A 226167-nucleotide genomic window follows, 5' to 3' on the forward strand; every position below is an offset into this window, starting at 1 on the left:
AGGTCGTCGTCACCGACGAGGCCGACGACCGGATCGCGACGTTCCGCGGTCGCGTGTACGTTCTCGGGTAATCGATCGAGTCGATCTAAAACCGGGCCTCGTCGAAGCGTGACTCGAGGCGGGTCTCGAGGTGCCGAACACGACTCTGACGAGGAGCACGACTCTGACGACGACCTCAACACTGACGACGAGCACCACGAGCGACGAACCACCTCACGCGAAAATCTGACGAAACAGCGACTCTTCCGCCCGGCGCAGTCGCTCGAGGAACGCCGACTTGCTGATGCCCAGTTCCGCCGCCACCGCCTCCGAACTCGTCCCCCGTGGGATTTCGAAGTACCCCAGCTCCACGGCGACCCGGATACACTCCTCCTGTGCCGGCGTCAGGTCCCACTGCTGGCTCGGGGCTTCCTGGGCCTCCGATTCCATGGGGTAGACGCGCTCGAGGCGCACGCCGACGGTGTCGCCCGCGGTCTCCATCACGTTCTTGAGCACGTCCCGGCCGACGACGGCCCCGAAGACCGTGGCGGCACCATTGCGGTAGCGAAGCGTCTCGACGATCAGGCCGCCGTTGATCAGGTCGTGGACCACGCAGGGCTGCTTCGAGAGACACCGAAATCGATACCGGCCGTCGACCTCCGTGACGTGGAGGTAGCGGATGCGGTCGTCCGCGTCGAGCGTCTCGACGAAGTGGTCGTTTCGCGGCGAGCTAAACTGCAGCAGGTCGTAGCCGTCGGCCCGCAGCTGTGGTGCCTGGGCGTGGACCTCGATATCGACCGACGTCGTCGCCTCGGCGAGCGGGCAATCGTCGTGTTGTACCCGGAATTCGACGGCGAGACACTCCTCGATCATGAGAAAAAGTACGCGCGTGAGTATTTAAAACCCCGTCATGTGGCGGTCAACTGCTAAGGGTCGAAACGACGTGTAGTATAATGAACGATGGACATCGACACCGTCAAAGAACGGGCCGGGCCGCGGGAGTTCAGCCCCGCGGACGACATGCCCCTCGAGTACCGGGAGGCCGCCACCCGGATGATCGAGTTCCACGCCAACAGCGAGATCATGGGGGCGTACCTCGAGCGGCCGTTCATTCGACAGGCACCGAGTATCGACCGCAAACTGGCTTTCTCGGCGAAAGTGCAGGACGAGATCGGCCACGGGCAGTTGCTCTACCGCGCGGCGGAGTCGCTGGGCGTGAAAACCCGCGAGGAGATGCTCGACGACCTGGCCAACGGGAAGGGGAAGTTCCTCAACTGCTTCCACTACCCGATGGACAGCTGGGTCGAGACACCGATGATCGCCTTCTTCGTCGACGGCGCCGCGATGCGCCGCCAGGCGACGCTGCGACGAACCAGCTGGGAGCCCTACGCCCACGCCATGGACAAAGTGTGCTTCGAGGAGGGGTTCCACGTCAAACACGGCGAGAGCATCCTCGCGGAGCTGATGACCGGCTCGAAGAAAGAACAGGAGATGACCCAGGAGGCATTCGAGACCTGGTGGCCCCGGATCATCCAGTTCTTCGGGCCGACCAACGACAAGAGCACCCACCACGACTTCTCCGCCGCAGTGGGACTCAAAGCGCAGTCCAACGACGACCTGCGCTCGATGTTCCTCCGGGAGTACATCCCGAAGGCCGAGCGCTACGGCCTCGAGATTCCCGACGAGCCACGCATCCGCGAGACCGACAGCGGCTACGAGGTCGTCGAGGACGACCTGGACTGGGACGAGTTCTTCCAGATCGCGAAGAACGACTACGAGCCCGGCCTCGGCCAGATCGACGGCCGCAAGCAGGCCCAGGACGCCGTCCAGTGGGTCCGCGACAGTCTCGAGTGGGAGAATCGACCGGCCGGCAGCCCGAAACCACAGGCGGCTGACTGACCATGATCTGGGAAGTATTCCGACAGGAAGAGCAAGGTGGGTACCACACCCACTGCGGCAACGTCCACGCGCCCGACCGCGAGATGGCAAGGCAGTTCGCGGCCATCCAGCACGGCCGGCGCAAGGCGACCAACAGCCTCTGGGTCGTCCCGAAGGAAGAAGTCGCGGAGATCGACGCCGACGAGACCTCCTTCGGCGGCACGACCGACAAGAGCTATCGCTGGGGACCGACCTACAAGTCCGACGTCGACCACGCCGCCGAGGTCATCGAATCGGACAAGGAACAGGAGGCCGCCGAACGACAGCGCTCGAAAGCGCAGGGTGACGACTGATGGCGAGCGCCGAACCCGTCACGGCCGACGACCTCTCGGCCGACGAACGAGACGCGCTCGAGGCGCTGTTGCTCCGCCTGGCGGACGACGAGTTCGTCCTCGCCGAGCGTTACACCGAGTGGCAGGTCCGCTCGCCCACCCTCGAGTCCGACCTCGCGCTGTCGAACAACGCCCAGGACGAACTGGGCCACGCCCGCCTCTGGTACGACGTGCTCGAGGACCTGGGCTACGAGGAACACGAACTCATCTACGAGCGCGAGGCCGACGCCTGGCGCCACAGCACCCTCGTCGAGCGACCGTTCCCCGAGGGCGACTGGGCCGACGCCATCGTCCGCCACTACCTCTACGACGTGGCCGAGAAGCGCCGCCTCGAGGCGCTCGAGGACTCGGCGTACCCGAAGCTCGCCGACCGCGTCGGCAAGATCCAGGCCGAGGAGCGCTACCACCTGGAGCATGCCCAGAACTGGATGGAACGGCTGGCTGACGACGAGGAAGACGACGGCGGCCGAGAACGCCTCCAGCAGGCCGTCGACCGGCTGTTCCCGTACGCACTGACCCTGTTCGCCCCCGTGGACGACGAAACGGAAGCGGCGATCGAGGAAGCCGGCTTCCGCGACGCCACGCTCGAAGAGCTGGCCACCGACTGGGCAAGCGAGGTCGTGCCGTTCCTCGAGGGACTGGGACTCGATGTGCCGATCGGCGAGGACGACGTCCTCGACCTCGATCCGGACGTGCCGCGCGGGCGGGACGGCGACCACGCCGACGCCTGGGCGGACCTCCGCGAGGAGTTCACCAGCACCTACCGCGAACTGGGACGCTCCGGGGCGACCAAGATCATGGAGAAACCGGAGTAACGCCTCCAGGCACCCGTACTCCGTAACCCGCTGCTACCAACCACAATGAACCGTAACACACCATCCGACGCCGACGCCGATGCCGCGCTCGAGGCCAACCCACCGACCGAGAGCGTCGACGAAACGAACGACGACGACCTCGAGCCGGGAGCGCAGTTCGACCCGGACCCGGACGCCGAGAGCGAGGCGACCCCGTGTTCGTACACCGACTACCGATCCGGCGAAGCCGTCGAGGACCTCCCGGCGACCGGCGAGGGCGCGACGGGCGTCGAGGCCGCCGTCTGGGACGCCCTCTACGGGGTCGAGGATCCCGAGATGCCGGTCAGCATCGTCGACCTCGGCCTGATCTACGGACTCACGGTCGAGGACGGCCACGCGACCGTCGACATGACGCTGACGTACTCGGGCTGTCCCGCGCGGGACATGCTCCAGGACGAGATTCGAGAGACCGTCGCGGCCGTCGACGGCGTCGAGTCGGTCGACCTCCGCCTCGTCTGGAGTCCCGGCTGGACCATCGAGATGGTGACCAAACAGGGCCGATCCGACCTGCGGGAGTTCGGGTTGAGCGTCTAATATGCGTGGGACCGATCCATCCGTGATGACGAGCGGCGAGGCGTCGGGAGCGGAGTGTCCGTACTGTGAATCGACGGACACCGTTCGCGAGCATCCGAAGGGGCCGTCGCTGTGTCGCTCGATGCACTACTGCAACGAGTGCCAGCAGCCGTTCGAGAAGTTCGAGTGAGTCGAGGACTCGAGTGCCAGCATACTAACGTACCACCGGCCAGCCGGCCACGCGAAACCCGGAGCGTTCGCTGACGCGTAAACCCGCCACAGGCGACGAAACTGACGCCAAGAACTATAGGCTCGCCCTTCGTCCCCTCGAGACAGCATGGTCGCATCCGACGAACGGCTCCCGAGGGAGGAACGCCGGAATCTGCAGACGAAGCGGCTCCGCGAGACCGTCGAACGCGTTCGCGAGAACGTCCCATTTTACGACGAGCGGCTCACAGCGGCTGGCGTCACGGCCGACGACATCGAGACGCTCGAGGACGTCACTAAACTGCCGTTCACGACGAAAGCCGACTTTCGAGACACCTACCCCGACGGACTGTTCGCCGTCGACGACGAGGACGTCGTCCGCATCCACGCCTCCTCGGGAACCACCGGGAAGCCGAAGATCGTCGCTTACACCGCGGGAGACCTCGAGCTCTGGAACGAGGTGATGGAACGAGCGATGAAGGCCGCCGAACTCGGGCCGGACGACACGGTCCAGAACGCCTACGGCTACGGGCTCTTCACCGGCGGCCTCGGCTTTCACGCCGGAGCGGAGTCGCTCGGGGCGACGGTGATCCCGACGAGCAGCGGCAACACTCAGCGCCAGGTCGAACTCGCCGCGGACCTCGAGAGCGACGCGCTCTGTTGTACACCCTCCTATGCGCTGTACTTCGCCGAACGAGCCGAGGAGATGGGCATCGATCCGCGGGAACTCCCGCTGTCGGTCGTCCTCTACGGCGCCGAACCCTGCACCGAGCCGATGCGCGAGGCCATCGAGGACCGGCTCGGCGTCACGGGGATCGAGAACTACGGCCTCTCGGAGCTGATTGGGCCCGGCGTCGCCGTCGAGTGCGCTCACGCCCAGGACGGGCTGCACATCCAGACCGACCACTTCTACCCCGAGGTGGTCGATCCCGACTCCGGCGACCCGCTGCCGCCCGGCGAGGAGGGTGAACTCGTGCTCACCTCACTCACGAAGGAAGCTCTTCCCGTCCTCCGGTACCGGACCGGCGACATGACCACCCTAATCGAGGAGCCCTGTGAGTGCGGTCGAACCACGATCCGAATGGACGGCGTCACCGGCCGCGCCGACGATCTGCTGATCGTCCGTGGCGTCAACCTCTATCCCAGCCAACTCGAGGCCGTGATCCTCGAGTTCGACGCCGTCGCTCCCCAGTACCGGATCGACCTCTATCGCGAGGACGCGCTCGACCGACTCGAGGTGACGGTGGAACTCGAGCGCGGGTTCGACGGGGACGAAGAAGCGCTCCGAGACCGGTTGCTCGAGGCGATCTCGAGCACGCTCTCGTTGACGCCCGACACGCTCGCCCTCGTCGAGTACGGCTCGATCGAGCGGACCGAGGTCGGGAAGGTCAAGCGGGTGTACGATCACCGCTGATTCGAGTCGCACCGAACCGATTGAATCGGCGGCGGGCGACGACCGTGGCCGTTCGCCCTGCTACTCGAAGTTGATGTTCACGTTCTTCGCCTGCGTATACTCGCCGATGGCTTCGGCACCCTGCTCGCGGCCCTCGCCGCTCTCCTTGACGCCGCCGAATGGCGTCTGCGGGAAGGTGACTGGATACTCGTTGACGCTCACCATCCCGTACTCGAGGTCGCGGGCGAACCGGTGGGCCCGCGAGAGGTCGTTCGTCCAGACGCCGGCGAGCAGGCCGTAGGGCGAGTCGTTGGCGACCTCGAGGGCCTCCTCCTCGCTCTCGACTTCGATGACCGAGAGCACCGGTCCGAAGATCTCCTCGCGGGCGACGGTCATGTCGTTGGTCACGTCCGTGAGCACGGTCGGCTCGAGGAAGTACCCCTCCCGGTCGGGGACCTCGCCGCCGGTCGCGACGGTCGCCCCCTCCGCCAGGGCGGTGTCGACGTAGTCGGCGACCTCGTCTCGGTGGCTCTCGCTGACGAGCGGGCCCATCCGCGCGTCGTCGTCGATGCCGTTCCCGAGCGGCGTGTTCTCGGCGCCAGCGACGACGCTATCGACGACCTCGTCGTGGACGTCCTCGTGGACGACCAGCCGGGAGCCAGCCCAGCACATCTGCCCGGCGTTCATGAAGATGCCGTAGTGGACGCCCTTCGATGCGGCCTCGAGGTCCGCGTCGGGAAAGATGACGTTGGGCCCCTTTCCGCCCAACTCGAGGGTGACGCCGGTGACATTATCGGCGGCTTGGCCCATCACGCGCTTGCCGATTTCCGTACTGCCCGTGAAGGCCAGGTGGTCGACGCCCTCGTGTTCGGACAGCGCCGCCCCGGCGACACTCCCGCGGCCGGGGACAACGTTGAGCACGCCGTCGGGGAGCCCGACTTCCTCGGCGGCCTTCGCGTAGTACAACGCGGAGAGGGGTGTCTGGCTCGAGGGCTTGACCACGGCGGTGTTGCCACAGGCGAGCGCCGGGGCGAGACTGCGTCCCGCCAGCTGGAACGGGTAGTTCCACGGGACGATGTGGCCCGTCACGCCGACGGGTTCGCGGATGGTGTAATCGAGGCGGTCGCCGGGGACGGGGATCTGGTCGCCCGCGAGCTTGTCCGCCCAGCCGGCGTAGTACCGGAACGTGTCGATGACCATCCCGACTTCGAGGGTCGCCTCGAACTGCGTCTTGCCGTTGTCGTGGGATTCGACGAGCGCAATTTCGTCCTTCCAGTCCTCGAGCTGATCCGCAAACGCCTGCAGATACGCGGCGCGCTCGGCGGGGTCGAGGGAGGCCCACTCGCTGTCGCGCTCGAGCGCGGCGTCGGCCGCCGAGACGGCGGCGTCGACGTCTGCTTCGCTCGCCGCCGCGACCGTCGCGTAGGTCGTCTCGTTCGCCGGATCGATCGATTCGATCCGCCCGCCGTCTTCGCCGTCGGTCCATTCGCCGTCGATGTAGAGGTCCGTTGGACCCGTGTAGCTCATGCACGAAAACCGACGGACGGAAGCGTGTTATAGGTTGCTGTAGCGGCACGGCTCCGACCCCTCTCGGGCGTGGAAATCATCGCCGTCTATCGCCGTCCAGCGCCGTGCAGACGACTCGCGTGTGGCCCCTGCCCGGAAGACGATGGCCCGGCCTGGAATCCGGGCTCGAGGCCATACCGGGACACGTACCGGCTCCCAAACGACTATCGTCCTCGAGAGACGTTTCGACGTATGGACGGGGACGACCTGCCGCCGATGCGCGTCGATCACACCGGAATCGCCGTCGAATCCATTCCGGAGGCCGAACCGCTCCTGTTCGCCCTCGGCTGTGAGAAGATTCACGAGGAGCCGAGCAAGTACGGCTCGTTCACCTGGGCGACCTACGTCCTCGGCGGCGCCTCACGACTCGAACTCATCGCCCCGCAACCTGGGTCGAACTCGTTCCTGACTGACTACCTCGAGGAACACGGCCCCGGCCTCCACCACATCACTCTCGAGGTGGCCGACCTCGAGGCCGCAGTCGAGGCGCTCGAGGCCGCGGGCGTGTCGGTCATCGACCACAACGAGTTCGAAACGTGGGGCGAGGCGTTCGTCTCCCCCGCGAATCCCACGGGCGTCCTCTTTCAGCTGATGGAGTACTACGAGGGGTACGCCGCCGAGCGGGACGCAGGCTGTCGATTGTTCGTCGACGGAACACCTCTCGAGTGAGTCCGTTCTCGCTGGCCGGCGACCCGTCCGGCAGTTCGCGTCTAACCGGCCGGGCGTTCGCGCTGAAAGCGTGATGAATTAGTATAGATTACGAGCATAGCTATGTAATAGTGTGTCAGTTACTAACATAATACGGCGTGTTCGGCCCAGGTTAGATGATTGTCGGAATTAAATAATAGACTATTCTATGGTATTTCTGTATCGAGAACGAAAACTGGCGCCGTCGACGTCTATCGAGAGAAATCGGCTTTGACGACCCATACTACCAAAAAGTGCCAGTATCAGTCTCCGACGTCGGGAGTCCCGTACGTTGACGCACAAGGTCGATGGAGTTCGGATTCTGTCGTAATTAGCTCTGTAACGGCTATAGAGTCGACCCTTGTATCGTCGAAGCGTAGTGGCGATGAAATCGAGAGTGACAGTACATGATTTTCGACATATTGGTGAAATAGTACGGTACCTTACGATACGTCGTCGATTCCCTCGAGCAGGTATCGTGCGCTCGCGAGGTTCGTCGCAAGGGCGGTGTCGTGGACGTCGCAGATCCGCAAGAGTGCCGAGATGTCGGGCTCGTGGGGCTGGGCCGTGAGCGGATCGCGCAGGAAGACGATCCCGTCGAGACGATCCTGGGCGACCTCACTGCCGATCATCAGGTCGCCGCCGAGGGGCCCCGACTCCTTCCGTTCGATCTCGAGGTCGGTCGCCTCGAGCAACCGTTTGCCGGTCGTGCCCGTCGCGATGAGGTCGTAGTCGGCAAGTACGTCCTCGTACTCGCGAGCGAAGGCGATGAGGTCGTCTTTCTTCTCGTCGTGGGCGATGAGCGCGAGTCGAACCATAGGGCCGATTCGTCCTCGAGGGGCAAGATACCTCGGCCGCTCGGTTGCCGACGCCTACGAGCGCCAGTACGCCGGGAGCAAGAGGACGAGCACGGGGATAATCTCGATGCGACCGATCCACATCATGAAGATCATGACGAAGCGGGTGAACAGCGGAAATCCGGCGTAGTTGTCGAACGGGCCGGCCAGGCCGAACGCGGGACCGATGTTGAGGAAGATCGAGGCGGCCGCGCCGAGGGCCTCGAATTCCGAGATGGTGATCCCGTCGCGCGCCGCGTCGACGACGATGAAGATGGTCAACAGGAAGAAAATGATGATCGCGAGCATCACGTACGCGAAGATGTCGTTGATCGTGTCCTCGTCGACGACGGTGTCGCCGAGTCGGACGGGCCTGACCGCTCGCGGGTGGACGGAGAGAAAGAGGTTGCGACCCAATCCCTTCAGGATCACCAGCCAGCGCAGGGACTTGATCGAACAGGTCGTACTGCCGGCCATGCCGCCGACGAACATCCCCAAAAAGAGGATGTGCTTCGCGCCGGGATTCCAGAGGTCGAAGTTCGTCGAGGCGTATCCCGTCGTCGTCACCATCGAGACGACGTTGAACAGGCCGTGTCTGAGCGTCGCCTCGACGCCTACTGTGTCTCCGGCGAGGCCGACGAGTACCGAGACGATCGTTCCGAAGACGGCAATGACGCCGATGTAAAAGCGAAACTCCTCGGACTCGAGCGGCCGTGCGTACGACCCGCGAGCGACCGCGTAGAGCAACACGAAGTTCGTCGCGCCGACGATCATGATCGGGATCATCGTCCACTGGACGATCGGCGTGAACGCCCCGATGCTATCCGGCTCGGGCGAGAAGCCGGCCGTCGAGACGCTCGTCAGGGCGTGGGAAATCGCGTTGAAGAGATCCATCTCCGGCGCCAGACCGAGGAGGTGAAACGCGTAGAAGATCGTCGCCGCCGCAACCGTGAGCCCGACGTAGAGTCCCCAGATGAGCCGTGCCGTGCTCTCGATTTCCGGGGTAAGCTTGGTGACCGTCTGGGTCTGGGTCTCGGTCTCCATCAGCTGTGCACCCCCGACCATCAGGTTCGAGAGCAGGCCGATGGCGACGATCAGGATGCCCAGCCCGCCGAGCCACTGGAGGACCTGCCGCCAGAGCAGGATCGAGCGCGGCTGGTTCGTGAAGTCCCAGCCGCTCATCACCGTCGCGCCCGTCGTAGTCAGGCCGCTCATACTCTCGAACATCGCGTTGACCGGACCCTCGAGTCGGCCCGAAAAAGCCGAGGCGGGGTCGGTGCCCAGCCCCAGCAGGAAGAACGGAATCGCACCGATCAGCGCGACCCCGAACCACGTCAATGCCACCATCAGGAACGCCTCGCGCTGACCGAGGTCGCGCTCGTCGGTCAGGCGCTCGAGCAGCGTGCCGACGGCGACGGTGCAGGCGATGGCGACGACGAATGGAATCGTCTCGTCGCCGTCGAGGACTGCAAGCGCGAGCGGCGCGGCTAGCGGGACGGCGAGCCAGAAGAGAACGGTTCCCGTCACGCTACAACTCGAGCGCCAGTCGACTCGGATCCTCATCGAACGACTCGACCTGTGTCAGCGACGGTGATAACGATACTGGGTTTCGTCGTCCAGTTCGGGATGTGATTCAGGGACTCGAACACGGTGTCGAGGGTACGGCGTCGAAGGCAAAGCGTCGAGAGTATGACGTTGAGGACAGGGCGTCTAGGGAAAGTGTCGCGAAACGGCGTTCACTCGATCGCCACGAGAAAATCGTCCAGGAGCGCGGAGCGTTCGTCCCTCCAGGTCTCTCCATCGGGAGGTAAGTAGCGAACGACGACCGTCTCCGCCTCGTTCGGGTCGGACACCGCGTCGGCCCATCGGGTCCCCTGCCAGAGACCCGTGACCTCGACGCGCCCGTGTCGAGCGTGGGTGTACGTCCGGCCGCACTCGAGGCCGCTATCGGCGGGCAAGTGAGAGGTGTTCGTTCCGTGTCTCATACACCTCGTTCGACGTTCGAGGGCTTTTTCCTGACTGCTTGCGGTCGAAGGTTCCAGGTCGCCGGCAGAGAGCTTCCCACGCGCCGTCCGCACTGAGACGAGCAACCGTTTCACGCGGTCGAGAGAAGGCGCCGGCCGGAACAGGCGAGCCAGACTGCACACCCGTTCACCTGGTCAGCACGAACGCAGCCCCTGGTCCGCCGTTTCGTACCCGTTCCTGCGACCGCACCCCTGGTCGCCAAATCGGGAGACCGACCCGTTCGCCGAGCGATCCTCGAGCGCGTCACCGAGTAAACCTCGAGCGAGGCTCGAGAAGATCGTCGACCGCTGATCAGGAGCCGGATTTCGTTCTTGGCTCGGCTTCTTCTTCTGTTCCCGTCGACGCATCGACTCCTGAACGGCCGAAGAGCCGTTCGCGGAGCGACCGTTTGGCCGGACGCTCGGCGAGCAGGACCGAACAGTCGACTTCGTCGACGACGTCGAACACGAGCGAGCCGCCGACGAGCCGGGAGAGTAGCCCTTTCCTGGTCGCGCCGAGGACCACCATCGTGTGATCGTTCGCGGCGCGCTCGATGGCTCCCTCGACGTTGCCGTCTGTTTCTACGAGGAGGGTCGCGTTGCCGAGCCCGTGGTCGTCGGCCCAGGTGCCGAGGAACGCCGTTCCTTTCGCCCGGTCGGTGTCCTCGTCGACGACGTGCAAGATCGACACGTCGGCGCCGTGGACGTCTCGAAGCGCCTTGGCAGCCTCGGCGCTGAGATCCGAATCCGGCCCGCCAGCCGTCGGTACGAGCACGCGCGAGGGGTCGAACCCGCGGTCTTTGAACACCAGGAAGTCACAGGGGAGGTTCGTTGTGAGTTCATCGAGCGCGCCGCCCGTTCGCCCGCTGGTCCAGGGCCTGCTCGGGCTCCATCCCATCACGACGGTGTCGGCGTTCAGTCGTTCGGCGGAGTCGACGACCTCCTCGAGCGATCGGTGGGAGACGACGGTGTGCGTTTCGATGTCGACGTCGTACTCGGCGGCGACCGCACGGGCGTTCTCGAAGAGCTGATCCGATTCCTCGTCGATTCGTTCGATCTGATCGGCGACGTAATCGAGTGAGGTCTGGTCGGGAACCTGCACGACGTGGACGGCGTGAACGACGCCGCCCTTCTGGTTGGCCATCGTACAGCCGAGGGTGACCAGTTCGTCCTCGGTCCGGGGATTCGAGACAGGGACCATCACGTTGTAGGGAGCGGTCGCGTCGGGCGAGGCGGCTTCGGCAGCCGAAACCGCGATGTCGGGCATTTCTTCGGACCGGTCGCGGACGTACTCGCCGAGAACGCCCTGGATCGGCGTGCGGTAGCGTGCGTAGAGAACGTACCAGAGGACAGCCCCGACGATGAACACCACCGCCAGGATCTGGGAGGTGGTGTCCATGAAGTAGATGAGCCCCAGCGACAGGACGAACCCGAGAATCGGTACGATCGGGTACAGCGGAACCGTGAAGTCGGGATCGTAGTCGGGATGCTCGGTCTCGCGGAAGACGATCAGCGCGGCGTTCATCAGCGCGTAGACGATCAGGTGGAGGACGCTCGCGGCTTCCGCGAGCACCTTGACGTCACCGCCCATGAGGATGACGAAGACGAGGATCAGTCCGCCGGTAACGATAATTGATCGGTAGGGTGTCGCGAATCGCGGATGGATTTCGTTGAGCCAGTCGTTGACGATCTTGTCCCGGCCCATCGCGAAGTTGATCCTGGCCGACGCCAGGATCGAGGCGTTCGCCGAGGAGGCCGTCGCTAGCAGCGCACCGAGGGCCATGATCACCGCGGCCGCACCCGCGAAGGTGCCAGGAAACGCCACTTCGGTCGCCTGCGCGACCGGCGCCTCGAGGTCGAGATCCGGCCACGGGACGACGCCGAGCATGATCGTCACCAGGATGCCGTACAGTACGGTGACGATGGCGACGCTGCCGACGATGGCGATGGGGAGGTTCCGTCCCGGGTTCTTCATCTCCTCGCCGACGGTGGCGATCTTGGCATACCCCAGGAACGAGACGAAGACGAGGCCGGTCGCCGGCAGGAGTTCGGCGGTTCCGAACGGCGTGTAGCCGCCGCTTCCGGACACCGTCGCCCAGTCGAAGGCGAACCAGCCCGCGATTGCGAAGATCCCTAGGATCGCGAGCAAGATGGTGACGATGATCGTCTGCACGCCGCCGGTCTCCTTCGCGCCGATGTAGTTGACGCCGACGAAGACTGCGCCGGCGACGATCGCCCCGACCTGAACGTTACTGAGAAACAGGATCGAGGGTAACTCGAGGAGTTCGCCCAGGTAACGGCCGAACCCGATGGTGTAGAAGGCCGAGGCGAAGGCGAGGCCGAGCCAGTCGCCCAGTCCAGATATCGAGCCGAACAGGGGACCGAGCGCACGGTTGACGTAGTAGTAGGCACCACCGGCTTTCGGCATTGCCGTTCCGAGTTCGGAGACCGACAGGGCGTTGACCATGGCGATGAGCCCACCGACGAGGAACGAGATCACGACGATCGGGCCAGTTCCCTGGGCGGCCTCACCGGGGAGGACGAAGATGCCCGCCCCGATCATCGTCCCGATGCCGATGGTCATCGCGGGAATCAGGCCGAGGTCCTTGGCGAGTTCCTCGTCACTCATCTCGGTCACCCGGAAGGATCAGGACCGGTCGATCGGTCTGGTTGATCAATTTTCGCGCGACGTCCCCCGTTAGCAGCTGTCGCCACCGACTCTCGCTGCGCGGGACGAAGACGATTGTGTCGGCGCGTTCGTCGTCGGCAACCTCGAGGATCGTCGCTGCAACGTCGGTCCCGTATCCGACGGTGGGTTCGACGGAGAGCGTGGGATCGTCGATGACCGCCTCGAAGATCTTGAAGAGGGTTTCGGCGAACTCCTCTCGCTGTTCGACGCCTGCGGCGTCGGGAGCACCGCCAGCTTTTTCGACGACGTAGATCGGGATCAGGGTCCCGTCGTCGAACCGATCGGCGACGGCCTTGCCCGTTACTCGGGCGTCCTCTTCGTTCGCAATCGGCACTAGAACGCGCCGAAACGGCTCATCGCTCATCCAAATCCCCTCTCGACGGTTCGAGAGCGTTCTTCTCGAACAGAGTACAGCGACTATCCGATGGTATCATATTCGAGGGTATTTATCGATACATGATAAAACCCTCGCTTGTATTTTCGAATCCTGTATATTGGGTCGTCAGATTGGCGAATCAATAGTAGGCTCGTTCGCCGCCGCTTACTGGGTGGTGGTTTCGGAGTTGCTCTCGTCGACGTCGGGCGTCGTCGGCTCGGGTTCGACGCCCGTCGGCTCGTCATCAAGGTCGCTGTCGCCAGCTCCGCCGCCGAAGAGTCGATCCCAGAGGCTTCGCGTGTGCTTTTTCTCAGCCAGCAGGACCGAACACTCGACCTCATCCAGGACGTCGAGCACGAGCGACCCGCGAACGAGTCGCGAGAGGACGCCCTTCTCGGTCGCCCCGATCAGGAGCAGGGTCGCGTCCTCGGCCGCCTCCGCGATCCGCGACTGCACGTCGCCGGTCTCGACGCGGAGCCTCGCGTCCTCGAGGTCGTGGTCAGCCGCCCAAGATGCGAGGAACGCCTCTCCCTGCTCACGCTCGCCGTGGTCGGTCACGTGCAGGAGCGTCACGTCGGCGTCGTACTGCGACTGGAGGGTCGTCGCGACTGCAGCGGCGAGTTCGGAGTCGGGACCGCCGGCCGTCGGGAGCAAGATTCTCGAAGGATCGAACCCGCGGTTTCGGAAGACGAGGAAGTCACACGGCAGCGAGTGAGCGAGTTCGTCGATGGTCGGTTCGGCTCGTCCCGGCGCACCGTGCGATTCGGGACCCCAGCCCATCACCGTCACGTCGGCGCCGTACCGCTTCGCTGATCCGAAGATTTCCTCGAACGGGTCGTGCGAGAGGACGATGTGCGTCTCGACGTCGACGCCGTAGGTCTGGGCGTCCCGCTGGGCCTTCTCGAGCAGCTGGTGTGCGGTCTCGTGAGCTTTCTGTTCGCGAGCGGCCTCGAGGGGGGTCTGTCTTGGCACGTCGACGATGTTGACGGCGACGACGGTGCCGTCGTGCTGGTTGGCGACGGCCGAGCCGAGCGTGATGAGGTCCTTCTCGTGTTCGGGATTGGCCAGCGGCACCATGACCCGGTAGTCGCTCTGTTCGGGGGCAACGCTGGTCGCGGCGGAGACGGCTGCGTCGGGCAACTGCTCCGAGCGGTCGAGGATCCAGGCGTCGAGGACGCCAGCGGATTCGACGTGCCGTCGGGCGTAAAGCAGGTACCAAAGCACGGCGAAGACGACCAGCCCCAGCGAGAGGTAGATCACGCGGGGTTCGATGTAGACGATGAGCGCGAACGAGGAGATCGTGCCGATGATCGGGACGACGGGATACAACGGCACCTCGAAGTCCGGGTCGTAGCCGTCGGCGTCGGCCTCGCGCATGACGATCAACGCGAGGTTCAACAGCCCGTAGACGATTAAATGTAACACCGATCCGGCCGTCGAGAGCAACTCGAGGTCGCCCGCGACCAGGAAGAAGAGGATGAGCGCGCCCGTGATGGCGATGGATTTGGAGGGCGTCCCAAAACGCGGGTGAATCTCGTTGAGTTTGGGCGTGACGATCTTTTCACGTCCCATCGCGAAGTTGATACGCGACGAGGAGAGGATCGAGGCGTTTGCCGAGGAGGCCGTCGCGAGCAGGCCCCCAAACAGGAGGAGACCGGCACCGAACGCGCCGAGGCTGTAGCCCAGGAGGTCGTACTGTCCGAACAAGAGCCGAGCAGCGTCGACGACGGCCGTGTTGTTTTGAGCGACGAGTTCGTTCGGGACGGCCGCGAGCAGGACGACGAGGAAGAACGCGTAGATGGTCGTGACGATGACTACTGATCCGATCACCGCGCGCGGCAGGTTGCGGCCGGGGTCCTTGATCTCCTCGGCGACGGAGGTGATCTGAACGAATCCGAGGTAAGAGACGAAGATGATGCCGGTGACGGGAAGAATCTCACCGGCCATGCCCGGTTGCGCGGATCCGGCGAGCGAGTTCAGGTTGGCGTTGGCTAAACCGACGACCGAGAAGAGTGCGAGGATCCCGACGAGTAAGAGCACGATGACGATCTGGAGCGTTCCGGTCTCCTTCGCACCGATGTAGTTGACGCCGATGAAAAGGAGGGCGCCGACGAGTCCGATCATCTGTGCCGGGCCGAGCGTCACCGGTCCGAGCGCGAGGGCGCCGAGACCGACCAGGTCGTTGACGTACTCGCCGAGACCGTACATGTAGAAGGCGGAGGCAAACGCGAGGCCGATCCAGTTGGCCCACCCGGTGATCGAGCCGAACAGCGGTCCGAGTGCGCGATTGACGTAGAAGTACGCCCCGCCGGATTTCGGCATCGCTGTCCCCAGTTCCGAGGCGGAGAGCGCCGTAAACAGGGCGATCACCCCGCCGAGGACGAAGGTTGCTGCGGCGAACGGTCCCGCCCGAAAGACGGCGGTTCCCGGCAGGACGAAGATGCCCGCCCCGATCATCGTCCCGATACCGATCGTCAGCGCCGCGAGCGGCCCGAGGTCCTTGGCGAGTTCCTCGTCTCCGCTCACGTCGGGTCACCTCGAGGGACCTCGTCGCGGGCGAGAGTGCGACTCGAGTGCGGCGTTCCGTGGCAATTCCGGGGCGTTCGTCCGTCGTTGCGACCGGCAGATGGGTGAGCGAGTATGAACATTGGTGGGAAGAATACGGCTGCTACCACCACGTATTCACACGGGTGATATCAGGGCTTCGCTCTCTCGTCGTTGGAGACGCCAGAAGCACGGTTAGGAGCTCGATCATACTAACCAGTCAGTCAGCACGTCGTACCACGTCGTAACGTCTATTTCGGTACCAGCAAAACACCACGCCAATGCAACCGCTTCCACGGGGGATATCGTGCACGTAGTCATCGTCGGTGCCGGCGAAGTCGGCCAGGCGATCGCCACGAACCTCGAGGAGACCCACGACGTGGTCGTCGTCGATCGTGATCCGGATCTCGTCGAAGAACTCACCTACTCGCTCGACGTGCTCGCCATCGAGGGCGACGGGACCGAGATCACGACGCTTCACGAGGCGAACATCGAGGAGGCCGGCCTCGTCATCGCCTGTACGGACGACGACGAGGTGAACCTCGTCATCTGCGGTGCCGCAAAGACGATGACCGACGCGTTCACCATCGCCCGCGTGCGACGGCGGACGCTGCTCGAGACGTGGGAGGGATCGGAGGGTGCTTTCGGCGTCGACTTCATGGTCTGTACCGACCTGCTCACGGCCCAGGCGATCTTCCGCATCTCCGGCCTCCCCGGCGCCCAGGACGTCGACATGTTCGCCGGCGGTCTCGTGCGGATGGCCGAGTTCGAGATCAGCCCCGAGAGCCCGATCGCCAACCAGAGTGTCCAGGACGCCGATCGGTACGACTCGTTGACGTTCGCTGGAATCTTCAGAAACGGAGACATGATCGTCGCCCGCGGAGAGACGGTGATCGAACCGAACGACCGCGTCGTCGTCATCGGCAGCCCTGACTCCGTCTCGACGTTCGCCGACGACCTGGTCTGTCTCCCCAAAACCGAACACGAGGAGGTCGTCATCGTCGGCGCCAGCGAGATCGGCTATCAGGCTGCCCGCGAGTTCGAAGAACACGGCTACGAACCGCGCCTCATCGAGCGAGATCCCGATCGCGCCCGGCAAGTCGCCGAAGCCTTGCCGAACACGCTCGTTATGCAGAGCGACGCCACCGATACGGATTTCCTGGAGCGCGAGCACATAGACGAAGCAGACATCGTCGTTTCCGCCCTCGGAAGCGACGAGCGCAACCTGCTCGTCTCTCTGCTCGCTCGTCGAATGGGAGTCGACCGAACCGTCGCCGTCATCGAGAACCTCGAGTACGCCGAACTGTTCGAGACCGTCGGTGTCGACGTGGCGATCAACCCCCGCGAGGAGACCGCCGAGGAAATCGTCCGTTTCACGCGATCGAACCGCGCAGAGAAGGTGGCCATGCTCGAGCACGACCGCGCCGAGGTCATCGAGATCGAGGTCGGCGCCGACAGCGCCCTGGCCAGTCGAACGATCATGAACTCGGTCGCCGACCTCCCCGAGGGCGTCGTCATCGGCGCCATCTCCCGCGGCGGCAATCTCGTGACCCCACGTGGGGACACGACGCTCAGGCCCGGCGATCACATCGTGCTGTTCGTCGATGCGACGATTCTTGATCAGGTGCTCGAGGCGATCTGATGAACGCCCATCTCCGCGTCGACTGGCGGGCCGGGCTGAGCCTCGTCGGGACGATACTCGCGTTTCTTTCACTCGCTTTTATCCTACCGATCGTAACGGCGTTCGCATACGGCGGCGAGGATCTCTGGGTCTTCGTCGTCGCGATGAGCATCACCGTTGGGTTCGGGCTCGTGCTCCGACAACTCGACCCGGATCCCGATCCCGGCGCTCGAGAGGCGTTCATGGTCGTCGCGCTGACGTGGCTTCTCGCCGCAATCTTCGGTGCGCTTCCCTACTTCCTCGCCGGGAACGGAACGGTCGCCCACCCGACGAACGCCCTCTTCGAGAGCATGAGCGGCTTCACGACGACCGGCGCGACGGTGATGGGCGACATCTCCTTCGACACCCACTCGAGGGCGATGTTGCTGTGGCGACAGCTCACCCAGTGGGTCGGCGGGATGGGGATCATCGTCCTCGCGGTGGCGATCCTCTCTCAGATGTCCGTCGGTGGCGCGCAGTTGATGGAAGCCGAGAGTCCTGGCCCGGGCGTTTCGAAGCTGACGCCCCACATCGCGGAGACGGCGCGGGTGCTCTGGTTCGCCTACATCGGCTTCACCCTCCTCCTGATGGCGTTGCTGTACGGCCTTCACCTCGCTGGATTCGCGCCTGAGATGGACCTGTACAACTCGATCGCTCACGGCCTCTCGACGCTTCCCACCGGCGGGTTCTCTCCCGAAGCCAGGAGCATCGAGACGTTCTCGCCGGCCGTCCAGTGGCTCATCGTGCCGTTCATGTTCATCGCCGGAGTCAACTTCGTCCTCTGGTGGCACCTCGTCTCGGGGGACACGCGAGCCCTGTTTCGGGACAACGAGTTCCGTCTCTACCTCGGGGCCGTCACCACGCTCTCGGTCGTGCTCACGGCCGTTCTCTTCTTCGACGCCGCCGTGAGCACTGACGAGGTCGGCCAGATCGGCGGTCGCCTCGAGCCCTCACTGCGGTACGCGACCTTCCAGATCGCCTCGCTGACCAACTCGACCGGCTTTGCGAACGTCGACTTCGACCAGTGGGGCGGCACTGCGAAGGCCGTGATGCTCTTTGCAATGTTCATCGGGGGGAGCACCGGGTCGACCGGCGGGGGAATCAAAGTACTCCGGTGGCTCGTCATCCTCAAATCCCTCCGACGGGAACTGTTTACGACGGTCCACCCCGAGGCCGTTCGCCCGGTCCGCATGAATGGCGAACCCCTCGACGAGGAGGCAATCCGGGGCATCTACGCCTTCACGCTGCTGTACTTTTGCCTGTTCTTCCTCGGGGTTCTGCTGCTGGCTGCCGACGCCGCCCGCGTCGGCCTCGACCTCGAGGCGATCGAACTGGTCACGGCCTCCATCGCTACCCTGGGCAACATCGGCCCCGGGTTCGGCATCATCGGTCCGATGGGGGGCTACGGCGAGTTCCCGGTTACCTCGCGACTCCTGATGATCCTCTACATGTGGATCGGTCGTCTCGAAATCTTCCCGGTGCTGGTGTTGCTGACGGCAGCGTACTGGCGGTCCTAACCTGCGAACGGTCGGCGCACTTTTCGTGCCGCATCCGTGAAGTCGAACCAATGACGACGCCACGCACACACCACGTCGGAATAACCGTCTCCGACATCGAGTCCGTCTTGCCCTTCTACCGCGACGTGCTCGGGTTCGACGTGCTCGATCGCTTCTCCGTTTCGGGGCCCGCGTTCGCCGACGCCGTGGACGTCCCCGACGCCGCAGGCAGGTTCGTCCACCTCGAGGCCGGCGACGTCCGCCTCGAACTCGTCGAGTACGCACCAACCGGAGCGACCAGGTCGAACTCCGAACTGAATCGGCCGGGAGCGACTCACGTCGGCTTCTCGGTGACCGACCTCGAGGCGTTCTTCGAGTCCCTGCCCGCCGAGGTGGAGACGCTGAGCGAGCCCCGGACCACCGAGAGCGGCACATCGATACTGTTTCTGCGCGATCCGGAAGGGAACCTGGTGGAAGTACTCGAGCGGTAGGCGGCTCGCTCACGGTCCCACCGTATCTGCGACGCCGGTGAGCACTCGATGTATGGGTCCAATCGACGAAGCAACCTCCGAGGCATTCCCTCTCGAGTGCGAGGACTGATGGGCGCCGAACCAAGGAGGATTGAAGAGAGGTTCCGCGAACGGGCTCTCGCTCTTGCCAGCGACCGATTATGTCGACTGGCAGCCGACGACTGTCTTATGCTCACACGTGACATAGGTATCTGTGCTATGGAGCATCCGAATGCACAGCGCCGACCGACCGTCCCTGTCGGGGCGACGCCGGTCGCGAAGTACGTGTCCTGGAACGACCATCGTCGTACGATCCACGACGAGGCAGTAGCGGCTCGAGAGCGCCACGCGTTACGCGCGCGGTGACGATCTGTCCGCGCTCTCCGCAGCGTGCGCCGCTCGAGCGCTCATTTTTGGCGCACTCTAATGCGTCCGGGTTCACACTGGAGAATTCAGGTACTGAAGATAGCAACGTTTTCGTCCCTGCCTCGAGCACTCGAGGCCATGAACTTCTTCGATCGGTTGCACGACCGCATCGTGACGGTCGACAGCGTCGTGAGCGTCGGTCTCGACCCGGACCCGAAGCGCATTCCCGAGCACCTGCAAGAGCGCGACATCCCGCGGTGGGCGTTCAACCGCCGGATCATCGACGCCACGCACGAACACGCGGCCGTGTTCAAACCCAACGCCGCGTTCTACGAGGACCCCGACGGTTGGCGAGCCCTCGAGGAGACCATCGCCTACGCCCACGGGAAGGGCGTTCCCGTCCTGCTCGACGCCAAGCGGGCAGACATCGGGAACACGACCAGGCAGTACGCCCAGTTGCTGGAGAAAGTAGACGCCATCACCGTCAACCCCTACATGGGCCGGGACTCCCTCCAGCCGTTCCTGGCGAACGAGGAGGCCGGCGTCTTCGTCCTCTGTCGCACGTCGAACCCCGGCGGGGCCGACCTGCAGGACCTCGAACTCGAGACGGGTGAACCGCTGTACGAACGCGTCGCGGCCCTCGCGGACCTCTGGAACGAGAACGACAACGTGGGACTCGTCGTGGGCGCGACGAAGCCCGAGGAACTCGAAGACCTGCGCGAGCAGGTGCCCGACCTGCCGTTCCTGGTGCCCGGCGTGGGTGCTCAGGGCGGTGACGCCGAGGCGGCCGTCGAGTTCGGCCTGGCGAACGGGGTCGGCCTCGTGAACTCCTCGCGCGGGATCATCTTCGCGGGCGAGGAGGCAGGTGAGAAGTTCGCTGACGTCGCGGGCCAGGCGGCGAAGCGACTGAAAGCACGATTGAATCAGTACCGGTAGGCTCGATCCACGGCGGGATCGAATAGCACTCCCACCCAGCCACTCGAACGTGGGAAACGTTATCACGTTTACATCGAGAGATACCGCTAGTACAGATGACTCGCTGCCACGTGTGCCACGAACCGCTGAATCTTCCGAACGATTGCAACTACTGTAGCGAATATTACTGTAGCGAACACCGTCTTCCCGAGAACCACGACTGTCCGAACCTGGACAAGGTTCACACCCTCGGACCGGAGTTTCGTGAGACGACGGTTCAACCTGCGAACGGAGACGGCGTTCTCACGCCGCTACGGATCGGTGTTGGGATACTCGTTCTCGCGATACTCGTCGCAACGTTCGTGTTGTTCCTCTGAGTATCGTCCCGTTTCCCGTGCTATCCGGAGATGCGTCGAGCGTCGATTGGCGACGAGCATTGATCGACGTCGAGTCCGAACCGTCCGACTCAACACCCCTCCCGACGAACCTGCGAGCATGGACCTCACCACGCTCGTCGACCGCTTCGACGAGGAACTCAGAACCGCAGACTTCGCCGACCTCGACGCCAGCGCGAACGGCATGCAGGTCGGCCCCTACGAAAAGACCGTCGAGCACGTCGCCTTCGCCGTCGACGCCGCTCGAGAGACGATCGACGCTGCCGCAGACGCGGACGCGGACGTACTCGTCACTCACCACGGCCTCTCCTGGGGCGGGTTCGAGCGCGTCACCGGACGGACCTACGACCGCCTCGAGCCCCTGTTCGAGCACGAGCTGGCACTCTACGTCTCCCACCTGCCGCTGGACGGCCACCAGGAACTGGGCAACGCCGCTGGCGTGGCCGACGTGCTCGACCTCGAGGACCGCCGGCCGTTCGGCGCGTACGGACCCGAGTACATCGGCCAGCGAGGGCACGCGGCCCAGTCGTACGCGCCCGAGGAACTCCGGGAGACACTCGAGTCGACGCTCGACACCGGCGGCCAGTCGGTACAGCTCCTCGAATTCGGGCCCGAGAACATCGAGGACGTGGCCATTGTCACCGGTTCCGGAGTCGACTGGCTCGAGGAGGCCGTCGACGCTGGCGCCGACGCGCTCGTCACCGGAGAGGGGAAACAGCAGGTCTACCACGAGGCGAAGGAGGCGGGGGTTCACGTCGTCCTGGCGGGGCACTACGCCACCGAGACGTTCGGCGTCCAGTCGTTGCAAGGACTAGCCGAGGAGTGGGGCCTCGAGACGACGTTCCTCGAGGCGCCGACTGGGTTGTGAGCGGTCGGTTCGAACGTGAATCGCCGGACCCGCACCGTTCACCCCGCCAACCATTGCACCGAATTTCAGTTCGTTCCCGTCGTTTCGGGACCCGCGACGACCGGCGCTCGCGACGTACTCGAGCCGTGTTCACAGGACTACGCGAGGCGTTCTCGAGGGTTGTAGCCGGCCCCTACTCCCTCGTCAGACGTGACTGTCCGGTGAAAGGTCTCGCTACTCGAGCGTCTGGCGACGGGTCGAGGTGGCAAACACTGGCCCCGTCTTCCCCGATTGACCCGCTGTACAATCGAGTTTGGGATCCGTTACTCGAGCGATTCTCACGCCCTCGTTCGGTCAACGGCGGGGTTATTCTCGCGGGCGAGACGATTCGTTTCGAAGGAGCCTCGTGAAAACCGGTAGTTCATCGATTACAAACTGTCCATCTCGTGGAGGTGTACTCACTCTGGGGGCGATCCCCCGGGAGACTACGATGACAGACGAACGATCCATCACGAGACGGGACAGCCTCAAACGAATCGCCGCCTCCGGCGCGCTCCTCGGTGGCACCGGCTTTGCCACCGGAACTGTGAGCGCAGGCGAGGGGATGGCCGACAACATCAGGCTCGTGGCCAGTTGCTACGAGGAAGACCGATCGAAGTTCCGCGTCGACAACCACAACAAGAAGACGGTGAAAGTCACCTGGGACGTCTACGGAACCGACCAGTCCGGCTCGCTCAAAGTGTCCGGCAAGGACTCGGCGTACTTCTGGGTCGACGCCGACCACGGCGACGCGACGGTCAGGCTCTTCTACGACAGCGAGCAGATCGACGTCAAACACGCCAACGACCAGAAGGTGTGCGCGCCTGAAGACCCGAAGGAAGCGATCGACCTCGAGCCCGCGTGTTACATCGACGAGCGCGTCTACAACGGCGAGAACGACGTCTCGGTCGATCCCGACGGGACCTGCGACGAGGCGACGTACTGCTTCACGCTCACGGTCGGTGACGACGCCGATGGAAACTCGCTGAACGAGATCGAGGCCGACTTCTGTGGAAGCGGCGTCGACATATCGAACGTCGGCGACGAGGACGTGTCGGTCGAGCTCAATGGTGACGACGTGACCGACGACCTGGACGAGGTCGACGATGACGACGACGGTGAGACGCTCACCCTCGAGTTCGATGGCGATTGCGACCTCGAAGAGGGCGACGAAATTCGGGTCTGCCTCGACGACGTTAAGAACCCGGCCGAAGCGGGCGTATACACCGCGCGGTTCACGCTGAACGACGAGGAGTCGTCCGTCAGCGCGTTCACGATCGGCGACGTCGACGACGGCTCGAAAGGGAAGAAAAAGAAGAAGGGCGATCACTTCCCCGGAATGGCGAAGTTCTGCGTCCACAACCAATTCTACGAGGACGTCGAGGTCGTCTGGCGCAGCACCTACATGCACCAGGCGGGCCTCCTGACGATCCCCGCACGCGGCACGCGATGCTTCTGGGCCGACCTCGACAAGAAGGGGAAGGCACACGTCAAACTGCTCTACGACGACGAGCAGGTCGACGAAGCCGATGTCAACACGGACGAACGCTGCACGCCGAACCCGCACAAGATCCGGTTCCGGGCGGTCTGCCACGAGAACGGTCGCGCACGCTTCCGCGTGTTCAACTACAATCAGCAGACAGTGCCCGTGTCCTGGTCGGTCGACGACGATGACGATGACGACGACTGCGAGTACGACGGCTCCGGTTACGTCTCCGCGATGGACTCGCTGGATTTCTGGGTCGACGTCGACGACGATGACGACGACGTGACCCTCTCGTACCTCGGCGAGGAACTCGACACCGACGAGGTCGCCGAGAAGGTCTGTGGCCCCGAAAACCCCAAAGAGGCCATCGACCTCGACGGGCTCTGCTACCGGCCCGGGAAGGGCAAGAAGCCGGGGAAGGCCAGGTTCGCCATCCACAACTGCTACGACTACAAGGTCCGGGTGACCTGGAAGAGCGCCTACACCAAAGAGGCCGACACGATCAAACTCGACGTCGGCGAGACCCACTACTTCTGGGTCGACCTCGACAAGAAGGGGAAGGCGATGGTCAACCTCTACTTCAACAACAAGAAGATCGACGAGGCCGACGCCGACACCGACACGCTGTGTGAGGAGTACGACGACGACTGAGTCGACACGAACGCCGACCGTTCCACGCTCCTGTTATTTTTTCGTCGTCGATTCGACGCGTTAGTTGTGAGCCTCGAGCCACGAGTCGTACGACTCCTCGTTCGGACTGAACCGCTCGAGACTGACGAGGGGAATGTCGAGAACGCGGGTGCGGTTCGACGCGACCGTCGGCCAGAAAATCGCGGCGTTGAAACGACTGGCTCACCCAGGCTCGAGTATGACTGGCGACGAGGACCACGACCCCAACCATGACCACGACAACAACGGTCGCGATTCGGAACACGAGGCCGACCACTACGAGCCCGAACGAGAGACGTTCGCCCACGACCCCGTCGGCCACGCCGAGGTCCGTTCCGGGATGTCCGTCGACGACCTCGCGAGCCAGTACGGACGTGCGGGCGTCGGCGCCGCGAACCTCCACGAGGCAATTGACGTCACGAGTGCCATGTTCGACGACGACGTCACCGTCTTCTTCGGCCTCGCGGGCGCGATGGTGCCGACGGGGATGCGCAAAATCGTCTCCGACCTCGTTCGCGACGGGTACGTCGACGCCCTGGTGACGACCGGGGCGAACCTCACCCACGACTCGATCGAGGCCATCGGCGGCAAACACCACCACGGCGCCGTCCACACGGAGGGGAAAACCGAACGCGAGCACGACGAAAGCCTTCGCGAGGAGGGCGTCGACCGAATCTACAACGTCTACCTCCCCCAGGAACACTTCGCGGAGTTCGAGGGCCACCTCCGGGAGGAGGTGTTCCCCGTCCTCGAGTCCGAGTGCGAAGACGAGGGGTCGGTCTCGATCGAACGGCTGACCCGCGAGCTGGGGCGGGCGAACGCGGACGTGAACGAGCGAAACGGCATCGATGAGGATTCCGGTCTCGCGGCGGCGGCTTACGAGAACGACGTGCCGATCTACTGTCCCGCGGTCCAGGATTCGGTGCTGGGACTCCAGGCCTGGATGTACTCCCAGACGACTGCCTTTTCACTCGACGCGCTGGGGGACATGACCGGCCTGACCGACCTCGCGTTCGAGGCGGACGAGGCCGGCGCGTTCGTCGTCGGCGGCGGCGTGCCGAAGAACTTCACGCTTCAGACGATGCTAGTCACCCCGCGAGCCTACGACTATGCCGTCCAGTTGACGATGGACCCGCCCCAGACCGGCGGGCTCTCGGGGGCGACCCTCGACGAAGCTCGGTCGTGGGGGAAACTCGAGCCAGAGGCTCAAAATGTGTCGGTGTACGCTGACGCGACCATTACGCTGCCGCTGGTCGTGGCGGCGGCGCGCGATCGCGTCGAGTAACGCGCCTCGATACCGAGTGACAGGCAATTCCCGGACGAGGCAATATTGGTGTTCGAGCCGTGGAGCGTGGGGGCCGAGTGGTCAGGTAGGGATTTACGAACCACGAAGGCCGGTCAGCGTCGATCCTCGGGGATGAAATCGGCCGTCTTCATCTCCCGGTAGGTCGAGCAGTCCGGGCACGCGTGGACGTCGTCTCGGTTGTCGCCGAACACGCGGGCGAACTGCCTGGTCACCCGGTTGCCACAGTTCAGGCACTCGGGTGTAGTCGTGGTCGCCGCCTCTCGAGACGCCATCGGGGTCCACTGCGTTGGTTCAGTCGACATCAACAGCCTCTTTCGACGTTAGGGTATTTACTATAGGTCGCCTAACGAATGAAATCGGCTGCAAGGGTTTCAAAACGCCGTGCAAGTCTCGAATGGGACAGTGTCCCGAAATCCGGACAATCAGCCGACGATGGACGTGTAATGGATCGTTATTCATACGTAATACGAAATTAGTAGCGGGATAGACGGCCGCCAGTCGATCGAGTGGTGTCCGCCGTTTTCGGGGCGAACGGGCGCGAAGGAACCCGATACGGCCAGTTGCAACTCTCGGGAAAACGGATGCGAACCGTTCACCCAATCGTGCTCGCTCGGGCGGTGGTTCGATCTCGACGCCGAACCGAAGCGCTCGACGGAACGTCCTCGCACCTCCTTCGCTGGACGGCGGTCTCGACAGCCGGTCACGCTCCCGTCGGGTGATCGTATAACCCGTATAGTTATCCGTGAATTCGTATAACCCGTAGGTACTGATGAAAGCCGTGATTCTCGCTGCTGGAGAGGGGACCCGGATTCGTCCGCTCTCGGGCGAGTTGCCGAAACCGATGCTCCCCGTTGCCGATCGCCCGCTACTCGGCCACACCGTCGATACCGCCATCGACGCCGGAGCCGACGAAATCGTTCTGGTAATCGGGTACGAGGCCGATGCAGTTCGCTCGCACTTCGGCACGGAGTACCGTTCGACGCCCATCCGCTACGCCGTCCAGGAGTCCCAGGAGGGAACCGCCCACGCCGTCAACGCGGCGCGCGATCACCTCGAGGGTCCTTTCGCCGTCCTCAACGGGGACAACCTCTACGATCAGGCGGCCATCGACGAACTATTCACTCGCTGTCCTGCCGTGTGTGCGATCGAAGTCGAGGAACCCCAGCACTACGGCGTGCTCAGCACCGACGACGAGCGCGTCACGGACATCGTCGAAAAGCCGGAGAACCCGCCCACCAACCTCGCCAACGCCGGGGCTTACGCATTCCCCGCCGAGGCGAAAGCATGGCTCGAGGTCCCCGAGAGCGAGCGCGGCGAGTACGAGATCACGGACGTGCTTGCGACCGTAATCGACGAGTTCGACGTCACGCCCGTGGTCGTCGACCGCTGGCTCGACGTCGGCCGCCCGTGGGAACTGCTCGAAGCTAACGAGTGGAAACTCGGCGAACTCGAGCCCCGGATCGAGGGCGAGGTGAGCGAGGACGCCACACTCGAGGGACCGGTCGTGGTTGAGGAGGGCGCAGAGGTCCGCGCCGGCGTCGTGATCGAGGGGCCGGTACTGATCCGCGAGGGGGCAACTGTGGGTCCGAACGCCTACGTTCGTGGCTCGACGCTCGTCGGCGAGGGCGCGAAAATCGGCCACGCCGTCGAAGTGAAAAACAGCGTCCTCTCGGCGGGAGCGACCGTGGGTCACCTCTCGTACGTGGGCGACAGCGTTCTCGGGGAGAACGTGAACTTCGGTGCCGGAACGAACGTCGCGAACTTACGCCACGACGGCGAGGACGTCCGATTCACCGTGAAAGGCGAGCGCGTCTCGACCGGTCGCCGGAAGTTCGGCGTGGTCGCGGGCGACGAGGTCAAAACGGGCATCAACACCAGTCTGACGCCGGGGTTGAAGCTCTCTGCGGGGGCGACAAGCTATCCTGGAGAGACCGTCGACCGGGACCGATAGCTACCGGGGCGCTCAGATTCTGTATCCCGCCGTAGCGACCGAACCGACGCACCTCGAGTCCGACGCTAACCGACGGGTGCGTCTCTGTGTTTCTCTCTCGAGTGTCTCGTTATATGATACCACGAGCCACCGATACGTTATACCGCTGGAGTTCGTAGTGATGGTGTGAGCGAAGAACACCAACGACGCAATTTGCGGATGCCCAACGACGACGAAGTGTTCGCCGTGGTCACCGAACACCTCGGCGGCAACCACGTCCGACTCCAGTGTGAGGACGGCAAGAGCCGTCTCGGCCGTATTCCCGGCCGCATGAAGTACCGGACCTGGATCAACGAGGACGACATCGTCGTCGCCGAACCCTGGGACTGGCAGGACGAGAAGGCGACGATCGAGTGGCGCTACACCGGCCAGGACGCCGACCAGCTGCGCCGCGAAGGGCACATCGACTGAGTGTTTTCGCTGACGGTACTCGCTGGCTCACCTCGAGAGCGGTGTCTCTGTCGTCGATAGCTGCGCGGCGTTCGATGACTTGGAAATCAGCCGTCCATAACGGACAGAAGTGATTGCTATCGTTTTTATAGTATACCAGTGATTCGACGAGACTACCTCGTCGGTCGACGAACCTGAAAGCGCTCTTTGAGCTAGACGAAGACACTTGCCCCGCCACCGGATGGTTCCCAACATGACACGAGCGACGCGTCGGGCGGTTTTACTCGGGCTGGGGACGATTTCGCTGGCCGGCTGTCTGATCGATAGCGACGACAAACCCGGGGACGGAACCGGCGTATACGATCCAGGAACCGGTGGGAACGAGACGACGGATGGCCAGAACGGCAGTGAATCCGGCGGCGAAAATACCGACTCTCTCGAGGACCTGGCTCCGGTTTGGACGTACGAGGTAGGCACGTGGCTCGACACTGCGGTCGACGGCGTCGTTTACGGGCGAGAAGACTTTATGCACGGAAGCGGTGGCTTCGTCGCCCTCGAGGCCGAAACTGGAGACCGTCTATGGGCCTACGGTGAGGCGAACGGGTACTCTTCGTTCACTCGTCCGCTCGTCGACGACGGTCTCTACGCTGGCTACGGTGACGACGCGATCGGAAGCGGCAGTGGCCGACTCCACGCGCTCGATCTCGACGGCACTGAACGCTGGACGCTCGATACCGGAAGCGTCTATCACCAGCCCCGCCTGTGGAACGGGACGATCTACGTCGGGAGCGACGACGGAAACGTGTGGGCCGTCGACGCCGAGAGCGGAGACACCGTCTGGTCGAAATCCGTCGATGGGGAGGACGATCACCCGGTCGATCCTCGCGTCGAGGCCGTCGCGGATGGTGTCGTCTACGTCACGAAATACGGCGAGTTCCTGGCCTTCGAGGCCGACACTGGCGACAAACGGTGGCACCACGACCTCGGTGATGACCGAGTGCGGACGTTTCACCTCGCTGACGACGGTGACGGAACCACCGAGCCGGAATCGATCTACTACAGCACCTACGACGCCGCGGGACGACTCACGGACGGCGAATCCGACTGGACGACGGCACTCGAGAGTGCAGTCGCAGTCCACGCGCTCGAGGACGATTCCCTGATCGTGACGTTCGGCTACGCGATAGGCGTACTCGACCCCACGGATGGAAACCTCCGGTGGTCGATCGAACGAGAAGAGAAGGGTTCCCTCGCCCTGACCGCAGACGGCATACTCCTCGCCACGGACGAAAACGAGGTTTGTCTCCAAAGCCTCGACGGGAGCGAGCGATGGACGACGCCGATCGAGAACGAGATCGAGCGGCTGTACCCTGCCCAGGATGCGCTGTACGTCGTGACCGAAACTGGACTCGTTCGACTGACTCGAGCGGGCGAAATCGAGGCTACTGCGTCGATTCCCGACATCAGGAGCCTGGTCGTCGACGACCTCGTGATCGTCGGCGCGCGAGAGAAAACTTACGGACTCGAGCGGAGTCTCGAGTAATCGTGGCGTAATAGCAAACGCAAGGACGCGAGGAACGAACCGGCTACTCGACCGTGACGCTCTTCGCGAGGTTCCGGGGCTTGTCGATCGGTCGCCCCAACGCGTTCGCCGCGTGGTAGGACACCAGCTGGAGCTGGACGTTCGCGAGCAGGCCCGCCAGGTCCGGATCGACGTCCGGAATCTCGAGGTGGGCGTCCGCGACGTTCAATGCACGGTGGCCGTCGGGACACACCGCGATCACCGGCGCGCCCCGCGTCTGGGCCTCCTCGGCGTTGTTCAGTACTTTCTCGTCCTCCTCACCGGTGAAGATCGCGAACACCGGCGTCTCCTGGGTGACGAGCGCCAGCGGGCCGTGTTTGAGTTCGCCCGAGGCGAATCCCTCGGCGTGCTCGTAGGTGATCTCCTTGAACTTCAGCGCACCCTCGAGCGCGACCGGGAACCCGAGACCGCGACCGATGAAGAAGAACGACTGGCTGTCGAGGTACGTTTCGGCGAGCCCCCTCGAATCGTCGTCCTCGAGGACCGACTCGATCGTCTCCGGGAGCGCCGAGACGTCCTCGAGCAGCGCCTCCAGGTTCGCCCGCTGTTCGCCGACGACGTCGCCGGTCACCCGCTGGGCGAGCAACAGGAGCATGACGGCCTGCGAGGAGAACGTCTTCGTTGCGGCAACGCCGATTTCGGGGCCGGCGCGGATGAGGAGCGTGTCGTCGGCCAGTCGCGCGGCCGTCGAGCCGACCACGTTCGTCACGGTCAGCAGTCGGGCGCCGTCGGCCGCCGCCTGGCGCATCGCCGAGAGAGTGTCCGCGGTCTCGCCGCTCTGGGTGACGGCGATCACGAGCGTGTCCTCGTCTACGGGGGGAGCACTTACCCCGTACTCGTTGGCGAGGTGAGCGCTCGTCTGGACGCCGGCACAGTTCATCGCGATCGATCCGTAGAGGGCGGCGTGATAGGACGTGCCGCAGGCGACGAACTGCACGCGCTCGATTCCCTCGAACGTTCCCGGGGGGAACGACTCGAGGGCGACGTCGCCGGCCTCGTGGTCGATCCGGCCCTCGATGGCCTGGCTGAGCGAGGTGCCCTGCTCGTAAATCTCCTTGAGCATGAAGTGGTCGTACTCGCCCTTGCCGGCCTGTTCGGGGTCCCAGTTCACCGTCTCGGCCTCGCGTTCGATGTCGTTGCCCTCGAGGTCCGTGAACTCGATGCCGTCGGGGCGGACGACGACCACGTCGCCGTCTTCGAGGTAGACGACGCTGTCGGTGTACTCGAGGAACGCGGGGACGTCGCTGGCGAGGAAATAGCCCTCCTCGTCGAGGCCGACGACCAGCGGCGAGCCCTGCCGGGCGGCGTAGATGACGTGATCGTCGGCGACCATCGCGGCCACCGCGTAGCTGCCCTCGAGGTCCTCGATGGCCTGCCGGAACGCCGCCTCGGCAGAGGCGCCCTCGTCGAAGTACGACTGGATGAGGTGCGGGATGACCTCGGTGTCGGTGTCGCTGGTGAACTCGTGGCCCGCGGCTTCGAGGTCGGCTTTCAGTTCGGCGTAGTTCTCGATGATGCCGTTGTGGACGACGGCGACGTCCTGAGTCGAATCGGTGTGGGGATGGGCGTTCTCGTCGGTCGGCGGCCCGTGGGTGGACCAGCGGGTGTGGCCGATGCCGACCTCGCCGTGGAGGGCGTCGCTGTCGATCGTGCGCTTCAGGTCGTCGACTTTCCCGGAGCGCTTCTGGACCTTGATTCCGGAGCCGTTCTGGACGGCAACGCCCGCGGAGTCGTAGCCGCGATACTCGAGATTCTCGAGGCCGGTCAGCAGGGTATCGATCGCCTGGTCGGTTCCCACGCGTCCGATGATGCCACACATCAGTGGCTCACCTCGTCGACCGCAGGAGTCTGCCGGGTGCGAGGGAGAGATGCGGAGCGGTTTCGGGGGGAGCCGCCACGGGTCGCTCGGACCGTCAAACGATGCACTGTCATAGCACTACAGAGCGCCGCTCGACCCATTACTATAGATCCACTAACGCGGTCGATAGTCACCACGTACTCTCTCCACCGGCTGATACGTCGCGAACCGGCCTCGAGCCCCTCGAAATTGCCGTCTTTCGACGCAGATCGAATTATTTCACGAGATGGGAGAGAATTCCGCCCGCGCAGACGGTCCTTTCCATCGGTATGTTCACCCATCGCGTCTCCGGAAACAGTTTTGAACCGATTACACGATCGAAAACAGCGTCTATAACACAGTCTATAATCGCGACCCGACTAGTTCGGATCGAGCCCTAGAGCGACGACTCACACAGCTCGGTCACTGCCCGGCGGAGCCGCTGGGAGACGGCGGATTTCGAGATCCCTAGCGTCTCGGCGAGTTCGTCCTGTGAGATGCCGCGCGGAACGTCGAAGTACCCCTCCTCGTAGGCGACGCTCAGAAGTTCTTCCTGTTTCTCGGTCAGTCCAATCGCGGTCGTCTCGTTCGCTTCCGCCAGGCGCAAGTGGTTGACGTGAAACGAGATTCCTCGCCGGCGACACGACTGGTTGAACGCCAGTAAGCTATCGCGGTCAGGAAAGCGCGTTCGAAGCACCCAGCCCGTCTGTCCGCTCGAGAGGTCGAGGACGCGGCCGCCGGCTTCGACGACCTGGCTCGTGAATCGGACCGCTCGGTCGGTAACCGTGGCTCGATACACCCGTCTTCGCGGGTACCGTTCGACCAGCGTCGGATTCGAGACCGTAGTATCGCGCGCGAGCGCAGATTCGAGTTCGTCGAAAGGAGCGGCCTCGGCGACGAAGAAGATCACCGTGGTGCCGTCTTCGAGCTCGCTCGAGTACTCCAGCTCGACGCGACCGCTGGAGAGCCGGCGAAGCGTCGGTCGGAGAATCAGTTCGTCGTGATCGAGTTCGAGTTCGGCGACGATACCGCCGTCGGCCTGAGATCGAAGGGGAACCGAATCGGCGTCGAGTGGATTGGTGCTCATCGACGGACCACCCCGCGCGAAGCGTGAGTCGGGTAATCGCCGCTTATCGCAGACAGATACATCAAGCGTGCATTTCGCCCCGAGTCACTTGGTGGTAGACGCTAAATGGTGAAACGGGCGATTAACGAGGCGCTAAACTGATTCATCCATCGATTCGACGGACAGTCACGATGCGGTGAGTAATTCGGAATTTCCGGCCTCGATAGGCGTGCCAGCGACGAGATGACGGCCCGTAATGTCGGGTTAGTCCCGCGATCGCTCGAGCCACCCCGTCTCGAACAGGAGTTCGTACACCTTTCGCTCGGCGATACGCAAGTGTCGCGTGAACGTCGGCTGGGACACGTCGAGCAGGTCGGCGACCTCGCCGCCCGTGTGCTCGCGCGGGGACGCGAAGTAACCCGCGTAGTACGCGATCCTGAGCGTCTCGAGCTGGCGCTCGGTCAGCTGCTCTCTGATACGGTCCTCGAACGAGCCGGACGGACGGTCCCCGGACGAGACGACCCGTTTCGAGCGGAGTTCGACGCCAGGCTCCCAGCGTTCGAGTCGGTCGACGAACGACCGTATGCTGGTTCCGGGCGCGAGATCCACGACGAACGTCGGTTGCCGCTCGCGTCCGTCTATCGTGCGGAGATCTCCCCCATGTGCGCCTACCAGTCCAACGAGCGTCTCGCCGACGAGGCGCGCCTCGACGTGGAGACGGGCGCCTCGTTCGCTCGATACGTCGAGCGCCTCGAGCCCTTCGATTCCGTCGGCGGTCGAGCGAACGGTCGCCGCCTCGAGGTCGTCGTCTACAATCGAGCACACGACGGACGTCCCGCTCGGCCCCTCCGAGAGCGCCAGCAGGTCGATTCGGCACCGACAGTGTGTGGCGAGGGCGACGAGGGGATCACTCGAGGGGTGCCGTTCCGACGGGCCTTCCGGCGCAGTCCGAGGACGGTCCGCCCCGTCGTCGACCGACGGGAGCGTGAACGAGAGTTCGAGTCGGTCCTCGGCGGTCAGGAACCGCCGGTACTCGCCGACGGCGAAGGCGAGCGAGAGGTGCGTTCGGAGGGTCTCGAGTCGCTCGAGCAGGTCGGCGGTCGCGGCGGCTGCCGGGACAGAGAGCGCCAGCACGCCGTATCGCCGGTCGTCGAACGACAGCGGGAGATAGACGGAGTCGCCGGCCCAGTCGTCGGGGCGGCCTGATCGACCACGACGGTCGGTTCGTCCCACCGTCCCCGGCGTGTTCCGGTCGGCGGCGGGGACGTGGCTCACCGACCCCGATTCGATCGCCGCCGAGAGCGAGTCGACGTCTTCTACGAAGCCGTCGGTTCCGATCGGCGAACTCGCGGTCAACGACCCAGCGCTTGCTCGCTCGGTGAGGCTCTCGGCAGCCGGATCGACGTCACCGAACCAGGCGCCGTCGACCCACTCGAGCGCCGCTAGGTCGGCGCAGAGCACCGACTCGGTGGCCCGACGATCCGAGGCGTCGGCCAGTGTAGACTCGAGCCCCTGGACGACCGCCTCGAGCTCACCCAGTCGGTCGCGATCCGCTTCGAGGCGGTCGACCGTCTCCTCCAGCGCCTCGAGCGCGCGCCGGCGGTCCATCGCCTCGAGTTCGGTCGCGGCCAGTGCCGTCATCCAGTAGGTCGCCTCGACGTCCGTCGAATCGAGCGTCCGCAGGCCGAGTCCCGTGGCGACGACGACCCCGCGGTCACCGACCGGGGCGACGAACACCTGATCGGTCGCCACCACCCCCGTTGCGAGCAGCGGGTCGAACCCTCCCGACTCGAGATAGCCGAGCGACGGTCCCGACAGCCGCCGCGGGTCGAGCGCCGGGACGTCCGCACAGTCGAGGGTCGGAAAGTGTATCGTCGGATCCGCGTCGGTCGGCGCGACGGCCGCCGGATAGAGTCGCTCACCGTCGAGCAGGTAACAGCAGGCGGCCGACGACGGGGTGAGCCCGAGGACGCCGTCGGCGAGGTGCTGGCTCACTACCGACGGCGAACTCGCCGACCGGAGCGCGCGACTCGTCCGGGAGAGGACGGAGACGATGGCGTCGTCCGCCGACGGCGGACGGTCGCCGAGTACGCAGAACGCCGCTCGGTCCTCAGCCAGCGACACGACGGTCGCCGAGACGGTTCGGTCGCCGTCTCCCGTTCGGATGGTCGCCTCGAAAGTGTCCGCGCGCCGTACCGTCGAGTCGCCCGCTCGACGTCGGATTCTGTCCAGCGTCCGCTCGTCGACCAGTGAGTCGAGTGCCCCGGCGAGCACGTCCGTCGCACCCAGCAGCTCCCGTGCGACCGGGTTCGCCTCGAGCGTTCGCTCCGTCTCCCGGTCGAAGACGACGACGCCGATTCGGAGCGACGCCGTCACCGCCTCGAGTGCTCGAGTCGTCTCGACGGCCGGGCCCGAGTCGTCGTCCGGTGACGCCTCGTCGCGATCGGTCGACGCACCCACGGCGATGGCCAGCACGCCCGATTCCGTAGGTGCGGCGACCCACTCGAGCGTCGATCCTTCCTCGTCCGGTGGCCCCTCCCCGGCGAGGGAGAGCGACGTCCGAAACCGAACCGACGACCCGCTCTCTCGAGCCTCCCGAAGGCGGTCGAGAATCGCCTCGTGACGGTCCGTCGGCAGCACCTCCTGGATCGGGGTCCGGGCCGTGGGACCGTCGACGAAGAGGACGCTGGCTTCGTCGGACGCCGCGACGACCCGCCACCCCTCGTCGACGGCGAACGCCGGACGCTCGAGCGCGCCGACCCAGGCTTCGACGTCGGTCGAGTCGGGTTCCGGCGCGGGGCCGACGGTCAGAACGAGGCCGTCGTCGGGTACTGGGTCGCCGCCTCTCACCGTCGCGACGTGCGTTCGCCACGTGCCATCGGCGTGGCGCAGTTGAACGACTTGCGGCCCAGTCGGGGCGTCTCTCGCCTCGACTCCCCCCTCGTCCGCCATCTCGTCCCCCGCTTCGTCCGCCGATGATTTCCGTGCCACCTCGAGCGCGCGCCGGATCGACTGTCGATCGTCGTCGTGGACGACGTCCTCGACGGGTCGACCAACGAGTTCACCCGGCGTGTAGCCCAGCACGGCTTCGACGGAGGGCAGGGCGGACTCGACGGTGCCCGTCGAGTCGACGACGAGAGCCGCCCCGGGTCCGTTCTCGAGGGCGGCCCGTTCGAGCACCGTTCGGGTCTGGTCGGAGGCGGACGGTGACGCATTCAATAGTGTTTCCACGCGTGCGCGAGCCTCTGCTCGCGAGGCGTCCGGGTCGAGCACGTCCGTCGCCCCGGCCTCGAGCGCCGCCTCGGCGTCGATGCTGGCCGCGAGCGCCAGGAACGGGCAGTCGGCGCGCTCGCGAACGCGTTTCAAATCGGCCGGCGGGAGGTCGAACGGGTACACCAGACAGCCCGTCTGCGCCATCTCGAGGTACTCGAGGGCCGTCCCGAGGTCGGTCACCCGGTGAACGGCCCCCACGCCGAGGGCGTCCTCGAGCGTTCGCGCCGTCTCACCGACGCTATCGGCCGGGTCGATCACGAGGACTGGCGGCGTACCGCGAGACTCGAGGCCGGCGCGCTCGCTCACCGGAGTCACCTCCGACGCGGTGGCGTCTGCGAGTCGTCTGGCCGCCCGGTCTCGTCAGTCACTGTCGAACACGACCGGCCTGAGACGATTAAGTAGCCCCACCGTATCGACCGGTAGCGAGCGATTGCGTTTACGGCGTCGGTCTCGAAACCGCTCACAGCACCTCGAGAATCACGATCGCGAGGTAGAGCTGTCCGAGACCGGCGACGATCATGACTGCGCCGGCGAGGCGCTCGATCGTTCCCGTGTGCGCCGCGATCCACCCCGCCCCGGCGACGAGTCCCATCCCCGTCGCAACGGTGAGTGAGATCATGAGCCCGGTGACGCTCCCTACGTACGCGATGAGGACGAGCGCGCCAGCGCCCGCCGGTAACGAGAGCGCGCTGGTCAGGACGCCGACGAACAGCGGCGCGACGCAACCGGCCGCCGCGAGCGCGTACCCGGCGCCGAAGACGCCGAACCCGAGGACGCTCGAACGGCGTTTCGGAAGCGCGAAAGACATCGAGGGCGCCCGTCCGGCGACGACCAGAAGCCCGAACACGATCAGCAACGCGCCGACGATCGGTTCGAACAGGGTAATGTTCGAGAGCGTCTCGTGGCCGACCACGAACGTCGCCCCGAGGAGGACGAGAAACGTGGCGATGACGCCGGCACCGGCGACGACACCGCGAGCGAGCGAACCCCCGAGCGTTGGCTCTGCGTCCTCGGTTCGGCTCGCGTAGTACCCGACGTACCCCGGGAGCAACGGGTACGCACACGGGGAGAAGAAGGTCGCGATCCCGGCGCCGATGGCGAACGCGACCGTCGACACGAAGGCGAGATCGACCATCGATCAGATCGCGTGCTCGATACCGGCGACCAGTTCGTCAGCCGACTTGATGCCGCCCTCGGACCACTGCACGAAGCCGTATTCGTCGACGGCGACCGCGTACGGGTAGCCCTGGAGCCCGTAGCGTTCGGCGAGTTCGACGGTTCGGTCGACGCCGACCGTCCAGTTGCCGTCGTGTTCGGCCCACCAGTCGGCGAGTTCGGCCTCCGTGATCGAGGCGCCGGTCGACGACCCGACGTTCTCGTTGGTCACCGAGACGAACAGCACCTCGTCGCCCAGACGCTCGTGGGCCTCGACGAGTGCGGGCATCTGCTTGATACACGGGCCACACCACGTCCCGAAGAAGTCGATGAACGTCGGCTGCTCGAGCGAGGGGAGGGCGATGGTCCCGGCCTCGCTCCCCTGGGCGTCGACCGTCTCGACCTCGAGTTGGTCGGCCTCGTCACCGAAGCGACGCCGGAAGCGAGACTGCAGGCTCGAGACGTCGGTCGTGGCGACGACGCCGCCGGTGGCGAGGACGCCGAGACTGCCGAGTCCTGCGAGGAGGTCGCGCCGGCGCATGTTACTGTCCAACGACCGTGCGTACGTCCTCGAGGACCTTCGAGGTGTCGACCGTGGTCCCGCGCGGATAGGAGCGCTCGACGACGCCGTGTTCGTTGACGAGGAAGATCAGGGCGATATGGGTAAACGTGTATGCGCCGTGGTCGTGATCGTCGTGGCCGTTCCCCCCGCTCTGGTCGTCGCTGTCGTTTTCGTGATCTCCACGGTCGTTGCCGTCGGTTCCGTCTCCCTCCGTCCCGTCGTCGGTTCGCTCGATCTTCATTCCGAACTTCTCGTCGATCGTCGCCTGTGCCGTCTCGTTGTCTTCGGGGCGAAGAAAGTGCCAGTTGCCGACCTCGAGGTCGACGCCCTGCTGACCCGCGTACTCCTCGAGTACCTCCGGCGTGTCCCGTTCCGGATCGAACGTGAGCGCCAGCAGGTCCAGATCGTCGACGTAGCCGTTCTCGACCGCGTCGGCCTGTGCGCGCCGCAGCCGCAGTAGCAGGGTCGGGCAGACCCCGTCGGGACAGGACGTGAAGAAGAACGTCAGTAGATAGGATTTTTCGCCCTTGAGGTCGCTCGAGGAGACGGTTTCTCCAGTTAGGGGGTCCGGGAAGGAAAACGACGGCATCTCCTGGCCGTAGATCGGGTGGACTGGATCGCCCCTGTCCTCGGTCGGCGTCTCGAGGACGGTCTGGCCGTCGCCCCAGTTTCCGCGGCCGGGTTCGGGCTCGTCCTCGCCAAGCACGCTCTCGATCGAGCCGAGACACCCCGCAACCCCGGCGAGACCCGCCGTCGAGAGACCGCCGAGATACGTCCGTCTGTCCATACTCGAATCCTGGAACCGGTCGATCAAAGGCTCGTTGGTTCGGCAATCGGCGAACCGACAGCGGTTTTGGCGCCTCGATCCTCGATTCGAGTATGACCGCCTCTCGGCGAGACGCGCTCCGCTCCGCCGCCATCGCCGGTTCGCTCGGACTCGCCGGCTGCCTCGAGCGCCTCGGCTTCGAGGAGCAGTCGGCCTGGAACACCCCGCCGCTGCTCGAGGATCGCCCCGACGCCGTCTACGTGCCCCCTGCCGAGGAGGAGATGGCCACGTACGGCCAGGCGACGGCGGGCGACTACTCCGTCTCGCTCACCTACACGTTCCCCCACCGGTTCTGGCTCGTCTCCGGCGAGCGCCAGCGCGTCGACGTCCAGACTGAGGACACCCACCACCTGATGATGACCGTCTGGGACGACGCGACAGGCGTCGTTCTCCCCGCCGACCTGGGCCTCGAGATCGTCGACGCCGACGGCGACCTCGTCCACGGCGACGCCCCCTGGTCGATGCTCGCTCAGCGAATGGGATTTCACTACGGCGACAACGTCACGCTCCCCGAGGAGGGATCGTACACGGCCCGCATCCAGGTCGGGCCGGTCACGACCCGCCGAACCGGCGACCTCGAGGGGCGACTCGAGTCGGCCGAGACGGTCGAGATTCCGTTCGAGTACGCCCGCGCGGACGTACGCGAACTCGAACTGATCTCGGTTCCCGAGGACGAACAGGGGACGCGGGGGGCGCTCGAGGTGATGAGCCACGGGGGCGGGAACGGGCACGGGGGCGAGCACGACGAAACTGGGTCGGGCGACCACGGACACGGAAACGGCGCCGCACCCGCGTTCACCGGGCCCGCCGTCTCGGACCTCCCCGGAACCCGCCTCGGCACCGAACGGAGCGGTGACGCCGCCATCACCGCCATCGAGACCGACCTCGAGCGGCTGTCCGACGACGCGGACGCGGACGCAGACACGTACCTCGCCGTCTGTCCACGCACGCCGTACAACGACATCCCCCTTCCCTTCACGTCGCTGTCAGTCACCTTCGAGGCCGACGGGGAGACGCTGCTCGAGGAATCGTTGGTCGAAACGCTCGATCACGAGTTCGGTCACCATTACGGGCTGGCGACAGACGACCTGGACGCGGCCGAGCGCGTGACCGTCTCGGTCGACACCGCGCCACAGGTCGCTCGACACGACGGGTACGAGACCGCGTTCTTCGACTTCGAGCCGGTTTCGTTCGATCGGTAAGGCACGCTTCCGAACGGTTTCAGCGAGTTCGATCCCGGCTAGGCGGCCGCTGACCGGGCTTATGACTCGTATAACAAAAACGACCGATACGGTACGTGGCAGGTATGTCTCAATCTGAACGCCCACGAGTAACGGTCGGCTGTCCCGCCTGTAGCGAGTCCGTTCGCGCGGCCGTCCCCGGCGGACCGGGGATCAGGAAACCCGGGCACGACCTCGAGGCGAGCGACGAGGAACACCGTCTCAGCGGTACGGAGACGACGTGTCACAACTGCGGTCACACCGTCGAGTTGTACTATTACTAGGTTTCGGGGAGGGGGTTCGGATTCTCACGATCCGACCGCTAGCCAATCGAAATCGACCGCGGGGTACAACGGGGGGTTTCGATACTGTTCGAGCCAGGTAATGGCGAGTCGAACGCCGAGAGCGCCTCGAGCCGGCCTCGACAATGAGTATAGAATCTATAGCAAAGACGGCGGACCGTTCGTTTCGTGTCCGGTCGAACCCACACGTTTTTGCGACCTGAACGCCCCTCATCGGACGTGCAAATCGAGAACAGCTTTCTCCCCGTTCGCGGCGTGGGCGAGACCACCGAGCGTCGCCTCTGGGAGCACGGCATCACCCACTGGGACGAGTTCGACGGCAGCGTCGTCGGTTCGACCGTCGCCGACCGCATCGAGATCTTCATCGACGACGGTCGACGCCACCTCGAGGCCGGCGACGTCTCGCCGTTCGCCGAGGCGCTCCCGGCGGCGAGTCGCTGGCGGTTCTTCGAGAACGTTCGCGACGACGTCTGCTACCTCGACATCGAGACGACAGGCCTCGACGCCAGTCGTCACGACGTGACGACGGTGAGCGTCCACCGTCGTGGCGAAACCCGGACGTACGTCAACGGCCAGGACCTCACGCGGGACCGCCTCCAGAGCGAGTTCGACGACGCCGCGGCACTCGTCACGTTCAACGGGCAGCGCTTCGACGTCCCGTTCCTCGAGACGGCGTTCGACGTCGACGCCTCGGTGCCCCACATCGACCTCATGTACCCCTGTCGAAAACTCGACCTGACCGGCGGGCTCAAACGGATCGAACGGGATCTGGGCATCGACCGCGACCAACCCGACATCAGCGGTCGCGACGCGGTTCGCCTCTGGCACCAGTACGAACGTGGCGACGAGGACGCCCTCGAGACGCTCGTGCGGTACAACCGGGCCGACACCGCGAACCTCGAGCCGCTGATGGAGACGGTGGCCGAACGCCTCCACGAGTCGGTCTTCGAACCCGTCTGTGGACGCAGCCTCGAGTAGCCGTTTGCGGACGCGAGTTCGAATAACTGTTTCCGGATGCAAGCTCGAATAGCCGTCCATGGTCGATGCGGACAACACTACGTCGCTCTGGGCGCTGCTATGAGGTGTATGGGCAGAGACGACCGTAAACGCGAACGCGTCAATCGAGAATAGTGACTTCGCCGTCGCTCTCGACGACCATCTCGTACCCACAGAACGTGAACGTTACTTCGCCGGGGCTCCGCGGGGTGCCATCTTCGCGCGGTGCAAATAGGGAGTCGAGCGCTTCTGGATTCAGAACGTCGTAGAGAGCATCGTACTCGGGAGGTTCGATTTCGACAGGGTCGACACCCTCTTCTCTGGCAACGGCTTCGACGATGCGGAAACTAAGAGGAATTCCTTCGTTCATGCTCGATCGGTCGGCTGACAGTAGCATTGGCGGATGCTTTACACGGTTGGATATAAAACCTGTGGCCTCAAGCCCCTCTTGCTGCACATTTCTATACACCAATGATATATAATGGTCATTACTAATCAATTTGGGAATCTATTTTATTATAAAATTAGTACTGTCAGCGTAGTCTGAACGAGTTCAATGGGGAACTCGAGAGTGTAATCACGCATTGAACGTCTGGATTCTATGAAACAGTCGGTCAATTGGCCGAACGTCACAGGTGGTTACAATTTTTACCGGGTTTCTCGCTATCAACCACGTGATAGAGTGACACGCACAACGACTGTTCGACAGCAGGTAAACACGGGCTGTTCCTGCACTCGTACGAACCGCTCGAGGTGGGCGTGTACAGCTCCACGCCGAATCGGGCGACCGTCCGCGCCGCTCGACGTCAACAGTGACAATCGCGAGAAGGAGCCAGGGACGGGATTTGAACCCGTGAACTCTCGATTACAAGTCGAGTGCATGTACCACCCATGCTCCCCTGGCGCGGTCTGTGAGTTATCACTCGTCCTTTGAGTGTGTATCGTTTTCGGCCGGCCGGTCGAGTTTGCGCTCGAGACCGACCCTGAACGGGTCGTACCCGGCCTCGCGGTAGAAGCGCCTGGCCGCCTCGTTGTCGGCCATCGCCTCGAGAATCAGTCGGTCGACGCCGCGATCGGCGAAGCTGACCTCGACGCGGTCGAGTAACGCCGATCCGATTCCCTGGCCGCGGTAGTCGGGGTCGACGTAGAGGTTCGAGAGCAGGCCACGCGTACACGCCAGCTCGAGCGCGCCGTGTTCGACGGAGAAGGACGCGAATCCGACGACTCGGTCCCCGTCTCTGGCGACCAACAGTCCGTCGTCGACCTGGTGGGCGCCGAGGGTCGCCCGCATCGTCTCCCGGTTTTCCTCCGGGCGAACGACGGAGCCGTGTCGGCGCTGGTCGGTCGCGAGGCGGACCCAGCACTCGGTGACGGCCTCGAGGTCGTCACTCGTTGCCGGTTCGATCACGAGGTCGAGGTCGTCACCGGCCGTCATTCGTGGGTGGGCGGCACTCGAGGAGAGTTCACTAACACTGGCGGCTCGAGACACGGACGTCGCTGCTCGAACGATGTGTGCTGTCGCTCGAGGAACGAGCGCCATCGCGAGAGACACGGATATCGCCGCTCGAGGTACAGGCCTCGCCGCTCGAGATGCCCGGGCGAACGAGCCACGGTCCGCATCGACCGGCCACACAGCTCAGCGGGCACGTCACACCTGCCGACAGTCCACACAGACCAGCTGGCCGTTGGCCTCCTGGAGCGAGTCAGTGAGCGTCCCACACGCCTCACAAACGCCCTGCGTGCTGAACTCCTCACCGCCGTTGGTCGCGTACTCGTCCGAGAGAGACGCGTTGCCCTCGTTCGTGACGCCGACGCCCTCGGCGGCCGGTTGGCTCGTCGCGCCGTGGAACGACCCCGCGACGGCGATGACGTCGCGCTGGGTCAGAACGCCGACGAGTTCGCCGTTTTCCTCCACTGCGAGGTTGCGAATGTTCTGACTCGCCATCGTGTCGGCAGCATCGGTCAGTGAACGGTCGGTCTCGATCGTGAGTACCGGCGACGTCATGACGTCCCCAACCGTCGTTTCGGCGGGGTCGTCCTCGTCTTCGACGACGCCCAGGACGTCCCACTCGGTCATGATGCCGACGGCCTCGGATCCCCGGACGACGAGCACGCAGCCGGCGCGCTCCTCGCGCATCAACTGTACGGCACCGAGCACGGTGTCGGATTCGCTCACGCCGACGTATTCAGTTGTCAGGGTGTCCCTGACCGACAGATCCGATTCCATATCGAAATACACAGCCCAAACGACCTAAAAGGTACCTCCGACACGTATATACGGTCACACACTGAAGTTTCGCTTTCTGTCGTGCTCGAAATTCGGTGTTGGGTCAGAACTCGACGCGCGTCCCGTTCGCCCGACAGTGCTCGAGGGCGCGTTTCGCCGCGTACCCCGCCTCGTGCGCGCTCGCTCCTGTGCCGACGCCAACCTGCATGGTCACGTCGACCGCCGACTCGACGTGTTCGATGGCCTCGAGGTAGTCCGCTCGCTCGAGGTCGGGACAGACCACGATGACGTTGTCGCCCCCGACGAAAAACGAGAGGCTGCCGTGGGCGTGGCGCATGTGGCGCATGAGCGCAGCGTAGCCCTGTTCGATCTCGATGAAGCTATCGAAGGCGTTGAGTTCGTCGGTGTACTGGCCGGTCGCGTCGATCACGTCGAAGTGAGCGATCTGGACGTCCCCGTCTGTTCGGTGGGCGTCGTCGATGGTTCGGCCCTCGAGGATCTCGCGGCGATGCTCGTCCTGGGCGCTGCCGGCGTCCTGGATCAGGCTCGTCGCGTCCGAGAGCGCCTGAACCGGGGTCGTCCCCGTCGCGACGCCGAGGCTCAGGGTGACCGGGTAGCGGTTGCCGACGGACTCCTGGATCAGCGCGTGATCCTCGAAATCGAGGCCGTTCGTGACGGCGATCATGTTGTCGAATCGTGTGAAGAAGACGTAGCCGTCGCGGGCGCCGATGTACTGCGATAGGTCGGCGTACAGTCGCGACTGGAGCGTCTGGAGGTCGGCTTCCCGTCGCGGTTCCGGCGTCACGGTCCACGGTCCGTAGTTGTCGATCTGAAAGAGCGTCACCTGCGTGTTCGTCACGGTACTCGTCCGTTTCGAACGATATCGTATAAGCGATACGTAATCCAGATTCGTGATGGGGGTTCGAGGTGACTCGAGCGGAGGTCTACTCGACTACGCGGCCGCTCAAGGAACGGTCACTGGTCGGGCGACTCGAGTCGACGGATACTGAGAACGGAGACGAAAACGAGAACGGCGCACCGACGGCCGATCAAAAGGACGCGTCGATTAGGCCGACTTCGTCTCGGGGTTCGCGCCAACCGGGTGGTAGTCCCAGAAGTTCCCCTCCCGCATGGCCGCGCCGACCGCCTTGTGCATGTCCGTGATCGTCTCGAACTCCGGCTCGTCGACGTACTCGAAGATGTCCGCGAGTGCGACGACCGACTGGTGGTTGATCCGGATGGGTTCGTCGCCGTGGGCCTCGACGAACGCGTCGCGCTCGAGCGGGAAGTCCTCCTCCTCGTCGACTTTCTTGGCGATGATCGCCATGTCGAACTTGCGCATCCCTTCGCTACCCTCCTCCCCATCGGGGTCGTGTGGCCAGTCCATACCAGAGCGTGGGCCCGGGGGGCGCAAAAGGGTTACTCTCCGCGAGCGACGCACAGCGGATGCGACGGCCGCTGCTCAATCGGATTCCGCCGTTCGAACCGCATCCTCGAGCACCTCCTCGCGGTGTTCGTCGAGCAGCGGCGCGCGCCCGCGAGGCCGTGGCGGCGTCTCGCTCATCTTGATCGGACTGCCCGCGATTTCGATTTCGCGGTCGGCCCCGGGTTGAGCCACCGAAACGAGCATCTCGCGCGCGTGCACGTGCGAGTCGTCGAAGATGTCCGCCGTGTTCTGGACGGGCGCGACGGGTACTCGGCCCTCGAGCGCGTCGCAGATTTCGTCACACGTGCGCTCGCGCGTCCAGTCGAGGATGGCCGCCCGAAGCGTTTCTCGGTTACTGAGCCGGCTCGAGGCGTCCGGGTACTCGGCGGCGAGGTCCGGACTATCCATCGTCTCACAGAGGGCGTTCCAGTGGTTCGAACCGAACGCGGCGATCACGACGTGGCCGTCGGCAGCCTCGAAGGCGTCGTACGGAAAGAGGGTCGGATGGGAGTTCCCCTGACGCGTCGGCGCCTCGCCGGTGTAGGAGTGCTGGTATATCGCCCGTTCGGTCATGCTGATCATCGCGTCGTACATCGCGGTGTCGACGTACTGGCCCTCGCCGGTTCGCTCGCGGTGGTGCAACGCAGCGAGGATGCCGACGCAGTTCAGCGTCGCCGTGAACAGGTCGCCGATGCCGGGGCCGACTTTCGTCGGCGGGCCGTCCTCCTGGCCGGTGATCTCCATGACGCCGCCCAGCGCCTGCGCGACGAGGTCGAACGACGGCTGGCCCTGTCGGTGCGTCTCGCCCGTCCGTGGGTCCCCAAAGCCCCGAATCGAGGAGTAGATCAGTTCCGGGTTGTGCTCAGCGAGCGTCTCGTAACCCAGGTCGAACCGCTCCATCGTGCCCGCGCGGTAGTTCTCGACGACGACATCGGCTTCTTCGACGAGCGAGAGGAAGGCCTCGCGGTCACGCTCGGCCCCGAGGTCCAGCTCGAGGCTCCGCTTCCCGCGGTTGACGCTCTGGAAGTAGCCACCGTAGGCCTCCGCCTGGGCGCTTTCGACGAACGGCGGGTTCGGTCGAATGAGGTCCCCACCCGGCCGTTCGATTTTGACGACGTCTGCGCCCATGTCCGCGAGCAACATCGTACAGTACGGTCCGGCGAGCACCTGCGTTAGATCCAACACGCGAAGCGAGGAGAGCGCTCCCATGCCCTGACCTCACGTAATGGAGATAAAAACCTTTACTATAAATCATGATGGTGTCATAGAGTCCCACAGGAGGGCCGTTAAGGTGTATTAGGAGTATTATCATGATCGACCATTAACTTTAAACACAGGTCTATCATGGTTGTGCACACAATGTCCCGCACGGTCGTTCTCGGGGTCATCGGGTCCGACGCCCACGTCGTCGGCATCACGATCCTCGAGCAGGCGTTCGCTGCAGCAGGCTTCGAAGTCATCAACCTCGGCGTCCAGACCTCCCAGGAGGAGTTCGCCGACGCCGCCAGCGAGCACGACGCCGAGGCCGTACTGGTCTCCTCGCTGTACGGCCACGCCGAGCAGGACTGCCAGGGGTTCCAGGAGACGCTCGAGGCCCACGATGTCGACGCGGTGACTTACATCGGCGGCAACCTCGCCGTCGGCCAGGACGACTTCGAGCAGACTCGCGAGACCTTCCACGAACTGGGATTCGACCGCGTCTTCGACGCCGAGACCCAACCCGAGGAGGCGATCGCGGCCCTGAAGCGCGACCTCCAGCTCACGGCTACGGAGCAAGAACGAGACCGGGCCACCGTCACCTCGTAGATGATACGCGACGAGCGCATTCCGGCCGAGGAGTTGCAACGCATCGACGCGGCCCTCCGCGAGAACTGGCCCACCGGGGAGGCCGTCGACTTCGACGAAGCCGTCGAGTTCCACGAGTCGCTGCCGCCCGCGAAACGCTTCGCGGACGTACTCGAGTCGGCCAACCGCCCGCTCTTGCAACCGAGGGCGGGCGTTCCACGCCTCGAGGATCAGATCGGCCTGCTCGAGTACCTTCACTCGGAGGGCGAGGCAGACCTCCTGCCGACGACCATCGACTCCTACACGCGCGACAACGAGTACGGAAAGGCCGAGGAGGGACTCGAGGCCGCCCGCGAGTCGGGCGAAGACACCCTCAACGGCTTCCCGGCGGTCAACCACGGCATCGCCGGCTGTCGCGAGTTGATCGAGGCCGTCGACGCGCCGATCGAGGTCCGCCACGGGACCCCCGACGCTCGTCTGCTGGCCGCAGTCACCTTCGCTGGCGGCTTCCAGAGCTTCGAGGGTGGCCCGATTTCCTACAACATCCCCTACACCAAACGCCACGACCTGGCGACGACTATCGAACACTGGCAGTTCGTCGACCGGTTGGCCGGCGCGTACACCGAACGCGGCGTCCGTATCAACCGCGAGCCGTTCGGCCCGCTCACGGGGACACTCGTCCCCCCGAGCATCGCCATCACGGTGATGGTGCTCGAGGGGCTGCTCGCCGCCACGCAGGGCGTGCGTTCGCTTACGCTGGGCTACGGTCAGGTCGGGAACGTCGTCCAGGACGTGGCCGCACTCCGCGCACTCCGATCCCTCGGCGAGGAGTACCTCCCCAACGAGGTGTGCGTCACTACGGTCTTCCACGAGTGGATGGGCGGGTTCCCGCCCGACGAGGCGCGGGCGAACGGCGTCATCGGCCTCGGCGGCATAACCGCGGCCATCGCCCGCCCCGACAAGGTCATCACGAAATCGCCCCAGGAGTTCCAGGGTGTTCCGACGAAGGAGGCGAACGCAGCCGGCCTCCGAACTACGAGACAGATCATCGACATGGCACTCGAACAGGACATCGACATCGACGGCATCGACGAGGAACAGGATCTGATCGAACGCGAGACCCGCTGTCTCCTCGAGGCGGTCCTCGAGCACGGCGACGGTGACGTTGCCCGTGGCACCATCCGGGCGTTCGAGTCGGGCGCGCTCGACGTTCCCTTCGCGCCGAGCGATAGCGCTCGCGGGGCGGTCCTCCCAGCCCGCGACGACGACGGCCGCGTCCGCATCCTCGAGTTCGCCGACCTCGCGATGAGCGACGAGGTCAAGGAGATCCACGCCGCACGCCTCACCCAGCGGGCCGAAACCGAGGGGCGCGAGCAGTCGTTCCGCATGGTCGCCGACGACGTCGACGCGATCAGCGACGGCCGCCTCATTGGCCGGCCGAACGGGGGTGACACCCGTGCAGATTGAATCAGTCCGAGCAACTCCCGGGGTCTCCGGCTTCTACACCGACGACCAGCTGGCCATCAAGCGCGGCGCCCGCGAGGACGGCTTCGCCTACGCAGGTGAGCCGCTCACCGACGGCTTCGAGTCGGTCCGCCAGGCGGGCGAAGCCCTGCTCGTCGACCTCGAGTTGAGCGACGGGACGGTCGTTCGCGGCGACTGCGCGGCCGTCCAGTACTCCGGGGCGGGCGGGCGCGACCCGCTCTTTCGTGCCGCCGAGTACGCCCCACTGGTCGAGGGGGCGGTCGCCGACGCGCTCGTCGGCCGCGACCCGATCGACTTCGGCGAGAACGCGGCCGTGCTCGAGGGACTTCGCCAGGACGGCTCCCGACTGCACACCGCCGTCCGCTACGGCGTCTCCCAGGCCCTCCTCGCCGGGGCCGCGCGCACGCGCGTGACGACTATGACAGACGTGCTCGCAGACGTGCTCGGGACGGAACCGGCGACCGAGCCGGTCCCCGTCTTCGGCCAGTCCGGCGACGACCGTCGACGAAACGCCGAGAAGATGCTGCTCAAGGGCGTTCCCGTCCTCCCACACGGGCTGTTCAACAGCCCCTCGAAGCTCGGCCCCGAGGGCGAGAACCTGATCGCCTACCTCGAGTGGCTCCGCGAGCGAAGCAGCGAACTGGGTCCCGAGGGCTACGAACCACGCTTCCATATCGACGTTTACGGTACGATCGGGGAGCTATTCGGTGTTCCCTTCGACAGCGACGCGATTCTCGAGTACTTCGCCGACCTCGAGGCCGCCGCGGGGCCGATCCCCCTCCAGATCGAGGGACCGATGGACGTGGGAACACGCGAGGACCAGATTCGCGCGATGGCCGAACTGCGCGACGGGCTCTCGTCGGCAGGCGTGGAGGTCGACATCGTGGCCGACGAGTGGTGCAACACGCTCGCGGACGTCCAGGCGTTCGTCGACGCCGGGGCGGCCGACCTCGTCCAGGTGAAGACGCCGGACCTCGGAGGGATTCAGCGGAGCGGCGAGGCCGTCCGCTACTGCGAGGGAACCGACACGCGCGCGTACCTCGGGGGCACCTGCAACGAGACGGACGTCTCTGCTCGAGCCTGTGCACACGTCGCACTCGCGACGGACGCCGCCCAGGTGCTTGCCAAGCCCGGCATGGGGTTCGACGAGGGCTACATGATCGTCGAGAACGAGATGCGCCGGACGCTCGCCCGCCGCGGGCACGCGGCGACCGCCTCGAGCGAACCGGAGGAGGTGACTGCCGATGACTGATGCCGACGCGGACGGTTCGCGAGACGATAACGACTCGGGTGCCAGGAACGACCTCGAGTGGACCGACCCCGACACCTTCACCAGCGCGCTCGAGCGAGCGGGCATCCGCGAGAAAGGACACTACTTCGAGGACTTCGCGGAGGGAGATGTGATCCAGCACGAACCCGGACTCCGGCTGACTCGCTGGGGGAACGAACTGTGGACGAGCCAGACGCTGAACCACGACCCTGTGTACTGGCGCGCGGACGTCGCCAGCGACCGCGGGTATGACGAACCGCCGATCCACCCGGACTACCTGCTGGCGGCCACCCTCGGGTGTACCGTCGAGGACCTGAGCGAGAAAGGCGGCTACTTCCTTGGCCGGACGAACGTCCGCTTTCCGGCCGACGTCGTCGCTCCGGGGACCGACCTGCGCGTCGAGAGCGAAGTCCTGACTACGAAGGGGTCGAACTCGAGACCAGACTACGGCATCGTCACCTGGGCGACCCGCGGGTACGACGCCGGAACGGGGAAAACGCTCTGCACCTACGAGCGAACGAACATGATCCCGCGATGCGAGCGCCTCGAGACGGACGGGAGCGGCGTCGAGGCCGACGGCGGCGGCCGCCCGTCGGATACCGAACGTGCCGTGAGTGCACTCCCCGAGACGTTCGTCACCCCCGAGGGCGACGCGTTCGAGGACTTCGAGGCCGCCCTCGAGACGGCCGAGAACCGGGACGCCGTCGTCGCCTACCGCCACGAACGCGGGCGGACGATGGACGACGTGACCGTCGCGACCCTGCCGCTGGCGACGCTCAATACCGCAAAACAACACCACAACGCCGACGCGATGGCCGACGCGCCGTCGGGAGGGATCGTCGCCTACGGCGACGTGACGCGCTCGACGGCGCTGGGCCACGCTCGCTCGGACGAGCGAACCCACCGCGAAGTCGGCTTCGAGGACGAACGCTTCCACGCGTTCGTCACCCCCGGCGACACCGTCTACTGCTTCACGCGCGTCCTCGAGACGAGTCGCGAGACGACGACCGCGAACGAGCGGGCGGGGACCGTCCGCTTCCAGCACGTCGCATTCAACCAGCGCGACGAGCCGGTGTACTCCGGGATTCGAACCGCCGAGATACTGACTCGAGACGACTGAAGCGAGTCCAACGATACAACGGCCACACTCCCAATGACCAACCGAACCTGCCGCACCTTCCAGACCGCACCGGCCGCCGTCCCGAAAGACGACACGGCGAAGTACCTCAGATCCGGCCTCACCGCCGAGGGCTTCCAGGCTCCCGACTGGCTCGTCCCCGACCTCGAGGACGGCACCGCCCCGGACATGAAAGCCGAGGGCCTCGAGAACGTCTGTGAGTTGCTCCACGACTTCGAATTTCCCGGGGAGATCTGGCCGCGCGTTCAGTGGAGCTACGACGACGAGACTGTTCGTGCCCAGGGCCGCGAGGAAATAGACACGCTCGTCCGCAACGTGGGCGACGAGATCGACGGCATCGTGGTCCCCAAGGTCGGACGACAGGGAAACGTCGAGCGCGCCCTCGAGGCGGTGGCCAGAGCGGAAGCCGATCACGGCCACCCCGAGGGATCGATCGGGCTCTCGATCATCGTCGAGACGGCACGCGCCCGATCGGACCTGCGCGAGATCGCCCGACTACGGACCGGCCCCGGCGGCGAGCGCCTCACCGCCCTCGTCTTCGGCCCCGTCGACTACACCGCCGAACTCGGCGGACGCGACCTCGGCGACGGCCGCCCGCGCTGGGACGGCTTGCTCGAGGCGCTCTCGAACGAGGCGAGCGCGAACGACCTGCTGGCGATCGGCGGCCCGTTCGACGACCTCTTCGCCGAACGCGCGGGCGTGACCGTCTACAACGCCGACGGCTACGCCGACCAGGTCGAGCGCGAGGCGCGGATCGGCCTCGACGGCTCCTGGTCGCTGTACCCCAAACAGACGATCCAGGCCAACCGGATCCACACGCCCACGCCGGCAGAACTCGAGTGCGACGTGGACAAGATCGAACGGTTCAACGCCGCGAAAGTCGAGGGAACCGGCGCGGTGACGATCGACGGCCAGATGGTCGACGAGGCGACGTTCAAGAACTTCCGGAACACCGTCGAGACGGTTCGGGCGATCCACCGTACCCGTCCCGAACAGACGGACGATCTGTACGACGCGGGGGTGCTCGAGCGGGCGCTCGAACTCGAGTTATCGTACCGGTAGGCTCATCGGACGCGCCGAGCGGTCGGAGAGTGGCTCGAGTGGTCGAAGAGCGGCCTCGGGTGGTCGGAGAGCGGCCTCGAGCAGTTGGGAAGCGGTTTCGAGCGGTCGGGCAACGGGCCTCGAGCGATCGACTGCAAGTGCAAATCGAGGCGCCAATCACTCCGTCGCCGCGGTGTCTGTCTCTGTCCCTGCCTCCGAAAGCATCTCGACGCGGAACAGGTAGTCGTCGTAGGCGCCGTCGAGATTCGCGGGGCTCTCCTCGTCGGTATGTGCTCGACAGAGGAACGCCTTCGCCTCGACGGCACCGTGCCCGGTCTCTTCCTGGTAGCGTTCGACGACGACGAACGTCGCCGGTTCGGTACAGTCGCGACGGTGGCACTCTCGAGGCGAGTCGTGATCGTCGCCCGCCGGGCTCTCTTCGTCGGTTTCGTCCCACTCGTTCGGTGGTTCGGCCTCGTCACCACGGTCGCGCGCCTCCGAGACTTCCCGTTCTCGCTGGCGGTTCTCCTCGTCCCGAGCCTGCTTCTCTCGACTCCGTTTCGTGTCTGCCATACGGTGACATACAGTCGTGAACGTGATAACGCTGTGGACGGCACGTGAATGGGCGCGCCAGGAATGGCTGTCAAGCCGCCGTCGCCAGTGAACCACACGCCGTCGACGCAAACGTTGATTGACCTGGCGGTCGTTACTGGGCCATGATCGAGCATCCGGACGAACGACAACTGATCGTACGCGCACGGTCCCACCTGGAGCAGTGGACGAATCGTGCCCGAACCGAGGCGTACAGCGAACTGTTCGAAGGTGACGACCCGATTCTCACGGCCGGGGACGTACAGCTCCTCGATACGCTCGACTCGGCACTCGAGCGACAGGGTGGAGACGGCGTCTGGGGAACCGATCAGTACGGTATTCACACCGCTGGTGACATGGGGTCTGACGTCCCGCTCGGTGTCGTCTGTGTTTACCACCCACAGATAACCGACGATTCCGTCCTCCGAGATGGAGACGGTATCGACGACGAGACCGAAGAGCGACTCAACGCGGCACTCTGGCGATACAGCGAGCGCGTTTCGACACTCATCGAAGACGAACTCGAGGAGTTCATCGAGCGAACGCGGAGCGAACCGTAATCGAGGGGAGGTCGGATGCCTGCGCCCCCTTCGTTGCCACCGGGGCTGAACATCGATCAGGAAAAATACCACCGCCCGCAGAAATCGCGTTCGCCGACGTACTCGTTCACTCCGACTCGTCGTTCTTTCGCACTTCCGTGACGATCACGTCCCAGTCCGGCTGCTCGGGGCCGTTTCGACACTCCCACCCACCTTCGACGTCGACACCGTTACCGTGCGCCTGACGAAGGAGCGACTGCATTTCGGCGTTGAGTTCCGCTCGAGTGGCGAGCGAGGCTTCTTCGGAGGTCATACGGGAGACACTCCCTCGGTCACGCCGTCCGTTCCCGTCTGCTCTCGCGAAGTGAGCGCGACCGTGCCGTCGTTGGAGACGGTTATCGCGTACGTCGCTACCCGAAACGTGATCGAAACCCCCTCACCCGTCCCGTCTCGAACGCGGGCGAGATTGTCGAGCGCACCGGTGTTGATGGACGTGTGAAGCGGTTCCAGTTCGACTGGATCGACATCCATCACCTCCGAGAGTACCGCGACGACGGCCATGCTCGCAGAGACTGCATCCTGGTCGTACTCGGCTCTGTACGTTTCCGACTCCGGATGAAACGCCATCGACGCCAACTCGACACCGGCCTGTGTAGCAATCATACTACGTCACCCTAGCGGCCTGAATCGGGTGAAGAGCGGCACTGATTATACAGAAGGTACTAATACCGGTCTACCGATCGTTCCGGCCAGGTCTACGGATTAGCGAGCGTTGCGCCGATGAGACGGCGATGCCCGCGTCTGAGTCGGGACGAAAGCGACTGCTGGGTGATGCCGAGTTCGTCGGCAACGTCCTCAAGTGACGTCTCACGCGGCGAGTCGAAGTAACCCCGCTCGTACGCCAGCACCAGCGCCTCTCGCTGTGGGTCAGTCAACTCGTAACCGTCGCCCTGTACCGGGAGCAACGCGTGCACGGCGGTGATTTCGATGGGGATGTCGTGTTCCTGGCAATTGGTTCGGAACTGGCTGATCGCGTCGCGGCTTTCGCCTCGAACCTCGAAACGCCACCCGTCTCTCGTCCCGATCCCGGAGAGGACGGCGACGTTGGTCTTGGCAAGCGCGCTCAGGATACCGAAGTACGACTCCTCCCACTCCGCCCGCATGAGAAACTCGCTGTCGACGCTATCTATGAGGTCGACGCTGACCACGCCGGCGTGAGCTTCGAACGCGGCCTCTATATCCTCTGCCTCCGCGCCACGGACCCAGAAGTAGGGGATGATCAGCGTATCGTGCGGGATGAGTCGCTCGAGCTCGACCGTGACCCCCGGCAAGTTTTCGAAAATAGTTCCCAGCGGAAACTCCTCTGCCGGACTCGTAAATTCTAACACGGTAGCCATACCTCCCAATTCGTCGGGGCGGCGAATAATCGGCACGGGTGGTGTATCAAGTTACAAGGCGACGACTCGAGTAATGGCAGTATGAGTACGACACGACGACCAAGGTAATGGCAGTATGAGCATACGACGATGATTCGACAGGAACATTTTGAGGCGGGGAAACGGTTTCCCCCGATTCCAATCTCGGCAGAGCATGGTGTACCATGCCACCTAGTTTTGTACTAACATGGTCAATCATGGTGACGAGAGCGAGTCATGAGCGTGATCGCAGAATTTCGAATCGCGTCCGCCAACTTCGAACTCGGACGAATTCTGCACATCGAGGGGATCACGTCTATCGAACTCGAGAATCTCGTGCCAATCGGTGAGGCCACCGTTCCCCTCTTCTGGATCCACAACTCGACGCGAAGCTCGTTCGTCGACGCGGTCAAACGCCATCCGACCGTCAACGACGCATCGGAGGTCGACGTCTTCGAGGACCGAACGCTCTTCACGCTCGATTGGGACGCGAACCAGGACCACCTCTTTCGGGGAATCAGAGAAACCGATGGGCAGCTTTTGAGTGCCACCGGGACACCCGATTCGTGGGCCTTCGAACTGCGATTCCCCGATCACACGGCCCTCAGCGAGTTCACGACCCGCTGTGAGGACGCACAGATCTCGCTGGAGGTGGCTCGCGTGTACAACCCAACGGAACCGGACGCCGGTCCGTGGCACGGCCTGACCGGTCCCCAGCGGGAAGCGATCACGCTGGCCGTGGAGATGGGGTACTACGACATCCCGAGAGGCTGTACGACCAAGGAACTCGCCGACGAACTCGAGATTTCCGACCAGGCTGTCACGGAACGGCTCCGCCGAGCAATCGGGGCGCTCGTCACGTACACGCTCATCCCTTCCGAGGGAGACACGTGAGATCGGATTCCCTCGTGCATCATGGCGAATCCTCACACTTCTCACCCGGTAATGAGTGGTTATGGATCGCCAGTCGAGCAAGACGAGTGCGGAACGGTTGGGTATCGGGGGAGAGGCGACGAGACCCAGTCCACCCGAGGGCAGCGAAGCAAATCCTCCCGACGACGTTCTCCTCGCGATTGCCAGCGAGCAACGTCGAGTTATTCTGCGAACGTTGAATCTCGCCGACGAAGAATCGATGGAGATGGACGCGCTTGCGAAACAGGTTGCCGAAGCGCTCCGGAGTGAGGGCCGATCAGACAGTGAGCACGGACGACGCGTCCGAACGGCGCTCTATCACGCCCACCTCCCGAAACTGGAAGCGTGCGGCCTGGTCGTCCGCGACCCCGAAACGAATCGGATTCGGAACGCCACAAGTGACCTGGGTCAGGAACTGCTGACGGTACTCGAGTCCTACGAGACACAAGCGTAACGTCGCCCGTGGTGATCGAGCCGTTCGACGGCTCGGCCCGCGTTATTCGAGCGATCCGGTCAATTCTCGGTTTCGACGCTTCAGCGTGAATTACTCGTCCAGTACGACGCTCGAGTCGTCGCGAGGCCGATACTCGAGTTCGTGCATCGTCTCGGCTAGCGACAGGAACCGGTCGGCGTTGTTCGAGACCCCGTGGGCGGTGATCGCGTGCGTCGAGAGCGAGGCCGAGAGCGTCGCCTGGAGGAGGCGTCGGCAGTCGGCAGGGCTGAGCCACATCGCACGGGCGTAGCGCTCGCCGGAGCCGTCGCGTTCGTCGCAGGTCTCGCGCAACTCGTCCTCGTCGAGGAGCCAACCGATCCGCAAGTTCACGACCTCGAGGCCGTGTCTGCGGGCGTAGTACTCCCCCATCGCCTCCCCGAAGACCTTCGTCACGCCGTAGTAGCTGTCGGGACTGGGCGGATCATTGGGGCGGACGACGAGCGGATCGCCTCCGGTGGTCTCGACCCTCGTCGGGTCCACGACGTTCTCGCCGTTGACGGCGTGGTTCGAACTCGCGAAGATCACCCGCTCGAGGTCGTTCTCGAGGGCGGCCTCGAACGCGTTGTACGCGCCGTCGATGTTCGGCCCCTCCAGATCGTCCCACTCGGCCGCGGGTGAGGGGTTCGCGGCGAGGTGGATCAGCACGTCCGCACCCTCGAGCGCGTTCGAGAAGGCGTCGCGGTCGGCGATCTCGAGCGTCTCGCTGTCGATGTCCTCGTGTTCGCTGTGGCTGAAGAGTCGACAGTTGTACGCCGACAGGGCCTCGATCGCCTCTCGCCCGACCCGCCCCGAGGCGCCGGTGATGGCCACTGTCCGATCGGTCGATCCGTGGTGGTCCGCCATAGACGGCTGCACGACGCTGAGCCCAAAATAGGTCCGGGCGGCGCCTGCCGGTCTTGGCGGACGGGCTCGGACGGGGCGGACTCGAAGCCTATCGCCTCAGCCCGACCAGACGAGCCCGTAGAGGAACACGAACATGAAGTAGATCAGAAATACCGAGACGGCCGCCTTCGCGTGGAAGGTGAACAGGTCGAACTCCTCGTCCTCGCGGGCCTCCTCGAACGTCTCGCGCTCAGCGTCGCTGCAAACGTCGTCGTGAGCCAGACCCACGTGATACGTGAGGAGCTCCTCGGTCTGGAGCGGGCGAGCGCAGTAGGGACAGGTCAGTGCCGGTCCCTCCTCGGGCACGTCGTACTCGGGTTCGGTGACGGGCTCCGCGTGCATCTACTCCTGCGTAGGGTGCGGTCGAAAAAGTGTCTGCCGGTTCCCCGGAGTACGGGGCCGCTCGAGTAACCGCACTGTACCTCGACGGTCGAGTGGGTATCGTGGAGCTCAGGCGGGAACAAACGGCGCGCTCATCGTCGGCAGCGAGACCAGATACAGACTGATCATCGTGAAGACGATCATGACGACGATGAACGGATACTGGCTCCGGATCGCCTGGAGTTTTCCGGGGAACAGTTCGATCGAGACGGCGTGGGCGATCCACACCGCGAGCACGTGCCCGATCAGGATGCCGGCGATCTCGACGTAACCGAACCAGGACGTGAGCGCCAGCTGGGTCGGATTCGCACCCGGATTCAGCGGCGCACTCAGTGCCTCGAGCAGGGCCGGCCACAGCGAGATGGAGAAGCCGATGTAGTGAGCAAAGTGGTAGCCGGCGGCGATCGCCAGCAACGGCGGCGCGTACCTGATCGCGAGGTACCGACGGGAGAGGTACGTCTCCGCTCTCGAGCGGGTCAGCCCGGCCGCGACCCAGTAGACCCACCAGCAGAGGGTGTAGCCCCCGACCAGCAACAGGAGGTAGACCAGTTGCGGTGGCAAGCCGATCCCGACCAGCGCTTCGATCGCCGCGACGCCCGGTGGCGTCACGATGAAGCCACTGAACGTGAGTTCCCAAACCAACACGAGCACGAACCCGACCACCGAGAGGTCCGTCACCACGTCGTCGTCGCTCAATCTAGCGCCCGGCCAGCGCAGCGAGAGGCCGTCGGCGGTTCGTTGGATCGGCGCGACCGACCCGTAGAGGCGAAACCAGACCGACAGCGGGTCGCCCCGCTCGAACCAGGTCGACGACCCGAACGCGACCGCGCCGGCCACCGTCAGCACCGAGTAAACGAGGATGATCGCCGTCAGGAGTCGCGGACTCGAGATGACGGGGGCAACGACCTCGAGCCAGACGAACACCAGGAGCGCGCCGACGGCCGGCCAGGAGCCGAGCGAGGACGGGTACGGGCGGTCGAGCGTCGGGAGGGCGCTCGCGATCCGTCGCCAGGGGTTGAGGGTGGGCCATGGATCGCCGACCGTGTAGGCGACCGTCGTCAGGATGGCGCGAACGACGACGAACGAGAGGAGCACCGTGGCGCTGGTCAGGCCGATTCCCTGCGGGCCGACGATCCCCACGACTACCATCCCGAGAAGGACTCCGACGCCGATCGTGCCGCCGATGATCGAGGCGGCGCGAGCGAGCGTCCGATTCGAGAGGCCCACGTACTGATCGTGGGCGTGTGCGAGGAACTCCCGATCGGTGACCAGCATCGTCAACAGCGCGGAGACGCCGACGACGCCCGCCCCAGTCGCGAGATAGAGCCACGTCGGCACGCTCACGTCGCCGCGGCTCTGGGTCAATCCAGAGGCAATGTTGCTCGCGGAGACGACGCCCGTTGCGACCGCGACGGCGAGCAGGGCCAGCCCCGCGACGATTCCCGTTCGGCGAGCGGCGACCGATCGCCCAGTCATTGGTCGACTCGAGGGCCCGGACGGGCATGATGGTGTCGTTGTCGAGTCGGGTCCGGGCACCGATAATCCGGATGCTCGTCGACGATGTCGCAGTCGCCGGCTCGAGTGGCCAGTGTCGACCATGCAGAGCGACCTTCGCCGGTCAGTTTCGACCGTGCACCACGGCCATTTCCGATCTGCACTACGGCCAGTTGAGCACGCGAAGCGCGACCGGTCCCAAGCGCGAACAGTCACCCGCGGAAGCCGCATGAGGAAGGTATAAGTGTGCGTCTCTCCGAAGTCTCACCAATGTCGAGTGTACGAACCTACACCCTCATCTACGTCCTGTTACTGTCGTTAGGGACGGCAAAGTTCGTGTTCTTCGAACTCCCCTTTACCTACGAGTTCGCCGTGGGGGCGACGCTCTTCCTCGCCGTCATTAAGTCCCTGCTCATCGCCGGCTGGTATCAGCATCTCGTAGACGAACCGCGCTCGATCACCTACGTGATGCTCAGCGCCGTCTTCATGGTCTTCCTGCTGGCGGTCGCCGCCGGCTTCTCGATTCAGTAGCGTTCGACGGCCGCGGCGGTTCGCCTCTCTCTGCATTCTCGTCTGCACGGTCGCTTTCTCTCACCCACCTCATCCCTCCCACTCTCGGTCTCCAGACGTCACTCCACTCGAGTCGACGACCGACGTGATCGTGTCTGTTTCTGTCACACCGGAGGCCGACATCACAGACACGTCACAGAGGTTCGATCGAACCCACAGCCCGACGGAGAGAGAAGCGTATCGGACGATTCTACAACCCATCGACACCCGTACGGTGACCGATCCAGCTACCGATTACCCTACTGACACTCGATAGCACTCGAGACGTGGAACGGCGGTTCAGTTCCACTCGAGGGGAGGAAGGGGGAGACGAGAACGAGTGACGTCCGACCGATGGAAGCATCCACACTCGCTCGAGCGGTCGATACGGCAAGTCGGGAGAACGGACGGATCGGACGTCAGGCCTACCCCATCAGAAGGAGGACGGCAACCGCAAGTAGCCCCAGGACGCCCAGGGTGAGCGCCGCGAAGGCGACGCCCATAGCCGTGTTTCCGAACCGGTCTCGAGCGGCGAAGTACGCACCGAAGAAGACGTAACCGATCAGGGCGGCGCCGCCGACGGCGAAGACGATCGGTTCCACGAGTGCCGAGTCGACGTACTCCCCTTCGCTGACGACCAGCACGGCACCGCCCAGGAGGGCGATGGCGGTGACGACGAAGCCGAGTGCCCAGACCGCGGGCGTCTTCGCGAGGGCGACGACGCGACTTTCCTCGGTAGCCGTTCGCGGCGACCACTCGGCGTACCCGCTGCGCGTTCCCGCGTGCCCGCTCGGCGTCGCCCGCTGACCCATTCGGGTGATGATCGCCGCCGCGCCGAGCACGATTAATCCCATCAGGAGTGTGCTTACCAGGTATATCTCTGACATCGAACCAGCTCTTAGCAGAGGCTTGTCCCTTCGCCCATATATATCCTGCAGTTGTGCCTCCGCCGATGCTCGCTCGAGGGTCGAAAAAGCCCGTCGGGCGCCGCGGCCCTGATAGATGCGTCGCTCGAGAACGATGAGAACGGCAGGAAAAGTGAAAGGCGCGGCTACTCGCCGCCGAACATCTGGCGCATCATCGGATGCATCTCCATCAACTGCTCCTCGGCGATCTCCTCGTACAGTTTGTACGTGATCGAGACCGCGAGCAGCAGGCCGGTTCCGGAGACAGCACCGATGGTACCGAGCATGTTCGCCCAGACGGCGAGCAACCCGACGAGCGCGCCGCCGATGACGGTCACCTGCGGAATGTAGCGCTCCATGACCTTCTCGACGACACCCGCGTTCTGGCGGAACCCGGGGATCTGCATCCCGGAGTTCTGGATCTGTCGAGCCGTCGCTTTCGGCCCCATATCCGTCGTTTCGACCCAGAAGATGGCGAAGATGGCACCGCCAACGACCATGAACGTCAGGTCGATACCGATCCGCACCATGATCTGCCAGGGGTCGATCCCCGCGGGAGTCTGTCCCGTCCACCACATCCAGTCGTTCGGGGAATAGATCGGCGCGAAGTAGTAGAAGAACCCGCCGACCGGCTGTCCGTTGGAGTAGACGCCGAGCCACCCGGGCATCGACCACTGACTATGGAGGATCTGTCCCAGGAACTGAATGTTCGCCTGAACGGCGCGAACGAGGATCATCGGCAGGACGCTCGCGTAGATGAGCTTCACGGGGAAGCGTCCGCGAGCTCCCTTCACGCGGGCGTGGCTCAGCGGAATCTCGACGCGGACCGACTCCGCGTAGACGACGATGCCGAAGATCAACAGCGTCGTCGCGAGCGCCAGCAGCTGACCACCGTTGTCGGCGATGAACAGCGTGTTGAACCCCTCGCTACTGAGCCAGGAGTTGACCGTGATCTCGTCAGTGAACAGAATCTGGTACCAGCTGTAGAAGAATCCCTCGTCGGAAAGCGAGAGGAATCCCGAGACGAGTCGCTGGCTGACCCCGGCAATGATGAACAGGCCGACACCGCTGCCGACGCCCCACTTGCTGACGACCTCGTCCATGTAGAGGATGAGGATTCCGCCGATGAAGATCTGTACGAACATCAGCGTCTGCACCTCGGCCCCCGTGAGGGTGAGGCCGCCGAGCTGGAGGACGTTCACTGACGGAAGGAAGCTGCCGGCGAACACCATCGGCAGGGCCGTCAGCGCCGTCATCACGACGACGAGCAGCTTCTGCAGGCCCTGGTAGAGGACCTGATCGCGCGGGTCGTCGGTGTCGAGCCCGAGCAGATTCGCCCCACCGAGCAACTGCAACACGATGCTGGCGGTGACGATCGGGCCAATACCGACCTGCAGGAGCGAGCCGTGCTCACCGGCTAAGATCGCGCGGAATTGGCCGAACAGGTCCTCACCACCCTGAGCGACGCCCAGGACCGTGATGTTCGTCAGGAAGAAGTACAGCACGAGGATCCCCGCCGTCCACCCCAGCTTTCGCTTGAAGGGGACGTGCCCCTCCGGACGGCGAACGGTGGGCATCCGCGTCAAGACCGGTTCGGCGGCTTCCTTCCATCCCATGGTTAGTCCTCAGTCGCCTCGTCGGCTTCTGCTTCCGCCTCGGCTTCGTCGCTTTCCTCTGCCGCCTGTGCGCGCTCGGAGACGACCGCATTGCCACCGGCGTTCTCGAGTTTCTCGCGGGCCGTCTCGGTGAAGGCGTCCGCGGTGATCTCGAGCGTGTTCCGGACCTGGCCGCTGCCGAGGACCTTGACGACGTCGGCCTCGTGGCCGTCCTCGACGACGTCGCGAGCGTCGATGGCGTAGCCGTCGCCGGTCTCTTCGGCGTCGCCGTCGGCGACGTAGAGGATCGCGTCCTCGTCGAGTTTCTGGACGTCGATCTCGGCGACGGTGGGCTGGGCGCCCTGTGGTCGCTTGAAGCCGTGTTTCTCTCTCGATTCGTAGTTGTGGAACTCGTGTTTGTCACGCCCGGCTTTGCCGCGGCCACCTCGGTGGCCGGCCCCGCGGCGGTTCTTGTGCGTGCCGCCGCCGTGGGTTCGCGAGCCGCGCTGACGTCGTTTCTTGCTCGTCATGGTTATCGCATCGCCGTTAGCAGGGCGTTAATCTCCTCGGTTGTATGCTTTCCGAGTTGCCCGCCGTTTCCGGTCGGATGTTTGACGCCCTCGTGGCCACCGCGCGGCGGGTGCAGTCGTAGCGTCGGCGACAGCCCCTGCTCGCGAAGCGTCGTCTCCTCTGCCAGGAGCGCCTCGGCGAGGGCGGCGAAGTCGTCGTACTCGGTATGCTCGGCGATCCAGTCTGCGTCGACGTCGGACTGGCGGCCCTCGAGCGGTTCCGCTCGCTTCGCGAGCACCGTCTCGAGCACCTCGACGTCGGGTTCACCGTAGGCCACGAAATCGTGGACCTTGGTAATCATCCCGCGGTAGGTGTCCGTGTCGGGGACGATGGTGAGGTGGTTGACCTTGTGCAGGTTCAGCATCGACAGCGTGTCGTCGACGGCCTGCTGGCGGTTGACCTCGCCGCGAATCTGGACGATAGCTTTCGCCGTCATCGTTCGGCCACCTCACGGGGGACGCGCGACTGCGAGGCGTTCTCGAGTGCGTTGTAGGTCGCTTTCGCCAGGTTCACCGTCGTTCGGGTGTTACCGTGGCTCTTCGTCCAGGCGTTCTCGATGCCGGCGAGCTCGAGCACCGCGCGCACGGTGTCGCTCGCGGCCAGGCCCAGCCCCTCGGGGGCCGGGATGAGTTCGACCTCGACGGAGCCGGCCTTGCCGGTCGTCCGACGGGTCAGCGAGTGGGGCCGATCCGAGCGGTCCTCCCACGACCCGGAGCCGCGGGGCACCTGGATGAGGTTCAGCTTCGCGATACCGATCGCCTTCTGGATGGCGGCGCCGACCTGGTCCTCGCGACCCTCGGCGTAGCCGACGAAGCCGTCGCGGTTGCCGACGGCGACGACACACCGGAACTTCACCCGGCGGCCGGAGTCGGTCATCCGCTGGACCATATTGATGTCCAGCACCTCGTCGTCCAGTCCGGGGAGGAGCTGGTCGACGAGTTCGGGCTCTTTGAGGGGAAGTCCGGAGTTGAGGGCATCCTCCATCGTGTCGATTTCGCCCTCTTGAACGAGCTTCCCGAGTCGGGTTACGGGCTGCCACCCGTCGTCGTAGTCGTTTGCGCTCATTCTAAGATCGCCTCTCGTACGTCGTCGAAGTGTTCGGGAAGGTCGGTCGCGTCGAAGTCGCCGCTGTAAAGCGGCTCCTCGAGCTGTTCGGCGTACTCGGCGATGTGCTCGCCGCGAGTACGCGACCAGTCGGCGAGGACGCTGTCGTTGTGGGGAATTTCGAGCCCCGCGTCGATCGCACCCTCCTGGATCGCGAACACTTTGTTTCCGGGCGTCGCCTTGTTGAGGCCGATATCGAGGACGGCCTCGTCGACGCCGGCGTCTACCGCTCGCTTCCCGGCCAGCAGGCCGGTCAGGTACGCAGCCGAGAGGTTACTCGTCGGTGCGTCCCAGCCGTACTCCTCGAGGTCGCTCGAGTGAGCACTGGCGAGCGTGTCGTCACCGTCAGGGCCGGGGGTGATCAGCTGCGCCGTGGCGTGCTTGTTGCTCACGCGAGCAACGAGGCGGGGTTTCCCCGATTTCAGCAGGCGCAACCTCTGGTGGTAGTCCGTCCGGACCTCACGGCGACGCCGCATCGGTACCTTGTATCGTGGTCCTGTCGCCATTATTGGTCACCGTATTCGTTGTCGATGTAGTTCAACAGGTACCGGACGCTGCGGAACTCCCCGCCGGCTGCCTTGCGGTAGAGCTGGCGGTATTGCGTAGGCGTAATCTCGCCCTGGTCGCGGAGTTCGCGGAGCTTCCGGCGCTGTGCGCGAATCTTGTTCGTCCACTCCTCTTTCTGGTTCTGGCGGGCGCCCTTCTTGCCGCGGCGCTTGCCAGGCCCCTTCTTGTGGCCGTAGGAGCGCTTCTCGTTGCGTTTGCGGGCGCGACCGCGAGAGTTCCCACGGGCGTCTTTCGCCCGGATCGTTCCGTCGTCGATCAGTTCGCGGATCTCCTCGCGCGTGATCGCCGACGCGATGTCGCCCTGAGCCTCGGGGTCGAACCAGACGCGGTTCTGCCCGACGTCGAGGACGTCCGCTGCGAGTCGCTTCTGTGAACTCAGGTCAGTCATTCGTCCACCTCGACTTCGACGTAGGTCGGGTTCAGAACGCGGATTTCCGCGTCCTCGGCCTGCTCCTCGATTCGCTCGCGCTTGCGAGCGCCGACGGAGCTGGCGATACGAACGGCCTGGGTGTCGCCGTCGACACCCTCGAGGTCGTCCGTGTTCTCGACGTAGACTTCCTCGAAGCCACTCGGGTGTTTGCCGCGAATAGCCTCAGGCGTGCGATAGCCGGCCTGGACCTTCGGGCCCTTGCCTTTGATACCACGACGCTGCTTGGAGAGGCCACCACGGGGGCGCCGCCAGGATTCCGGCGTGCGCTTTTTCTTGTGGTAGTCCTGTCGCTTGAACTGCGGCTTGCCTTCGGCGTGGCGCCGTCCGAGCAAGCGCGCTTCCTCGTCGTCGAGGTCGGGCGTCTTCTCGGTCAGCCCGCGGGGTTGCAGTTCGGTTTCGACGTCTTCGGTCTCTTCTTCTTCCTCGGCGGCCTCGTCTTCGATCTCGGCCTCCGTTTCCTCGGAGACCTCGAGGTCGCCGACGTCGGCTTTGATACGCGCAGCGAGCGCGTTACCGATGCCCTCGGCCTCGGCCAGTTCGTCCTGGTCGGCTTCCTTGACGTCCTCGATGGACTCGAACCCGGCCTCGCGGAGTGCGTCGGCCTTGCTCTCACCGACGCCGCTGATGTCTTCGAGTTCCTGTGGTTGGTCGTCGTCAGCCATCTATCAGGCACCTCCTTTCTGTGGCTTCTGGGTGATGTAGACCCCGTCCTGGAAGACGCGGGTGTCCTTGCCTTTCACCTTGGTCAGCTGTTCGATGTCGGCGGCGGTCTGGCCGACGTGCTCCTTGTTCGGGCCGGAGAGCGTCAGCGCTTCGCCGTCGACGTTCACCTCGGTGTCGCCGTGGATGGTCGTTCGTCGCGGTGCTTTCTCGCCGAGGAAGTTCTCGATGACGACCTCGTCGCCTTCGACGCGGACCTGCATCGGGAAGTGAGAGTAGAAGACTTCCATCTCGTACTCCCATCCCTCGGTCACACCGTGGAAGGCGTTTCGGACGTGGCTCTCGAAAGTGCCGACGGTCGCGTTCGTTTTCGCGTTCTCCGTCTCGCTCTCGATGACCACGCGGTCGTCGTCGACGTCGACGGTGACGTCGGGGTACCAGAGGCGGCGGGTAACGCTGCCTTCCGGGCCCTCGATCGTCACGTCGAGGTGATCGACCTCGGCGGTTACGTCGTCTGGGATGTCCAGTTCGGTTCGCATTGTTAGTAGACGTATGCGATCACCTGGCCACCGATGCCCTGCTCTCGAGCCTCGTAGTGGCTCATGATTCCTTCACTCGTCGTCACGACGAGCGCGCCGAAGTCTCGAGCCGGGAGGAATCGCTTCTCCCACTTCTCGAATTCGTCGGCCTTGACGGAATATCGGGGCTTGACGGGGCCGCACTTGTTGATCGCTCCTTTCAGTTCGACCTCGAACGTCCCGGCTTTGCCGTCGTCGACGAACTCGAAGCCGTCGATGTACCCGCGGTCGTAGAAGACCTCGAGGACGCTGCCGATGACGTTGGAGGCGGGTTCTACCTCGTGGCTCAGGTGTCCGACGCTCTCGGCATTGTCGATGCCCGACAGCGCGTTACTGAGTGGATCGTTCCCGGTCATTTGTACTTCTTGAATCCCATGTCGCGGGCGATCTCGCGGAAACACTGCCGGCACAGGTTGATGTCGTACTTGCCGACCAGCCCCTGCTTGCGACCACAGCGCTGGCAGGCCGCTTCCTGCCCCGTGCGCTTGGCGGCGTGCTCGCCCGTCTGTTCGTTCTCAGTTTCGCTCTCACTCATCGTCTGGCACCTCCACGTCCACGTCGTAACTCGACTCGAGGTACGCGATGGCGTCCTCGGGTGTCAGCCGGTGTCGCGACGGGATCGCCTGGGTCGCTTTGGCTCGCTTCGTGACGCGATAGCCCGGTCGGACCAGATTGACCGTCACGTCCAGGCCGTAGATCCCGACGTTCGGGTCGTACTCCTGGCTCGGGAACTCGGTGTGCTCGGCGACGCCGAAGCTGAAGTTCCCGGTCTGGTCGAACTGCGACGCCGAGAGGTCCGCGAGCGGCAGCGCCGTCTCGAGGAAGTCCTCGGCGTCGTCACCGCGGAGGGTGACCTTCGTGCCGATCGGGTCGCCCTGGCGGATGCCGAACTCGGGTTCGGTCGCCTTCGCCTGCGTGCGGACGCTCTGTTGGCTGGTGATCTCCTCGATGATGTCCTCGGCGCGTCCGAGGTCGCGGCCGCCGCGGCCGACGCCCATGTGGACGACGACTTTCTCGACGCGGGGTTCGCGCATCTCGTGGAAGTCGGCCTCGCCGGCTTCACTTTCGCTCATTCGTCGTCACCTCCGGTCGCCGTCTCCGACGAGTCGTCGTCGCCGACGAAGTTCTCGTCGATGACGAACACGTACTCCTCGACGGTCTCGAACTCGCCGTCGTCGGTTTCGACCGTGACGATGTTCGAGCCGCTGCCGAGGGTCACGTCGATGTCGACGAGTTCGCCGATCTTCCCGCCGTGGTTGCCGCTGACGGCGGTGACCAGCGCACCCTCTTCGTAGGGGAAGTGAGCGACGACCGACTTGTCCTCGTTGTCGACGACGACCGAGTCGTTCGTGCTGTACTCCTCGTCGACGACGACGTTCGTGCCGTCGTGGAGTGAGAGCTGCGTCTCGCCGCCTTTGACCTGCTGTTTGCCGACGACCTTACCGAGACGGCTGTCTGCGGCATCGGCGTCGATTTCGGTCAGCGAGAGGCGGCCGCCCTCGTCGGGGAAGACGCGGTAGTACTCCTCGCGTCCGGGGAAGCCGACGATGTCGAACATCCCGATGGGACGCTTCTCGTCGTTGATCGGCTCGCCGTTGACCAGGATTGCGTCCTGGGAGAGGGCGTAGCGGGCTTCCTTCTTCGAGTCGACGTAGCCGAGGACGTCCCGAAGGACGATGACCAGCGGGACGCCGGCTTCGCCGTGGGGGCCGGCGCGCGCTTTGACGGTAAAGACGTCGGTCTTGCGCTCGACCGGCCACGATTTCGGTACCGAGAGTCGTTTCTGATGGTTGCTCATTCGCTATCACCTTCCAGGCGCGCCTCGCGACGCTCGTCCGAGAGGTCGAGCTCCACGATCCGGACGTTCGACGCGTCGAGCGGTCGGGCGACTTCCTCGCCGTCTGCCGTCTCGACTGTTACGTCCTCGACGTGGATCACGGCCTCGTCGAGGTCGACGCGCAGGACCTCGCCTTCGTCGCCGGCGAAGTCACCGCGCATGACCTCGACGCGGTCGCCCGCGTTGACGCGGGTGCGACGCACGTCGTACTCCTCGCGGAGGTCCGCCGAGAGCGTGGCGTGAACCTGCTTGTGCTTCTGGTGAAGCGGCGCCTGCTCAGTCTGGGTTCGTTGTTTGCGTGGTTGTTTACTCATAGTCTATCCTATACGATCATCGTCGCCGTGCTGGCGATTGCGCCGAAGCGCTCCGCGACCTCGCGGGCGATGGGCCCTTTGATCTCGGTGCCTCGCGGCTCCTCGTTCTCGTCGACGATGACGGCGGCGTTGTCCTCGAACTTCAGGCGCGTCCCGTCCGGCCGGCGGATCGACTTCCGCTGGCGAACGACGACGGCCTCGAGGACCTGCCGTCGCATCTCGGGCGTCCCCTTCGTCACGGAGACCGTGACTTTGTCACCGAGGCCCGCCTTCGGCTGGCGGTTCTTGGTGCCGTGGTAGCCCGCGACGCTGATGATTTTCAACTCGCGCGCGCCGGAGTTGTCGGCGCAGGTCACGAGCGAGCCCTTCTTCAGGCCCTGCGTGACGTCGGCTTTCATCGCCTCCATCACTGATCACCCTCGGTCGCTTCGTCCTCGTCGCCGGAACCGCCGGCTAAGTCTTCGGCCGACAGCTGAGGGTCGTGTTCCTCCTCCAGCGTCAACTCGGCGACGTCGACGGCGGTCGCTTCCTGGGTTACTTCGACGACCACGTGCGATTTCGTCTTCGACAGTGGTCGGGTCTCTGCGATCTTGACCGTATCGCCGACCGAGAGCGACTCGAGCACGCCCGGCACGTGTGCCGGAATGCGCGAGCGACGTTTCATTTGACGGTCGTACTTCGGAACCGTCACGTCGTACTCTCGCTCGACGACTACAGTCTTGTCCATGTCCGTGGAGACGACGGTGCCGACGAGGATCTGACCTCGGACCGGCAGGTCGCCGTAGAACGGACACGTCTCGTAGTCGTACTCCTCCGGGTTTTCGGGTTCCGGAGGCGTTTCAACATCTAGTCCTATTGCCATGGTGAGTCACCTTTCGTTTCGGTGCGTCGGGCGGGTCGTGAGAGCAGTCGCGATCCATCGACCGTAACGTAGGCTACGTCCTCGCCAGCAGCGTGCCCGCTGGCACGGTCGCCGACGCTGTCACCGTCGGCGCAGTCTGTCGATTCGTCATCGACAGGTTGTGTGTCGGCCAGTTTGGACGTAGTCCCCGGAGACTTCTCGTCTCCGGCGGCTTCATCTGTGATCGTGAATTCGAATACCGAGCCCGATTTCGGCACGGTGAGCACCCGGGACGTCCCCTCGTCTCGAACTTCTATGGAAAGGGTCTTGGTCGTCTCGAGGACGACTCGTCCCTCGATACCCACGCGGCCAGCGTCGTCGCTATCGACGACCCGGACCGGCAGGCCGTTGAGTTCGTGTCGTGGGAGCGTTTCGGGTGTCAGTGCCATCGTGTATCGATTATTCCTCGTCGGCGCCGTCGAGGTCGCCCTCTTCACGCTGGATCGTCTTGACCCGCGCGATGGTCCGCTTGAGCTCGCCGATTTCGCCCGGGTTTTCCGGGGCGCCACCGGCGGCGAGGACAGCGTTGGCGTTCAGCAGTTCCGTCTCGAGGTCCTCGAGTTCGGACTGCCGTTCGGCGGGCGTCATGTCGCGGATTTCCTCGTTGTGGAGGATTGCCATCAGGCGTCACCTCCCTCGTCTGTTTCATCTTCGGCTTCGGCTTCGTCGCCCTCGTCCTCGGCTTCCATCTCCGCGACGAGGTCCTCGGCTTCCGCCTCGATCTCCTCGTCGAGCTCGTCGAGTTCCTCCTCGACGTCCTCGGCGTCTTCGGAACCGACCGCTGCCTCGGATTCGCCAGCGTCGGTCTCTTCCTCGTCGGCGACTTCTTCCTCGAGAACCTCCTCGACGACTTCTTCGTCGATCTCGGCCTCGTCGGCGGGTGCCGGTTCGCCACCTTCGGCTTCCGTTTCGCCTTCGTCAGTCTCGGCCTCGGCCTCTTCCGGTTCACCCTCGAGCAACTCCTCGACGCCCTCGGCCTCGTTGGCCTCGACGGCATCGGGGACGACTTCCGCTGGATCGAGGTCGTCGTGGATGCGGAAGTCGTCGGGAAGCTCGGCTCCCGGCGGGATGATCTTGACCGTCACGCCGATCGTGCCGAGCTTCATGACCGCGACGCCCTGGCCGGTGTCGACGATCTCCTCGGCGGGTTCGCCGTTGTGCTTGATGTAGCCACGGTTGAACTTCTCGACGCGCGAGCGCGCACCCGTGACCTTTCCGGCGAGGACGATCTCGGCCCCCAGGGCGCCAGCGTCCATGATCCGGTCGATCGTCGTGTGACCGGCCTTCCGGAAGTACCAGCCACGCTCGAGGGCGTTGGCCAGTCGGTCCGCGACGATCCGCGCGTTGAGGTCGGGTTCGTCGACCTCCTGGACGTCGATCTGGGGGTCCTCGAGGTTGAACTTCTCCTCGAGGGCCGACGTGACCTTCCGGATGTTCTCGCCGCCTTTGCCGATGACCATCCCCGGCTTCTCGGCCTTGAGGACGATCTGTGTGCCCATCGGCGTCTTGGCGACGTCCATGCCACCGTAGCCCGCGCGGCCGAGTTCCTCTTCGAAGAACTCGTCGATCTGGGACCGCTGCAGGCCGTTCTCGATGAATTCGTGTTCGTCTGCCATTAGTCGTCACCTTCTGCGTCCGTGTCCGCGACGACGATTTCGACGTCGACCTGCGGGGTGTTCCAGGCGGAGGCCCGGCCCATCGCACGCGGCTTGCGCCCGACGGACTCGCCGACCTTGTGGGCGGCGCAGTGGGCGATCTCCATCGACCCACCGTCGAAGCCCTGGTGGTCGGCGTTGGCCGCCACGTTCTCGAGCAGTTCGAGGAACGCCTTGCTGGCCTTCTCGGGGTAGCGACCGGCGTCCCAGCCGTCGATGTCCGAGCGGTGGCCGACGCCGGAGTTGTGCGACCGGAACGGAACCGAGCGCTCGCCCTCGACGACCGCCTCGAGGTATTCGACGGCGTTGTCGACCGTTCGACCCTTGATCTCGCGGGCGATCTCCTTGCTGTGCTTGTGGCTCATGTGACGCTCCCGGAGCATCGCTTTCGCGGTGGTGTCCGGGTCGGCGTCGACTGAGTAGTTGATTCCCATGCGATGATCACTTCAGTGGGACGAACTTCGACGATCGGGTCGCGCCGATACCGGCCTGTCCGTGCGTGACGGACGATCGGGTGAGCTGGAACTCACCGAGGTAGTGGCCGATCATCTCGGGCTCGATCCGAACGCGCTCGAAGCTCTGTCCGGTGTAGACGGCGAACGTCAGCCCGACAAACTCCGGCAGCACCGGCATGTTGCGCAGGTGCGTCCGGATCGGCGAGTTGGCCGTCTCCTGTTCGTCTTTCTCGCGGGCCTTCTCGAGCAGCTTCTCCTGCTCGACCGAGAGCCCGCGCACGATACTCCGTCGCTGGCGTGCCGGAAGCACGTCAGCGACCTCCTCGAGCTCCATCTCCTGGAGCTCCTCGAGCGTGTGACCGCGGTAGGTGAACTCCTCACCCTCGCGGCCGGTACGGTATTCCGAACTCATTTGTTTCCACCTCGACCGGTTCGCCGGGAGGCGATGTCACCGACTTTCCGTCCCGGCGGTGCGTTCTTCGAGACGGATTTGGGGCGACCGGGGTGCTGACGACCGCCGCCACCGAAGGGGTGGTCGACGGCGTTCATGGCGACCCCGCGGACGCGCGGCCACTTGATCCCGCGGGCGCGCATCTTGTGGTACTTCTTTCCTGCCTTGACGAACGGCTTCTCCGTGCGGCCGCCACCGGCGACGACGCCGATGGTGGCGCGACACTGTGGATCGAGCCGCTTGACTTCGCCACTTGGCAGCTGAACGACCGCAGCCTTGCGGTCGTGGGTGATGAGGTCCGCGTTGACGCCGGAGGCGCGGGCGAACTTGCCGCCGTCGCCCGGCTTGGCCTCGACGTTACAGACCGGGACCCCCTCGGGAATCTCCGCGAGTGGGAGCGTGTTCCCGGGCTTGATCTCGGCGCTGACGCCGACCTGGATCTCCTCGCCGACGGCGACGCCCTCGGGAACGAGGATCAGGCGCTGTTCGCCGTCGTCGAACTCGACGGCCGCGATCGGTGCCGAGCGGGCCGGGTCGTGCTCGATGCTGACGATCTCGCCCGAGACCACGTCGGTGTCCTCGAGCTTCTTGTGCTCGAGATTCGCCTTGTATCGGTGCGACGGTGCGCGGAACGTCGGCGATCCGCGTCCTCGCCGCTGACCGAAGATTCGTCGTCCCATGTTCAGAACACCCCGATTCGTGAGGCGACTTCCTGGGCGTCGTCGTCCTCGCCCAGCGTCACCGTTGCCTTCTTCGTGCCGTCCATGGTGATCTGTGTGTTCACGTTCGCGACCTCGACGTCGAAGCGCTCCTCGATGGCGTCCCGGATCTCGGGTTTCGAGGCGTCGACGTGCACGAGGAACTGGAGCTTGTTCTCGAAGTCCATGTCGTTCATGGCCTTCTCGGTGACGAGCGGGTACTCGATGATCGAACTCATCGGTCAGCCACCTCCTCGAGGGCGCTCTCGGTCCAGACGGTCAGCCGACCGGCCTGGGTGCCCGGTGCGAGGTCCTCGGCGTTGACCTCGGCAGCGGTCGCCACGTCGGCACCCGCGAGATTGCGGGCGGCGCGCGATGGACCGGTGTCGCTCGAGGTCACGAAGAGGATAGACTTGGGCTCTTTGTGCTTGCGACCGCGGAGTTTGCCCTGCCCCGAGCGGACGCTGCGTCCGTCGTCGGCGCGCTGGATGTCCGCGTCGACCCCGGCGGCCTCGAGGAAGGAGACGACCTCCTTCGTCTTCACGAGGTCCTCGAAGTCGTCGCTGACGACCAGCGGCAGGTTGGCGTCGTCGTCGAAGGCGTGTCCGCGTTCGGCGACGAGCTCGGCGTCGGCCGTCGCGGCGATAGCGCTTCGGGTCGCGAGCTTGCGTTCTTTCTTGTTGATCGATTCGCCCTGGTCCTTCTCGGCTTTCGGCGGGTGGGCCTTTCGTCCCTTGACGGCCTGCGGGACGCGGCGAGCGCGTCCGTTCTGCCGGGGTACGTGGGCCATCCCGCGACCGCTACCGAACGATTCGGCGGGCGTTCGCATCCCGGCGAACTCGTCGGCGCCGTAGGCCTGTTTTCGGTTTGCCTGTGCGACGCGGACCGCGCGGGCGATCAGGTCCGGGCGGTACTCCGTCTCGAAGACCGCCGGGAGCTCGACCTCCCCCGCGTCTGCGCCGTCCAGGTCTCGTACTGTTGCGTTCATGTGTTGCTAGTTCACCCCTGGTTGGATGCGGTGGAGACGTAGCGCACCTCGGGATCGAGACGCGGCTGGTCTCCGGGTCGGATCGCCGGGCGGAAGCGCACGAGGCGCTTGTTCGGCCCGGGGAGCGAGCCCTTGATCAACGCGTGCGGGCCGTCGACCTCGCCGTAGTTGACGAAGCCGCCGTCGACCGTCGCGTCGTCGCCGTCGCCGATGTCGACGAGGCGCTTGTTGAGCTCGGTCCGCTGGTGGTACCCGGTCTGGCCCTGCTGGGGAACCGTCGAGCGGACCCTGGAAGGGTTCCAGGGACCGAGGTTCCCGATGCGGCGGCGCCATCCCTGCCGGGCGTGCTTGCCCTTGCGCTTCTGGACGCCCCATCGCTTGACGGGACCCTGGGTACCTTTCCCTTTGGTGACGCCGCTGGCGTCGACGTACTCGCCGGCGCGGAACACGTCGTTCATGACGTGCTCGCCGCCGTCGGCGATCGTCTCGAGCGCGAAGTCGACGCGCTCCTCGACGGAGCCGCCGCCGACGCGCGTCTCCATGACGTCGGGTTTCTTCTTGGGAACCGAGGGGATCGAACCGGGGACGGTGTGGGTGATGACGCGAACGTCGTCGACCCGACCGGCCTCGAGTTCCTCGCGGAACTCGTCTTCGGCGGCCTCGGCGTCGTACTCGTCGCCGGGGACGTCGAGGACGCGCTCGAGTTCGTCGACGAACTCGGTGGTCCAGACCTCGGTAATCGGTTGCTGTCCATACGGTGTGTTCTCGTACGCACGCAGGGCGACGGCGCGCATCGGCGGCGTCTCCACGATGGTCACGGGAACGGTCTGTTCCATTCCCTCGGTCGGCGAGTTAGCGGTGTCGTCGACCATAACCACGTGGGTCATGCCGGCCTTGTAGCCCGCGAAGCCCTGGAGCGTTGGCTGTCCGTCGTCGTCCGGCCACGAGGAAAAGCGTGGGACCTCGCTGGTCGCCCGCTTTCGTGGGCCGAACCCGAGTGAGCCTTTGCGTGGTGCGTTTGGTTGTGGCATTCTATCACGCTCTCAGTGAGAGGGGGGCGAGGGTGGCGAACAGAGCCTCCTCCGTTCGCACGACCGCGCTCCCCTGGTTCGGAACCGTATTGAGCCAGAGGTCGAACCCCGTTTCCGTTTCCGTGCGCAGATCGCTGGGTTCGACGTTTGCGTCGTCCTCGGTATCGCCGTAGGCGGCCTCGATGGTCCCCTGGTCGATACCGAGGATGTCCGGCAACCCTCTCTCGGGTGCGCCGAAGGCGACGGTCATCCCGTCCCGTTCGACGCGTCCGGCCAGCGTCTCGAGGCGTCCCACGGTGAGCGGTTCACCGTATCGGGAGGCCGCGATGCGAACGCCGGCGTCCTCACGGCCGAGTGCTGCCGGGAGGTCCGTCCGCTCGACGGCGAATCCTGGTGGGGATTCGTCGACGAGTTTCGCCCGGACCGGTCGTCGCGAAGAGATCCTGACGGTCACGCGCTCTCCCTCGTCGACCTCCATTCCGGGAGGGGTGTTGAGGGAGATCGGGTGTTGCAGTCCGCAATTGACCCGGACGCGCCCTTCAGGTCCGACCTCGGTCACGATTCCTTGTCTTGTCGACCCCGAACCGTTCGATTCGGAGCCGGTCTGTGACGGGGCACGGAGCGGCGGTAAGACGCCCACGGCCTCCAGTTCATCCCGCTTGCCCCAGGCCTCCTTTCGGAGGTACGGGGGCGTCGCGGCGTACCGCAAGACGGTTTCGACGAACCCGCCGCCAAATCGCCCGTCGTCGCCCCCTGAATCGGGGTAGACGATCAGGCGATCGGCCCGGAAGATGGTCGCCGCACGGGCGACGTATCCGAGTTTGCGAGTGGCCTCGCGTTTGTCCTCGGCTTCCCGGCTGAGTGACGACGGCACGAGCACGCTGACGGTCATACCGCGACTTCGGCGCCTCGTCACTAGACTGTAGCGATGTGTTACGGACAGTGTCTTAAAAGGGTAGCGGATTCGATTCCCGGCTGTGAGGGGTTCGCAGGGCCAAATTCGTGACACTCGGGCACACAAAATGGCCCCGAGAATGCGGCAATCGCTACCGGGTTCGGCGCGCTTAGCGAGAGGGAAAGGTCGGTCCTTATCCGTGAAACGGTTGGATTCATTTCATTATATCCTCCATTAAGAAGGCACCCGGCACCAGACGGTGGCCCAATGCAACCGTCATCTCGACGCAAGCTGTTGGCTGCACTGGGCGCAGGCTCGGCATCGCTCGCTGGCTGTCTGGACATGATTCCCGGCAGCGATCCAAGGGACGGAAACGGAAACGGAAACGGAAACGGAACGTCGGGCAACGGCAACGGAAACGGCGACAGCGATCGAACCGGGAACGGCGAGGACGACGGTGGTAACATCGCGTGGCCCGCGATCGACGCCGGCGAAGCCATCGACACCTTCGAGAACCTCGAGCACTGGCGGACGACGGAGGGAACGATCGAAGCCGCACCCGACGAAGCCAGAACCGGATCGCAGGCGGCGGTCCTCGAGAGCGACTCGGATCAGGTCATCGCCACGACGGCCTTCCCTGATCGGCTCGACCTCGGCGGCTACGACGTCTCGCTGGCGGTCAAGGTGGAGTCGGCCAATCGGGTCGCCCTCGAAGTCGAAACCAGCGGCAGCCGTGGAAACCGACTGAAGAGCATCCGTGTGGTCCCTGGCGGGTACGAAGGCTGGCTCCGCATCGACTTCGGATACGGCCAGAAGTACGGCGAACCCGACCTTCCGAACGTCAGCCGGCTAAACATCATCGGGTACGGCCCCGAGGACGGACCCACGCGACTCGTGGTCGACGACCTCCGGAAGACGCAGGGCGTCGACAACGGCAAGGCAATCCTGGCGTTCTACGGCGGCCACCGTACCCAGTACGAGCGCGCCGCCCCGATGCTCGAGGAGCGCGGCTGGTCTGCAGCGGTCGCCGTCGATCCCGAACAGATCGGCGGACGCAGCCAGATGTCGCTCGAGCAACTCGAGGAACTGCAGGATCAGGGCTGGGACGTCTGTGCCTATCCTGTGAGTCAGGGTGCGCTACCGGAGATGCCCATCGAGCGCCAGGAGCGCGTCCTCAAAGCCACCCGAACCGCGCTCGAAGAGCGGGGCTTCGAAAAGGGGGCTCGGCACTTCGTCGTCCCGGACGATCGGATGACCCAGGAGACCCACGAGGCACTCCGCGAGCACTACGAGTCGGGGCTGCTGTTCGGTGGCGGACCGACCAGCGGCAATCCGACCTCCATTCACACCCTCCCTCAGATCTGGGGGCCGGCCCTTCACGAGGGCGTCCGCCGTCACATCAACAACGTCGACCAGTGGAACCAGCTCTCCATCCTTCGCATTCCGCGGATCGTCGAGGGCGAGTCGACGTCGAACAGCATGTCCATCGACGACCTCGAGCACCTGCTCAACCACATCGAACAGCGCGGTCTCGACGTCGTGACGCTGTCGGACGTGGTCGACGGTAACCTCGGTGGCGGTGGCGACGGCGACGATGGCGAAGAGGACGAACCCGCCGAACGACCGGAGGGAACGATCTTCGAGAGCGGCCGTTCGCTCTCGTTCGACGGCGACGGCTCGACGACGTCGGACTCGTTCGACCTCTCCGAGGGAATCCTCGTTGGAGAGGTCTCGGCCGACGGCGACCTCGTCGCCAGGCTCCAGTCGAACGACGGTGAACTGGCCGACGACCTGCTGGTACAGACCGCCGGCGGTGCGGACGGCGAGTCGATGATGATCGTCGGCGAGGGCTCTTACGAACTCGACATCGAGGCCGACGGCGAGTGGGAGATCGGTCTCGACCAGCCCGAAGTTCACGCCGATGACCTGACGGACGTCCCAACCTCGGCGTCCGGGTCGGGGCCGTCGTTCGTTGGCCCGCTGTGGGCCGAAGACGACCTCAGCCTCGAGGTCACTCACAGCGGGGATGGGACGTTCATCGTGGACGGCTGGGGAGCCGACGGTAGCTGGGAACAGCTGGTCAACCAGAGCGGGGAGTTCCAGGGTTCCCGGTCGTACGCCGCCGCCAACGTCTGCTGGATCGACGTCGAGGCCGACGGCGACTGGTCGCTCGAGATTGAGTGAGCCGACGCCGTGGCCACCGGCCTCGAGGCATTTATCGAGTCGATAAACCGCCGGCCGGGCTCGAGGCATGAGGCGTGCAGTCGTAGCCCACACCCCTCCCGATTCGCAACCCTTATACACCCTTGCCGGTGTAGGTGAGGGTGCAACAGGGCGCTGGTAGTGTAGTGGTATCACGTGACCTTGCCATGGTCACAACCTGGGTTCAAATCCCAGCCAGCGCATACACAGCCCTTCTCCCGCAGGTTTTCCGGGTTTCCCCGTGAAACCTAACCATGTCGTTCAAAGCTCACACCGTGGGTACTCGAACAGTAGTGCTCCGCTGTCTAGCGATTATAAAAGCTGTCAGGCTTACTAGAAGCACAGAGACCGATTCCCACCCCGTTTGCGGAGATCGGAGGCGACCCCTGTCATGAATCACACCAACCCGAATACTGGCGAGTTAGACGGAGTACCCCTGGTTCCGAAGCCCACAGCGGAATACGTGAACCCACGCCAGTTTGAAGACTACAAAGCGTTCCGGAAAAACCTGATACAGTGGATGAACCATCTTGGGAAAGATCCGGACCGGGCTGAAGGCTACGCGTACGCGACCGTCCGCCAACGCGCGTACAAACTGGATAGGTTCTATCGCTGGGTCTGGGAACAGGAAGACGGGTACACGCTCAGCATGACTCCGGATCATGCCGACCAGTACATCAAGCACTTGATCTACGAGGAGACCTCGCAGACGCTTAAGGCCGGATTCCAGAAAGCGTTGAAAACATTGTTCAAATACTACCGGTACGAGAAAGGAAAAGACGTGGAGTGGGAGCCTGAGATCAGTTTCACCGCCTCCTCAAGTACTCACCAGATCAAGGATTTTCTTAGTGGTGAGGAACGCCGGAAGCTCAAACAAGCCGTTCTCGAACACGGATCTATCCCGCACTACAATTCGTTGACGCCTGAAGAACGAGATAAATGGAAAGCGCATTTAGCTCAACGGTTCGAGAAACCGAAGTCCGAGGTTTCGAAGAAGGACTGGGACCGTGCGAACGGCTGGAAATACCCGTCAATCCTTTACACCACGATGGACGCTGGCTTCCGGCCTATCGAAGTGGGCCGTGCGAAAACCAGTTGGCTGGACCTCGAGAACCGGTTGCTCCGGATTCCAAAGGAAGAGTCCACGAAAAACACGGAGAACTGGCACGTCGCGTTAAGCGACCAAAGTTGTAACATGCTTCAGCACTGGCTGGCTGAAAGAGAAAACTACGACAAATACCAGGACACGGATGCACTTTGGCTGACCAGATACGGCAACCCCTACAGTAGTTCCTCGCTCAACCGGTTTCTGAAAAAGCTGTGTGAAACCGCTGAAATACCTGTCGAGAACCGAAGCCTCACCTGGTACAGTATTAGACACAGTGTAGGGACACAGATGAGCCGAGACCAAGGACCGGCCGCGGTCCAACAACAGCTCCGACAGAAGTCGTATGAGATGGCGATCCGGTACGATCAAGCACCCGTAGACGATAGACAGGAAACCGTCAACCAGTGGGACTAAAAATCGGGTTCCTCAACGTTTACTGCGGCTTTGATATCGGTTTCGCGTTCATCGATCCGTTGGATAATCCGGTCGTAGACAAACGATAGATCGAGATCGTCCGGGTCAACATCATCCCAGTCATCGGCAGCTAACAAGATGAGGGTGCGGATTGTGCCCTTCGCATTTCCCATGACGTACATCCGTAACCCGAGCACGTACTCATCCTCCATGTAAGCTGGGACCGTGAGATCCCAGTCCTTTAACCCGTCAACTTGGCTGTCTACCAATCCATCGACAGCGTTCCAGAACTTGTCTAACCCTTCTTCAGAGTCAAGTTTGTCATTGAGGCTGGTACCGCAGTGTGGACAGTAGTTTGCAGCGTCAGTTATCTCTTCATCGCAGGTCCGACAGTATTCCATGTGGTGTATCCACACTACCCATGACAGTATGATAGTGCTCTTCAGTCCTGCAAGAGTATTTGGCTTCACAGGAGAACCGTGGTACGGTGTACAGTCGTTTCCGGTTTCAAAGCTGATTCCGACCTGGTTCTCAAAGCTGGATAGAGTCTGTTGAAGCCTGTTTCAAACCTGGTTTTTCAAGGCTGAGAAGAATAGAGAAGAGACGCTACGGTTTGTTCTCGTTGTCTGATCCCTGTATTGATTTGGTGAGGAGAGATAGCGTCGAAGCTTCAGTTGCTCTCACTCAACTCTAACTAGCGGCTCTTCCTCAAACTCCACAGTAACTGTGTGACCTGCGTACGGAAATTCTACTCGGCCAACTCGAGTAGCCCCACTAACGGTTGTAGAAAAGATCGCCTCCAATGCGTCAGGATCCACGACGTCATAGAGTGGAGGAAGCTCTAATGGGTCTGTGTCCTCAAGAGCGGTTACTCCGTCTAGAATCTGTTCGAGTATCTCATTGCTCTCGCTTGCAAGAGACTGAGTCATTAGCCCTACAGGGCACAGCATCTCGGTAATACTTTTCGATACAATTGTTACCAGCAGTCATTGATTTCGAAGTAAATCCAGTTTGAGTGGTATTGATACGTGACCTGTCGAAGTACATGAACTACTACGAGGTGTCCGTCAGCTAATCGACGTACTGTAATTCCCACTCTCGTCTCTTTTCAATCGCTTGTTCTCCCGAGTCCGTGATCGCGTAGTAATTCGTTCTCCGGTCTAGCTGCCCCTTTTCGACTAGCTCTTTGTTGACTACTGTGTCGAGGTTGGGATACAGCCGTCCATGGTTGATCTCGGTGCTGTAGTACTGCTCCACCTCTTCTTTGACATCCTGTCCGGATGGTTGGTCGGCACCGGCAATGACGTATAAGAGGTCTCGTTGGAACCCTGTGAGATCGTCCATACTCAGGAATACTCACTTTTTTGATTGTATTTGTAATCCTGAGCATACGGAACAACCCACGGCAGAAGTAACCGAATATTTGTCTGCTATCACCGTGCTTACCGGTGTACTGGATGCGAACTGTCTGGGCGCCATCTGAACGGTGGTGTTCCAGTAAGCAGTACTCCGTTGGTCTCTCAGATTAGGGAGATATGAGGTGGGTCATTGAATCGTATCGATCGAGGACGCACAGCAAGCGGAGTATATCGGTTTTCTACACCGGCATCCGTTCGCGACCGATGCCTATGAACTAGGGTACGCGGTCGGGGTCAGAGAAGACTACAGCTATCAGATCGAGGAGGTTCCAAACGTCGATCTTCCAGTCATAATGTTGGATAACGATTTCCGAGACCCGGATCTCGACCGTTATCTGGAAAAATTTGAACGATATGATCCATCAGTTGCAGTCCTCGGTGACGCCTATACACAAGAAGAAGCGGAGGAACTGGACTTGGTTGTTGAACAACTTCGAGACGAGCATCCGTACAAAGAGTACGTTGCGGTGCCGAAGTGCCGTGAGGCACTCGAGATACTCGGTGAAGATCTCATACTAGGTTACTCGATGGGTTACAGCGACGTCCAAGCTTCAGATTTCTCTGATATAGTGGACTGGCGAGGTTTGAAAATTCATCTCTTGGGAGCGTCACCGCCGAAACAGTACGAGGTGATCCAGGATTTGACGCAGCCCACGCTCACCGGTGATCCACCAGCTGACATCGTGGGGTTGGACTGGAACGGGTTCCACAGAGTAGCGTACAACGGCGAGTACTGGAGCCGTGATGGCTGGCAGCCCGCCGATCAGCTTACAGTCAGGGAGACCGTCCAGAAATCCTTGGAAGAGATCAAAACGTACTGGCAAGACAAAGGTATCTGGCCGGGTACCGGGCCTCGAGACCTGTATGGGCCTGCGGTGAAAGAACCGGACGAACCGATTTTTATGGACCAAGGTGGCGATCTCATACTCACTAGAGAAGAACTCGAGCACGCCTATGTAGAACAGTACGAGTACAAGGGTGAAGACGTGGCTTGGGCGTTTCAAAACCGGAAAGCGAAGCAGTTTATCGAGTACCGGGAAGGACTGGATTAGATGTAATTCAAACACTTAAATATAGATAGAAAAGAAACACAGGAATATCGATTCAAGAATGCTTGGTGACATACTCTGATGAAGTCAAATACAGATGAGAAATATGAGAGGCTTGACGAACTTGCTGAAAACGAAGACTGGCCTGAAGAACTCAACAGAATCACAGATCGGTTGAAAGAGATCGACTGGTTCTCAGAATACCGGGAGCAGTTATGGCGTGCCAGAGATGAAGGTCACCGTGCAACCGTTATCATCCTTCTCAACACGTTTTTTGAAGCATACCTCTATGACGCATTCAAACAATACTACAGGGAGAAGGGGCTTACTGACGACGAACTATTCTTTATCGAGAAGATGAACCACAACCAGATACTAGATCAGTCTCGCCAAACCGGCATACTCAGCGAGAACAACTACCGTATTCTGAAAAATCTGAACATGGCTAGGAACTCATACGCACACGATCTTCTGAACTGGACGCCTTCTAACACGACTGAAATCGAAGAACAAGGCGAAGTGGAGGCCGCCTTCCAGCTTCATCAAGATATTCTGCTTAACGGTTCACAGGTCCTAAGCGAATGACCTATTTGTACGCGGTATCGCGGTGACTGACTGAGAGGAACACTAGTCCGTTGTCGTTGATGTCGAAGAAGATTCTGTGATCGACTTTTTGGCCTCGATTCCCGACTTTTAGCCGCCAGACGCTTCCTTCTGCTTCGATGTATTTGACGTTGGGATGGTGCCAGGGATCTGTTAGATAGTCTGAGACGAGTTCTTCGACGGCTTCTGCTACCGATGTCTTTACGGTTTCGTCCAGGTCTTCAAAATCGGTTTGGAAACGCGGTTTATACGTTGTCTTCGATAAGTTCTCTAATGTTTCCCGCATCGTCCTGTTCCCGGGCTTCTTCTATTGCTTCCAGTGTTTCACGAGATAGTGGTTCGGTGACGCTGTGTCTTCGCTCCATCTCTTTCCGTATCATTGACCGGATGGCTTCCGCTTTCGAAGCATACTGGCCTTCCTCAACCTCTGACTCGACGTACTGGTAGAGGACAGACGGAAGATCTACAGTGGTTGTTGGCATACTATATAATATTCATATAATTTTTATATGAGTTATCGTTCTCAGCCATAACTTATTGGGTGTTCTAAGCGACTATCTCAGCGTTTCTGTCATCAACCGGGGTTCTCCGAGAATCTAAAAGCCCTGGTGTCACTAGACAGTAACTATTTATGGTTGGTGTTTTAAACTTTCAAAGTATATGGGAAGTGCGTCTGCCAGTTCCTCCGCAGCATCTAGTATAGGATACTCAGATGCGAAGAAGGGGATGAACAAGGCCTTAGAATCAAACCGTACTCAGATGGCTGTTGATATTGCTGTTACTGGAGCGTTAGCTGTACAACCGAACGGCCCGGCTAAAGTCACGGCCTACTCCTATCTCAAACATACAAACACTTTCATCCAAACTGCGAGCCAGGATGGTATCCAAGCAGGTATCGAAGCTACCGGAAAAAGCGCGATCCAAGGAGAGATCGTTAACCAGGTCTCCGGGGGAATTATCAATACTTCACAGCATGCAGTTTCAGCCGCCTCTGAAAACGAGACAGTAGCAAGAGGAGTCGATGAGGTAAACAACAACTTTGGCACTCCTTCAGAGGAAGCCGCGAAAGCGACCCTTGGAAGCGTTATTTCTAACGGGGCTGACGCGATGAAGACAAAAGGTTCGAACAACGATGAGTGACGATCAATTCATAGACGAAGAAGAGGCGGAACAGAACATCCAAGAGTTCATCGAAGAACACGGGAACGAAGGACTATTTGTAGTCTACTTCCGCCAGTTCATCTTCAGCTTCATAATGCAGGAACTGAAGTCTAGCGACGACGAAATCGACGATATTGGAACGCAGCTCCACCTCAGTACGGACGGCGACCAACTTCTCAAGGACCAACGCGAACAGATGCTCGAACGGTGCGAACACTGGGCACAAGACCTCGTCGACCACCTGAAAGAAGATGACGTCGTATCCGAAGTAATCGAATCCGGAGACATCTCCCGACTTGAACACGATGACGTTGAAGAACGCGTCCACCAAGCGATCCACAACAAGTTTGGCGAATGGGAAACCCTTCTCGAAACCATTCTGGAGGAACTGGAATGACAACGAAGAAGTTCTATGTCCAAAGGCACCCGGAGTTTCAGAACCGTACAGACTCTACTCATCGAGAGAGTACCGACTACGACGATACCATCGCGGTCATTCCATACCAAGGAGACGAAGTACCTCACTATCCAGACTATGACAGATGGAAACCGCCGCAAACTGATGAAGCGGTTAAGTACGATCATTCTATCACCCACAGTCTCTTCTTCGGAAAGGTACCCGACAAGATCTTAGATATTGTTGAGATCGCTGTAGCCACATTTGCTGCTGACAAGGCAGTAGATCGAGAAATAAAGGTTAATCATGAGGACTTTGATGAAAGCAGGCTCAACACGCGGAATATAAAGCTTCAGATCCCGGTTCTCTCTCCAGAGATAGCGACTGAGGAGATGGAACAGCTTTACTCGGAGATGGTGTCCCACATGACTCGGGACGTTATAGAGTACGACTTCCGCTTTGTCAATGAAGCCAAGTCTGTAAGTCAGCATATCCCTCAAAATGGGAAAGAAATGGTTAGTTTGCTTTCAGATGGGTTAGATAGCACCGCCGGAGTATACCACAACAAGTCTCAAGAAACGGATTCGGAGTATGTTACCGTAAACTATGGGAGCGGTGTTAAACCTAAAGTGGAAGGGATTGCAGAAGATGCAGGGATTAGGCCACTGATCTTTAAAGCACGGTACGAAGGTACCGGTGAATCAACCCAGTTCTCTCGAGGACTTCTCCATCTCAGCTTTGCAGCTGCTGCCGCCTCAGCCAACGGAGCCAACGAAATACGTTGTTTCGAAAACGGGATCATGGCTCGATTCCACATACTGTCCGAAGGCTGGATGACCACGAGAACGGTTTCACCACTTTTCCTCACCTACTTTAACAAGATACTAGAAAACAGTCTTTCCGAGCCTGTTACAGTCAAAAACCCGTTTGTCAACCAAACAAAGGCCGAAATCATTGAGATGGTGCCTACTACTGAAACAGTACAGAAGACCGTCTCTTGCCCACATAAGGCACGGTTCGGAAACCAGAACTGCGGGCTATGTGTACCCTGTCTCATACGGAACATCGGTATAATACAGAGCAGTCACGAAATCGGGTTAGAAGACCTCTCTAAGTACAACCCACTAGTTTCAGCCGACTTCGAAAACCAGAGTTACAACGTAGAGATCAAAGAAGTCCAGAATAACAACGCAAACTCAGAAGATGTATTTTTCAAAGCTACAGCAGAGATAGCATACTTCTGCCGCCGTATCTTAGAGGATGATCCTCGAGATCTCGCAACCGAGTATCCGGAGTTATTGAACAAGCCGATATACGAACAACACTATCAGTTCGCTGAAAACTTCACGGAAGCCTTAGAACTGGTTTCCGAGCAGAACCCTACCATCCAGACCCTACTAACCGGCCAGCAACAGAAACTGGCCCAGTAGTACTGTAAGGCCTATCGATTTTCACGGATCTGTTCCTGCAAATCTCTAAACGACTGTTGGAGCTGAGCCATCTGTGTTTCAAGCTCAAAGACATGGTCAACTAACTCCTCGTACTCTATCTCCTGATATTTCTCCGTTCTTCGATCGCTGTCTTGGAATAGTAGCTCTGGATATTCAGTGAGATCTACACTTTTTGGAGCTTTGAAGACCCGTTTCTGACCGTCGATAACTCTCTCAGTGTAGCCCTCCGGTTTGTGGATAGTGATCAGGCCGAGATCTTCGAGTTTGGTAAAACAGTAGTTGACCTCGTGGTTCTCCAATGTGGTTTCCGCAGTAATCTTCTGGACATCGTCGTAGCCTTCACTGATTTTCTGGAGTACAGCTCGGTCTTTGTCGCGTAGCGGTAGCTCGTCAGTCATGGTTTAGGACGCAGGGTTGTCGGAGTTCTGTGCAGTACCCGTCTTCTTCCCGGAAGACACAGAACCGTTCGAGACGTTCTCGATTCTGCGCGTTGAGCTCAGGACACTGTTTGATTGAGTCTTTATGGAGTTCGAGTTGTTCTCCGAGTTCGAGTATCCGGTACTCTGCGTCTTTCACTGGATCTGTATCAAGGAACTCGCCGTCATCGGCTGTGTAGTAGCTGTAAGTTCCGTGTTGGTCTCGGTGGTCGTGTCCGCGCCGGTTGACCGGATCTGAAAGGATGTTCTGAAGCTTCTCAGCGTTCCCCTGTTCGACAACAAATATACACTCGACGTTGTGGTCAGCTGCTCGTTGCAGGTTCCGCAGGACTTTGACAGGCTTAGTGAGCGTTGAGTGTTCAGCCTCGAGAAACGCGATAGAGCCGTCCGGAAGATGTACTTTGCCGTCGGGTTTGCTCTCTCCCTCGCTTTGGTAGAGCAGATCGACCCGTAGTCCTCGCTCCTCGAGTTCTTCTTTCGCCTTGGTAAGGAGCTGTGCATGGATCTTACCTCCTGCGTTCCTGCCTCTCCCCAGCGACTGTTCGAATCGAACTGAAGGGCTTTCACCGGTCACCGTTTGTTGTTGTTTGATTTCGTTGATCTGTTCCGGGTTGCCGTTCCACGGTGGGTAGGTGTCGAAGATGATGGCGGAGGACTGTCGGCCGTTGTGCGGTGTTTGGAGAACAGCTCTATACTTACCGAGCCCGGCTAACCGGTGTTTGTCAACCCCGTTCAATAGATCAAGCAGTCGGTGTTCGTTCTGGGTCCCGAGCGGTGAGAACACGACTTTGGACCGGCAGTTGTTGATAACTGCTTCCTTCATCGTACTCGACTCAAGGTTGTTGAGATATTGGGTGGACAGCCAGCAGCCTAACCTGTATTCGCGTGCCTCGGAAAGCATTTTAGCGACGGCAGAGCCTTCACCACTGAAGTTCTGCAGTTCATCGACGTAGAGGAAGAATGGGACACGTTCCTCCGGGTTCTGTGTGATCCGGCTTTGTGCGGCTGCCCAGATCTTCGTGATCACGATCGAGCCAACAAGCTCTGAGACGGTGTCACCGATCTCTCCTTTCTGGATATCGACGAGCACGATTTTCTGCTGGTTGACCGCGTCCTCGAAGTTGACTGCAGACTCCGTACTGGAGACGATGTTCCGGATGGTCGAGTTCATCACGAAATCGTTTAACCGGCGTTGCAACGGCTCCAACTGGTAGCTTGTTGTATCTTCTCGAACCCGGACCAGTTGCTCTCGCGTCACCGTATCCTGTGTTCGATCGATAAGCTCGGTGAGCGCGTCTTTGTTGATCACGCACCGGAAGACGTCCATCAACGAGTTGGATTCGCCGTGGTAGATGTTGAGGTCGAGATGTGCTCGCAGCAGTGTTTCCAGGATTCGGCCGAACTGGTCGCCCCAGTTCTCGCTCTGGCGTTTGAATAACTCGATGAGGTCGGAGACAATGATCTCTTTCTGGTTCTCCTTCTGCGCCTCAGTCATTCTCGAGTTGGTGTATAGTTCGAGAACGTTGATCGCAGGGACAGAGCTTCCACCCGGATTAATGTAGAGCACGTCGTCAATCCGGTTCTCGGGAAGTTTGCCGAGTATCTGGTTGATAGCGTCGCCTTTCGGGATCACCATGCAAATCCCGTGGCCTTTGTAGATGTCTTGAAGCGCGGCATGCACCAGTACTTGAGTCTTGCCGTAGCCGGTTGGTCCTGTGCTCAGGACATGGATCAACCGTTTCTCGTCTGCAACTCCAACATCTTCTTCGACACCAAGGATACTCGTGTGTGTCCCGAGGTAGGTGGTGTTCGTCTCGCCGTCTTTCAAACGCTTCTGTACTGTTTCCGGGTTCATAACGCACGTTTCAGGTTTTTCTGGTCTCGGTCCGGTACTGCGACAAGGCCAGCCAATTCTTCGGTCGAGGCCTGGAACCGTCGATGATACCCGCCGAACTCTCGATCTCGTAGTCCTTGGTAGAACTCATGGAACGGTTTTTCACGGACGCCTGACACGGTCTCCATATTAAGGTACTGACCGGAGTCGCTGTTTTCATAGACGTTGAACGCGCCAGCAAGTTCCTTCACACGACTCGGGGTATATTCCTTGGCCCCGATGACAGCGAACCGGATACAGGTCCAGAACCGGCGTGTCCCAGCCTTCCGTTCGACGAGATCGGCCTGACGTTTTTCACGTGGTGTAGATGACCGACTTCCCCAGAGCTGCTCTTTCTCTTTCCGGAGGAAGCTGACCGTCTTGTAGGTCCGGCGTTTCCACCACCAGTCACGGACTGGACGACCCGCCACAGGTTGGAACAGGATCTGGATCACGAATTTCGTGTCTCGCATTGCATGACGGTGCAGACCGGCTACCACGCTGTTTGTGGGCGGAGAGTCGAACTCGGTTCGAAGCGGATACCCGTGATCTCGTCCGAGTGTGAGAAGGCCGCCACCGATCGAATCCTCGGGAAGAATAGGGAGTGTGGTGGTTCCTGTCTCGAAGCCTATCCCGGGTACCGTGTTTGAGAGCTGTGTCCGGACTTTTCGCTCCAACCGTTTCGTAGGAACCACGAACTGAAGCCGGAGCCGATCCGTCTTGCTTCGATGGAGTTCGAACGCGATCGTCGGTGACGCGTTCTTGAACCCGAACAACCATGTCTGTAACTCGAGTATGCCACGGATGAAATCAGGTACTGTGGCAGGAGTTTTCTTTGCCGATAGCAGTACCTCAACGGTGTAGAGACGTCGAAACGGGTGTGCAAGAAGTTCTGCTTCCTCTTCCGACACCACTACATGGGTTTTCCGGAGTGTCATCGCTGGTACTCCTTTTTGAGAAGCCGGTTTGCTGACCGTTTGAAGTACGCCCGATCACGCATCACTAAGTCGTCTTCATCGAAATCGAAGTGGCGTGGTGACTCGTTGACCGGCTCGGTGTGTTCAACCGACTGGGTTTCTTCTTCGAGACCGTCTTCGATGATTCGATGTTCTTTCTGCGTGCTGTCGACTCGGAGATGGATTCGTTCCTGTCCAGGGATATGTAGCAGTGCTTCGCTACGCCCCGCGTTCTTTGCTGAGGGAAACGTACTGATCCGTCGCTGCTCTTCCGCTGAGAGCACGTTATAGTCGCGGAGTGCTTTGGAGACGTCTTCATGCCGGAAGAACGCTCGTGCCGGAACGTTGTCTAAGATGTCCTGGCCTTGCTCATACTTCGTGAAATGGCCTGCACTCTGGCTGACCATCTGGACCGCGGTGTCGATATCACGTGCCTCTAACACAAACCGGTTGAGCAATGATCTCCCGGTCGGCTGTTCAAGCAGTCGATGCGCTTCATCAACTACGACAATCGTCTTCTCTTGGTTCCTGGAGGCTGCGGTGTAGACCTGTTTGAGGAGTTCAACAATCACAGCATCGTGATCCAGGATTCCTCGTTCCTCGGGCTGGAAGCACGTGAACTGTTCACCGAAGTCGTAGACGAGACCGGACTGGATGATCTGTGTCACCCCGCCCAGTGCTTCAATAACATCGTGGTACTCGAGTTTCGGATCGATGACAACGATCCTGAGATCAGGGTAGACACAAGCCGCCCGCAGTAGTTCGAGCTGTGTCCAGTAGGTTTTCCCGCTGCCCTGTGTGCCCATGACCGCCATCGAGTGTGAGTCCCAACTGAAGCGATCAAGCAGCACCGGTGTCTCCTCTATCTGGTCGGTCCCGTAGACCACGCCGTTCTGTGTCAATGGACGTGTCCCGAACGGGAAGCCGTTGGAGGCCGACGCTGTTGGCATCAATGAGACCTGGTCTAACCGGTCTCTGTGGAACGGTGAATCCGTGTAGTACGCCTGATCGGTTCGGAACGTCGTTGATCCGGTCTGAATACCTAACAGTTGGAGCTGGGTGTTCACTCGGTTGTACGTGGCTTCAACCATTTCTTCGGACGGTCCGTGGACGGTGATGTATGCCCCGTACTCGTGAACCTGGGAGTCATGATCCCGTAACTGTTCGAGCACCCATTCAGCGTCCTCAAGCAACCGTTCAAGCCGGTCGAAGCCGTGGAACCCGCGACTGAGAAAGCTTAGAATCTCGACCTCGAGCCAGTCAGCCAACCGGTTCAGTCGGTTTGTCGCTTTCCCTGGATCCTGTGGACGGATCACCTGAGTGATATCCACTAAGCCTTCAAGATTCAGTAGCGTGGCAGGCCAGCCAAACCGGAGTTGTGACGGAAACTCGTCGACGTACACCGTCTTCCGGAACTCGTCGCTGTCCGTGCTGGGGACCGTGGAGTACCGTGGTGAAACCTTCGGGTCCTGGTTGAGTTCCCGGTCAACGAAGTGGTGAAGCTGGTCGCCAGTCACGTGCTCAGCGTGGAAATCGGTTGCACGAAACCGCGTCAACAGGTTTCCGAGACGGGTTTCCAGTGTTTCAGCTGTTGTTCCAGAACCGGATCCGGGATCTGCTCGAAGGATCAGGTAGTGGTCGGTAACCCCGACACCGTCAGCGAAGAGTTCGTAGCAGTACCTGTAGTAGTCCTCTTGCCGATCTTTCAACCCAGGAACCGGGTTAATGCCTTCGAGATAGGTGTCAAGCGTGGTGGTGCGCTGCAGGGAGTGCAGATAGACCGGGTCTGAAACCCCGTTTAACAGCTCCTGGTAGAAGCTGTGCGCCATACGTTCATCACGGTCGGTTTGCAGTTCGAAGCTGACAGACCCTACTTTGATTACCGCAAGCCTTGTCGCCCCGATCTCGAGAAACTCTTCGTTGGGGCTGACCACCGGGCGTCGAATCGTTTTCATGATCGGATCACCCCGAAACACCACCGAACGCAATGGTAGAGCAGGTAGTCGAGCGGAAGGCCGTACGGCCGCCACGCTTTCCAGAGAACTCCAAGCACGACACCGATACAGATCAACAGGAACGCGGTTATCGGCTCTTCAGGGAGTGAGGGTGGCAGCCAGTAGCAGACAGTAACTGGGAGACCAAGCCGTATCAGATCGCGTACGGTGTACCGTCCGAAGACGTAGAACGGGTAGTAGAACCGTCCAGGCATTCGGTGCTTCATATCTAGATCCCTCCACGACCGCCACCGCGTCGACGTCGACGCTGATTTCTCCGAACCCGACGAATCTCCTCTTCATTCAGGCCAGACCCACCAGAGCCAGGACGTTTTGGTGGTTTTGACGGCCTGAGATTATTCGCGATTCGTGTACCACGGACGATAGCCGCTTGAGAGGCACCATACAGCTGGAACGGCAGCCAGTACATAAGGGCGAAGCTCGATACGCCGATAATCCAGTTAGAAATACCTTGCAGCCCAAAGCCAGCAGTGCCTTTCATCATCTCAAAACTAAACCGCAGAATCAGCATATCCAACGGCGCTAAAGCAAGCGCTGTAAACCATCCGCTCACGAGTGAACGCGCATAACGCTGGGTAGAAGGGAGCGTCCAGGCGACCGCGATAACCGGGGCCATCGCACCGACGATCAGGAGATAGGCGTTCCGGATGATGAAGATCACTACCAAGCCGAGTATCAGCATCGAGTTGATCACTACTGTAAGTGCTAAGGCAGTTGAAAACCCGGCCATCTCGGTTAACGTCGTCTCGAACTGTGGAGGTCGAAACGCATACACAAGGGCATCGCTCAATTCGATTCCAAGCTGCAAAACCGGAAGTGAGACCGAGGCGAAGAGCAGCATGAGCACTAATTTAGGAAGTATTTTCCAGATTCGTTCAGGATGAATATCGAGGGAGGGATATGCAATCAGGTAGAGCCCGACAACGATCACGACGAGGCCGAGACTCAGCATTGCAAGCACGAACAGGAGCTGGTGGATCTCTTCAACCGCCGGATTCGGATAGATCGTTGGCGTGTTCATCAAGATCTGTGAAAACTCCCAGATCACGACCTCTGCCAGTCCTCGAAACGGTGCGAGCAGGACTTCGATAAGCCAGTGTTCATCCGGATCCTCGACCTCGGATTGCAGAAGATAGAGTACGACTGTGGTAAAGAGTAGGTACGTCACTTTAGAACCCTCCTTGGCAGACGTCCATACTGCGGACGAGGAAGACGATAATCGAGTTCGCTAACAGGATCAGGATCACGCCAGCCACGACGTTCTGCGAATGCTTTTTCGCTCGACGTTTCGATTCCTCGGACCCCCAGATCATGACGATACCTGCATACACGAGCGCGAGCACCGCCAGAGTAAGCCCGAAGACGTACGCTAACTCGGTGATACTGCCTATAAGATTCATCAACGGTTCGAACTCCGGTGGCTCGTCACAGTCCAAGGTATCGAACACGGTCTGAGCCGGGTACAGAGTATCTGGGCCGATACGTTTCGTGGCGGACAGCGTTTCCACTATCCGCAGGGATTTCAACATCATCTTTCTGTCAGTACAGCCCAAGACACAGCTTGGAACCGTACAGGAATTGCATTGAGTGAGAACGGAAAATAGCTATTTGGAGCTGTGAGCAAAACCGCCTGCTCGAAATGGTAAGTTCAACTAGTCGACCAACCTTTCACGTTGAAGAACTGGGGTCATTCACCAACCAGAGCGGTACCTACTACAAACTCAAACTTCCCAAAGAGATCGCAGAGATTGGGTTAGAACCCAGCGAGACAATCAAACTCAAACATGGGAAAGAGGAAACCGACGATGGAATGACGAGAGATGCAGATCCACCGTATCTCACCGGCAAGTACTATCCAGGAAAGCTTCATCACCTGAAAGGCGGGTACACAGTTGGTGGGAAGAAGGAGGGGCCGACAGTAACGTTTCCTTCCTATCTAACGGACAAGTTTTTGGAACATGACGGTATCCAACAGCTCCTGGTCGAGATCAATCGAGGTGAGAAAGATCCTCATCTCCGGATCTACAAGATCGTGGACTACTTCGAAACCCGGTATCCAGAGCTTGTAGAAAAAGGGAGAACACCGAAGCAAGGAGCACCAGTCGCTATAGCCGCTGCAGAGTTTGAACAGGGCTTTACCGATCTCACGAACTCCGAGCCAAATACCGGGCAACGTGTCCGCATCGTTCCGATCAAGCCCGTCTACAAGCCGCTTATACAGACTGTCTCGAATGTAACCGGGTCAGATGACGTCGTAGTTACGGCTGAACGTTTCCACCAGTTCCAGGAGAATCACGAAATGGAGGCGAAAACAGTAGACAGGCTTGAGATCAGATGGCTTCCGGATCACAAACAGTACAGACCCTGGTTCAATGATAAAGCATCGTCAGCGGATTCAGAGCTGGTGTACCAAGAGTTCTTGACGGACGAAGCCTGTGTCACCCTTCCTGAGAGAGGCGCGTTCATGATCTCCGCCTACAGTTCGACCGGCGAGGGAAAGACCTGGCTCAGCAACTATTCTCTCGACGAGGAGACTGATCTCAAGAGACATTCATACACCGGCTATCAGATAACCCCGGACTGGCGGGGAATGTATTTTCCAAGGAAACAGCCAGATACCTGTCTGGAAATCTATCTCCCGATTCCGGCGCAGACAACATCTGAGGACCGGAATATTACGTGGTGGCACTAACAAAATCGTTGTACTCCAGTACATGAGTCTTGTTAAAAGCGGATAGCTAGATCGCTCAGTATAGGCGATATACACAATGGATTTTACCGACCAAGACTTCTACAACCAGTTCATCACTGATTTACAGACTGCGGGAGATGCTGTTGAAAACCACGGCTATGAACTAAACGGCTACAACGTCCACGGCTTCGAAGACAACGATCTTGAAGCACTAGGCGATACACCGAAAGCTGCGGTAGACGGCTTTCTCAGCCATGTCCATGATGCCTATTCGGTAGGTGCCAGTCTCGAACCCACTACGTTTGCAGATCTCTTCGAACAAAAATCAGGCGACTATATCGAGAAGGCGGTGGACAACATGCTCTGGCAGATACAAGGCCGGATCTTTATCAAAGAACCCGGTATCGATGACCTGGATCATGCGGCTCACTACTTCCATTTAGAAGCTCATCCACAGCTCGATGAAACCGTCTTCCATCTCCACTACGCACGGACAGACGCCGAACCATACGTAGACGAGTTCCTCGACATCCTCAAAGACGAAGACCTCAACGCCCAACAGAAACCAAAATACCACAACTTCAGATCATAACCGGGCAGACCACCTGGAAAAGAACACCAATGATAAGCAACTGAAACACGGTGTCTCCACAGCTATAACCCTGCTCATAGCGCGTTGTACCGTTACACGAGGACTGATTACTGCGCTATGGACTACTACACTTTCGACAGCCTGGACGAGCTTTACGAAACCAGTGAAACCCTTCCCCTGGTTGAACGCCACCAGATCCATGCGTTCAATACCGAACTCGAGGAGTGGGAAAACCTGCCGTACCGGAACTCGTTATGGACGGATGACGGTCGCGCTACCGGTGATATCTCGGCTTCAGAAGACTTCTACCACATTATTCAGTACGGTGACATCCTGGAGACCGTGGGCAAAGCCGTTGAACGCCACCAAGACCAGTTAGATCTCGATGTAAACGGCACGATCTCCTTATCACCTTCAGCCCACAAGATGACCGCGAACGTCGACTTTACGGGTGACACCCGGGTGTACGCGGATGCTGACGACCCGATCGATCTCGGATTGAAAATACGGGCCGGACACTCCGGGTTCCACGGCCTCAAATACGATGTGGGAGGGATGCGCCAAGTCTGTAGTAACGGGATGATGGCGTTCGACTCAAGACTCCACTTCGAACAGACACATAGTGATCCGTTCCAGGCCGGAATCGTGTATACTGCGGTTGACGGCGTTGTTGAAAGCCCGGACCGTATCGAACACCGGATTGACGAAGCACAAGACCAGACGTTCATCAACCAAGACGAGGCACTGCTTGTACTGCTTGAACAAGGGATCGGCCAGTATCTCGATCAACCGGTCCCGGATCTGTTGAACGCGTTGTATGAAGAAGTCGAGGATCCAGACGCACCAACCCTTTGGGAGACCTATAATGCGGCGACTCGGTCGCTCACCCACTACCACCGCGATCTTCCGGACTACGAGCTTGACACCGGGTACGAACAAGCCGCAAACCTCCTGGAAACCGGGTACTCAGAGCTTCCGGACACTGACAAACTCGGGAAACATATCGTGGAGGATCGAGCCAACCAGTTTATCGAAAACCCGGACGAGACAACTCCTTATTGGGACGGAGAAGAGGAAAGCCTACGCCAGCTCATGGCAGACCACTACACACGCGCCTAAACGCCTACTCTTCTCTTGTCCCCCTTTTCTTTTTTCTTCAGTCTACCAGTAGCACCAGAACTAGTTAAGCAGCAATAAGTGTGAGAAAGTGCCAGGGAGAAGAGTTCCTTCAGTATAGAGGAGTAGTCGCTTGCAGTCCTAGACGACTAATTCAATCCATATTGTTCAAGTGTCGTTTCTAACTCTGAAAAGGCGTTCATAACTTCCTGTTTATCAGTTACTCCGGCTATGACTACTTTTCCAGAGGAAAAGATCAACAAAACAAAGTCATGATCAGAGGGGCGGTAGACTAGACCCGGAAACTGTTCGGGTTCGTACTCGGTCTGTTCGAGGCCTAGTCCGATTGCAAGGGCTTCCAAGTTCTGAGTTTGTTCAAGATCAGCTACGAGAACGTAGTTCTGAATGGCGAAGTCAGTATCATTAGGATTCGTTATCACCCCCATTTCTGACAAGAGTGTCAGAAACCGGTCACGGTAGGATTACGTCTCTTCTTCAGACTCTCCACCAGTGACGATATACTTCCCAGTATGGTAGATCGTGATTAGTGGTGCATCATCGTTAATCCGTAGGTAGATCCCAGGATACTTGTCTGGGTTATAGTCAGCAATTGCAGGATCAAGATCATCTGCGAGCTGGGAAAGATCTATCTCGATGTCGAGTGTGCCAGATCCTATGACATTGACAACATCCCTATGGAAGAATTACTTCTTCTAGTTGACAGTTCCTTCTACGATCTCGATCTCTTCGTCACTCAACTCGTACAGTTCATAGACTATCCGGTTGATTAGATCATTAGTTCTGTCAATCTTTTCCTCCAATTCACCGGCGTGATTCTTTACCTGTAGATAGCTACCTAATCCACTCTCAATATCACTGGTTTCGGGAAGCGTAAGCTTCCGCAGACGATCCGCCAAGGAATTGGACTTAGTTGCTGTCTCACGGAAGTTAGCGAACCCGCCTGCTTCGCTGATGGCTACCGGCACAAATCCTTCAATTAAATCTGCCTCAGTCTCAGAGAGATTGGTGATCTGTAGAGCCGGCTTGAGATCGGTTTCGGTGTATCCCCACTGGTCTGTTTCATAGTCACCTTCTTCTTCGTCTTCCGGCTTGTAGCGTGCGGTCAGCTGTATCTCGATAGAGGTTAGTGACTCACGGACTACTTCTACGGTTCCGACTTTGAGCTTTTCACGATCCTCAGCTGTATCGGTTAAGATAGAGTCTGACGAGCCTGCTGGCGGTTGAGAGAGCCCGACTTCTGACAGCGTTTGGCCATCTGAGTAAGACCCAAGATGGTCGAGGAGGGAGAGATTACAGTTTTGATACCGTGAATTGAGATCGGTTATTTCTTGAGCGAAATATGCGAGCAGGTCATGGATGACATCAGTACTATTATCGTTGATGTGTTGTTCTACTATGCTCAGTACTTCACTGGTGTCACCGGTTTCTAACGCAGACTCGTAGGTGGAGACCGCGTTTTCAAGCAGCGATTTGCGTTCAGCTTCAGGAGTCTCGAACTCGATTTCCCGGATTGGGAGCTGCTGGAAATACTGCTTCGTGCAGGTGATATAGCCACCTCGGAAGACATTGCTGATCGATTGTAGGCACATAAATAACAGGTTCGAGTTGATAAGTGAGAGGACGTATAGCTCGGAATAGTCAGTATCCTCCAGAAGGGAAATGGCGAATCCGCCGCTAGCCATGAGAATGTAGTCGGATTGTGGTTCAGGATATTTTGAGAAGGAAGGAGAATCCGCAAGAAGTGGGATTAGCAGTTCTGCTTCATCATGGATGCTCAGGTTTCGCGGTGCACTGTAGTCGTACCAGTGCGAGTAATCTGCTCTATCCTCCAGCAGATCTCGGTTCTCTTCCAAATAGCTCCATGCCTGCGGATAGTTGGTAGAGAACTCGTCTTCAGGGATTAGATTGTAGTCTGAGTTATAAGGCCAGATCAAACGCTTGTCCTCAGGATCAGTGAACGTATATTTTCCGAAGTCAGTAGAATGAATAGGTTTTCTCAGCACCTCCGATTCAATGTTGAACGTCTCGGATTTGGCGTCTGATGTACAAACTGTGATACTGCTGTGTTGGTCTTCCTTTTGCAATTCGAAGACGCTGTCGTCACCGGAGCTGGTTCCGCGCCCGATCGCTGCAGCGATTTCTTCTAATGGCTGGGCCTTGCTTTCCGCCTTGTCGATTATGGTTTGTATCTCTCTGCGGTGGAAGTTCCAACTCTCACCAGAGAGCGATTCATTTTCAAAGGTGTTTTTGTCCCAATCATCTGAGTCCTCAAGATCCTGAATGGTGCCGGGATCGCTACCGTCCTCAAGTTTCCAATGGGGGAACGATTCCCCCTGTTCTTGGCCTTCTAAGAAGAGCAGGGTGGTGTATGTGGTTGCAGCTCCTGCGAACACTTGATTAGATCCGAAATCAGCGATACCGGAGATCTGTTTGTTTGTGGCTAGTTTATTCCGGAGTGCTTCTCCGTAATCGACCTGGAATACTTTGTTGGGAATGATATAGCCAAATTTGCCTTCTTTGTTGAGTAGATCAACTCCTTTTTCGATAAATAGCACATATAAATCGTAGTTCCCGATCGCAGTTTCATAGACTGATTTGTAATATCCAGTGAATTGCTTGGGCAGTCGCTGGATTGGTGAATATGGCGGGTTCCCGATTACAGCATCGAATCCTGCGTTATCGCGTTTCTCTCCTTCTTCGTCGAAGAAGACTTCGGGATATTCGAGTTCCCAATGGAAGAAGTCAGTATCGGAATTTAAATTTTGTGCGGACTTGAACCAGTCTTTCTCTTGGATCTCGCTCCATTTGTCATCGTCATCGATCGCTGCCGCCATTTGCTCATAGGCATCCTGAGGAACATCTAGATCGAATCGTTCGGCTGTGTGTACGTTGGTCAGCTTGAACAACCGTTGGTAGAGAGGGTCGTCTCGGATTTGATCGTAGATCTCCTCCATGGACTTGACGTCTTCCAGAGTTTCGTTGTCGATCTCGAGGAGTTCCTGCATCCTCTCCATAACGTGCTCAAGAGTTTTCTGGCGAACTATTGCCCAAGCCTGTGTGAGGGTGATCTGACCATCATCATTGTTGGGGGATCCGTTTGACAGTACCTCGGTGACGTCAGAGCCGGTTAACGAGTTGCCAGCCTTCAGGTGGTGATCGAGGAATGCGAGTGGCCGATCAGCTGCCAAGGTATCGAGCCACATCGAGAGCTTTGCGAGTTCGACAGCCATCCCGTTCAAATCGACTCCGTAGATACATTCTTTAGCGATCTCACGGCGTATATGCTGCTCATCAAATGCAACACCCATCTCCGTTTCAACCTCTCTAACCTCGTTCATCACCTGCTCTGTAAGGTATCCGGTTGCTCGAGTAAGGAAATGACCGCTCCCCATCGCAGGATCCAAAATCTTCAACTCGGTCACCCTTCGAAGGAACGGACCCAAATACTCCTGTGTGCCAGGTTCAAATCCTTGTTCAACCAAATCCTCTCGGATCTCCTCAACTAGGGGCGTCACAGTTTCCTCAACAATGTGCGTGACTACGTAGTCTGGAGTATAGTATGCGCCTGTAGCCTTCCGTTCGCCCTCGTCGTTGACAACGTACAACCCACCCTCAGGAACCGTCTCGACAGCATCAGCGACTGTTACTTCTGTTGCTGACTTCCAGACTTGACCTCCATCTTTTTCGACAGCAGCATAGTCTTCCGGTGCAATCCGGAACTGGTGCTCCAATAGACCTTCGTAAACGCTTCCGAGGTGCCGAGTATCTAAGTCAGCATAATCCGCTAACACGTACCGGCTTTCCTCATTTTCTGTCGTCGACAACCGGTAGATCACTTCAGCTAAGTACTGATTGCTGACCGTATTCTCCGCAAGGAACTCATGGTTTTCACGGTCAAATAAACCGCCGTTGTATGGGGGAATTCCTAAGGATTCCTCGCCTTTATCGATTAGTCTGAACAGATCCTCAAGTTGTCTCCACATCGTTTGGGAGTACTCACTGTACTCATCGTCGAACCCTTCGTCCACCTCCCCGATCGTATCGTGGATCTGTAAGCGTAGCTGGTCGAGGCTAAAGTTCTCTTCATACTCTTCTTTGGCCGCCTGTCCCTCCGGATGGATCAAATTACGCGACTCAGCGTACAGCACGAACATCAGCCTGTAGAGTAGAACCAAGGACTGTTCCTTTAGCTCGTCCAGTCCTTCAGTGTCATCCGGATCGATCTCCAAGTCGTTTGATTCAACGAATCCGTGTCCAAGCACTCGTAATGCGGTGAAGACGTTGTCCTGAAGATCTTCGCCAAGCTGTTGAGAGGCGGTTTCGCTCTCAGACCAGACTGATTCGAGAAACGTAGAGCCAGATCCTCCTTGGAAGGCTTCTGGTCTGAAAAATGCGTAGAAGTACTTGAATTGCTCTAGGTCGCCTTGTTCCAAGAGTTCAGGGAGATCGACTTCGTAGTATGTCTTTGTCTCGTAGTCTTTGGTTCCGTAGAGCCGCCATTTCCTGCCATTGGTAAGAATACCCCATTCAATATTTTCGATGTTCTCAAGATAGTGTTTGATCTGATGGGAAGCGTCTCGATACGGTCGCTGTTCGCTGAATCGAGTGTTGAAGTCGGCGTCCCACTGTTTGGCCTCGACGATTCCGACTCCTTTGTCGAAGAGATCGGTTGTGTTCTGTGTATCTAGGTAGACTGTTGCCGCATCTCGACGTTTTTCATCGTCTTCGAAGAGAAGGATATCGACATAGCCGTGGCCGTCGGGTAGAGTGGTTTCGACTTGTGTTCCGTATCCGAGGATCTCGAGTACGTTTTTAATCCAGTCGTCGATCAGTGCATCTTCTTTCAGCCCTTTGAACAGATCGCCTTCGAGTTGGTAGAGCGTTTGAAGCTCTTCTAGTACTTCTTCCGCTTCGGTATTACACTCCCATTCGGGCCGGTGTTTGAGGCGTTCATCAAGATAGTGGCTTGAGAAAAGGTTTGAATTGTTGTAGGGCTGATCGGCAAGCGTAAGCTGACTCATTCGTGTTGCGCGTAGCTACGTAAGCGAAAGGTCATGAAATTACTGAAAATCCAATATTGTTTCTTTCCAATCAAGTATTCGCGAGGAGACAAGGTTTGAGGGAGTGTCAATCAATTTGGCCGCTACAGCTGATCAAAAACACAGGGATTCGGCAAAGGAAACGTGGTGTGTCGTACCAGCCTATCAACGCTGGCTTCTATAGTGGTGTGTGAGCCGTTCCATTGAGTTTAGTGCCGAGTGGTTGCTTCGGTTGGTAGAAGACGTTGAGGAGATCGATGAGGATCTTCAAACGGTTGTAGCGGCTGCAGTCGCGTCACAGAACACTACGCTACAAAACCGGGTGGGAACACTGCTGACACTGAAACAGCTCGAGGAACACCGTTACCCGTTCACGAACCAGCCAACAAGGGGCACCATCGAGTTGGGAACCAGCTTTTCCAGCGATCGTGTCCAGCTTGAGGAAGACGATCTCTCAATGCATCTCTTGGCGGTCGGGCAGTCAGGAGCGGGAAAGACCACGTTGTTCTACAATCTGATGGAGCAGACTACGGTTCCGTTCTGGAGCTTTGACTTGAAGCAGGACTATCGGCATCTCGCGCAAGAGCGAGACGTGTTGGTGTTGCCGTGGACAGAACTGAAGTTTAACCCGTTGAAGCCGCCGCCAAATGTACCTCCACGACGCTGGGCACAGGTCTTAACCGAGATCTTTGGTCACGCCACAGCATTGCTCTCCGGATCGAAAAACTACCTGTTGAAACAGATAATCGAACTCTATCGAGCCTACAACCTGTTTGAAGAGGTATCCCCACCGTACCCGAGTCTGCACGAGCTCGAGCTACTGATTGAGACGGCGAAAATCAACTACGTACGGAAGACTTCGAACTACCGAGACACCATATTAAATCGAGTCGAGGCGATGAACTTGGTGGCGGGAACCGTCTTCGACTGTAGTACCGGTTACTCAGTAGAACAGTTGCTTTCGAAGAACGTGGTGTTCGAGTTTGACGGTTTGAACCGTGACGTCCAGAACTTCTTGATGGAGATCTTGTTCGCCTACGTCTATGAATACCGACTAAGACAATATCAACGAGGTACTGGTCTCCGCCATCTATTCTTTCTCGACGAGGGAAAACAGGTGTTCTCGGTGTACAAGGAGCGTCAGGATGCCGCCGGACTACCTGCGATCGATGAGTTGACGGCGAAGATGCGAGAGTTCGGAGAAGGTCTGGTGGTTGCTGATCAGGAAGCCACGAAACTGACCGACTCGATTAAAGCGAACACCTACACCAAGATTCTCCTGCCAACTGGTGATCGAAAACAGTTTGATGCGGTTGTTGACTCGATCGGGTTGTCCCAGAGACAGGTAGAGTATGCTCAAAACTTGGATATCGGTGAAGCTGTTGTCCAAGTCGGGAACGGTGATTCCGTGCCAGTAAGGTTTGAGGAGTATGTATTGGAGAAGACGGTTTCTGACGACGAGCTTCAGGTGTTGATGGCTGAAGACTGGAACGACTTGTCTGCAACTTCTCGAGAACGCACCCCTGAGTACGAGATCCGGGTAGCTCCAAACCGGTCGGAAGAATCACCTGAGCCAAAAATCGTAGAAGATCCACAGTCAGAAATCACGGTTTCCACTGATGCAGATCAACTCCTAACCGATGTAGTCAAACACCCGTTTAAACCGTTGACAGAGAGATATTCCGAGTTCTCAAGCACTTACAAGGGAAACAAGGCGAAGAATGAACTCTTGGAGAACGGTGTAGTGATCGAACGGCATATCCGTGGACCGGAGGAGTTGAAGCTGCTTGAGTTGACGAAGAAAGGCCGGAACTACGTTGAAGACCAGCTCGAGCTTGATCCTTCTGTCCCGGGGAGAGGCGGGATCGTCCACCAGTACTGGCAACACCAGGTCAAAGACTTGGTTGAGGGACTGGGTTGGACGGCGAAACTCGAGTTATTCAATGCCGATGTCTACATCAACATGGGTACCTCAGAGTTTGTGGTTGAGATCGCGATGGGCGATAATCCTCGAGAGATCGAACATGTAGAAACACATTTAGAGAAGTTCGATACCGTCTGGATCCTCGGACGTACCGAAGAAGTCTGTACCGGGTTAGAAAAGCGGCTGAAAAAGAGTGGTGCGGATACTGATCGTATTGTATTCCACCGGTTCCAAGACATCACTGACCCTGAAAAATTCTTGAAATAGAGCGATACGGGATCTACCGCGATCTAGCTATGGAGATGAGCTTACTCCAAATCATAGGTCTTTTTGGACTGATCTGAGATAGTGTCTCCATGAGTGATGGTCACATTAGACGTGCTTTTCTACATCAGAAATCGAGTACGGTCCTAACGGAGCAGACGATTCAACTCACAAGACCGGCGACGATTGTTACATCTCGAGGGATCGATCCAAAGAGGAAGGTGGTTTCATGAGCGACTTTGAGCCAGCGTTCGAAACCGGCGAGGTGGTTATTGATAGGGAGTATGCTGGCTCGGATCCGAATAGAGCGGTCGTTGTCAACCAACCGCCGACTGTGGCACACGATTGGGAGATCTTTAGCCGAAGGAAAACACTTGCTGAGGACAATCCTGAATATCCAGAGGATGATCGTGTCGTAATTGTTGTGTATAAGCAGGATTTAGAGGAAGTGTATCCGTACTATACTGGTGCTTTTTCGATCCGGTTATCACGTCTCAACCAGGATGGTGTAAAGTATTACTCGTTTCCTGAGTCTCGGCTTAAAGTGGTAGATTCGCTTGACTCAGTGAAGGTAAATCTAAGCAAGGTCTTTCCCTCACCGTATCATTCCCGGAACTTCACGGTCGAGCCAAACCGTGACTGGATTGCTGAGATAGGGCGATACGAGTATCCGGTGCCGTTTCCATTGGTCCGTGATTGTGGTGACTGGTTTGAGCTGATCAACGGTCACAAGCGGGTATGGGCAGCGCACCTTCTCGGATTAGAAGAGATCTATGTCGAGTGTTCGTATATTGATGATGAGAAGGCTGCGGTTGAGTGGGCAGGACGACACCTACTTGACTACGATGGAAAGCAACAAGATGAGGCTTTCTCCCGGATCATCGATCGGTTTGGGAATGAGATCACCGAATCATATGGCTTTCCAGATCTAAATGCTGGTGAGGAAGCCGCCATATCGGACGGAGGTCAGTGAATATCGGGTAGAATATTGGAAAAGGAGAGTGAGAGAAGAGTTCGAAACGCCCCCATCGCAAAGTAAGTCAGTTAGGAGAATTGGCTCAGTCACAATCATTTATAAATGACAGGATGGTTCCATTTATTTCAGTAGGATATTGGGTAGGGGACTGTTCATGGAGGTTTAGCAGGTACGGATTTCCCCTATGAAGGTGGGAGAGTTTCCGGGTTGTGTTCTTGGACGTTCTAAACGGGTTTTGGTGTTATCTGGTTTTCTTGCTCTATATCTCCAGTAACTCTGTCTCCTGCCGTTGATTCGGCATACGAACGGAGCTAAACCATTGTCTGTGCAAATGAAGAGTTAGGAACAGTTATTTTTGCGTCATGAACGGTTATATCTGGCTTTCCCACACCGGGTTTTATAAAGGTAATACATCTTATACGATAGTAGAAAAACACAGTCAACCAATCCAAATAGTAACATAGTGGCACGGGATTCCAAAGTTTCACACCCCGCACCCTGAACCAGGTTATCTTTTTTGGGATCGGGATCCCGCGGCTTCGAGATCAGCCGACATCCGATCACAAACCGCCCCATGACACAGGCGGACAAGAAAAACACAGTGTCAACGTGGAAACCACTACAACCACGTCAAAAAATAATATAGGTGACAATACAACAATGAAAAGAATTTCAAAGACAGGAAAAGCTGTAGCAGGCTCTGCACTTCTTCTAGGGGCAACTCTAGTTGGAGCGGCCGGCGCTGCATCAGCAGACCTTGGAGATTATCCAAGCCCATTTGTAGATGATGAAGGACAAGTAGACTCCTCAATCGTAGTAGGAGACGAAGCCGCAACAGTAGACGTTGTAGGCGCAATCAACGTAGCAGGCTCACTAAGCCAAGCTGCATACACAACAGTAGAAGGAACAGTAGACGCTCAAGGCACACCAGGATGGAGTGCATCAAACGGCGTAACACTGGCCACAGTAAACCAAAACCTATTCTTCGGAGACGCAATCAGTGATGTAAGAGGAACACTAACAAGTTCTGACCTAGAATCTCTAGAATCAGTAACTTTCACTGACGACGCAGGAGAAGACTACGACATCGACTACTACAACAGAGTGGGAGACGCATCAGTAACCTTCGGACAGTCACCACACATGGAAGATGAAGAAGAAGATCCTGCACTATACGTGCCTGTAAGCGACGATGCAGAAAGTAGTCCGCTTTACACACTTGAAGCAGTGTTCTCAACAGGAGTTGACTTCACTAGCGGAGACGTAGCTGGAGAAGACATCGAACTGTTCGGACAGACATACACAGTAGCAACAGACATGGAAACAGGAGAAGAAGAGACCGCTCCTAGCGAACTAGTTCTATGGGGATCATCCGAAACTCTAAACCTGGAAACTGGAGAATCCGGAACATTCGAACTTGACGGAACAGAACACACAGTCGAAGTAAGATACATTGACGGAGACAGTGTAACACTAAGAGTTAACGGCGAACCAGAAAACGTAGACGAAGAAGACACCTTCAGAGTCGACGGTCAAGACGTCAGAGTATCAGGACTATACCCTGAAGGAGACGGAGAAGGACTAGCACAGTTCCAGATCGGAAGCGACGAAATCGTTCTATCTGACGGCGAACCAATCGAAGACGACGGAGAAACAGTAGACGGAACACAAGTTTACTTCAACGGCGACCACGATAATGGAGATGGAAGCGAAGTAACTGACTTCAGCACAGAAGTATCCACAATCGAAGTAAACGTAGCAGCTGAAGACGATGAAAACGACGCAATCCTAGCAGGAGAATCATTCACACACAGTTTCTTTGAAAACGTAGAAGTGCATTTCGGCGGACTAAACCCTGACGCAGCATCAGCTGACGACATGGCAGAAGTCGACTTCGCAACAAACGATGAAGTTGCAGAAGTAACAGTGACAGACAACAGTGGAAACACAGAAACAATCGAATTCGCTACAGACGTTACTGATGTAGATGGCAACAGCGATAACGTTGTTGAGTTAGTGAACGAAGACGGATCAATCGTTAATGCTGACGCAGGAGATTCACTAGTAGAAGGAGATCTCTTCATCACAGATGCAGGAGGATTCAGCAACATGTACGAAGTTACAAACGCTGATCTAACCACATCTGAAACTGGAGACGCCACAGGAGAATTCGAAACTGATGAAGAAGGTACGATTGAACTTGAGAATGTATTCACAGGCAATACAGTCGAAGTTGATGTAGACAGCGGCGCACAAACAGCTGAGAAGATTATCAACGGACAGACCTACACATTCAATGTAGAAGACACAAACGATCAGTTCAACATTGAAGGATGGAGCACTCCAGACCAGCGTCCTGATAGCGCTAACGGAGCAGCACTTCAACTTGAGAACGGAGCTTACCTAGACTTCGACTACACTAACGTAGGAGCAGTAATCCACGAAGAAGACGGAGGATCTTTCACAATCACTCCTACAGGAGCTGACAACGACGAAGAAATCAGTCTTTCATTCGAAGATGGAGACTACGATGGAGATCACGTTCAGACAGCTGAACTAGAAAGTGACAGCGATGTCACAGCTGGCTACACTGGATTTGGTAGCTACGTTGAAGTTGACGACAGTGACGAAGGAGAAGTTGAACTAAGAGTTCCTGGCGCACAAGCTGCAGCAGGAGTTGCAGTTACAGGTGCTGAAGGTTCTGTAAGTTCAGAAGGTGGAGCATCAGTAACTTACGAAGAATCATCTCCAGCAGGATGGCCTGACAGTTCAGCACTAGACACTGACAGCGACATTGATGAGAAGAAGACTTCTCAGAACATGATTCTCGTAGGAGGACCAGCAGTCAACGCATTAACAGCAGAATTGGCTGATGAAGGTCTAACAGCTGCACAAGCTGACTACGAAGAAGGAGACCAGAGACTTGACTACGTTGAAGGTGCTTTCCACGATGACTACGATGCACTTGTTGTATCTGGTTACAGTGGCGAAGACACAAGAAGTGTAGCTAACTACCTATCCAACTATGCTGATCACCAGGATGAGCTAGAAGGACAGGCAAGTGTCAACCTTCAGACAATGACAGAAGAGACAGCAGAGTAAAATCTGCTTTTTTTCTTCTAACATATTTTCTTTCCCCATTCTTTTTCTTTTATACTCAAACACACAATGCAAACTCGATAACTAAGTAAAATCAACCAGACTGGTTCAGTCGTATAGATTGTTCTGGAACGACCGTTTCTTCATATACTGTGTGATACTGGATCTGCATTTCCCGCATAGCTCTCCAAGCTCGGGTTCTTCGTTCAGAAAATCGTGTAACTCGTTGTTGTTCTCTACTTGGAGTTCTCGTCCGTTGTTGTTCGTGTTGAGTTGACCGTACTTGATCGAGCCGCAGTACGAGTTGGCTTTCCAGTGTTTGGATGGGAAGAGATGCCATTTTCCTTTGTGTCGTGCGAAGTAGAGCTGTTTCGGGATTTCTCTTGCATCTAAACCGGCATCAACCATATGCAAGTTAGTACAGTGAAAAGTATTTATTAGAGTACAACCTTGCCGTTTCGGTTCCGGTTTTCGAAGACCGTGAAAACCCAGTCCAGGTTACCGGTACTGGATCGAGATCGGGTTACGGGAGAATCTAGAGGTATTTCGGCGACTTCGGCAGGTTCTAAGCACTGAGGATTCTGCTTGAGGGGGAGTTCGGCGGTTTCGGCATATCGGAATATACAGCTCTGTTGACTCGCCTCTACACGTGGGGATGTGAATCATTCAGATCAAACCCTTGTCCAAACCTACAATCGATATCAACCTGAAACCGTCATAGGGACATTTAATAATGAAACGTGAAATTCGTATCTATGAAACTACGGAACGCCAAAATACGCTGCTACCGGCGTTTCAGCGAGCCAAACACTGTCCGGCTGAATGAGGTCCTGATTGCAGTTGTTGGGCCCAATGAAGCCGGGAAAAGCTCGTTTCTGAACGCTCTTGAGGAACTGAATACCGAGGAATCTATCGATGATGCTGATGCAACTCGAACACGAGAAGATGATCCACAGATCTCTGCAACCTTCGTTTTAGAGTCAAAAGATTACGAACGGCTATCACATATTGATGGCGCTGAGAACATAACCGAATGCACAGTAACGAAAATAGAGTCGGGTCCCTTGGTTGTCCAGCCCGATCATCAGTTAGAACATGATTTGACGCCTCGGAAGAAGATTGGTGAGTTAGTAGAAGAAGTACGTGAGATAGATGTCGTTCAAAATAGAGGCAGTGGCAGAGCAAGAAAGAAGAGGAATAAGAAGATAAAACGGGTTGTCGGCTTTGCAGACAATGAAAAGAAATACCTGGGCCGTACCAATATTGAAGTTCTCGAAGAACTGGCAACCGAGTTAATAGATCTCGTACAGGATTCCGATGAGTCATCTGAGCACGATGAGACTATCGTAAATGCTGGTAAGAAGCTGTTAGATATTGCAGAGCATGAGCGAGACTGTTCGCCTTATCTGGTAAAAGAGGTACTGAAGAAAAATCGGCCTCAGTTCATCCTTTTCCGTGATGAGGACCGTAATCTGAGGTACGAGTACAATCTTAGAAAGCTGGAAGAGATCCCGGCTGCCCTGGAGAATTTGGTTCGTTTAGGAGGATATGAGACTGAGGAGATCGTCGAGGCAGTTGAGGAAGACCGCCAGTCAGACCTACACACCTATCAAAAGAAAATAAATAAGAGGTTGGAAGATGAGTTCTCCAAATCTTGGATCCAAAGAACCGTAATACCGAATATACGGATCAGCGGCGATATACTCTATCTCCAGGTTCAAAAACAGGATGGAGAAGGATTCGTCCCGATCAGAGAACGAAGTGATGGACTTCGTTGGTTCATCGCCTTGGTCTCGTTCTTAAACAAGGAAGACGCTACAAACGAACCTGTCCTACTCGTTGATGAAGCAGAACAACACTTGAGTTATGACGCTCAAGCAAGTTTAATAGATGTCCTTGAATCTCAGCAGATCGCTCAAAAAGTGATCTATACGACGCACTCAGCGGGATGTCTGCCTTCCGATCTTGGTACAGGTATCCGTCCTATCCTTCCGAGCGAAGATAGAGAACATAGTGAGATTAAGAACGGGTTCTGGAACAAAGGCGAAGGGTTCTCGCCATTAATGATCTCGATGGGTCTTGAGTCGTTTGCGTTTACTGTTACTCGAAACTCATTGATCGGAGAGGGACCATGTGAATGTATTCTGTTACCCTCTCTAATCAGGGATGCAACAGCGAAGGAGGATCTCAAGTACCAAATTGCACCCGGTGTAGCTACCGTTGAGAACAGCTCTCTCGACGAATTACTGCATGAAAGCGGAAGAACAGCGTTCATCGTTGACGGAGATGGAGGAGGCGAAACCTCGAAAGCTAATCTGACAAGTTCGGGAGCTGATGACGAACAAGTGAGATCGTATCTCGACTTCGATGAGTCAGCGGACAGCCCTCTTGTCTTGGAGGACTTTGTTGATCTCGAGATCTATATCCAAGCTGTGAACGAGGAGTTGCAGGAATGGCAAGGTGTTGAACACCGAATTGATGAAGACACGATCTCTGAGTACGGTCGGTTAGGCGTTCTAACGAAGTGGTGTGACGAAAACGATATTAGAAGGGTGCAGAAGGTATGTCTTGCGCAACGGATTGCTGAGATACACTCACGCGGCGAAAACATTGTTAGTGATGATAAGAAGTCGATCCTGATCGAACTGGATCGTTGGGCTACATCCTATTTCGGACTGAACAGCTAGAATCCAACTGCAGAGACTGATACGCGTTGTTGTCCGAGCCACCGAAACCGGGTTCACATCCAAGTTCTAACGCTACCGTCCGCGAGTCAACAGAGCTGGACCCCATCACGCTGTGATGGCAAGTAACAGGTGCGAAACTCAGGAGAGACTGAAAACAGTTCCCGTAGAAAGTGTGCCTGGTTTTCACAGCGGATTTCGGACATAACACGAGAGTCAATCAAAAAGGAAGGAGTTCAAACATCAAGAACGACGATATGAATTCGACGAGACACGGTTCCAATCCCAGCAGAGATCGAATACCCCAAGCATCAAATTAAATACATTATTGAAGTATTCTATTCCTTCTTTCTGTGTTGGAAATGAGATTGAGGAGTCCGGTGGGTGTACAATCTCATCTCTTCTGGCTTTGATCTCTTGAAAAGTGTTCCATTCATTAGAATAAGCCCCGGTACTAAGTCTTTCTCCAACCAACTCTTCCAAGATCTCTTTTGCCAATTCGTTACGGCGAATGTTATATCCTCCTTTTCTATCCTCAAGCCATTCAACCGCCTCAGACTTGTTAAGCCCCCTACTCCTCAATAATAGAACTATTTGACGGTAGAGTTGGTTATCAAACGCCGATATTAAGGCAGGGAGTGCTGAGACTGTATTGCCTCTTCGGAGACTTTCTTCGGCAGCTCGAAGATTATGAAGCCAAGGTGGATCAGTAACTTCTGAAAGTTTGAGACAAACAGTATAATGGATACTCAGTTTATCGTTCTCTGCAATTTCTAAGTTTCCATCTTGGTTTTCTTGTAGGTTTGCAGATACAGCATACTCTGTTTCACTGACTTTTGAAACTGTGATATGTACTTCATCTTCATAGATTACTTCTCTAAACCGGTCAAACGATGGTTCAACATCCAGAAGGTTCTTCTCAGTGAAGTTATCTTTGTGTACACTTTCGATCGTAATATCTTCTACACTATAGTCATCATAGTACTCAATGGCGTCGTCCAGACTTGTAGTCCCAATATGGGTCTGACCTACAGAGAGATACTTATATTCTGGAAGTAATGCTCCTCCCAGTGATAGAGGTATCCCGAAATTTCCTTTTCCCTCATGGAGCATTCCAGTAAGTAGGAGACCGTTTTCTGGCCAGAATCCAATCCCACACTGTGGGCAGAATAATTTTTGCTCAAACCCTACTGCTGAGATATCAATCATTCTAAAAATGTTTGTGAAAAATCGAATTCTACAATTAGGGCATGTTAGATTCGTTGGAACCTCTTTAGGAGCAATTGATTCAACAAATGGTTGATTTATAAGAGTGTCTTCTTCCTTTACCATATCCTTACGGTATTAGTCTTCTCATCACACCCAAAAGAGTTCTCCCGTAATCTACCACAAGTACTTATATAAAATTCAGACCCTAAATTTCACTTGAAAACCCAAACGAAACGAGGAGAACAGGTCAACGGGAATATAACGCATAATGCGTTGGTCCACCCGGGACATGCATAAAGGGTTCAATGGCCACCAACCGCGACGTGGCCGGTTAACCGCAAGAGAAACCCGCTCTGATCTCAGGAACTGGACCACCAAACCCTGGATAACTGGTGTCGATGGGCCACTAAACCCTTTTTCCCCGGTGATGGCACCGAACCTGTACCCTGGGCAACCGAAACCCGCTGTCACCCTGTACTCCTCGAATCCCTGAAGGTAACACTATCCGATGAGCACAACCGAATACATCAACGTAGACCGAAGCCTCGAAATCCTTGAAAAACAGGTCTCAAAACCGAACTACAACACGATAAAAGAGTTTATCAACCACTGCGCCGCCGAGGGAATCGGAGACAGCCAGCAACAACGACTGATCTACTCCTGGAAAACCCTTCTACAGAAGTATGCGCCCGAAGATTTTGTCATGGAGGAAGCCACCGAAGACGAGCTCAAACAGATCGTGGCCGATCTCAACCGAAGCAGCTACGCCGAATCCACCAAACACAAGTTCCGAGCCTCAATCAAAAAGTACTACAAAATACAGAACAACGGCGAACACCCCGAGAAAGTCGAGTTCTTCTCCGTCCATAGAAACCGGAAGCCATCACCCGTTACACGGGACGACCTGTTCACCGAAGACGAGCTTCAAAAACTGCTCAACCAGTTCAATAATACCCGTGACCGTGCCTTCACAATGGTTCTCTACGAATGTGCTGCACGCCCCGGAGAACTGTTAGGCGCATCGATCAGCGACTTCAACAGTAACGGGAAAGGCGACTTCATCTCCCTCCAAGGCTTGAAAGGAACACCGGACCGGACCAACCAGTTAGTGAGAAGCGGGAGAACACTCCGGGAATGGATCAGTCAGCACCCGTTCGGCGGAGAACTCGGAAACCTTAAAGACTCGACCGCACCGCTCTGGGTCAAACTCCAGCAACAGAGATGCCGGAACTGCGGAGACCCGTTGAAAAACCATTCCTGCCCCAGTTATGAACCTGATCAGCGGGACGAGATGAACTACGCTGCGTACCGACGCCGATTCAAAAAAGCGTGTACCCAGGCCGAGATCCCCAAGTCAAAGCAACGACCGTACAACCTACGACACACCCGGCTTACGGAGGTGGCGACGTTCATGGGCTACGAACAACTCAACAAGTTCGCGGGCTGGGTACCCGGCTCAGATAGAGCCAAAGTCTACGTCCACCTCAACAGTGACGACGTCAACCAATCCATCCGGGAAAAATACGGGATCTCGAGCGAAGACGGAGAGAAAAGCATCGAGTGCAAGTTCTGCGGCACCGAGAACCAGCAACAGTATACGGAGTGCCGGACCTGCGGCCGAATACTCTCACTGAAGCAGGAGACGGAGAAACAGGAGAAACTCGAGGTCCTGGAAAAACTGGAAGAACTCGAGGAGAAAGGGCTCTTAGAACTACTTGAACAAGTTCAAGAGAGTAAAGAAGGTAGCTTAGAGAGTTAAGCAGCTTCCAACCGCTCGTGGAGTTCCACGTAGTTACTTCCATCCTCCCCGTTCAAACTGGCAGTGATGGTATCTTGGAAGCCGGTATAGCTCCAAAGATTATCCGGTCTCAGCCACCAGTTATCTCTAGTATGAGTCCTAGTTCCGGTGGGATACCCATACTCGGCCATCAATGGCCGAGGTATCCGGCTTCTACTTTCGGGGATTTCGTAGAAATCTTCTACAAGAACACTCCAGAGTTCAGGAGTAGTTGATTCAGGATCATGGAAACGGTTGACCCAAGCACCGGCCAGTTTAAGTTGTTTGTACAGCCTTTTCAGATTATTCTCAACATGGTTCTCGGATCCTGGATACTCGTCAGAAAGCTCACGGTAAAGTTCCGGGTACTGTTCGATCAACTCCGCAAGGACTTCTGGGTCATCTCGATGGAAATAGATCAGGAACGCGATAAAATCGCTAATTCTCTCATTTAACCTGTGATCCACACTTTCTGAGGTTTCTAAAGCGTCCTTATAGGCCGTCCCGATTAGTTCGATCCATGCATCGTTCAGTTCCGAAATCAGATCGATCTTAAGTTCATCATCAACTGGAACAGCAGTTTCGAAGATAAAAAGAAACTGTGTATACCCCTTATAGATATCCTGATGGTTTTCTTCAGAATTTGTCAGGCTTATGTCTCTGAGAAAATCAACAGTCTGAGACAGGAACTCGGAAAGTGCGTGCTGGGTACGAGGATCTGGATCCTGATTCTCTAAAAGAGAGTGAGCGATCCGTCCTGCAAAAGAACTTAATCCGAAAGGTCCAGCATACACAACCTGTTTGTTCATATGACCGTAGTTTGACTTAGCCTGGTTGAAGCTATCTGCAAACGTCTCTAGTAGTGATGAAACATCGTACTCTGGCGCGTACCCTGCATTCAGTAACGTTGCGAGGTAGGATACGTACATCTTCTGATACTGTAAATGCAGGGTCTGCAAGAGAGAAGCCAAGTAACTATGGTTTCTGCTACTACAGATAGCAGCAATAGTCTCGAGCTCACCTTGGAAAACCCGGACAGAGTCGGTGTCACCTTTCTTGATCGCTGTAACAGACATTTCTCCGAGCTTCTGGATACTAATGGACGCAGCAGTAGTTCTATCGAATTCCAGTGAATCTCTGAAAAGCTTTTTCAGGAGATTTGCCCACATTGAGGCCTGGGCACCCAGTTCACGATTCTTGGTTATCGCCACACCGATATTACCAACCGTCTCGACCACACTCTCAGAGTACTTCTGACGCGAGTAATCATCAAAAGCTGTGGACCCTATAAACTGAAACTGGTCGTTAAGTTCTTGAAGGAAATCCTCACTGACCTCTCTTTCTGTGGTCTGATCGAGGTATTTGTTTGCAATCCGTTCAAGAGAGTTTAAACAGGAATCAACCACCGGCCGCTGATTCTCTTCAATTGCCTCAATACAGGTGCTGACAATTAGCTGTGTATCGCTAGCAAGCCGGCCAATGTAATCCTCATCCTGTAATGGGACACCAAACCGATTTGGACGGTAGATCCGTTCTGTAGCGATACTTTTCTCTATATCTCTTGTAGTGTATTCTATAATGTTAGCAATGCTGATGAAGTAACCGGCGAAGGCGATTAGAGAACCGACAAGGAGAACAACCGCAACTGAGAAAGCGTAGCCGATTACTGTGAAAGGAGTCCCCAGATCAAAATAACTCCCAGATACGCTAAATATAGATGCAGTCAAGATAAACCCTATTATTGCGAGAAAATACCGGTCATGAAGAATTACTCCTGATAAACGGGACGAATACTCTTGATTCGCGTTTTGAACGAGAAAAATCACAACGACGAACACTAAGCTGATAGTACTTAGAATAAGGTTTAAAGAAGAGTCAAAAAACCCGTTCGAAGGATCTTGAACTAGGAAAGAGAGCCTTTCAATTACGAATCCAGCCTCACCAAGCGCCACGCCAATAACTGAAGCCAACACTATAGCAACGGCACTAAAAAAACCGGCACGGCCGTATTGATACGAAGAGAGTTCTGAAGTTCTCAACCAAAGCTCAGCAAACCAGAACCGAATACGCCGGGCCAAACTGGAGATAAGAGGAATATCTCGCATAGGTGTTATTCAAACCATTCATTTTGAAAGTTAAAAACATCCACGGAAACTTGTGTGGCAAGAATTGAGACGAGATTAATGACAGAAGTAGAAAGCCAATCGAACTCTGCCCAGGGAGAACATAGTAAATGTATTTGAATCTACTAGTTGGTTATGAGAATACGTCCACGAGAACTGTATGAACTAGAGCAACTTCTGAAAAAGGTTGAGTCGTGGTCCGAAGAGGACATTGAGGAACTGCCCCGGTTCTATAGGGAGAAAGCAATGGAATACCGGCGGCTAACGCAACAACGCCTGGAGTAACTCAGAACAACACTTGGTTCTCTATTCTTTGTGTGGATCAGTACAAACACACACCAATGGACGGGTTGGACATCGAGGGGCTACTGGAACAGGTACAACAACAGCAACGAAAGCAGTTAAATCAGGAACTGGAGCGAATCAATGAGCAGCTTGAGGAACGAAGCCAGATCCATTCCGAGATCGTCGACGAACTCACCGGAAAACAAGACTGGTACATCAACCGGTTAGAACTTTTGTACCTCCGGTCGATACACCATGGGAAACGAGAACAGTTGAAACAGAGAGTCAAAGAACTGTATAGGGAGTTACGACAGGAGAAACGAAGTCACTGGCAGGACCGGCAAACACTGGAACAGGAACGCCGAGAACTCCTTCACGAACTCAGTGAACTCGACGAGGACTGGCTACACGAACTCCTATAGTTTATTTGGGGTGAATTGGAGAAGGATACGCATTTAAGAGGTTGATGTTTCTCACTTGACGCCTAATTACCAGTCCCATTAGAATCTGCCAAGTTTGATAACTACTGACTGGTTTTCCCATAATAACCAGATGACTGGGATAGAAAGTGAGTCTGACCTTAAGCAGTATGAGTCGCTGTTCGTCAATCTCTGGGAGTCCGCGGTAGTTCGTTTCTCTACCGTAGAATTAGAAAACGGTGTCATGATTCCGAACGGGGAGATAATATTTTCAAATGAGGAGTATGAGGAACAGGAGAAGGTTCTGTATTCCGAAGGCGCGTTCAGAATCGTCGAAAAAACGATAAACAATCCCTTTGACCTTCTGTGGGGCTTGGTTGAGGGTGAAACGGTGATTGGTGAGGGAGTGGATCTAGAAATGCTAGAGCATCGGCCGGAGCAAAAATTTGTGGACGACTTTGAGGGCCGGGTGTTTAACGAACGGCCTCGAACAGAAATTCACGGGGTTTTCTCGGTAAATCTCTCCTCAGATCAAGAAGACGAATACAGCACTGTCGTTGACGAACTAGAGCACCAGATTCAGCGAGCGGAGGAACCATACTACGATATTGCCAAATGCGAGTATCACTACTTCGACCACCACTTTCGTGGAAAGGCAACAGCTAATCCCGAGATACTATTGTTCGCAGAAACAGGGATTGAATTCACTGTCACTCAGGATAACACAGTCAAGGTTGTACTCCCAGAGGAAATCAAGGACCAAGCCGCTGTTAGCATCCTTCCACAACGACCTTACGGCGCACAGGAAGGATTTCGGATCGAATTATCAGATAAAGATCTTGTAGAATCTAACGATGGAAAACTTGCATACACTGAAAATCTTGATTTTGATGAGGTCGAAAAAGCATATGTCATCCTCTTCATCGGTGATGAAGTCTTTGAGTTCAAAGACCACTACACATGGAGCGGAGAAAACGGTCCTGGCTCCATCAATTCCCGGTACCATGTTTTCGACGAATATGATCAGCGCGATAAACTTTTCGACTATCTATCAGGAGACAACCCTGGTGTCTTCGAGATAGCTGTCCTAAACGCATTAAGCACTGCAGGATACCTTGTCCAATGGTTCGGTGAGTCTGATTTCAAAATTCCAAATTGGTCCCGAGAATCTGATGGACTCCCGTATGACGAGGTTGATCTAGTTGCCCATCGGCCGGACGGTTCCCAAATCCTATTCGTTGAATGTACCAACAAACGGATCTCCGAGAAAGAATCGATCCTAGACCGAACCGAAGAGATCGCATCGGTGATTCGTGAAGAAGAATCTGACATCGTTGATATAGACGTCTTTGAAGGCTCCCAGCGGAAAATCGTTCCTGTAATTGCTACGCCACAGATGCCAAAAGAACTCAGCGACCAGGTGGTTGCTGAACTTACGGAGAAAGGCATCGTGGTTCTTGACGGCGAGAAACTGAACGAGATATACAACCAGAGCGCAGAACAGGATGATCCAATAAAGATCGATATCGATCGGGAAATGTGGAATCTAGATGTCTTCTAGCTGAACCTAACAACTTCAATCCGACGAAATTCCTGGGTCGATCTCTTCTTGCGGTTTGTGTATCCAAAGTAGCGGAATTGAGGTAGAACAATTGGCTCACATTATGGTTATCACGACTAACGCTTGAAGTGTAATGTCAGGAGATTTCGGCGAAGCGGCCGTCGCATTGATCGGAATAGCTATCGGCGGAGTCATGCTAATAGAGTTGGCACCTCATCTAAACCAAGTGAGTACAATCAATTTAGCAGCGATGGGTGTTCTATACCTGCTCGTAGCAGTTTTCGGAGTCGTAGTATTGGTTTGGGGCATAGTAACTTCCTTAACAAAGTAAACAATTCTTCAAATACCATGGTTCCAATAATTGACAAACTCAGGGAGGAAGAAGACGATGAACTCTCGGATGAAGAGATTCTCAATGTATTCCGGAGAAAACTCCAGGAAGAAAGCGAGAAGGTTCTAAAGACAGCTGAAATCGCTGACGAGCTCCCTATATCCCAAAACTGGACGAGCAGCCGATTGAACGAATTGGAAACAGATGAGCGGGTCCATTCGAAATCAGCTGGTCAGGGGCGTGTCTGGTGGCTTGATGAATCTGAACCAGATTATCCGGTTTCTCTTGGAATAGGCGACCTAATTTGGTACAGCTCACAGGCTAGACGCGCTAGCCGAACCTCTGGCCTGATTGGCCTGGGAATGTTGGCTCTGGGAGGTCTCTTGCTTCTCCCAGTCTTCGCACTCGGCCTCTTTCCCGACCTAGTGATAGAGCCGCTTACAGCGCACAATTTAGCAGTTCTTGCAACTCTTGCTGCACTCTACGCAGGCCTATTCTTGATCATCAGCCTCGGCCTTCGGCTTTTCTCGATCGGAATTCAAAAGCAGTACTCAACAGAGTAACCGTTAACTGAAAACAGAAGTTCAATAGATCCTCTAAAAGTTGTTAAATTGACCTCCCCGGCCTGGGGCAAGACAGACTGACTCCGGTTCAGCTAAACTGAACATTTGTAACCTCATGCCTCGGTCTCATCAGCTAACCGAATCTCACGTGTCTTTCCGTGTCTACCGCCATAATGGTAGTCGGCTTCGATCACCTGCAACAGCTCTAAATGCTTGATGAAGTCGCTGATCCGGCGGTCGCTTAACGGCTTGACCCGTTTCGATTCCAGCAGTTTCCTGTACGTCCTGTAGATCTCACCGGTGTGCACGACCTCACGAGAGCCGTCTGTTAGCTTGACAACCGCCTCATACAGTACCCGGTGATGAATCGAGAACCCGGCGAGTAACTGGTCCACATACGCTCTATCCGTTTCCGGACGGACCTCTTCCACCAGTTCTTTCGAAACAATCGTCTCTGCGTGTTCACCTGCGGTTTTCAACCACTGTAAGCCGTAGGCCGCGTTCTCCGTCGACGATGCAATAACGGAGACGGCTTCCCGAGTAACCGTATCAGGATGGAACGCAGTTGACACACAGTCCCATAAGATCTTGAACAAGGTCTGTGACGAGTACGGTTTGAACAGCACTGTTTCCGGGTGTAACGTGCTAAACGTCCGTTCTTCAAGTTCCGGTTGCAGCGTCGGCAGGGTTTCCGAAATCGTGATGATGCCAAGTCCATCATCGGACTGAAGCCGAGATAGGTAGTACAGTAGGTCCGAGCCATCGTTCAACAACAGAAAATCAACCTGGTCCAAGACGATAATCGTCTGGACGTCGCTACTCCGTTCCTCGAACATTCGTTTGAGATCAGACGCATGGTATCCATCAGAAACCTCGTCACCGGTCACGGTTCGGCACAGCTGTTTCAACACTTTATACTGGGTATCAAACTCGGTACACGGAACCAGACAGGTCTGGGTATCCTCAGCCAGTGTTTCCAGAACATGCCGGGCGAGATGGGTTTTCCCGGTGCCACGCGGCCCGTACAGATGCAGATTCACCGGCACTGACTCAGAGCTGGTTGCAGACCGGAGCTGTTGCAACTGATCAGCTCGGCCGTGAAACGTTTCCGGCAGGAACTCAGGATTCAGTGGCTCAGCATCTCGGATAGGAGTAGTAGTCATCATACAGCAAAGAGAGATAAAGGAACGGTTAGATAGGGTTTGAAACAGCGGTCTTCGCTTGAAGACCACCTACTCTTAGCATCCTATCTGTATAAACAGGGCAGACGCTTGACTACTCTAGTTGTTAAGCTCAACTGAACCGTGGTGTCCAATACGGTATAAAAACCCGTCACGAACATACTACGTTCTGAAGGAGGTGTTCTCCCGCCAGTGTTCGATCGATCAGATCCACGGAAAAACAAGGTGTTACGGGCCGCAGCCGTGCTTACACCTGGGTATACACCTGAGAAAGCATTGGGTCGAGCACAGGAGATCCAGACCCTGGCAGATACGTTACGGCCATTGACTCACCGCCAGCCACCACAGCATCTGATCGTGTATGGACCGTCAGGCACAGGAAAAACCACCTGCGTCAACTACGTTTTCGACCGGGTTGAGAAAGAAACTTCGACCAAAACGGTGTCGATCAACTGCTGGAAGTACAATACCCGGCCCTCGCTACTCACCGCATTACTCGTCCAGCTCGGCTATCCGATCCCACGGAAAGGACGACCAGTCGACGACCTGCTCTCTATACTTCGAGAGTACCTCGACAAACACCATGGGTTTGCTGTCATGCTCGACGAGTTTGATCAGTTACGGGCGAAGACTCAAGTCATCTACGACCTGCATCTCGCAAGCAGAGACGCCGAAAACCAAATCGGTATCGTGATGATCACAAATCAGCATCCTTCGCAGATTAAGTTCGGGCCTCGAATCCGCAGCCGACTCAACTGTACAGTTCTCGAATTCACGCCGTATACCCCTTCCCAACTCCTTGAAATCCTTAGACCACGGGTCGAACACGCCTTCAAACCAGGTACCGTATCAGACGAAATAATTGAAGACATTGCTGAACAGGTCGCCGAGAAAACCGGTGATTGCCGAACTGGGTTAGAGATCTTATTGAAAGCAGGGCGGAAAGCCAATCAGGAAAATGACCGCAGCTTAACTCAGACTCACGTCAACTCAGTTCTCTCTAAACTCTAAAAGCGAGTCTACGATAACCCTGTCCAAGATATACCCACAAACTCCTCAGAACCAGTCCTGAGATGACGATCAGTACTGCGGAAAATCACCCGATGAAAACCGAGTACAGTGCTAGCCTAAAACCGAGTTATTTGAAACAAATGATCAATGGCTTTGTTAAACCCTTCGTGCAGTGATCGATTTCATTAGTCATGCTGAATACAGAGCGCGAATATGGAGCGAGATACTCCTCGATCTACACGGGGTGGCGAGTGCTCAGTACAGGGAACCAGTGGTAGAGAGATATGTCTATATGCTACCACATCCCCTGTTCGGCGAACACGTTTAATAACGAAGAGGGAGAACGCTGTGACAGTTCCAACCATAAAGCGAAATTCATTGATTTCTGTGAGTGAAAATAAATCCGTTCCCGACATTCTGCTTGTAGAGGATAATCCCGGAGATGTTCGACTAACACAGGAAGCCTTCCGGGATGCTAAATTTGACGCGAGATTGCATATCGCCGTCGATGGCATTGAGGCGCTAAATTTCTTGAGAGATGAAGAATCAGCCTGTCCCGATCTTGTATTATTAGATTTGAATCTCCCGCGTAAAAATGGGTTCGACGTAATGAAAGAGATCAGAAACGACCCTGATTTGATTCATCTTCCAATACTTGTGTTGACCAGTTCAACAGCCAAAAAGGATATTCTTTCGAGCTATGAGCGATATGCAAACGCTTACTTAACAAAGCCTGACGATCCGGGATCTTTTATCGAATTAGTACAAATTGTTGAGGAGTTTTGGATTGGAAATGTCCGACTCCCATCATGTTCTTAAGCGGCCAAAGCGAGTCAGCTGGTTGAATACTTAATGGGAAGCTCACATCCGTATGTATCAGTTTGTTCCGCACTGAGTGAGTGAAATGAACTATTTCGGTGTGCCGCATCCATCCTCTGTATCTCGCAAGACGATCCTGACTGTATTCTGGTAAGACGTTCAGACAATGCTGAATACACAGCGCGAGTGTGGCACGAGAGCTGACTCAATTTGTGATGGGGAGGATCGCTCAATACAGGTGACACAGATAGCAGGAACAAGGACATTCCACCTCCTCCCATGAATAATCTATGTTTATGCAAGACACACTCTCACATGGTGCTCCCATGGCTAACAGAAATCACTTACACGTGTGCCTGCACTGCGGGAATGTCATGGCCACGTCATCGAGTACAGGACCGAGAAAATGTGTATTCTGTGATGGGTTTCTTTTCTCGCTATACGAACCACAGTTACCTGTCGTAGAACGGCAGTAGACCTCCCTACTTTTTCTCGTGGCTCCAGCAGTGAGATACGCTCGGTTCGCAGACCTACTGAACGGCTGGTTCACGAGTATACTGGCCGAAACCAACAATCGCTGCATCCATGTTTTGTATTCAGCAGGCAGCTATTGTCATCTACTAAGAGTTTCAACAGAGCCAAATATCTCGATCCGTAAATACAGCAAAAAGATTGACCATCACCTGAGTCTGTTTTCGGAACCGACGATATCATCTCGATTAAGCTCGTCTTTCATACGTTCGCTGTTCTCAGCAAGGCAGATCACGCCTTGATCAGGCTCATAATCCAAGAGATCAACATCATCCATCTTCGGGAGATGCGTCTGCTCCAATGCAACGTAGGCCCTCTTCCAGTCACCTTCCTCGAGATCGTCAACCTGGTAGCCGTGTTCGTGAGCGGAGATCTCCCTGGCGAGTGCAACGAGCGTGGTCTCCTTTTTCTCCAGCAGATACTGGAAGATGAATCGACGTTGCGGATTCTTCATGAGTTCGAAGAAGACGTCGTCACCGATCGGGCCGTCAAACAAACTGAAAAGATCTGAGCCTAACTCGTTTTCAGGCATACTAGAGCCATGGTTAGAGTGGAGGTGAGAAAAATACTAGGTATGCTTGAATTTCTGAGCGCCCCACACTACGAGTTCTGGCGGCGGATACTGTACCCGGTGGATCAACCGGCGTAGCAATCCTCTTTCAGACTTCTCCTCGATCTCAGCATGGCACTCGAGAAACGCTGTCTCACCCAGTTCTTTCAGAGCAACGAGTTCAGCGTGCCCCTCACTGATCCATGAGAACACCAAAAACGGAAGCGTAAACAGCCCAATAGCAAGCAAACCAGATACCACTGCAAGTACCGTATAGTACGCTGACCCGGTTCCAAACAGAACGACGAGAATCTGGGTTCCAGCTGCAAACGGCATAACCAACGCAATCAGCACTGACGGGATCAGCGTCAGATACACGAGAAACTGGAGATACCATGGGAGATCAGCATGCCCTGTTTCATGGACAAAAACGTAGTCCGTCACCTGCTCAGAGTACTCTTCTAAGCGCTGTCTGTTCATCAAGATCGTAGCGAACGGTGTACAGTGTCCGCCTTTGGAGTCCTCAGAATCAAACCAGTAGACCTGGCGTGTCTTCCCATTATACGTGTGTTCTGAGATTTCGTGGATCTTTCCAAACCCGAACCAGGCATACCAGTAAGTAAGTAAATCGATTGCTCGAACCCCCTGTACATTTTCCCTCGTCTTCACGGTAACTACTGGTATGATTTCCTACGTGTTTAATGTTCCCACGTTGAAACCCGGTTTATTCACCGGTACAGAGCTCGGGTTACACGCATAAGCTCAGAGACCATGTCGCGGGAGTTTATAACTCAAGAGGTAGTACTACAGGCCAAGGAAACTCCGGACGCCAACGGGCGAATACAGGGCTTACAGAGGCGCTCGCTAGTAAACCAGGGTTTGCGTTCCCAAAACGTATGGGAAAATCGAACGCATTCGATGCCCGTATATACTAGTTAGTTGATAATTGCTTGCCATGGTCACAACCTGGGTTCAAATCCCAGCCAGCGCATACATACAAAGGGTGCAACACCCTTTTTGGAATCTACGCCCTCGAGGTTCGCCTCTGTCGAACTCGAGCTGGGCGCTTCACCTTTATATAGACTCTCTGAGCCGCGCGGGCATTAGTCGACCTACTGTGAACGAATTGAATGAGAAGTAGACCCCCGGTTCTGGGACTATATTGAAGTATATTGGATAATATCGAATTCACAACAGATGGAGTTATCTGAACTTATTGATAGAAACTGGAATAGCTACGAGCGCAAACGCTTCATCAAGGACGACACGAAAACCAAGACTGACGACTTTGATCCGGAAGCGTTCAAACACGACGGTTTCGACGACCGCGAAGCATATCTGGAGACGTACGCCCCAGCACTTGCCGCTGAGGAACGCCTTGAGCAGGAACTCAACAACTTCACACCCCCGAGGCTTAGTGAGATTAACAACTCACCCTACCAGGCGCTCGTCATCCGGTATGGGATTCTTCGCCAACTCATCCAGCAATCCGACTATAATATGGAGAAGTCAGAACTAATCGATGCTGTTCAGGATTGGCAACGGAATCTCATTGAAGCTCACGACGAAGATTCCTTCCCAGAAAGCGACGACCTTCTCCACATCGCCCAAGCCGCCGTCGACTACAAAAACCAGATCGATGATTCTGAACTCCATATGGTGTTCAGCTACTTCGAACTTCACAACAATGCCCACGACAGCAAACACGAGTACTACACGTGGCTTGATTTCTTCCAGCGACTATCTGCACTCGGCCGGTTTCCAAAAGTCTCCCGATCAGACAGCCCCGAACACGCCCATGATACCATCGAGAAAGGGGTCTGGTCGCTTCAAGAGCAAGCGCTCGTCTACGAGGTCGATGACCCCGATTACAAGGAGCTCGTTGGCATCCCTGAAGACTACATTGACAAGATCCGAGACTGGCTCTATTACGAAATGTCCAACAAGAACTATCGCCAGATGCTCGAAACGCTCGAAGTCTTCGACCGACAGTCCGTGCTGATTGAGGCTCGCGAACGCTTCGGTGTGACTGGGAAAAATTATGGTAAAAACAAGAACCGACGAGAGAACATCGTCCAAGCCGGTGTCTACCCGAGCGAGTTATTGAAAGAAGTCGTACCGAAGGATGCCCTCAAGGAGATTGTCGACAAATACGGGCTCGATGCGCACAAACTGAAGACCGAGGAGATGGTACCGGCGATTATCGAGTATTTTGAGCTTTCACAGAAGTCCGTTGAGGAGGGGCAACCAGCGGTCGACCTCTATTTGGAAGCCTACGAAGACATCGCAGATGGTGCTGTCACTGACGTTCCACCACAACTCCAGGACCTCGTCGAGGCGGATAATCCATCGGAGAAACTGGACGTGCTCTTTGAAGATGCGACCGGAGAGATTTTCCGAGACGTGTTCAATCTCGAGGGAACGAACCAGCTCGGCCAACAGGCAACCGGAGTGGTCGCAGATGGCGAGGTCGAGCAGAACGGCCAGTGGCTTCTCTGGGATAATAAGCGTCGCCGTCAGGAGTTCCGTCTGGGAAGTGATACCCGCAGTAAGATTAAGAATTATATCGATACGAAGAGCGAACAGCACGACGTAGAGTGGTTTCTCATCATCGCTCCTGCCTTCACCGAACAGGCGGCATCGAATGCGTTACAGCTGGAGATGCAAGTCGGAACGGATATTCGATTAGTGCGAGCAGAGGACCTGAAGGCGCTGGCGGAGTTATGGCGAGAGAATTACGCGGCGGACGGACGTGAATTACCGTTGTCGGTCTTCACTGGTTCAGAGATTTTCGGAGTAGAGACTGCGGCTGGCTGGCTTGAAACCCAGTTCTCGTAACATCACGCGAATTAGGAGTTGTAAGCGCTGCTGTCGGCGTGTTCCCACATTCAAACAAGGGTCATTTTGGTTCCACCCTCCTGATTTGTACACTGGGTTGCCCGCTACCAGGTGTCGATTGCTTCTTCGGTGTCTGTCTGATCGGTACAGGCTACTGAGCACCAGCTCAGTCAATAGTTGGGTGCTGCAACAACGGTCTCACACCCCTGATAGGGATATCTACCCCCATTGACATCCTCTGGGGGGGGAGTTACGGTGCCCTGATCGCGCCTCAGCCCTATTTTCACTTGTCAACAGCCCGAGGGCGCAGCTCTCCCTCTACGAGGCAGTGGTTGAGTGTAGAGTCGCAACCCTGTTACTCGCCACGGATTGGAAAGGTCGACTCCGAGTAGAGGCACGTATGTTGCCGCAAGAGTCGATGCCCTACTGTAAGTTTACTCGATCCAGGAGTGAGAGAACGGATGTCCAGATCCCCTTCGACAGCTACTCGAGTTTTTCACCGCAGTGGGGGCAGTATGTCGGCCCCCCGCGGTCAGTATCCCGTCTGGCTTCTTCGATGAACCCTGAGGCCAAAATGGAAGCTGGTAGGGCGAACAATCCAATTCCGAGGAGTGCAACGATCGATCCGACAAACTGTCCCAGCGGGGTCACTGGATGAATATCACCATAACCAACCGTGGTCAAGGTCACGACACCCCACCAGAGCGTCTCTGGGATCGAGGAGAATTGGTCCGGTTGGGCCGAATTTTCGACGAAATACATCATACTCGAGGCGACCAGCAACAGGACGAGCGTCGCTGAGAACGCAATTACGAGATCTTCTTTCTTCGTCCTGAGTACCCGACTGAACGCGCGGATCGATTCACTGTATCGAGCCATCTTGAACAGTCGGAAAAAGCGGAACAGGCGAAGGGCCCGGAGGAACCGCAGATCCGCGGGAAGAACTGCTCCCAGGAAAAACGGAAGGATCGCCAGCAGATCGATGACGAGCATCGGCCGTGCCGCAAATCGCAGTCGGCCCTCAAGCGGGCGGCGAAATGAGGCCCGTGAGGTGCACGCCCAGAGCCGGCCCAGGTACTCGATGCTGAAGATAGCGACCGAGATGACCTCGAGCCAATAAAACTGGGCGGCGTACTGCTCGTAGATAGGATTCACCGTCTCGAGGGCGACTGCGGTAACGTTCACGACGATGAGAGTCATGATGACCCAGTCCAGATAGTAGCCAACTTTCCCACCACGTCGCGCCGCAAACAGGGCATCGACCTGCGATTGAATCGACCGATACGCGTTCGATTGCATATAGTTTCGGCTCCCAGCCAAGTGACTTATGTGTTCTCGCCGAGGGTTGCTTCGCTGGACGGAACACTCAAGCCCCTTCCTGAAACTGCTATGGATATGAAACAAGCGGTACTCGTCGTTCTCGTGGCGCTTCTGGTCGTTCTCGCTGGATGTGCGACCGACACGAGTGGGAACGGAAACGGGGCTGATGACCCGCTTAATGCCGATTCTGAAGAACCAGACACGGATAAGAGCGGGGAGCAGAGTTCTTCGAATACGTCTACCACCACCGACGGCAATGATGACGGGACCGAGGGGGACGATACGGGCGACTCGTCTGAGACGGATGGCACCGACGAACCGATCGAGGATTCCGAGAGCGTCGGCACTGCTCTCGAGGTCACTGCTCTGAATGTCGACGATGTTACACCCGACGAGAAGTATATCGTCCTCGAAAACACGGGTGGCAACCCTGTCGATCTCTCAGGGTTTACCATTCGTGATCGCGACGGCGGGCAGGTCGATGGCGGACTCTCGCCATTTACCTTCCCGAGCGGATTTGTGCTCGAATCCGGCGAATCAGTGACGATAACGACAGGTGAGGGCGACCCGACGACCAGCGATCTCTACTGGGGTTACGGCGTGAATATCTGGCGAGGCGACGGTGACGTAATTCGGCTCGTTGGGCCCAACGGCCAACTCGCGCTCGAACACGCCTACGGAGATATCGACCTCGAGGATCCAGTCGGTGAATCAGATGGAGGCGATGATTCCAATAGTAGGGGAGGTGATGGCAGCAACAGCAGAGTGGACGACGAAACTGGTGAGGTGGAGGGTGAACTCGAGATCCATCACATTGACGTCGGACAAGCGGATTCGACGCTCCTCGTAACCCCGGCGGGTGAGACGATCCTGATCGACACCGGTGACTGACCCCAAGACGGGAGCGAGGTGATCGCGTATCTCGAGGCACAGGGTATTGACCGGATCGATCATCTGATCGCCACCCATAGCCATGCCGATCACATCGGTGGGCACGCCGCCGTGATCGATCACTTCGAGACGAATGGGCAGGGCGTCGGAGCAGCTTACGACTCCGGAATCCTGTCTACATCCGCCACTTACGAGAACTATCTCGATGCGATTGACAAACACAACGTGGACCTGCTCCTCGTCGAAAGCGGTGACGGCCTCCCAATCAAGGGCGACGTCTCAGCCATCGCATTTTCACTGAATCAAACCGACGAGCGAAGCGAGTTGCGTTTCGTGTCCGACACGAGCACGGGATCGGTGTGACGCCATCGAACCAGGCATAGGAGCCCACGGAACTCTCGAGTCGGCGTTTACCTGGCAGATCCCCACACATATTGGAAGTATTCTACATAGATTTTTCATTTATGCCCGATATATACACTCAATCCAAAATATATCGGCAACATTAGTTTATACCAGGTCGTGATATTCATGGGATCGAATGGCACGCGAAACCGGAACAGCTCGATATCACGGAGTGGATGACACATCTGAACTGGGACAACGGCGGTGGTGGGAACCGGCTCGTAGAACGAAGCCGATACCCGATCGTGACGGGTTCGCTCGAGCGCAGCCGACGCCGTCGATGAGAGGAGGAGATTGGTAATGGACTGTCCGTCAAGATGTCGGTTCTTTCAACGACGAGTGTGACGATGGCGGTTTCCAAATATGAGCCATCTGGCGATTCGGGTCTGCTCGAAAACGATCGACGGCGGACGATTTACGAGACCGTCGAGGCCGAGCCCGGTCTCTGTCTCTCCGCCGTGAGCGAGGAAAGCGGCGTCGCACTCTCGACCGTTCGCTATCACGTCCGCGTTCTCGAAGACGAGAACGTGATTCAATCGGTCACAGCCTGCGGGAAACGACGGTATTTTCCGTTCAGTCAGGACGACGTCGAGTTGCGAAGCGTCCTCTTCGAACCGGCAAAGCGACGGGTGCTCGAGGCACTGGCGACGCTGGGTCCGACGCACAATGCTCGCCTCGCTACCGCACTCGAGTGCGACTCGAGTACGGTTTCACACCACCTCTCGATGCTCGAAGACGCCGGCTTCGTCGTTCGGAAGCGCGACGGCCGGACAGTCGTCAACGAACTCGCTCCCACTGTTGAGTCTGTAATATTCGAGGACTGGTCGAATCACGGATCGGACGAGTCCGAGTCGCGACTCGAGGCTGAAGTCGCGTAACCGTCTGCGAAGCGTAGCTGTTTTGACGACTGATTCATCGCTATCCGGACTCCGAGAGGACCCCTGGATGAGTTTGTCAATACCATTTTTATCATGATTATTGTTGACCGCGATAGGTCCGCTGGACCACGCTGCACACGAACTATGATGGAACACGAACACGATGCAAATGACACGCACGAAGCCGAGGCGACCTTCGATACCGTACCGATCAACCGACGCGACTTCGTACGACTCTCTGCTGCACTAGGTGGCGTCCTGGCCTTGCCTGGCAACGCTATCGCTGATCTCGAAGACTCGGCGATGACCGACGAGTACGAGTACGTCGTCAATCACACACCCGACGACTACGCCGTCGCGACGCTGATCCAGTTCGAGGAGGAGTCGGGGATCGACGACCTGCTCGGACTCGACCTCGAGGTCGAGATCGACGACGACTGGATTCTCGAGGAGCCACCCGCAGCCTACGCGCAACTCACGACGGCGGAGGCCGAGGAGGTACTCGAGATTCCAACCGCCGAGGAGTTAAGTTACACGCCCGGGTCGAACCCGTTCTGGCGACTGGGTTACTATCCCCTCGGCGTCTTCCCGGCACCGCACCGCGCTGTCGACTTCATCGACTATGAGCAGATGATCAGCGGGATGGAGTACCTCGAGTCCGAACACGCAGAGCGGCTCAACTTCTACGCCCTCGCGGACGCGGAGAACCCGCACGACGTCGAGTTCGGAACGAGTCCCGGCCACCACAACCGACTGACCGACCGGTACGATCCGAAAGACCTCCACGTCGCCGAGATCACGAACGACATCGACGAAATCCGCGGGACTGAGGAGTTCGAGAATCGTCAGAAGGTGATGTTCGAAGCCTCGATGCACGGCCTCGAGCGCGCCGGCCCCGAGGCGTGTTATCGCTTCATCGAACGAGTCCTCACGGGTCGCGAACAGGAGTTCGAGCGACTGCTGGACGACTGCGTGTTGATCATCCTCTCGTGTAATCCCGACGGCTGGGTGGCCCGCAGTCCGCAGTACGATAGCGGCTGGCAGACCGGGGGACCCGGTGCGACGCATCCCCGGCTTCCCGCGGCGCCACTCCACGAGCGGGGGAACGCCGAGGTGTACGACACGAACCGGCAGTACCCCACCGTCGGGTGGATCGATCCGTCCCACCACCCCGGCGAGCCGGACGAGGACCGCTGGGCGGAGGACAATCCACACGACATCATCGATAAGGTGCCCGACGCGATGGGCGTCGTCGAGCACTTCCGTGGGTACGAAAACCTCACTCACGGCGCCGACCTCCACGCGATGTTCTGGAACTCGGACTTCATCCTGGGGCTCATCAACCAGATCGAGTACACCCAGAACGAGTTCCACGACCTCTACGAGATGAACCGGACCCTGGAGACGAACCTCGAGGAGGCGATGGACGACTGGGAGACGCTCGCCGAGGTCCAGGAGGAGGCCACCGGCAAGTTCAACCCCGAAGTCCTCATGCCCACGCTACCCGAGACGGCCTACGACTACTCGACCATCTGGGACACGATCGGCTACACGATCACCGGCGGGCTCATCGGCTTCATGGGCGCCAGCGAGGACCTGGGCGGCCTCGACGTGACGACGATGGCCTTCGAGATGGCCTACAGCCACATGATCGGGGGAAACGTGTACAATCCCGAGTTGGCCGACAAGTGGGTGACGGGCTACATTGCGGCGATGAAGACGATGACCGACTACGCGCTCCGCGACGTCGACTCCGAGGTCGTCACCCGCGACGGCGAACCCACGGAGATCGCCTACGTGACGACCGACGAACTCACGCGCTCGTCGGACGACCTCTCGTTCCTGCAGGATGACGATACCGATAGCGGCGGAACCGAACTCGCCAGCACCGAGCACGAGCTCGTCGTCGACGCCGAATCCACCGAGACGCTGACGTTCGACGTCGCCGACGACCTGCACACGCTATCGGTACACGCCCACGCGCCGTATGGCCTCGTCGACGTCGTGCTCCGCGATCCGAACGGGAACGAGGTCCGCTCGTACCGCCCCTCGACGTTCAACGGCGATCGACATCACCACATCCCGCCGATGGTCGTGAAAGAGCCGGCAGGCGGTGAGTGGACGCTCGACGTCGAGAGCCTGATGACCGAGGAGGCGACGAAACTCCACGCTCACGTCGGGACGCTGCAGTCGGAGGCCGACAACCCGGATCCTCGAGACGCGCTCGGCTTCGAGCAACAGGAGTACGAGGTGACGCCGCTGGCGTTCTTCGACGACTTCGAGGCTGAGAACGAACTTCTCACCACGGTCGCGCTCACACCCGAAGAGGTGGCCGAAGCGGGGGTCGACGCCGACCACCTCGTCGTCGTCCACGACGACCGCGGCGACGACCCCGAGGGCTACGCAGCAGCGATCGACGACTTCGTCGAGTCGGGCGGCAACCTCGTGGTGACCGACACTGGTCTCCACCTGCTCGCGGACCTGGAGGCCGCACCCGGCATCGGCGAGGGCGACGTTATCGACGAGACGTTCGGCGTCAGTCACCTCGAGGAGAAAGACGAGGAACACCCGCTGCTCACCGACACCCGTCCGATCCAGCGAATGACGTGGAAGGTGGCACCGCTCGGCTACCCGTACGCGAACGACGCGCCGATGACGCTGCTCGACGCGGAGGCCTTCGAGACGTCCGGCGGAACCGTCGCCGGGACGACCGACGACCTGGTGAGCGGCGGTTCGATCTTCACCGACAGCGAGGAGTGGCGTGGTATCCACGCGATCGGCGGAGTCTTTCCCCCAGCCAGCCAGCAGGAACTGCACCCCTTCGGGCTGAAGAACTACGTCCTCTCGTACTTCGGGTTTACCGTCCTGATCAACGCGCTCGGCATGGAGCAGCGACGGTTCGTGAACGGCGAGGTCGTCCGGACGATTGGCGACCGCGAGCAGGGCCCGCCGTTCGCGGTCGACGGCGACCGCGAGGATTCGGGTTCGGTTTTCACCGGCGGGCAAACGAATCGCACCGAACTGGACGTCGAGGCCACCGAACCGGTGCTGGTACGCGACACCGTGCCGGAAGAGTGGACGGTCGACGAGGAGTACGGCGACGTCGAGGCGACGACGCCGGCGTCGAACGGTGGCACGCACGTCTACTTCGGCCTCGAGGACGCTCAATCGGTCTCCGAGAACCTCACGCACTTCGCGGAGGCTCCCGACGACCTACTCGACACCGGTGAGTACACGTTTGGACCGATCGCCGTCTCGCGTGACACCGGTGACGACGGGACGCTCACCGACCGCGAGTGGATTCTGGTCGGTGGTACCGATCGCGACGTGACCGTCGTCGCGGAGGACATCTGATCGTGACGGGGACGGGGCACTCACGCGTGCTTCGACGCGCCGCCGGTTCCTGACACTCGTCGGCGCGTCGGGCGTCGCTGCGGCCAATAGAGGCTCAACTCAGATGACCGTTTTCGGTACGTTCAGCGATAGGATTATCTCCGACTACGGCGAGTACGTCCTTGTGACTACCAGGGACGAAGAGGACGGATCCGGACGAGCGCCCCGGACGGGGATGTCGATTGGGCTCGTACTCGGCGTCGCCATCGGCGTCGCGATGGACGAGTTGGCTATCGGTATCGCTCTCGGAATCGTCCTCGGTGCGAGCATCGACGCCGGCTGGCCGGAAAATCAGCAGTCGTAGGTCGTCCATCGGCTCGAGTGGCAACGGTAGCGAACAGAACCACCTCGCGCTCCAGCGACGAGGCTCGCTGTCACCTCTCGACCCGACACCGATGAGCAAACCTCGAGCCGCCGTAGGAAACAGTCTCCATCGACGGTCTCTCGGCTCGTCGTGACGGTCGTCTCCGTCGCCGAAAAGCTTCTTTTGCGTAGCAGGGGTGCGACGTGTACGCGCGCTGTCGAGAAGCCGAGTCGTGCCTCGCGGAGGACTCCATGAACGAACAATCAACGTACCAGAAGGGTCGGATTCCGCCCGATTTCGACCACGTCAGAAGAGACCTCGTCGACGAGAACCGGGTCGCTGAGTTACTCGAGGAGTACACCATCGGCCGAGACAACCACAAGAATGCGCCCACGTTCGTGATTCGCCCCGATCAGGTCCAGAAGGCGCTCACCACCCTACGCGACGAGGCGGGGTTCGATCACCTCTCGCTGATCACGCCCCAGGAGTACGAGGACCGCTACGAGTCGAACATCCACCTGACGAAGTACGACCGGCGGACGCACGAGGTGACGCTGGTAGTTCCCCTCCCGAAAGACGAACCGGTCTGTCAGAGCGCCGAACCCGTCTTCCGCACCGCGGATTGGCACGAGCGCGAGGCGTTCGACCTGGTCGGAATCCGGTACGATGACCACCCCGACCTTCGCCGAATACTCCTGCCCGAGACGTGGCAGGGGCACCCGCTCTCGCTGGACTACGACCAGGACAAGCCCCAGGTCGTCGACCTGGCGGAACACGTGAACCCGCTCCTGTCCGACCATCACGACGCGGACACGGAAACGATGTTCATCAACGTCGGCCCCCACCACCCCGCGACCCACGGTGTCCTCCACTTGAAGTCCGTCCTCGATGGAGAAACGGTCGTCGACGTCGACCCCGACGTCGGTTACCTCCACCGCTGCGAGGAGCAGATGTGCCAGCAGGGCACCTACCGCTACCAGATCATCCCGTACTCCAACCGGTGGCACTACACGTCGAACCTCCCCAACGAGTGGGCCGTCGCCCGCGCCATCGAGGATCTGGCAGACCTCGAGGTCCCCGAGTACGCGCAGGTGTTGCGGACGATGACGACCGAACTCGGTCGGATGCTGGGTCACTTCCTCGCCGTCGGCACGTTCGCCCTCGACGTGTACGGCGATTTCACGGCCATCTTCCAGTACGCGTTCCGCGACCGCGAGGTCGTCCAAGACATCCTCGAGGACCTCACCGGCCAGCGGATGATGTTCTACTACTTCCGCCTGGGTGGGGTCGCCTGGGATCTGCCCGAACCCCGCGAGGACTTCATCGAGAAAACGCGGAATTTCCTCGACGGACTCCCGCGGAAGATGAACGAGTACGACGCCCTCCTCACGAGCAACGAGGTCTATCAAATCCGGACCGTCGACACCGGCATCCTCGAGCCGGAGGTGGCGAAGGACTACGGCTGCACCGGACCAATCGCGAGGGGGTCGGGCGTCGACTACGACCTCCGGCGGGACGACCCGTACGGCTACTACCCGGAACTCGAGTGGGACGTCGTCACCGAAGACGGCTGTGACAACTACTCGCGCGTGCTCGTACGTCTGGGAGAGGTCGAAGAGAGCGCCAAGATCGTCGAGCAGTGTCTGGACCTGATCGAAGACTGGCCCGAGGACGAACGGACCGTGCAGAGTAACGTCCCCAGGACGATCAAACCGCCGGCGGACGCCGAGACCTATCGAGCGGTCGAAATCAGCACGGGTGAACTCGGCGTGTACATACGGTCGGACGGCTCTAACTCGCCAGCCCGGTTCAAGATCCGAAGCCCGTGTTTCCACAATCTGTCCGCGTTCCCGGAGATGGCCGAGGGGGAGTACGTCGCGGACATGATCGCCACGCTGGGCAGCCTCGACATCGTGCTCGGGAGCGTCGACAGGTGACAGGTCCGCGAGAAATGACGGTGCGGATGCGGTGGCTGCACTTTCAACCCGGTGATCGATGGGGACAATCGTCGCAAATACAGGCGGAGGAATTTCGATGACGCAATCCGTAACCGCCGAACACCGATCCGCGAAGACCGGTTCGACCGCAATCGATCGACCCTTCTGGACGCGCCTCGCGAGCATCGTCGCCGGCGGAACGCTCCTGGCGATCGGGGTGAGAAAGCGTTCGCTCGGCGGAGCGATAGCCGCGGGCGTCGGCGCCCTGCTCTGTTATCGGGGTCTCGCGGCGCGCGACGGGAGTCGATCCGCTCTCGAGTCGGAACCGGACGACGAGCGGAGACGCGACGCGCGGTTCTCCGGCGCGGCCCCGGCGGTAGAGCGTTCGATCACGATCGACCGATCGCCGGAGGAACTCTTCGAGCGGTGGCGCGACCCCGACACCGTGACGAGGGTTCTCGGGCCGGTCGTCGACGTCACCGCGGACGATCCGGACGTCTGGACGTGGCGAATCGCCGGCCCATTCGACCGGCAGTGGACCTGGAAGACGGAGGTCGTCGAATCGGAGCCCGGTACGTTTATCGGCTGGGAGTCGCACGACGACGCGGCGATCCCGAGCTGGGGTACCGTTCGATTCCGGCCCGCGCCCGCGGACCGCGGAACGGTCGTCACGCTCGATCTGAATTTCGATCCCCCCGGCGGGGCGCTCGGTGACGCGGCGGTGAACCGCGGCGGGATCATTCCCGCCACGCTCGTGACGAAGACTCTTCGGCGATTCAAGGCCCTCATCGAGACGGGTGAGATCCCCACGCTCGAGCGAAACCCCTCCGCGCGCGGCTACGGTGATCTGGTATGAGAGCGCTCTGTTGGCACGACGTCAACGACCTGCGGGTGAACGACGTTCCGGAGCCCGAGATCGTCAACCCGCGGGACGTCGTGCTCCGGGTGACGAAGACGACGGCCTGCGGCTCGGACCTGCACTTCATCGACGGCTACCTGCCGACGATGCGCCAGGGCGACGTCATCGGCCACGAATTCATGGGTGAGGTGGCGGAGGTCGGGCCGAGCGTGTCGGACCTCGAGCGAGGCGACCGGGTCGTCGTCCCGTCGTTCATCGGCTGCGGGAACTGCGGCTACTGCGCGGACGATCTCTGGTCGCTGTGTGACAACACGAACCCGAATCCGGAACTACAGGAACCGATCCTGGGTGACGTGACCGCCGGTATCTACGGATACACGCACGCCTTCGGCGGATACGCCGGGTCCCACGCCGAGTACGTTCGCGTCCCGCACGCCGACGAGAACTGCTTTCACGTACCCGACGAACTGGACGACGAGCAGGCGCTGTTCGCCTCCGACGCGTGGGCGACCGGCTACATGGGCGCCGACTTCTGTGACATCGAAGACGGGGACACGGTCGCCGTGTGGGGCTGCGGCGGCGTCGGGCTGATGGCCCAGCAGAGCGCGAAACTCATGGGCGCCGAACGCGTGATCGGGATCGATCGCTTTCCCGAACGGCTACGGCTCGCGCGAACTGAGGCCGGCGCCGAGACCGTCGACTACACCGACGTCGACAGCGTCGTCGACGAACTCGACGCTCGAACCGGCGGTCGCGGCCCCGACGCGTGTATAGACGCCGTCGGGATGGAGGCCCACGGCACGGGCGTCGCTCACGCCTACGACCGGCTCAAACAACGACTCAAACTCCACACCGACCGCGGGGAGGCGCTCCGACAGGCCATCGTCGCCTGTCGGAAGGGCGGCACCCTCTCGATTCTCGGCGTCTACGGACTGATGGACAAGTTCCCCCTGGGAATCGTCACGAACAAAGGGCTCACCGTCCGAACCGCCCAGCAGCACGGCCAACGCTACGTCCCACGGCTGCTCGAACACGCTGCCGAGGGCGAGATGGACCCGTCGTATCTGGCGACGCACGAACTCTCCCTCGAGGACGCACCTCGCGGGTACGAACTGTTCAAACACAAGAAAGACGGGTGCGTGCGGCCGGTCTTCACCCCCTGAGCATCCAGGCTACGTCTCGTCGTCGGATTCGTTGCCGTCAGTTTCGTTGTCGTCAGCACCCTCGCCCTCCTCTTCGTCCTCGTCGATTGGCTCGTCCTGGGTGTCCTCGGTCGCCTCCTCGTCCGCCTCCTGTTCGTCAGCCCCGTCATCGGGTACCGAGATGTCGTCTCCCTCGTCCGGTGACACGATCTTCATGACGACTCCCGTGTCGCCCGACGGAACACCCTCCCGGTTCGCGAGGACGTACACGTTACCGTCGCCGTCCTGGCCGAACTGCCGAACGAAGTAGGGGAAGGAACCGTCGTCGGTCCCCGAGACCTGGAGTTCTTCCATCTCCCAGAGTTCGTCACGGGGTATGGCCTCGACGTCCTCCTCGCCGTCAGCATCGTCGCTCGAGTTGGTATCCGTCGTCTCGTCGTCATCCGAACTTCCGTCGTCCTCCGAACCTCCGTTGTCGTCCGAATCCCCGTCGATAGGCTCGGACGCCGCGAGGAGTCGACCCGCCGGCGCCTGGCGCGCCGGATCAGCCGTCCAGTCGCCGAAGACGTACTTGCCTTGCAACTCCTCGAGCTGGTCGGCCTCGTACACGTGACCGCCGATGATCGTGATCCCGACCGTCTCGCCCTCGTAGACGTGGGGGTACTCGACGATCGGGTCCTGCAGTTCTTGCCCGTTGTACGGCGGTTCGTCGGGAGCGGCGTCCGGACAGTCTGCGGGCGGATCGCTCGGGCTATCCGTACTGAAGCAGTGGGTCCCCTCCTTGACGTTCCAGCCGTAGTTGCCGCCAGCCTCGACGAGGTTCGCCTCCTCGTAGAGGTCCTGCCCGGCGTCGGAGACGAACAGTCGCCCATCGCTGTCGAACGAGATGCCGAACGGGTTCCGGAATCCCCACGCGTAGTACTCGTCGATGGCGTCGTCTACGTCGACCAGAGGGTTGTCGTCCGGGACGGCGTAGGGTTTGTCGTCGCCCTCCGCGTCGACGTCGATCCGATGGATGCCGCCGAGGAGAGTATCGGTGACGTTCTGTCCGTTTCCGCCCGCGTTCTCGTCGTACCAGTCCTCGAGGTGGCCCTCCATGTCGTCGTTCGCGCCGCCGCCGTCGCCCATCGGCACGTACAGGTAGCCGTCGGGTCCGAAGGCCATCGGGCCCGCGTCGTGGTTGTACTGCGGTTTCTGGAACTCTAGGAGGACGGTCTCCGAGTCCGGGTCGCCTTCACTCCGGTCGCTCGACGCGTGGAACTCCGAGATGACTTCGACGTGACTCCAGCCATCGGCCGTCTCGTCGTTCGGCGGCGCGCTATAGTGAACGAAGAAGCGACAGTTCTCGGCGAAGTTCGGGTGGACTTCCACGCCGAGGAGACCCCGTTCGTCGTAGTCCTGGTTCGGATCGGCGTACGATCCTTCGAACGTCCCGAGTTCGACCAGCCGGTCGCTCACGTCGAGGAACGGTTCCTCCCGCCGTCCGTCGCCATCGACGAGCCAGAGCTCGCCCGTTTGATCGGCGACGAGGTACTGGTCCTGGTCCTGGTCCTGGCCCCCACCGATCACGGCAAAGTCGGTCGGCGCCGTCAGGCCCTCCGCGACCGACTGGAGCCCGATTTCGACCCCCGGATCGAAGAACGCCGGCACTTCGCCGTCTTCCGATTCGTCACCGGTTTCGTCGTCGGTTTCACCGCCGATCGAGACCTCCCCGCGCATCGTCCCCGCGTGCGGTTCACAGTAGTACTCCGCCATCTCGCTCGTCGCCTCGAACTCGAGCGTCTGGGTCTCCCCTTCCTCGGCCAGGAGTTCGGTGCGCTCGAGTTCCTCGCCATCGCCGTCGACGATGACGATGTTGTGCGCCTGGCCGTCGAGATTCTCCCACGTGAGTTCGTAGGTCGCCCCCTCCTCGAGTTCCAGCGTGGGATTGGTTTCGCCTTCGAGCGCGTCCGGCGCGATTCCTTGCCACCCGCTCGTCTCGCCCCCGAGTTCGATCAGCTCGCTCTCCTGGGCGAGGGTCGTATTACCGACCGCGGCGAAACCGCCGGCGGCGGCAGTCGCTTGCAGCAGTCGTCGCCGCGTGGTCGGCCACCACCGGGAGTTCTCGGTTCCCGCGGAATCGTACGGACGGGTCGGTCGCTCGTCGCCTGGCTGTTCGCTCATAACGCTCGACACGGCGAGGGACGAATGGATAAACGCCACCAATCATTCCCGTACTTTTCTCGTTCAATCGGTTGTTGTCCCTGGACTGTACGAAGAGCACAGGTGGACGCAGACGTAACGTCGAGTTACACGATGCCGTCGTCGAATCCGGTCCGTCGCGGCCGACTACCCGGTCGATCCTTCCGGCGATCGTATTGCACCACTTCTCGCCTCCAGAACGAACGAAACAGCGCGTTTACCGGAATACATCGATTGGACTATCGACGGCGACGGGCCCTGACCGTGATCGAAGTCGACGCCGTCGTGGATGTCGATGGCCGCTCGCACTCCCCGCGGGACGGCCGAAGCAGCAGAGAGGGGAATATAAACGTAACTCGAGCACGTTGACGTCACAAGAGTGAACGTAGATGTCCAGTGATCTCTCCATCCAGACGACGCACGTCGGAAGTCTTCCCCGGTCGGACGCCCTCCGCGAAGTGTTGCGCCGCGACGACGATTCACGTTCAGAGGCGTTCGAAGCCGCCGTCGGCGAGGCGGTCCGCGACGTGGTTCGCAAACAGGCCGAAGCAGGGATCGACGTCGCGAACGACGGCGAACAGAGTCGACTCGCGTACTCGGTCGACGTGACGAACCGCCTCTCCGGGTACTCAGATCGCTTCGCCGAGCGCGACCTGCCGGCAGACCTCGAGGAGTATCCCGAGTTCGCCGAACACGCACTGGGTGACATCGACAACATCGGCGGACCGATCGCCACGGGCCCCATCGAGTACGTCGGGGAGGAGGCCCTCGAGCGAGACCTGACTCGCTTCGACGAGGCAGTCGAGGAGACGGGCGTTTCCTTCAGTGATCGATTCCACACCGCGCCGTCGCCGGGGGCCGTGCTCCGGTTCACCGACTCGACGTATCACGACTCGAACGAGGAGTACATCTTCGACCTCGCGGAGTCGCTCCAGACCGAGTACGAGATCATCGTCGACAGCGGCGCCCAGTTACAGATCGACGCGCCGGAGCTGCTCGCCGGGTTCACGATCACCTACAAGGACGCCTCGACCGACGAGTTTCGCGACCAGGTCGAGACCTACGTAGAGGCGATCAACGTCGCACTCGGTGACGTCCCGTCCGACCGCGTTCGACTCCACGCCTGCTGGGGAAACTACCCGGGTCCCCACCACCACGACGTGGCGCTCGGCGATGTCATCGACAAATTCTACGAGGCCGACGTTTCGGGTCTGGTCGTCGAAGGAGCGAACCCCCGACACAACCACGAGTACCGGACGATCGCGGAGCATCCGCTCCCCGACGACTGGACGCTCGTCCCCGGCGTGATCGACGTGAAGACGAACGTCGTCGAGCACCCCGAAGTCGTCGCAGACCGACTCGAGCGATTCGCCGAGAGCGTCGGTGATCCGTCGCGAATAGTCGCCGGTTGCGACTGTGGCTTCGAGACGGTGATGACTGCGAACCTCGTCTATCCGGACCTCGTCTGGAAGAAACTCGAGTCGCTCGTCGAGGGTGCGGAACTCGCCTCGAGTCGGCTCGCGTGACCGGACTGGTCCATTGGAGCTGGCTGCGGCGTCAGTGATTCGAGACGGTCGCGGTTTGCGGTTCGCAGTGCGGGTGGTCGCGGTTCGCTGTGTTTCCGCCTCTGGACGATTTCCCTTCGGACGATCGCCGACTCCCGAACGAATTGGAAGAGTCGGAAGCCAGACGAATCAGGAGAACGTAATCGCTCGAGCAAACGCCAGATGACATCGGTGTAACCAGGTGAAACTGGTGTTCGCGAAAGTATATCGGGTTCACACTCGAGTTTCAAACAGAACATCGTGACAGCCACCAGCCGGATCGACAACGGACCGACGAACACCGCCAGCTGCCGACGAGGACCACGAATCGCATGACTGACCACCTGCCGGATTCGACGCGCATCGGCCGCACCGCGCTGACTGTCGCGGACCTCGAGGAATCGATCGAGTTCTATCGAGACGTCGTCGGGCTCGTCGTCCGAGCGAAGAGCGAGACGGCGGCGACACTCGGCACCGAGACGGAACCGCTGCTCGAGCTACGCCGAGACGCCGATGCCCCACCTCGCAATCGGAGCCAGGCAGGGCTGTTCCACAACGCCTTCGAGGTCACCTCGAGGACCGCGCTCGGGGCCGTGCTCGATCGGATCCGCGACCGCTGGACGCTAAACGGCGCCTCCGACCACTACGTCAGCGAGGCGCTATACCTCGACGACCCCGAAGGCAACGGCGTCGAGATCTATCGCGACCGACCGCGGTCGGCGTGGCCGCGACGCGAGGACGGAACGGTTCGAATCGGCACGATTCCACTGGATCTCGAGGCCGTCGCCGCCGCCTCGGACGGAGCGACGACCGTTCCCGACGGGACGACGATCGGTCACGTTCACCTCGAAACGACCTCGCTCGAGGCCGCTCGAGAGTTCTACGTCGATACACTGGGATTCGAGGTTCAGACCGAACTCGACGGTGCCTTGTTCGTCTCGGCGGGCGGCTATCACCACCACCTGGGCGTGAACGCGTGGGCCGGAAAGTCGCAGCCGCGACCGGCGGACGGCCGCGGGCTAGCATGGGTCGAACTCCTCGTTCCGAGCGCGGCAGCCCTCGAGATGGTCCGTGACCGGCTGGACGCTACCGACGCCTCCACAACGGAGCGTGAGAACGGATTCGAGACCACCGATCCGGACGGAGTCACGGTCCGCGTCGAGCGCGCGTGAGCCATCGCGAGCATCCGTCGTCTCTGGCGCCTCTCCGACACGAAATCGACGCGTATCGGCGCTTATCCCACATGTTTAGGGACTACCTTTAGGCGGGTCTGGAAGTAAAAGACGTGTGTGCAGACGTTCAGACCAACGGAGCCCGTCGACATTCTCCTCATCGAGGACAACCCAGGTGACATTCGACTCACCGAGGAGGCGTTCAAATCAGCTCTGAACGAGGTGCGCTTTGAGATTGCGACGGACGGCGAGGAAGCCGTTCGATTCTTACACGAGTGCCAACAGGACGACGAACGATCCTTTCCCGATCTGATCTTGCTGGACCTGAACCTCCCTCGACTCGACGGATTTGCGATTCTCGAGATGCTCAAAGACGACTTCGACCACCCGTCTCCACCGGTGTTAGTCCTCTCGAGTTCGACGGCCAGGGAGGACATCGTCAAATCGTACGAGCGGGCAGCCAACGCCTACCTGACCAAGCCCGATTCGCCGGACGAGTTCGATACGATGGTGCGAGCGGTCGAGGATTTCTGGATCGAGTCGGTACAGCACCCGCCAATCGAGTCCTGAGGCGGAGAGCCGTCATCGGGGATCGTCGCGTCCCGCGCGTCCGACTCGCTGTCGGCGCTAACCGATCGTCGATAGACGCTTTCGATTCACCTTAGAAGGGACTCCTCGGAGTAACAGGTTCTGGGCCGTCGTACACAGGTTACACTCGAACGGTATTCACAGTCGTGCGGTATTGGCAGAGCGTCGAACTTTCACTCACGGCTCGAGTTCGACGACGTCGTCGAAGAGATGCGTAAGTGTCATGATCGTCTCCCTGTCGTGGACCGACGAGTCGACGTGGACGTATGCGACGGCGTCGGCCCGGCGAATCTCCTCGAGGGTCACGTGCAGGAATCGGAAGGTCATCTCGAGACCCTTTCGCTCGAGGAGGGGTGTGAGCGATTCGAACCAGAGGATCGGGTGCTGGTGGGGGCTCGAGTTCGAGTCCTCGAGTGCACCCTCGCTCTCGTCCCACCGCGAAAGCGCGTCGCCAATCGCGATGCCGATGCCGGTGACGTCCTCGGTACCGACGGTGAGGATGTGCGCCTGGGGGAGTTCCACGGAACTGGTGCCGGCAGCTATCGAGCGGGTGACCTCGCCGATCGAGACGATGCCGAACTTGCTCGGGAAGTCGCCGATACGCGACCGCCAGGCGTCCAGGATCGCCTCGGCCGTGTGGGCGCGCGAGACGACGACCGTTGGCCGCTCGTCGTCGGTCTCGCCGGTCGGATCGTGAGAACGAATGTCCTCGACGGTGGTGACGATGTCGGAGGCGCCCATGGAGGGGCTGACGACCAGCACGCTCGAGCCCGGGTCGTACTGATCGAGCGCTGCCGGAGGAGAACGTCCCATAGGAACCCCTTGTCGGTCCTCGTAATAAAGCGCCCGGCCGTGACAGCCCAGGACAGAGTAAATATTACCACACCGATCTCCGAGGAATTGGCAGGTCCGTCGATAGTGGTTGCCTGAATGCCCGAAGAGAAAACGACGTACGCACTTGAAACGCAACCACAAACGGTTACCTCTCGTCCGAATGTACCCTCGAGTTTAAGCGGTTTCGTGCGTAAGTCAGTCGCATGCTCACCGACGACTTCGGGCGCGAGGTTTCCGGGGTACGCATCTCGCTCACCGATCGGTGTAACTTCGACTGCATCTACTGTCACAACGAGGGACTGGGGGACACGCGGGGGCCGATGGACCCGCGAGAAAACGAGATGGGAACCGACGACGTCGTCCGCTTTCTCGAGGTCGCCGCCGAGTTCGACGTCGAGGCCGTCAAGTTCACCGGCGGCGAGCCGATGTTGCGTGACGACCTCGAGGAGATCATCGAGCGAACGCCCGACTCGATGGCCGTCTCGCTGACGACCAACGGGACCTTCCTGCCCGACCGCGCCGAAGCGCTCGTCGACGCCGGACTCGAGCGGGTGAACGTCTCCCAGGACGCCCTCGACCCGGAGGCATTCGCGGCGGTGACGAAGAGCGGAGCCTACGACCGGGTGATCGAGGGCGTCGAAGCGGCGCTCGAGGCCGGCCTCGATCCGGTCAAACTCAACATGGTCGTGTTCGAACACACCGCGGGGTACGTCCCGCAGATGGTCGAGCACGTGGCCGAAAACGATGGCTTGCAGCTCCAGTTGATCGAGTACATGCCCGAGTTGACCGGCAAGCCCGAGTGGAACGTCGAAATCGAACGCGTCCACGACTGGCTGGCCGACCAGGCCGAGGCGATCGAACACCGCGAGATGCACGACCGGAAGCGCTACTGGATCGGCCAGGAGGACGGGGACGGCCGCGGGATGGTCGAGATCGTCGACCCCGTCGAGAACCCGACGTTCTGTGCGAACTGTCACCGCGTCCGCGTGACCCACGAGGGGTACCTCAAGGGCTGTCTCAACCGCAACGACGACTTGCGTCCGATGGGCGAGATGACCAAACCCGAGATTCGCGAGGCGTTCCGCGAGGTCGTCGCCAATCGCGTGCCCTACTACGGCGAGTACATGGTCCGGAACGCGAGTGGAGAGTGGGAACTCAACGACGAGTACATCGACGTCGGCGCCTGATTCGCGACTCGCGGAAGAACGTTACTTGGTGCCCTGGCGCAGCCACGAGGACGAACGCTACTTGAGCGCAGCCACGAGGAAGACGACCGCAAGCAATAGCAACACGACGCCGCCGGCGGGTTGTCCGCCGCCGCCGAAGACGTACACGCCGTACCCGAGCGTCGCCGCGACCAGCCCGACCGAGAGACTCGAGACGACGTGGACGGCCTCAAGGCGGCGGGTGTCGGTTTCGCGGCCGAGTTGCTCGCCGAGTTCGACGGCGCTCCGGCCGAGGTCCAGGGCGACGAGGGCGGCGATGGCACCGACGACCGTCACTTCGGGGGGCATCCCCTGCAACCCACCGAGGACGACGGCGACGAACAACAACCCGGCGCCGGCGTCGGTCGCGTCGGTGATCCCCCACACCAGGCCCGCGGCGAGCGAGGCGGTTCCGATCACGGCGACGACCGCGCCGGCCGGCGACCCAACGGCGGTCGTTCCGACGACGATCACTGCGGCGAGAGCCGCCCCGAGACTCGCGATCCGCGTCGGTCGCCTGGTCAGTTCGTTCATCGGCGACCACCCGCGTTCGCTCGAGCGACCACCTCGTCGATCGTCTCCGATGGCTCCCAGTCGATCACGGGGACGCCGGCTCGCTGGAGGTCGAACCGCCTAATGCGGCGGGCGACGCGGGCAAGTTGCTGGCTGGTCGTCCGTTCGGCCGTCGGGTTCGGACTGATGACGGTGAGCGCGTGGCCCCTGGCATCCAGGCGACGGACGATCCGGGCCGCGGCGGCGTCACAGAGAGGACTGAGGAAGACGATCTGGGTCTCGGCGGCGAGGCGACGACGGATCATCCGCAGTTGGGGTCGCCACTGGGTCTCATCGCGGGGCGGCTCCGTCGAGAACTGTTCGTGGGACGCGAGCGCCTCACTGAGCCGGATTCGATGATGCTGTCCCGACGAGGGGGCGATCCAGCACGTCTCGCGCAAGTTGAGTCGCTGGTTGGCTTCCCGGTTGACGGGGCCGAGTGCGGCCAGCCCGACCGTATCGCCAGTGTCGAGCAACGACGCGGCGATCCGGCCGGCCGCTTCGACGGACCGATCGATGGCGTGGGCAGCGTCGGGCTGGTGTGCGAGGTAGGAGGCCTTCCGCGCGTCGATCAACACGAGGACGCGAGCGGCCCGCTCCTCGTGGAACTCGAGGGTCGCAAGTTCGCCCGACCGGGCGTGACGATTCCAGTCGATCCGGTTGAGCGGGTCGTTTCGCCGGTACTCGCGAACCGAGTGAAATTGCATCCCCTCTCCCGAGTCGGCGGTCGTCAGCTGACCGGAAAACGCCGCGGCGGCGGGTCTGAGCGGGACTGCGGTCGTGAGCGCCTGGAGCGTGGGTTCGGCGACGATGGTCGTCTCCGTCTCGGTCGTGAGATACGATTCGCGTTCGCTCGAGCGCGAGAGGTCGCGCGTGAGCGCGAGCGCCGGGTCGAACGTGTGTTTCCCACGACGGGCCGTGACGGTGTACTCGAGGGTCACCGAGTCGTGCGGGCGAAGTGACGTCCCGAGTCGCGCCGAACCCGACTCGAGTGCGAGCCCCGCGGGAATCCCGTCGACGAAGCGAAGGTCCGGGACGAATCCGTTCGAGTCGTTGGTGATCGTCACCGTCACCGTCACCTCCTCGCCCGGATCAGGGTGGTCGTCGCTGAGCGTGCGCTCGAGGATGAGGTCGGGGTTCGGGGCGTCCCGAAGGTGGGCGAAGCCGGCGTAGCCGACCCCGACGACGCCGGCGAGAACGGCGCCCGGCGACTGGGCGACGGCACCGACGCCGACGGCGAAGAGCGCGAGGCCGCCGACGCCCGTCCAGTACCCGGTTTCGCGAACCGACCGTTCGACCCGGCCGGTGAACGAGTCCTGGGTCGTTCGTGGGGTGACGTCCTCCAGTTCTTCCGGGTCGTACTGCGGGATCGAGTCGGGCAGTACCTGATCGCCGAGGCCGCCGTACCCGATCGCCGCGATCGAGGCCGCCGTTCGCCGGACGTTCTGCCGGAAGGTCGTTTCGCGGTCGAGTCCGGCCACGAGCCGATTTCGGAGGGACGTCTTCGGGGGCTCGAGGTCCGGCGAGAGAAACGCGGCGACGCGTTCGTCGGCCGTCCAGGTGCCCGATTCTATGCGGTCCCGCGCGTCTTCCGTCGAGAGCCCATCGAACCGCGTGAGGACCGCCATCGCCGCCTCCCGGAGCCCGTCGACGATGCGTCTCGAGCCGGAGACGAATCCGTAGGAGTCGGTTCGAAACTGGGCGATGGCGCTCGAGAGCGTCCGCCCGGGCACGGGGACGGTCGTCCGGTGTTCGGGGTCGGTCGTCGTCGTCAGGTCGCGCTCGGTGCGGCGACGGCTGAATCCACTCACCGCGACCAGGATTGCCAGCACGCCTATCAGACCAATCAGGCTCTGGCTGACGTTGAAATCGGTCGCGCCGACGAGAACGAGTACGCCGGCGAGAAACACGAATACGCCGACGGCGAGCGGCAAACGGCGGGTCATCTGTCGTCACCTCGACCGTCTCGGCTGGCAGCGTCCGTTTCGCCGTAGGTCGACTCGATCGCTCGCAGGATCGAGACCGCCCGTTCTTCGCGTTCGTCGGTCGTGTCCTCGTGACCGTAGCGAACGGCCTCGAACAGGCCTGTGAGTTCCTCGACGTGGTCGCGCTCGAGGCCCGCATCGACCGCGACGGCCGCGAACTCGCGGGGCGTCGTCGACTCGGGACGGTCGACCTCGAGGAGGTCGGTCATCTCGCGCCAGGCGCGGTAGATTTCGTTGTCGACGCCCGTCGAGGACTCGTCGGCGATCCGGTCCGCAGCACGACCGGCGGCAGCCGCGACTGCCGCCCGTTCCGTGTTCGTGCCGTCCTGGCCTTCCTCGACGGACGCGGTCCCCCCCGTGGACGATCCACGTTTGCTCAAGACCAGTCCGCCGACGAATATGGTCGCGACGAGGGCCAGCACACCGAGGAGGGGGCCGAAATTGAGCGGAACGTCCGTCTCGCGTGAGCCGGTTCCTGAGGTTCCTCCGCCACCAGAACTGTTGTTCGACGTGTTGTACGTCTGGTTCTGTGTGACGAACTCCGGCTGCTCGCCGTACTTGAGGAGGAGATAGACGATTGTGGACAGAATCAACGTGATCAGAATCGTGGCGGCACCAATTTTCACGAGATCTCGACGGTTAGAAATTAGGTACCACACGACCACGAGGGCGAGCATGATTAGTAACGCGTACACGAGATACTGCAGGAACTCGGGGGGCGTCCCTGGCTCGTCACCCCTGTTGTCACTGTAGGGCTCCCCCTCGCTTGCCCCCTGGCCTGACCCTTCGCCGTCGCCGTCGCCGAACCCGGTTCCGTCGCTTCCGGGATCGATGGGCGTGGTGATGGTCGCGGCGACGAGGCCGATCGCGACGATCACGAGGAGGGCAACCGCCAGCCGCAAGAGCGTTTCTGTGGAAGGCACCGATTGTCAGTCCGTTGTTCCTAGTTCCTAATAAGTCGTAGCATTTCGGTGTGATAGCACGCGACTCGAGACTGACGAATCACGGCCTTTCGTTGCCCTTAAGTACTGGCCACGGGAAGTGAGGGGTGCACTACGATGTAGGGGATCCGTCCCCGAGTCCGGAAGGGCGACAATGACCACGGTGTCGTGGTAGCCAAGCGGCCCAAGGCGCATGGTTGCTAACCATGTGGCGTCAAGCCTCCGGGGTTCAAATCCCCGCCACGACGTCGATCACCCACTCGCACCCGGCCACGAGTCACGGGACCCACAACCGCCACCCGCAGCATGGAACCCCGTGACCCGTCGCCGGCGAGAGCCGATCAACGAACCACAGACGACCTACAACACATGAGTGAGGAAGAACCGCAAGAACAGGAGGAAGACGAGCTTCAGTACTTCGTCCGGATCGGGCAGACCGACCTCGACGGGACGAAGTCCGTCGAACGCTCGCTCGCCGAGATGAACGGGATCGGCCGACGTGCCGCCCGGATCATCGCGGAGGAAGCCGACGTCGACCGTACGGCGACGTTCGGTGCCCTCGAGCAAGAGACGATCGACGAAGTCGTCACGCTCGTAGAGAACTACGCCGAGGAGGTCCCAGAGTGGCTCACCAACCGCCAGAAGGACTTCTACACCGGCGAAACGACCCACGAGATCGGCAACGATCTCCAGTTGACCCGTCAACACGACATCAACCGAATGAAGATGATCGACTCCTACCGGGGAGTCCGTCACAAGCGCGGCCAGAAGGTCCGCGGCCAGCGGACGAAGTCCACCGGCCGAACGGAAGGGACCATCGGCGTCAACGTCGAGGAGATCCGCGAAGAACAGGCCGAGGAAGCCGCAGCGGAAGCGGAGGATGACGAATAATGCCGCTGGGATCCAACACCAAGCAGTACGAGACGCCGAATCACCCATACCAGGGTGAGCGCATCTCGAACGAGCACGCGCTGCTCGACCGCTACGGCCTGAAGAACAAAGAAGAACTCTGGCGAGCCCAGTCCGAACTTCGTTCGTACCGACGCGAGGCTCGTGACCTGCTCGCCCAGCCACAGGACGAAGCGACCGTCATCAACCGGACCGAGGAGTTCCTCGGACGCCTCAAGCGCGTCGGGATCCTCAACGAAGGCGACGAACTCGGCGCCGTCCTGAGCCTCGAAATCGAAGACGTCCTCGAGCGCCGTCTCCAGACGGTCGCCTACCGCAAGGGACTGGCTCAGACGCCACAGCAGGCGCGCCAGTTCATCACGCACGGTCACATCGTTCTGGACGGCCAGCGCCAGCGGATTCCGTCGTACGTCGTCGACGTCGACGAGGAGGACCTGGTCGACTTCGACGAGAACAGTCCGATCGCGGACGAACTCCACCCGGCACGAGCGGAGGGTCAATAACATGGCAGACGACGATAAATGGGGCATTGCCCACGTACACGCATCGTTCAACAACACCGTCATGACCGTGACCGACCTCACGGGCGCGGAGACGATCGCGAAGTCCTCCGGCGGGACGGCGGTCAAGCAGAACCGCGACGAGGCGTCGCCGTACGCGGCCATGCAGATGGCCGAGTCCATCGCCGACGAGATCAAGGCGGCCGGCATCACCGGCCTCCACGTCCGCGTTCGCGGTCCCGGTGGCAACCTACAGAAGTCGCCCGGACCCGGCGCACAGGCGACGATTCGCGCGCTCGCCCGTGCGGGTCTCGAGATCGGCCGCATCGAAGACGTCACCCCGATCCCTCACGACGGATCGCGCGCACCCAAAGGCAAGGGCGGCTACTAGATCATGACTGAAACGTACGACGTCGAGTTCGTCGAACGCGACGATCGGAGCGCACGCTTTCTCGTCCGCGGCCTGACGCCCGCGTTCGCCAACGGTATCCGCCGGGCGATGGTCGCGGACGTGCCCACGATGGCGATCGACGAGGTCCGTTTCATCGAGAACTCGTCGGTGATGTTCGACGAGCAACTCGCGCTCCGACTGGGGCTCGTCCCGCTGACGACGCCCCCGGAAGGCGAGTTCGTCGAGGACGACACCGTCACCCTCTCGATCGACGTCGAAGGACCGGCGACCGCCTACTCGGGCGATCTGGTCACGAGCGACGACCTCGTTCGACCCGCCGACGAGAACGTCCCGATCATCGATCTCAAGGACGGACAGCGGCTCGAGGCCGAGGCCGACGCCGTGATCGACCGCGGCAAGGACCACGCCAAACACCAGGGCGGCGTGGCCGTCGGCTACCGCCACTTACAGCGCGTGACCGTCGAGGACGACCTCTCCGAGTTCGAAGACGAGGAGACCCAGATCGTCCGCGGCGTGATCGAAGAGGACGGCGAACTCGTTCCCACGAGCGAGTTCGGCCACGACCTCTCCGAGCGCTACCCCGGCAAGCAAGTGCGCGTCGAGGACGTGCCCGGCGCGTTCGTCTTCCACGTCGAGACCGACGGCTCGTTCAGCGTCGAGGAACTCGTCACGCGCGCGGTCGATTCGATCGACCGACGCGCGGCCGAACTCGAGGAAGCCGTCCAGCTGTAAGCGTCCCCCGAACAACGAACAACACACGAACCACCAATGATCCGACGTCCCACCCCCGTTCACACACACGCTGGGTCGCCATCGACGGCCGTCGAGGCCGCGAGCGGCGAAACTGGCAGCCGATCGGACTCCCAAATCGAAAGGGGTTTTACGGGGCGACGGGTACGGAGGAGTGCGAGCAGGGATAGCCAAGTCAGGCCAACGGCGCAGCGTTCAGGGCGCTGTCTCGTAGGAGTCCGCAGGTTCAAATCCTGCTCCCTGCATCACTTCTCCGATCGAAATCGGACGCCGACTGCTCGAGTGACGGCTTCGGCCGGGTCTCGAGGATCGGTCGGCGTCTCGACGACTACGACTACGATTGCGACTACGACCGCGATTGCGGCTGCGACTTCGACTGTACCTGCAATCGCGACACAGACCGAATCTGGAGGAAACCAATGAGTACAAAGACCAATCCGCGACTCACCGATCTCATCGCCGAGTTGAAGTCGACGTCCCGACAGCGGGACGCGGCCGTCTGGCGAGACATCGCGGACCGTCTCGAGAAGCCCCGCCGCAACCACGCGGAAGTCAACCTGGGGCGGATCGAGCGGTACGCACGCGAGGAAGAGACCGTCGTCGTCCCCGGCAAGGTGCTGGGGTCCGGCGCACTGCAAAAGAACGTTACCGTCGCCGCCGTCGACTTCTCGTCGTCGGCCGAGACGAAGATCGAACAGGTCGGCCAGTCGGTCTCGCTCGAGCAGCTGCTCGAGGAGAACCCCGACGGGTCGAACGTCCGGGTGATCGCCTGATGAGTGTCGCCGAATACGACGCCGACGTCGTCGTCGACGCTCGCGACTGTATCCTCGGTCGCGTGGCCAGTGAGGTCGCCCAGCGCGCCCTCGACGGCGAACGCGTCGCCATCGTCAACGCCGAAGATGCCGTGATCACCGGCGACAAGAACGACGTGTTCGAGACCTACCAGACGCGCCAGCAGCTGGGCTCCGACAGCGGCCCGTACTACCCGCGTCGTCCGGACGCCATCCTCAAGCGCGCCGTTCGCGGCATGCTTCCCGCGAAGAAACCGCGCGGCCGCGAGGCGCTCTCGAACGTCCGCGTCTACGTCGGCAACCCCTACGAGGGCGACGACGACTACGAGGCCGAGGTCCTGGAGGGCACGTCGCTGGACCGACTCTCGAACATCCGCTTCGTCCACCTGCACGAAGTCTCCGAACAGCTAGGTGCTAACGTCACATGGTAACGAACACGAGTGGAAAGAAGAAGACGGCCGTCGCCCGCGCCACGGTGCGCGAAGGCGAGGGTCGCGTCCGAATCAACTCCCAGCCGGTCGAGCTGGTCGAACCCGAGATGTCCCGACTGAAGATGCTCGAGCCGTTCCGCATCGCGGGCGACGACCTCCGCGACGGCATCGACGTCGAGGTCCACGTCGAGGGTGGCGGCGTCAGCGGACAGGCCAACGCCGTCCGCACCGCCATCGCTCGCGGCATCGTCCAGCACACGAACGACGCCGAACTCCGCGACGCGTACATGGAGTTCGACCGCTCGCTGCTGGTCAACGACGTTCGACAGTCCGAACCCAAGAAGTGGGGCGGCCCCGGCGCACGGGCCCGCTACCAGAAGTCCTACCGCTAAGGTGATCAAGATATGATGGTACCGGTCCGGTGTTTCACGTGCGGTAACGTCGTCGGCGAACACTGGGAGGCGTTCGACGAACGAGCGAACGAGGGCGATGAGGACCCACAGGAGGTCCTCGACGACCTCGGCGTCGACCGCTTCTGTTGCCGGCGCATGCTCGTCAGTCACACCGACCTCGTCGACGTCGTCTCACCCTACCAATGATGCAACAACGCCACAACCGATACGAGAAGGCTCGCATCCTCGGCGCTCGAGCTCTGCAGGTGTCCTACGGGGCACCAGTGTTGATCGACACGGATCAGTCCGAACCGATCCTGATCGCGGCCGAGGAGTACGACGAGGGCGTGTTGCCCTTCACCGTCCATCGAGGAGGGAAATGACGCGCATCACCGACGTTCGGCTCCGGGAAGTGCTCGACTCGCGGGGGAACCCGACGGTCGAAGCGGACGTCCTCACCGAGAGCGGTGGGTTCGGCCGCGCCGCCGCCCCCTCGGGAGCCAGCACGGGCGAGTACGAGGCGATCGAGCGGCCGGCCGGCGAGGCCATCGCCGCCGCTCGCGAAACCGTCGTCCCGCGTCTCGTCGGTGAGGCCTTCGCCGGCAACCAGCGCGAGGTCGACGGCATCATTCGAGCGGCCGACGGCACCGACGACTTCTCGGAAATCGGCGCCAACAGCGCGGTCGCCATCTCGATGGCCGCCGCCAAGGCGGGCGCCGACGTACTCGGTGCGCCGCTGTTTCAGCATCTGGGAGGCACCTTCCGCGGCGAGAACTTCCCGGTTCCGCTCGGAAACGTCGTCGGTGGTGGCGAACACGCCGCCGACGCGACGGATATCCAGGAGTTCCTCTCGGCACCGGTCGGCGCCCCGAGCATCGCCGAGGCCGTCTTCGCGAACGCGGCGGTCCACGCCGAAGTCTCGGAACTGCTCCACGAGCGCGACGTCCCCGCCGGCAAGGGTGACGAGGGCGCCTGGGCGCCGTCGATCGACGACGCCGAGGCCTTCGACATCGTTGACGAGGCGGTCTCGACCATCGAGGACGAGGTCGGCTTCGAGATCCGGTTCGGCCTGGACGTCGCCGCCGCCGAGATGTACGACGAGGAGTCTGGCGTCTACGAGTACAGCGACACGACTCGAGACACCGACGAACAGATCGCCTACGTCGCCGACCTGGTCGACGAGTACGACCTGGTCTACGTCGAGGACCCCCTCGACGAGAACGACTACGAGGCCTTCGCGAAACTCACCGAGGAGGTGGGCGACCGGACGCTCGTCTGCGGCGACGACCTGTTCGTCACCAACACCGAGCGCCTCGCTGCGGGCATCGAACAGGGTGCAGCAAACAGCATCCTGATCAAGCCCAACCAGATCGGGACGCTCACCGACGCCTTCGACGCGATCGAACTCGCCCGCGAGAACGGCTACGAGTCGATCGTCTCTCACCGATCGGGCGAGACCGAGGATACCACGATCGCACACCTCGCCGTGGCGACGGACGTCCCGTTCATCAAGACGGGCGCCGTCGGCGGCGAGCGAACCGCCAAACTCAACGAACTCATCCGAATTGCAGACGATGCGACATGACTGAGGACAACGCACAACAGGACGGACTCGACGCCGCCGAGGCGGAAATCGACGAGGAGCCAGCCGAAGGGGCCGGCCCCGCCGCCGAATCCGCCGACGAGGACGTCGAGCCAGTAGACGAACAGGACGCCGAGGCCGCGGAGGCCGCGGACGAACAGGAAGAAGAATCGGAATCAGCCGGACCCACGCTCGACGACGACGTCATGAGCGACGAGGAGGCCGACCTCCTCATCCCCGTCGAGGACTACCTCGGCGCCGGGGTCCACATCGGGACCCAGCAGAAGACCCAGGACATGGAGCGGTTCATCCATCGCGTCCGAACCGACGGGCTCTACGTGCTGGACGTCTCGAAGACCGACGGCCGCATCCGCACGGCCGCGGACTTCCTCGCGAACTACGCGCCCGAGCAGATTCTGGTGACCTCGAGTCGCCAGTACGGTCGCTTCCCCGCCGAGAAGTTCGCCGAGGCCGTGGGCGCTCGCGCTCGCACCGGGCGGTTCATCCCGGGGACGCTCACGAATCCGAAGTACGACGGCTACATCGAGCCGGACGTCGTGGTCGTCACCGACCCGATCGGCGACGCCCAGGCCGTCAAAGAGGCCATCACGGTGGGCATTCCGGTCATCGCGATGTGTGACTCGAACAACCAGACGAGCAACGTCGACCTCGTCGTCCCGACGAACAACAAGGGGCGCAAGGCGCTGTCGGTCGTCTACTGGCTGCTGGCCAACGAGACCCTCGACCGCCGCGGGGCGGAGCCCAGCTACGCACTCGAGGATTTCGAGAGCCTGGTGTAAGGTCGCGTTTCGATTCAGATTGTGTTTTCGGCGACCGCGAGTTCGAGCCGGTGAGCGCCAGCGTTATCGGTGTGGTGGCAGAGCAGATAGCGATCGGGCACTAGAACTCACGGCGTGCGTCGAGGCCCACTACCTTCGAGGAGGCGAAATTCCTACTCGCCGGCGACGGTCTCGAGTCGCTGGGCCGTCGGGACGGTCCAGCCGCGCGAGAGGGCGAGCACTCGCGTTCCGACGGTGACAGTCGCGCAGGCTGCGGCCGCGAGGGTCGCGTCGGCGGCGAGTACCGTGAAGAGCCAGTAGGCGGTTCCACCGAGGACGGCGCAACTGGCGTAGAAGTCCTCGAAGAGGATGAACGGCGAACGATCTAGCAAGAGGTCGGCGAACGCGCCGCCGCCCACGGCGTTGATCGTCGCGATGGCGACCACGCCGAACGCCGACAGCCCGATTTCGGTGGCGACGATCGCTCCCGCGGTGGCGAACGCCGCGAGGCCGACCGCGTCGGCGTACCGCGTGATCGGTCGGTCGTCGGGTGCCTCGAGCCAGGTGTAGAGAACGACGGCCAGAGAAACGCCGATGAGTCCGAGGGCAATCTCCCCCGCGGACTGCAGGGCGAGCGGGACGCGGCCCACGAGCACGTCGCGCGTCGCGCCACCAGCGAACGCGGTCGCGAGACCGACGACGGTGACGCCGAAGAGGTCGAACTCCTCGCGAATCGCCTTGGCGGATCCGACCAGGGCGAACGCGACCAGTCCGACCGCGTTCATCACGAGGAAGGGGTCCACGACGAGCGTCTGGAATCGACTCACTACGAGTGGCCACGAACGAGACGGTATTGACTGTGTCGGACGACCGCTCGTGACTCGAGGCGCTCTCCGGGACAATTCGCACCTCGAGCCCAGAGCCCATACTTCGAATTCTATAGTAAACGACGTCGCCCGGCCACCAGTATCTCCGTCCTGGCGCGTCGTGAGGCGGGAATCGAACGCTCGTCACAGTGGCTCGAGGCGGCGCTCGATAGCCCGTTCGACTGCACGGATGGCGTCCAGGTCGACGTGCTGGTGAACCGGCAGGAGGACGACCGTCTCGGAGAGCCGATGGGCCGTCTCGTAGGCGGGATTCTCGAGTACCGACCGCGAGAGCCGCGGCCAGGTGTGCACGCCGTCGACGCCGTGGGACTCGAGCAGACGACGGAGTCGTTCGGGTCGGTCGGTTCGGACGGGAAAGACCTGGGGGCAGACCCCGGGCGGGAGCGTCTCGAAGAGGGGGTCGACGTCGGGTCTATTCGCGAACAACGAGGTCCAGGCGCGGTAGTTCTCCCGTCGGCGCGAACGGATTTCGTCGGGGTTCGATCCCGCGATTACCGACGCCGACAGCCGCGACAGCCGCCGCTTCGACGCCTCGTACCGTTGATTTGGATCTGGAATCTCCTCGGTGCTACGATTCGTCGCCACGAACCCGGTGACGGCGTCGCGGATCGTTCCACTCCGGTCGAGCGCGTCGGTCGCGAGCGATTTGCAGACGAACGCGAGGTCGGCCTGTCTAACGCGACCCTCGACGCCCGCGAGGGTGGACGGCTCGAACCGCGCTGAAACGTTCGGATCCGAGAGGTAAAGCGCCGCCCCGTTCGGAATTGCCAGCAGTTTCCACAGGCTGGTCACGCCGACGTCGCCTCGCGTTCCGAGCAATCGACCCCGATCGAGGCTGAGCGGGCCGTGTGCATTGTCCTCGACGTGGTAGCAGTCGTACTCGTCGACCAGCGTCTCGATCACGTCGAACTCCGGCTGGGGAAACCCGAAGTAGTTCACGGAGACGACGGCGAGCGTCCGGCCGTCGATGCGGGACTCGAAGTCCCGCCGGTTTGGCGCGAGCGATTCGGTGATGGCGTAGTGACGGGGCTCGAGGCCGAGTTCGCGAATCGGCTCGACGACGGCGTCGGGAAGGTACGCGGGGAGGAGGACGTTCGTGGCCGCCTCCTCGTCCTTCGCCAGGAGCGTCGCGAGACCGTCGCGGAGTGCCGCCTTGCTCGAGCCGTAGTACGCCATTTCATCGGCGTGCCGCTCGAGGTAGGAGGCGACGGTCGGGTGGTTCGTGCGAGACGCCAGAACGTCGTCGTCTGAGAGCGCACCTGTGGCTCGGAATCGAGTCGGCGCGGTGAACGCCCGCTCGAGGAGGGGGCGTCCACCGTCGCGTATCGACGCGAGCACTGACGGATTTCCCTCGATCATCGGTTCGTCCGCACATACCTGCCCTCGGTCGTTTCCCGTCCTGTCACCATCAGCGAGACCACGGACAGCCAGCGGCTTAGTGATGCGGACGATACGGATCGGTTCGGCTGTTCAACGTCGGCTTACGACCCCCCGGAACCCGTCTGTATCGTCCGCCGACCGGGGGAAGTCTCGACGTACACGGTCAATGCAGTTGCATAACAATGGCGCCGACGACCAACACTCGAGTATGGATGACGACGGACCACAACTGCTCGTCGTAGGGCTCGACGCCGCCTGTTTTCCGGTACTCGATCCGCTGTTCGAGGCGGGAACGACGCCGACGCTTCGTCGCCTGTTCGAGGTCGGTGCCTGCGGCCCGCTCGAGTCACAGTTGCCACCGTGGACGGCGAGCGCCTGGCCCAGTCTCTACACGGGACAGAACCCGGGCAAACACGGCGTGTACGACTTCCTCCGGTTCGAGGGGTACGACTGGGACGTGGTCAACGCCTCGCACGTTCGCGCCCGCCCGATCTGGGAACTGCTGAGCGACCACGGCCTCTCGAGCGTCGTCGTCAACGTGCCCGTGACCCACCCGACACGGGAGTTCGATGGCGCGCTGATTCCGGGAATGACCGCGCCGGAGGATCCACCGTGTCATCCCGAAGGGATCCTCGAGGAGATTACAGCCGAGTGCGGCGAGTACTGGATCTATCCTCGAAGCGGCCCCGAACCCGCGACGTCGATCGAGAGCTACGAGCGGACGATCGCGGGACGCGGACGGGCCGTTCGATACCTCCTCGAGCGATTCGACCCCGCGTTCGCCTTCCTCCAGTTCCAGCAGACCGACTCCGTGTTTCACGAACGTCCGGGCGAGAAGCGAGCCGTCGAGGCGGTCTACCGGGCCGTCGACGACCAGCTCGCCCGGATCATCCTCGAGTTCGAACCGGACAACGTCCTCGTCGTCAGCGACCACGGCATGGGCCGAGTCGAGGGCTGGGAGTTCCGCATCAACGAGTTCCTCCGCGACCGCGGGGACGTGGTCGCCAAGAGCGGCGGCGAGGGGATGCCCACCTGGTCGCGGGCCTGGCAGAACGACTTACTCGAGGGCGAGTCGGCAGGCACCCACGACCGGAGCACGCTCGAGCGAGCGATAAACCTGGCTGCCCAGGCAGGTCTCACCACCCAGCGCGTCGCAAACGCGCTCGAGCGCGTCGGCCTGAAAGAGGCCGTGGGAAAGCGAGTGCCGAACGACGTGATCCGGTCGGCGAGCGAGCAGGTCGACTTCCCCAACTCCAGGGCGTACCTTCGCTCGAAGAGCGAACTCGGCGTCAGGATCAACCTCGAGGGACGAGAGCCCAACGGCCAGGTCTCGACCGGGGAATACGACGCCTACCGGCAGGCCCTCATCGAGGACTTCCGTGCCGTCGAGACGCCCGATGGCGAGCCGATGTTCGAGGCCGTCGAGCCGCGAGAGGCGGTTTTCGACGGGCACGAACTCGAGCGCGCACCCGACATCGTGACGGTTCCGGCGGGCTTCGACAACGCAATCGTCGAGGGACTCGAGGGCGAGCACTTCGCCGAACCCTGGGAGTCCTGGAACCACAAGCGAACGGGCGTGATCGCCGCGGCCGGGACGGACTTCGACGAGGGCGCCTCGCTCTCGGACGCAACGATCTTCGACGTCGCGCCGACGATCTGCTCGTTCTTCGACGTGAACGTCGACGCGGCGATGGACGGCGAGGTCCTCCCGGTGGTCGAGGCGAGCGAACGCGCCGCGTACCCGAGCTACGACCCGGACTCGATCACGGCCACCGACGACGCGACCGTCGAGGAGCGACTGACCGACCTGGGGTACCTCTGATCATGGGCATCGAAATCGAACGACTGGACGTCCGCGAAGACGCCGACGAGTGGAACCGGTACGTCGAACACGCGGATCGGACGCACCCGTTCTACCGGGCCGAGTCGCTCGCGCTGCAGGCAGCGGACACGAACACGACGGTCCACCCGCTAGTCGGATTCAAGGGCCAGGAGGTTGTCGGCCTCTTTCCCGTATTCGAGTTCAGGAAGGGGCCGGTCACGGGAGCGTTCTCGCCAGCGCCGTACTCCTGGGCCTGCTACCTCGGACCGGTCACGTGCAATTTCGGGAAGCTGAAACGGCGTAAGGCCGACCGGCGAACGAAGACGTTCCTCGAGGAAAGCTTCGAGTGGATCGACGAGCATCTCTCGCCGATGTACGCCAAATTCGAGTCGGTTCGCATCGGCGACGTTCGACCCTTCGTCTGGAACGGCTACGAGGTCGAACCAAAGTACACCTACGTCGTCGACCTCGAGGGCGATCCCGCCGGGCTGCTCGATACGTTCAGCAGCGATGCCAGATCCAACGTACGAAGTGCCGAGGACTTCGAGGGCGTGTACGTAATCGAGGAGGGGTCGATCGACGACATCGACCGGATCGTCGAGCAGGTCCGGTCGCGCTACGCGAGTCAGGGTCGGTCGTTTCACCTCTCCGCGTCGTTCGTTCGGTCGCTCTACGAGGAACTTCCCCGAGGATCGGTTCGGCCCTACGTCTGTCGCGTGAACGGTGACTTCCAGGGCGGCATCCTGGTGCTCGAGTCGGATTCGACACGCTACCGCTGGCAGGGCGGGGTGAAACCGGATGCTGGCGTGGACTTACCGGTCAACGACCTGCTTGACTGGCACGTCATGCGCGACGGCCTCGAGGCCGGCCTCGAGCGCTACGACCTGGTCGGGGCGGGCGTGCCGAGCATCAACCGCTACAAGGCGAAGTTCAATCCGCGTCTCGAGACCTACTACACGGTCACGTCCGGGGCGTTCGGACTCGATGTGCTGATCGACAGGTATCGGAAGCGAAAGTGAGACGGGAGAGGATTGGTGTGAGAAAGCGGTGGACGAGCGATGAAGCGGCCGACGAGCGAGAGACGATGGCAGGTCATGCCCGGGAGGTTTCCGGCAGATCACGACTCGAGGGACGAACCGACGGCTCACCAGGTGAGCGATCGAAGAATGGGTGGCCCGATAGTGGTGGTGCGATGGTGTGACAGGGTTACGGGGCGGGCCACCCCCGACCGAAGAACGGCCGATCGGCCGTTACAACTCGCCGTCGACCGTGTAGATCGACCGGCGCGCGTCTCGCAGCGACGGGCGGCTGTCGACACAGTCGACGTTCTCGAGTTTCGTGAGCGCGTAGCGGACGGTCCGCGCGCACAACCGAGACTCCGTCGCAATCTCTTCCTGGGTCATCGCGCCCTCGTACTCGAGCACCTTGTAAACCAGTTTGGCACTCGGCGGGAGGTCGCTGACCAGTGTACTCTGCGTCGATTCGTCGCTAGTGTGTTCGGTATCTGTAACGCTCATTGGTCGAGGCGGGTCGGTACGTGACTCGACCACGGACCGCACTATCAACGGCGCCCATCGTTCACGGAACTATGCGGTCACTATACGTCGATACACTGTGATTGAGACGCCTCGAGACTGAAACCCGTAAAACGGGTCGTAGCGGCGATTTTCCGCCAGTACAACGATCTCATATAGGGTGTATAATCGTTTCTGCCGTAGCAAACGAGGGGTCGGTCGGGCGTGACCGACGCGCTCGAGTCCAGAACGCCGACGGGAAGATGATGCACCCGTACGTAAGGTATTTGGACGCCGGCCGCGGTGATTCGTGCATGGCCAGAACCTCCTATCAGGAACAGCTTCTGGAGCTTCGATCGGACATCTGTTACATGGGTGAGGTCGTCATGGAACGCCTCCGGATGGGCCTCGACGCGCTCGAGCAAAAAGACGAGGACCTCGCCCAGGAGGTCATCACGGGCGATGGCGAGATCAACCGGATGTACCTCGACCTCGAGCAACAGTGTATCGACCTCCTGGCGCTCCAGCAGCCGGTCGCCAGCGATCTGCGGTTCATTGCCTCGTCGTTCAAGGTCATCACCGACCTCGAGCGGATCGGCGACCTGGCGGTCAACCTCGGAGAGTACACCATCGACGCGGAACAGGACCTCTTTCCCGATGTCGACGTGCAGGCGATGGGCGATTTGACCCTCGAAATGATCGACGACGCATTGCGGGCCTACGACGAGGAGGACGTCGACGCCTGTCGGGAACTTGCGGTTCGGGACGACGACCTCGACCACTTCGCCGAACGGGCGAGCGAGATCGTCGTTCGGGACCTCATCGAGCGGGAACTCGACGCACCCGACGAGGTCGAGACCCTCCTCCAGGACGTCTCTCGCCTCCTGTTGACGATTCGCGACCTCGAACGGGTAGGCGACCACGCGGTCAACATCGCCGCCCGGACGCTGTACATGGTCGAGAACGACGACGAACTCATCTACTGAGTCGCCGGCTCTGTTGGTTTCATTCGTAGTTGATAGGAATCGCGTGCTGAATTCAGAGGATGAGTGCAGCACCGTGCCCTCGTTTATTTCACATGATCAGGGCGAACCAACTGGCACATACAGCTGCGAATTGATCAAAAGAAATGAGGTGTGTATTGCTCAAAAACATTGGAGGAGATCGCCGTCTTCAACCGGGTCGGGAAGATTCTCTGAATCGTCGGGGAGGTTTTCGAGATTGTGGTAGTAGTCTGCATCTGCGCGTACAACTCCGGTTTCGTCGATCCCGTAAATTGCACCTTCACCGAAGGCATCGTAATAGCCGCCAGTACCAGACCCGGACGCTCTCCGAAACGCAAAGCCGAACGCAATATAGATGGCAGTGATCTCGTCGTCTCCGTCGATGATCGCAGTGTCGTGAGAAGTGAACGAAAACTCCACGACCTTTTCTCCCTCGTGCTCCAGTACGGCCCAGTTCTGCGTGTAGGCCAGTTCGTACTCGAACACGTACGACTGGAGCGTTATCGCATCGAAATCCGATGGTGGATCCGGGTACGACTCGACGCCAGCACTGTAAAACTCGGTAGTTTCGCCGTCTTCACCTTCTACCTCGAACGTCTCACATACATCTCCGGTAGGTTCCGGGCGGTCAGCGTTCGCACAGTTACGATGACCGGCGATCGAATCTGGACTAGGAAACGGGCCGTCAGTATGGTCATCTGCCCACTCTGCTTTCGACGTACAGCCCGGGACAGCGTTCTCATTAGAGGTATTTTCGTCGTCCAAATCAGTGGAATTCTCATCCTGTGGGTCGAGGTCGGCGATGCAGCCGCCTGCCCCGAGGAGGACACTCACAGCACTCGCAGCGAGAAGTTCCCGACGATTCATACGGTGGCCTGTCAGTACGATAATGTGTCTTAAATAGATACTCCAACCTCAAGGAGTGATTTGAGCTACGGTCATTCGAAACATATCTCACCTGCACTGACCGACCTCCACTGTCGTAATTCAAACGGAGTCGAGTGCGACATTCGCGCTTTGTATTCAGCAGTCTTATTGAAACCTATCACCGCTCGAGGGGTTAAACGAATCCGAGTCGCCCACGTTGCAGCGCGATTAGGGTCGGCGACCGATCATACTACCGCCGTCACCGCCTGATTCGGGTTTGGATCGCCTCGAGGTCGAGTCCGTTCGTCCGTCCCGTTGCCACCAGCGCGTGGAAAATCGACAGCATCGTGAACGAGGAGACGACGAGACTCGCGGCGGCGAGTGCGGGGAACGGGAGAACGTCGCCCGCCGCCAGACCGACCAGTGCGACGCCGAGACCGGACAGGGCGAGGTACGTTCGCCACCACGCTCGAGCGCCCTTGCCCTCGTCCTCGTCTACGTCTACGTCCCTGGCCTCGGATGGGGTGAGGTACTCGTCGAAGTGTTCGACGAGCGCCAGCGGGGTGACGGCCCCTCGGTCCTTGTGATAGCGCACGACCTCGTACTCGTCGAGTTTGGGCAGGTGCGTCTGGTAGAGCGAGATGTAGACGCGCTGGCGCTGGCGGGAGGTCAACATCTCCGGCGTCGTCTCGTGTTCGCGCGCGGCGACCCACTCGGCGAGGTCCCGGACGTCGACGGGTTCGTCGCGTCGACGGAGGTACCGGAGCGTATCGCGACGACGACGCGTCTGTAAGATGTGATACCGGTCGTCAGGAGGAAGCGACGACGGGGAGTCATCCGAACGACGCCCGTCGGTCGCTGACGCTTCCCCGACCGCTAACGCCGGATCCGGCGGGGTGGACTCCCCGGGACTCATTTGTACGTTACCCGATACGTAAACCACATCATATAAATTGATGGATTCACCTATCACTTTTGATAGGACGGTGCACATCGGTTCGAACCGATCAACCGAACGACGGCTCACCGCCGAGTCAGCCACGAACATATATCCGTGATCCGGCCACATCAACGAGTATGCGCGTCACGTTTCTCGGCACCGGTAGCGCGATCCCGACCGGTGAACGGTTCCAGACCGGGTTGCTCGTCCAGAACGAGGGACGGACCGTCCTCGTCGACTGCGGCGCTGGCGTCCTCCAACGGCTTCAGCAGTCGGGCGTCGGCTTCGAGGCAATCTCGAGCGTCCTCCTGACCCACCACCACCTGGATCACGTCTCTGACCTGCTTCCGCTGATGAAAGCCCGGTGGCTCGCCGGCGAGGAGCACCTCGAGATCGTCGGCCCGCAAGGAACGAAGGCGCTCGTCGACGGCTTGCTCGAGGTCCACGAGTACATGCAAGACAGACTCGAGTTGCGGGTCAGGGAGGTCGTGGCGGGCTCGTTCACGGTGGCTGACTTCGACGTCGAGGCCTACGAGACGCGTCACTCGCTGCCGTGTCTGGCCTACCGATTCGGCGACTACGTCACCTTCAGCGGCGACACGGAGGCGTTCGCGGGGCTGGCGAACTTCGCCGACGGCTCGGCAATCTTGATCCACGACTGTTCGTTCCCCGACGACGTCGACGTCTCGAACCACCCGACGCCGAGCGAACTCGGGAAGGTCCTCGAGGGGCACGAGATCGGTCGCGTCTACCTGAGTCACCTCTACCCCCACACGGACGGCCGCCACACGGAGATGCGCGAGTCGATTGCCCGTCACTACGACGGCGACGTGCGATTTGCCGAGGACCTCCAGACGATTTCGGTCGAGTAGCTTCAGGCACACCGCCTCGAGACGCGTCGTCATCAAGCTATATACTCGCGGCCTGACAACGGCTCATCGAATGCAGGGAGATGGGTCGCACGGTCGGCAGGTGGTCGCGTGAGGCGGCGCTCCCGGCTGGTCGAAGCGATCACGACCCACGCACGATTCGTGCTGATCGGCTGTCTCCTCGCGACGCTGCTCTTCGGCGCGGGAATCCCCGCCCTCGAGACGGACACTACCCTCGAGCAGTTCCGGACCGACACCCCCGAGAGCGAGGCGCTCGCGTACGCCGATCGCCACTTCGAGGAGCGGGGCGAGAACACGACGACCGCTCACGTCGTCGTCACCGACGAGAACGCCCTCGAGCGCGAGTCGCTGCTCGAGGGGCTCCGATTCCAGCAGTCGCTCCGCGATGACGAGGCGATCGGGCCGACGCTGGTCGAGAACGACTCGACGCTCGGGATCGAGAACGTCGTCGCTACGGCGATCATCCGGCTGGAACAGGCGGACACCCTCGAGGATCGGGCCAACGACCTTGAAACCCGGGCGAGCGACCTCGAAGAACGGATCGACGGCCTCGCGTCAGCGCTCGAGAGACTCGGCTCGCTCCAGGCCGACTACGAGGCCCTGAACGACTCCTACGCGGCCGGCGAGGTGAGCGACGAGGAGTACGACCGGCGGGCAGCCGCTATCGAGGCCGACCTGAACGCGACGGTTTCGAACGCGACGGCCGACCTCGATCAGGAGCGAACCACGCAGTTCGAACGGGCGGCCGCGACCGTCCGAGCGATCGAGAGCGAGATGGCCGACCTCGAACGCCGGCGAGCCGCGGGTTCCGTCACGGACCGGGAGTACGAGGCTCGAATGGAGACCCTCGAGGACGACCGTGAACAGGCTATCGTCGACGGCTCGCGCTGGCTCTTCGGCGACGACCTCCAGTCCCTCCAGCAGGAAGCGCGGGAACTCGAGGCCGAGCGCGACGGGGTCGAACGCCTCGACCGACCGCCGCTCGAGGAGCAGATTTCGGCCCTCGAACGTGCCGACGACGATCGGTTCGACCGGGCGATCACCCTGGTGCTGGCCGAGGACGGTCCGGGAAGTGCAGCAGCGCTTCGCCTCCTCCCGTCGTCGTACGAACCGGGATCGCTGGAATCCGACGAACGACTGCTGCTCGTAACCCAGTCGCTCGACCGCGGGGCGGGGCCACCCGGCGAGATTGGTCCCGACGTCGTCGAGAGCCAGCTCGCCCTCGAGGAGCGCGTGCTCGAGCACGACGAGGATAACCTGGTCTTCGGGATGGGCCTGGTGGCCGACGAGGTCAATCGAGCGGTAGCCGATAGCCTAGTGATCGTCGGCCCGCTCGCGCTGCTCTTCGTGATCGTGGCGCTCGCCATCGCCTACCGCGACGTCCTCGACATCGCACTGGGCGTCGCGGGCACGGCGACGGTGCTCGTCTGGACGCTCGGGATGGCCGGGTGGACGGGCGTCGCGTTCACGCAAGTGTTCGTGGCCGTGCCCGTCCTGCTGATTGGGCTCTCGATCGACTACGCGATCCACGTGGTGATGCGCCACCGCGAGGAACGCGAGGGCGAGAGCGAGGACGAGGACGTCCGAACGACCGACGACGTTCGAACGTCGATGGCCGGCGCGCTCGCGGGGCTCGCAACGGCGTTCGTACTGGTCACCGCGACGACGGCCATCGGCTTCCTCGCCAACGTCGTCAGTCCAATCGACCCCATCAGGGAGTTCGGGGTCGTGAGCGCCTTCGGCATCGTCTCCGCGCTCGTCGTCTTCGGGGCAGCAGTCCCGGCCGCGAAGGTCGAACTCGGCGCCGTCCTCGAGGCGCGGGGCGTCGACCGGCGTCGACGAGCGATCGGCGGGAGCGACCGGGTCGCCCGAACGCTCTCCGTCGGCGCGGTCGCCGCCCGGAAAGCGCCGCTCGTCGTCCTCGTCTGTGCCCTGCTGGTGACCGCCGGCGGGGCCTACGGGGCGACATACGTCGACACCACGTTCGACGAAACTTCGTTCCTGGCGGGCGATCCCCCGTCGTGGACGGCACACCTCGGCCCGCTCGCCCCCGGCGAGTACCGGATGCAGTCGACCCTCGACGTGCTCGAGGAACGCTACCAGCGCGAGGGCGGACAGGTACAGATCCTGTTGCGTGGCGACGTCACGGCGGGTGACACCCTCCAGCGAGTCGAGGACGCGTCGGCGCGCGCGGCGGCAAGCGAGGTGGTGTACGTGCTCCCGGACGGCGAACCCGACGTACGGTCGCCCCTGTCGGTGATGCGGGCGACGGCCGACGAGAGCGAGTCCTTCGACGCGACCTTTTCGCTGGCCGATCGGACCGGGAACGGCGTACCCGACCAGAACCACCTGGGGCTCTACGACGGCCTCTTCGAGTACAACCCCGACTCGGCGAGTGATCTCGTCTACCGCAGCGAGACGGGCGAGTACGAGGCGATTCGACTGGTCGTCGGGGTGCAGACCAGCGCCGAGAGCGACGAGACGGCCGCGGAGATGCGAGCGGTCGCCGCAGTGCTCGAGGGCGACGGGGGCGCCGGCGACGCCATCGCGACCGGCGGACCGCTCACCACCTACGCGCTCGAGCGGACCCTCTTCGAGAGCGTCGTCGGCGCGCTCGCGGTCGCACTCGGGGCGATCATCGCGCTGCTCGCCGTCGGCTACCGGGTCACGGGCCGCGGGGCGACGCTGGGCGCCGTGGCCGCGGTCCCGGTCCTCGTCGCGCTCGGCGCCACGCTGGGGACGATGGCCCTCCTCGGCCTCCCGTTCAACGTCCTGACCGGGATGGTGGCGAGCCTGACGATCGGCCTCGGCATCGACTACAGCGTCCACGTCACGACCAGGTACACGCACGAGCTCGAGGCGCTCGAGACCGGCGAAACCGCGTGGGACGCCCTCGAACGGACGCTATCGACGACCGGCGGCGCGCTGGCCGGGAGCGTCGTGACGACCGGCTGTGGCTTCGGCGTTCTCGTCGTCGCTCTCGTCCCGTTGCTCCGGCAGTTCGGGCTGGTGACGGCGCTGACGATCGGGTACGCCTTCCTCGTGAGCATCCTCCTCCTGCCGACGCTACTCGCCTGCTGGACGCGGTACCTGGCCCCGGAACCGTATCGCGTTCCGTCGCTCGCGATCGCCCCCTCGAGGGGATCACCGTGGTCACGGCCGACTCGAGACGACGATCAGGAGTGAGCTGCGGTCGCCGTGTGAATCACCCGTCCACCAGCGGCCTGTCAGCGACTACATCTGTTAGTATAATCGTAACAACGAGTATTTATGCGCTGATTTAGTAGGATCGTAACAACAGAATGGTACCCCCAGCAGTTCGAGACGAGAACGGAGGCTCGAGATGAGTCTCGCCGATCGCCTCGGCGGAACGATCACGAGCCACAGCAAGGCGGCGCTCGCGGTCATGCTCGTGCTCACGCTCGTGGTAGGCGCCGGCGCACCGATGGTCGACGACGACTCCTCGCTCGGGCAGTTCGAGAGCGAGTCGCCCGAAGTCGCGGCCTCCGAGTACATCGCCGAGAACTTCACCGTCGAGGGCGCCGAGAACACGACGACCGTCCAGGTGATCGTCCGTGGCAACGGCGAGAACGTCCTCTCCCAGGAGTCGCTGATCGACTCGCTTCGCTTCCAGCAGGCGCTTCGCGAGGACGAGTCGATCAACGCGACCCTCGTCGACGAAAACGCCATCACCGGTGTCGAGAACATCGCCGCGATCACTCACATTCGAAGCCAGGAGGCCGCCGAACTCGCCGAACGCGGCGCCGAACTCGAGAATCGAAGCCAGCAGCTCAACGAGACGACCGAACGACTCAACGAGTCGCTGGTGACCGTCGTCGGCCTCGAGCGCGAGTACGCCGCCCTCAACGCCTCCTACGAAAACGGCGAGATCGACGAGGGAACGTACGAGGAGGAATCGGCCGCAATCGAAACCCAACTCGAGGAAACCACCGACGAAGCGACTGCGGACCTCGAGTCCGAGCAGGCAGCAACCTTCGAGGCAACGGTCAAGGACCTCCGTGCTGTCGTCAACCAGGAGGCCCAGCTCGAACGCCAGTACGAGGCTGACGAGATGAGCGACGAAGCCTACGAGACCCAGTCCGCCGAACTCGCCGAGCAACGCGAGGGACTGTTCGAGCAGGGCACTGCCGGCGTGCTCGCCGACGAGTGGGCGCAACTCGAGGAGGATAGCGAGGCGCTCCAGGCGGACCAGGAGGCCCTCCAGACCGCCGACCAGCCGTCGCTCGAAGAACAGATCGAGGCCCTCGAGGGCCTCGACGACGACGAGTACGAAGAGCTCATCGCAGACGTCCTGTCCGACGACGGCGAGGACACCGCCGCGCTCGCGTTCATGCCCGCGGATTACGAGCCGGGCGAGACGTCCGCCGAGGCACGAATGCTGTTCGTCACCCAGACCTCCGAGGGTGGCGGCATGGCCGAGATGGGCGGTGGCGGCGGACCCGCGCTCGACGCCCAGCTCGACATGCAGACGCTCGCGAGCGGGCACGACGGGGGAGAGGAGTACCTCATCTTCGGTGCGGGCGTCATCACGGACGAGATCGATCGATCGATGGGCGACAGCCTGGCCATCGTCGGGCCGTTGGCGCTGCTGTTCGTCGTCGCGGCGCTGGCTATCGCCTATCGCGACCTGATCGACATCGCGCTGGGCGTCCTCGGCATCCTGCTGGTGCTGATCTGGACGTTCGGCTTCATGGGCTGGGCCGATATCGCGTTCAACCAGATGTTCGTCGCCGTACCCGTCTTGTTGATCGGCCTCTCGATCGACTACGCCATCCACGTCTTCATGCGTCACCGTGAACAACGCGAGGACGAGAGGACGACCGACGACGTTCGCGGGTCGATGAAAGTAGCGCTCGCCGGCGTCGGCGTCGCCCTCGTCTGGGTGACCGCAACGACGGTCATCGGATTCCTCTCGAATCTCATCAGTCCCATCGCGCCCATCCGCGACTTCGGCATCGTCAGTTCGTTCGGCATCGTCGCTGCCCTGGCCATCTTCGGCGTGCTCGTCCCCGCCGCGAAGGTCGAACTCGACGGCCTGCTCGAGTCCCACGGATTCGACCGGCGAAAACGGGCGTTCGGAACGGGGAGCGGCCGGTTCAGCGACACCCTCACCCTCGGATCCACTGCCGCGCGCAAGGTGCCCCTCGTGGTCCTCGTCGCGGCACTCCTGTTGACCGCAGGTGGGGTCTACGGCGCGAGCCAGGTCGACACCTCCTTCAGCGAGGAAGACTTCCTCGCGGAAAGTCCGCCCGCCTGGACAGAGAACCTGGGGCCGTTGAGCCCCGGCGAGTACACCGCGAAGTCCAACCTGAACTACGTCAACGACCACTTCCAGCGCCAGGACGTCCGCGCCCAGGTTCTGGTGACGGGCGACGTCACCGATCCGGAGACGCTCGAGCGCCTCGACGCGGCCGAATCGGCCGCCGCCGCAAACGAGGACGTCGTCTACGTCCTGCCGAACGGCGAGGCCGATGTCTCCGGGCCGCTGTCGACCATGCGCGACGTGGCCGCCGAGAACGAGTCGTTCAACGAGACGTTCACCGCCGCCGGCGGCGGGCCCGACTCGGTGCCGACTGAGAACCTCGAGGGCGTCTACGATCACCTGCTCGAGGTCGAACCGTCGGCTTCCCAGTACGTCTACCGGACCGACGACGGCGAGTACGAGGCGGTCCAGCTATCGATCGCGGTCCAGGGCAACGCCGACCTCGCGGACGTCACTGCGGAGATACGCGCCATCGCGGACGGCATCGACGACGGCGGCACCGACCCACGCTGGGAGGCGACCGCTACCGGCGACCCGATCGTCAACTACGTCGTCGAGAACGACCTGATGCAGACCGTCCTGGAGAGCCTGCTGATCACGCTCGTCGCGGTCGTGGTCTTCCTCTCGCTGGCCTACTGGCTGACGGGGAAAGGCGCGACGCTGGGGGTCGTGACGCTGTTGCCGGTCGCGCTCGCGGTGAGCTGGATCCTCGGCTCGATGTATCTGCTGGGGATGTCCTTCAACGTCCTCACGGGGATGATCACCAGCCTCACGATCGGACTGGGCATCGCCTATAGCATCCACGTCAGCTCCCGGTACATGCTCGAACTCGAGCGCCAGGGGAACGTCTGGACGGCCATGGAGACGACCGTCACTGGCACCGGCGGCGCGCTCCTGGGCAGCGCCGCGACGACCGTCGGCGGGTTCGGCGTCCTCGCGTTCGCCATCCTGCCGGTCTTGCGCCAGTTCGGGATCATCACCGGGCTGACGATCATCTACGCGTTCCTCGCGAGCGTGATCGTCCTGCCGACCCTGCTCGTACTCTGGACGCGCTACCTCGGCCCCGACCTGTCGAGCGCCGACTGGTCGACCGACCGGCCGACGGCGGCCAGCGACGGCGGCCGAGAACCGGGCGGCGCGACTGCCGGAGGTGACGACGAATGAGCGCGCCGACCGAGAACGACGCCATCGAGTCTTTCGAACGACTCGGACTCACGAGCTACGAAGCCCGGGTGTTCATCGCGCTCCAGCAACTCGGCTCGGGCACCGCCCGCGACGTGGCGAGCGTCGCCGACGTGCCCCGCTCGCAGGTCTACAGCGTCGCTGAGAGCCTCGCCGACCGTGGACTCCTCGAGATGCAACAGTCCAGCCCCATCCGGTACCGACCGGTGAACCTCGAGGAGGCGCGCTCGATCCTCCGCTCGCGCTTCGAGTCAGAACAGGAGCGCGCCTTCGACTACGTCGAGCGCGTCCGGGAGGAACCCGGGGGTGAGGAAGAACAGGAGGACATCTGGACGGTTCGCGGTCGAGCACGCATCGACGACCGCGTGGTCGACCTCTGCTCGCGCGCCGAAGACCGAATCATCTTCGGCGCACGACTTCCGCCGCTCGTAACCGACGAGATCGAGCAACTGCTCGAGAGCAGCGCCGAGGAGGGTCTCGAGGTGACGGCCGTGAGCGCCGCGCCCGAAGTGCGGTCGCGGTTCGAACGGCTCGAGGGCATCGCGGTGTTCGAGTCCCCGGACCATCGCCAGGCCGACGACCGTTCGGGACGGATTCTGATCGTCGACGACAAGACGATTCTGCTCAGCGTCGTCGACGACGACGGGAGCGAGACCGCCATCTGGAGCGCCGACTCGCTATTCGCCTCGGTATTGATCCAGTTGATCGAGGCCAACAGCGAGGCTCGTGGACGGGCGGAGTAGCTGGCTCTCGCGGGGCTAGGACAACTTACTCGAGGCGATACCGCAACAGCGCCGCAATACCACCGAGATTCGAGAGCTGTTCGCCCGGCGGGAACTCGCTCGAGAAGACCGTCACGTCGCCGCCTTTCTGTTCGGTCGTTCGGACGACGTCGTCGACGTTCATCACCCAGTCGCCCTCGGGACCGCGTTCCTTGCGGAGCTTCTCGTCCAGGACGAGCAGTCGTTCGATGGCCCCGTACTCGGCAGCCTGGGCGACCGCCTCGGGGCCGTAGGCCGCTTTCGCTCCCTCGGCAATTCGCTTCGTGAGTTCGTCGATGTAGGCGGCCTCCGACTCGATCCGGGTCTCTTCCTGGACGTCCGCGACGGCGCCGCGTTTGAGGACCTCGTGAACACCGCGATCGCCGACTCCCGCGGTGTCGACCATCGTTATTTGTTCGGCAACCTCGGGGTGGTTGCGCTCGAGGTGCTTCAGCGCGTCCTGTTTCGTGAAGCCGGGTCCCGCGAGGATGATCGCGTCGACCTCGAGCCGCGAGAGGATGGTCCCGAGTTCGGCGAACAGTTCCGAGCGGTCGCGGGCGTACTCGCCCTTCCCGGTCGGACCGGTGATCGACGCCCGTTCCTCGGTCCCGTACTGGGCGACCGTGTGGACGTGGGCCTCGCCCTCCTCGACAGTCGCGATGGCGACGTCCGGATTTTCGGTGGCCTCGGCGGCCTCCTCGAGTCGCTCGTTCTGGTCGGGCTTGAACCGCTTGTCGATCGAGAGTTCGTCGCGGGCCTCGACGTTCAGCGTGTGGTGAAATCCCAGCTGGTCCTCCCGGGAGCAGGCGACGATTTCGCCGCCGACCCGGAGGCGGTTGGCGAACTTGTGGAACTCGACGTCGTCGACGGCGATGGCGACCCACATGTGTTCGCGCTCGCCGCCCGTGTCGCGCATCTGCTCGTCGTCGCGCTGGATTCGCCGGGTGGTGTCGCCGGCGACGCGGTCGCCCGGCTCGAGGACGTACTGGAGGTGCCAGAGGTCGTCGACGCTCTCGGGGACGACCGTCACCCGCTCGCGTCCGCCCTCGAGGGGCTCGCGACTCTTGATCTGCATACTCCGTGATGAACGCCGATGGGCTAAGTGACCTGCGGTCGGCCGCGGTCCGGTGTCGAACCGGCTCGAGCGCGTCACGCCGTGAACAAATTTCACGAGATGAGGATATCAGGGTCGACGTGGTGAGGGACGTACGCACATGTCAAACGACACTCCCGCACCTGACGTGACGGACGTCGCGGAGACGACGATTGCCGACGAACGAACCCAGGAGACGAGCCTCGGACCAGACGAGAACGTTCTCGGGGCGCTGTCGTACGTCTTCGGCATCGTCAGCGGATTACTGGTGTACCTGCTCGAGGACGAAAACGAGTTCGCCAGGTTCCACGCCGCACAGAGCATCGCCCTCTGCGTCGGTGTGATCGCCCTGTACGCCGGCCTGACGATCGTCGGGGTGACGGTCTCGATCGTTCTGGGCGACGTCTTCCTCATCGGGTGGCTCGTCGGGGCCGGGCTCTCGATCGTCTCGCTGTTCGTCTGGTTCGCGCTCTTCCTGGTCTGGCTATACCTGGTCGTGACGGCGTTCCAGGGCAAGAAAACCCGACTTCCGGTCCTCGGGGACCTCGCGGAGTCGACCCTGCTCTAATCGGCTCGAGTGTGCATTTTTCGGCAGTCATGAACTGCACACGGACCGAATGGGACGATAGCCGATTCACCGCGGGAAAACAGCGCCGACGCGCCGCGAAAACAACGATCGATGACAGCCGTCGCGATTAGAACGCGTCGCCCTGGAACGACGCGTCGGCGTGAAGGCTGTCCTTCAACGCGTCGTGAACCTTGCAGAGTTCGAACGCGCGGTCGATGATCTTCTGGCCCGTCTCGTCGTCGACGTCGGCTTCGACGCGAATATCGAAGGCCGTCGACTCGAGTTTGTCGTCGTCGTTCAGGTCACCGGAGACGTCGATCTCGATTTTCCCCAGCTCCTCGACGCCGCGCTGCTGACCGCCGACGCGCAGGGCGGGGACGTAACAGGAGCCGTAGGCCGCGAGCAGGCTCTCGAGCGTGTCCGGGGCCTCCTCGCCGGTAGCGTCGATGTCGACACTGAAGTCGCGAACCTCGTTCGTCGCACTGAATCCCTCCTCGGAAATGGTGGTCACTTCTTTCGTCATTGCACGTCGACAATCGTGCCCCCGCGGCGTAAACGTTGTTCTCTCGGACGGAACAGCCGGGGCCCGCCCCGAGGTGTCGAACCGCCGGTTCAGAGTTCGAACGTCTCGTCGCCCTCGAGAGCGACGACCTCTGCGCTGCTCCCCGCTGCTTTCACCTCGCGAGCGAAGTCGTCGGGATCCTGCTCGATCGGCGGGAACGTGTCGTAGTGCTGTGGCAGGGCGTAATCGACGTCGAGCCAATCGGCCGCGATGGCGGCCTGCCACGGCCCCATCGTGAAGTGGTCGCCGATGGGCAGCGCCGCAGCGTCGGGCTCGAGGTACGGGCCGATGACCTCCCGCATCTCGGTCATGAGGCCGGTGTCGCCGGCGTGGTAGAATGTCGTCGACTCCTCGTCTTCGACCTGGGTCGGTTTCGTGTCCGAGACGACGAATCCTCCCGGCATTCCCGCAGAGGCCTCGTAGTCAGTCATGATGCCGTTGGTGTGGTCGGCGCGGTGCATCGTGACGAAGGCGTCGCCGCACTCGACGGTCCCGCCGATGTTCATTCCCATGCCGCCAACGGCGTCCTCGAAGCCGAACTCGTCCTGGCAGTAGGAGACGAGTTCCGGGGTCGCCACGAGCGTGGCATCGGAAAAGGCGCCGGCGTCAGCGATGTGATCGGCGTGGCCGTGCGTGAGCAACACGTAGTCCGGCGTCTCGAGGTCGTCGGCCTCGAGGTCCGTCTTCGGGTTGTCGAAGAACGGGTCGATCAGCAGGTCGGTACTGCCGACGGTGACGTGCCACGTCGAGTGGCCGTGCCAGGTGAGCTCCATTGCGGGTCGACCTACTCGCGTTGTCGGCATAAAGGTGGGCGCAACCGTCTACCGGTTGGTTCCACTCGTCGACTGCGAATGCGTACGATCACCAATGTTTATGTGACAATGGGGTCGATAGTCGGTGACCGCACTGCTGACACACCACGCGGTCAAACCGATCAGGAAGACGGGGACTGCCGGTTCACGCGAACCGGGAGCGAAACACGGCGATGCCGTGTCTTTTATTGGCCTACTGTCGACGGACGATCGAGTCCCGCACGTGGGCCGAACGAGTACCACACACCGTCAATCATCAATCTTTACAGCGGTCGCCACGAGGGTACAGCGTATGCTCACCCTCTCGCTCGAGGACTTCACGATCGAACTCAAAGACGGCTCGGTGAAGAACGTCGGCCCGACGAACAAGTCCGCGACCGCGAAACTGTTCGACGTCTCCAGTGCGGAGGCCCGCGAGTTCGGCGACAAGCGCGTCAAACTCGTCTTCGAGGACGACGACGGGAACGAACTCCAGGCCGCGCTCTTTCCCGAGCACGCTCGCGCGATCGTCGACGACCTCGAGGCGCTCGAGGCGGAATCACCGGTCTTCGAGGAGTGATCGCGCCCGCGGCTATCGATTTCGGCGGCCGATTCGCGCCATCACGACGCGAGTGGATTTCGACAACCGTTTTAGGACGAACCTGCTTGTGAAAAGTAGATGGGTACCTGTATCATCTGTGGCAAACCCGTCGACGACCACGTGTGTGAGTTCCACGAGGAGGACGTCGCCTTCGAATTCGAAGGCACCTCCGCGTCGGAACTCGTCACCTCCCGGTACTACCGGGGTTCGGTCGACGGCTACGCTGACTTCGGTCTCTTCGTCGACATCGGAGACCACGTCACGGGTTTGCTCCATCGAAGCGAGCTGGATCGTCGCCTCGAGAGTCTCGATCTCGAGGCCGGCGACCCGGTCTACGTACAAGTATTGGACGTCAGAGACAACGGCAACATCGACCTCGGCTGGTCGATCCGCCAGGACGACCGCGAGTTCCGCGGGAAGGTCATCCAGACCCCCGAGGGCGACATCCTGCCGGACGAGCGAGCCGACGACGGTACCGAGTCCACTGACGAATCGAACGAGCCACGAACGAGGGATTCCGCCGAGGTGTCGGCCGACGCTGACACCGAGACGACGTTGACCGCCGACGAGCAATCGACACCGGCAGCTGCCGCTGCATCGACCTCGTCCTCGACCGACGCTGGTCACGGCTCGGACTCGAAATCGAGTTCGACTTCGACTTCGAGTTCAGACTCGAGTTCGACTTCGGGCTCAAGTGCCCACGCAGCAAGCGCGACCGAGGAAGCGACGCCCTCGACACCGCTCAACCGGACTACCATCGACACGATCGAGAATCAGGTCGGCTCCATCGTCCGACTCGAGGGCGAGATCACGGGCGTCCGCCAGACCAGCGGCCCGACGGTCTTCGAACTCAGCGACGAGACCGGCACCGTCGAGTGCGCCGCCTTCGAGGAGGCCGGCGTCCGCGCCTATCCCGCCGTCGAGATTGGCGACGTCGTCACTCTCGAGGGCGAGGTCGAACGTCACTACGGCGACCTCCAGATCGAAACGGAGACCCTCGAGGTGCTCGAAGGCGAGGACCGCGAGACCGTCACCGAGCGACTCGAGGACGCCATCGACCAGCAGGCCCGCCCGACCATCGTCGCCCCGCTCGTCGACGACCCGCTCGTCGAGACGCTCGAGGACGAAATCGTCGACGCCGCGACGGCCATCCGCCGTGCGGTCGTCGAGGCACGCCCCATCGTCGTCCGCCACAGCGCGACCGCCGACGGCTACGTCGCCGGCGCCGCCCTCGAGCGCGCCATCCTGCCGCTAATCGAGGAGAAACACACCCGCGACGACGCCGTCTACCACTACGTCGAGCGCCGACCGCTCGACGGCCACGTCTACGACATGGATGCCGCCACAGGCGACGTGACCTCGATGCTCGAGGCCCGCGACCGCCACGGCGAGCAGTTGCCGCTGATCGTGCTCGTCGACGCCGGGTCGACGACCGACTCGCTGGACGGCTTCGAACTGCTCGACATCTACGGCGCCGACCGACTCGTGATCGACGACAGTCGTGCCGACGCGGCGGTCGCCGATGCCGTGGACGTCGTGGTTTCGCCGTCGCTGACCGACGGTGACGCCAGTGACGACCGCTCGGCGATCACCACGAGCACGCTCGCCGCGAACGTCGCCGCCCACGTCAACGACGACGTGCGCGCCGACCTCGAGCACCTGCCCGCCGTGAGTTTCTGGGGCGACGTCCCGGAAGCCTACGCCAACCTGGCGGAAAATGCTGGCTACGACGCCGACGCCTGCGCCGAGCGACGGGAGGCCGTCGCCCTCGAGGCGTACTACCAGTCCTACAAGGACAAGCGCGAACTCGTCGCCGACTTGCTGTTCGATGGCGCCGGCGACGGCGACCTCGCGGCTCACGTCGCCGCCCAGTTCCGGGCCAAACTCGAGACGGAACTCGAGACAGCCCGGGAGAACATCGAGGTTCGCGACGTCGACGGTCGGTCGGTCGCCGTGATCGACACCGCGGCGTTCATCCACCGCTTCGACTTCCCGACGACGACGCTGTTGCTCGACGAACTCCACCGACGCGACGAGGAGTCGGTCACCCTCGGCGTCGGCGAGGACGAACTCTACGTGCGCTCGGACGACGACGTCGACGTCCGCGAACTCGGTTCGACACTCGAGACCATCGTCCCCGACGCTGGCATCACCGTCGTCGGCGGGCGCGACGGCTACGTCGAGTTCCTCTCTGGCGAACGCGAGGCCGTCCGCGAGGCGGCGCTCGAAGCGCTCGGCGAGACGCTCGCGTAAGTCAGTTTTTCTCGTCTCGTCCCGCCCGAGCGGTACCGAATACGAAAAGGGGTACAAATACTTGACTCGGTAAAATCCAGGTCGGATTCAGGGCCACGCCTAACGAACGCCAACTCTCTTCCAAAACCGGAACCTGAATCGAGCAATAGCTTCGCTCTGGCCCATCGTCGGGGGAAGACTAGAGTCGAAAACACGCTGATACGAACTGACGATTGGAGATTCAATTAGACGAAGACGTAGCCGTCGAATCGAAAAAACAGTCTACGTCGTATGCGTAGAGAGGGGCGATCTGTCAGAAACGACACCTAGAACAGCAAACTTTTAGGGTCACGGCGATATCCGGAAGCAATGGTTTCGCCTGGACCACCACCGGAACGTACGATAGCGGACGTCCAGGAGTTCTTCAGTCGAACCGATCAGCCATCGACACCAGTGTTCACCGAGGAAGTCGCCGAGGCGCTCGAGTGGCCCCCTCAAACCGTCCGTCACTGTCTGGAGGCCCTCGCTGAGCGGGGCGAAATTCAGACCAAACAGGGAGGCGACTCGAGTCGGATCTGGTGGAAGGCTGAGGAAAACGCTAACGACTCACACCAGGACGAAGCGCAGTTCAGCGCCCTCGTGAGTGCCGTCAAAGATTACGCGATTTTCATGCTCGATCCCGAGGGATCGGTCGTCACCTGGAACGAGGGAGCCGAGCAGATCAAGGGGTATTCCGAAGCGGAGATCACTGGCGAACACTTCTCGACGTTCTATACCGAAGACGATATCGCCGACGAGATTCCCGATCGCAATCTCGAAACCGCAGCGACAGCGGGTCGCGTCGAGGACGAGGGGTGGCGGGTCCGTAAGGACGGCTCGAGGTTCTGGGCAAACGTCACGATCACTGCCATTCGCGACAGCGAGGGCACCCTTCGAGGATTTACCAAGGTCACGCGTGACATGACCGAGCGTCGCGAGTACGAGCAGCAGCTAGAGGAGCAAGCTGAACGGCTCGAACAGCAGCGAGACGAGTTCAAGCGGGAACTCGACGACGTCTTCGAGCGAATTGACGACGCGTTCTACGCGCTCGACGACGAGTTCCAGTTCGAATACGTAAACGAGCGCGCCGAGGCGTTTTTCGCTACGTCGGAACGAGAACTTCTCGGGCGAAAACCCTGGGAGGTGCTCGACGTCGACGAATCCGACTCGCTCTTCGAGAAGTTCGAGACGACGATGGTCACCCAGGAACCGATGAGCTTCGAGCGGTACTCCGACCCACTGGGGATCTGGGCGATGGTCCGCGTATACCCCTCTGAGTCCGGTCTCTCCGTGTACTTCCGGGATATCACTGAGCGGAAGGAGCGCGAAAGAGAGCTCGAACTGACGCGCGAACTCCTGGAGAAGGCCGAACGCATCGCGGACGTCGGCGGCTGGGAGATCGACACCGACACTCGAGAGGTGTTCTGGACCGACCACCTCTTCGAGATTCTGGGGATACCTGACGGCGACGAACCACCGCTGGACGAAGCCCTCGACGTCTACCACGAGGAGGATCGATCGATCATCGAGCACGCCGTCGAGGAGGCACTCGACTCCGGCGAGTCGTTCGACGTGGAGGTTCGGTTCAGAACACCCGATGGCGAGGTACGCTGGCTTCACGTCAAGGGCGACCCCGACGTCGATGAGGGAGAAGTCGTCTTGCTCCGTGGCGCAGTCCAGGACATCACCGAGCGAAAAGAACGAGAGTGGGAACTCCAGCGCATCCGAGACCGGATGGAGTTCGCTCTCAATGCTACCGATTCGGTCGTCTGGGACTGGGACGTCGATGACGACGAAGCGTCGTTCTATCCCTCCGCAGAATCACTCTATGGGACGACAGTCGAAACGTGGGAGGAGTTCGTCGACATAATTCACCCGGACGATCGACAACGAGCACAACAGGGTATCGAGAAGGCTCTCGAAACAAGTGAGCCAAAGCACGAGGAGATTCGAATTATTCGAGACGGAAACGTACGGTGGATCGAAGCGCCTGGATACCCCGTACAGGATGATGACGGTTCGACCAGGGTGGTCGGTGTGGCTCGTGACATTACTGAACGAAAGACGTACGAACGCAAACTTCAGGAGTCGAACGAGCGCCTCGAGCAGTTCGCGTACGCGGTTTCTCACGACCTCCAGGAGCCGTTACGGATGGTCTCGAGTTATCTCCAGTTGATCGAGAATCGATATGCCGATGAGTTCGACGAGGACGGTGAGGAATTCATCGAGTTCGCGGTGGATGGTGCTGACCGGATGCGGTCGATGATCCAGGACTTACTGGAGTACTCCCGTATCCAGACGGAGGGCGATGCGTTCGAACCGGTGGAACTGGACGCAATCCTCGAGGACGTGTTGGCCGATCTCCAGTTTCAGATCGAAGAACACGACGCCAACGTCACGATTGCCGATCTCCCGGAGGTCGAGGGTGACGCGAGCCAGCTTCGCCAGTTATTCCAGAATTTGCTCGATAACGCTATCGAATACAGCGGTGACGAACCGCCACGCGTTCACATCTCGGCCACACGAGACGGTGACGAGTGGGTCGTGTCGGTCTGTGACGAGGGGATCGGAATCGACCAGGAGGATCAGAATCGAATTTTCGATGTATTCCAGCGACTTCATACGCAAGAAGAATACGCCGGTACGGGTATCGGACTCGCGCTTTGTAAGCGAATCGTCGAACGCCACGGCGGCGACATCTGGGTCGACTCGGAGCCGGACGAGGGAGCGACGTTTTCGTTGTCCATTCCGGTACCAGCCACTACCGAGTAGGTACCAGATAGAGCAGTGAACGCCTGGCGGTGGTGCGCAACGAGATGGTGCCATTTCACCGAACCGTACGGACACGAACCCTCATCGAGAGAAACGTCTTTTTACTGAGGGGACGCAGGCGTGTACATGGACGAGGATCTGTGGGAGCGATTTCGAGCGAACGCGACCGGAATCGCGTCAACGCTCGTCACCGGTCTCTGGCTCGGGTTGCTCGTTGGGGATATCGGCGACGACCTATGGCTCGCCGTGCTCATCGTCGGGTACGTCGGGATCGTTCCCGCGGTGTCGATGCTGTTCGACGACGATGAGGACGAAGCGGACGGATTGGACGAAATCGACGAAGTTGCTGAAGCTGACGAAACCGACGAAGCTGACGATGCGGGCTGGCTGAACGTCCCGGGCGAAACGGACGAAACCGCCACACACGAACCCAACCAACGACAACCCGGATCTCGAGCCCCGTCGTCAGAAGACCGAGCCAACGCGCTCGCGACGCTCCGAACCAGGTACGCCACCGGCGAGTTGACCGACGCGCAGTTCGAACACAAACTCGAGCGCTTGCTCGAGGTCGAGACACTCGAGGACGCCGAGGTCTGGGGGCGCGAACGCGACGAATCGACAGAGGAGGAGTCGGAACCGGGCGAACGGGAGCGATCGCTCGAGCGCGAGTAGTCGTTCGTCCGACGAGAATCAGCACCGAGGTCAGTCCTCGGCCTCGCCAGGCTCTCCCGATCGGTTCGCGCCCGTTTCGTATCGCCTCGAGTCGCCAGGATCGGGTGCTCGTTCGTCCCGGGTCCGTTCGGGCGGTCGCTCGAGCGCGTCGGGGTCGGGCCAGGTGACCCCCTCGACGAAGGGAACCCCGATGCGCTCGGCGGCGCGGGCGATCATGTGCGAGCCCGTCGGAATCGTCAGGAACAGAAAGAGGATGCCGACGAGCGCGGTCAGTCCCTCGGCGCCGGGACCGAAGTGGACGAAGCCGGCGAGGAACATCGAGGCGGTCCCGAGGGTCGTCGGCTTGCTCGTCGCGTGCATCCGGTTGTAGACGTTGGGCAATCGCAGGAGACCGATGGTGCCGACGGTCAGGAAGAACGTCCCGACGACGACCAGGCCGATCACGATCGTCGTTCGGATCACTCGATCACCTCCCCCTCGGTGAGGAACTTCGCGACCGCCACGGTCGCGATGAAGCCGATGATCGCCAGCACGAGGCTCACGGTGATGAACAGCCCACGGTCGGTCAGCAGAGCCGCGAGGACGGCGATTGCCACCACGTTCGTCGCGATAGCGTCGAGTCCGATGACGCGATCCGGTTCCGTCGGCCCGCGGATAACGCGATAACTCGCGAGCACGCACAGGATACCTGCGAGTACCAGCGCCGCGCGGACGGTCGTCTCGAGTGCGGCCGGCGGAGCGCTCGGTTGCGTGGCTGAGAGTACCTCGAGGAGGGCGGGGTCAGTCACGGGTATCGCCTCCGTTTCCGTTCTCCCGTTCGGCTCTGTCTGCGGCCTCGAGTTCGTCGGCCAACTCGTCCGCCGGCAGTTGGTTCACCGTCGAGGTCTCGTCGGCGCGCTCGTCGGGCGGGGTCGGTACGCTCGCCCGGGTGCCGCCGGAGACGACGATGTCTCGCGTCGGATCCTCGGGACCCGCTCGCTCGTCGAAGATCACGAGTGCGTACTCCTCCCACGTCCTGATCGTTCTGGCGATCGCCTCCGGGTCGCGGCCGTCGACCGCGTGGATGTAGAGCGCGTTCGTCTCGCCGTCGTAGTCGAGCGTGACGGTCCCCGGCGTGATCGAGACGCTGTTGGCGATGGTCGTGATCGCGAGGTCGGTCTCGACGCGAAGGGGGAACAGGAACACCTCCGGCTCGATCGGCATCGACGGCGAGAGGACGCGTTTCGTGACGTCGACGTTCGCCCGCAGGATCTCCCAGGTGAAGATCCCGAGGTACGAGAGGGCAGACGGAATCGCGCGAACGCTCCGCGGGACGTCGACCCACTCGTCGTAGAGCCGACGGAAGACGAACGCGACGGGGAACCCGACGGCGAGCCCCAGGAGCAGTTGTCCGAGGATGGCAGACGGCGTCAGGGTGACCCCGCGGACTAGCACCCACAGGAACGCGAAGACGACGCCGGCGAAGGGCCAGGTTCTGGTCCGCATCAGTGGTCACCCCCGGATCCCGTCTCGACTTCGTCGGCCGGATCGACGGCCTCGACGTAGGCGTCGGCGTCCAGTGCGGCCTCGGCCCCGGTCTCGGCGAAGGCGAAGACGGGCTCGAAGCCGACGCCCACAGCGACGATCGCGAGCGCGAGTGCGAGGAGGACGGCCACCTGCACGTGATCGGTCACGGCCGTCTCGACCGCCGTAGACGGCGGTCCCCAGAAGCACCGCGTCCACAGGCGTGTCGCGTACACGAGCGACAGCACCGATCCGGCGACGACCACGACCACGAGCCAGCCCGAGGCCGTTCGCGCGGCGACGTCGAAGACGAGGAACTTCCCGAAGAAACCCGACAGCGGCGGGATGCCGACGAGCGCGAGCGAACCGACGAAGAACGGGACCGCGATCGACGGACAGCGCCCGGCCAGGCCGCCCAGGTCGGCGAGGCGACTCGTTCCCGTCGCGGTCCGGACCGCCCCGACCGCGAGAAAGAGCAGCCCCTTCGCGAGGGTGTGGTTGAGCGCGTACACGAGCGCGGCGACGATGCCGAGCGTTCGGAGCCCCGGGACTGCCGCCGCGATGGCGACGGGGAGCGCGATGAACCCGACCTGGCCGATGCTCGAGTACGCCAGCACCGACTCGATGGAGCGGCCGCCGACGGCGCCAAGTCCGCCGACGACGATGCTCGCGGTGGCCATGGCGAACAGCGCCGCGCCGACGAAGACGAGCGGCGAGTCGCCAGCCAGCTCGAGGCCCGTGAACGGCACCGCGAGGGAGACGTCGACCGGCGCGTCGCCGACGACGGTGAACGAGAGCCGGATGATCGCGTAGATGCCGACCTTCTTCGTCGCCCCGGCGAGGAGGGCGGCGATCTGTGGCGGTGCGGCCTGGTAGGCCGACGGAATCCAGAACTGGAAGGGGACGAGTCCCGCCTTGATGGCGAAGACCGCGAGCAGGAGGCCGAAGAGGCCGACGACCGGCACGGGGTCGATGCCGTAGGCCGCCGGTTCCGCGAGGCGCCTCGAGAGGTCGGCCATGTTGAGCGATCCCGCCGTCGCGTACAGGCCGCCGACGCCAAGCAGGAAGACGGCGCTCGCGACGAGGTTGAGGCTGACGTACCAGAACGCGGCCCTGGTCTGGAGCGCGTTGCCGTCGTAGGCGACAAAGAGGTAACTGGCCATCAGCATCACCTCGAACCAGACGAACAGGTTGAACAGGTCGCCCGTGAGGAAGGCGCCGGTCACGCCCACCATCAGGAAGTGAAACAGCGGGAAGTAGTACCGGTGGCGGTCGAGGTCGGGCAACACGCGAATCGAGGAGAGCAGCGAGGCCATCCCGATCACGGCGACCATCGTCAGCATGAACGCCGAGAGGCCGTCGACGACCAGCGTAATCCCGAAGGGGGCGGGCCAGCCGCCGACCTGGTAGGTCGCGATCCCTGGAGCGTCGGGTGCGAGTACTAGGTACCAGTCGATTGCCACCACGGCGAGCAGGTACGCGAGCGCGCCGAAGAGGCTGACGCCGATCCGGCCGCGGTGCTGGCGACCGGAGAGCAGGCTGGCGACGCCGGTCACGAGGGCGATCAGGAGCGGGGCGACGACGAGTGTGGAGGCCGCGTCGGCCCCGATCGCCGCCGGTATCTGCGTCCAGGACGCGATCACACTCATCGCCGATCACCTGCCTCGTCCGCTTCGGCCAACTCGGCCAGCGCGAGCGTCCCGTGTTCCTGGTAAACCCGGTACGAGAGGAACAGGGCGAACGCCGTCATCCCGAAGCCGATGACGATGGCCGTCAACACGAGCGCCTGGACCAGCGGGTCGGTGACGCCCGATGGGGGTTCGCCATGGCCCGCCAGAACGGGCACTGCGTCGGGGCTAGCGGGGAGTATATTCCCCATCGCCAGCAGGTAGACGTTCGCCGCCTGGCTGAGCAGCGACAGCCCCCAGACGACGCGCACGAGGTCCTGCTGGAGCAGCAGGTACGTCCCGATGGCACACAGCGCACCGACGACGGTCGCGACGACGATGGCGGTCATTCGTCACCCACCACCGAGAGGATCGTCAGGAGGCCCCCAAGTACCACACAGAGGACTCCGAAGTCGAACGCCAGCGCGCTGGCGATCTCGACGTGGTGGTAGATCGGGACCCCCTCGAACTCGCGGAACGTCTGGCTGAGGAACGGATAGCCGAGAGCCATTGGGACCAGAGCACTGACGACGGCGATCGCCAGCCCGTACTCGAACAGCCGGCGGTAAGCGAGGACGACGCGGTCCCGCGAGGGCGGCTCGCCGGGTTCGACCTCGCGCCCGAGGACGCCGCGCTCGAGAAAGTCGAGGTCGAACGCGAGGTAGATGACGACGAAGGCGGTGGCCGCGAGGACGCCCCCGATGAAGCCACCGCCGGGGAGGTTGTGGCCCTCGACGAACAGCGACGCGGCGACGACGAGGATGATGGGGACCACGACGCGAGCGGTGGTCCGCATGATTACGGTGGTCATCGGTCGGCACCCCTCGAGTCGTCTATGTCCCTGTCTGTCTCCGATTCGTCAGTTTCCGCGTCCGTGTCCGTCCCCGTCCCTGTGTCAGCAGTTTCCGTGTCCGCGTCTGTCTCTGTATCGCCAGTTTCCTCGTCTGCGTCTGTCTCCCCGTCCATATCCGATTCACCAGTTGTCATGTAGAAACCCTGAGCGTCGCCCCCGAGCCCGCGCTCGAGGACGTCGACGTCGTCCGGATAGTCGTCCGCCTCGAGTCGCGCTCGCTTCGCCCGGTCGCCCGTCCGTTCGGTGTTCGAGCGCATCGTGATCAGGGTCGAAATCGAGATGGCCGCGAGCGCGACCACGACGAGTTCGCCGAGCGTGTCGAACCCGCGGAAGTCGACGAGCGTGACGTTGACGATGTTCGTCCCGCCGCCCTCCGGCACGGCCCACCCGATGTACTGGCGAGCGACGTCGCTGGTCCCGTCCGGACGGGCGCCGGTCGTCACGACGACGGTGACGAAGGCGGTCACGCCCACGAGCATCGAGAGGCCGACATCCCGAATCTCCCCCATCAGCGATCGCCCGGTCTCGACGTACTGGGGGACCTCCTCGATGACGAGCAAGAAGAGCACGAGGACCAGCGTTTCGACGACCAGCTGGGTCAACGCGAGGTCGGGCGCGCTCGCGAGGATGTAGAAGATCGCCAGCATGAATCCGAGGATCGAGAGCGTCAACACCCCTGAGACGTGGCTGCTGGCGACGGCGAGGGCGACGCTCGCCAGCACCGCGACGAGCAGGATCAGGGCGACCTCGAGGCGGACGTCCGTCCCGAGTTCGAACGGCGTGATCGCGCCGGTCGCGACGAAGCCGCCGAGGACGAGCGCGCAGATGCCGAGCAGCGTCCAAGTTGCGTACGTCCGGAGGAGGCCGTCGTGAACCGTCGCGTCGAGTCGGTCGGCCAGGACCTCGAGGCCGTCGACGGTGCCGTCGTACCAGCGCGACGGGTTGATAGCGCGCGTTCGGCCGACTAGTCCACTCGCTCCGCGCTGGAAGCGGTCGACGAAGGGGAACAGGCCGACGCCGAGGGCGATCGTCACCGCGCTCATGCCGACGGGAAGGCTGAGGGACGTGGGAAGCCCGACGTGCATCTCGTGGGGATCGGTCGCCGTCGCGTCGAAGCCCGCCTGGACGATCGCCCGGACGGCGAGGTCGGGGTCGACGCTGACGACGACGGCGAGCAGCGTCAGGACGGCCGGCGACGCGAGCAGCGGGATCGCCGGCCGGCCCGCGTGCTCGGGCGTCGAGACGCGATCGCCGAAGAAAATCGACAGGAACCGCAGCGAGTAGAGGACGGTGATCACGCTCCCGAAGACGGCAACCGCCGGGTAGATCCACTCGAGGGCACCGACGTCGTGGGAGGTGCCGACCTCGAGGACCGCCTCGAAGAGCAGTTCTTTCGAGTAGAAGCCGTTGAAGGGTGGGATACCGGCCATCGAGAGGGCAACGATGGTCGTCATTCCGGCCGTAATCGGCAGGTGGTGACGGAGCCCCCCAAGTTCCGAGAGGCGCCTGGTCCCCATCTGGTGGGCGACGATACCGGCAATGAGAAAGAGGGCGGCCTTGAACAGCGCGTGGTTGAGCAGGTGAAAGACCCCGGTTTCGGCCCCCAGATACGACGGGACGCCGAATCCGGCGATCATCAGGCCGAGGTGGCTGGCCGTCGAGTACGCGAGCAGTTCCTTGATGTCCGTCGACGCCAGCGCCAGAACCGCACAGACGACCATGGTCGTCAGGCCGAGGGTCACGAACAGGAGGAGCCACTCGGAGCCGACGAAGATCGGTCGAACCCGGCCGACGAAGTAGACGCCGACCTTGACCATCGTCGCGGAGTGTAAGAACGCCGAAACGGGCGTCGGCGCGGCCATCGCGTTCGGCAACCAGAAGTGTAGCGGGACCTGCGCGGACTTCGACGCCGCGCCGACGGCGATCAGGCCAAGAGCCGGGAGGAACAGCCCACGTTCGCGGAGGCCCGCCTCCATCGCGTCGGGGTTCTCGAGCATCACCGCGAGGTCGAACGCGGCGGTCGAGCCGATGACGTCACCGGCGACTAGCGAGAGGATGAGGAGACCGACCAGCAAGAACAGGCCGCCGCCGGCGGTGACGATCATGGCCATGCGGGCCGCTCGTGTCGAGCCCGGATCCGAGGTGTAGTAGCCGATCAGGAGGAACGACCAGACGCTCGTGAGTTCCCAGAAGACGAAGATTGCGATCAGGTCGGCCGCCAGCGCAACCCCGATGATCGAGCCCATGAACGCGAGCAACGCCCCGTAGTACCGGCTCAGGCCGTCGGCACCGCTGACGTACGCTGGGGAGTACGAGAAGACGAGTACGCCGATGCCGCTCGCGAGCAGGGCGAACAGCAACCCCCAGCCGTCGACGGTGAACCGGAGCGCGATATCGAGAGTGGGTATCCAGGCTAGCTCGACCGTCCCCGGATCGGTCGTCGCCGTCTCGTACTGGGTGGCGAGCAGACCGAACGAACAGAGGGCGACGAGGGCGCCGACGTACCCCGTTCGCTCCTCGAGGAAGCGAACGAATAGCGGGGCGAAGCCGGCAGCCAGAAAGGGGAGAAAAACCGCCGCGAGAACGACCGGCAGGTCGGGAGACATGCGATACGCCGACGATAAGACGAGGCCGTCCTTAAACGATTACCTTTCGGGTTTCGGCCCGTGGGTTTTGGGCTCGAGTACCGGCCCTGGGGAGTCCGACACGCTTATTCACGAACGGGCACCAGTACCTACCAGTGAGTACCGAGACGCCCGATCCGACCGACACCGACGCGTTCGAGCGCGCCTGCGAAACCCTCGTCGAGCGGCTGCTCGAGGGTGACATCGAACGCGAGGAGGTCGAGAAGGCCAAACTCGAGGTCTGTTCGGAGCACTCCGCACCGAAGGTGCCCAAGAACTCCGAACTCCTCGACTTCGCCCCCAGCGAACGCCGCGAGGACCTCGAGGACCTCCTCCGGCGCAAACCCGTCCGGACTGCATCGGGCGTCTCCCCCGTCGCGATCATGACCAGCCCCGAGCGCTGTCCCCACGGGAAGTGCCTCTACTGTCCCGGCGGGCCGGACTCGGAGTTCTCGAGTTCCCAGAGTTACACCGGCCAGGAACCCGCCGCCGCCCGCGGCGTCCAGAACGACTACGACCCCTACGGCCAGGTGACCCTGCGCCTCGAGCAGTTGCGCGAGATCGGCCACCCCGTCGACAAGGTCGAACTCATCCTGATGGGCGGGACGATGACCGCCCGCAGCCACGACTATCAGGAGTGGTTCGTCAAGCGCGCCCTCGAAGCGATGAACGACTACGACGTCGAGAAGGATCCGGAGCCAGCAGAGGGCGAGAGTTTCGCTCAGGACCGGGAAGACTACGAGTTCCGCTACCTCGAGGACGTGATCGCCGAGAACGAGACCGCGGACGTCCGCAACATCGGGACGACCTTCGAGACCAAGCCCGACTGGTGTGACCCCGAGCAGATCGACCGGATGCTCGATCTCGGCGGGACGAAGGTCGAGGTCGGCGTCCAGACCACATTCGAGCGCATCAACCGCGAGATGCACCGCGGCCACGGCACAAAGGACTCCATCGACGCCAACCGACGGCTCCGGGACTCGGCGTTCAAGGTCGGCTTCCACATGATGCCGGGTCAGCCCGGGATGAGCAAAGAGATGTGCCTCGAGGACTTCCGCGAGCTGTTCGAGTCGACCCAGTGGCGCCCGGACTACCTCAAGATCTACCCGACGCTCGTGGTGCGCGGGACGGCGACCTACGACTGGTGGCACAACGACGAGTACGAACCGCTGACGAATGAGGAGGCTGCCGACCTGGTCGCGGAGATCAAGGACATGATCCCCCGGTACACCCGCCTCCAGCGCGTCCAGCGCGACATTCCGGCGGACTTCATCGACGCCGGGGTCTGGAAGTCGAACCTCCGTCAACTCGCCCGCCAGCGGATGGACGAGCACGGCTGGACTTGCGACTGTATCCGCTGTCGGGAGGTGGGCATGAACGACGCCGAACCCGAAGAGATCGACCTCGACGTCATGACCTACGAGGTCTGTGGCGGCACCGAGCACTTCATCTCGATCGAGGACTTCGATCAGAACTTGCTGATCGGCTTTTGCCGGCTCCGGTTTCCGAATTCGCCCGTCAGGCCGGAACTCGAGAACGCGGCCCTCGTGCGCGAACTGCACGTCTACGGCAGCGAAGTGTCCGTCGGCGACGCGAGCGAGGGCGACCAGCATCAACACCAGGGCTACGGCCGCCGGTTGATGACCCGCGCCGAGGAACTGGCGGCCGACGCGGGCTACGACAAGATCAGCGTCATCTCGGGCATCGGTGCGCGAGAGTACTACCGAAACAAACTGGGGTACCACCAGGACGGGCCGTACGTGAGCAAGCGATTCTAGCTGGTTCGATCGTGCAGCGCTCAGTACTCAGTGCTCAGTGCTCGAACCCGGACTCGAGCGCGTGTCTCCCGATCCGCGACGCTCCGGGCGCGCTGCCGACTGCTTGAGCGCATTGCCGTCTGTTCTCCGGCCCTCGAGTACGTGTCGCTCCCTTTCTGACTCTCGAGCACGTGCCGTACCGACATTTATTAGCGCTCGCCGTCGAATCCACGTATGGCAATTCTCGTCGCCTACGACGGCTCGGACCCCGCACAGGAGGCGGTCGAACACGCAGTTCGCAAACACGACGACGAGGAGATTATCCTCCTGCGCATCGTCGAACTCGCCGACGGCTTCACGGGCGCCGGCTACAACCTCCTCAAAGAACAGTTCGAAGCGGACGAGGAGGCCCCCGAAGTCTCCGAAGAACTCAGACTGTTACTCGACGAGGAAGACGTCGAGTTCCGGATCGAGACCGCCGTTGGCGACCCCGCTCGAGAGATAGTCGAGTTCGCCGAGGACAACGCCGTGGACCACATTATCGTCGGCAGCCACGGCCGACAGGGCGTCTCGCGCGTTCTGCTCGGAAGCGTGGCCGAGAAGGTGGTTCGCCGAGCCCCGATGCCGGTAACCGTCGTTCGATAAGTGGTTGATCGACGAATCCCTGGAAGAGTCGAGTATTTATTCCATAACTATCAATTCTATACCATTGTCCTATCGGCCGATAATCCGCCACGGAGCCGAATCGATTGTTCGGTCGGCAATCCAAAACTGAGCCGCATCAATCGTCCGGCCGGAAACGGCGCAAGACCACCCACTGTCCCTGATCCGGCCAACGGAACGCTACTGATCCGTCTCCGACTCGAGCCACGCGATGACCTCCTCGGTGGGGATAAAGCCATCCGCGCGGCGGGCGACGGGTTCGCCGTCGACGAACGCGACCAGCAACGGCACGCTCCGGACGTCGAATCGCTCGATCAGTGGCGGGTCGTCCCGCGGATTGATCGTGCCGATGGCGACGTCGGTCGCGCGGGCCACGCCCCCGAGGACGGGGACCATCGCGTCGCACATCGAACACCCGGCGGTGTAGAACTCGACGAGTGCACGGTCGTGGTCCGCCACGAACGCCTCGAGGTCGGCCTCGTTCTCGAGGGAAACGGGGCGCTCGGAGGATCGGTCGGTCGCGCCGGCGTCCGCCGTCTCTGTCGGTGTGTCGCTCATAAGCGGCGTACGGCTCGAGGCTACGTTTGTCTTGTGCCGCCCGATCCCCGAGTATAATGCGTCCGTGTGACGGAAACCGGGCGTCGCGAATCCGTTCTCGTCGCGGCGACTTTCAGGCACTTTAATAGGGGTCGCTGAGTCCCCACGCTGTATGGAACGCGTTGACGTTGCGATCGTCGGCGGTGGGCCCGCGGGTGCGTCGGCGGCCGAACGGGCCGCCGCCCACGGCGCCGAGACGGTCCTGTTCGAACAGGGCGTCCCTCGAGAGGATCGAGAGGGCCTCGGTCCGGATTCGACCGACGCCGCGGGGATGCTCGACTACTGGATCGACATCATGGACTTCGACTACGAGGAGATTCCCGACGAGGTGATCCTCCGGGAACTTGAGGGCACGGAGTTCGTCGGTCCCACGACGAAGATCCGTCTCGAGACGACGGGCATGGAGGCCCGATACCCCAAGTTCGGCTACACCTTCCACCGCGCGCGGATGGACGACTGGCTCCACGAGCGTGCCGCTGACGCGGGGGCCGACATGCGCGTCGGGACGGGCGTCAAGAACCTCGAGAGCGACCTCTCGGGCGAGCCGGTCCACACCCTGACGCTCTCGAACGGCGACGAACTCGAGGCGAGCCACGTCGTCCTCGCCGACGGACCCCAGCGCCGCATCACGCTGAACGCGCTCGATCAATTTCTGGTGGGCAAGAGCGTCTCCGACCACCTCTCGCCCCCGAAGGCGAACCACATCGCCTACCAGCAGTACCGCGAGTTCCCCGAGGAACTGTTCGCCGAGTTCGAGGACACCCTCAAGTTCTGGTGGGGCTACATGCCCGGCGAGACCGCGTACCCGTGGATCTTCCCCAACGACGGCACCGTCGCCCGCGTCGGCCTGACGATGCCCATCGGGATGGACCTCGAGGATGTCGCTCACCCCGAATCGTACAAGCTCCTGCGGCCCTCGGACGACAAGATCCCGACCGGCGCGGAATATATCCGCCGTCTGCTCGAGCAAGAGTACGGTGACGAGTACGATATCGAGGAAGACATCCCGATCGTCGAGAATCGCGGGAAGTCGAAGGGGACCGAAACGTATCCGATCTCCTCGACGCGACCGATCGAGTCGCCGGTGGGAGCCAACATCGCCGTCGCGGGCGGCGCGATGGGGACGACCTCGGCCTTCCACGAAGGCGGCTACCACGTCGCCGTTCGCACGGGCAAGATCGCCGGGCGACTGGCGGCGACGGACAGCCTCGAGCACTACAACGAAGTCTGGAAGCGAGCGATCGGCGACGAACTCCTCCGGAACGTCGCCTTCGCGGACATCGTCAAGGACTACGAGCCGGACGACTGGGACTGGGCGTTCGACGTCATCAGCGGGATGCAGGGCTCGAGCAGCGGCGACGGACCCATCCTGGACAAGCGGCTCACGTCGGGCGTCGGCGGGGCGAAGATTCTGATGGCCTACCGGAGACGGAAATTCAAGTACCGGAACGGGAAGTACGTCCAGTTGCGCGAGGACGAGTACGTCTACTGATTTCGGGGACCGACGAGATCGGGGCCTCGAATACACGTGCAGACGGTGACAGCCGGCCGCGAACGTCGTGAGACGAACGAGAGACACCACGCTTTTTCACCTCCGGGACCGTTGCCTCGACCAGTATGTCCGTCGAACACGACGTGTTACCGTTCGTCGACAACCTGGTGTACGAGCCCGAACAGGTCCACGACCACGGCGTCGACCTCACGGTGGCCGCCGTCTACGAGGTCGCCGGACCCGGTCGCCTGGACTTCGGCGGCGACGAGCTCGAGGACGCCGACCTCGAGCCGATCGGTACGGAGCCGCGAAACCCGGACGACGAGTACGAGTGGTGGACCCTCGAGGGCGGCCAGTACGTCATCCAGTACAACGAGTTCCTGACGGGTGCCGAGGACGACGGACCACTGGTCCTCCAGCCCCGCCACGAGCTGCTGGCTCGAGGGGGGTCCCACCCGACCGTCCACGTGTTCTCCCACCTCCCGTTGCTCCCACTCTCGGTCCCGGCGGGCGGCATCCGGATCAAGGAAAACGCACGGGTCTCGACGTTGCTATCGCTCGGTTCGGGCGAGGGCTCGCGATCCGGTAGGACCGACGCTTCCGAACCGGTCGACGCTCGAGGGGACGTGGATCGCTAAAGAGCGAGCGTTACGATTCCGCCGTTCGAGCCGCCTCCACCAACGCCTCCACTCGCTCCCGTGAAACGGGATTCGTCGTCTCCCCACCTTCTTTCAGCGCTGTCCCGACGATCGCCCCGTCCGCGCCGACCGCAAAGGCGTCGTCAAGCGACTCGGGCGTGACGCCGCTGCCAACGAACACTGGCACTGGGACCGCCACCTCGCGGTCGACCGTCGATACCGCTTCGACCACTCGCTCGAGGTCCTCGAGCGACGTCGTCTGTCCGGTGCCAGCCCCAGAGACGATTAGCCCGTCGGCCCGTCCACGGACCGCCGTCTCGAGGGCGGTCTGTGCCAGCCCCGCCTCCCCGAGAGGCGTCGCGTGCTTGACGTCCACGTCCGCGAGGATGGCCACGTCGGCCTCGAGCCGGTCGCGAAGACGGAGGGTTTCGTGCGCTCGCCCCTCGACGATGCCCTGGTCCGTCGTCGCGGCGCCGACGTGGACGTTGACCCGGACGAACGACGCCCCCGCCGCGGCGGCGACCGAGAGAGCGGCCTCGGCGTCGTTTCGCAGGACGTTGACGCCGACCGGGACGTCGACCGCGCTCGTGATCGTCGTCGCCAGCGCACTCATTTCGGCGACGATGTGGTTCGGCACCTCGTCGGGGTAGAACGGCGAGTCGCCGAAGTTCTCGACGACGATGCCGTCGACGCCGCCGGCCTCGAGCATGGCGGCGTCCTCGAGCGCGCGGGTTCGAATCGCCTCGCGGCTTCCCTCGTAGCCCGGCGATCCGGGGAGCGCCGGAAGGTGGATCATGCCGAGGATGGGACGGTCGGTTCCGAAGGCGTCGCGGTGATTCCAGTCCATACGCGTGGTGCTCGGTTGAACCGTATTATTGTTGGGAGGAACAGTTCGCGTCTCGCGTTCCACGGGCACCAATGGCACAGAAAGTATAGTAAAGTGATACACTCCGAGTTTCCCGGACGACGTTCCCTCGAAAGAACCGGTGACGAACCCAGGTCATTCAACGCGAATCCTCGATTGCGGCAAGGACGTCGCCCGTCGGGTCGGTTTTCCGCCTCGAGTCCGTCTCTTCGCTCGATGACGAACCTGTTCTCGCCACTGCGGCTTCGCGACCTCGAGATTCCCAACCGCATCGCCGTCTCGCCGATGTGCCAGTACTCCTCGCCGAACGACGGCCTGGCGCGAGAGTGGCACCGCGTCCACCTCGGCAGTCGGGCCGTCGGCGGGGCGGGGCTGGTGATGGCCGAGGCGACGGCCGTCGAGGCCCGCGGGCGTATCTCGACGCACGATCTGGGCATCTGGAGCGATGCCCACGCGGAGGCGCTCGAGCCAGTCACCTCGTTCCTGAAGTCGCAGGGATCGGTGCCGGCGATCCAGCTCGCCCACGCCGGCCACAAGGCCAGCAAGAACCAGCCCTGGGAGGGGAACGTCCCCGTCCCGCTCGAAGACGGCGGCTGGGAAGTCCTGTCGCCCTCGCCCGAGGCGTACCCGTTCGAAAACGAGCCCGAAGAAATGCGACGGGCCACCACGGAGGACGTCGAGGCCGTGATCGATGCCTTCTGCGAGAGTGCGAAACGGTCGCTCGCGGCCGGTTTCGAGGTAGTCGAGGTGCACGCCGCCCACGGCTACCTGCTCCACCAGTTCCTCTCGCCGGTGACGAACCGCCGCGAGGACGACTACGGCGGCAGTTTCGAGAACCGAACCCGGATCGTCCGGGAGGCGACCGCCGCGGTACGAGAGGTGTGGCCCGACGACCGTCCCGTACTCGTCCGCATCTCTGGCACCGACTGGCTCCCCGACCGGGACTCGTGGGACCTCGAGCAGTCGAAGCGCCTCGCCCGGGACCTGGTGGACCTCGGCGTCGACCTGATCGACGTCAGCTCCGGCGGCGTTCACCCCGACCAGCAGGCACCGTCGGGACCGAACTACCAGGTGCCCCTCGCGGAGGGGATCGACGAGGCCGTCGGCGACGACGTCGCGGTAGGCGCAGTCGGCGGCATCACCCAGGCCGAGCAGGCCGACGCCCTCGTGCGAAACGAGCGCGCCGACCTGGTGCTCGTCGCTCGCGAGTTCCTGCGCGATCCGTACTTCCCGCTCCGGTGGGCCGACGACCTGGGGCTCGAGGGGCCCGAGTGGCCGGTGCAGTACCGGCGGGCCGTCGGCAAGTGATCACGGTCGAGCCCTCTCCACCCCTCAATCGGTCGGCTGACCGACCTCGAGTCCCTCCCGTGAGCCCTCGGTGATCGGGAACCCGTCGTCGCCTCGCGGGGCGTGAACCCGCTGGGGGAAGGGAATCTCGATTCCCTCCCGTTCGAATCGTTCCGTCACCGCCTGGATGGCCGCCGTCTGGGCATCGAGCTGGCGACGTCTCGTCGGATCACCGATCCAGAGCTGGAGTTCGAGCACGATCGCCGAATCGCCGAACCGTCTGGCGACGACCTGCGGATCCGGGCTCGTTCGGATTTCCTCGAGGTCTTCGACGGCGTCGATGACGACCGCTCGCGCCCGCTCGAGGTCGGTATCGTAGTCGACGCCGATCTCGACGTCGACGCGAAGCTGGTCGTTCTCGGAGTAGTTGATCAGCTGGCTGTCGGTGATCTCGTCGTTCGGCACGAGGACGTGTTTCTCGGTGAACGTCTGTATTTTCGTGGTGAAGATGGTCACGTCGGTGACGATCCCAGTCGTGTCGTTGACTTCGATCCAGTCGCCGACGCGAAACGGTCGCGAGAAGAGCAGGATGAATCCGGCGAGCATCGCGGCGAGCGTTTGACGGGCGGTGAGCGCGACGATCGCGGTGACCGCGCCGGCCCCGATGAAGATGTTGGTGAGGTCTACGCCCCAGATGGTGAGGATGAGCGAGGCAGTCCCGAGCACGATCGCGACGTCGGTGACGTGATAGGCGACTTCGCGCTGGTGGGTCGTGATCGCGTCGGTCTCGCTGAGTTTGTCGATCGAGCGGTTGACGAACCGGATCGCCAGGTACGCGACGGCCACTAGCGCCACGGTAACGAGTTGGTGGGCAGCCGTGAATCGATCGACCTGGACCGTCTCGAGCGTGTACGCCAGCACGTAGGTGACGTGCCAGACGACGCTGAGCGCGTAGACGGAGCCGGCGACGAGCACGCCTATCGCCGCGACGGTCGTCGCTTCGGCGACCTGGACGCCGTAGCGGCGTCGAAGGGAGGGGTAGCCCAGGCGGGCGATCCAGAACCCGAGAACGACTCCGAGTACGATGCCGACGGTCGCCAGCACCTGTGCCTCGAGCGTCGAGAGGTACGTCTCCTGGATGGAGGGAAGCGGCCCTGGGCGAAGTGCCTGGAGCGGGCGGACAGCGGCGACCACGACCATACGGACGGCGCCTATGGTTTCGACGGCATAAGGAGCGCGGCCGGCAGTCTCAACGTCGGCGGCGACGGTGACGGGACGACGGTCCGAGACCCGATCAGTCGTCGGTCCACTTGATCGAACAGCCTCGAGCGGGTTGCCACTCGAGGTCGACGGACTCTCCGGCGATGACGGACTCGATCGCCTCCCGAATGTAGAATCGACTGGGGTCGTCGTCGGGGTTCGGCGCGTCGTCGAGGCGACCCTGGTAGACCAGCCTGAACTCCTCGCCGTCGTTCTCGAAGAGGAACGGGTCCGGCGTGCAGACGGCGCCGTAGGCCGTCGCGACAGCCTGGGTCCGGTCCCGGAGGTAGGCGTCGTAAGCGATCGTTCCGTCCTCGACGAGTTCCTGCATCCGGTCGAAGGAGTCCTCGGGGTACTCCTCGGCGTCGTTTGGGTTGATCCCGACGACCGCCACGTCGTCGTACTCGGCGGCGAGGTCGTTGAGCAGGCCGATCTTCGCCTTCGCGTACGGGCAGTGGTTGCAGGTGAAGACGACCAGCAGGGCTTCGACGTCGGCGAAGGACTCGAGCGTGTAGGTCTCGCCGTCGACGCCCTCGAGTTCGAACGTCGGCGCGGGGTCGCCGGCCTCGAGTTCGCTCTCGGATTCTTTCATGACCATAGGGGAGTGTGCAACCGTATCCTCCTTAAGCGCCCCGTTCCCGAGTTCAGATGTCGAAGAAGATTAGCAGACCAAACAGCGTCACGGCGATGCCTATCGCGCGAGTGACCGCGACCTTCCAGTCGGCCGGCTCTACGCTGGACCAGGAGCGTTTGCTGCCGATGGAGTCCATCTGCTCTTCGAACCCGGCGAGTTTGTAGGGCCAGAGTGCTCCGGCGAGCCCGATCGCGATGACGAGCGTTCCCAGTATCGGGTTGACCATACCCGACCGTTCAGGTTTGCCGTCATATATTTTCTGATAGCTGTAGAGTGAGAGGATCGAAACTGGGCTCGAGGGCCAATTCCGCGGCCTCGCGGACGTAACGGTAGGCTCGACGCCGATGATCTTGCAAGGGAGATGCATTTGCGCGTCCTGCTCGCAGTAACAGTGTACGGAGGCACCCATGGTACGCCAGATCACCGCCGACCGACTCGCCGACATGATCGACGGGGACGAGTCGTTCACGCTCATCGACACGCGGCCGGAGGACAGTTTCGAAGGGTGGCACATTCGGGGCGCGAAGAACGTCCCCTTTGGGCCGAACGATGACCTCACGGAGCAACAACGAAACCGCATCGGTAACAGCGACGACGCCGGATCCATCGTCGCGATCTGCGGGAAAGGGCTCACCTCGACGTCGTTCAGTTTCGAACTCGAGACGATCGGGTACGACGACGTCAGCGTCGTGAAAGGTGGGATGGAAGACTGGTCCATGGTCTACGAGGTCGTCCCCATCGACACCGAGAACGATGACCTCGTGATCGCCCAGGTACAGCGACGAGCGAAGGGCTGTCTCGGGTACGTCGTCGGCTCGAGCGAGTCGGGACGGGCCGTCGCCGTCGACCCAACCCGCCAGACGGACCGGTTCAAGGTCGTCGCCGAGGAGGCTGGCCTCACGATCGAGCGCGTCCTCGACACGCACGTCCACGCCGACCACGTGTCGGGGGGCCGAACGCTGGCCGACGAACTCGGCGTCCCCTACCACCTCGGGGAACGCGCGAGCGAGCGCGACGTCGAGTACGACTACGAACCGCTCGCCGACGGTGAAACGATCGACGTCGGCGGCGTGGAAATCGAAGCGCTCCACACGCCGGGGCACACGACGGAGATGATGAACTACCGCGTCGACGGCGAGGCCGTCCTGACCGGGGACACGCTGTTCGTCGAATCCGTCGGCCGGACGGAACTCCAGTTCGGCGACGAGGACGCCGCCGACGGCGCCGAGTTACTCTACGACTCCCTCCACGAGACGCTCCTCGAACTTCCAGAGGACACGCGCGTCCTGCCCGGCCACGTCTCGGTCTCGGCGGACGGCGTCTACGAGGTGGGCTCGCCGGGCGACGTGATCGAGGCCCGACTCGTGACGCTCCGAGACGAACTCGAGCTCCTGGGCCTCGAGAAGGAGGCGTTCGTGAGCCAACTCGTCGACAACACGCCCGAGAAGCCGGCGAACTACGAACGCGTCATCGAGATCAACACCGGGCAGGCGGCGCTTGAGGACGAGCAGGAGGCGACCGAACTCGAGATGGGGCCGAATAACTGCGCGGCCTAGTGTCGGTTCGCGACCCTGCAGCGGGCCGGATGACCGCGACGGTCGAACGGTCCGTGCGTACGGATTTAGCAGTAGGCGATTTACGGTCGTGCTCGTCGAACGAGACGGTACGAATGAGCGTACTCACGGAACTCACGATCCCGGCCGACGAGTTCGTCCTCGCGGATACGTTGACGGCGTCGCCGGACATGCACATCGAGATCAAGCGCGTCGTGGGCGGGAAGTCCACCGTCACGCCCTACCTCTGGGCCTCCGGCGAGGGGTTCGACGCCTTCGAGAAACAACTCCGGGACGACGACATGGTTCGGGAGGTCCTCATGCTCGAGGAGCAAGACGAGCGGTCGAACGATGACGACACGGAGGAACGATTTTACCGGGTGACCTGGGAGATGGACGTTCCAAATCTCATCACGGCCGTCTCGGACGCGAGAGCGACCGTGCTCGAGGCGGTGAGCAACGAAGCACATCGATGGAAGGTGAAGATACTCTTTCCCGGCGAGCAATCCCTCGCTGACTTTCACGAGTACTGCGTCGAGCACGACTTTTCGTTCGAACCCGAGCGCGTGTACCGCCCCGAAAACCCGGAAGAACAGGCGGAGTACGGCGTCACAGCCGAGCAACAGGAAGCGCTCGAGGCAGCCTATCACGCCGGATACTTCGACGTCCCCCGCGATCGGACGCTGACGGACCTCGCGACCGAACTCGACATCTCGCGAAACGCGCTGTCCGCTCGGCTCCGGCGCGGCCAGCGAAACCTCCTCGCCAACACACTCGTGCGCGAGAAGTGAACGATTGTTCACGACTCACGTCGTGGTGGCGAGACGGGACCCGTTATAAACGCTGTGCGTGCTACCACAACAGACCTTTCCGCCCGCTTCACCAAGGATAAATCGGCGAAGGGAGTGGTATCATGTACACTATCGAACGGTCTTCAGCACCCGCTGCGGGACGCACAGGAGACAGTGTGGGGAACAGTCTTGCAAGTATCGGTAAAACCAGAAGCGCGTATCTGTTAGAATGACAATTGACCACCAGAATTCACCGTCTGTCAGCCATCGTGTCGTGAACGCGGTCGCCAGGAAGGAGGGGATCGATCCGATCGATCTGGAACCGCTGTATCACGCGATCGATCCGGATAGCCTCGACAGGCTGTTCTCGAGCGAGGCGGCGGCCGACGACCGGACGGCCGACGAACTCACGTTTACGTTCGCCGGCTATCGCGTCACCGTCTCCGCCGACGAATCAGTCGACGTGGCCACGATCAGCGGAGACGGCGGACGGTCGGGCTCGATCGACCGATCGGCTACACCGTCAGGCGAACCGAACACCCCCGATTGAGCGAGCACCGATACGACTGCCGGTGTGGCGAAATCGACGGGAAGTCCTGAGGCTATCGAGTTTCGCGATAAACCGTGCACTCTGACGTCTGTTATTTGGTATCGGTCCCGACACGCTCGAGAGCGGCGTCTCGAAGCGATAAAGTAAGAGAACCGCTCGAGGATCGACTAGCGAGTGATCGACTATCCTTCGGCAGGGGCCGTCGCCTCGGCCTGCTCGTACTTGTCCTCGAACTCCTGGATGAGCTGGCCCATCTTCGCGTACCAGTCGTTGAGCAGGCGCTGCATGTCGCCGGCGATCTTCGACGGATCGGTCGGCGAGTAAACGTGATAGTAGCCGCCCTGGTCGTAGTTGACCTGTTCCTTCTGGATGAAGCCCGTCTGGAGCAGGCGCTGGACGGCCCGGTAGGCCGTCGATCGCTCGCGGTCGACCGTCGCCGCGATTTCGTCCACCGTCAGCGGTTCCTCGGCTTCCACCAGCGCCTCGAAGCACGCCCTGTCGAGTTGTTTGAGGCCGTGAAAGCACTCGAGGAGGCCCTCACAGACCATGTCTTGCTGCAATTGTTCGGCCATCGAGTCAGGCATCGGTATCACCAATAGGTAGCGGCCGAGCCGTTAAAAGACTTGTGTATAGATTGCACAATTCCGGCTCGAGCGCTGCTGGAGGCCGGGAATTGAGGACGACTATAACGAGGGAATTGAGTTGACGGCGACGGAGTCGTTCTCGAGTACTGCAAGAACGACTGGCGATCGAAGAGGGCCTCGATTGCGGAGCGTTCGTTCGATCCAGGCATTCGTTCGACTATCGACTCGATCCCAGCGAGTCAGGTTCGTACGTCCCCGTATTCACCCGAACGCCGAAGTCGAGCGAGACGCGTTCCGAACCGCCGTCGAAAGGACTTTTCTCGCCGGCCCCACTACTTCACACGAATGACGCTCCCAATGGACCCGGCCGAGATCGACCCCGACGACATCGGCGCGAAACAGACCACCCTCGAGATGGACCACGAGGACGCAATCGAGCACGTGCGCGAGGTGTTCACCGATGTCGGCTTCGGCGTCCCCGTCGAGTTCTCCCCCTCGGAGTTGCTCAACGAAAAAGTCGACGCCGACCGTGACCCCTACTACGTCCTCGGGGCGTGTAATCCAGCCATCGCGGACGAGGTACTTGACGTCTCGGACAACAAAATTGGCGCAATCTTCCCGTGCAACGTCGTGATCTGGGAGGAGTCGCCCGGCACCCAGCGCGTCTATCACGTGAGCATCATGCGCATTGCCCGACTCGTCGGAATGGCTCCGGACGACGACGCGATGGCCGACATCGTGGCCACAACTGGCGAACTGGTCGACGACGCCTTCGCGAACCTCTAATCCCATGGGACACCACACCTTCGACGCCTCGCGGGCGGACAAACTCGAGCGCGCCGAGCGTCGGTACCGATTCTGCTCGAGGGAGGAGTTGCTCTGGGCGCTCGCCCCCGAAGAAACCGACACCGTGGCCGACCTCGGGAGCGGGACGGGCTTTTTCACCGATGACGTGTCCCCGCACGTCGAGACGGTGTACGCCGTCGACCTCCAGGAGGCGATGCACGACTACTACCGCGAGAAGGGCGTCCCCGAGAACGTCGACCTCGTGACGGCGAACGTGAGCGACCTCCCGTTCGAGGACGGGGACGTCGACGCCGCGTTCTCCACGATGACCTACCACGAGTTCGCGAGCGAGGCGGCCCTCGAGGAGATTAGCCGCGTCCTGGCGACGGGCGGGCGACTCGCCATCGTCGACTGGGCCGCGAGCGGCACCGGCCAAAACGGTCCGCCGACCGACGAACGATACAGTGCCGAGGAGGCGATCGAGGCCCTCGAGACGGCAGGCTTCGCCCTCGAGCACGTGGCGGTCCGTCCGGAGACGTTCTTACTGGTCGCGACGTTCGAGTAGCGCCCGAGCCCTCTCACACTCGTTTTCGCATCCGTCCCCGGACGAACGGACGCACCGGCGTCACACCGAGGTTCACCCGCTCGAGTTCGAGCACGTCGAAGGCACGGTCGGCCGCGAACAGCGACGCGGTCTGTCGAGTCAGGTGACAGCCACCGGCGGCCCGCTTCCATAGCGGTTCGACCAGCGACTGGACCTGCCCGCGCCAGCCGTCGTCTCGAACGTGCTCGAGAAATCGGAACTCGCCGCCGGGACGGAGGACGCGTTCGACTTCCTCGAGGGCGGCCTCGGCGCCCGGAATCGTACAGAAGACCAGCGAGGCGACGACGACGTCGAAGGACTCGTCCGGGTAGGGGAGCGCCTCGGCCCGAGCGTCGCGCAGGTCGACTGCGAGGCCCAGGTCGGCGGCCGTCGACGTGGCCTGGCGGCGCATGTGTGGGTCGGGTTCGATGGCGTGGAACGTCGCGTCTCCGTCGGGTACCCGGGCGAGGTACGGAAAGAGGGCGCCCGTTCCCGCGCCGACGTCGAGCACCCGGCCCTCGAGGCCGTCGACCAGGTACTCGCGGTGGGGGCGAAGCAGGGTTCGTTCGGCGAGCGCGGTCGCTGGATCGTAAATCGCCGCGAGCAGCGGGTGGGAGGAACCGTCCGTCGCCATAGAGTCCAATACGTGCCGAAAGGCTATCCGTGTTGGCGGTCCCGTCGCGGACACGGCGGGCGACGAACCCAAAAATCACTACCCCACCGGGTGCCTTGAGCATCGTATGAACGTCTCCATCGTCGGCAGCGGCTACGTCGGCACGACGATCGCAGCCTGTCTCGCGGACCTCGGTCACGACGTCACGAACGTCGAGATCGACCAGGACACGGTCGACGCGATCAACGCCGGCGAAGCTCCCATCCACGAAGCGGGACTCACGGAACGAATTGCCGAGCACGCGGGTGAGCGGTTGCGGGCGACCACCGACTACGGCGCCGTTCGCGACACCGCCCTCACCTTCCTCTGTCTGCCGACGCCACAACACGACGACGGCAGCCTCGACCTGACGGCCATGCGCGCGGCCTCGGAGTCGCTCGGGGACGCCCTCGCCGAGAAGGACGGCGACCACCTCGTCGTCGTAAAGAGCACCGTGTTGCCGGGGACGACCGAGGACGTCGTCGGCCCGATCGTCAGCGAGGCGAGCGGACGGGCTGTCGGCGAGGGCCTCGAGCTGGCGATGAATCCCGAGTTCCTGCGGATGGGGACCGCCGTCCAGGACTTCCTCGAGCCCGAGAAAGTCGTCGTCGGGGCGACCGACCCGGCGGCCGCCGACACCCTGCGAGAACTCTACGCTCCCATGCGCGAACGCGGGGCGGACTTCGTCGAAACCGGCGTCCGCGAGGCCGAGTTGATCAAGTACGCCAACAACGCCTTCCTCGCCTCGAAAGTCTCGCTGGTGAACGAACTCGGGAACGTCGCCAAGGCCTACGGCGTCGACGCCTACGAGGTGCTCGACGCCGTCGGACTCGACGACCGCATCTCCGAGCGGTTCATGCGCTCGGGACTCGGCTGGGGCGGCTCGTGTTTCCCCAAAGACGTCAACGCCCTCCGATCGGGCGCGCGAGAGCAGGGGTACGATCCCGAACTCCTGGACGCCGTCGTCCGCGTCAACGACGGCCAGCCCCGCCGACTCGTCGACCTGCTCTCGAACCACGTCGACCTCGAGGGCGCCCGAATCGCTGTCCTCGGCCTGGCGTTCAAACCCGGAACCGACGACGTCCGGAAGTCCCGCGCGCTCGAGGTCATCGACGCCCTCCTCGAGCGTGGCGCGACCGTCGTCGGTTACGACCCAGTCGCCACCGAGAACCTGCAATCTACGTACCCCGCGTACGCCGACCGCGACGGCCTCGAGTACGCTACGAGCGCCGCGGAGGCCCTCGAGGGTGCCGACGGAGCCGTCGTCGCGACCGACTGGCCCGAGTTCGACGACCTCACAGGAGCGATCGAGGGGATGACCACACGAGTGCTCGTCGACGGCCGTCGAGTCGACGTTTCCGAAGCGGACCTCGAGGTCTACGAGGGCCTCACCTGGTGAGTGGCGAGCCGTCAGGAGGGCATTACTTCCATCGGAAATGCGAACACTCACCAAATACACCAGTACGTTTTTCCAATCCGGGCGTCGAGTGCATTCCAATGGACGAGCACGCAGGGATCGAGTCCGCCGCATCCGACGGCGATGCATCATCATCACCCGCGGACGAGAACGCTGACGTGGACGGCGATGCGAACGCGACTAGTGACGCCGACGAGGAATCTCGCTCGTCGACCATCGATCACCCCCTCCCGCCCGAACAGGTCTGTATTCTACTCCCCACGCTCGAGGAGGCCGCGACGATCGGGGAGATCGTCGACCGGTTTCGCGAGCGTGGCTACGAGAACGTCCTCGTCGTCGACGGCGACTCGAGCGACGGCACGCGCGACATCGCCCGCGAGCACGGCGCTCGTGTGCTGACCCAGTCCGGCTCCGGGAAGGGACAGGCCGTCCGCGAAGCCGTCGAGTACATCGACGCGCGCTACGTCCTCATGCTCGACGGCGACGGCACCTACGACCCGGCCGACGCCGAGACGATGCTCGAGCCCCTGTCCCAGGGATACGAACACGTGATCGGGAATCGGTTCGCCGACATGGACGACGACGCGATGAAGCGCCTCAACGGGTTCGGCAACCGGATGATCAACGGCGCGTTCGGGTTCATCCACGGGGCGCACTACGAGGACATCCTCTCGGGCTATCGCGCGTTCACCCGGGACTCGTTCGAGCGACTCCTGCTCGATTCCGACGGGTTCACCATCGAGACGGAACTCGCCGTCGAGTGCGTCCGCCACGGCGTCGAGACGGCCGTCGTTCCGGTGAGTTACCGGGCCCGACCCGACGAGTCCGAGACGAACCTCCACCCCGTCTGGGACGGCGGGACGATCATCCTGACGCTGTACTCGCTGGCGAAGACGAACAACCCGCTGTTTTACTTCGGAAGCGTCGGCGCCGCGTCGGTCATCTCGGGAGTCACCCTCGCAGGCTACGTGCTCTGGCGCTGGATCCAGTTCAACACCGGCCACGAGATTCTCGCGCTCGTCTCCGCGGCCGCGATCTTGCTCGGCGTCCAGTTGCTCATGTTCGGCGTCCTCTCGGACATGATCGTCACCCTCCACCGCGAGCAGCGCCGGCGCCTCGAGCAGGTTCGCCTCGAGAGCCGTCGGGATCGAGACGATCGGTAGAACAGACGTCGGCGACTCTCGAGGACGAGTCGAGAACTGACCAGAACAGGCGTCGAACCAAAACGGTCAGGGCGGGCGTCGAATCGACACGAGCAGAACGGGCGTCGAACGAAACCGATCAGAACGGAAGCAGCGTCCGGACCTGCCTGAGAAAGCCGCCCGAGTGGTTCTTGCGATACTCCTCGAAGACCGGGTGGAGTGCGTTGAGCAACTCCTGTCGGCTCTCGAATCGCTCCCGGTCGACGTGCTCGAGCGCCGTCTCGAGTCCGACCGTATTCCCGTGTACGTCGTAGGGGATGTTGGCGTCGCCGAGTGTAGCCAAGACGTCCGCTCTCGAGGCGGGAAACGAGAGGTCGACTCGTTTGAGGCGGGCGTCGACGGCGGCGATGCCGAATTCGATGCTCGTCGGCTCGTCGTCGGGTCCGTTCGATGGTGGCCGGACTCCCATGGGGTGCCATACCACCTCGGGACCGAAAATGGCTACGCTCTCGAGACGGCTCGAGCGCTCACGGGCTCTCGCCTGCAGTGGGAATCTTTACGCCGATCCGTCACCCAGTTTCGACACGAGATGACCGAATACACGACGGTCTCGATCCCGAAGGATCTTGCGGCGCGCGTCGAGGAGACCATCGAGGGCACGAGCTTTCAGAGTACGAGCGATCTCACCCGGTTTCTCCTGCGGAGCATCGTGATTCAACACCAGAAATCCGGACAGCTCACGGAGGCCGAGTTCGAGGAGATCGCCGAACAGCTCCGGGGGCTGGGCTATCTGGAGTGATCGAGCGGACTGAACCACCCGCCTCGAATATCCGATTACACCAAACTGCTCGCCTCGAGTAACCGAGCACACCTAACCGCCCGATCCAGGTCGTCACTCGAGGGCCCACAGAACGCGAGTAACAGTCGAGCGTCCTCGATCTCGACCTCGAGTCACCCGAATTTCCCGGTGATGTAGTCCTCGACGCGTTGGCTCTCGGGGTTCTCGAAAATCTTCGTCGTGTCGTCGAACTCCACGAGTTCCCCGCCGGTGAGGAAGACGGCCGTCTTGTCCGAAATTCGGGCGGCCTGTTGCATGTTGTGAGTGACGATGACGACCGTGTACTCCTCGGCCAGGGTCTCGACCAGATCCTCGATCTTCGAGGTAGCGACGGGGTCGAGCGCGCTCGCCGGTTCGTCCATCAGGATGACCTCGGGGTCGGTCGCGATGGCGCGGGCGATACACAGCCGCTGTTGCTGGCCACCCGAAAGGTCTAATCCGCTCGAGTCCAGTTGATCCTCGACCTCCTCGAGCAACGCAGCGCGCTCGAGGGCGGTCCGGACCTGCTCTTCGAGGTCGTCGTCCTTGTCCTGGACCCGGAGTCCGTAGGCGACGTTGTCGAAGATGCTCTTCGGGAAGGGGTTCGGTTGCTGGAAGATCATTCCGATCTTCCGGCGGAGGGCAACGGGGTCGACGTCGTCGTCGTAGACGTTCTTACCGTGGAAGAACAGGTCGCCCTCGACGCGGGCGACGTCGATGAGGTCGTTCATGCGGTTGATCGACCGCAGGAACGTCGACTTGCCACAGCCCGAGGGTCCGATGAGCGCCGTCACCCGTCGTTCGGGAATGTCCATCGTGATGCCGTCGAGCGCCTGGGTGTCGCCGTAGAAGACGTCGAGGTCGCGCGACTGGATCACGGGCGACTCGACCCCGGGTGATCCCCGCGGGCTGGCGATCTCGGTCATCGAGGTGACGCCGGAGTCGCCGATTTCGTCGGAACGCCCTTTGGACTCGGCTCGGTTGGTGGTCATGCGCGGTAGGTCGCTAGTCAACACTCGAGCAGTTACCTGTTGTGGACGCGCGGGTTCACCGAGCAGCACTGATCCGGCGAAATCGAACTGGCTACGAACGTGAGAGTCACAGCGTTCGACCGCCTACGCTGAGTCGAAAATCTCCCGATACCACTCCGCGGCCAGCGACTCGAGATCGGCGCTCGCCGCCGTTGCAGAGTGTGAGTCCCCCATCCCGCGCCAGGTGATCGACACCCGCGAGATCGGTACCAGTGCCAGGCCACCGACGGTGACCGGCCCCTCGTTCGTCCGGACGATCCACTCCGTTCGCAGCCAGGAGGCTGATCGGGTGACCGACTCGACGCTTCCGCCGGCGGCGACCCACTCCTCGACGAGCGATTCGGTCACGCGACGGACCCGACGCTGGCCGAGCCAGTGAGCGGCGATACCGGCGGCGACTAGCAGGCCGAACGCGACGAGGGCGAACTCGAGGCCACCCGCAGTGAGGTTGGCGGAGGCCGCGAGACCGGAGGCCACGAGGACGAGGGCGACGACCCGCAGGTCGAAGGCGTTGGGGACGGTGCCGTCCCAGTCGGTTCCGTCCAGGTCGGTGCGCGCGGGGGACTCGAGTGACATCTGACGGTCACTTGTGAGCGAGTCTGGGTAGGTTCGGGGGTGGCCAGATGCACGCGTTAAGTGGGTTCGACGTCGAGTTGGGTCCCGATCTCGAGTTGGGCCCCGGTTGCGAGGACGATCGAGGTGGTTCACAACCGAAGCGCCGCGTGACCGCGTCGTCCCGGCGAGGGCCTGCCCTCCCCCGGGTCACGGCGCTCTCGCTTCGTACGCCGCGCTCGAGCGCCGTTCCCGGCCGTGTGTGGCGTGGCCGTGGCGATGCCGTGCCTGGCGGTGGCGGCCTCTCGAGCAGTAACGACGATGAGCGACGGCGTACTCGAGTCGCGATTTGGCTCCGGGTGACACCGACGTTAGCGGAAATGTATGTACGTCCGGCGTCTACGAGAAGGTATGGCCGACGACTTCGAAATCACCGCCGACCGACCCGAGAGCCCCATTCAGACCACCGGCACCGATCACATCACGTTGATCGGTTCGAACGCCGAGGACACCATCGCCTACTACCGCGACGTGCTGGGGATGCCCCTGGTCCTGAAACAGCCGAACCTGGACGATCCGACCTCGACGCACCTGTTCTTCGACACCGGAGACGGCCGGATCATCACGTTCTTCGTGAGCGACGACCGCCAGTCGAACCCGGCGCCGCTTCGCCACCAGATCGGTTCGGTCCACCACCTCGCGTTCAGCATCGATCCCGAGCGCTTCGTCGACACCCGGGAGGCCCTCGAGGAGGCCGGCTACGGCTACAACGAGTTCGATCGGGGCATCTTCCACTCCCTCTATACCAGGGACAACAACGGCCTGACCATCGAACTCGCCACGGACAAGTTCTCGATTCCCGACGACCGCCGTGCCGAGGTGCTCGCGACGACCCAGCGGATCCGCGAGGAGGACGGCTCAGACTTCGCCGAGGAGCGACACATGGAGGCCGCCCTCGAGGAACTGGGGATCGACGTCGAGAAGCAGGAACTGCCGGACGCGCCGACGGGAGCGGGCGTCGATAACTGACGCCGAGTTCGAGTTCCGCCGTCTTACTAGGAGGGCGTCCCCTCCACCGAATACATCGTGAACTCCTCGCTCGAGATCAGCCGATCCGCGTAGGGGTCGCGCTCGATTCCCTCGAGGGCTTCCTCGGAGTGGTGGAGTTCGTCGTACACCTCGAGTTCCCGCGCTTTATCGTAGGCGCTCACGGTGAAGTAGTAGTCTGCACCGTGGTAGGCCTCCCGGTAGTTGCCGTCCTCGAACTCCTCGACGAGGACCGCCCCGCCGGCGCCGCCGTCGTAGTTGATCTCGCTCCCGGCCTCGGTGCCGTAGTGGGCGTCGCCGTAGCGGTTGATCCCGTAGCCGAAGCCGGCGTACAACTGCTCGTCGACCCGGTGCTCGAGGGCGGTGTCGTAGCCGAACTGCTGCTGTTCGGTGACGTGCTGGGTCGGCTGGTAGATCAGCGGCGAGGTAAACAGCGTCACGAGCGTCAGGACGAGACAGGCCGCGACGAAGACGGCGGCGAGCGCGTTCGACCCCGGAGTCGTCAGCGGTCCGGTCAGCCAGCCGAAGAGGTGCGCGAGGGCGATTCCCGAGAGGATCGTCAGGACGACGTAGATGAAGCCGACCTGCCGGAACGCCATCGTCGGCGTCCCGAGGAAGTAGACGACGAACATCCCGCCGAGGGGCACCAGCGCGAGCGCGAAGTAGGTGACGTACGAGCGGCCGTCGGGATCCAGGCTCGTTCGCCCGAGCCACATTGCGAGGACGAACAGCGCCGCGATCGCCCCGAGCACCGCGGCGACGAGGAACATGATCGCGAACAGTTCGAGTAAGCTGCCGCCCAGTTCCGTCAGCGACCCGCTTCGTTGCCCAACGGTCGAGCTGGTCCCGATGTCGCGGCTGAACAGACCGTAGACGAGCCCCGAGAAGGCGCGTCGGAACCGCGCGTTCGCGGCTGCCCAGACCACGAACAGGACGCCGAGCATGACTGCCGGCGCGAACAGCGACGGGTGGTGCACCATCGGATGATCGTCGTACCGGCGCTTCGCGAGGTACTGCACCCCGGCGAGCGCTCCGAGGAAGACGACCACGTTGATCATCTGTTGGGGGTGGACCAGCAGAAGGCCCACGCCCGCGAGAAATAGGCAGACGGTGAACGGCGAAATGCCGAACGGGAGGCGCTCGAGGTCCGACCGACGGCTCACGAGCGCGACAGTCGCGAAGAGGGCGACGGGGACGACGAACAGCGCGTTGGAGTTCGTGTGCGGCCCCATGTGCGTCGCCACGTTGTTGATGGGGAGCACCATCCAGGAGGCGATGGCGGCGAACCCGGCGGCGGCGCCCGTTCCCGAGATGTCGCGTGCGATGAGGGGAACGAAGACGACGAACGGGACGAACAGGAGGACGACGGCAATCAGGAGCGCCCGTTCCATCGAGACACCGCCGCCGAGATGGAGGGTCGTCGCGACCGCGTGGAGCCCGGGGTAGAACAGTTCGTGGGGCTGCATCGTCCCCTGGACGAAGTCCCGGACCCACCCCAGGTGGGTGAGCGAGTCGCCCATCCCCTGGAAGTGGTAGTTGCGGATCACCGGCAGGCTGACGATGCTCGTCACCGCGAGCCCGCCAAGGGCGATCCCGCCGGCCTGATACCACCCGCGAGTCCCAATGGTCACGCCGACCGCGACGGCGAGCGCGAGACCGAAGGCGACCCAGGTGAGCGTCGGCGTACCCGTGTAGATCGACGATTCGTACCCCGAGGGTGGGGACCGATGCGCGACGGCGATCGCGGTCGCCACGGCGAGAAAGCCGACCGCGAGGACGAGGTCCAGCAGGGTTCGTCTCTGTGTCATCGACTCACCCGCGCGAGGCGACCGTCGACGATGGCTGGCGTGACAGTTCGCATTGGTGAAATGCCTCGAGAAGGGAGGGGTTTGTTATCCTCCGCCTACCCTCTCGAAGCAGTCACGCCACGGGTCGGCCCGGTGGATGACTGGCCAGCGCCCGCTTGCGCCCGGTATCGGCCCTCCCCTCCCGCACCAGGCGTGAGGCGACGCTCGAGGCGATGGTGCACGTTAGTAGAGACGGGGGATGCGGGAGTTCAATTTGGCGGTCGAAACGACGATCGAAGGGGCGCCAGAGGCGGATACGAGCGCCTACCAGTCTCTAGGCGGTGATTTCTACGACGCCCAACGCATCAACGATTGTGCCTGTTTTTACCGTCCTCGGTGGTGGTCACGGGACGACCGGTCGTCACCCTCGAGCCGAAACCGGTGGCGACCCCACTCTTCGACCATGGCATCGATACACATCGACACCCCGACGACGGATGGACGCACCCTTCGAACGACCGTTCGCCCCTCGAACGACCTCGCCCGGTTTTTCACCGGCGACCCGCTCGAGGTTACCTACGACGTCGACGTCGAGTCGGTTCCCGACTCGCTGCTCGTCGTCCCGGCGCTGGCTCAGGTCTGTCCCGTCGCCTGGGCCGCGGGCGCGGACGTGTACGTCGATATCGTCGATGCGACGTTCGTCTCGGCGCTCGAGGACGTCCAGTCGGCCATGCTCGAGATGTACGACTTCCTCGAGGGTGGCGACCTCTACGCTCGCGAGGTCGTCGACACGCGTGTATCCAGCGACGACGGCGACGATGAGAACGCAGAGAGCGGCCTCCTCTTCACTGGTGGCGTCGACTCCACGTGCTCGTACGTCCGTCACCGCGAGGAGGAACCCACGCTGATCAGCATCCGCGGCTGGACGATTACGCCCGACAGTTCGGACGACGAGCAGTGGAACCACCTGGTCGACCGGGTGACCGACTTCGCCGCCGACCGCGGCCTCGAGACCGCTTTCGTCGAGGCCAACATGCTCTCCTTCCTCGACCACCCGATGTTGCTCGCCCACTACAAACGCTACGTCGACGGCGGCTGGTACAGCTCCGTCGGCCACGGCCTTGGCTTGCTGGGTCTCTGTGCCCCACTGGCCGCCGCCCGTGGGATGACGAACCTCTACATGGCCGCCACCCACTGGGAGGGGATCGACCTCGAATGGGGCTCTCGCCCCGACATCGACGACAACGTCCGCTGGGCCAAGACCCGGTGTCATCACGACGCCTACGATCTGACCCGTCAAGAGCGCCTCGACGTGCTCGCCGCCTACGCCGAGAGCGACGCACCAGACCTCGAGCTCCAGACCTGCAACGACCGGATGGACGGCAACTGCGGCGTCTGCGAGAAGTGCTACCGGACGGCCGTCGGCCTCCGACTGGCGGGGCTCGAACCGACCGAACACGGTTACCCGTTCACCGACGACCGGTACCACGACCTTCGACGAGGGCTCGAGGGCGGGCGCTGGATCCTCGGCCAGGACGAACGCTACATGTGGGAGGACATCCGCGACCGGGTTCGAAAAACGGAGCCGAGAACGTCGGCCGAACGGGCGTTCTTCGCCTGGCTCGAGTCCGCCGACCTCTCCGAAATCGTCGACAACTCGGGGTCACCGCTGCGCCACCGCGTGCTCCGAGCGGGCGCCCGCAACGCGCCCGATCCGGTGTACACGACGCTGTACCCCGCCTGGAGTGCGGCGAAGGCGAGCTACCAGCGTCTCCTCACCAGGCGGTGACCGGGTCCAGGACGCGACCGGCGAGCCGGGTGGGACCGATCTCGAGGCTGGTGAACGAAAATAGAATAGCCGTTATTCGTCGCTCGCCGAGTCCGTGTCGGCGTCCGGTTCGTCGATACCTGCCTCGTCGGCGTCGTCAGCGTCCGACTCTTCGGCGTCCACCCCGAGCTCGGCGGGAATCACGTCCACACTTGCGACCGCATCGCCTGCCTCGACGTCCATCACCGTCACGCCCATCGTGTTCCGACCGACCGTCGAGATCTCGCTCGCCCGCGTGCGCATGATCTGGCCGCGCTCGCTCATCAGGACGAGTTCGTTGTCGTCCGTGACCGCCTTCACTGCCGTCACCGGACCGTTGCGCTCGTTGGTCTTGATGTCGATCAACCCCTTGCCGTACCGGGACTGGGTCCGGTAGGCCGAGAGTACCGTCCGTTTGCCGTAGCCGTTCTCGGTGACCGTCAACAGCGCCCGCTCGTCGCCCTCGTCGGTCGAGACCAGTCCCGCGACGGCGTCGCCGTCCTCGAGTTTGATGCCGTTGACCCCGCGGGCGTTCCGACCCATGGCCCGGACCTCGTCCTCGTCGAAGCGAATCGTCATTCCCTGCTCGGTCGCGACGACCAGATCCTTCGACCCGTCGGTGACGTCCACGTCGACGAGTTCGTCGCCCTCCTCGAGGCTGGCGGCGATGATACCCGTCGAGAGGATGTTGTCGAACTCCTCGCCCGCCGTCCGTTTTACGTACCCGTGTTTGGTCACCATCGTCACGTACTCCTCCCCGTCGAAGGCATCGGTGTCGACGATGGCCGTGATGTCCTCGCCCGGATCGAGGTCGAGGATGTTGACGGCGGATTTCCCCCGCGCCGTCCGGCTCATCTCCGGGATCTCGTAGGTCTTGAGCCGGTAGACCTGACCGTGGTTCGTGAAGCACAGCAGGTAGTCGTGGGTGTTCGCCCGGAAGACCGTCGTCACGCGGTCCTCGTCCTTGACGTCCGCACCGATGATCCCCTTGCCGCCCCGACCCTGGGCCTCGAAGTTCTCGATCGGCATCCGCTTGACGTAGTCGTCCTCGGTCATGACGACGAAGACGTCCTCCTGGGGGATCAGGTCCTCGTGGGTGACCGTCCCCATGTCCTCGATGATCGAGGTCCGCCGGTCGTCGGCGTACTCGTCTTTGATCTCGAGCAGTTCGTCCTTGATGACCTCGTACAGCGCCGACTCGCTTCCGAGGATCGCCTCGAGGCGCTCGATTTCCGCCGTTACCTCGTCGTACTCGTCTTCGATTTCGGCCGACTCCATGGAGGTGAGGCTCCCGAGTTGCATCCGGACGATGTGCTCGGCCTGGGCTTCCGAGAAGTCGAAGGTCGCCTCGAGTCCCGCCCGCGCCTCGTCGCGGTCCTCGGAGTCCTGGATGAGGTCGACCACGTCGTCGATGTTCTCGAGCGCCTTCAGCCGGCCCTCGAGGATGTGCGCGCGGTCTTCCGCCTCCTCGAGGTCGTACTCGCTGCGCCGTCGGACGACCTCCTTTCGGTGGGAGATGTACTCCTGGAGCGTCTCTCTGAGCGTGAGCACTTTCGGCTGGCCGTCGACCAGCGCGAGGTTGATGACGCCGAAGGTGCGCTCTAGGTGATTCTCGAGCAGTCGGTTCTTGACGACGTCCGTGTTCGCGCCGCGTTTGAGTTCGATCACGATGCGGACGCCGTCGCGGTCGGACTCGTCGCGCAGGTCCGAGATGCCCTCGAGGGTGCCCTCGGTGACGTCCTCGGCGATGCGCTCGACCAGGCGGGCCTTGTTCGCCTGGTAGGGCACTTCGGTGACGACGATGCGCTCGCGATCACGCTTCCACTCCTCGACCTCGAACTCGGCGCGAACGCGGATGCGCCCGCGGCCGGTCTTGTACGCCGAGTAGATGGCGTCGCGGCCGACGATGTTGGCCCCCGTCGGGAAGTCGGGCCCTTTGACGTGTTCCATCAGATCCTCGACGGTCGCTTCGGGGTTGTCGATGAGTTCGACGGTCGCATCGATCACTTCCCCTAAATTGTGCGGCGGAATGTTCGTCGACATGCCGACGGCGATCCCCGAGGAGCCGTTCACGAGGAGGTTCGGGAACGCCGCTGGCAGGACGTCCGGCTCCTGGAGGCGGTCGTCGTAGTTCGAGGAGAAGTCGACCGTGTCCTTGTCGATGTCCTCGAGTAACTCCTCGGCGATGGCGGCCATGCGAGCCTCCGTGTACCGCTGGGCGGCTGGCGGGTCGCCGTCCATCGAGCCGAAGTTCCCCTGGCCGTCCACGAGCGGGTAGCGCATCGAGAAGTCCTGGGCCATCCGGACCAGGGTGTCGTAGATCGCCTGGTCGCCGTGAGGGTGGAAGTCACCCATCGTCTCCCCGACGATCGAGGAGGACTTGCGGTGACTCGAGCGACTCGAGACACCCATCTCGTGCATCGCGTAGAGGATGCGCCGGTGAACGGGTTTGAGGCCGTCCTCGACCCGGGGGAGGGCGCGCCCGGCGATGACGCTCATCGCGTAGTCGATGTAACTCTGCTCCATCTCGTCTTCGATGCGGACCGGTTCGACCGAGGCCGCATCGATGTCCGTCGGGTCTGGTACGTCGGAACTCATCGCTCGAGGGACACCTCCGTTCGTCGGTGGTCTCGTCGCGGTGTCGATTCGTGTCGTGGCTGCATCGTCGTCAGTCGGTGTGTGGCTGCGTACATGGCGCTATTAGATGTCGATCCACTCTGCCTCGGGGGCGTGGTCCTTGATGAACTGCTTTCGGGGTTCGACGGCGTCGCCCATCAGCACAGAGAACATGCGATCGGCTGCCGCCGCGTCCTCGACGGCGATCTGCTTGAGGATGCGGTTGTCCGGATTCATCGTCGTACTCCAGAGTTGTTCGGGGTTCATCTCGCCGAGCCCCTTGAAGCGCTGGACCTGCGTCGGGTTGCCGTTGCACTTCTCCGCGACGATCTCGTCGCGCTCGGCGTCGGTCATCGCGTCGTAAGTATTCCCGCGATACCGGATGCGGTACAGCGGCGGCTGGGTCGCGTAGACGTAGCCACCCTCGAGCAGCGGGCGCATGTGCCGGTAGAAGAACGTCAGCAGCAGCGTCCGGATGTGGGCTCCGTCGACGTCGGCGTCGGTCGCCATGATGATCTTCTTGTACCGGATGTTGTCGATGTCGAACTCCTCGCCGATCCCCGCGCCGATGGCGGTGATCATGTTCCGGATCTCCTCGTTCTCGAGGATGCGATCCAGTCGGTGCTTCTCGACGTTGAGGATCTTCCCCTTGATGGGGAGGACGGCCTGGAACTCCGGATTTCGGGCCTGTTTCGCGCTGCCGCCCGCGGAGTCACCCTCCGCGATGAACAGTTCGGCTTCGTCGGGATCTTTGGTCTGACAGTCCGCGAGTTTGCCGGGGAGGGAAGTGGACTCGAGGGCGGACTTTCGCCGCGTGAGCTCTTCTGCCTTCTTCGCGGCCTTGCGGGCCTTCGCGGCCTCGACGGCCTTCATCACGATGGCCTGGGCCGAGTCGGGGTGTTCCTCGAAGTAGGTAGAGAGACCGTCGTGCATCGCGCTCTCGACGATGCCCCGAACCTCCGAATTGCCGAGTTTCGTCTTCGTCTGCCCCTCGAACTGCGGATCGGGGTGTTTGATCGAGATGACCGCGGTGAGCCCTTCGCGGATGTCGTCGCCGCGGAGGTTCTCCTCGAGGTCCGAGAGCAGGCCGTTCTCGCTCCCGTAGTCGTTGACCACGCGGGTGAGGGCGGTCTTGAACCCGGTCAGGTGGGTCCCGCCCTCGCGCGTGTTGATGTTGTTGGCGAAGGCGTGAATCGAGCCCTGGAGTTCCTCGGTGGCCTGCATCGCCACCTCGACCTGGATGTTCTGGGCGTCGTCCTCGAAGTAGATGACGTCGTCGTGGAGGGCAGAGCGTGTTTCATTGAGGTACTCGACGAACTCGCGTATCCCGCCGTCGTAGACGTAGGTGTCCTCGACTGGCTGCCCCTCGTCGTCCGTCTCGCGTTCGTCCCGAAGCGTGATCCGAACGCCGGAGTTCAGAAACGCGAGTTCGCGAAGCCGGTTCGAGAGCGTCGAGAAGGAGAACTCGGTCGTCTCGAAGATGTCGCCGTCGGGCCAGAAGGTGATCTGGGTACCCGTTTCCTCGCCGGGTTCGAGGTCGCGTACTCGCTCCATGTCCCCCTGTGGCTCGCCGTTCTCGAACGCGTGAGTGAAGACGCCGCCGTCGCGTTTGACGGTCACCTCGAAGCGTTCCGAGAGGGCGTTGACGACGGAGACGCCGACGCCGTGGAGCCCACCGGAGACCTGGTAGGACTTGTTGTCGAACTTCCCGCCGGCGTGGAGGACGGTGAGAATGACCTCGAGGGCCGGGCGGTCGTACTCCTCGTGGGTGTCGACAGGGATGCCGCGGCCGTCGTCGGCGACGCTCACCGCGCCGTCCTCGTGGATGGTCACGGTGATGTCGTCGCAGTGGCCGGCCAACGCCTCGTCGATGGAGTTGTCCACGACCTCGTAGACGAGGTGGTGGAGTCCCCGCGTATCCGTCGAACCGATGTACATCGCCGGTCGCTTTTGGACCGCTTCCAGGCCCTCTAAGACCTGGATTTGTCCGGCGCCGTACTCGCTATCTTGAGACATACAAAACCTGATTGCGGGTAGTGGTCGGAGGGTAATAAAAGTCACGTACGCGCGCGAGCGCGCGGATTTCGGCCGACTGTCACGTATGCGACACACGAGTATTCACCTACGCCTCGAGTCGAGTACGACTCGTCGAGCTGCTCGCCTCGGGTGCGCAGAAACAACCGCGAACGGAACGCACGAAGAGACCAGGCACCGGCCGCCTCGAGCCTCGATCACTTTCACTACGGTAACGCACACCTTTTACCCCCGCCGCTACAACAGAACGACGATGACGTCGCTACAGTCGACACTCGGCGACGAGCCGGGGATCGCCGAGGAACTCGCTGACAACCAGCGAGCGATCTCCATCGCCGAGTTCTTCGAAAAGAACAAGCACATGCTGGGCTTCGACAGCGGTGCTCGCGGGCTCGTCACGGCCGTCAAGGAGGCCGTCGACAACGCTCTCGACGCCGCCGAAGAGTCCAGCATTCTCCCCGATATCTACGTCGAGATCCAGGAAGCCGACGACTATTATCGCCTGATCGTCGAGGACAACGGACCGGGAATCACGAAAGAATCGCTCCCGAAGGTCTTCGGGAAACTCCTCTACGGCTCTCGTTTCCACGCCCGCGAACAGTCGCGCGGTCAGCAAGGGATCGGTATCTCCGCGGCAGTACTCTACTCCCAGCTGACGAGCGGCAAACCCGCGAAGATCACCAGCCGAACCCAGGGCTCGAGCGAGGCCGAGTACTTCGAGTTGATCGTCGACACAGACGAGAACGAACCCGAGATCAGCGTCGCGGAGACGACCACCTGGGACCGTCCCCACGGTACCCGGATCGAACTCGAGATGGAGGCCAACATGCGCGCTCGCGCCCAGCTCCACGACTACATCAAACACACCGCGGTCGTCAACCCCCACGCCCGCCTCGAATTGCGCGAGCCCACGGCCCACTTCAAGTTCGAGCGCGCCACCGACCAGCTCCCCGAGGAGACCGAGGAGATTCGTCCTCACCCCCACGGAGTCGAACTGGGAACGGTGATCAAGATGCTCGCCGCGACGGACTCCCACTCCGTCTCTGGGTTCCTCCAGGAGGAGTTCACCCGCGTCGGCAAGAAGACCGCGGATTCGATCATCGACGAGTTCCGCGACCGCCACTTCGGCCGCGAGATGGCCTGGAAGCCGCCAGCGAGCCACGAGGCCGCAGACGTCGCCGCCGCCGTCGAGAACTCCACGGCGAACAAAGGGGCCAAAGCGACGACCGATTTCGCCGAGGGAATCGCCGACGCCGTCTCGAGCCGGGACCGCATCGCCCACCACGAACTGTCGACGGTCGTCGAGGAGGTCGCCGACGAAGTCGGTGACGAGTACGGCACGACGTTCGGATCGACCGTTCGCGAGAAGGCCCTCGAGTCTGCGTGGGCCGCACTCGTCGGGCACGACGAGGCGGACGAGGAGGACGATCAGGACGACCAAGAAGGCGCAGACGCCACGACCCCGGAAGACGTCTCCCGAATCGTCGCCGACCTCTACGAACTCAGCGACGACGCCACGAGCACCCGGAAGGACGACGAAGTCGTCCACGCCTTCGCCGTCCGTCTGGCCGGCACGTTCGAGGACCTCGAGGACGACCGCCATCGGCTCACCCGGAAGGCCCTCGAGTCGGCCGTCGACCGGGCCGCGGACCTGACCGAGGAGTACGACGACGTGGCGTTCGGCGAGACTGCCCGCGAGAACGTCGTCGAAGCGGTCTGGGACGTAATGGTGACCGTTCCGGACGACACGCCGCTCGTTCGCGAACTCGCGAGCGACCGGGACGCCGCCAGCGACCTCGTCGAGGGAATGCGCGCGACGAACATCATGGCGCCGCCGACGCGGTGTCTCTCGCCGATCACGGCCGACCTGGTCGAGGCCGGGCTGAAAAAGGAGTTCGACGCGGACTTCTACGCGGCGGCGACCCGCGACGCGGGCGTCTCCGGCGGCGACCCGTTCATCGTCGAGGCCGGCATCGCCTACGGCGGCGACCTCCCGGCCGAGGGCACAGCCGACGTCCTCCGGTTCGCGAACCGGGTACCGCTGGTCTACCAGCGCGGCGCCTGTGCGACCACCGACGTCGTCAAGAGCATCGGCTGGCGCAACTACGGCCTCGACCAGCCCGGGGGGTCCGGGATACCAACCGGGCCCGCCGTGATCATGGTCCACGTCGCCTCGACGAACGTCCCCTTCACGAGCGAGTCCAAAGACGCCATCGCGAACGTTCCCGAGATCGAAGACGAGATCGAACTCGCCATCCGGGAGGCCGCCCGCGAACTCAAGCGCTACCTCAACAAACGGCGCTCGATGCAAAAGCGCCGGAAGAAGCAGAACGTCCTGGGCAAGATCCTCCCGGAGATGGCCGAGAAGGTCGCCGAAGTGACGGGGCGCGACCAGCCCGACATCGACGACGCCGTGGCGCGGATCATGAACAACGTCCTGGTCGAGCGCCACCTGGGGGGTGGCGACCGCGACGGCGGCGGTGACGGCGACGCATCGACGGTCAAACTCGTCGTCGAGAACCACTCGAGCACGAGCGAGACCCTCGAGATAACCGACATCGTCTCCGCAGAACCGCGGAACCTCTCCGACGGCGCCTCGGCCGTCGAGATGGACGGCGAGTGGTTTATCTCCTGGGAAGCGGACGTCCCCGGTGGCGACGAAGCGACCCTTGAGTACGAAGTCTCGAGCGAGGCGACGTTCGACATCGACGTCAAAGGCGTCGACGCGGAAAAACTGACGATCACATCATGAGCACGGACGAATCACAGGCCAGAGAACAGTTGATCGACCTCGCCGCTCAGTTCTACGACCAGTTCGAACTGGGCGAGATTCCCCACATGGAGGTCCCGACCCGATCGAAGAGCAACATCGAACTCGACGAGGAGGCCAACGTCTGGGTCTACGGCGACCGAACCTCGACCCGGAGCGCCAATTCGGTTCGCGGCGCCCGGAAGCTCCTGAAGGCGGTGTACACCATCGAGTTCCTCGCGAACCAGCTCGAGGAGGATCGCTCTTCGACCCTGCGTGAACTCTACTACCTCTCGGAAAGCTGGGACAACGAGGAGGCCCAGTTCAACGACCAGGACGAGTCCAACCAGCTCGTCGAGGACCTCGAAATCGTGAGCGCGGTCACCCGTGAGGACTTCCACATGCGCCCCGAGGAGTCGGGAGCGACGATCATGGGGCCGCTGTACCTGCGCGAGCAGACCCGCCGGGGCGAGCGCGACATCCACTGCCAGGAGGACGTCGGCGAGGGCGGCTACCAGATTCCGAACAACCCCGACACGATCGAGTTCCTCGACAGCGATGCCGAGTTCATCCTCTGCGTGGAGACCGGCGGAATGCGCGACCGACTCGTCGAGAACGGCTTCGACGACGAGTACGGCGCGCTCATCGTCCACCTCAAGGGCCAGCCCGCTCGAGCGACCCGTCGAATCACCAAACGGCTCCACGACGAACTCGAGCTTCCGGTGACGGTCTTTACCGACGGCGACCCGTGGTCGTACCGCATCTTCGGCTCAGTCGCCTACGGCTCGATCAAGTCCGCCCACCTCTCTGAGTACCTGGCGACGCCCGAAGCGCAGTTCATCGGCATCCAGCCCGCCGATATCGTCGAGTACGACCTCCCGACCGACCCGCTCTCGGACTCGGACGTCAACGCCCTCGAGAACGAACTCACCGATCCCCGGTTCCAGACCGACTACTGGAAAGAACAGATCGAACTGCAACTCGAGATCGGGAAGAAGGCCGAGCAGCAGGCGCTCGCCTCGCGCGGCCTGGACTTCGTGACGGACACGTACCTGCCGGAGCGACTCGAGGAAATGGGCGTTATCTGATTATCAGGACGTTTTCATTTCTGCGTCCGGTTCCGTCGCTTCGGTCGCCAGTTCGTCGTCCGCTTCGAATCCGTCGTCCATCTCGAGCGCGTCACGGATCGAACCGGCGGAGGGATCGGCGTAGGCACAGCGGTCGCAGTAGCAGTTCGAGCCCGCGTTCGTGGTGACGATCGGAACGCCGGCGACGACCAGTTCCTGTCGGTAGGTTCGTTCGACGCCGTCGACGACCGGCTCGAGACAGCCCGTGCAGCGTTTTTCGGGGGCGTGGACGCTCCGCTCCTCGATCGACCTCGTCCGGCCGTTCGTCGTGATCGGTTTTCGACGCTCGAGACGGCTCCTGGCTGGCGGCGAAACGACGATTCCAGTACCGAGAGCGAGCGCGCCGACCAGGAACCCGCCGAGACTCGCGCTCGAGGCGACGACCCAGAGCCCGAGTGTGAGGAGGGCGAGTGACACGAACGTCGAGAGCCACCTCGAGCGTCGTGTCGGTTCGTTTCCCGCTCGAGCGGACGGACTCGCTCGCTCGCGAGCGGGCGAATCCACCGACGGTGAATCGTCGGCGTGAAGGACTGTCCGCTCTGTTCGGTCGAAGTAACAGATCGCTGCGTAAATCGCGTTCGCGAGTCCCATCGTCCACCAGACCGTGATCGCCGCGATCAGCAGGTGGGTTCGCGTGGAGCCGAGGCTCCGTCGCACGAGGGTCGCGCTGTCGTCCGTTCGGTCCTCGACTCGCCAGCCGTCTTCAACGTGTCGTCGGACGCGGCGGCGGAGTCGTGCTCGCTGGTCGGGGGTCGCAGTTGACCGCGGGCCGGACGACCCCCGCGAGCGAACGGCCCACTGCAGCAGTTCGGTCACGGCTCCGCTCGAAGTCGCTCGATCCCGGCTGGAACCGCCGACGTCGCCGTCGACGGCCGTCCCGCACTGGCCACAGAAGTTCGCTCGCCGGGAGAGGCAACTCCCGCAGGATTCACAGAACCGACTCGAGGCTCGAGTCTCGTCCATCACCGATGAGTACGGGCCGCGCGACGTAATTATTGTGGAACTTATAGGTTATTCTGAGGCTCGCCTCGACGTGACGATCACTCGTCGAGAACGACCGGAACTGCACGTCTCGCCACGTCGAGCACGAACGCGTCGGCGTCGGTCTCGACCGCCTCGAACGTGTCGTAGTGGATCGGGAGGACGAGATCGGGACGGATCGTCTCGGCGAGGTCGGCGACGTCGTGGCGATCCATCGTGTAACTGCCGCCGATCGGCGGGAGCAAGAGGTCGACGTCGAGTCGCTCGTGAACGGGGAGGACGTCGCTGTCGCCGGTCCAGAACGCACAGATGCCGTCGATCGTCACGCCGAAGCCACAGCCCTCGCCCTCGGGGTGGTAGGGCGTGCCGTCGTCGCGAGTGTAGGGACCGTCCGGCTCGTTGTACGCGGGCGTCGTGAAGAGGTCGAGCGGGCCGAGGACGAACGACTCGTCCTCCCGGACGCGTTCGACCTCGTAGGGGAGGGCCTCGGGTTGTTCGTCGACGCGGTCTATTTCGTCGGCGTCGACGGCCTCGTGAACCACGACGATGGCGTCCTCGTGTGCGACACGCCGGATGCCATCGGGGTCGTAGTGATGGTCGTGGCTCACGAGAACCAGGTCGCCATCTTTCGGTTCGACGTCGTCGAGGACGCCGTATCGGCCGGGATCGAGGTAGACGACGGTGCCGGTCTCGCCCTCGAGGCGGACGGTCGCGTAACCGTGCCAGTCGATGCGAAGCGAGTCGAACGTGACGGTCATAGCGGCCTTTCGGCCAGCGAGTCGAAAAGGGTTGTCGCTGCGGTCGATACTGACGCCCCGGTCCCGACGACTCGCTACGACCGGGGCAGCACCTGGTTCTCGAGGTCCTCGTACGACCCCGACTCGAGCACGCGTTCGACGTTCTCGGCGACGATGTCGGCCAGACGGTCGTAGTACTTCGGCGTGTGCCCCGAGTTGTGCGGGGTGATCTGGACGTTCTCGAGCGTCCACAGCGGGTGATCCTCGGGCAGGGGTTCGGGATCCGTGACGTCGAGGGAAGCCCCGCGGATGCCGTTGCGCCGGAGCGCCGAGACGAGTGCGTCGGTGTCGACGACGGGGCCGCGGGCGACGTTGATCACCACCGCGTTCGGCGGGAGGGTGTCGAACGCCGCCTCGTCGACCAGTCCCCGGGTCTCGTCGGTGAGCGGACACGCCAGTACGAGGTAGTCGGTCCGGGAGAGGGCGTCGTGGAAGTCGTCCGCGTCGAAGCCGTAGATTTCGTCCGCCGGCCCGCCCTTTTCAGGCGTGTAGCGAACGCCCTGGACGTCGACGCCGAACGGCTCGAGTCGAGCACAGACGGATCGACCGATCGCACCGAGGCCGACGACCGTCACCGTCGAGCCCTGCAGCTCGTGAGCCTGGTAGTGGCGCCACTCGCGGCGACGCTGGCGACGGGCCGCGACGTGGAACCGGCGAGTGAACCAGAGGATCGCCCCCAGGACGTGTTCGCCGATGTTGGGCCCGTGGACGCCCGACGCGTTCGTCACCGTGACGTCCATCTCCTCGAGAGTTTCGAGGGGCAGGTGACCGGTACCCGCGTAGGCGCAAGCGAACAACTCCAGGTTCTCGGCGTGCTCGAGGAGAGACTCGTCGATCGTCATCCCGGTGACGATCTCGGCGTTCCGGATGGCCTCCCGTTCTTCAGCTGGCGTGCTGGCGACGGTGATCTCGACGTCCGGGTTCGAAACGCGTTCTCGCAGTGCGTTCGCGTACTCTCCGATGGGGGTTCCGTGCGTTCCCTTGCGGAGGACCAGTATCGAGAGGTCCTCGCCGCTCCGACCGCTGTCCGTCTCGGTCATATCGCTACCCTCACGTCGATTCCTCTTGAACCTGTGGTCGACTCAGGCTGCCTCGATCACTCCCCCCTGAACGTCGGCGACTCCTTCTCGAGGAACCCGCGCAACCCCGCCGCGTAATCGGCCGTCGACGCCAGATCGGTAATTCGTTCCTGTTCTTCCTCGAGGTGAGCCTCGAGCCCGTTCGTCGAGGCGGCCGCAAACAGCCGTTTGATCTCCGCGTAAGCCTTCGTCGGGCCGCTCGCGAGTTCCGAGGCGACGGCCTCGAGGCGGTCGTCGAACCGCTCGGACGCGACGGCTTCGGTCGCCAGTCCCAGTTCGACGGCCTCCCCGGCGTCGATCGGTTCGTCCAGGAAAGCGATCTGCTGGGCCGTCCGGCGGCCGACGAGTCGCGGCAGCAGCCACGTTGCCCCGCCGTCGCCCGAGAGGCCGATCTTCGGGTAGGCGTACTCGAACCGGGCGTCTTCGGCGGTGAGGACGACGTCACCCGCGAGGGCGAGTCCGAGTCCGCCGCCGGCGACGACCCCGTTGATCCCCGTCACGACCGGTTTCGGCGCCGAGACGAGCGTCGAGACGGTCTCATGGAGGGGCGTCGCGATGGCCTCGAGGCGCTCGGCGTCCGTCTCGTCGCCCTCGAACGTCGAGAGGTCCGCACCCGTGTTGAATACGGCGCCAGTACCAGTGAGCACGAGACACCGGACCGCGTCGTCTTCCGCGGCCTGTGTCACCGTCTCGGCGAGCGTTCTGGCCACCGTCTCGTCCATCGCGTTGTGACGCTCCGGTCTGTCGACGGTGATCGTCGCGATTCCGTCGTCGCGCTCGAGGCGAATCGCGTCCGTGTCGGTGTCCACGTCGGTATCGTTCCCGGTCATACCCTTCTCGAGGCTCGAGACCGAGAAAAAAGTGCGTGATCGTCGCGTCGTCTTCCTCGAGGCTCATACCCGAGCGTACACGGGAAACGCGGTAAATTCAGGGAGTGGCTCGAGGTGAAGACCGAGGATCGGCGGTCTCGCTCTTCGAGGCTGGGTAGCGATGTCCGCGCGTTCGTTCGGGCAGTGTATTTACGGACGGCTGAGAGTGAGATTTGAACCACGGTCGGACGTGCTCGCTCGCGTCGCTTGCTGTGCGCGACCTCTCTGATTCCAATCCCAGCGTTCACGCTCCGCTCCTCACGTCCGTTCGACGCAGAAGCGGTGAGGATGGGATTTGAACCCATGAGGCTTGCGCCACCTGCTTTCAAGGCAGGCGCGTTGGGCCGCTCTGCCACCTCACCTCGAGTTGCACGTCGTCCTTTTCGACCGACTCAAAAAGCGTTGTCGGTGTCGGTGTCGGTGTCACCCTCGAGAGCCGAAAGCGTCCGCTCCGGCGCAACTCGACCTGCCAGCCGACGAGCTCGTGCCTCGGCTGCCGTCCCGACGAGCCCTCGACGATCCGTCACCGTCGGCACTCGCGGCGCGAACCCGACCCCCAGGCCAGCGTCGTTCGCTCGAGCCGTCAGCGTCGACACCGCCGGCTCCGCGAAGGCGTCCGTGAAGTCGATCGGTTCCGTGAACGCCGCCAGGTACACGTCCCCGCCCTGGGAGGGGCCGAGGACGACCTCGTTCCGGCGTAGCGACATCGCCACGCCGTCGATTTCCGTCCGTCCGACGAGGGGTGCCGTCGGCTCGAGCACCCCGACGCTCTGGACCTCCTCGCGCTCGAGGAGGTGGGCCACTGTGTTGCCGACGCGGGCCGCTCGCGTCGAGCCGACCTGGCGCTCGAATCGGACGGCTTCGGCGCCGTCAGTGACTTCGGCGTCCCCGTCGAGGCTCTCGATATCCCCGAGAGCCTCGAGCACCATCGCCCGAACGGCCGCCTCGGGGTCCTCGACGGCCACGTCGTCGGGCAGGGTCTCCTCGTCGCGGTAGTTGATCAGCAGGTCGCCACCGCTCGAGGCGACGGCGTTCACGACGTCGGCGACCATCGCCCGATAGTACGCCGGCCAGTCCGCGGCCGCGAACGAGTCGTACTCGAGCAACGAGTCGGGCGCCAGCGCTTCGTGCGGCGGGTCGACGGGAACGACGACGATCATACCCGAAACGGGGGCCGCCGCGGCCTTGAAGCCGTCGAAGCCTCAACCTATATACGGCTCTCGAGCGTCGTGTCGGCCATGCATCGCGTCGTCTCCGGTCTCGGAGTTCCGCTCGTGACCGCCGGCCTGGTCGCGGCCGCGCTCTGGACCGTCGTGGACACCTACGTGGTCGAGTCGTACACCGAGTACCTGCTCCCGACGGCAGGCGCCCTCGTCGTCGCCTTCGCGTTCGTCTTCGCACTGTTCGTCCTGGGCGCGCGGTCGGACCGCTGGCTCAGCAGCCCGTACTGGTGACAGAACTGAGGTCCGGGTACACGCCCGAGCACTACCGGACCCGAGTCGCGCAAAAATCGAATGTCGAGACACTCACACCGGCGCCGGCTCGAGATCCTCTGGCGAGGAGACGATGCCGAGTTGTCGGAGGGCGTCCAGGCTGTCCGACTCCTCCCAGCGCTCGACGATCATCCCGTCCCCGAGTCGCATGAAGACCATGTTCGAACCCTCGAGCCGCTCGCCCGTGGGGTCGAATCCAGCGAACCGCCCCTCGTGCGTGCCCGCGAACGTGAATCGAACCGCGACGGTATCGCCTTCGGCGACCATGTCCTCGATCGTCACCGTCGCGCCGTCGAACGCCTCGTGGGCGGCCTCAACGTGGCGGACGAACCCCTCGAACCCCCTGGACTCCTCGGGCGTGAGCGTCTCGTCCGAGACCGGGTCGTGGTTGACGACGTTCTCGGCAATTAGCTCCTCGAGCAGGTCGGTTCGGCCCTCGTTGAAAGCTTCTTCGTAGTACCGGCGAACGATCTCCTTGTTCTCTGTTGTAGTGCTCATAGCTAGCTCACCACACGATATAGGACTCGAGTACGTATAACGTGCGTCTCAGAGTTTTCTACGGGTCACGCCATCGACCGGTCAGGACGCCGTCGAGACGATCTTGATCACGTCGCCTTCCTCGAGTTCGTAGCTGTCGCTGATTTCCCTCGAACTACGGGCGTCGACCGCGTGGAGGTAGCCGTCACCGATGTCGGAGTGAACGGAGTACGCCAGGTCGACCGGCGTCGACCCCTGTGGCAGGAGGAACGCGTCGGGGAGCACGTTCCCGCTCCCATCGGACCACTTCGCGGCGTCCTGAACCGGGTAGGCGGTGAGGTGGTCGAGCAACTCGTAGACCGCGTAGTCTAACGCGGCCTGGACGCCCGTGCCGTCCCAGCGAGCCATCGTCTCCTGAAGCCCCTCGAGGGCCTCGCGCTGGGCGTCGCTGACGTCGCCGGTGATCTCGAAGTCCTCGTCACCCGGGTCGTAATCGATCAGCCCGCCCTCAGCCGCGTTCCGGAGCGCGCGCTCGCCCTCCGCCGACGTCGGAATGACGGGTTTGTCGAGGTCGAGTAGCCGGTCGACGTTCTCCTCGGGTGCGATGTCGATCTTGTTCGCCGCGACGACGATCGGCTTGGTCCGCTGGCGGATCTCGGTCGCGAGCGCTTCACGGTCGTCGTCGGTCCACTGGATCGGGTCGGCGGGGTACTCGAGTTCGCGCAGAATTCGGGCGATGTCGGTGGGAGAGGCGCCGAAGCCCGACATCATGTCCCCCAGTACCTCGTCGAGGTCGAAGTCGGGCGAGCGGGACTTGCGCTCGACGCTCTCCCAGTTGCGCTCGACGATGCCGGCGAGCCACATATCCATCTCCGTCTCGACGAAGTCGATGTCCTCGAACGGGTCGTGGCTCCCGACGTCGACGGGTTCGCCCTTCTCGTTGGTCCCGCCGGAGGCGTCGATCACGTTGACGATCACGTCGGCGTTGGTCAGTTCGTCGAGGAACTGGTTGCCCAGCCCCTTCCCCTCGTGGGCACCCGGCACGAGTCCCGCGACGTCGAGCAGCTCGATGGGAACGTAGCGCTTGCCGTCGTGGCAGTCGTCGCTGGTGCACCGTTCGTCGCGCTCGAGACAGGGGCACTCGGTGCGGACGTAGCTGACCCCGCGATTGGCGTCGATCGTGGTGAACGGGTAGTTCGCGACGTCGACGTCGGCCATCGTCGCCGCGGTGTAGAACGTGGACTTGCCGGCGTTGGGCTTCCCGGCAAGTGCGATCGAGAGCATACTGTCCGTTGCCGGGATCGGGAAAACTGTCTTTCGGTTCTCCGAGTTCGCTCGAGGCGTCCAGACGAGAGCGGCGCTACAGCTCGAGGGCCATCATCACTTCGTCGACGTACTCGCCCTCGAGTTTGTAGTGATCCTCGCGAATCGCTTCGACCTCCCAGCCGTGTCTCTCGAGGAACGCGATGGCATCCTCGTTGCTCGAGGGGACGCTGTTGTACACTTTCTCGTAGGCATTGGCGCCGGCCCACTCGAGCCCGCGCGAGAGGAGATGTGAGCCGATCCCGTTCCCGCGATACTCCTCGATGACGCCGACCGTGAGTTCGGCCGTGTGGCTCAGTTTCTCGAGTTCGGGCGCGTGGAGGTGGACCCAGCCGACGACCTCGTCGCCGACGGTCGCGACGAAGAACATCCGGGACTCGATTTCGTTGTGCCGGAGCAGGGCGTTCTGGTGGTCGACCTCGTCGGCGACGCTCTCGGCGACGATGTAGGTTCGCTCTTCGGCGACCTGTCGAATCGCGCCGACGATTCCCGCGAGGTCGTCCTGGCGAGCGGGACGAATGTGGAACTCGAGGTCGTCGCTCTGATACTCCTCTTCGGCACCCGCGTCGATCGCTACCTGCAGGCGACCGTTGCGGTCCTCGAGCCGGCCGTCGCGTTTGAGGATGGCGACGTGGTGGCGGAAACCGCCGGGATCGATCCGAAGGCGCTCCTGAGCGTCGTCGGGGTCGACCGCCCCGTGGCGCTCGACGTACTCGTAGATTCGCTTGCGGTCCTCGTGCCCGAATTCGATCTCTTCAGCGAACGTCATGGCATGCTATAACGCACCAGTATACTTAACCGTTGTTCACGGTCGGTCGCATCGTCGAGTGGTGCCTACTTCAAGTCGCAAACTATCCACCCCGAACGGTTTCTCCCCCGACTCGAATCCTCGAGTGCGCGAGTCGATCGGACCGACGGATTGATAACCCGTTCGTGAGAGACCGATACGAGCGCAAACGACGAATGAACGGAATCGATCTACTGGTTGCTGGAATCGCCCTCCCGATAACGGTACTGCTCGGCCTTGTCGCCCACGAGTGGGCCCACGCCCTGGTGCTTCGACTCGCCGGCATCGACTACGACGTCGTGTACTTCCCCGACCGACGCGACGGCGTCCTCGCCGCCCTGGCGAGCTGTCCCTGGGCGGCCGTACACCCCCGGCCGACCGGGGACGAACCCCCCTGGCAGCTTCGGACCGCGGCAATGATCCCGTTCGTGCTCGCGGTGCCCGCGCTGGTCCTCGCAACCGCGTTCCCGAGTTCGCATCCGGCCGTCGCCGCCGTCCTCGTCGGCTGGCTGGCGTGTTCGATCCCCTCCCCGCAGGACTTCTCCGTGGCCTTCTACGCCCACCGCGTGCTCGAGGAGACGGCTGAGTCGGCGACGGTCGTCACGCGATTCCCGTAACGGACGGGGAGCGAACCGCTTCTTTGGCAGTTGTCCGTTCCTGACGATCCCAGACCCAATAGTGGAGCGTGGGTCGGCCTCCTGACTCCGCTATAGTGGTTTCACGGTCGATTCGAACGGTGGCCCCCTTACCGCTCCGGAACCCGCGTCAACAACTGCGCCGTGTCGAAGATGTTTCGCGTCTCGAGCAACACTTCTGCGGCTTCGCGAACGGTAAACTCGGCCTCGAGTTCGACGCCGTGACAGCGGGCGTATAGCTCGAGCCAGCCGTTCATCGACGTCCGCAGGGCAGTCAACTCCGGTTCCGAAAACGGGACCATTCGACCACCCGTTCGCGCCTCGACGTAGAGCCAGATCGCCTGTCCGGCCCCGTCCCGAAGGTACTGCCGTCCGTCTGCGACCGTGGCAGCCGCCGGATCGAACGCCTCGCGATCGCGTTCGGCCCGGCGCTCGAGGGCGGCGATCCGGGGACCGTACCGACTCATTCGGCTATCCCTGCCGGAACTCGACACCCTTCCCGCCGCGGGGGTGTTCCCACTCGGTGTCGGCGACGACGGCACAGGTGCCACACTCGACGCAGGGCTGGGTGTCGAGGCTGACGACCGTCTCCTCGCCCCCGTTGGTCTTGACGGTTTCCGAGCGGTAACAGCCGCCACCGAAGTCCTCGGCGCTGACCGGGCAGGCGTAGACCGCGGCGCCGCTGGCCTCGACAGAGTTGTCGCGCAGTCGGATGTGCGGATTGCCGACGTCCGTGTCGTAGGTCAGGTCGCCGATGCGCTCTTCCAGCGTCGGCGGTTCGACCTCGTTGTCCCAGTGGATCGTCCGCCCCTGCTTTTCCCCGATGATCGACGGCAGGGTGGTGTAGCCCGTCTCCGTGTCCGGCAGCATCCCGACGAGGGTCGGGGAGTTGTAGGCCTTCTCGAGCAGCCGATTCGAGAGCCGATTCCCGACGGCGGCAGAGCCGACCGGCGAGTCGAGGACGCCTT

General features: G+C 61.6%; 222 protein-coding genes, 5 tRNA genes and 3 pseudogenes (2 of these 230 only partly in view). 110 read left to right on the forward strand and 120 right to left on the reverse strand.

What is annotated here, in order from left to right; genetic code table 11:
• On the forward strand, positions 1-71 hold the final stretch of the coding sequence (paaI, locus tag ACFQO4_RS02520; protein WP_500259430.1) for a hydroxyphenylacetyl-CoA thioesterase PaaI. Its footprint begins 325 nt before the window's first position; only the last 71 of its 396 coding nucleotides appear in the window; its start codon lies beyond the left edge, outside the window; its stop codon occupies positions 69-71.
• A gap of 142 nt (positions 72-213) precedes the next feature.
• Here paaI and ACFQO4_RS02525 read toward each other — a convergent pair whose 3' ends face one another.
• Complete coding sequence (locus ACFQO4_RS02525; RefSeq protein ID WP_500259431.1) at positions 214-852, reverse strand: helix-turn-helix domain-containing protein; 639 nt, start codon at positions 850-852, stop codon at positions 214-216.
• A gap of 87 nt (positions 853-939) precedes the next feature.
• On the opposite strand from ACFQO4_RS02525, the gene paaA reads away from it, so the two are divergent.
• The 6 genes from paaA (at position 940) to paaK (ending at position 5237) form a co-directional block, all read left to right on the forward strand.
• A complete protein-coding gene (paaA, locus tag ACFQO4_RS02530; RefSeq protein ID WP_254160317.1) occupies positions 940-1878 on the forward strand; it encodes a 1,2-phenylacetyl-CoA epoxidase subunit PaaA in 939 nt (312 codons plus the stop codon).
• A 2-nt stretch (positions 1879-1880) separates the two neighbouring features.
• Positions 1881-2210: a 1,2-phenylacetyl-CoA epoxidase subunit PaaB gene (gene paaB, locus ACFQO4_RS02535; protein WP_253434174.1), complete on the forward strand. Its 330-nt coding sequence runs from the start codon at positions 1881-1883 to the stop codon at positions 2208-2210.
• On the forward strand, positions 2210-3064 hold the full coding sequence (paaC, locus tag ACFQO4_RS02540) for a 1,2-phenylacetyl-CoA epoxidase subunit PaaC (protein ID WP_500259432.1): 855 nt from the start codon (positions 2210-2212) through the stop codon (positions 3062-3064). The genes paaB and paaC overlap by 1 nt, the downstream gene beginning before the upstream one ends.
• 45 nt (positions 3065-3109) lie before the next feature.
• Positions 3110-3637 (forward strand): 1,2-phenylacetyl-CoA epoxidase subunit PaaD, encoded by a 528-nt coding sequence (paaD, locus tag ACFQO4_RS02545; protein WP_500259433.1) that lies wholly within the window; start codon positions 3110-3112, stop codon positions 3635-3637.
• A gap of 1 nt (position 3638) precedes the next feature.
• Positions 3639-3806, forward strand: a complete 168-nt coding sequence (gene paaE / locus ACFQO4_RS02550) for a 1,2-phenylacetyl-CoA epoxidase subunit PaaE (protein ID WP_500259434.1) — start codon at positions 3639-3641, stop codon at positions 3804-3806.
• Positions 3807-3953: 147 nt separating this feature from the next.
• A complete protein-coding gene (paaK, locus tag ACFQO4_RS02555; protein ID WP_500259435.1) occupies positions 3954-5237 on the forward strand; it encodes a phenylacetate--CoA ligase PaaK in 1284 nt (427 codons plus the stop codon).
• 60 nt (positions 5238-5297) lie between these two features.
• Here paaK and ACFQO4_RS02560 read toward each other — a convergent pair whose 3' ends face one another.
• Complete coding sequence (locus ACFQO4_RS02560; protein WP_500259436.1) at positions 5298-6743, reverse strand: aldehyde dehydrogenase family protein; 1446 nt, start codon at positions 6741-6743, stop codon at positions 5298-5300.
• Positions 6744-6974: 231 nt separating this feature from the next.
• Here ACFQO4_RS02560 and ACFQO4_RS02565 point away from each other — a divergent pair, with 231 nt between their 5' ends.
• Positions 6975-7451, forward strand: coding sequence for a VOC family protein (locus ACFQO4_RS02565; protein WP_500259437.1), 477 nt, complete (start codon positions 6975-6977; stop codon positions 7449-7451).
• Positions 7452-7912: 461 nt separating this feature from the next.
• Here ACFQO4_RS02565 and ACFQO4_RS02570 read toward each other — a convergent pair whose 3' ends face one another.
• From ACFQO4_RS02570 to ACFQO4_RS02595, 6 genes are all read right to left on the reverse strand, one after another.
• Positions 7913-8287, reverse strand: coding sequence for a methylglyoxal synthase (locus ACFQO4_RS02570; protein ID WP_500259438.1), 375 nt, complete (start codon positions 8285-8287; stop codon positions 7913-7915).
• Positions 8288-8341: 54 nt separating this feature from the next.
• On the reverse strand, positions 8342-9868 hold the full coding sequence (locus ACFQO4_RS02575; RefSeq protein WP_500259439.1) for a TrkH family potassium uptake protein: 1527 nt from the start codon (positions 9866-9868) through the stop codon (positions 8342-8344).
• A gap of 173 nt (positions 9869-10041) precedes the next feature.
• Positions 10042-10290, reverse strand: coding sequence for a hypothetical protein (locus ACFQO4_RS02580; RefSeq protein ID WP_500259440.1), 249 nt, complete (start codon positions 10288-10290; stop codon positions 10042-10044).
• A gap of 331 nt (positions 10291-10621) precedes the next feature.
• Positions 10622-12937: an amino acid permease gene (locus ACFQO4_RS02585; RefSeq protein ID WP_500259441.1), complete on the reverse strand. Its 2316-nt coding sequence runs from the start codon at positions 12935-12937 to the stop codon at positions 10622-10624.
• Complete coding sequence (locus tag ACFQO4_RS02590) at positions 12930-13361, reverse strand: universal stress protein (protein ID WP_500259442.1); 432 nt, start codon at positions 13359-13361, stop codon at positions 12930-12932. The genes ACFQO4_RS02585 and ACFQO4_RS02590 overlap by 8 nt, the downstream gene beginning before the upstream one ends.
• Before the next feature lie 177 nt (positions 13362-13538).
• Positions 13539-15899 (reverse strand): amino acid permease, encoded by a 2361-nt coding sequence (locus ACFQO4_RS02595; protein WP_500259443.1) that lies wholly within the window; start codon positions 15897-15899, stop codon positions 13539-13541.
• 325 nt (positions 15900-16224) lie between these two features.
• On the opposite strand from ACFQO4_RS02595, the gene trkA reads away from it, so the two are divergent.
• The 9 genes from trkA to ACFQO4_RS02640 all read left to right on the forward strand — a co-directional run bounded on the left by trkA (position 16225) and on the right by ACFQO4_RS02640 (position 25584).
• Complete coding sequence (gene trkA, locus ACFQO4_RS02600; protein WP_500259444.1) at positions 16225-17559, forward strand: Trk system potassium transporter TrkA; 1335 nt, start codon at positions 16225-16227, stop codon at positions 17557-17559.
• The gene (locus ACFQO4_RS02605; RefSeq protein ID WP_500259445.1) at positions 17559-19094 is read left to right on the forward strand and encodes a TrkH family potassium uptake protein; all 1536 of its coding nucleotides are present in this window, start codon (positions 17559-17561) and stop codon (positions 19092-19094) included. The genes trkA and ACFQO4_RS02605 overlap by 1 nt, the downstream gene beginning before the upstream one ends.
• Before the next feature lie 50 nt (positions 19095-19144).
• Complete coding sequence (locus tag ACFQO4_RS02610) at positions 19145-19564, forward strand: VOC family protein (protein WP_500259446.1); 420 nt, start codon at positions 19145-19147, stop codon at positions 19562-19564.
• A gap of 237 nt (positions 19565-19801) precedes the next feature.
• Positions 19802-19948 (forward strand): hypothetical protein, encoded by a 147-nt coding sequence (locus ACFQO4_RS02615; protein WP_500259447.1) that lies wholly within the window; start codon positions 19802-19804, stop codon positions 19946-19948.
• A gap of 138 nt (positions 19949-20086) precedes the next feature.
• Positions 20087-20884, forward strand: coding sequence for an orotidine-5'-phosphate decarboxylase (gene pyrF, locus ACFQO4_RS02620; protein WP_500259448.1), 798 nt, complete (start codon positions 20087-20089; stop codon positions 20882-20884).
• Positions 20885-20979: 95 nt separating this feature from the next.
• Positions 20980-21240, forward strand: coding sequence for an AN1-type zinc finger domain-containing protein (locus ACFQO4_RS02625; RefSeq protein ID WP_500259449.1), 261 nt, complete (start codon positions 20980-20982; stop codon positions 21238-21240).
• Between the two features lie 118 nt (positions 21241-21358).
• Positions 21359-22126, forward strand: coding sequence for a Nif3-like dinuclear metal center hexameric protein (locus ACFQO4_RS02630; RefSeq protein ID WP_500259450.1), 768 nt, complete (start codon positions 21359-21361; stop codon positions 22124-22126).
• A 469-nt stretch (positions 22127-22595) separates the two neighbouring features.
• Positions 22596-24281, forward strand: a complete 1686-nt coding sequence (locus tag ACFQO4_RS02635) for a hypothetical protein (protein ID WP_500259451.1) — start codon at positions 22596-22598, stop codon at positions 24279-24281.
• A 217-nt stretch (positions 24282-24498) separates the two neighbouring features.
• Entirely contained in the window at positions 24499-25584 is a 1086-nt protein-coding gene (locus tag ACFQO4_RS02640) for a deoxyhypusine synthase (RefSeq protein ID WP_500259452.1), read from the forward strand.
• A 113-nt stretch (positions 25585-25697) separates the two neighbouring features.
• Here the strand turns inward: ACFQO4_RS02640 and ACFQO4_RS02645 are convergent, their stop codons facing one another.
• Positions 25698-25907: a DUF7563 family protein gene (locus ACFQO4_RS02645; protein ID WP_253434122.1), complete on the reverse strand. Its 210-nt coding sequence runs from the start codon at positions 25905-25907 to the stop codon at positions 25698-25700.
• Between the two features lie 467 nt (positions 25908-26374).
• Between ACFQO4_RS02645 and glmU the strand changes: the two genes are divergently transcribed.
• The 3 genes from glmU (at position 26375) to ACFQO4_RS02660 (ending at position 29528) form a co-directional block, all read left to right on the forward strand.
• Positions 26375-27556, forward strand: a complete 1182-nt coding sequence (gene glmU / locus ACFQO4_RS02650) for a bifunctional sugar-1-phosphate nucleotidylyltransferase/acetyltransferase (RefSeq protein ID WP_500259453.1) — start codon at positions 26375-26377, stop codon at positions 27554-27556.
• A gap of 165 nt (positions 27557-27721) precedes the next feature.
• Positions 27722-28006: a translation initiation factor eIF-1A gene (locus ACFQO4_RS02655; RefSeq protein WP_256548189.1), complete on the forward strand. Its 285-nt coding sequence runs from the start codon at positions 27722-27724 to the stop codon at positions 28004-28006.
• Between the two features lie 232 nt (positions 28007-28238).
• Complete coding sequence (locus ACFQO4_RS02660; protein ID WP_500259454.1) at positions 28239-29528, forward strand: PQQ-like beta-propeller repeat protein; 1290 nt, start codon at positions 28239-28241, stop codon at positions 29526-29528.
• Between the two features lie 43 nt (positions 29529-29571).
• Here ACFQO4_RS02660 and glmS (ACFQO4_RS02665) read toward each other — a convergent pair whose 3' ends face one another.
• The 6 genes from glmS (ACFQO4_RS02665) to ACFQO4_RS02690 all read right to left on the reverse strand — a co-directional run bounded on the left by glmS (ACFQO4_RS02665) (position 29572) and on the right by ACFQO4_RS02690 (position 38247).
• A complete protein-coding gene (gene glmS, locus ACFQO4_RS02665; RefSeq protein ID WP_500259455.1) occupies positions 29572-31386 on the reverse strand; it encodes a glutamine--fructose-6-phosphate transaminase (isomerizing) in 1815 nt (604 codons plus the stop codon).
• A 415-nt stretch (positions 31387-31801) separates the two neighbouring features.
• Entirely contained in the window at positions 31802-32491 is a 690-nt protein-coding gene (locus tag ACFQO4_RS02670; RefSeq protein WP_500259456.1) for a helix-turn-helix domain-containing protein, read from the reverse strand.
• 243 nt (positions 32492-32734) lie between these two features.
• Positions 32735-36049 carry a bacterio-opsin activator domain-containing protein gene (locus ACFQO4_RS02675; RefSeq protein ID WP_500259457.1) on the reverse strand — a complete coding sequence of 1105 codons (3315 nt, stop codon included), beginning with the start codon at positions 36047-36049 and terminating at the stop codon, positions 32735-32737.
• A gap of 154 nt (positions 36050-36203) precedes the next feature.
• Positions 36204-36878 carry a cytochrome c biogenesis CcdA family protein gene (locus ACFQO4_RS02680; RefSeq protein ID WP_500259458.1) on the reverse strand — a complete coding sequence of 225 codons (675 nt, stop codon included), beginning with the start codon at positions 36876-36878 and terminating at the stop codon, positions 36204-36206.
• A 3-nt stretch (positions 36879-36881) separates the two neighbouring features.
• On the reverse strand, positions 36882-37439 hold the full coding sequence (locus tag ACFQO4_RS02685) for a TlpA family protein disulfide reductase (protein WP_500259459.1): 558 nt from the start codon (positions 37437-37439) through the stop codon (positions 36882-36884).
• A gap of 1 nt (position 37440) precedes the next feature.
• The gene (locus tag ACFQO4_RS02690; RefSeq protein WP_500259460.1) at positions 37441-38247 is read right to left on the reverse strand and encodes an SCO family protein; all 807 of its coding nucleotides are present in this window, start codon (positions 38245-38247) and stop codon (positions 37441-37443) included.
• A gap of 92 nt (positions 38248-38339) precedes the next feature.
• On the opposite strand from ACFQO4_RS02690, the gene ACFQO4_RS02695 reads away from it, so the two are divergent.
• From ACFQO4_RS02695 to ACFQO4_RS02705, 3 genes are all read left to right on the forward strand, one after another.
• Complete coding sequence (locus ACFQO4_RS02695; RefSeq protein WP_500259461.1) at positions 38340-39488, forward strand: DUF7350 domain-containing protein; 1149 nt, start codon at positions 38340-38342, stop codon at positions 39486-39488.
• 104 nt (positions 39489-39592) lie between these two features.
• Positions 39593-39790, forward strand: a complete 198-nt coding sequence (locus ACFQO4_RS02700) for a hypothetical protein (RefSeq protein WP_497903128.1) — start codon at positions 39593-39595, stop codon at positions 39788-39790.
• Between the two features lie 237 nt (positions 39791-40027).
• Positions 40028-40786: a ribonuclease H-like domain-containing protein gene (locus tag ACFQO4_RS02705; RefSeq protein ID WP_500259462.1), complete on the forward strand. Its 759-nt coding sequence runs from the start codon at positions 40028-40030 to the stop codon at positions 40784-40786.
• Positions 40787-40925: 139 nt separating this feature from the next.
• Here the strand turns inward: ACFQO4_RS02705 and ddfA (ACFQO4_RS02710) are convergent, their stop codons facing one another.
• The 7 genes from ddfA (ACFQO4_RS02710) to mct form a co-directional block, all read right to left on the reverse strand.
• Positions 40926-41201, reverse strand: a complete 276-nt coding sequence (gene ddfA / locus ACFQO4_RS02710; protein ID WP_500260445.1) for a DdfA family disk-determining factor — start codon at positions 41199-41201, stop codon at positions 40926-40928.
• 433 nt (positions 41202-41634) lie between these two features.
• A tRNA-Thr gene (locus tag ACFQO4_RS02715) sits at positions 41635-41708 on the reverse strand.
• A gap of 15 nt (positions 41709-41723) precedes the next feature.
• Entirely contained in the window at positions 41724-42239 is a 516-nt protein-coding gene (locus ACFQO4_RS02720; protein WP_500259463.1) for a GNAT family N-acetyltransferase, read from the reverse strand.
• A 213-nt stretch (positions 42240-42452) separates the two neighbouring features.
• The gene (locus ACFQO4_RS02725) at positions 42453-43031 is read right to left on the reverse strand and encodes a CBS domain-containing protein (protein WP_500259464.1); all 579 of its coding nucleotides are present in this window, start codon (positions 43029-43031) and stop codon (positions 42453-42455) included.
• Positions 43032-43134: 103 nt separating this feature from the next.
• On the reverse strand, positions 43135-43890 hold the full coding sequence (locus tag ACFQO4_RS02730; RefSeq protein WP_500259465.1) for a GTP cyclohydrolase III: 756 nt from the start codon (positions 43888-43890) through the stop codon (positions 43135-43137).
• A 207-nt stretch (positions 43891-44097) separates the two neighbouring features.
• A complete protein-coding gene (locus ACFQO4_RS02735) occupies positions 44098-44418 on the reverse strand; it encodes a DUF5785 family protein (RefSeq protein WP_500259466.1) in 321 nt (106 codons plus the stop codon).
• 75 nt (positions 44419-44493) lie between these two features.
• Positions 44494-45666 (reverse strand): succinyl-CoA:mesaconate CoA-transferase, encoded by a 1173-nt coding sequence (mct, locus tag ACFQO4_RS02740; RefSeq protein ID WP_500259467.1) that lies wholly within the window; start codon positions 45664-45666, stop codon positions 44494-44496.
• Between the two features lie 135 nt (positions 45667-45801).
• Here mct and glmS (ACFQO4_RS02745) point away from each other — a divergent pair, with 135 nt between their 5' ends.
• From glmS (ACFQO4_RS02745) to citE, 5 genes are read left to right on the forward strand one after another with little or no spacing between them, the layout of a single operon-like run.
• Positions 45802-46263 (forward strand): methylaspartate mutase subunit S, encoded by a 462-nt coding sequence (gene glmS, locus ACFQO4_RS02745; protein WP_500259468.1) that lies wholly within the window; start codon positions 45802-45804, stop codon positions 46261-46263.
• On the forward strand, positions 46264-47709 hold the full coding sequence (locus ACFQO4_RS02750) for a methylaspartate mutase subunit E (RefSeq protein WP_500259469.1): 1446 nt from the start codon (positions 46264-46266) through the stop codon (positions 47707-47709). It abuts the gene before it with no gap.
• On the forward strand, positions 47690-48979 hold the full coding sequence (locus tag ACFQO4_RS02755) for a methylaspartate ammonia-lyase (RefSeq protein ID WP_500260446.1): 1290 nt from the start codon (positions 47690-47692) through the stop codon (positions 48977-48979). Before ACFQO4_RS02750 ends, ACFQO4_RS02755 begins: the two co-directional genes overlap by 20 nt.
• A complete protein-coding gene (gene mch, locus ACFQO4_RS02760) occupies positions 48972-50117 on the forward strand; it encodes a 2-methylfumaryl-CoA hydratase (protein WP_500259470.1) in 1146 nt (381 codons plus the stop codon). The genes ACFQO4_RS02755 and mch overlap by 8 nt, the downstream gene beginning before the upstream one ends.
• Positions 50118-50150: 33 nt before the next feature.
• Positions 50151-51197, forward strand: a complete 1047-nt coding sequence (gene citE, locus ACFQO4_RS02765; RefSeq protein ID WP_500259471.1) for an L-malyl-CoA/beta-methylmalyl-CoA lyase — start codon at positions 50151-50153, stop codon at positions 51195-51197.
• A gap of 156 nt (positions 51198-51353) precedes the next feature.
• On the opposite strand, the gene ACFQO4_RS02770 is transcribed toward citE, so the two are convergent.
• Positions 51354-51749, reverse strand: coding sequence for a hypothetical protein (locus tag ACFQO4_RS02770; protein WP_500259472.1), 396 nt, complete (start codon positions 51747-51749; stop codon positions 51354-51356).
• 143 nt (positions 51750-51892) lie between these two features.
• Between ACFQO4_RS02770 and ACFQO4_RS02775 the strand changes: the two genes are divergently transcribed.
• The gene (locus ACFQO4_RS02775) at positions 51893-52327 is read left to right on the forward strand and encodes a DUF7539 family protein (protein WP_500259473.1); all 435 of its coding nucleotides are present in this window, start codon (positions 51893-51895) and stop codon (positions 52325-52327) included.
• A 106-nt stretch (positions 52328-52433) separates the two neighbouring features.
• Here the strand turns inward: ACFQO4_RS02775 and ACFQO4_RS02780 are convergent, their stop codons facing one another.
• The 3 genes from ACFQO4_RS02780 to ACFQO4_RS02790 all read right to left on the reverse strand — a co-directional run bounded on the left by ACFQO4_RS02780 (position 52434) and on the right by ACFQO4_RS02790 (position 53703).
• Positions 52434-52619, reverse strand: a complete 186-nt coding sequence (locus tag ACFQO4_RS02780) for a hypothetical protein (protein ID WP_500259474.1) — start codon at positions 52617-52619, stop codon at positions 52434-52436.
• Positions 52616-52969 (reverse strand): HalOD1 output domain-containing protein, encoded by a 354-nt coding sequence (locus tag ACFQO4_RS02785; RefSeq protein WP_500259475.1) that lies wholly within the window; start codon positions 52967-52969, stop codon positions 52616-52618. The genes ACFQO4_RS02780 and ACFQO4_RS02785 overlap by 4 nt, the downstream gene beginning before the upstream one ends.
• A gap of 92 nt (positions 52970-53061) precedes the next feature.
• On the reverse strand, positions 53062-53703 hold the full coding sequence (locus ACFQO4_RS02790) for a helix-turn-helix domain-containing protein (protein WP_500259476.1): 642 nt from the start codon (positions 53701-53703) through the stop codon (positions 53062-53064).
• A 255-nt stretch (positions 53704-53958) separates the two neighbouring features.
• On the opposite strand from ACFQO4_RS02790, the gene ACFQO4_RS02795 reads away from it, so the two are divergent.
• A complete protein-coding gene (locus ACFQO4_RS02795; protein ID WP_500259477.1) occupies positions 53959-54615 on the forward strand; it encodes a helix-turn-helix domain-containing protein in 657 nt (218 codons plus the stop codon).
• Between the two features lie 61 nt (positions 54616-54676).
• Entirely contained in the window at positions 54677-55087 is a 411-nt protein-coding gene (locus ACFQO4_RS02800; protein ID WP_500259478.1) for a DUF7344 domain-containing protein, read from the forward strand.
• A gap of 90 nt (positions 55088-55177) precedes the next feature.
• On the opposite strand, the gene ACFQO4_RS02805 is transcribed toward ACFQO4_RS02800, so the two are convergent.
• The 3 genes from ACFQO4_RS02805 to ACFQO4_RS02815 form a co-directional block, all read right to left on the reverse strand.
• Positions 55178-55969, reverse strand: coding sequence for an NAD-dependent epimerase/dehydratase family protein (locus tag ACFQO4_RS02805; protein ID WP_500259479.1), 792 nt, complete (start codon positions 55967-55969; stop codon positions 55178-55180).
• 96 nt (positions 55970-56065) lie between these two features.
• Positions 56066-56350 (reverse strand): DUF7410 domain-containing protein, encoded by a 285-nt coding sequence (locus ACFQO4_RS02810; RefSeq protein ID WP_500259480.1) that lies wholly within the window; start codon positions 56348-56350, stop codon positions 56066-56068.
• Between the two features lie 108 nt (positions 56351-56458).
• Entirely contained in the window at positions 56459-57865 is a 1407-nt protein-coding gene (locus ACFQO4_RS02815) for a hypothetical protein (protein ID WP_500259481.1), read from the reverse strand.
• A gap of 288 nt (positions 57866-58153) precedes the next feature.
• Here ACFQO4_RS02815 and ACFQO4_RS02820 point away from each other — a divergent pair, with 288 nt between their 5' ends.
• Positions 58154-58414, forward strand: a complete 261-nt coding sequence (locus ACFQO4_RS02820) for a cytochrome C oxidase subunit IV family protein (protein ID WP_500259482.1) — start codon at positions 58154-58156, stop codon at positions 58412-58414.
• 443 nt (positions 58415-58857) lie between these two features.
• Here the strand turns inward: ACFQO4_RS02820 and ACFQO4_RS02825 are convergent, their stop codons facing one another.
• The 26 genes from ACFQO4_RS02825 to ACFQO4_RS02950 form a co-directional block, all read right to left on the reverse strand.
• Entirely contained in the window at positions 58858-59319 is a 462-nt protein-coding gene (locus ACFQO4_RS02825; protein ID WP_500259483.1) for a hypothetical protein, read from the reverse strand.
• A gap of 164 nt (positions 59320-59483) precedes the next feature.
• Positions 59484-60953 (reverse strand): preprotein translocase subunit SecY, encoded by a 1470-nt coding sequence (secY, locus tag ACFQO4_RS02830; RefSeq protein ID WP_500259484.1) that lies wholly within the window; start codon positions 60951-60953, stop codon positions 59484-59486.
• Positions 60954-60955: 2 nt separating this feature from the next.
• Complete coding sequence (locus tag ACFQO4_RS02835) at positions 60956-61462, reverse strand: uL15m family ribosomal protein (RefSeq protein WP_500259485.1); 507 nt, start codon at positions 61460-61462, stop codon at positions 60956-60958.
• Between the two features lie 2 nt (positions 61463-61464).
• On the reverse strand, positions 61465-61938 hold the full coding sequence (locus ACFQO4_RS02840; RefSeq protein ID WP_500259486.1) for a 50S ribosomal protein L30: 474 nt from the start codon (positions 61936-61938) through the stop codon (positions 61465-61467).
• Positions 61935-62567 carry a 30S ribosomal protein S5 gene (locus ACFQO4_RS02845; protein ID WP_312912444.1) on the reverse strand — a complete coding sequence of 211 codons (633 nt, stop codon included), beginning with the start codon at positions 62565-62567 and terminating at the stop codon, positions 61935-61937. The genes ACFQO4_RS02840 and ACFQO4_RS02845 overlap by 4 nt, the downstream gene beginning before the upstream one ends.
• Complete coding sequence (locus tag ACFQO4_RS02850; protein WP_500259487.1) at positions 62564-63112, reverse strand: 50S ribosomal protein L18; 549 nt, start codon at positions 63110-63112, stop codon at positions 62564-62566. Before ACFQO4_RS02850 ends, ACFQO4_RS02845 begins: the two co-directional genes overlap by 4 nt.
• On the reverse strand, positions 63112-63561 hold the full coding sequence (locus ACFQO4_RS02855) for a 50S ribosomal protein L19e (RefSeq protein WP_253434020.1): 450 nt from the start codon (positions 63559-63561) through the stop codon (positions 63112-63114). Before ACFQO4_RS02855 ends, ACFQO4_RS02850 begins: the two co-directional genes overlap by 1 nt.
• A complete protein-coding gene (locus tag ACFQO4_RS02860) occupies positions 63558-64265 on the reverse strand; it encodes a 50S ribosomal protein L32e (RefSeq protein WP_500259488.1) in 708 nt (235 codons plus the stop codon). The genes ACFQO4_RS02855 and ACFQO4_RS02860 overlap by 4 nt, the downstream gene beginning before the upstream one ends.
• Positions 64266-64268: 3 nt before the next feature.
• The gene (locus ACFQO4_RS02865; protein WP_500259489.1) at positions 64269-64802 is read right to left on the reverse strand and encodes a 50S ribosomal protein L6; all 534 of its coding nucleotides are present in this window, start codon (positions 64800-64802) and stop codon (positions 64269-64271) included.
• A gap of 2 nt (positions 64803-64804) precedes the next feature.
• Complete coding sequence (locus tag ACFQO4_RS02870; protein ID WP_254160199.1) at positions 64805-65197, reverse strand: 30S ribosomal protein S8; 393 nt, start codon at positions 65195-65197, stop codon at positions 64805-64807.
• Positions 65194-65376, reverse strand: a complete 183-nt coding sequence (locus ACFQO4_RS02875; protein WP_254160197.1) for a 30S ribosomal protein S14 — start codon at positions 65374-65376, stop codon at positions 65194-65196. The genes ACFQO4_RS02870 and ACFQO4_RS02875 overlap by 4 nt, the downstream gene beginning before the upstream one ends.
• The gene (locus tag ACFQO4_RS02880) at positions 65369-65914 is read right to left on the reverse strand and encodes a 50S ribosomal protein L5 (RefSeq protein ID WP_500259490.1); all 546 of its coding nucleotides are present in this window, start codon (positions 65912-65914) and stop codon (positions 65369-65371) included. The genes ACFQO4_RS02875 and ACFQO4_RS02880 overlap by 8 nt, the downstream gene beginning before the upstream one ends.
• Positions 65911-66639, reverse strand: a complete 729-nt coding sequence (locus ACFQO4_RS02885) for a 30S ribosomal protein S4e (RefSeq protein ID WP_500259491.1) — start codon at positions 66637-66639, stop codon at positions 65911-65913. Before ACFQO4_RS02885 ends, ACFQO4_RS02880 begins: the two co-directional genes overlap by 4 nt.
• Positions 66636-66992, reverse strand: coding sequence for a 50S ribosomal protein L24 (gene rplX, locus ACFQO4_RS02890; protein ID WP_500259492.1), 357 nt, complete (start codon positions 66990-66992; stop codon positions 66636-66638). Before rplX ends, ACFQO4_RS02885 begins: the two co-directional genes overlap by 4 nt.
• An 8-nt stretch (positions 66993-67000) precedes the next feature.
• The gene (locus tag ACFQO4_RS02895; protein ID WP_253433997.1) at positions 67001-67399 is read right to left on the reverse strand and encodes a 50S ribosomal protein L14; all 399 of its coding nucleotides are present in this window, start codon (positions 67397-67399) and stop codon (positions 67001-67003) included.
• Positions 67399-67854, reverse strand: a complete 456-nt coding sequence (locus ACFQO4_RS02900; RefSeq protein ID WP_500259493.1) for a 30S ribosomal protein S17 — start codon at positions 67852-67854, stop codon at positions 67399-67401. The genes ACFQO4_RS02895 and ACFQO4_RS02900 overlap by 1 nt, the downstream gene beginning before the upstream one ends.
• Positions 67845-68282, reverse strand: a complete 438-nt coding sequence (locus ACFQO4_RS02905; RefSeq protein ID WP_500259494.1) for a ribonuclease P protein component 1 — start codon at positions 68280-68282, stop codon at positions 67845-67847. The genes ACFQO4_RS02900 and ACFQO4_RS02905 overlap by 10 nt, the downstream gene beginning before the upstream one ends.
• A gap of 10 nt (positions 68283-68292) precedes the next feature.
• Positions 68293-68514, reverse strand: a complete 222-nt coding sequence (rpmC, locus tag ACFQO4_RS02910) for a 50S ribosomal protein L29 (RefSeq protein WP_500259495.1) — start codon at positions 68512-68514, stop codon at positions 68293-68295.
• On the reverse strand, positions 68514-69509 hold the full coding sequence (locus tag ACFQO4_RS02915) for a 30S ribosomal protein S3 (protein WP_500259496.1): 996 nt from the start codon (positions 69507-69509) through the stop codon (positions 68514-68516). The genes rpmC and ACFQO4_RS02915 overlap by 1 nt, the downstream gene beginning before the upstream one ends.
• Positions 69509-69982, reverse strand: a complete 474-nt coding sequence (locus ACFQO4_RS02920) for a 50S ribosomal protein L22 (protein ID WP_500259497.1) — start codon at positions 69980-69982, stop codon at positions 69509-69511. The genes ACFQO4_RS02915 and ACFQO4_RS02920 overlap by 1 nt, the downstream gene beginning before the upstream one ends.
• A gap of 7 nt (positions 69983-69989) precedes the next feature.
• Complete coding sequence (locus ACFQO4_RS02925; RefSeq protein ID WP_253433984.1) at positions 69990-70415, reverse strand: 30S ribosomal protein S19; 426 nt, start codon at positions 70413-70415, stop codon at positions 69990-69992.
• Positions 70412-71134: a 50S ribosomal protein L2 gene (locus ACFQO4_RS02930; protein WP_500259498.1), complete on the reverse strand. Its 723-nt coding sequence runs from the start codon at positions 71132-71134 to the stop codon at positions 70412-70414. The genes ACFQO4_RS02925 and ACFQO4_RS02930 overlap by 4 nt, the downstream gene beginning before the upstream one ends.
• A gap of 2 nt (positions 71135-71136) precedes the next feature.
• A complete protein-coding gene (locus tag ACFQO4_RS02935) occupies positions 71137-71391 on the reverse strand; it encodes a 50S ribosomal protein L23 (RefSeq protein WP_312912430.1) in 255 nt (84 codons plus the stop codon).
• A complete protein-coding gene (rpl4p, locus tag ACFQO4_RS02940; RefSeq protein WP_500259499.1) occupies positions 71388-72140 on the reverse strand; it encodes a 50S ribosomal protein L4 in 753 nt (250 codons plus the stop codon). The genes ACFQO4_RS02935 and rpl4p overlap by 4 nt, the downstream gene beginning before the upstream one ends.
• Before the next feature lie 11 nt (positions 72141-72151).
• A complete protein-coding gene (locus ACFQO4_RS02945) occupies positions 72152-73171 on the reverse strand; it encodes a 50S ribosomal protein L3 (RefSeq protein WP_253433975.1) in 1020 nt (339 codons plus the stop codon).
• Between the two features lie 4 nt (positions 73172-73175).
• Positions 73176-74063: a putative RNA uridine N3 methyltransferase gene (locus tag ACFQO4_RS02950; protein ID WP_500259500.1), complete on the reverse strand. Its 888-nt coding sequence runs from the start codon at positions 74061-74063 to the stop codon at positions 73176-73178.
• A gap of 270 nt (positions 74064-74333) precedes the next feature.
• Between ACFQO4_RS02950 and ACFQO4_RS02955 the strand changes: the two genes are divergently transcribed.
• The 3 genes from ACFQO4_RS02955 (at position 74334) to ACFQO4_RS02965 (ending at position 77790) form a co-directional block, all read left to right on the forward strand.
• Complete coding sequence (locus tag ACFQO4_RS02955) at positions 74334-76250, forward strand: polysaccharide deacetylase family protein (RefSeq protein ID WP_500259501.1); 1917 nt, start codon at positions 74334-74336, stop codon at positions 76248-76250.
• Positions 76251-76400: 150 nt separating this feature from the next.
• Positions 76401-76471 (forward strand) — tRNA-Gly (locus ACFQO4_RS02960).
• Positions 76472-76659: 188 nt separating this feature from the next.
• The gene (locus tag ACFQO4_RS02965; RefSeq protein WP_500259502.1) at positions 76660-77790 is read left to right on the forward strand and encodes a tyrosine-type recombinase/integrase; all 1131 of its coding nucleotides are present in this window, start codon (positions 76660-76662) and stop codon (positions 77788-77790) included.
• On the opposite strand, the gene ACFQO4_RS02970 is transcribed toward ACFQO4_RS02965, so the two are convergent.
• The 3 genes from ACFQO4_RS02970 to ACFQO4_RS02980 form a co-directional block, all read right to left on the reverse strand.
• Positions 77787-78191 (reverse strand): zinc-ribbon domain-containing protein, encoded by a 405-nt coding sequence (locus ACFQO4_RS02970; protein WP_500259503.1) that lies wholly within the window; start codon positions 78189-78191, stop codon positions 77787-77789. The genes ACFQO4_RS02965 and ACFQO4_RS02970 overlap by 4 nt on opposite strands.
• A 279-nt stretch (positions 78192-78470) precedes the next feature.
• A complete protein-coding gene (gene ddfA / locus ACFQO4_RS02975) occupies positions 78471-78719 on the reverse strand; it encodes a DdfA family disk-determining factor (protein WP_500259504.1) in 249 nt (82 codons plus the stop codon).
• Positions 78720-78861: 142 nt separating this feature from the next.
• Complete coding sequence (locus ACFQO4_RS02980) at positions 78862-79134, reverse strand: PadR family transcriptional regulator (protein WP_500259505.1); 273 nt, start codon at positions 79132-79134, stop codon at positions 78862-78864.
• A gap of 244 nt (positions 79135-79378) precedes the next feature.
• On the opposite strand from ACFQO4_RS02980, the gene ACFQO4_RS02985 reads away from it, so the two are divergent.
• A complete protein-coding gene (locus ACFQO4_RS02985) occupies positions 79379-80260 on the forward strand; it encodes a DUF6610 family protein (RefSeq protein WP_500260447.1) in 882 nt (293 codons plus the stop codon).
• 78 nt (positions 80261-80338) lie between these two features.
• Complete coding sequence (locus tag ACFQO4_RS02990; protein ID WP_500259506.1) at positions 80339-80842, forward strand: hypothetical protein; 504 nt, start codon at positions 80339-80341, stop codon at positions 80840-80842.
• A 1-nt stretch (position 80843) separates the two neighbouring features.
• Here ACFQO4_RS02990 and ACFQO4_RS02995 read toward each other — a convergent pair whose 3' ends face one another.
• Entirely contained in the window at positions 80844-81146 is a 303-nt protein-coding gene (locus tag ACFQO4_RS02995) for a type II toxin-antitoxin system RelE family toxin (protein ID WP_500259507.1), read from the reverse strand.
• A complete protein-coding gene (locus ACFQO4_RS03000; RefSeq protein WP_500259508.1) occupies positions 81106-81342 on the reverse strand; it encodes a ribbon-helix-helix domain-containing protein in 237 nt (78 codons plus the stop codon). Before ACFQO4_RS03000 ends, ACFQO4_RS02995 begins: the two co-directional genes overlap by 41 nt.
• 178 nt (positions 81343-81520) lie before the next feature.
• Here ACFQO4_RS03000 and ACFQO4_RS03005 point away from each other — a divergent pair, with 178 nt between their 5' ends.
• Genes ACFQO4_RS03005 through ACFQO4_RS03015 form a run of 3 tightly spaced genes read left to right on the forward strand, consistent with a single transcriptional unit; the run spans position 81521 to position 83848 of the window.
• Entirely contained in the window at positions 81521-82000 is a 480-nt protein-coding gene (locus tag ACFQO4_RS03005) for a hypothetical protein (RefSeq protein WP_500259509.1), read from the forward strand.
• Positions 81993-82418, forward strand: a complete 426-nt coding sequence (locus tag ACFQO4_RS03010; protein ID WP_500259510.1) for a hypothetical protein — start codon at positions 81993-81995, stop codon at positions 82416-82418. The genes ACFQO4_RS03005 and ACFQO4_RS03010 overlap by 8 nt, the downstream gene beginning before the upstream one ends.
• Entirely contained in the window at positions 82415-83848 is a 1434-nt protein-coding gene (locus ACFQO4_RS03015; protein WP_500259511.1) for a 7-cyano-7-deazaguanine synthase, read from the forward strand. Before ACFQO4_RS03010 ends, ACFQO4_RS03015 begins: the two co-directional genes overlap by 4 nt.
• Before the next feature lie 11 nt (positions 83849-83859).
• On the opposite strand, the gene ACFQO4_RS03020 is transcribed toward ACFQO4_RS03015, so the two are convergent.
• The 6 genes from ACFQO4_RS03020 to ACFQO4_RS03045 all read right to left on the reverse strand — a co-directional run bounded on the left by ACFQO4_RS03020 (position 83860) and on the right by ACFQO4_RS03045 (position 90679).
• The gene (locus ACFQO4_RS03020; protein WP_500259512.1) at positions 83860-84267 is read right to left on the reverse strand and encodes a hypothetical protein; all 408 of its coding nucleotides are present in this window, start codon (positions 84265-84267) and stop codon (positions 83860-83862) included.
• Complete coding sequence (locus ACFQO4_RS03025) at positions 84260-86161, reverse strand: type IV secretory system conjugative DNA transfer family protein (protein ID WP_500259513.1); 1902 nt, start codon at positions 86159-86161, stop codon at positions 84260-84262. The genes ACFQO4_RS03020 and ACFQO4_RS03025 overlap by 8 nt, the downstream gene beginning before the upstream one ends.
• Positions 86158-87117 (reverse strand): DUF8128 domain-containing protein, encoded by a 960-nt coding sequence (locus ACFQO4_RS03030; RefSeq protein WP_500259514.1) that lies wholly within the window; start codon positions 87115-87117, stop codon positions 86158-86160. The genes ACFQO4_RS03025 and ACFQO4_RS03030 overlap by 4 nt, the downstream gene beginning before the upstream one ends.
• Positions 87114-89090 (reverse strand): helicase HerA domain-containing protein, encoded by a 1977-nt coding sequence (locus ACFQO4_RS03035; protein WP_500259515.1) that lies wholly within the window; start codon positions 89088-89090, stop codon positions 87114-87116. Before ACFQO4_RS03035 ends, ACFQO4_RS03030 begins: the two co-directional genes overlap by 4 nt.
• Before the next feature lie 268 nt (positions 89091-89358).
• Positions 89359-90318, reverse strand: coding sequence for a TrbL/VirB6 family protein (locus tag ACFQO4_RS03040; protein ID WP_500259516.1), 960 nt, complete (start codon positions 90316-90318; stop codon positions 89359-89361).
• 1 nt (position 90319) lies between these two features.
• Positions 90320-90679, reverse strand: coding sequence for a pilin (locus ACFQO4_RS03045; RefSeq protein WP_500259517.1), 360 nt, complete (start codon positions 90677-90679; stop codon positions 90320-90322).
• A 110-nt stretch (positions 90680-90789) separates the two neighbouring features.
• Here ACFQO4_RS03045 and ACFQO4_RS03050 point away from each other — a divergent pair, with 110 nt between their 5' ends.
• The 3 genes from ACFQO4_RS03050 to ACFQO4_RS03060 all read left to right on the forward strand — a co-directional run bounded on the left by ACFQO4_RS03050 (position 90790) and on the right by ACFQO4_RS03060 (position 93553).
• Positions 90790-91842 carry a hypothetical protein gene (locus tag ACFQO4_RS03050; protein WP_500259518.1) on the forward strand — a complete coding sequence of 351 codons (1053 nt, stop codon included), beginning with the start codon at positions 90790-90792 and terminating at the stop codon, positions 91840-91842.
• 76 nt (positions 91843-91918) lie between these two features.
• Complete coding sequence (locus tag ACFQO4_RS03055; RefSeq protein WP_500259519.1) at positions 91919-92434, forward strand: hypothetical protein; 516 nt, start codon at positions 91919-91921, stop codon at positions 92432-92434.
• A 117-nt stretch (positions 92435-92551) separates the two neighbouring features.
• Complete coding sequence (locus ACFQO4_RS03060) at positions 92552-93553, forward strand: DUF932 domain-containing protein (RefSeq protein ID WP_500259520.1); 1002 nt, start codon at positions 92552-92554, stop codon at positions 93551-93553.
• 146 nt (positions 93554-93699) lie between these two features.
• On the opposite strand, the gene ACFQO4_RS03065 is transcribed toward ACFQO4_RS03060, so the two are convergent.
• From ACFQO4_RS03065 to ACFQO4_RS03075, 3 genes and pseudogenes are all read right to left on the reverse strand, one after another.
• Entirely contained in the window at positions 93700-93996 is a 297-nt protein-coding gene (locus ACFQO4_RS03065) for a hypothetical protein (RefSeq protein ID WP_500259521.1), read from the reverse strand.
• 36 nt (positions 93997-94032) lie between these two features.
• A pseudogene (locus tag ACFQO4_RS03070) lies at positions 94033-94230 on the reverse strand (TATA-box-binding protein); the annotation flags it as partial.
• Between the two features lie 33 nt (positions 94231-94263).
• Positions 94264-98592, reverse strand: coding sequence for an Eco57I restriction-modification methylase domain-containing protein (locus ACFQO4_RS03075; RefSeq protein ID WP_500259522.1), 4329 nt, complete (start codon positions 98590-98592; stop codon positions 94264-94266).
• A 208-nt stretch (positions 98593-98800) separates the two neighbouring features.
• Here ACFQO4_RS03075 and ACFQO4_RS03080 point away from each other — a divergent pair, with 208 nt between their 5' ends.
• From ACFQO4_RS03080 to ACFQO4_RS03090, 3 genes are all read left to right on the forward strand, one after another.
• Positions 98801-100801: an ATP-binding protein gene (locus ACFQO4_RS03080; protein WP_500259523.1), complete on the forward strand. Its 2001-nt coding sequence runs from the start codon at positions 98801-98803 to the stop codon at positions 100799-100801.
• Between the two features lie 226 nt (positions 100802-101027).
• Positions 101028-101771, forward strand: coding sequence for a ParB N-terminal domain-containing protein (locus tag ACFQO4_RS03085; RefSeq protein WP_500259524.1), 744 nt, complete (start codon positions 101028-101030; stop codon positions 101769-101771).
• 612 nt (positions 101772-102383) lie between these two features.
• On the forward strand, positions 102384-104876 hold the full coding sequence (locus tag ACFQO4_RS03090; protein ID WP_500259525.1) for an S-layer protein: 2493 nt from the start codon (positions 102384-102386) through the stop codon (positions 104874-104876).
• Between the two features lie 105 nt (positions 104877-104981).
• On the opposite strand, the gene ACFQO4_RS03095 is transcribed toward ACFQO4_RS03090, so the two are convergent.
• Positions 104982-105281: a hypothetical protein gene (locus ACFQO4_RS03095; protein WP_500259526.1), complete on the reverse strand. Its 300-nt coding sequence runs from the start codon at positions 105279-105281 to the stop codon at positions 104982-104984.
• A 347-nt stretch (positions 105282-105628) separates the two neighbouring features.
• Between ACFQO4_RS03095 and ACFQO4_RS03100 the strand changes: the two genes are divergently transcribed.
• A complete protein-coding gene (locus ACFQO4_RS03100; RefSeq protein WP_500259527.1) occupies positions 105629-107560 on the forward strand; it encodes an AAA family ATPase in 1932 nt (643 codons plus the stop codon).
• A 240-nt stretch (positions 107561-107800) separates the two neighbouring features.
• On the opposite strand, the gene ACFQO4_RS03105 is transcribed toward ACFQO4_RS03100, so the two are convergent.
• On the reverse strand, positions 107801-108889 hold the full coding sequence (locus ACFQO4_RS03105) for a hypothetical protein (protein ID WP_500259528.1): 1089 nt from the start codon (positions 108887-108889) through the stop codon (positions 107801-107803).
• Between the two features lie 385 nt (positions 108890-109274).
• Between ACFQO4_RS03105 and ACFQO4_RS03110 the strand changes: the two genes are divergently transcribed.
• Entirely contained in the window at positions 109275-110525 is a 1251-nt protein-coding gene (locus ACFQO4_RS03110) for a tyrosine-type recombinase/integrase (RefSeq protein WP_500259529.1), read from the forward strand.
• Here the strand turns inward: ACFQO4_RS03110 and ACFQO4_RS03115 are convergent.
• The gene (locus ACFQO4_RS03115) at positions 110522-112621 is read right to left on the reverse strand and encodes a hypothetical protein (RefSeq protein ID WP_500259530.1); all 2100 of its coding nucleotides are present in this window, start codon (positions 112619-112621) and stop codon (positions 110522-110524) included. The genes ACFQO4_RS03110 and ACFQO4_RS03115 overlap by 4 nt on opposite strands.
• 386 nt (positions 112622-113007) lie before the next feature.
• Here ACFQO4_RS03115 and ACFQO4_RS03120 point away from each other — a divergent pair, with 386 nt between their 5' ends.
• The 3 genes from ACFQO4_RS03120 (at position 113008) to ACFQO4_RS03130 (ending at position 115825) form a co-directional block, all read left to right on the forward strand.
• Positions 113008-113373 carry a DUF8104 domain-containing protein gene (locus ACFQO4_RS03120; RefSeq protein ID WP_500259531.1) on the forward strand — a complete coding sequence of 122 codons (366 nt, stop codon included), beginning with the start codon at positions 113008-113010 and terminating at the stop codon, positions 113371-113373.
• Positions 113374-113503: 130 nt separating this feature from the next.
• Entirely contained in the window at positions 113504-114931 is a 1428-nt protein-coding gene (locus ACFQO4_RS03125; RefSeq protein WP_500259532.1) for a hypothetical protein, read from the forward strand.
• A 348-nt stretch (positions 114932-115279) separates the two neighbouring features.
• Positions 115280-115825, forward strand: coding sequence for a hypothetical protein (locus tag ACFQO4_RS03130; RefSeq protein ID WP_500259533.1), 546 nt, complete (start codon positions 115280-115282; stop codon positions 115823-115825).
• 113 nt (positions 115826-115938) lie between these two features.
• Here the strand turns inward: ACFQO4_RS03130 and ACFQO4_RS03135 are convergent, their stop codons facing one another.
• Entirely contained in the window at positions 115939-116991 is a 1053-nt protein-coding gene (locus ACFQO4_RS03135) for a Cdc6/Cdc18 family protein (protein ID WP_500259534.1), read from the reverse strand.
• Between the two features lie 207 nt (positions 116992-117198).
• On the opposite strand from ACFQO4_RS03135, the gene ACFQO4_RS03140 reads away from it, so the two are divergent.
• Positions 117199-118017 carry a Cdc6/Cdc18 family protein gene (locus ACFQO4_RS03140; protein WP_500259535.1) on the forward strand — a complete coding sequence of 273 codons (819 nt, stop codon included), beginning with the start codon at positions 117199-117201 and terminating at the stop codon, positions 118015-118017.
• A gap of 378 nt (positions 118018-118395) precedes the next feature.
• Positions 118396-118836, forward strand: coding sequence for a response regulator (locus ACFQO4_RS03145; protein ID WP_500260448.1), 441 nt, complete (start codon positions 118396-118398; stop codon positions 118834-118836).
• A gap of 679 nt (positions 118837-119515) precedes the next feature.
• On the opposite strand, the gene ACFQO4_RS03150 is transcribed toward ACFQO4_RS03145, so the two are convergent.
• Together ACFQO4_RS03150 and ACFQO4_RS03155 are read right to left on the reverse strand one after the other, a co-directional pair.
• Entirely contained in the window at positions 119516-119899 is a 384-nt protein-coding gene (locus tag ACFQO4_RS03150; protein WP_500259536.1) for a DUF7344 domain-containing protein, read from the reverse strand.
• A gap of 36 nt (positions 119900-119935) precedes the next feature.
• Positions 119936-120586: a hypothetical protein gene (locus ACFQO4_RS03155; RefSeq protein WP_500259537.1), complete on the reverse strand. Its 651-nt coding sequence runs from the start codon at positions 120584-120586 to the stop codon at positions 119936-119938.
• 528 nt (positions 120587-121114) lie between these two features.
• Between ACFQO4_RS03155 and ACFQO4_RS03160 the strand changes: the two genes are divergently transcribed.
• Complete coding sequence (locus ACFQO4_RS03160; protein WP_500259538.1) at positions 121115-122755, forward strand: restriction endonuclease FokI C-terminal domain-containing protein; 1641 nt, start codon at positions 121115-121117, stop codon at positions 122753-122755.
• Between the two features lie 483 nt (positions 122756-123238).
• Here ACFQO4_RS03160 and ACFQO4_RS03165 read toward each other — a convergent pair whose 3' ends face one another.
• Positions 123239-124054 carry an ion transporter gene (locus tag ACFQO4_RS03165; RefSeq protein ID WP_500259539.1) on the reverse strand — a complete coding sequence of 272 codons (816 nt, stop codon included), beginning with the start codon at positions 124052-124054 and terminating at the stop codon, positions 123239-123241.
• Positions 124055-124150: 96 nt separating this feature from the next.
• Between ACFQO4_RS03165 and ACFQO4_RS03170 the strand changes: the two are divergent.
• The 8 genes and pseudogenes from ACFQO4_RS03170 to ACFQO4_RS03205 form a co-directional block, all read left to right on the forward strand.
• Positions 124151-124744, forward strand: a pseudogene (locus ACFQO4_RS03170) (lamin tail domain-containing protein); the annotation flags it as partial.
• A 96-nt stretch (positions 124745-124840) separates the two neighbouring features.
• Positions 124841-125221 (forward strand): annotated as a pseudogene (locus ACFQO4_RS03175) (ComEC/Rec2 family competence protein); the annotation flags it as partial.
• 497 nt (positions 125222-125718) lie between these two features.
• Entirely contained in the window at positions 125719-126249 is a 531-nt protein-coding gene (locus ACFQO4_RS03180; protein ID WP_500259540.1) for a winged helix-turn-helix transcriptional regulator, read from the forward strand.
• A 147-nt stretch (positions 126250-126396) separates the two neighbouring features.
• The gene (locus ACFQO4_RS03185; RefSeq protein WP_500259541.1) at positions 126397-129603 is read left to right on the forward strand and encodes a M14 family metallopeptidase; all 3207 of its coding nucleotides are present in this window, start codon (positions 126397-126399) and stop codon (positions 129601-129603) included.
• 163 nt (positions 129604-129766) lie between these two features.
• Positions 129767-129946, forward strand: coding sequence for a glycine zipper domain-containing protein (locus tag ACFQO4_RS03190; protein ID WP_500259542.1), 180 nt, complete (start codon positions 129767-129769; stop codon positions 129944-129946).
• Between the two features lie 251 nt (positions 129947-130197).
• Positions 130198-131883, forward strand: a complete 1686-nt coding sequence (locus ACFQO4_RS03195) for an NADH-quinone oxidoreductase subunit D (RefSeq protein WP_500259543.1) — start codon at positions 130198-130200, stop codon at positions 131881-131883.
• Between the two features lie 97 nt (positions 131884-131980).
• Positions 131981-132739 carry an SRPBCC family protein gene (locus ACFQO4_RS03200; protein ID WP_500259544.1) on the forward strand — a complete coding sequence of 253 codons (759 nt, stop codon included), beginning with the start codon at positions 131981-131983 and terminating at the stop codon, positions 132737-132739.
• Positions 132736-133905 (forward strand): zinc-dependent alcohol dehydrogenase, encoded by a 1170-nt coding sequence (locus ACFQO4_RS03205; protein WP_500259545.1) that lies wholly within the window; start codon positions 132736-132738, stop codon positions 133903-133905. The genes ACFQO4_RS03200 and ACFQO4_RS03205 overlap by 4 nt, the downstream gene beginning before the upstream one ends.
• A gap of 9 nt (positions 133906-133914) precedes the next feature.
• Here ACFQO4_RS03205 and ACFQO4_RS03210 read toward each other — a convergent pair whose 3' ends face one another.
• Positions 133915-136047, reverse strand: a complete 2133-nt coding sequence (locus tag ACFQO4_RS03210; protein ID WP_500259546.1) for a PQQ-dependent sugar dehydrogenase — start codon at positions 136045-136047, stop codon at positions 133915-133917.
• A gap of 407 nt (positions 136048-136454) precedes the next feature.
• Here ACFQO4_RS03210 and ACFQO4_RS03215 point away from each other — a divergent pair, with 407 nt between their 5' ends.
• The 3 genes from ACFQO4_RS03215 (at position 136455) to ACFQO4_RS03225 (ending at position 139351) form a co-directional block, all read left to right on the forward strand.
• Positions 136455-137591, forward strand: a complete 1137-nt coding sequence (locus ACFQO4_RS03215) for a cobalamin-independent methionine synthase II family protein (protein WP_500259547.1) — start codon at positions 136455-136457, stop codon at positions 137589-137591.
• A 350-nt stretch (positions 137592-137941) separates the two neighbouring features.
• A complete protein-coding gene (locus ACFQO4_RS03220) occupies positions 137942-138781 on the forward strand; it encodes a VOC family protein (RefSeq protein WP_500259548.1) in 840 nt (279 codons plus the stop codon).
• 117 nt (positions 138782-138898) lie between these two features.
• Complete coding sequence (locus tag ACFQO4_RS03225) at positions 138899-139351, forward strand: response regulator (RefSeq protein WP_500259549.1); 453 nt, start codon at positions 138899-138901, stop codon at positions 139349-139351.
• A 195-nt stretch (positions 139352-139546) separates the two neighbouring features.
• Here the strand turns inward: ACFQO4_RS03225 and ACFQO4_RS03230 are convergent, their stop codons facing one another.
• Positions 139547-140182 (reverse strand): DUF7504 family protein, encoded by a 636-nt coding sequence (locus ACFQO4_RS03230; protein ID WP_500259550.1) that lies wholly within the window; start codon positions 140180-140182, stop codon positions 139547-139549.
• 224 nt (positions 140183-140406) lie between these two features.
• Here ACFQO4_RS03230 and moaA point away from each other — a divergent pair, with 224 nt between their 5' ends.
• A complete protein-coding gene (moaA, locus tag ACFQO4_RS03235) occupies positions 140407-141390 on the forward strand; it encodes a GTP 3',8-cyclase MoaA (protein WP_500259551.1) in 984 nt (327 codons plus the stop codon).
• Positions 141391-141447: 57 nt separating this feature from the next.
• Here moaA and ACFQO4_RS03240 read toward each other — a convergent pair whose 3' ends face one another.
• Genes ACFQO4_RS03240 through ACFQO4_RS03250 form a run of 3 tightly spaced genes read right to left on the reverse strand, consistent with a single transcriptional unit; the run spans position 141448 to position 144868 of the window.
• Positions 141448-141942, reverse strand: coding sequence for a DUF7519 family protein (locus tag ACFQO4_RS03240; protein ID WP_500259552.1), 495 nt, complete (start codon positions 141940-141942; stop codon positions 141448-141450).
• Complete coding sequence (locus tag ACFQO4_RS03245) at positions 141939-143906, reverse strand: DUF7269 family protein (RefSeq protein ID WP_500259553.1); 1968 nt, start codon at positions 143904-143906, stop codon at positions 141939-141941. Before ACFQO4_RS03245 ends, ACFQO4_RS03240 begins: the two co-directional genes overlap by 4 nt.
• Positions 143903-144868: a DUF4129 domain-containing protein gene (locus tag ACFQO4_RS03250; protein ID WP_500259554.1), complete on the reverse strand. Its 966-nt coding sequence runs from the start codon at positions 144866-144868 to the stop codon at positions 143903-143905. Before ACFQO4_RS03250 ends, ACFQO4_RS03245 begins: the two co-directional genes overlap by 4 nt.
• Positions 144869-145051: 183 nt before the next feature.
• Between ACFQO4_RS03250 and ACFQO4_RS03255 the strand changes: the two genes are divergently transcribed.
• The 13 genes from ACFQO4_RS03255 (at position 145052) to rpsB (ending at position 151453) form a co-directional block, all read left to right on the forward strand.
• Positions 145052-145134, forward strand: a tRNA-Ser gene (locus ACFQO4_RS03255).
• Between the two features lie 121 nt (positions 145135-145255).
• The gene (locus tag ACFQO4_RS03260) at positions 145256-145777 is read left to right on the forward strand and encodes a 30S ribosomal protein S13 (RefSeq protein ID WP_500259555.1); all 522 of its coding nucleotides are present in this window, start codon (positions 145256-145258) and stop codon (positions 145775-145777) included.
• Entirely contained in the window at positions 145777-146298 is a 522-nt protein-coding gene (locus ACFQO4_RS03265) for a 30S ribosomal protein S4 (protein ID WP_500259556.1), read from the forward strand. Before ACFQO4_RS03260 ends, ACFQO4_RS03265 begins: the two co-directional genes overlap by 1 nt.
• A gap of 1 nt (position 146299) precedes the next feature.
• Complete coding sequence (locus ACFQO4_RS03270; protein ID WP_253433931.1) at positions 146300-146686, forward strand: 30S ribosomal protein S11; 387 nt, start codon at positions 146300-146302, stop codon at positions 146684-146686.
• A 3-nt stretch (positions 146687-146689) separates the two neighbouring features.
• Positions 146690-147439 (forward strand): DNA-directed RNA polymerase subunit D, encoded by a 750-nt coding sequence (locus tag ACFQO4_RS03275; protein WP_500259557.1) that lies wholly within the window; start codon positions 146690-146692, stop codon positions 147437-147439.
• 178 nt (positions 147440-147617) lie between these two features.
• A tRNA-Leu gene (locus tag ACFQO4_RS03280) sits at positions 147618-147702 on the forward strand.
• 174 nt (positions 147703-147876) lie between these two features.
• Positions 147877-148230, forward strand: coding sequence for a 50S ribosomal protein L18e (locus ACFQO4_RS03285; RefSeq protein WP_253433925.1), 354 nt, complete (start codon positions 147877-147879; stop codon positions 148228-148230).
• Positions 148230-148679 (forward strand): 50S ribosomal protein L13, encoded by a 450-nt coding sequence (locus tag ACFQO4_RS03290; protein ID WP_500259558.1) that lies wholly within the window; start codon positions 148230-148232, stop codon positions 148677-148679. Before ACFQO4_RS03285 ends, ACFQO4_RS03290 begins: the two co-directional genes overlap by 1 nt.
• The gene (locus ACFQO4_RS03295; RefSeq protein ID WP_253433919.1) at positions 148673-149071 is read left to right on the forward strand and encodes a 30S ribosomal protein S9; all 399 of its coding nucleotides are present in this window, start codon (positions 148673-148675) and stop codon (positions 149069-149071) included. The genes ACFQO4_RS03290 and ACFQO4_RS03295 overlap by 7 nt, the downstream gene beginning before the upstream one ends.
• Before the next feature lie 12 nt (positions 149072-149083).
• A complete protein-coding gene (locus ACFQO4_RS03300; protein WP_253433916.1) occupies positions 149084-149278 on the forward strand; it encodes a DNA-directed RNA polymerase subunit N in 195 nt (64 codons plus the stop codon).
• Positions 149275-149454, forward strand: coding sequence for a DNA-directed RNA polymerase subunit K (locus ACFQO4_RS03305; RefSeq protein WP_254160137.1), 180 nt, complete (start codon positions 149275-149277; stop codon positions 149452-149454). The genes ACFQO4_RS03300 and ACFQO4_RS03305 overlap by 4 nt, the downstream gene beginning before the upstream one ends.
• Positions 149451-150656, forward strand: a complete 1206-nt coding sequence (gene eno, locus ACFQO4_RS03310; protein WP_500259559.1) for a phosphopyruvate hydratase — start codon at positions 149451-149453, stop codon at positions 150654-150656. The genes ACFQO4_RS03305 and eno overlap by 4 nt, the downstream gene beginning before the upstream one ends.
• Positions 150653-151453, forward strand: a complete 801-nt coding sequence (gene rpsB, locus ACFQO4_RS03315; protein ID WP_500259560.1) for a 30S ribosomal protein S2 — start codon at positions 150653-150655, stop codon at positions 151451-151453. The genes eno and rpsB overlap by 4 nt, the downstream gene beginning before the upstream one ends.
• Positions 151454-151605: 152 nt before the next feature.
• Here rpsB and ACFQO4_RS03320 read toward each other — a convergent pair whose 3' ends face one another.
• Both ACFQO4_RS03320 and ACFQO4_RS03325 read right to left on the reverse strand, forming a co-directional pair.
• Positions 151606-152217, reverse strand: coding sequence for a trimeric intracellular cation channel family protein (locus ACFQO4_RS03320; protein WP_500260449.1), 612 nt, complete (start codon positions 152215-152217; stop codon positions 151606-151608).
• Between the two features lie 225 nt (positions 152218-152442).
• Positions 152443-153678: a DegT/DnrJ/EryC1/StrS family aminotransferase gene (locus tag ACFQO4_RS03325; protein ID WP_500259561.1), complete on the reverse strand. Its 1236-nt coding sequence runs from the start codon at positions 153676-153678 to the stop codon at positions 152443-152445.
• A gap of 229 nt (positions 153679-153907) precedes the next feature.
• On the opposite strand from ACFQO4_RS03325, the gene ACFQO4_RS03330 reads away from it, so the two are divergent.
• On the forward strand, positions 153908-155521 hold the full coding sequence (locus ACFQO4_RS03330; RefSeq protein ID WP_500259562.1) for an alkaline phosphatase family protein: 1614 nt from the start codon (positions 153908-153910) through the stop codon (positions 155519-155521).
• Between the two features lie 2 nt (positions 155522-155523).
• The gene (locus tag ACFQO4_RS03335) at positions 155524-156540 is read left to right on the forward strand and encodes a lipid II:glycine glycyltransferase FemX (RefSeq protein WP_500259563.1); all 1017 of its coding nucleotides are present in this window, start codon (positions 155524-155526) and stop codon (positions 156538-156540) included.
• 231 nt (positions 156541-156771) lie between these two features.
• Here the strand turns inward: ACFQO4_RS03335 and ACFQO4_RS03340 are convergent, their stop codons facing one another.
• Positions 156772-157038: a MarR family transcriptional regulator gene (locus ACFQO4_RS03340; protein ID WP_312912402.1), complete on the reverse strand. Its 267-nt coding sequence runs from the start codon at positions 157036-157038 to the stop codon at positions 156772-156774.
• A gap of 311 nt (positions 157039-157349) precedes the next feature.
• Here ACFQO4_RS03340 and phoU point away from each other — a divergent pair, with 311 nt between their 5' ends.
• Entirely contained in the window at positions 157350-158021 is a 672-nt protein-coding gene (gene phoU / locus ACFQO4_RS03345; RefSeq protein ID WP_500259564.1) for a phosphate signaling complex protein PhoU, read from the forward strand.
• A 159-nt stretch (positions 158022-158180) separates the two neighbouring features.
• Here phoU and ACFQO4_RS03350 read toward each other — a convergent pair whose 3' ends face one another.
• Together ACFQO4_RS03350 and ACFQO4_RS03355 are read right to left on the reverse strand one after the other, a co-directional pair.
• Entirely contained in the window at positions 158181-158906 is a 726-nt protein-coding gene (locus tag ACFQO4_RS03350) for a hypothetical protein (RefSeq protein WP_500259565.1), read from the reverse strand.
• 259 nt (positions 158907-159165) lie between these two features.
• Entirely contained in the window at positions 159166-159822 is a 657-nt protein-coding gene (locus tag ACFQO4_RS03355) for a DUF7344 domain-containing protein (protein ID WP_500259566.1), read from the reverse strand.
• Positions 159823-159983: 161 nt separating this feature from the next.
• Between ACFQO4_RS03355 and ACFQO4_RS03360 the strand changes: the two genes are divergently transcribed.
• The 4 genes from ACFQO4_RS03360 (at position 159984) to ACFQO4_RS03375 (ending at position 167945) form a co-directional block, all read left to right on the forward strand.
• Complete coding sequence (locus ACFQO4_RS03360; RefSeq protein ID WP_500259567.1) at positions 159984-160718, forward strand: MBL fold metallo-hydrolase; 735 nt, start codon at positions 159984-159986, stop codon at positions 160716-160718.
• 108 nt (positions 160719-160826) lie between these two features.
• Positions 160827-163922 (forward strand): efflux RND transporter permease subunit, encoded by a 3096-nt coding sequence (locus ACFQO4_RS03365; protein WP_500259568.1) that lies wholly within the window; start codon positions 160827-160829, stop codon positions 163920-163922.
• A 157-nt stretch (positions 163923-164079) separates the two neighbouring features.
• On the forward strand, positions 164080-167184 hold the full coding sequence (locus tag ACFQO4_RS03370; RefSeq protein WP_500259569.1) for an efflux RND transporter permease subunit: 3105 nt from the start codon (positions 164080-164082) through the stop codon (positions 167182-167184).
• Positions 167181-167945, forward strand: a complete 765-nt coding sequence (locus ACFQO4_RS03375) for a TrmB family transcriptional regulator (RefSeq protein ID WP_500259570.1) — start codon at positions 167181-167183, stop codon at positions 167943-167945. The genes ACFQO4_RS03370 and ACFQO4_RS03375 overlap by 4 nt, the downstream gene beginning before the upstream one ends.
• 25 nt (positions 167946-167970) lie before the next feature.
• On the opposite strand, the gene ACFQO4_RS03380 is transcribed toward ACFQO4_RS03375, so the two are convergent.
• Complete coding sequence (locus ACFQO4_RS03380; protein WP_500259571.1) at positions 167971-169038, reverse strand: mRNA surveillance protein pelota; 1068 nt, start codon at positions 169036-169038, stop codon at positions 167971-167973.
• Positions 169039-169177: 139 nt separating this feature from the next.
• On the opposite strand from ACFQO4_RS03380, the gene ACFQO4_RS03385 reads away from it, so the two are divergent.
• Positions 169178-169624, forward strand: coding sequence for a DUF4870 domain-containing protein (locus tag ACFQO4_RS03385; RefSeq protein WP_500259572.1), 447 nt, complete (start codon positions 169178-169180; stop codon positions 169622-169624).
• A 127-nt stretch (positions 169625-169751) separates the two neighbouring features.
• Here the strand turns inward: ACFQO4_RS03385 and ACFQO4_RS03390 are convergent, their stop codons facing one another.
• Together ACFQO4_RS03390 and ACFQO4_RS03395 are read right to left on the reverse strand one after the other, a co-directional pair.
• A complete protein-coding gene (locus ACFQO4_RS03390; RefSeq protein WP_312912392.1) occupies positions 169752-170147 on the reverse strand; it encodes an OsmC family protein in 396 nt (131 codons plus the stop codon).
• Between the two features lie 89 nt (positions 170148-170236).
• Entirely contained in the window at positions 170237-170959 is a 723-nt protein-coding gene (locus ACFQO4_RS03395; RefSeq protein ID WP_500259573.1) for a metal-dependent hydrolase, read from the reverse strand.
• A gap of 331 nt (positions 170960-171290) precedes the next feature.
• Here ACFQO4_RS03395 and ACFQO4_RS03400 point away from each other — a divergent pair, with 331 nt between their 5' ends.
• The 4 genes from ACFQO4_RS03400 (at position 171291) to ACFQO4_RS03415 (ending at position 177293) form a co-directional block, all read left to right on the forward strand.
• Positions 171291-171557, forward strand: a complete 267-nt coding sequence (locus ACFQO4_RS03400; RefSeq protein WP_500259574.1) for a hypothetical protein — start codon at positions 171291-171293, stop codon at positions 171555-171557.
• 99 nt (positions 171558-171656) lie between these two features.
• Positions 171657-173831, forward strand: a complete 2175-nt coding sequence (locus ACFQO4_RS03405; protein ID WP_500259575.1) for a DHH family phosphoesterase — start codon at positions 171657-171659, stop codon at positions 173829-173831.
• 348 nt (positions 173832-174179) lie between these two features.
• Positions 174180-176621, forward strand: a complete 2442-nt coding sequence (locus ACFQO4_RS03410; protein WP_500259576.1) for a PAS domain-containing sensor histidine kinase — start codon at positions 174180-174182, stop codon at positions 176619-176621.
• A gap of 126 nt (positions 176622-176747) precedes the next feature.
• A complete protein-coding gene (locus tag ACFQO4_RS03415; RefSeq protein WP_500259577.1) occupies positions 176748-177293 on the forward strand; it encodes an SHOCT domain-containing protein in 546 nt (181 codons plus the stop codon).
• 30 nt (positions 177294-177323) lie between these two features.
• Here the strand turns inward: ACFQO4_RS03415 and mnhG are convergent, their stop codons facing one another.
• From mnhG to mbhE, 7 genes are read right to left on the reverse strand one after another with little or no spacing between them, the layout of a single operon-like run.
• Entirely contained in the window at positions 177324-177755 is a 432-nt protein-coding gene (gene mnhG / locus ACFQO4_RS03420) for a monovalent cation/H(+) antiporter subunit G (RefSeq protein ID WP_500259578.1), read from the reverse strand.
• Positions 177752-178081, reverse strand: a complete 330-nt coding sequence (locus ACFQO4_RS03425) for an MrpF/PhaF family protein (RefSeq protein WP_500259579.1) — start codon at positions 178079-178081, stop codon at positions 177752-177754. The genes mnhG and ACFQO4_RS03425 overlap by 4 nt, the downstream gene beginning before the upstream one ends.
• A complete protein-coding gene (locus ACFQO4_RS03430; protein WP_500259580.1) occupies positions 178074-178778 on the reverse strand; it encodes a Na+/H+ antiporter subunit E in 705 nt (234 codons plus the stop codon). The genes ACFQO4_RS03425 and ACFQO4_RS03430 overlap by 8 nt, the downstream gene beginning before the upstream one ends.
• Complete coding sequence (locus ACFQO4_RS03435; RefSeq protein ID WP_500259581.1) at positions 178778-180445, reverse strand: complex I subunit 5 family protein; 1668 nt, start codon at positions 180443-180445, stop codon at positions 178778-178780. Before ACFQO4_RS03435 ends, ACFQO4_RS03430 begins: the two co-directional genes overlap by 1 nt.
• Positions 180442-180813, reverse strand: coding sequence for a sodium:proton antiporter (locus tag ACFQO4_RS03440; RefSeq protein WP_500259582.1), 372 nt, complete (start codon positions 180811-180813; stop codon positions 180442-180444). The genes ACFQO4_RS03435 and ACFQO4_RS03440 overlap by 4 nt, the downstream gene beginning before the upstream one ends.
• The gene (locus ACFQO4_RS03445) at positions 180810-181274 is read right to left on the reverse strand and encodes an MnhB domain-containing protein (RefSeq protein ID WP_500259583.1); all 465 of its coding nucleotides are present in this window, start codon (positions 181272-181274) and stop codon (positions 180810-180812) included. The genes ACFQO4_RS03440 and ACFQO4_RS03445 overlap by 4 nt, the downstream gene beginning before the upstream one ends.
• Entirely contained in the window at positions 181271-183922 is a 2652-nt protein-coding gene (mbhE, locus tag ACFQO4_RS03450; protein WP_500259584.1) for a hydrogen gas-evolving membrane-bound hydrogenase subunit E, read from the reverse strand. Before mbhE ends, ACFQO4_RS03445 begins: the two co-directional genes overlap by 4 nt.
• A gap of 134 nt (positions 183923-184056) precedes the next feature.
• Between mbhE and ACFQO4_RS03455 the strand changes: the two genes are divergently transcribed.
• Both ACFQO4_RS03455 and ACFQO4_RS03460 read left to right on the forward strand, forming a co-directional pair.
• Positions 184057-185718 carry a tRNA uridine(34) 5-carboxymethylaminomethyl modification radical SAM/GNAT enzyme Elp3 gene (locus ACFQO4_RS03455; protein WP_500259585.1) on the forward strand — a complete coding sequence of 554 codons (1662 nt, stop codon included), beginning with the start codon at positions 184057-184059 and terminating at the stop codon, positions 185716-185718.
• A 213-nt stretch (positions 185719-185931) separates the two neighbouring features.
• A complete protein-coding gene (locus ACFQO4_RS03460; RefSeq protein ID WP_500259586.1) occupies positions 185932-186342 on the forward strand; it encodes a universal stress protein in 411 nt (136 codons plus the stop codon).
• 198 nt (positions 186343-186540) lie between these two features.
• On the opposite strand, the gene ACFQO4_RS03465 is transcribed toward ACFQO4_RS03460, so the two are convergent.
• Complete coding sequence (locus tag ACFQO4_RS03465; protein WP_500259587.1) at positions 186541-186918, reverse strand: thioredoxin family protein; 378 nt, start codon at positions 186916-186918, stop codon at positions 186541-186543.
• Between the two features lie 151 nt (positions 186919-187069).
• On the opposite strand from ACFQO4_RS03465, the gene ACFQO4_RS03470 reads away from it, so the two are divergent.
• Both ACFQO4_RS03470 and ACFQO4_RS03475 read left to right on the forward strand, forming a co-directional pair.
• Positions 187070-188449: an NAD(P)/FAD-dependent oxidoreductase gene (locus ACFQO4_RS03470; protein WP_500259588.1), complete on the forward strand. Its 1380-nt coding sequence runs from the start codon at positions 187070-187072 to the stop codon at positions 188447-188449.
• A 125-nt stretch (positions 188450-188574) separates the two neighbouring features.
• A complete protein-coding gene (locus ACFQO4_RS03475) occupies positions 188575-189087 on the forward strand; it encodes a dCTP deaminase/dUTPase family protein (protein ID WP_500259589.1) in 513 nt (170 codons plus the stop codon).
• 10 nt (positions 189088-189097) lie between these two features.
• On the opposite strand, the gene ACFQO4_RS03480 is transcribed toward ACFQO4_RS03475, so the two are convergent.
• A complete protein-coding gene (locus ACFQO4_RS03480; protein ID WP_500259590.1) occupies positions 189098-189934 on the reverse strand; it encodes a BtpA/SgcQ family protein in 837 nt (278 codons plus the stop codon).
• 234 nt (positions 189935-190168) lie between these two features.
• Between ACFQO4_RS03480 and ACFQO4_RS03485 the strand changes: the two genes are divergently transcribed.
• Positions 190169-191260 carry an NADH:flavin oxidoreductase/NADH oxidase gene (locus ACFQO4_RS03485; RefSeq protein WP_500259591.1) on the forward strand — a complete coding sequence of 364 codons (1092 nt, stop codon included), beginning with the start codon at positions 190169-190171 and terminating at the stop codon, positions 191258-191260.
• Between the two features lie 24 nt (positions 191261-191284).
• Here ACFQO4_RS03485 and ACFQO4_RS03490 read toward each other — a convergent pair whose 3' ends face one another.
• From ACFQO4_RS03490 to ACFQO4_RS03500, 3 genes are all read right to left on the reverse strand, one after another.
• Positions 191285-192439 (reverse strand): mechanosensitive ion channel family protein, encoded by a 1155-nt coding sequence (locus ACFQO4_RS03490; protein ID WP_500259592.1) that lies wholly within the window; start codon positions 192437-192439, stop codon positions 191285-191287.
• A 94-nt stretch (positions 192440-192533) separates the two neighbouring features.
• Entirely contained in the window at positions 192534-193097 is a 564-nt protein-coding gene (locus tag ACFQO4_RS03495; RefSeq protein WP_500259593.1) for a thioredoxin family protein, read from the reverse strand.
• Positions 193098-193143: 46 nt separating this feature from the next.
• The gene (locus ACFQO4_RS03500; RefSeq protein ID WP_500259594.1) at positions 193144-193359 is read right to left on the reverse strand and encodes a DUF6199 family natural product biosynthesis protein; all 216 of its coding nucleotides are present in this window, start codon (positions 193357-193359) and stop codon (positions 193144-193146) included.
• Between the two features lie 181 nt (positions 193360-193540).
• Here ACFQO4_RS03500 and ACFQO4_RS03505 point away from each other — a divergent pair, with 181 nt between their 5' ends.
• From ACFQO4_RS03505 to ddfA (ACFQO4_RS03515), 3 genes are all read left to right on the forward strand, one after another.
• Positions 193541-194689 carry an MBL fold metallo-hydrolase gene (locus tag ACFQO4_RS03505; RefSeq protein ID WP_500259595.1) on the forward strand — a complete coding sequence of 383 codons (1149 nt, stop codon included), beginning with the start codon at positions 193541-193543 and terminating at the stop codon, positions 194687-194689.
• A gap of 113 nt (positions 194690-194802) precedes the next feature.
• Complete coding sequence (locus tag ACFQO4_RS03510; protein ID WP_500259596.1) at positions 194803-195477, forward strand: helix-turn-helix domain-containing protein; 675 nt, start codon at positions 194803-194805, stop codon at positions 195475-195477.
• 229 nt (positions 195478-195706) lie between these two features.
• On the forward strand, positions 195707-196027 hold the full coding sequence (gene ddfA, locus ACFQO4_RS03515; RefSeq protein ID WP_500259597.1) for a DdfA family disk-determining factor: 321 nt from the start codon (positions 195707-195709) through the stop codon (positions 196025-196027).
• A gap of 182 nt (positions 196028-196209) precedes the next feature.
• Here ddfA (ACFQO4_RS03515) and ACFQO4_RS03520 read toward each other — a convergent pair whose 3' ends face one another.
• Complete coding sequence (locus ACFQO4_RS03520) at positions 196210-196611, reverse strand: helix-turn-helix domain-containing protein (protein ID WP_500259598.1); 402 nt, start codon at positions 196609-196611, stop codon at positions 196210-196212.
• Between the two features lie 345 nt (positions 196612-196956).
• Between ACFQO4_RS03520 and ACFQO4_RS03525 the strand changes: the two genes are divergently transcribed.
• A complete protein-coding gene (locus ACFQO4_RS03525; RefSeq protein WP_500259599.1) occupies positions 196957-197397 on the forward strand; it encodes a DUF302 domain-containing protein in 441 nt (146 codons plus the stop codon).
• Between the two features lie 4 nt (positions 197398-197401).
• Positions 197402-197962, forward strand: coding sequence for a class I SAM-dependent methyltransferase (locus ACFQO4_RS03530; protein WP_500259600.1), 561 nt, complete (start codon positions 197402-197404; stop codon positions 197960-197962).
• A 13-nt stretch (positions 197963-197975) separates the two neighbouring features.
• On the opposite strand, the gene ACFQO4_RS03535 is transcribed toward ACFQO4_RS03530, so the two are convergent.
• A complete protein-coding gene (locus ACFQO4_RS03535; RefSeq protein ID WP_500259601.1) occupies positions 197976-198614 on the reverse strand; it encodes a class I SAM-dependent methyltransferase in 639 nt (212 codons plus the stop codon).
• Positions 198615-198720: 106 nt separating this feature from the next.
• Here ACFQO4_RS03535 and aglM point away from each other — a divergent pair, with 106 nt between their 5' ends.
• Together aglM and aglJ are read left to right on the forward strand one after the other, a co-directional pair.
• The gene (gene aglM / locus ACFQO4_RS03540; protein WP_500259602.1) at positions 198721-200031 is read left to right on the forward strand and encodes a UDP-glucose 6-dehydrogenase AglM; all 1311 of its coding nucleotides are present in this window, start codon (positions 198721-198723) and stop codon (positions 200029-200031) included.
• Between the two features lie 98 nt (positions 200032-200129).
• A complete protein-coding gene (gene aglJ / locus ACFQO4_RS03545) occupies positions 200130-201212 on the forward strand; it encodes an S-layer glycoprotein N-glycosyltransferase AglJ (RefSeq protein WP_500259603.1) in 1083 nt (360 codons plus the stop codon).
• A 118-nt stretch (positions 201213-201330) separates the two neighbouring features.
• On the opposite strand, the gene ACFQO4_RS03550 is transcribed toward aglJ, so the two are convergent.
• Positions 201331-201660 carry a DUF5789 family protein gene (locus ACFQO4_RS03550; protein WP_500259604.1) on the reverse strand — a complete coding sequence of 110 codons (330 nt, stop codon included), beginning with the start codon at positions 201658-201660 and terminating at the stop codon, positions 201331-201333.
• A gap of 120 nt (positions 201661-201780) precedes the next feature.
• Between ACFQO4_RS03550 and ACFQO4_RS03555 the strand changes: the two genes are divergently transcribed.
• Positions 201781-201990, forward strand: a complete 210-nt coding sequence (locus ACFQO4_RS03555; protein ID WP_253433767.1) for a ribbon-helix-helix domain-containing protein — start codon at positions 201781-201783, stop codon at positions 201988-201990.
• A 152-nt stretch (positions 201991-202142) separates the two neighbouring features.
• Here ACFQO4_RS03555 and pstB read toward each other — a convergent pair whose 3' ends face one another.
• Together pstB and ACFQO4_RS03565 are read right to left on the reverse strand one after the other, a co-directional pair.
• Positions 202143-203000, reverse strand: coding sequence for a phosphate ABC transporter ATP-binding protein PstB (pstB, locus tag ACFQO4_RS03560; RefSeq protein ID WP_500259605.1), 858 nt, complete (start codon positions 202998-203000; stop codon positions 202143-202145).
• A 123-nt stretch (positions 203001-203123) separates the two neighbouring features.
• Entirely contained in the window at positions 203124-203615 is a 492-nt protein-coding gene (locus ACFQO4_RS03565) for a hypothetical protein (protein ID WP_500259606.1), read from the reverse strand.
• 387 nt (positions 203616-204002) lie between these two features.
• Between ACFQO4_RS03565 and ACFQO4_RS03570 the strand changes: the two genes are divergently transcribed.
• Complete coding sequence (locus ACFQO4_RS03570; protein WP_500259607.1) at positions 204003-204620, forward strand: VOC family protein; 618 nt, start codon at positions 204003-204005, stop codon at positions 204618-204620.
• 26 nt (positions 204621-204646) lie between these two features.
• Here ACFQO4_RS03570 and ACFQO4_RS03575 read toward each other — a convergent pair whose 3' ends face one another.
• Positions 204647-206446, reverse strand: a complete 1800-nt coding sequence (locus tag ACFQO4_RS03575; RefSeq protein ID WP_500259608.1) for a hypothetical protein — start codon at positions 206444-206446, stop codon at positions 204647-204649.
• 442 nt (positions 206447-206888) lie between these two features.
• Between ACFQO4_RS03575 and ACFQO4_RS03580 the strand changes: the two genes are divergently transcribed.
• A complete protein-coding gene (locus tag ACFQO4_RS03580) occupies positions 206889-208214 on the forward strand; it encodes a hypothetical protein (RefSeq protein WP_500259609.1) in 1326 nt (441 codons plus the stop codon).
• Between the two features lie 72 nt (positions 208215-208286).
• Here the strand turns inward: ACFQO4_RS03580 and gyrA are convergent, their stop codons facing one another.
• A complete protein-coding gene (gyrA, locus tag ACFQO4_RS03585; protein WP_500259610.1) occupies positions 208287-210830 on the reverse strand; it encodes a DNA gyrase subunit A in 2544 nt (847 codons plus the stop codon).
• 102 nt (positions 210831-210932) lie between these two features.
• Positions 210933-212864 (reverse strand): DNA topoisomerase (ATP-hydrolyzing) subunit B, encoded by a 1932-nt coding sequence (gene gyrB / locus ACFQO4_RS03590; protein ID WP_500259611.1) that lies wholly within the window; start codon positions 212862-212864, stop codon positions 210933-210935.
• A 271-nt stretch (positions 212865-213135) separates the two neighbouring features.
• Here gyrB and ACFQO4_RS03595 point away from each other — a divergent pair, with 271 nt between their 5' ends.
• A complete protein-coding gene (locus ACFQO4_RS03595) occupies positions 213136-215634 on the forward strand; it encodes a DNA topoisomerase VI subunit B (protein WP_500259612.1) in 2499 nt (832 codons plus the stop codon).
• Positions 215631-216719 (forward strand): DNA topoisomerase IV subunit A, encoded by a 1089-nt coding sequence (locus ACFQO4_RS03600; protein ID WP_500259613.1) that lies wholly within the window; start codon positions 215631-215633, stop codon positions 216717-216719. Before ACFQO4_RS03595 ends, ACFQO4_RS03600 begins: the two co-directional genes overlap by 4 nt.
• 3 nt (positions 216720-216722) lie before the next feature.
• Here ACFQO4_RS03600 and ACFQO4_RS03605 read toward each other — a convergent pair whose 3' ends face one another.
• From ACFQO4_RS03605 to ACFQO4_RS03630, 6 genes are all read right to left on the reverse strand, one after another.
• Complete coding sequence (locus ACFQO4_RS03605; RefSeq protein WP_500259614.1) at positions 216723-217721, reverse strand: DUF8108 domain-containing protein; 999 nt, start codon at positions 217719-217721, stop codon at positions 216723-216725.
• A 77-nt stretch (positions 217722-217798) separates the two neighbouring features.
• A complete protein-coding gene (locus ACFQO4_RS03610; RefSeq protein WP_500259615.1) occupies positions 217799-218497 on the reverse strand; it encodes an MBL fold metallo-hydrolase in 699 nt (232 codons plus the stop codon).
• A 74-nt stretch (positions 218498-218571) separates the two neighbouring features.
• Positions 218572-219576, reverse strand: a complete 1005-nt coding sequence (locus ACFQO4_RS03615; RefSeq protein ID WP_500259616.1) for a D-2-hydroxyacid dehydrogenase — start codon at positions 219574-219576, stop codon at positions 218572-218574.
• 56 nt (positions 219577-219632) lie between these two features.
• Complete coding sequence (locus ACFQO4_RS03620) at positions 219633-220445, reverse strand: enoyl-CoA hydratase/isomerase family protein (protein ID WP_500259617.1); 813 nt, start codon at positions 220443-220445, stop codon at positions 219633-219635.
• A gap of 319 nt (positions 220446-220764) precedes the next feature.
• Positions 220765-220846: transfer RNA gene (locus ACFQO4_RS03625), tRNA-Ser, on the reverse strand.
• Positions 220847-220876: 30 nt separating this feature from the next.
• Positions 220877-221644 carry a hypothetical protein gene (locus tag ACFQO4_RS03630; protein ID WP_500259618.1) on the reverse strand — a complete coding sequence of 256 codons (768 nt, stop codon included), beginning with the start codon at positions 221642-221644 and terminating at the stop codon, positions 220877-220879.
• 78 nt (positions 221645-221722) lie between these two features.
• Here ACFQO4_RS03630 and ACFQO4_RS03635 point away from each other — a divergent pair, with 78 nt between their 5' ends.
• Entirely contained in the window at positions 221723-221938 is a 216-nt protein-coding gene (locus ACFQO4_RS03635) for a hypothetical protein (RefSeq protein WP_500259619.1), read from the forward strand.
• A 72-nt stretch (positions 221939-222010) separates the two neighbouring features.
• On the opposite strand, the gene ACFQO4_RS03640 is transcribed toward ACFQO4_RS03635, so the two are convergent.
• The 3 genes from ACFQO4_RS03640 to ACFQO4_RS03650 all read right to left on the reverse strand — a co-directional run bounded on the left by ACFQO4_RS03640 (position 222011) and on the right by ACFQO4_RS03650 (position 224546).
• Positions 222011-222475 carry an ester cyclase gene (locus ACFQO4_RS03640; protein WP_500259620.1) on the reverse strand — a complete coding sequence of 155 codons (465 nt, stop codon included), beginning with the start codon at positions 222473-222475 and terminating at the stop codon, positions 222011-222013.
• A gap of 81 nt (positions 222476-222556) precedes the next feature.
• Positions 222557-223738 (reverse strand): redox-regulated ATPase YchF, encoded by a 1182-nt coding sequence (locus tag ACFQO4_RS03645; RefSeq protein ID WP_500259621.1) that lies wholly within the window; start codon positions 223736-223738, stop codon positions 222557-222559.
• 76 nt (positions 223739-223814) lie between these two features.
• Positions 223815-224546 (reverse strand): GNAT family N-acetyltransferase, encoded by a 732-nt coding sequence (locus ACFQO4_RS03650; RefSeq protein ID WP_500259622.1) that lies wholly within the window; start codon positions 224544-224546, stop codon positions 223815-223817.
• A 194-nt stretch (positions 224547-224740) separates the two neighbouring features.
• On the opposite strand from ACFQO4_RS03650, the gene ACFQO4_RS03655 reads away from it, so the two are divergent.
• Positions 224741-225181, forward strand: a complete 441-nt coding sequence (locus ACFQO4_RS03655) for a hypothetical protein (protein WP_500259623.1) — start codon at positions 224741-224743, stop codon at positions 225179-225181.
• Between the two features lie 128 nt (positions 225182-225309).
• Here the strand turns inward: ACFQO4_RS03655 and ACFQO4_RS03660 are convergent, their stop codons facing one another.
• Complete coding sequence (locus tag ACFQO4_RS03660) at positions 225310-225666, reverse strand: DUF8055 family protein (RefSeq protein WP_500259624.1); 357 nt, start codon at positions 225664-225666, stop codon at positions 225310-225312.
• A 4-nt stretch (positions 225667-225670) separates the two neighbouring features.
• Positions 225671-226167 carry the 3' portion of an NAD(P)-binding protein gene (locus ACFQO4_RS03665; RefSeq protein WP_500259625.1) on the reverse strand. It continues 1180 nt past the right edge of the window, so the window shows 497 of its 1677 coding nt (coding positions 1181-1677); its start codon lies off the right edge, out of view; it ends in the stop codon at positions 225671-225673.

It is taken from the genome of Saliphagus sp. GCM10025334 (assembly GCF_042663485.1).
In the GTDB taxonomy this organism is placed as follows: Archaea; Halobacteriota; Halobacteria; order Halobacteriales; family Natrialbaceae; genus Natronosalvus.

Coding starts and splice junctions, on each gene's coding strand:
- ACFQO4_RS03460 (WP_500259586.1), top strand. CDS start 185,932: ATGGCAATTCTCGTCGCCTACGACGGCTCGGACCCCGCACAGGAGGCG.
- ACFQO4_RS02750 (WP_500259469.1), top strand. CDS start 46,264: ATGATACGCGACGAGCGCATTCCGGCCGAGGAGTTGCAACGCATCGAC.
- ACFQO4_RS03260 (WP_500259555.1), top strand. CDS start 145,256: ATGAGTGAGGAAGAACCGCAAGAACAGGAGGAAGACGAGCTTCAGTAC.
- ACFQO4_RS02900 (WP_500259493.1), bottom strand. CDS start 67,854: ATGGCAATAGGACTAGATGTTGAAACGCCTCCGGAACCCGAAAACCCG.
- ACFQO4_RS03630 (WP_500259618.1), bottom strand. CDS start 221,644: ATGATCGTCGTCGTTCCCGTCGACCCGCCGCACGAAGCGCTGGCGCCC.
- ACFQO4_RS03015 (WP_500259511.1), top strand. CDS start 82,415: ATGACAACGAAGAAGTTCTATGTCCAAAGGCACCCGGAGTTTCAGAAC.
- ACFQO4_RS02995 (WP_500259507.1), bottom strand. CDS start 81,146: ATGCGGGAAACATTAGAGAACTTATCGAAGACAACGTATAAACCGCGT.
- ACFQO4_RS02905 (WP_500259494.1), bottom strand. CDS start 68,282: ATGGCACTGACACCCGAAACGCTCCCACGACACGAACTCAACGGCCTG.
- ACFQO4_RS03635 (WP_500259619.1), top strand. CDS start 221,723: ATGCATCGCGTCGTCTCCGGTCTCGGAGTTCCGCTCGTGACCGCCGGC.
- ACFQO4_RS03650 (WP_500259622.1), bottom strand. CDS start 224,546: ATGACGTTCGCTGAAGAGATCGAATTCGGGCACGAGGACCGCAAGCGA.
- ACFQO4_RS03530 (WP_500259600.1), top strand. CDS start 197,402: ATGGGACACCACACCTTCGACGCCTCGCGGGCGGACAAACTCGAGCGC.
- ACFQO4_RS02790 (WP_500259476.1), bottom strand. CDS start 53,703: ATGGCTACCGTGTTAGAATTTACGAGTCCGGCAGAGGAGTTTCCGCTG.
- ACFQO4_RS02895 (WP_253433997.1), bottom strand. CDS start 67,399: ATGGAGGCGATGAAAGCCGACGTCACGCAGGGCCTGAAGAAGGGCTCG.
- ACFQO4_RS03375 (WP_500259570.1), top strand. CDS start 167,181: ATGAGCGCGCCGACCGAGAACGACGCCATCGAGTCTTTCGAACGACTC.
- glmS (WP_500259468.1), top strand. CDS start 45,802: ATGGTTGTGCACACAATGTCCCGCACGGTCGTTCTCGGGGTCATCGGG.
- ACFQO4_RS02965 (WP_500259502.1), top strand. CDS start 76,660: ATGAATCACACCAACCCGAATACTGGCGAGTTAGACGGAGTACCCCTG.
- ddfA (WP_500260445.1), bottom strand. CDS start 41,201: ATGCTACTGTCAGCCGACCGATCGAGCATGAACGAAGGAATTCCTCTT.
- ACFQO4_RS03215 (WP_500259547.1), top strand. CDS start 136,455: ATGTCCAGTGATCTCTCCATCCAGACGACGCACGTCGGAAGTCTTCCC.
- ACFQO4_RS03660 (WP_500259624.1), bottom strand. CDS start 225,666: ATGAGTCGGTACGGTCCCCGGATCGCCGCCCTCGAGCGCCGGGCCGAA.
- ACFQO4_RS03020 (WP_500259512.1), bottom strand. CDS start 84,267: ATGACTGACGAGCTACCGCTACGCGACAAAGACCGAGCTGTACTCCAG.
- ACFQO4_RS02635 (WP_500259451.1), top strand. CDS start 22,596: ATGACAGACGAACGATCCATCACGAGACGGGACAGCCTCAAACGAATC.
- ACFQO4_RS03525 (WP_500259599.1), top strand. CDS start 196,957: ATGACGCTCCCAATGGACCCGGCCGAGATCGACCCCGACGACATCGGC.
- ACFQO4_RS02875 (WP_254160197.1), bottom strand. CDS start 65,376: ATGAGTGAGAGCGAAACTGAGAACGAACAGACGGGCGAGCACGCCGCC.
- ACFQO4_RS02780 (WP_500259474.1), bottom strand. CDS start 52,619: ATGACCTCCGAAGAAGCCTCGCTCGCCACTCGAGCGGAACTCAACGCC.
- ACFQO4_RS03535 (WP_500259601.1), bottom strand. CDS start 198,614: ATGGCGACGGACGGTTCCTCCCACCCGCTGCTCGCGGCGATTTACGAT.
- ACFQO4_RS03610 (WP_500259615.1), bottom strand. CDS start 218,497: ATGACCGTCACGTTCGACTCGCTTCGCATCGACTGGCACGGTTACGCG.
- ddfA (WP_500259504.1), bottom strand. CDS start 78,719: ATGACTCAGTCTCTTGCAAGCGAGAGCAATGAGATACTCGAACAGATT.
- ACFQO4_RS02580 (WP_500259440.1), bottom strand. CDS start 10,290: ATGAGACACGGAACGAACACCTCTCACTTGCCCGCCGATAGCGGCCTC.
- citE (WP_500259471.1), top strand. CDS start 50,151: ATGACCAACCGAACCTGCCGCACCTTCCAGACCGCACCGGCCGCCGTC.
- moaA (WP_500259551.1), top strand. CDS start 140,407: ATGCTCACCGACGACTTCGGGCGCGAGGTTTCCGGGGTACGCATCTCG.
- ACFQO4_RS02525 (WP_500259431.1), bottom strand. CDS start 852: ATGATCGAGGAGTGTCTCGCCGTCGAATTCCGGGTACAACACGACGAT.
- ACFQO4_RS03210 (WP_500259546.1), bottom strand. CDS start 136,047: ATGAGCGAACAGCCAGGCGACGAGCGACCGACCCGTCCGTACGATTCC.
- ACFQO4_RS03410 (WP_500259576.1), top strand. CDS start 174,180: ATGGTTTCGCCTGGACCACCACCGGAACGTACGATAGCGGACGTCCAG.
- ACFQO4_RS03000 (WP_500259508.1), bottom strand. CDS start 81,342: ATGCCAACAACCACTGTAGATCTTCCGTCTGTCCTCTACCAGTACGTC.
- ACFQO4_RS03355 (WP_500259566.1), bottom strand. CDS start 159,822: ATGAGTCCCGGGGAGTCCACCCCGCCGGATCCGGCGTTAGCGGTCGGG.
- ACFQO4_RS02955 (WP_500259501.1), top strand. CDS start 74,334: ATGCAACCGTCATCTCGACGCAAGCTGTTGGCTGCACTGGGCGCAGGC.
- ACFQO4_RS02690 (WP_500259460.1), bottom strand. CDS start 38,247: ATGGACAGACGGACGTATCTCGGCGGTCTCTCGACGGCGGGTCTCGCC.
- ACFQO4_RS03510 (WP_500259596.1), top strand. CDS start 194,803: ATGAGCGTACTCACGGAACTCACGATCCCGGCCGACGAGTTCGTCCTC.
- ACFQO4_RS03445 (WP_500259583.1), bottom strand. CDS start 181,274: ATGACCACCGTAATCATGCGGACCACCGCTCGCGTCGTGGTCCCCATC.
- ACFQO4_RS02835 (WP_500259485.1), bottom strand. CDS start 61,462: ATGACGAGCAAGAAACGACGTCAGCGCGGCTCGCGAACCCACGGCGGC.
- ACFQO4_RS03470 (WP_500259588.1), top strand. CDS start 187,070: ATGGAACGCGTTGACGTTGCGATCGTCGGCGGTGGGCCCGCGGGTGCG.
- paaE (WP_500259434.1), top strand. CDS start 3,639: ATGCGTGGGACCGATCCATCCGTGATGACGAGCGGCGAGGCGTCGGGA.
- ACFQO4_RS02590 (WP_500259442.1), bottom strand. CDS start 13,361: ATGAGCGATGAGCCGTTTCGGCGCGTTCTAGTGCCGATTGCGAACGAA.
- ACFQO4_RS02935 (WP_312912430.1), bottom strand. CDS start 71,391: ATGAGTTCGATCATCGAGTACCCGCTCGTCACCGAGAAGGCCATGAAC.
- ACFQO4_RS03025 (WP_500259513.1), bottom strand. CDS start 86,161: ATGAACCCGGAAACAGTACAGAAGCGTTTGAAAGACGGCGAGACGAAC.
- ACFQO4_RS03300 (WP_253433916.1), top strand. CDS start 149,084: ATGATGGTACCGGTCCGGTGTTTCACGTGCGGTAACGTCGTCGGCGAA.
- ACFQO4_RS02990 (WP_500259506.1), top strand. CDS start 80,339: ATGAAGTCAAATACAGATGAGAAATATGAGAGGCTTGACGAACTTGCT.
- ACFQO4_RS02625 (WP_500259449.1), top strand. CDS start 20,980: ATGACTCGCTGCCACGTGTGCCACGAACCGCTGAATCTTCCGAACGAT.
- ACFQO4_RS02605 (WP_500259445.1), top strand. CDS start 17,559: ATGAACGCCCATCTCCGCGTCGACTGGCGGGCCGGGCTGAGCCTCGTC.
- ACFQO4_RS03295 (WP_253433919.1), top strand. CDS start 148,673: ATGGTAACGAACACGAGTGGAAAGAAGAAGACGGCCGTCGCCCGCGCC.
- ACFQO4_RS02700 (WP_497903128.1), top strand. CDS start 39,593: ATGTCTCAATCTGAACGCCCACGAGTAACGGTCGGCTGTCCCGCCTGT.
- ACFQO4_RS03480 (WP_500259590.1), bottom strand. CDS start 189,934: ATGGACTGGAATCACCGCGACGCCTTCGGAACCGACCGTCCCATCCTC.
- paaC (WP_500259432.1), top strand. CDS start 2,210: ATGGCGAGCGCCGAACCCGTCACGGCCGACGACCTCTCGGCCGACGAA.
- ACFQO4_RS03095 (WP_500259526.1), bottom strand. CDS start 105,281: ATGGTTGATGCCGGTTTAGATGCAAGAGAAATCCCGAAACAGCTCTAC.
- ACFQO4_RS03370 (WP_500259569.1), top strand. CDS start 164,080: ATGAGTCTCGCCGATCGCCTCGGCGGAACGATCACGAGCCACAGCAAG.
- ACFQO4_RS02795 (WP_500259477.1), top strand. CDS start 53,959: ATGAGCGTGATCGCAGAATTTCGAATCGCGTCCGCCAACTTCGAACTC.
- pyrF (WP_500259448.1), top strand. CDS start 20,087: ATGAACTTCTTCGATCGGTTGCACGACCGCATCGTGACGGTCGACAGC.
- ACFQO4_RS03060 (WP_500259520.1), top strand. CDS start 92,552: ATGGACTACTACACTTTCGACAGCCTGGACGAGCTTTACGAAACCAGT.
- ACFQO4_RS02560 (WP_500259436.1), bottom strand. CDS start 6,743: ATGAGCTACACGGGTCCAACGGACCTCTACATCGACGGCGAATGGACC.
- ACFQO4_RS02770 (WP_500259472.1), bottom strand. CDS start 51,749: ATGGCAGACACGAAACGGAGTCGAGAGAAGCAGGCTCGGGACGAGGAG.
- ACFQO4_RS02915 (WP_500259496.1), bottom strand. CDS start 69,509: ATGGCAGACGAACACGAATTCATCGAGAACGGCCTGCAGCGGTCCCAG.
- ACFQO4_RS02860 (WP_500259488.1), bottom strand. CDS start 64,265: ATGGCTGACGACGACCAACCACAGGAACTCGAAGACATCAGCGGCGTC.
- ACFQO4_RS03200 (WP_500259544.1), top strand. CDS start 131,981: ATGACGCAATCCGTAACCGCCGAACACCGATCCGCGAAGACCGGTTCG.
- ACFQO4_RS02945 (WP_253433975.1), bottom strand. CDS start 73,171: ATGCCACAACCAAACGCACCACGCAAAGGCTCACTCGGGTTCGGCCCA.
- ACFQO4_RS03320 (WP_500260449.1), bottom strand. CDS start 152,217: ATGAACGCGGTCGGACTGGTCGCGTTCGCCCTGGTCGGATCCGCCAAG.
- ACFQO4_RS03075 (WP_500259522.1), bottom strand. CDS start 98,592: ATGAGTCAGCTTACGCTTGCCGATCAGCCCTACAACAATTCAAACCTT.
- ACFQO4_RS03615 (WP_500259616.1), bottom strand. CDS start 219,576: ATGACCGAGACGGACAGCGGTCGGAGCGGCGAGGACCTCTCGATACTG.
- ACFQO4_RS03130 (WP_500259533.1), top strand. CDS start 115,280: ATGGTTCCAATAATTGACAAACTCAGGGAGGAAGAAGACGATGAACTC.
- ACFQO4_RS03490 (WP_500259592.1), bottom strand. CDS start 192,439: ATGGTCGTGGTCGCCGCTGTCCGCCCGCTCCAGGCACTTCGCCCAGGG.
- ACFQO4_RS02725 (WP_500259464.1), bottom strand. CDS start 43,031: ATGGAATCGGATCTGTCGGTCAGGGACACCCTGACAACTGAATACGTC.
- ACFQO4_RS03645 (WP_500259621.1), bottom strand. CDS start 223,738: ATGCTCTCGATCGCACTTGCCGGGAAGCCCAACGCCGGCAAGTCCACG.
- ACFQO4_RS02630 (WP_500259450.1), top strand. CDS start 21,359: ATGGACCTCACCACGCTCGTCGACCGCTTCGACGAGGAACTCAGAACC.
- ACFQO4_RS03575 (WP_500259608.1), bottom strand. CDS start 206,446: ATGACACAGAGACGAACCCTGCTGGACCTCGTCCTCGCGGTCGGCTTT.
- ACFQO4_RS02950 (WP_500259500.1), bottom strand. CDS start 74,063: ATGACCGTCAGCGTGCTCGTGCCGTCGTCACTCAGCCGGGAAGCCGAG.
- ACFQO4_RS03405 (WP_500259575.1), top strand. CDS start 171,657: ATGGGTACCTGTATCATCTGTGGCAAACCCGTCGACGACCACGTGTGT.
- gyrA (WP_500259610.1), bottom strand. CDS start 210,830: ATGAGTTCCGACGTACCAGACCCGACGGACATCGATGCGGCCTCGGTC.
- ACFQO4_RS03595 (WP_500259612.1), top strand. CDS start 213,136: ATGACGTCGCTACAGTCGACACTCGGCGACGAGCCGGGGATCGCCGAG.
- ACFQO4_RS03180 (WP_500259540.1), top strand. CDS start 125,719: ATGGCGGTTTCCAAATATGAGCCATCTGGCGATTCGGGTCTGCTCGAA.
- ACFQO4_RS03230 (WP_500259550.1), bottom strand. CDS start 140,182: ATGGGACGTTCTCCTCCGGCAGCGCTCGATCAGTACGACCCGGGCTCG.
- ACFQO4_RS02885 (WP_500259491.1), bottom strand. CDS start 66,639: ATGAGCAACCATCAGAAACGACTCTCGGTACCGAAATCGTGGCCGGTC.
- ACFQO4_RS03475 (WP_500259589.1), top strand. CDS start 188,575: ATGTCCGTCGAACACGACGTGTTACCGTTCGTCGACAACCTGGTGTAC.
- ACFQO4_RS02800 (WP_500259478.1), top strand. CDS start 54,677: ATGGATCGCCAGTCGAGCAAGACGAGTGCGGAACGGTTGGGTATCGGG.
- ACFQO4_RS03240 (WP_500259552.1), bottom strand. CDS start 141,942: ATGAACGAACTGACCAGGCGACCGACGCGGATCGCGAGTCTCGGGGCG.
- gyrB (WP_500259611.1), bottom strand. CDS start 212,864: ATGTCTCAAGATAGCGAGTACGGCGCCGGACAAATCCAGGTCTTAGAG.
- phoU (WP_500259564.1), top strand. CDS start 157,350: ATGGCCAGAACCTCCTATCAGGAACAGCTTCTGGAGCTTCGATCGGAC.
- ACFQO4_RS02680 (WP_500259458.1), bottom strand. CDS start 36,878: ATGGTCGATCTCGCCTTCGTGTCGACGGTCGCGTTCGCCATCGGCGCC.
- ACFQO4_RS03270 (WP_253433931.1), top strand. CDS start 146,300: ATGGCAGACGACGATAAATGGGGCATTGCCCACGTACACGCATCGTTC.
- mbhE (WP_500259584.1), bottom strand. CDS start 183,922: ATGTCTCCCGACCTGCCGGTCGTTCTCGCGGCGGTTTTTCTCCCCTTT.
- ACFQO4_RS03495 (WP_500259593.1), bottom strand. CDS start 193,097: ATGGTCATGAAAGAATCCGAGAGCGAACTCGAGGCCGGCGACCCCGCG.
- ACFQO4_RS02610 (WP_500259446.1), top strand. CDS start 19,145: ATGACGACGCCACGCACACACCACGTCGGAATAACCGTCTCCGACATC.
- ACFQO4_RS02685 (WP_500259459.1), bottom strand. CDS start 37,439: ATGCGCCGGCGCGACCTCCTCGCAGGACTCGGCAGTCTCGGCGTCCTC.
- eno (WP_500259559.1), top strand. CDS start 149,451: ATGACGCGCATCACCGACGTTCGGCTCCGGGAAGTGCTCGACTCGCGG.
- paaB (WP_253434174.1), top strand. CDS start 1,881: ATGATCTGGGAAGTATTCCGACAGGAAGAGCAAGGTGGGTACCACACC.
- ACFQO4_RS03065 (WP_500259521.1), bottom strand. CDS start 93,996: ATGGGGGTGATAACGAATCCTAATGATACTGACTTCGCCATTCAGAAC.
- ACFQO4_RS02640 (WP_500259452.1), top strand. CDS start 24,499: ATGACTGGCGACGAGGACCACGACCCCAACCATGACCACGACAACAAC.
- ACFQO4_RS03655 (WP_500259623.1), top strand. CDS start 224,741: ATGAACGGAATCGATCTACTGGTTGCTGGAATCGCCCTCCCGATAACG.
- ACFQO4_RS02720 (WP_500259463.1), bottom strand. CDS start 42,239: ATGACGGCCGGTGACGACCTCGACCTCGTGATCGAACCGGCAACGAGT.
- ACFQO4_RS03105 (WP_500259528.1), bottom strand. CDS start 108,889: ATGGTAAAGGAAGAAGACACTCTTATAAATCAACCATTTGTTGAATCA.
- aglM (WP_500259602.1), top strand. CDS start 198,721: ATGAACGTCTCCATCGTCGGCAGCGGCTACGTCGGCACGACGATCGCA.
- ACFQO4_RS02815 (WP_500259481.1), bottom strand. CDS start 57,865: ATGACTGGGCGATCGGTCGCCGCTCGCCGAACGGGAATCGTCGCGGGG.
- rpsB (WP_500259560.1), top strand. CDS start 150,653: ATGACTGAGGACAACGCACAACAGGACGGACTCGACGCCGCCGAGGCG.
- ACFQO4_RS02810 (WP_500259480.1), bottom strand. CDS start 56,350: ATGCACGCGGAGCCCGTCACCGAACCCGAGTACGACGTGCCCGAGGAG.
- ACFQO4_RS03205 (WP_500259545.1), top strand. CDS start 132,736: ATGAGAGCGCTCTGTTGGCACGACGTCAACGACCTGCGGGTGAACGAC.
- ACFQO4_RS03290 (WP_500259558.1), top strand. CDS start 148,230: ATGAGTGTCGCCGAATACGACGCCGACGTCGTCGTCGACGCTCGCGAC.
- ACFQO4_RS02820 (WP_500259482.1), top strand. CDS start 58,154: ATGTCGAGTGTACGAACCTACACCCTCATCTACGTCCTGTTACTGTCG.
- ACFQO4_RS02825 (WP_500259483.1), bottom strand. CDS start 59,319: ATGTCAGAGATATACCTGGTAAGCACACTCCTGATGGGATTAATCGTG.
- ACFQO4_RS02920 (WP_500259497.1), bottom strand. CDS start 69,982: ATGGGAATCAACTACTCAGTCGACGCCGACCCGGACACCACCGCGAAA.
- ACFQO4_RS03605 (WP_500259614.1), bottom strand. CDS start 217,721: ATGGACGAGACTCGAGCCTCGAGTCGGTTCTGTGAATCCTGCGGGAGT.
- ACFQO4_RS03125 (WP_500259532.1), top strand. CDS start 113,504: ATGACTGGGATAGAAAGTGAGTCTGACCTTAAGCAGTATGAGTCGCTG.
- ACFQO4_RS02855 (WP_253434020.1), bottom strand. CDS start 63,561: ATGACTGACCTGAGTTCACAGAAGCGACTCGCAGCGGACGTCCTCGAC.
- ACFQO4_RS03485 (WP_500259591.1), top strand. CDS start 190,169: ATGACGAACCTGTTCTCGCCACTGCGGCTTCGCGACCTCGAGATTCCC.
- paaA (WP_254160317.1), top strand. CDS start 940: ATGGACATCGACACCGTCAAAGAACGGGCCGGGCCGCGGGAGTTCAGC.
- ACFQO4_RS03265 (WP_500259556.1), top strand. CDS start 145,777: ATGCCGCTGGGATCCAACACCAAGCAGTACGAGACGCCGAATCACCCA.
- rpl4p (WP_500259499.1), bottom strand. CDS start 72,140: ATGAACGCAACAGTACGAGACCTGGACGGCGCAGACGCGGGGGAGGTC.
- ACFQO4_RS03440 (WP_500259582.1), bottom strand. CDS start 180,813: ATGACCGCCATCGTCGTCGCGACCGTCGTCGGTGCGCTGTGTGCCATC.
- ACFQO4_RS03565 (WP_500259606.1), bottom strand. CDS start 203,615: ATGTCACTCGAGTCCCCCGCGCGCACCGACCTGGACGGAACCGACTGG.
- ACFQO4_RS03120 (WP_500259531.1), top strand. CDS start 113,008: ATGGACGGGTTGGACATCGAGGGGCTACTGGAACAGGTACAACAACAG.
- ACFQO4_RS02805 (WP_500259479.1), bottom strand. CDS start 55,969: ATGGCGGACCACCACGGATCGACCGATCGGACAGTGGCCATCACCGGC.
- ACFQO4_RS03050 (WP_500259518.1), top strand. CDS start 90,790: ATGGTAAGTTCAACTAGTCGACCAACCTTTCACGTTGAAGAACTGGGG.
- ACFQO4_RS03185 (WP_500259541.1), top strand. CDS start 126,397: ATGGAACACGAACACGATGCAAATGACACGCACGAAGCCGAGGCGACC.
- ACFQO4_RS02840 (WP_500259486.1), bottom strand. CDS start 61,938: ATGACGGCGAAAGCTATCGTCCAGATTCGCGGCGAGGTCAACCGCCAG.
- ACFQO4_RS02565 (WP_500259437.1), top strand. CDS start 6,975: ATGGACGGGGACGACCTGCCGCCGATGCGCGTCGATCACACCGGAATC.
- paaK (WP_500259435.1), top strand. CDS start 3,954: ATGGTCGCATCCGACGAACGGCTCCCGAGGGAGGAACGCCGGAATCTG.
- ACFQO4_RS03165 (WP_500259539.1), bottom strand. CDS start 124,054: ATGCAATCGAACGCGTATCGGTCGATTCAATCGCAGGTCGATGCCCTG.
- ddfA (WP_500259597.1), top strand. CDS start 195,707: ATGACAATTGACCACCAGAATTCACCGTCTGTCAGCCATCGTGTCGTG.
- ACFQO4_RS03550 (WP_500259604.1), bottom strand. CDS start 201,660: ATGGGAGTCCGGCCACCATCGAACGGACCCGACGACGAGCCGACGAGC.
- ACFQO4_RS02865 (WP_500259489.1), bottom strand. CDS start 64,802: ATGCGAACCGAACTGGACATCCCAGACGACGTAACCGCCGAGGTCGAT.
- ACFQO4_RS02925 (WP_253433984.1), bottom strand. CDS start 70,415: ATGAGTTCGGAATACCGTACCGGCCGCGAGGGTGAGGAGTTCACCTAC.
- ACFQO4_RS02670 (WP_500259456.1), bottom strand. CDS start 32,491: ATGAGCACCAATCCACTCGACGCCGATTCGGTTCCCCTTCGATCTCAG.
- ACFQO4_RS03330 (WP_500259562.1), top strand. CDS start 153,908: ATGGATGACGACGGACCACAACTGCTCGTCGTAGGGCTCGACGCCGCC.
- ACFQO4_RS02845 (WP_312912444.1), bottom strand. CDS start 62,567: ATGAGCGCAAACGACTACGACGACGGGTGGCAGCCCGTAACCCGACTC.
- ACFQO4_RS02585 (WP_500259441.1), bottom strand. CDS start 12,937: ATGAGTGACGAGGAACTCGCCAAGGACCTCGGCCTGATTCCCGCGATG.
- ACFQO4_RS03335 (WP_500259563.1), top strand. CDS start 155,524: ATGGGCATCGAAATCGAACGACTGGACGTCCGCGAAGACGCCGACGAG.
- ACFQO4_RS02970 (WP_500259503.1), bottom strand. CDS start 78,191: ATGGAATACTGTCGGACCTGCGATGAAGAGATAACTGACGCTGCAAAC.
- mct (WP_500259467.1), bottom strand. CDS start 45,666: ATGGGAGCGCTCTCCTCGCTTCGCGTGTTGGATCTAACGCAGGTGCTC.
- rplX (WP_500259492.1), bottom strand. CDS start 66,992: ATGAGTAAACAACCACGCAAACAACGAACCCAGACTGAGCAGGCGCCG.
- ACFQO4_RS03160 (WP_500259538.1), top strand. CDS start 121,115: ATGGAGTTATCTGAACTTATTGATAGAAACTGGAATAGCTACGAGCGC.
- ACFQO4_RS03380 (WP_500259571.1), bottom strand. CDS start 169,038: ATGCAGATCAAGAGTCGCGAGCCCCTCGAGGGCGGACGCGAGCGGGTG.
- ACFQO4_RS03220 (WP_500259548.1), top strand. CDS start 137,942: ATGACTGACCACCTGCCGGATTCGACGCGCATCGGCCGCACCGCGCTG.
- ACFQO4_RS03415 (WP_500259577.1), top strand. CDS start 176,748: ATGGACGAGGATCTGTGGGAGCGATTTCGAGCGAACGCGACCGGAATC.
- ACFQO4_RS02880 (WP_500259490.1), bottom strand. CDS start 65,914: ATGAGCGAAAGTGAAGCCGGCGAGGCCGACTTCCACGAGATGCGCGAA.
- ACFQO4_RS03500 (WP_500259594.1), bottom strand. CDS start 193,359: ATGGTCAACCCGATACTGGGAACGCTCGTCATCGCGATCGGGCTCGCC.
- mch (WP_500259470.1), top strand. CDS start 48,972: ATGACTGATGCCGACGCGGACGGTTCGCGAGACGATAACGACTCGGGT.
- ACFQO4_RS03430 (WP_500259580.1), bottom strand. CDS start 178,778: ATGCGGACCAGAACCTGGCCCTTCGCCGGCGTCGTCTTCGCGTTCCTG.
- ACFQO4_RS03385 (WP_500259572.1), top strand. CDS start 169,178: ATGTCAAACGACACTCCCGCACCTGACGTGACGGACGTCGCGGAGACG.
- ACFQO4_RS03395 (WP_500259573.1), bottom strand. CDS start 170,959: ATGGAGCTCACCTGGCACGGCCACTCGACGTGGCACGTCACCGTCGGC.
- ACFQO4_RS02735 (WP_500259466.1), bottom strand. CDS start 44,418: ATGGACTGGCCACACGACCCCGATGGGGAGGAGGGTAGCGAAGGGATG.
- ACFQO4_RS02930 (WP_500259498.1), bottom strand. CDS start 71,134: ATGGGACGACGAATCTTCGGTCAGCGGCGAGGACGCGGATCGCCGACG.
- ACFQO4_RS03245 (WP_500259553.1), bottom strand. CDS start 143,906: ATGACCCGCCGTTTGCCGCTCGCCGTCGGCGTATTCGTGTTTCTCGCC.
- ACFQO4_RS03555 (WP_253433767.1), top strand. CDS start 201,781: ATGACCGAATACACGACGGTCTCGATCCCGAAGGATCTTGCGGCGCGC.
- ACFQO4_RS03640 (WP_500259620.1), bottom strand. CDS start 222,475: ATGAGCACTACAACAGAGAACAAGGAGATCGTTCGCCGGTACTACGAA.
- ACFQO4_RS03305 (WP_254160137.1), top strand. CDS start 149,275: ATGATGCAACAACGCCACAACCGATACGAGAAGGCTCGCATCCTCGGC.
- secY (WP_500259484.1), bottom strand. CDS start 60,953: ATGGGATGGAAGGAAGCCGCCGAACCGGTCTTGACGCGGATGCCCACC.
- ACFQO4_RS03030 (WP_500259514.1), bottom strand. CDS start 87,117: ATGACACTCCGGAAAACCCATGTAGTGGTGTCGGAAGAGGAAGCAGAA.
- ACFQO4_RS02570 (WP_500259438.1), bottom strand. CDS start 8,287: ATGGTTCGACTCGCGCTCATCGCCCACGACGAGAAGAAAGACGACCTC.
- ACFQO4_RS03400 (WP_500259574.1), top strand. CDS start 171,291: ATGCTCACCCTCTCGCTCGAGGACTTCACGATCGAACTCAAAGACGGC.
- ACFQO4_RS03390 (WP_312912392.1), bottom strand. CDS start 170,147: ATGACGAAAGAAGTGACCACCATTTCCGAGGAGGGATTCAGTGCGACG.
- pstB (WP_500259605.1), bottom strand. CDS start 203,000: ATGACCACCAACCGAGCCGAGTCCAAAGGGCGTTCCGACGAAATCGGC.
- paaD (WP_500259433.1), top strand. CDS start 3,110: ATGAACCGTAACACACCATCCGACGCCGACGCCGATGCCGCGCTCGAG.
- ACFQO4_RS02575 (WP_500259439.1), bottom strand. CDS start 9,868: ATGAGGATCCGAGTCGACTGGCGCTCGAGTTGTAGCGTGACGGGAACC.
- ACFQO4_RS03055 (WP_500259519.1), top strand. CDS start 91,919: ATGGATTTTACCGACCAAGACTTCTACAACCAGTTCATCACTGATTTA.
- ACFQO4_RS03360 (WP_500259567.1), top strand. CDS start 159,984: ATGCGCGTCACGTTTCTCGGCACCGGTAGCGCGATCCCGACCGGTGAA.
- ACFQO4_RS02980 (WP_500259505.1), bottom strand. CDS start 79,134: ATGGACGATCTCACAGGGTTCCAACGAGACCTCTTATACGTCATTGCC.
- ACFQO4_RS03085 (WP_500259524.1), top strand. CDS start 101,028: ATGAGCGACTTTGAGCCAGCGTTCGAAACCGGCGAGGTGGTTATTGAT.
- glmS (WP_500259455.1), bottom strand. CDS start 31,386: ATGTGTGGCATCATCGGACGCGTGGGAACCGACCAGGCGATCGATACC.
- ACFQO4_RS03340 (WP_312912402.1), bottom strand. CDS start 157,038: ATGAGCGTTACAGATACCGAACACACTAGCGACGAATCGACGCAGAGT.
- ACFQO4_RS03435 (WP_500259581.1), bottom strand. CDS start 180,445: ATGAGTGTGATCGCGTCCTGGACGCAGATACCGGCGGCGATCGGGGCC.
- ACFQO4_RS02660 (WP_500259454.1), top strand. CDS start 28,239: ATGACACGAGCGACGCGTCGGGCGGTTTTACTCGGGCTGGGGACGATT.
- ACFQO4_RS02645 (WP_253434122.1), bottom strand. CDS start 25,907: ATGTCGACTGAACCAACGCAGTGGACCCCGATGGCGTCTCGAGAGGCG.
- ACFQO4_RS03150 (WP_500259536.1), bottom strand. CDS start 119,899: ATGCCTGAAAACGAGTTAGGCTCAGATCTTTTCAGTTTGTTTGACGGC.
- ACFQO4_RS03465 (WP_500259587.1), bottom strand. CDS start 186,918: ATGAGCGACACACCGACAGAGACGGCGGACGCCGGCGCGACCGACCGA.
- ACFQO4_RS02870 (WP_254160199.1), bottom strand. CDS start 65,197: ATGACCGGGAACGATCCACTCAGTAACGCGCTGTCGGGCATCGACAAT.
- ACFQO4_RS03035 (WP_500259515.1), bottom strand. CDS start 89,090: ATGAAAACGATTCGACGCCCGGTGGTCAGCCCCAACGAAGAGTTTCTC.
- ACFQO4_RS02785 (WP_500259475.1), bottom strand. CDS start 52,969: ATGATTGCTACACAGGCCGGTGTCGAGTTGGCGTCGATGGCGTTTCAT.
- ACFQO4_RS03600 (WP_500259613.1), top strand. CDS start 215,631: ATGAGCACGGACGAATCACAGGCCAGAGAACAGTTGATCGACCTCGCC.
- ACFQO4_RS03505 (WP_500259595.1), top strand. CDS start 193,541: ATGGTACGCCAGATCACCGCCGACCGACTCGCCGACATGATCGACGGG.
- ACFQO4_RS02775 (WP_500259473.1), top strand. CDS start 51,893: ATGATCGAGCATCCGGACGAACGACAACTGATCGTACGCGCACGGTCC.
- ACFQO4_RS03580 (WP_500259609.1), top strand. CDS start 206,889: ATGGCATCGATACACATCGACACCCCGACGACGGATGGACGCACCCTT.
- ACFQO4_RS03045 (WP_500259517.1), bottom strand. CDS start 90,679: ATGTTGAAATCCCTGCGGATAGTGGAAACGCTGTCCGCCACGAAACGT.
- ACFQO4_RS03100 (WP_500259527.1), top strand. CDS start 105,629: ATGAAACTACGGAACGCCAAAATACGCTGCTACCGGCGTTTCAGCGAG.
- ACFQO4_RS03010 (WP_500259510.1), top strand. CDS start 81,993: ATGAGTGACGATCAATTCATAGACGAAGAAGAGGCGGAACAGAACATC.
- ACFQO4_RS03285 (WP_253433925.1), top strand. CDS start 147,877: ATGAGTACAAAGACCAATCCGCGACTCACCGATCTCATCGCCGAGTTG.
- rpmC (WP_500259495.1), bottom strand. CDS start 68,514: ATGGCAATCCTCCACAACGAGGAAATCCGCGACATGACGCCCGCCGAA.
- ACFQO4_RS03110 (WP_500259529.1), top strand. CDS start 109,275: ATGAGCACAACCGAATACATCAACGTAGACCGAAGCCTCGAAATCCTT.
- ACFQO4_RS02850 (WP_500259487.1), bottom strand. CDS start 63,112: ATGGCGACAGGACCACGATACAAGGTACCGATGCGGCGTCGCCGTGAG.
- ACFQO4_RS03195 (WP_500259543.1), top strand. CDS start 130,198: ATGAACGAACAATCAACGTACCAGAAGGGTCGGATTCCGCCCGATTTC.
- aglJ (WP_500259603.1), top strand. CDS start 200,130: ATGGACGAGCACGCAGGGATCGAGTCCGCCGCATCCGACGGCGATGCA.
- ACFQO4_RS03325 (WP_500259561.1), bottom strand. CDS start 153,678: ATGATCGAGGGAAATCCGTCAGTGCTCGCGTCGATACGCGACGGTGGA.
- ACFQO4_RS03620 (WP_500259617.1), bottom strand. CDS start 220,445: ATGACCGGGAACGATACCGACGTGGACACCGACACGGACGCGATTCGC.
- glmU (WP_500259453.1), top strand. CDS start 26,375: ATGAAAGCCGTGATTCTCGCTGCTGGAGAGGGGACCCGGATTCGTCCG.
- ACFQO4_RS03275 (WP_500259557.1), top strand. CDS start 146,690: ATGACTGAAACGTACGACGTCGAGTTCGTCGAACGCGACGATCGGAGC.
- ACFQO4_RS02615 (WP_500259447.1), top strand. CDS start 19,802: ATGGAGCATCCGAATGCACAGCGCCGACCGACCGTCCCTGTCGGGGCG.
- ACFQO4_RS03520 (WP_500259598.1), bottom strand. CDS start 196,611: ATGCCTGACTCGATGGCCGAACAATTGCAGCAAGACATGGTCTGTGAG.
- ACFQO4_RS03135 (WP_500259534.1), bottom strand. CDS start 116,991: ATGATGACTACTACTCCTATCCGAGATGCTGAGCCACTGAATCCTGAG.
- ACFQO4_RS03005 (WP_500259509.1), top strand. CDS start 81,521: ATGGGAAGTGCGTCTGCCAGTTCCTCCGCAGCATCTAGTATAGGATAC.
- ACFQO4_RS03570 (WP_500259607.1), top strand. CDS start 204,003: ATGGCCGACGACTTCGAAATCACCGCCGACCGACCCGAGAGCCCCATT.
- ACFQO4_RS02695 (WP_500259461.1), top strand. CDS start 38,340: ATGACCGCCTCTCGGCGAGACGCGCTCCGCTCCGCCGCCATCGCCGGT.
- ACFQO4_RS03350 (WP_500259565.1), bottom strand. CDS start 158,906: ATGAATCGTCGGGAACTTCTCGCTGCGAGTGCTGTGAGTGTCCTCCTC.